Source organism: Halalkaliarchaeum sp. AArc-GB (assembly GCF_031432225.1).
Lineage (GTDB): Archaea > Halobacteriota > Halobacteria > Halobacteriales > Haloferacaceae > Halalkaliarchaeum.
In genome coordinates this window covers 1-203,309 of the sequence record NZ_JAVKGM010000003.1, presented here as the reverse complement: position 1 = coordinate 203,309, position 203,309 = coordinate 1, and the positions used below count along the sequence as shown (strand labels likewise).

General features: G+C 63.1%; 178 protein-coding genes, 3 tRNA genes, 1 other RNA gene and 3 pseudogenes. 114 read left to right on the top strand and 71 right to left on the bottom strand.

Annotated elements, in window-relative coordinates; genetic code table 11:
- Positions 1 to 203 precede the first annotated feature (203 nt).
- Positions 204 to 1,241: an AI-2E family transporter gene (locus RH858_RS05725; protein WP_310561324.1), complete on the bottom strand. Its 1,038-nt coding sequence runs from the start codon at positions 1,239 to 1,241 to the stop codon at positions 204 to 206.
- 221 nt (positions 1,242 to 1,462) lie between these two features.
- Here RH858_RS05725 and RH858_RS05720 point away from each other — a divergent pair, with 221 nt between their 5' ends.
- On the top strand, positions 1,463 to 2,671 hold the full coding sequence (locus tag RH858_RS05720; RefSeq protein ID WP_310561323.1) for a CBS domain-containing protein: 1,209 nt from the start codon (positions 1,463 to 1,465) through the stop codon (positions 2,669 to 2,671).
- 174 nt (positions 2,672 to 2,845) lie between these two features.
- Complete coding sequence (locus RH858_RS05715) at positions 2,846 to 3,547, top strand: hypothetical protein (protein ID WP_310561322.1); 702 nt, start codon at positions 2,846 to 2,848, stop codon at positions 3,545 to 3,547.
- Between the two features lie 2 nt (positions 3,548 to 3,549).
- Here RH858_RS05715 and RH858_RS05710 read toward each other — a convergent pair whose 3' ends face one another.
- Both RH858_RS05710 and RH858_RS05705 read right to left on the bottom strand, forming a co-directional pair.
- On the bottom strand, positions 3,550 to 9,351 hold the full coding sequence (locus RH858_RS05710; protein WP_310561321.1) for a hypothetical protein: 5,802 nt from the start codon (positions 9,349 to 9,351) through the stop codon (positions 3,550 to 3,552).
- A 94-nt stretch (positions 9,352 to 9,445) separates the two neighbouring features.
- Positions 9,446 to 9,739, bottom strand: coding sequence for a DUF5779 family protein (locus RH858_RS05705; RefSeq protein WP_259535666.1), 294 nt, complete (start codon positions 9,737 to 9,739; stop codon positions 9,446 to 9,448).
- Positions 9,740 to 10,039: 300 nt separating this feature from the next.
- On the opposite strand from RH858_RS05705, the gene RH858_RS05700 reads away from it, so the two are divergent.
- The 8 genes and pseudogenes from RH858_RS05700 (at position 10,040) to RH858_RS05665 (ending at position 18,803) form a co-directional block, all read left to right on the top strand.
- Positions 10,040 to 11,296 carry a 2-isopropylmalate synthase gene (locus RH858_RS05700; protein ID WP_259536391.1) on the top strand — a complete coding sequence of 419 codons (1,257 nt, stop codon included), beginning with the start codon at positions 10,040 to 10,042 and terminating at the stop codon, positions 11,294 to 11,296.
- A 495-nt stretch (positions 11,297 to 11,791) separates the two neighbouring features.
- Complete coding sequence (gene ilvB / locus RH858_RS05695) at positions 11,792 to 13,621, top strand: biosynthetic-type acetolactate synthase large subunit (protein ID WP_259535668.1); 1,830 nt, start codon at positions 11,792 to 11,794, stop codon at positions 13,619 to 13,621.
- Positions 13,618 to 14,262 (top strand): annotated as a pseudogene (gene ilvN, locus RH858_RS05690) (acetolactate synthase small subunit); the annotation flags it as partial. The gene ilvB and the pseudogene ilvN, both read left to right, overlap by 4 nt.
- A 107-nt stretch (positions 14,263 to 14,369) precedes the next feature.
- Positions 14,370 to 15,458, top strand: a complete 1,089-nt coding sequence (ilvC, locus tag RH858_RS05685) for a ketol-acid reductoisomerase (RefSeq protein ID WP_259535672.1) — start codon at positions 14,370 to 14,372, stop codon at positions 15,456 to 15,458.
- A complete protein-coding gene (locus tag RH858_RS05680) occupies positions 15,451 to 15,735 on the top strand; it encodes a hypothetical protein (RefSeq protein WP_259535673.1) in 285 nt (94 codons plus the stop codon). The genes ilvC and RH858_RS05680 overlap by 8 nt, the downstream gene beginning before the upstream one ends.
- A gap of 1 nt (position 15,736) precedes the next feature.
- The gene (gene leuC / locus RH858_RS05675) at positions 15,737 to 17,158 is read left to right on the top strand and encodes a 3-isopropylmalate dehydratase large subunit (RefSeq protein WP_259535675.1); all 1,422 of its coding nucleotides are present in this window, start codon (positions 15,737 to 15,739) and stop codon (positions 17,156 to 17,158) included.
- On the top strand, positions 17,155 to 17,832 hold the full coding sequence (leuD, locus tag RH858_RS05670; RefSeq protein ID WP_310561320.1) for a 3-isopropylmalate dehydratase small subunit: 678 nt from the start codon (positions 17,155 to 17,157) through the stop codon (positions 17,830 to 17,832). Before leuC ends, leuD begins: the two co-directional genes overlap by 4 nt.
- Positions 17,829 to 18,803 (top strand): isocitrate/isopropylmalate family dehydrogenase, encoded by a 975-nt coding sequence (locus RH858_RS05665; RefSeq protein WP_310561319.1) that lies wholly within the window; start codon positions 17,829 to 17,831, stop codon positions 18,801 to 18,803. Before leuD ends, RH858_RS05665 begins: the two co-directional genes overlap by 4 nt.
- A 55-nt stretch (positions 18,804 to 18,858) precedes the next feature.
- Here the strand turns inward: RH858_RS05665 and RH858_RS05660 are convergent, their stop codons facing one another.
- Entirely contained in the window at positions 18,859 to 19,380 is a 522-nt protein-coding gene (locus RH858_RS05660; RefSeq protein ID WP_259535681.1) for a carboxypeptidase regulatory-like domain-containing protein, read from the bottom strand.
- 75 nt (positions 19,381 to 19,455) lie between these two features.
- Here RH858_RS05660 and RH858_RS05655 point away from each other — a divergent pair, with 75 nt between their 5' ends.
- The 3 genes from RH858_RS05655 (at position 19,456) to RH858_RS05645 (ending at position 24,166) form a co-directional block, all read left to right on the top strand.
- Entirely contained in the window at positions 19,456 to 20,577 is a 1,122-nt protein-coding gene (locus RH858_RS05655; protein ID WP_310561318.1) for a DUF87 domain-containing protein, read from the top strand.
- Between the two features lie 27 nt (positions 20,578 to 20,604).
- The gene (locus RH858_RS05650) at positions 20,605 to 20,970 is read left to right on the top strand and encodes a hypothetical protein (RefSeq protein ID WP_259535685.1); all 366 of its coding nucleotides are present in this window, start codon (positions 20,605 to 20,607) and stop codon (positions 20,968 to 20,970) included.
- A 118-nt stretch (positions 20,971 to 21,088) separates the two neighbouring features.
- Positions 21,089 to 24,166, top strand: a complete 3,078-nt coding sequence (locus RH858_RS05645) for an FAD-binding and (Fe-S)-binding domain-containing protein (protein ID WP_259535687.1) — start codon at positions 21,089 to 21,091, stop codon at positions 24,164 to 24,166.
- Between the two features lie 4 nt (positions 24,167 to 24,170).
- Here the strand turns inward: RH858_RS05645 and RH858_RS05640 are convergent, their stop codons facing one another.
- Entirely contained in the window at positions 24,171 to 25,217 is a 1,047-nt protein-coding gene (locus tag RH858_RS05640) for a CheF family chemotaxis protein (RefSeq protein ID WP_259535689.1), read from the bottom strand.
- Positions 25,218 to 25,351: 134 nt separating this feature from the next.
- Here RH858_RS05640 and RH858_RS05635 point away from each other — a divergent pair, with 134 nt between their 5' ends.
- The 5 genes from RH858_RS05635 to RH858_RS05615 all read left to right on the top strand — a co-directional run bounded on the left by RH858_RS05635 (position 25,352) and on the right by RH858_RS05615 (position 28,677).
- Positions 25,352 to 26,515, top strand: coding sequence for a hybrid sensor histidine kinase/response regulator (locus RH858_RS05635; RefSeq protein ID WP_310561317.1), 1,164 nt, complete (start codon positions 25,352 to 25,354; stop codon positions 26,513 to 26,515).
- Positions 26,436 to 27,002, top strand: coding sequence for a fructosamine kinase family protein (locus RH858_RS05630; protein ID WP_310561316.1), 567 nt, complete (start codon positions 26,436 to 26,438; stop codon positions 27,000 to 27,002). The genes RH858_RS05635 and RH858_RS05630 overlap by 80 nt, the downstream gene beginning before the upstream one ends.
- A 196-nt stretch (positions 27,003 to 27,198) precedes the next feature.
- Complete coding sequence (locus tag RH858_RS05625) at positions 27,199 to 27,843, top strand: ATP-binding protein (RefSeq protein WP_310561315.1); 645 nt, start codon at positions 27,199 to 27,201, stop codon at positions 27,841 to 27,843.
- A 214-nt stretch (positions 27,844 to 28,057) separates the two neighbouring features.
- Positions 28,058 to 28,288, top strand: a complete 231-nt coding sequence (locus RH858_RS05620; protein ID WP_259535699.1) for a hypothetical protein — start codon at positions 28,058 to 28,060, stop codon at positions 28,286 to 28,288.
- Positions 28,285 to 28,677: a PIN domain-containing protein gene (locus RH858_RS05615; protein WP_259535701.1), complete on the top strand. Its 393-nt coding sequence runs from the start codon at positions 28,285 to 28,287 to the stop codon at positions 28,675 to 28,677. The genes RH858_RS05620 and RH858_RS05615 overlap by 4 nt, the downstream gene beginning before the upstream one ends.
- A gap of 277 nt (positions 28,678 to 28,954) precedes the next feature.
- Here the strand turns inward: RH858_RS05615 and RH858_RS05610 are convergent, their stop codons facing one another.
- Entirely contained in the window at positions 28,955 to 30,862 is a 1,908-nt protein-coding gene (locus RH858_RS05610) for a bacterio-opsin activator domain-containing protein (protein WP_310561314.1), read from the bottom strand.
- A gap of 322 nt (positions 30,863 to 31,184) precedes the next feature.
- On the opposite strand from RH858_RS05610, the gene RH858_RS05605 reads away from it, so the two are divergent.
- From RH858_RS05605 to RH858_RS05590, 4 genes are read left to right on the top strand one after another with little or no spacing between them, the layout of a single operon-like run.
- Positions 31,185 to 32,189, top strand: a complete 1,005-nt coding sequence (locus RH858_RS05605; RefSeq protein ID WP_259535705.1) for a 4Fe-4S dicluster domain-containing protein — start codon at positions 31,185 to 31,187, stop codon at positions 32,187 to 32,189.
- A 2-nt stretch (positions 32,190 to 32,191) separates the two neighbouring features.
- The gene (gene nrfD / locus RH858_RS05600; RefSeq protein WP_259535707.1) at positions 32,192 to 33,448 is read left to right on the top strand and encodes an NrfD/PsrC family molybdoenzyme membrane anchor subunit; all 1,257 of its coding nucleotides are present in this window, start codon (positions 32,192 to 32,194) and stop codon (positions 33,446 to 33,448) included.
- Complete coding sequence (locus RH858_RS05595; RefSeq protein WP_259535709.1) at positions 33,441 to 36,698, top strand: molybdopterin-dependent oxidoreductase; 3,258 nt, start codon at positions 33,441 to 33,443, stop codon at positions 36,696 to 36,698. Before nrfD (RH858_RS05600) ends, RH858_RS05595 begins: the two co-directional genes overlap by 8 nt.
- Positions 36,695 to 37,339, top strand: coding sequence for a molecular chaperone TorD family protein (locus RH858_RS05590; protein WP_259535711.1), 645 nt, complete (start codon positions 36,695 to 36,697; stop codon positions 37,337 to 37,339). Before RH858_RS05595 ends, RH858_RS05590 begins: the two co-directional genes overlap by 4 nt.
- Positions 37,340 to 37,706: 367 nt before the next feature.
- Here RH858_RS05590 and RH858_RS05585 read toward each other — a convergent pair whose 3' ends face one another.
- Positions 37,707 to 38,021: an ASCH domain-containing protein gene (locus tag RH858_RS05585; protein ID WP_310561313.1), complete on the bottom strand. Its 315-nt coding sequence runs from the start codon at positions 38,019 to 38,021 to the stop codon at positions 37,707 to 37,709.
- A gap of 155 nt (positions 38,022 to 38,176) precedes the next feature.
- Here RH858_RS05585 and RH858_RS05580 point away from each other — a divergent pair, with 155 nt between their 5' ends.
- The 3 genes from RH858_RS05580 (at position 38,177) to RH858_RS05570 (ending at position 40,791) form a co-directional block, all read left to right on the top strand.
- Complete coding sequence (locus tag RH858_RS05580) at positions 38,177 to 39,097, top strand: DUF5995 family protein (protein ID WP_259535716.1); 921 nt, start codon at positions 38,177 to 38,179, stop codon at positions 39,095 to 39,097.
- A 339-nt stretch (positions 39,098 to 39,436) separates the two neighbouring features.
- The gene (locus tag RH858_RS05575) at positions 39,437 to 40,003 is read left to right on the top strand and encodes an OsmC family protein (RefSeq protein WP_310561312.1); all 567 of its coding nucleotides are present in this window, start codon (positions 39,437 to 39,439) and stop codon (positions 40,001 to 40,003) included.
- 20 nt (positions 40,004 to 40,023) lie between these two features.
- The gene (locus RH858_RS05570) at positions 40,024 to 40,791 is read left to right on the top strand and encodes a methyltransferase domain-containing protein (RefSeq protein WP_310561311.1); all 768 of its coding nucleotides are present in this window, start codon (positions 40,024 to 40,026) and stop codon (positions 40,789 to 40,791) included.
- A gap of 31 nt (positions 40,792 to 40,822) precedes the next feature.
- Here RH858_RS05570 and RH858_RS05565 read toward each other — a convergent pair whose 3' ends face one another.
- The 7 genes from RH858_RS05565 to RH858_RS05535 all read right to left on the bottom strand — a co-directional run bounded on the left by RH858_RS05565 (position 40,823) and on the right by RH858_RS05535 (position 47,454).
- Positions 40,823 to 41,659, bottom strand: coding sequence for a class I SAM-dependent methyltransferase (locus tag RH858_RS05565; RefSeq protein ID WP_310561310.1), 837 nt, complete (start codon positions 41,657 to 41,659; stop codon positions 40,823 to 40,825).
- 16 nt (positions 41,660 to 41,675) lie between these two features.
- Entirely contained in the window at positions 41,676 to 42,083 is a 408-nt protein-coding gene (locus RH858_RS05560; protein ID WP_259535724.1) for a hypothetical protein, read from the bottom strand.
- A gap of 303 nt (positions 42,084 to 42,386) precedes the next feature.
- Positions 42,387 to 43,655, bottom strand: a complete 1,269-nt coding sequence (hisD, locus tag RH858_RS05555) for a histidinol dehydrogenase (RefSeq protein WP_259535726.1) — start codon at positions 43,653 to 43,655, stop codon at positions 42,387 to 42,389.
- Between the two features lie 72 nt (positions 43,656 to 43,727).
- Entirely contained in the window at positions 43,728 to 44,753 is a 1,026-nt protein-coding gene (purM, locus tag RH858_RS05550; RefSeq protein ID WP_310561309.1) for a phosphoribosylformylglycinamidine cyclo-ligase, read from the bottom strand.
- Between the two features lie 106 nt (positions 44,754 to 44,859).
- A complete protein-coding gene (locus tag RH858_RS05545) occupies positions 44,860 to 45,543 on the bottom strand; it encodes a metalloprotease (RefSeq protein WP_259535730.1) in 684 nt (227 codons plus the stop codon).
- Positions 45,540 to 47,210, bottom strand: a complete 1,671-nt coding sequence (locus RH858_RS05540) for a TraB/GumN family protein (protein ID WP_310561308.1) — start codon at positions 47,208 to 47,210, stop codon at positions 45,540 to 45,542. The genes RH858_RS05545 and RH858_RS05540 overlap by 4 nt, the downstream gene beginning before the upstream one ends.
- 76 nt (positions 47,211 to 47,286) lie before the next feature.
- Positions 47,287 to 47,454, bottom strand: coding sequence for an HEWD family protein (locus RH858_RS05535; RefSeq protein WP_259535733.1), 168 nt, complete (start codon positions 47,452 to 47,454; stop codon positions 47,287 to 47,289).
- A gap of 123 nt (positions 47,455 to 47,577) precedes the next feature.
- Here RH858_RS05535 and RH858_RS05530 point away from each other — a divergent pair, with 123 nt between their 5' ends.
- Both RH858_RS05530 and RH858_RS05525 read left to right on the top strand, forming a co-directional pair.
- Positions 47,578 to 47,898 (top strand): EthD family reductase, encoded by a 321-nt coding sequence (locus RH858_RS05530; protein ID WP_310561307.1) that lies wholly within the window; start codon positions 47,578 to 47,580, stop codon positions 47,896 to 47,898.
- A 199-nt stretch (positions 47,899 to 48,097) separates the two neighbouring features.
- On the top strand, positions 48,098 to 48,253 hold the full coding sequence (locus RH858_RS05525; protein WP_259535737.1) for a rubrerythrin-like domain-containing protein: 156 nt from the start codon (positions 48,098 to 48,100) through the stop codon (positions 48,251 to 48,253).
- A 44-nt stretch (positions 48,254 to 48,297) separates the two neighbouring features.
- On the opposite strand, the gene RH858_RS05520 is transcribed toward RH858_RS05525, so the two are convergent.
- Both RH858_RS05520 and RH858_RS05515 read right to left on the bottom strand, forming a co-directional pair.
- A complete protein-coding gene (locus RH858_RS05520) occupies positions 48,298 to 49,218 on the bottom strand; it encodes a DUF368 domain-containing protein (RefSeq protein ID WP_310561326.1) in 921 nt (306 codons plus the stop codon).
- 60 nt (positions 49,219 to 49,278) lie between these two features.
- Positions 49,279 to 52,491, bottom strand: a complete 3,213-nt coding sequence (locus RH858_RS05515; protein WP_310561306.1) for an oligosaccharyl transferase, archaeosortase A system-associated — start codon at positions 52,489 to 52,491, stop codon at positions 49,279 to 49,281.
- A 157-nt stretch (positions 52,492 to 52,648) separates the two neighbouring features.
- Between RH858_RS05515 and aglG the strand changes: the two genes are divergently transcribed.
- Positions 52,649 to 53,629: a glucosyl-dolichyl phosphate glucuronosyltransferase gene (aglG, locus tag RH858_RS05510; RefSeq protein ID WP_259535741.1), complete on the top strand. Its 981-nt coding sequence runs from the start codon at positions 52,649 to 52,651 to the stop codon at positions 53,627 to 53,629.
- 15 nt (positions 53,630 to 53,644) lie between these two features.
- On the opposite strand, the gene aglM is transcribed toward aglG, so the two are convergent.
- Positions 53,645 to 55,009: a UDP-glucose 6-dehydrogenase AglM gene (gene aglM / locus RH858_RS05505; RefSeq protein WP_310561305.1), complete on the bottom strand. Its 1,365-nt coding sequence runs from the start codon at positions 55,007 to 55,009 to the stop codon at positions 53,645 to 53,647.
- Positions 55,010 to 55,533: 524 nt separating this feature from the next.
- Here aglM and RH858_RS05500 point away from each other — a divergent pair.
- Both RH858_RS05500 and RH858_RS05495 read left to right on the top strand, forming a co-directional pair.
- Entirely contained in the window at positions 55,534 to 56,310 is a 777-nt protein-coding gene (locus RH858_RS05500) for a hypothetical protein (protein ID WP_310561304.1), read from the top strand.
- 108 nt (positions 56,311 to 56,418) lie between these two features.
- Positions 56,419 to 57,243: a MarR family transcriptional regulator gene (locus RH858_RS05495; RefSeq protein WP_310561303.1), complete on the top strand. Its 825-nt coding sequence runs from the start codon at positions 56,419 to 56,421 to the stop codon at positions 57,241 to 57,243.
- 53 nt (positions 57,244 to 57,296) lie between these two features.
- Here the strand turns inward: RH858_RS05495 and larC are convergent, their stop codons facing one another.
- The 3 genes from larC to RH858_RS05480 form a co-directional block, all read right to left on the bottom strand.
- Positions 57,297 to 58,523 carry a nickel pincer cofactor biosynthesis protein LarC gene (larC, locus tag RH858_RS05490; protein ID WP_310561302.1) on the bottom strand — a complete coding sequence of 409 codons (1,227 nt, stop codon included), beginning with the start codon at positions 58,521 to 58,523 and terminating at the stop codon, positions 57,297 to 57,299.
- Positions 58,520 to 61,717 carry an isoleucine--tRNA ligase gene (ileS, locus tag RH858_RS05485; RefSeq protein WP_310561301.1) on the bottom strand — a complete coding sequence of 1,066 codons (3,198 nt, stop codon included), beginning with the start codon at positions 61,715 to 61,717 and terminating at the stop codon, positions 58,520 to 58,522. Before ileS ends, larC begins: the two co-directional genes overlap by 4 nt.
- Before the next feature lie 86 nt (positions 61,718 to 61,803).
- Positions 61,804 to 62,262, bottom strand: a complete 459-nt coding sequence (locus RH858_RS05480; protein WP_259535753.1) for a hypothetical protein — start codon at positions 62,260 to 62,262, stop codon at positions 61,804 to 61,806.
- A 111-nt stretch (positions 62,263 to 62,373) separates the two neighbouring features.
- Between RH858_RS05480 and RH858_RS05475 the strand changes: the two genes are divergently transcribed.
- Complete coding sequence (locus RH858_RS05475; RefSeq protein ID WP_310561300.1) at positions 62,374 to 63,483, top strand: trypsin-like peptidase domain-containing protein; 1,110 nt, start codon at positions 62,374 to 62,376, stop codon at positions 63,481 to 63,483.
- A 28-nt stretch (positions 63,484 to 63,511) separates the two neighbouring features.
- Here RH858_RS05475 and RH858_RS05470 read toward each other — a convergent pair whose 3' ends face one another.
- From RH858_RS05470 to RH858_RS05460, 3 genes and pseudogenes are all read right to left on the bottom strand, one after another.
- Complete coding sequence (locus RH858_RS05470; RefSeq protein WP_259535757.1) at positions 63,512 to 63,997, bottom strand: acyl-CoA thioesterase; 486 nt, start codon at positions 63,995 to 63,997, stop codon at positions 63,512 to 63,514.
- Between the two features lie 296 nt (positions 63,998 to 64,293).
- Positions 64,294 to 64,710: pseudogene (locus RH858_RS05465) on the bottom strand (bifunctional nuclease family protein); the annotation flags it as partial.
- 74 nt (positions 64,711 to 64,784) lie between these two features.
- Positions 64,785 to 65,543 carry a helix-turn-helix domain-containing protein gene (locus tag RH858_RS05460; protein WP_310561299.1) on the bottom strand — a complete coding sequence of 253 codons (759 nt, stop codon included), beginning with the start codon at positions 65,541 to 65,543 and terminating at the stop codon, positions 64,785 to 64,787.
- Between the two features lie 104 nt (positions 65,544 to 65,647).
- Here RH858_RS05460 and RH858_RS05455 point away from each other — a divergent pair, with 104 nt between their 5' ends.
- Entirely contained in the window at positions 65,648 to 67,177 is a 1,530-nt protein-coding gene (locus tag RH858_RS05455) for an SLC13 family permease (protein ID WP_310561298.1), read from the top strand.
- 84 nt (positions 67,178 to 67,261) lie between these two features.
- Here RH858_RS05455 and RH858_RS05450 read toward each other — a convergent pair whose 3' ends face one another.
- The 3 genes from RH858_RS05450 to aroA all read right to left on the bottom strand — a co-directional run bounded on the left by RH858_RS05450 (position 67,262) and on the right by aroA (position 70,687).
- Positions 67,262 to 67,822: a membrane-associated protein gene (locus tag RH858_RS05450; protein WP_259535760.1), complete on the bottom strand. Its 561-nt coding sequence runs from the start codon at positions 67,820 to 67,822 to the stop codon at positions 67,262 to 67,264.
- A 35-nt stretch (positions 67,823 to 67,857) separates the two neighbouring features.
- Entirely contained in the window at positions 67,858 to 69,045 is a 1,188-nt protein-coding gene (gene aroC / locus RH858_RS05445) for a chorismate synthase (RefSeq protein ID WP_310561297.1), read from the bottom strand.
- A gap of 298 nt (positions 69,046 to 69,343) precedes the next feature.
- Positions 69,344 to 70,687 (bottom strand): 3-phosphoshikimate 1-carboxyvinyltransferase, encoded by a 1,344-nt coding sequence (gene aroA / locus RH858_RS05440; RefSeq protein ID WP_310561296.1) that lies wholly within the window; start codon positions 70,685 to 70,687, stop codon positions 69,344 to 69,346.
- Between the two features lie 137 nt (positions 70,688 to 70,824).
- On the opposite strand from aroA, the gene RH858_RS05435 reads away from it, so the two are divergent.
- Positions 70,825 to 71,295 (top strand): universal stress protein, encoded by a 471-nt coding sequence (locus tag RH858_RS05435; RefSeq protein WP_259535766.1) that lies wholly within the window; start codon positions 70,825 to 70,827, stop codon positions 71,293 to 71,295.
- Positions 71,296 to 71,310: 15 nt separating this feature from the next.
- Here the strand turns inward: RH858_RS05435 and RH858_RS05430 are convergent, their stop codons facing one another.
- The 4 genes from RH858_RS05430 to RH858_RS05415 all read right to left on the bottom strand — a co-directional run bounded on the left by RH858_RS05430 (position 71,311) and on the right by RH858_RS05415 (position 78,575).
- Positions 71,311 to 74,127 (bottom strand): cation-transporting P-type ATPase, encoded by a 2,817-nt coding sequence (locus RH858_RS05430; protein WP_259535768.1) that lies wholly within the window; start codon positions 74,125 to 74,127, stop codon positions 71,311 to 71,313.
- A 76-nt stretch (positions 74,128 to 74,203) separates the two neighbouring features.
- The gene (rad50, locus tag RH858_RS05425) at positions 74,204 to 76,885 is read right to left on the bottom strand and encodes a DNA double-strand break repair ATPase Rad50 (RefSeq protein ID WP_259535770.1); all 2,682 of its coding nucleotides are present in this window, start codon (positions 76,883 to 76,885) and stop codon (positions 74,204 to 74,206) included.
- Positions 76,882 to 78,255: a DNA double-strand break repair protein Mre11 gene (mre11, locus tag RH858_RS05420; RefSeq protein ID WP_310561295.1), complete on the bottom strand. Its 1,374-nt coding sequence runs from the start codon at positions 78,253 to 78,255 to the stop codon at positions 76,882 to 76,884. The genes rad50 and mre11 overlap by 4 nt, the downstream gene beginning before the upstream one ends.
- Positions 78,252 to 78,575, bottom strand: coding sequence for a hypothetical protein (locus RH858_RS05415; protein WP_259535774.1), 324 nt, complete (start codon positions 78,573 to 78,575; stop codon positions 78,252 to 78,254). The genes mre11 and RH858_RS05415 overlap by 4 nt, the downstream gene beginning before the upstream one ends.
- 96 nt (positions 78,576 to 78,671) lie before the next feature.
- On the opposite strand from RH858_RS05415, the gene gatC reads away from it, so the two are divergent.
- On the top strand, positions 78,672 to 78,950 hold the full coding sequence (gene gatC, locus RH858_RS05410) for an Asp-tRNA(Asn)/Glu-tRNA(Gln) amidotransferase subunit GatC (protein ID WP_259535776.1): 279 nt from the start codon (positions 78,672 to 78,674) through the stop codon (positions 78,948 to 78,950).
- Between the two features lies 1 nt (position 78,951).
- Positions 78,952 to 80,259 carry an Asp-tRNA(Asn)/Glu-tRNA(Gln) amidotransferase subunit GatA gene (gene gatA, locus RH858_RS05405; RefSeq protein ID WP_259535778.1) on the top strand — a complete coding sequence of 436 codons (1,308 nt, stop codon included), beginning with the start codon at positions 78,952 to 78,954 and terminating at the stop codon, positions 80,257 to 80,259.
- 1 nt (position 80,260) lies between these two features.
- Here the strand turns inward: gatA and RH858_RS05400 are convergent, their stop codons facing one another.
- The 4 genes from RH858_RS05400 to RH858_RS05385 form a co-directional block, all read right to left on the bottom strand.
- Positions 80,261 to 81,757 carry a TrkH family potassium uptake protein gene (locus RH858_RS05400; RefSeq protein ID WP_259535780.1) on the bottom strand — a complete coding sequence of 499 codons (1,497 nt, stop codon included), beginning with the start codon at positions 81,755 to 81,757 and terminating at the stop codon, positions 80,261 to 80,263.
- Positions 81,758 to 81,785: 28 nt separating this feature from the next.
- Positions 81,786 to 82,274: an NUDIX hydrolase gene (locus RH858_RS05395; RefSeq protein ID WP_259535782.1), complete on the bottom strand. Its 489-nt coding sequence runs from the start codon at positions 82,272 to 82,274 to the stop codon at positions 81,786 to 81,788.
- 44 nt (positions 82,275 to 82,318) lie between these two features.
- Positions 82,319 to 83,293 carry a transcription initiation factor IIB gene (locus RH858_RS05390; protein WP_259535784.1) on the bottom strand — a complete coding sequence of 325 codons (975 nt, stop codon included), beginning with the start codon at positions 83,291 to 83,293 and terminating at the stop codon, positions 82,319 to 82,321.
- Positions 83,294 to 83,539: 246 nt separating this feature from the next.
- Positions 83,540 to 83,956, bottom strand: coding sequence for a VOC family protein (locus RH858_RS05385; RefSeq protein ID WP_259535786.1), 417 nt, complete (start codon positions 83,954 to 83,956; stop codon positions 83,540 to 83,542).
- A 102-nt stretch (positions 83,957 to 84,058) separates the two neighbouring features.
- Between RH858_RS05385 and RH858_RS05380 the strand changes: the two genes are divergently transcribed.
- Positions 84,059 to 84,190, top strand: a complete 132-nt coding sequence (locus tag RH858_RS05380; protein WP_259535788.1) for a hypothetical protein — start codon at positions 84,059 to 84,061, stop codon at positions 84,188 to 84,190.
- Between the two features lie 126 nt (positions 84,191 to 84,316).
- Complete coding sequence (gene malA, locus RH858_RS05375) at positions 84,317 to 86,329, top strand: alpha-amylase MalA (protein WP_303650971.1); 2,013 nt, start codon at positions 84,317 to 84,319, stop codon at positions 86,327 to 86,329.
- A 13-nt stretch (positions 86,330 to 86,342) separates the two neighbouring features.
- Here malA and RH858_RS05370 read toward each other — a convergent pair whose 3' ends face one another.
- Together RH858_RS05370 and RH858_RS05365 are read right to left on the bottom strand one after the other, a co-directional pair.
- On the bottom strand, positions 86,343 to 88,019 hold the full coding sequence (locus tag RH858_RS05370; RefSeq protein ID WP_310561294.1) for an alpha-amylase family protein: 1,677 nt from the start codon (positions 88,017 to 88,019) through the stop codon (positions 86,343 to 86,345).
- A 501-nt stretch (positions 88,020 to 88,520) separates the two neighbouring features.
- Positions 88,521 to 88,605: transfer RNA gene (locus RH858_RS05365), tRNA-Leu, on the bottom strand.
- A 142-nt stretch (positions 88,606 to 88,747) separates the two neighbouring features.
- On the opposite strand from RH858_RS05365, the gene RH858_RS05360 reads away from it, so the two are divergent.
- A complete protein-coding gene (locus tag RH858_RS05360) occupies positions 88,748 to 89,314 on the top strand; it encodes a DUF420 domain-containing protein (protein WP_259535794.1) in 567 nt (188 codons plus the stop codon).
- Positions 89,315 to 89,339: 25 nt separating this feature from the next.
- Here the strand turns inward: RH858_RS05360 and purF are convergent, their stop codons facing one another.
- A complete protein-coding gene (gene purF / locus RH858_RS05355) occupies positions 89,340 to 90,848 on the bottom strand; it encodes an amidophosphoribosyltransferase (RefSeq protein WP_259535796.1) in 1,509 nt (502 codons plus the stop codon).
- Positions 90,849 to 90,991: 143 nt separating this feature from the next.
- Here purF and RH858_RS05350 point away from each other — a divergent pair, with 143 nt between their 5' ends.
- The 16 genes from RH858_RS05350 (at position 90,992) to RH858_RS05275 (ending at position 99,772) form a co-directional block, all read left to right on the top strand.
- Entirely contained in the window at positions 90,992 to 91,771 is a 780-nt protein-coding gene (locus RH858_RS05350; RefSeq protein ID WP_259535798.1) for an MBL fold metallo-hydrolase, read from the top strand.
- Positions 91,772 to 91,863: 92 nt separating this feature from the next.
- Positions 91,864 to 92,889 (top strand): GTP 3',8-cyclase MoaA, encoded by a 1,026-nt coding sequence (gene moaA, locus RH858_RS05345; RefSeq protein WP_259535800.1) that lies wholly within the window; start codon positions 91,864 to 91,866, stop codon positions 92,887 to 92,889.
- A 157-nt stretch (positions 92,890 to 93,046) separates the two neighbouring features.
- A tRNA-Ser gene (locus tag RH858_RS05340) sits at positions 93,047 to 93,130 on the top strand.
- Positions 93,131 to 93,147: 17 nt separating this feature from the next.
- Positions 93,148 to 93,687, top strand: a complete 540-nt coding sequence (locus RH858_RS05335; RefSeq protein WP_259535802.1) for a 30S ribosomal protein S13 — start codon at positions 93,148 to 93,150, stop codon at positions 93,685 to 93,687.
- Positions 93,684 to 94,211 (top strand): 30S ribosomal protein S4, encoded by a 528-nt coding sequence (locus RH858_RS05330; protein ID WP_259535804.1) that lies wholly within the window; start codon positions 93,684 to 93,686, stop codon positions 94,209 to 94,211. Before RH858_RS05335 ends, RH858_RS05330 begins: the two co-directional genes overlap by 4 nt.
- 3 nt (positions 94,212 to 94,214) lie before the next feature.
- Positions 94,215 to 94,604 carry a 30S ribosomal protein S11 gene (locus tag RH858_RS05325; RefSeq protein WP_259535806.1) on the top strand — a complete coding sequence of 130 codons (390 nt, stop codon included), beginning with the start codon at positions 94,215 to 94,217 and terminating at the stop codon, positions 94,602 to 94,604.
- Positions 94,601 to 95,350 carry a DNA-directed RNA polymerase subunit D gene (locus RH858_RS05320; RefSeq protein WP_310561293.1) on the top strand — a complete coding sequence of 250 codons (750 nt, stop codon included), beginning with the start codon at positions 94,601 to 94,603 and terminating at the stop codon, positions 95,348 to 95,350. The genes RH858_RS05325 and RH858_RS05320 overlap by 4 nt, the downstream gene beginning before the upstream one ends.
- 139 nt (positions 95,351 to 95,489) lie before the next feature.
- Positions 95,490 to 95,574 (top strand) — tRNA-Leu (locus RH858_RS05315).
- A 108-nt stretch (positions 95,575 to 95,682) separates the two neighbouring features.
- Complete coding sequence (locus RH858_RS05310; RefSeq protein ID WP_259535810.1) at positions 95,683 to 96,036, top strand: 50S ribosomal protein L18e; 354 nt, start codon at positions 95,683 to 95,685, stop codon at positions 96,034 to 96,036.
- The gene (locus RH858_RS05305) at positions 96,033 to 96,482 is read left to right on the top strand and encodes a 50S ribosomal protein L13 (RefSeq protein WP_259535812.1); all 450 of its coding nucleotides are present in this window, start codon (positions 96,033 to 96,035) and stop codon (positions 96,480 to 96,482) included. Before RH858_RS05310 ends, RH858_RS05305 begins: the two co-directional genes overlap by 4 nt.
- Positions 96,476 to 96,874, top strand: a complete 399-nt coding sequence (locus RH858_RS05300) for a 30S ribosomal protein S9 (RefSeq protein ID WP_259535814.1) — start codon at positions 96,476 to 96,478, stop codon at positions 96,872 to 96,874. Before RH858_RS05305 ends, RH858_RS05300 begins: the two co-directional genes overlap by 7 nt.
- 12 nt (positions 96,875 to 96,886) lie before the next feature.
- Positions 96,887 to 97,081, top strand: a complete 195-nt coding sequence (locus tag RH858_RS05295) for a DNA-directed RNA polymerase subunit N (protein WP_259535816.1) — start codon at positions 96,887 to 96,889, stop codon at positions 97,079 to 97,081.
- 25 nt (positions 97,082 to 97,106) lie between these two features.
- A complete protein-coding gene (locus RH858_RS05290; RefSeq protein WP_310561292.1) occupies positions 97,107 to 97,286 on the top strand; it encodes a DNA-directed RNA polymerase subunit K in 180 nt (59 codons plus the stop codon).
- Positions 97,283 to 98,512, top strand: coding sequence for a phosphopyruvate hydratase (eno, locus tag RH858_RS05285; protein ID WP_259535820.1), 1,230 nt, complete (start codon positions 97,283 to 97,285; stop codon positions 98,510 to 98,512). The genes RH858_RS05290 and eno overlap by 4 nt, the downstream gene beginning before the upstream one ends.
- A 13-nt stretch (positions 98,513 to 98,525) precedes the next feature.
- The gene (rpsB, locus tag RH858_RS05280) at positions 98,526 to 99,335 is read left to right on the top strand and encodes a 30S ribosomal protein S2 (protein WP_259535822.1); all 810 of its coding nucleotides are present in this window, start codon (positions 98,526 to 98,528) and stop codon (positions 99,333 to 99,335) included.
- 284 nt (positions 99,336 to 99,619) lie between these two features.
- On the top strand, positions 99,620 to 99,772 hold the full coding sequence (locus RH858_RS05275; RefSeq protein WP_259535824.1) for a hypothetical protein: 153 nt from the start codon (positions 99,620 to 99,622) through the stop codon (positions 99,770 to 99,772).
- A 44-nt stretch (positions 99,773 to 99,816) separates the two neighbouring features.
- Here RH858_RS05275 and RH858_RS05270 read toward each other — a convergent pair whose 3' ends face one another.
- A complete protein-coding gene (locus RH858_RS05270; protein ID WP_310561291.1) occupies positions 99,817 to 100,404 on the bottom strand; it encodes a hypothetical protein in 588 nt (195 codons plus the stop codon).
- Between the two features lie 181 nt (positions 100,405 to 100,585).
- The gene (locus RH858_RS05265) at positions 100,586 to 100,816 is read right to left on the bottom strand and encodes a hypothetical protein (protein ID WP_310561290.1); all 231 of its coding nucleotides are present in this window, start codon (positions 100,814 to 100,816) and stop codon (positions 100,586 to 100,588) included.
- Between the two features lie 357 nt (positions 100,817 to 101,173).
- Between RH858_RS05265 and RH858_RS05260 the strand changes: the two genes are divergently transcribed.
- From RH858_RS05260 to RH858_RS05245, 4 genes are all read left to right on the top strand, one after another.
- The gene (locus RH858_RS05260) at positions 101,174 to 101,353 is read left to right on the top strand and encodes a hypothetical protein (protein ID WP_259535829.1); all 180 of its coding nucleotides are present in this window, start codon (positions 101,174 to 101,176) and stop codon (positions 101,351 to 101,353) included.
- Between the two features lie 343 nt (positions 101,354 to 101,696).
- Entirely contained in the window at positions 101,697 to 102,038 is a 342-nt protein-coding gene (locus tag RH858_RS05255; protein ID WP_310561289.1) for a HalOD1 output domain-containing protein, read from the top strand.
- A 46-nt stretch (positions 102,039 to 102,084) separates the two neighbouring features.
- Positions 102,085 to 103,101 carry a mevalonate kinase gene (gene mvk, locus RH858_RS05250; RefSeq protein WP_310561288.1) on the top strand — a complete coding sequence of 339 codons (1,017 nt, stop codon included), beginning with the start codon at positions 102,085 to 102,087 and terminating at the stop codon, positions 103,099 to 103,101.
- Between the two features lie 6 nt (positions 103,102 to 103,107).
- A complete protein-coding gene (locus tag RH858_RS05245; protein ID WP_259535835.1) occupies positions 103,108 to 103,881 on the top strand; it encodes an isopentenyl phosphate kinase in 774 nt (257 codons plus the stop codon).
- Positions 103,882 to 103,891: 10 nt separating this feature from the next.
- On the opposite strand, the gene RH858_RS05240 is transcribed toward RH858_RS05245, so the two are convergent.
- The gene (locus RH858_RS05240) at positions 103,892 to 105,640 is read right to left on the bottom strand and encodes a Rieske 2Fe-2S domain-containing protein (protein WP_259535837.1); all 1,749 of its coding nucleotides are present in this window, start codon (positions 105,638 to 105,640) and stop codon (positions 103,892 to 103,894) included.
- A gap of 183 nt (positions 105,641 to 105,823) precedes the next feature.
- Between RH858_RS05240 and dnaJ the strand changes: the two genes are divergently transcribed.
- Positions 105,824 to 106,981 (top strand): molecular chaperone DnaJ, encoded by a 1,158-nt coding sequence (gene dnaJ, locus RH858_RS05235; protein WP_259535839.1) that lies wholly within the window; start codon positions 105,824 to 105,826, stop codon positions 106,979 to 106,981.
- Positions 106,982 to 107,023: 42 nt separating this feature from the next.
- Here the strand turns inward: dnaJ and RH858_RS05230 are convergent, their stop codons facing one another.
- Together RH858_RS05230 and RH858_RS05225 are read right to left on the bottom strand one after the other, a co-directional pair.
- Positions 107,024 to 108,187, bottom strand: coding sequence for a site-2 protease family protein (locus RH858_RS05230; RefSeq protein WP_259535841.1), 1,164 nt, complete (start codon positions 108,185 to 108,187; stop codon positions 107,024 to 107,026).
- 83 nt (positions 108,188 to 108,270) lie between these two features.
- Complete coding sequence (locus tag RH858_RS05225; RefSeq protein WP_259535844.1) at positions 108,271 to 109,269, bottom strand: phosphate uptake regulator PhoU; 999 nt, start codon at positions 109,267 to 109,269, stop codon at positions 108,271 to 108,273.
- Between the two features lie 322 nt (positions 109,270 to 109,591).
- On the opposite strand from RH858_RS05225, the gene RH858_RS05220 reads away from it, so the two are divergent.
- The 5 genes from RH858_RS05220 (at position 109,592) to phoU (ending at position 114,100) form a co-directional block, all read left to right on the top strand.
- Complete coding sequence (locus RH858_RS05220; RefSeq protein WP_259535846.1) at positions 109,592 to 110,611, top strand: PstS family phosphate ABC transporter substrate-binding protein; 1,020 nt, start codon at positions 109,592 to 109,594, stop codon at positions 110,609 to 110,611.
- Positions 110,604 to 111,518 (top strand): phosphate ABC transporter permease subunit PstC, encoded by a 915-nt coding sequence (pstC, locus tag RH858_RS05215; RefSeq protein ID WP_259535848.1) that lies wholly within the window; start codon positions 110,604 to 110,606, stop codon positions 111,516 to 111,518. Before RH858_RS05220 ends, pstC begins: the two co-directional genes overlap by 8 nt.
- Positions 111,515 to 112,462, top strand: coding sequence for a phosphate ABC transporter permease PstA (pstA, locus tag RH858_RS05210; protein ID WP_259535850.1), 948 nt, complete (start codon positions 111,515 to 111,517; stop codon positions 112,460 to 112,462). The genes pstC and pstA overlap by 4 nt, the downstream gene beginning before the upstream one ends.
- Positions 112,463 to 112,521: 59 nt before the next feature.
- Positions 112,522 to 113,331: a phosphate ABC transporter ATP-binding protein PstB gene (gene pstB, locus RH858_RS05205; protein ID WP_259536393.1), complete on the top strand. Its 810-nt coding sequence runs from the start codon at positions 112,522 to 112,524 to the stop codon at positions 113,329 to 113,331.
- A gap of 94 nt (positions 113,332 to 113,425) precedes the next feature.
- Complete coding sequence (gene phoU, locus RH858_RS05200; RefSeq protein WP_259535852.1) at positions 113,426 to 114,100, top strand: phosphate signaling complex protein PhoU; 675 nt, start codon at positions 113,426 to 113,428, stop codon at positions 114,098 to 114,100.
- A 23-nt stretch (positions 114,101 to 114,123) separates the two neighbouring features.
- Here the strand turns inward: phoU and RH858_RS05195 are convergent, their stop codons facing one another.
- Entirely contained in the window at positions 114,124 to 115,338 is a 1,215-nt protein-coding gene (locus RH858_RS05195; protein ID WP_310561287.1) for an MFS transporter, read from the bottom strand.
- A 160-nt stretch (positions 115,339 to 115,498) separates the two neighbouring features.
- Here RH858_RS05195 and hmgA point away from each other — a divergent pair, with 160 nt between their 5' ends.
- Entirely contained in the window at positions 115,499 to 116,728 is a 1,230-nt protein-coding gene (hmgA, locus tag RH858_RS05190) for a hydroxymethylglutaryl-CoA reductase (NADPH) (protein ID WP_259535855.1), read from the top strand.
- Between the two features lie 151 nt (positions 116,729 to 116,879).
- The gene (locus tag RH858_RS05185) at positions 116,880 to 117,464 is read left to right on the top strand and encodes a hypothetical protein (protein ID WP_259535857.1); all 585 of its coding nucleotides are present in this window, start codon (positions 116,880 to 116,882) and stop codon (positions 117,462 to 117,464) included.
- Here the strand turns inward: RH858_RS05185 and ilvD are convergent.
- Both ilvD and RH858_RS05175 read right to left on the bottom strand, forming a co-directional pair.
- Positions 117,450 to 119,189, bottom strand: coding sequence for a dihydroxy-acid dehydratase (gene ilvD / locus RH858_RS05180; RefSeq protein WP_259535859.1), 1,740 nt, complete (start codon positions 119,187 to 119,189; stop codon positions 117,450 to 117,452). The two genes, RH858_RS05185 and ilvD, sit on opposite strands and share 15 nt — an antisense overlap.
- A gap of 105 nt (positions 119,190 to 119,294) precedes the next feature.
- Entirely contained in the window at positions 119,295 to 120,152 is an 858-nt protein-coding gene (locus RH858_RS05175; protein ID WP_259535862.1) for an inositol monophosphatase, read from the bottom strand.
- A gap of 124 nt (positions 120,153 to 120,276) precedes the next feature.
- Here RH858_RS05175 and RH858_RS05170 point away from each other — a divergent pair, with 124 nt between their 5' ends.
- The 3 genes and pseudogenes from RH858_RS05170 to RH858_RS05160 all read left to right on the top strand — a co-directional run bounded on the left by RH858_RS05170 (position 120,277) and on the right by RH858_RS05160 (position 122,754).
- Positions 120,277 to 121,353: an aminotransferase class V-fold PLP-dependent enzyme gene (locus RH858_RS05170; protein WP_259535865.1), complete on the top strand. Its 1,077-nt coding sequence runs from the start codon at positions 120,277 to 120,279 to the stop codon at positions 121,351 to 121,353.
- An 80-nt stretch (positions 121,354 to 121,433) separates the two neighbouring features.
- Positions 121,434 to 121,820 (top strand): annotated as a pseudogene (locus RH858_RS05165) (hypothetical protein); the annotation flags it as partial.
- Between the two features lie 25 nt (positions 121,821 to 121,845).
- Positions 121,846 to 122,754, top strand: coding sequence for a class I SAM-dependent methyltransferase (locus RH858_RS05160; protein WP_259535867.1), 909 nt, complete (start codon positions 121,846 to 121,848; stop codon positions 122,752 to 122,754).
- Positions 122,755 to 122,793: 39 nt separating this feature from the next.
- On the opposite strand, the gene RH858_RS05155 is transcribed toward RH858_RS05160, so the two are convergent.
- Positions 122,794 to 124,263, bottom strand: coding sequence for a heme-binding protein (locus RH858_RS05155; RefSeq protein WP_259535869.1), 1,470 nt, complete (start codon positions 124,261 to 124,263; stop codon positions 122,794 to 122,796).
- Between the two features lie 143 nt (positions 124,264 to 124,406).
- Positions 124,407 to 124,814, bottom strand: a complete 408-nt coding sequence (gene tnpA, locus RH858_RS05150; RefSeq protein WP_259534411.1) for an IS200/IS605 family transposase — start codon at positions 124,812 to 124,814, stop codon at positions 124,407 to 124,409.
- A gap of 44 nt (positions 124,815 to 124,858) precedes the next feature.
- On the opposite strand from tnpA, the gene RH858_RS05145 reads away from it, so the two are divergent.
- Entirely contained in the window at positions 124,859 to 126,163 is a 1,305-nt protein-coding gene (locus tag RH858_RS05145) for a transposase (RefSeq protein WP_310561286.1), read from the top strand.
- 218 nt (positions 126,164 to 126,381) lie between these two features.
- On the top strand, positions 126,382 to 127,347 hold the full coding sequence (locus tag RH858_RS05140) for a hypothetical protein (protein ID WP_259535871.1): 966 nt from the start codon (positions 126,382 to 126,384) through the stop codon (positions 127,345 to 127,347).
- 329 nt (positions 127,348 to 127,676) lie between these two features.
- Here the strand turns inward: RH858_RS05140 and RH858_RS05135 are convergent, their stop codons facing one another.
- On the bottom strand, positions 127,677 to 128,564 hold the full coding sequence (locus RH858_RS05135) for a 2Fe-2S iron-sulfur cluster-binding protein (protein WP_310561285.1): 888 nt from the start codon (positions 128,562 to 128,564) through the stop codon (positions 127,677 to 127,679).
- A gap of 438 nt (positions 128,565 to 129,002) precedes the next feature.
- Between RH858_RS05135 and RH858_RS05130 the strand changes: the two genes are divergently transcribed.
- The 6 genes from RH858_RS05130 (at position 129,003) to RH858_RS05105 (ending at position 135,186) form a co-directional block, all read left to right on the top strand.
- A complete protein-coding gene (locus RH858_RS05130; RefSeq protein WP_310561284.1) occupies positions 129,003 to 130,238 on the top strand; it encodes a 4Fe-4S ferredoxin N-terminal domain-containing protein in 1,236 nt (411 codons plus the stop codon).
- Positions 130,228 to 131,562: an NrfD/PsrC family molybdoenzyme membrane anchor subunit gene (gene nrfD / locus RH858_RS05125; protein WP_310561283.1), complete on the top strand. Its 1,335-nt coding sequence runs from the start codon at positions 130,228 to 130,230 to the stop codon at positions 131,560 to 131,562. Before RH858_RS05130 ends, nrfD (RH858_RS05125) begins: the two co-directional genes overlap by 11 nt.
- On the top strand, positions 131,559 to 131,765 hold the full coding sequence (locus tag RH858_RS05120) for a hypothetical protein (protein ID WP_259535878.1): 207 nt from the start codon (positions 131,559 to 131,561) through the stop codon (positions 131,763 to 131,765). The genes nrfD (RH858_RS05125) and RH858_RS05120 overlap by 4 nt, the downstream gene beginning before the upstream one ends.
- Positions 131,766 to 132,024: 259 nt before the next feature.
- Positions 132,025 to 133,176, top strand: coding sequence for a 4Fe-4S ferredoxin N-terminal domain-containing protein (locus RH858_RS05115; RefSeq protein WP_259535880.1), 1,152 nt, complete (start codon positions 132,025 to 132,027; stop codon positions 133,174 to 133,176).
- 68 nt (positions 133,177 to 133,244) lie between these two features.
- Positions 133,245 to 134,219 carry an NrfD/PsrC family molybdoenzyme membrane anchor subunit gene (gene nrfD / locus RH858_RS05110; protein WP_259535882.1) on the top strand — a complete coding sequence of 325 codons (975 nt, stop codon included), beginning with the start codon at positions 133,245 to 133,247 and terminating at the stop codon, positions 134,217 to 134,219.
- Between the two features lie 148 nt (positions 134,220 to 134,367).
- The gene (locus RH858_RS05105) at positions 134,368 to 135,186 is read left to right on the top strand and encodes a YwiC-like family protein (RefSeq protein WP_259535884.1); all 819 of its coding nucleotides are present in this window, start codon (positions 134,368 to 134,370) and stop codon (positions 135,184 to 135,186) included.
- A gap of 26 nt (positions 135,187 to 135,212) precedes the next feature.
- On the opposite strand, the gene RH858_RS05100 is transcribed toward RH858_RS05105, so the two are convergent.
- Entirely contained in the window at positions 135,213 to 136,415 is a 1,203-nt protein-coding gene (locus RH858_RS05100) for a methionine adenosyltransferase (protein ID WP_259535886.1), read from the bottom strand.
- 152 nt (positions 136,416 to 136,567) lie between these two features.
- Here RH858_RS05100 and RH858_RS05095 point away from each other — a divergent pair, with 152 nt between their 5' ends.
- The gene (locus RH858_RS05095) at positions 136,568 to 137,500 is read left to right on the top strand and encodes an NAD-dependent epimerase/dehydratase family protein (RefSeq protein ID WP_259535888.1); all 933 of its coding nucleotides are present in this window, start codon (positions 136,568 to 136,570) and stop codon (positions 137,498 to 137,500) included.
- Between the two features lie 34 nt (positions 137,501 to 137,534).
- On the opposite strand, the gene RH858_RS05090 is transcribed toward RH858_RS05095, so the two are convergent.
- The 6 genes from RH858_RS05090 to RH858_RS05065 form a co-directional block, all read right to left on the bottom strand.
- Positions 137,535 to 138,320 carry a hypothetical protein gene (locus tag RH858_RS05090; protein WP_310561282.1) on the bottom strand — a complete coding sequence of 262 codons (786 nt, stop codon included), beginning with the start codon at positions 138,318 to 138,320 and terminating at the stop codon, positions 137,535 to 137,537.
- Between the two features lie 68 nt (positions 138,321 to 138,388).
- Positions 138,389 to 138,832 (bottom strand): acyl-CoA thioesterase, encoded by a 444-nt coding sequence (locus RH858_RS05085; RefSeq protein WP_259535891.1) that lies wholly within the window; start codon positions 138,830 to 138,832, stop codon positions 138,389 to 138,391.
- 185 nt (positions 138,833 to 139,017) lie between these two features.
- The gene (locus RH858_RS05080; RefSeq protein ID WP_310561325.1) at positions 139,018 to 145,086 is read right to left on the bottom strand and encodes a CARDB domain-containing protein; all 6,069 of its coding nucleotides are present in this window, start codon (positions 145,084 to 145,086) and stop codon (positions 139,018 to 139,020) included.
- 1,206 nt (positions 145,087 to 146,292) lie between these two features.
- Complete coding sequence (locus RH858_RS05075) at positions 146,293 to 147,642, bottom strand: hypothetical protein (protein WP_310561281.1); 1,350 nt, start codon at positions 147,640 to 147,642, stop codon at positions 146,293 to 146,295.
- A 29-nt stretch (positions 147,643 to 147,671) separates the two neighbouring features.
- Positions 147,672 to 148,358, bottom strand: a complete 687-nt coding sequence (locus tag RH858_RS05070) for a hypothetical protein (RefSeq protein WP_310561280.1) — start codon at positions 148,356 to 148,358, stop codon at positions 147,672 to 147,674.
- Positions 148,359 to 148,677: 319 nt separating this feature from the next.
- Positions 148,678 to 149,184 carry a hypothetical protein gene (locus RH858_RS05065; RefSeq protein ID WP_310561279.1) on the bottom strand — a complete coding sequence of 169 codons (507 nt, stop codon included), beginning with the start codon at positions 149,182 to 149,184 and terminating at the stop codon, positions 148,678 to 148,680.
- 545 nt (positions 149,185 to 149,729) lie between these two features.
- On the opposite strand from RH858_RS05065, the gene RH858_RS05060 reads away from it, so the two are divergent.
- Positions 149,730 to 150,827, top strand: a complete 1,098-nt coding sequence (locus RH858_RS05060; protein WP_310561278.1) for a glycosyltransferase family 4 protein — start codon at positions 149,730 to 149,732, stop codon at positions 150,825 to 150,827.
- Between the two features lie 23 nt (positions 150,828 to 150,850).
- On the opposite strand, the gene RH858_RS05055 is transcribed toward RH858_RS05060, so the two are convergent.
- Complete coding sequence (locus RH858_RS05055) at positions 150,851 to 152,086, bottom strand: twin-arginine translocation signal domain-containing protein (protein WP_310561277.1); 1,236 nt, start codon at positions 152,084 to 152,086, stop codon at positions 150,851 to 150,853.
- A gap of 533 nt (positions 152,087 to 152,619) precedes the next feature.
- Here RH858_RS05055 and RH858_RS05050 point away from each other — a divergent pair.
- Together RH858_RS05050 and RH858_RS05045 are read left to right on the top strand one after the other, a co-directional pair.
- Positions 152,620 to 153,225, top strand: a complete 606-nt coding sequence (locus RH858_RS05050; protein ID WP_310561276.1) for a hypothetical protein — start codon at positions 152,620 to 152,622, stop codon at positions 153,223 to 153,225.
- 6 nt (positions 153,226 to 153,231) lie between these two features.
- Positions 153,232 to 153,726, top strand: a complete 495-nt coding sequence (locus RH858_RS05045; RefSeq protein ID WP_310561275.1) for a hypothetical protein — start codon at positions 153,232 to 153,234, stop codon at positions 153,724 to 153,726.
- A gap of 118 nt (positions 153,727 to 153,844) precedes the next feature.
- On the opposite strand, the gene RH858_RS05040 is transcribed toward RH858_RS05045, so the two are convergent.
- On the bottom strand, positions 153,845 to 154,918 hold the full coding sequence (locus RH858_RS05040) for a DUF1102 domain-containing protein (protein WP_310561274.1): 1,074 nt from the start codon (positions 154,916 to 154,918) through the stop codon (positions 153,845 to 153,847).
- Positions 154,919 to 155,282: 364 nt separating this feature from the next.
- Here RH858_RS05040 and RH858_RS05035 point away from each other — a divergent pair, with 364 nt between their 5' ends.
- On the top strand, positions 155,283 to 156,932 hold the full coding sequence (locus RH858_RS05035; protein WP_310561273.1) for a hypothetical protein: 1,650 nt from the start codon (positions 155,283 to 155,285) through the stop codon (positions 156,930 to 156,932).
- 218 nt (positions 156,933 to 157,150) lie between these two features.
- Here the strand turns inward: RH858_RS05035 and RH858_RS05030 are convergent, their stop codons facing one another.
- The 3 genes from RH858_RS05030 to RH858_RS05020 all read right to left on the bottom strand — a co-directional run bounded on the left by RH858_RS05030 (position 157,151) and on the right by RH858_RS05020 (position 159,519).
- The gene (locus RH858_RS05030) at positions 157,151 to 157,504 is read right to left on the bottom strand and encodes a hypothetical protein (protein WP_310561272.1); all 354 of its coding nucleotides are present in this window, start codon (positions 157,502 to 157,504) and stop codon (positions 157,151 to 157,153) included.
- A gap of 101 nt (positions 157,505 to 157,605) precedes the next feature.
- Positions 157,606 to 158,946 carry a glycine cleavage T C-terminal barrel domain-containing protein gene (locus RH858_RS05025; protein ID WP_310561271.1) on the bottom strand — a complete coding sequence of 447 codons (1,341 nt, stop codon included), beginning with the start codon at positions 158,944 to 158,946 and terminating at the stop codon, positions 157,606 to 157,608.
- A 138-nt stretch (positions 158,947 to 159,084) separates the two neighbouring features.
- Positions 159,085 to 159,519, bottom strand: a complete 435-nt coding sequence (locus tag RH858_RS05020; RefSeq protein ID WP_259535916.1) for a pyridoxamine 5'-phosphate oxidase family protein — start codon at positions 159,517 to 159,519, stop codon at positions 159,085 to 159,087.
- 129 nt (positions 159,520 to 159,648) lie between these two features.
- Here RH858_RS05020 and RH858_RS05015 point away from each other — a divergent pair, with 129 nt between their 5' ends.
- Entirely contained in the window at positions 159,649 to 159,954 is a 306-nt protein-coding gene (locus tag RH858_RS05015) for a hypothetical protein (RefSeq protein WP_310561270.1), read from the top strand.
- A gap of 118 nt (positions 159,955 to 160,072) precedes the next feature.
- On the opposite strand, the gene RH858_RS05010 is transcribed toward RH858_RS05015, so the two are convergent.
- Positions 160,073 to 160,393, bottom strand: a complete 321-nt coding sequence (locus tag RH858_RS05010; protein WP_310561269.1) for a HalOD1 output domain-containing protein — start codon at positions 160,391 to 160,393, stop codon at positions 160,073 to 160,075.
- Between the two features lie 205 nt (positions 160,394 to 160,598).
- Positions 160,599 to 161,456 carry a hypothetical protein gene (locus RH858_RS05005; RefSeq protein ID WP_310561268.1) on the bottom strand — a complete coding sequence of 286 codons (858 nt, stop codon included), beginning with the start codon at positions 161,454 to 161,456 and terminating at the stop codon, positions 160,599 to 160,601.
- A gap of 174 nt (positions 161,457 to 161,630) precedes the next feature.
- Between RH858_RS05005 and RH858_RS05000 the strand changes: the two genes are divergently transcribed.
- The 3 genes from RH858_RS05000 (at position 161,631) to RH858_RS04990 (ending at position 165,364) form a co-directional block, all read left to right on the top strand.
- Positions 161,631 to 162,797: a signal peptidase I gene (locus RH858_RS05000; protein ID WP_310561267.1), complete on the top strand. Its 1,167-nt coding sequence runs from the start codon at positions 161,631 to 161,633 to the stop codon at positions 162,795 to 162,797.
- 75 nt (positions 162,798 to 162,872) lie between these two features.
- Positions 162,873 to 164,261, top strand: a complete 1,389-nt coding sequence (locus tag RH858_RS04995; protein WP_259535928.1) for a DUF5305 domain-containing protein — start codon at positions 162,873 to 162,875, stop codon at positions 164,259 to 164,261.
- Positions 164,262 to 164,326: 65 nt separating this feature from the next.
- The gene (locus RH858_RS04990; protein ID WP_259535930.1) at positions 164,327 to 165,364 is read left to right on the top strand and encodes a Brp/Blh family beta-carotene 15,15'-dioxygenase; all 1,038 of its coding nucleotides are present in this window, start codon (positions 164,327 to 164,329) and stop codon (positions 165,362 to 165,364) included.
- A gap of 31 nt (positions 165,365 to 165,395) precedes the next feature.
- Here RH858_RS04990 and RH858_RS04985 read toward each other — a convergent pair whose 3' ends face one another.
- Positions 165,396 to 166,016: a helix-turn-helix domain-containing protein gene (locus RH858_RS04985; RefSeq protein ID WP_259535932.1), complete on the bottom strand. Its 621-nt coding sequence runs from the start codon at positions 166,014 to 166,016 to the stop codon at positions 165,396 to 165,398.
- Between the two features lie 152 nt (positions 166,017 to 166,168).
- On the opposite strand from RH858_RS04985, the gene crtI reads away from it, so the two are divergent.
- Positions 166,169 to 167,686 (top strand): phytoene desaturase family protein, encoded by a 1,518-nt coding sequence (gene crtI / locus RH858_RS04980; RefSeq protein WP_310561266.1) that lies wholly within the window; start codon positions 166,169 to 166,171, stop codon positions 167,684 to 167,686.
- A 174-nt stretch (positions 167,687 to 167,860) separates the two neighbouring features.
- Positions 167,861 to 168,691: a bacteriorhodopsin gene (locus RH858_RS04975; protein WP_303650974.1), complete on the top strand. Its 831-nt coding sequence runs from the start codon at positions 167,861 to 167,863 to the stop codon at positions 168,689 to 168,691.
- Between the two features lie 84 nt (positions 168,692 to 168,775).
- Here the strand turns inward: RH858_RS04975 and RH858_RS04970 are convergent, their stop codons facing one another.
- Positions 168,776 to 168,952 (bottom strand): hypothetical protein, encoded by a 177-nt coding sequence (locus RH858_RS04970; protein ID WP_259535937.1) that lies wholly within the window; start codon positions 168,950 to 168,952, stop codon positions 168,776 to 168,778.
- 124 nt (positions 168,953 to 169,076) lie between these two features.
- Here RH858_RS04970 and RH858_RS04965 point away from each other — a divergent pair, with 124 nt between their 5' ends.
- From RH858_RS04965 to RH858_RS04945, 5 genes are all read left to right on the top strand, one after another.
- The gene (locus RH858_RS04965; RefSeq protein ID WP_259535939.1) at positions 169,077 to 171,068 is read left to right on the top strand and encodes a bacterio-opsin activator domain-containing protein; all 1,992 of its coding nucleotides are present in this window, start codon (positions 169,077 to 169,079) and stop codon (positions 171,066 to 171,068) included.
- A gap of 203 nt (positions 171,069 to 171,271) precedes the next feature.
- Positions 171,272 to 172,054: a lycopene cyclase domain-containing protein gene (locus tag RH858_RS04960; RefSeq protein WP_310561265.1), complete on the top strand. Its 783-nt coding sequence runs from the start codon at positions 171,272 to 171,274 to the stop codon at positions 172,052 to 172,054.
- Positions 172,055 to 172,107: 53 nt separating this feature from the next.
- Positions 172,108 to 173,169 carry a Brp/Blh family beta-carotene 15,15'-dioxygenase gene (locus RH858_RS04955; protein WP_259535944.1) on the top strand — a complete coding sequence of 354 codons (1,062 nt, stop codon included), beginning with the start codon at positions 172,108 to 172,110 and terminating at the stop codon, positions 173,167 to 173,169.
- Positions 173,170 to 173,176: 7 nt separating this feature from the next.
- A complete protein-coding gene (locus tag RH858_RS04950) occupies positions 173,177 to 174,112 on the top strand; it encodes an NAD(P)H-binding protein (protein WP_259535946.1) in 936 nt (311 codons plus the stop codon).
- 64 nt (positions 174,113 to 174,176) lie between these two features.
- Positions 174,177 to 174,887, top strand: coding sequence for a hypothetical protein (locus RH858_RS04945; RefSeq protein ID WP_259536396.1), 711 nt, complete (start codon positions 174,177 to 174,179; stop codon positions 174,885 to 174,887).
- Positions 174,888 to 174,891: 4 nt separating this feature from the next.
- Here the strand turns inward: RH858_RS04945 and extH are convergent, their stop codons facing one another.
- Entirely contained in the window at positions 174,892 to 177,273 is a 2,382-nt protein-coding gene (extH, locus tag RH858_RS04940) for a selenite/tellurite reduction operon rhodanese-like protein ExtH (RefSeq protein ID WP_259535948.1), read from the bottom strand.
- A 285-nt stretch (positions 177,274 to 177,558) separates the two neighbouring features.
- Here extH and RH858_RS04935 point away from each other — a divergent pair, with 285 nt between their 5' ends.
- The 9 genes from RH858_RS04935 to pyk all read left to right on the top strand — a co-directional run bounded on the left by RH858_RS04935 (position 177,559) and on the right by pyk (position 189,779).
- A complete protein-coding gene (locus RH858_RS04935; RefSeq protein WP_310561264.1) occupies positions 177,559 to 179,925 on the top strand; it encodes a molybdopterin-dependent oxidoreductase in 2,367 nt (788 codons plus the stop codon).
- A 2-nt stretch (positions 179,926 to 179,927) separates the two neighbouring features.
- Positions 179,928 to 180,560: a 4Fe-4S dicluster domain-containing protein gene (locus tag RH858_RS04930; protein ID WP_259535952.1), complete on the top strand. Its 633-nt coding sequence runs from the start codon at positions 179,928 to 179,930 to the stop codon at positions 180,558 to 180,560.
- Between the two features lie 36 nt (positions 180,561 to 180,596).
- On the top strand, positions 180,597 to 181,190 hold the full coding sequence (locus tag RH858_RS04925) for a molecular chaperone TorD family protein (protein ID WP_259535954.1): 594 nt from the start codon (positions 180,597 to 180,599) through the stop codon (positions 181,188 to 181,190).
- Positions 181,191 to 181,194: 4 nt separating this feature from the next.
- Complete coding sequence (locus RH858_RS04920) at positions 181,195 to 181,569, top strand: helix-turn-helix domain-containing protein (protein ID WP_259535956.1); 375 nt, start codon at positions 181,195 to 181,197, stop codon at positions 181,567 to 181,569.
- Between the two features lie 452 nt (positions 181,570 to 182,021).
- Positions 182,022 to 183,044 carry a 4Fe-4S dicluster domain-containing protein gene (locus RH858_RS04915; protein WP_310561263.1) on the top strand — a complete coding sequence of 341 codons (1,023 nt, stop codon included), beginning with the start codon at positions 182,022 to 182,024 and terminating at the stop codon, positions 183,042 to 183,044.
- A 12-nt stretch (positions 183,045 to 183,056) separates the two neighbouring features.
- Positions 183,057 to 185,792, top strand: coding sequence for a molybdopterin-dependent oxidoreductase (locus tag RH858_RS04910; RefSeq protein WP_310561262.1), 2,736 nt, complete (start codon positions 183,057 to 183,059; stop codon positions 185,790 to 185,792).
- A gap of 17 nt (positions 185,793 to 185,809) precedes the next feature.
- On the top strand, positions 185,810 to 186,442 hold the full coding sequence (locus RH858_RS04905; RefSeq protein ID WP_310561261.1) for a molecular chaperone TorD family protein: 633 nt from the start codon (positions 185,810 to 185,812) through the stop codon (positions 186,440 to 186,442).
- A gap of 153 nt (positions 186,443 to 186,595) precedes the next feature.
- Positions 186,596 to 187,921: a phosphoribosylamine--glycine ligase gene (locus tag RH858_RS04900; RefSeq protein WP_259535964.1), complete on the top strand. Its 1,326-nt coding sequence runs from the start codon at positions 186,596 to 186,598 to the stop codon at positions 187,919 to 187,921.
- A 100-nt stretch (positions 187,922 to 188,021) separates the two neighbouring features.
- Positions 188,022 to 189,779 (top strand): pyruvate kinase, encoded by a 1,758-nt coding sequence (gene pyk, locus RH858_RS04895; RefSeq protein WP_310561260.1) that lies wholly within the window; start codon positions 188,022 to 188,024, stop codon positions 189,777 to 189,779.
- Between the two features lie 37 nt (positions 189,780 to 189,816).
- Here the strand turns inward: pyk and RH858_RS04890 are convergent, their stop codons facing one another.
- Positions 189,817 to 190,269 carry a universal stress protein gene (locus RH858_RS04890; RefSeq protein ID WP_310561259.1) on the bottom strand — a complete coding sequence of 151 codons (453 nt, stop codon included), beginning with the start codon at positions 190,267 to 190,269 and terminating at the stop codon, positions 189,817 to 189,819.
- A gap of 126 nt (positions 190,270 to 190,395) precedes the next feature.
- On the opposite strand from RH858_RS04890, the gene ffs reads away from it, so the two are divergent.
- The 6 genes from ffs (at position 190,396) to RH858_RS04860 (ending at position 195,696) form a co-directional block, all read left to right on the top strand.
- An RNA gene (gene ffs / locus RH858_RS04885) (signal recognition particle sRNA) lies at positions 190,396 to 190,708 on the top strand.
- Between the two features lie 92 nt (positions 190,709 to 190,800).
- On the top strand, positions 190,801 to 191,256 hold the full coding sequence (locus tag RH858_RS04880) for a DUF2240 family protein (protein ID WP_259535970.1): 456 nt from the start codon (positions 190,801 to 190,803) through the stop codon (positions 191,254 to 191,256).
- Positions 191,256 to 191,633, top strand: coding sequence for a hypothetical protein (locus RH858_RS04875; RefSeq protein ID WP_259535972.1), 378 nt, complete (start codon positions 191,256 to 191,258; stop codon positions 191,631 to 191,633). The genes RH858_RS04880 and RH858_RS04875 overlap by 1 nt, the downstream gene beginning before the upstream one ends.
- Before the next feature lie 75 nt (positions 191,634 to 191,708).
- Positions 191,709 to 192,659 (top strand): succinylglutamate desuccinylase/aspartoacylase family protein, encoded by a 951-nt coding sequence (locus RH858_RS04870; RefSeq protein WP_259535974.1) that lies wholly within the window; start codon positions 191,709 to 191,711, stop codon positions 192,657 to 192,659.
- A 128-nt stretch (positions 192,660 to 192,787) separates the two neighbouring features.
- Positions 192,788 to 193,975: a substrate-binding domain-containing protein gene (locus tag RH858_RS04865; protein ID WP_259535976.1), complete on the top strand. Its 1,188-nt coding sequence runs from the start codon at positions 192,788 to 192,790 to the stop codon at positions 193,973 to 193,975.
- 101 nt (positions 193,976 to 194,076) lie between these two features.
- On the top strand, positions 194,077 to 195,696 hold the full coding sequence (locus tag RH858_RS04860) for an iron ABC transporter permease (protein ID WP_259535977.1): 1,620 nt from the start codon (positions 194,077 to 194,079) through the stop codon (positions 195,694 to 195,696).
- Here RH858_RS04860 and RH858_RS04855 read toward each other — a convergent pair whose 3' ends face one another.
- Complete coding sequence (locus RH858_RS04855; protein WP_259535979.1) at positions 195,697 to 195,921, bottom strand: hypothetical protein; 225 nt, start codon at positions 195,919 to 195,921, stop codon at positions 195,697 to 195,699.
- A 137-nt stretch (positions 195,922 to 196,058) separates the two neighbouring features.
- Here RH858_RS04855 and srp19 point away from each other — a divergent pair, with 137 nt between their 5' ends.
- The 3 genes from srp19 to RH858_RS04840 all read left to right on the top strand — a co-directional run bounded on the left by srp19 (position 196,059) and on the right by RH858_RS04840 (position 197,588).
- Positions 196,059 to 196,340, top strand: coding sequence for a signal recognition particle subunit SRP19 (srp19, locus tag RH858_RS04850; protein WP_259535981.1), 282 nt, complete (start codon positions 196,059 to 196,061; stop codon positions 196,338 to 196,340).
- Complete coding sequence (locus RH858_RS04845; protein ID WP_259535984.1) at positions 196,340 to 196,567, top strand: Gar1/Naf1 family protein; 228 nt, start codon at positions 196,340 to 196,342, stop codon at positions 196,565 to 196,567. Before srp19 ends, RH858_RS04845 begins: the two co-directional genes overlap by 1 nt.
- Before the next feature lie 61 nt (positions 196,568 to 196,628).
- On the top strand, positions 196,629 to 197,588 hold the full coding sequence (locus tag RH858_RS04840; RefSeq protein WP_259535986.1) for a presenilin family intramembrane aspartyl protease PSH: 960 nt from the start codon (positions 196,629 to 196,631) through the stop codon (positions 197,586 to 197,588).
- A gap of 31 nt (positions 197,589 to 197,619) precedes the next feature.
- On the opposite strand, the gene RH858_RS04835 is transcribed toward RH858_RS04840, so the two are convergent.
- On the bottom strand, positions 197,620 to 198,453 hold the full coding sequence (locus RH858_RS04835) for a hypothetical protein (protein ID WP_310561257.1): 834 nt from the start codon (positions 198,451 to 198,453) through the stop codon (positions 197,620 to 197,622).
- A gap of 113 nt (positions 198,454 to 198,566) precedes the next feature.
- Between RH858_RS04835 and RH858_RS04830 the strand changes: the two genes are divergently transcribed.
- Positions 198,567 to 199,259 carry a hypothetical protein gene (locus RH858_RS04830; RefSeq protein WP_310561256.1) on the top strand — a complete coding sequence of 231 codons (693 nt, stop codon included), beginning with the start codon at positions 198,567 to 198,569 and terminating at the stop codon, positions 199,257 to 199,259.
- Positions 199,256 to 200,041, top strand: coding sequence for an MBL fold metallo-hydrolase (locus RH858_RS04825; RefSeq protein WP_310561254.1), 786 nt, complete (start codon positions 199,256 to 199,258; stop codon positions 200,039 to 200,041). The genes RH858_RS04830 and RH858_RS04825 overlap by 4 nt, the downstream gene beginning before the upstream one ends.
- A 36-nt stretch (positions 200,042 to 200,077) precedes the next feature.
- On the opposite strand, the gene RH858_RS04820 is transcribed toward RH858_RS04825, so the two are convergent.
- Positions 200,078 to 200,827, bottom strand: coding sequence for a sugar phosphate nucleotidyltransferase (locus RH858_RS04820; protein WP_310561253.1), 750 nt, complete (start codon positions 200,825 to 200,827; stop codon positions 200,078 to 200,080).
- A gap of 52 nt (positions 200,828 to 200,879) precedes the next feature.
- Positions 200,880 to 201,332 carry a VanZ family protein gene (locus RH858_RS04815; protein ID WP_310561252.1) on the bottom strand — a complete coding sequence of 151 codons (453 nt, stop codon included), beginning with the start codon at positions 201,330 to 201,332 and terminating at the stop codon, positions 200,880 to 200,882.
- Positions 201,333 to 201,439: 107 nt separating this feature from the next.
- On the opposite strand from RH858_RS04815, the gene RH858_RS04810 reads away from it, so the two are divergent.
- Positions 201,440 to 202,183: an alpha/beta hydrolase gene (locus RH858_RS04810; protein ID WP_310561251.1), complete on the top strand. Its 744-nt coding sequence runs from the start codon at positions 201,440 to 201,442 to the stop codon at positions 202,181 to 202,183.
- A gap of 47 nt (positions 202,184 to 202,230) precedes the next feature.
- Here RH858_RS04810 and RH858_RS04805 read toward each other — a convergent pair whose 3' ends face one another.
- The gene (locus tag RH858_RS04805) at positions 202,231 to 203,115 is read right to left on the bottom strand and encodes a 2Fe-2S iron-sulfur cluster-binding protein (protein WP_303650972.1); all 885 of its coding nucleotides are present in this window, start codon (positions 203,113 to 203,115) and stop codon (positions 202,231 to 202,233) included.
- Positions 203,116 to 203,309: the final 194 nt, after the last annotated feature.

Sequence of the window (203,309 nt, the reverse complement as noted above, 5' to 3'; positions counted from 1 at the left end):
AATCACTCTTTGTCGAGCCACCGGTCGAGAAGTAGGTAGCCTGCCACAACGATGCCTGCGATAACGAGGCCGCCAGCTGGTCCAAGCCGTTTTGACGATACCTTCCACACCGTCCAGGCAATGCCCAGTAATTTCATCATAGCAACAATTCACGCTCCCGGTTCTTAAGCTGTGTCATGACCCTGATAATCAAAACGGGGGGATTAGCTCCCCGCCGGCTCCGCTCGTTCCTGCACGTAGAGGTTGAGGACAACTTTCGTTCCCCCGAGGACGACGGGTCCGACAAAGAGGCCGATACCGCCGAAGAGAACGATTCCGCCGAATATTCCAACGACGATGGTTGCCACGTCGAGCGCCTCCGTCCGGTTGATGATCATCGGTCGGAGATAGAGGTCCGAAACACTGACCAGCGAGCCGAAGACGAACAGGATCGCCGCTGACGTGGGACGGCCGACCGCGACCAGATACACCGAAACTGGGACCCAGACGCCGAACGCCCCGATCAGTGGAAACAACGCGAAGACAAACGTGGTCACGGTCAAAAATACGACGCTTGGAATACCGATAACTGCCAATCCGATTCCGAGCACTACTGCCTGAATGGCGGCCACAGCAACGTTCCCGACAACGGACGCCCACATGAGGCGGTCCAGTTTTGTAAACAGGTCCTGCTGGACAGGATCGTCGATGGGAAGCACCGATTGCAGCCACGACATGAACTGTTCGCCGTCACGCAGGAGGACAAAGAGCACGAATATCGTCACCGTAATTCCGATTATCACGCCCGGGAGACCACTGAGGAAGCCGAGGACCTCGGTTCCAAGACGCTGTAATCCCATCTCGATGGGCTCCTGATACGTCGTATACAGCGCATCGAGATCGACCACGTATCCCGTCGCCTCGATCCACTCCTCGGTGACGTCGATACTGAATTCGCTTTCCTGTAGCCTGGAGAGGATGTCTAATCCCTGCTGAATTGCGATAACGAGAAAGTAGGCGACTGGGATGAAAAGCGCGACTACCGAGACCAGGATGAGCGTAACCGAAGCAGCTGTGGAGTTCATATACTGTTCCAGGTACCGCTGGGCGGGGGAAAGCACGTACGCGAGGACGGTAGCCAACAGAATGTACTGGAGATACGTGCCAATCAGAAGCACAGCGAGCGCGGCGCTGAGTACCGCGAGAAGTGTCAATCCGACACTATCCGGAAGCCATGCCGACCCGCTATCTTTCGTGGACATGTATCCACTACTGTTGCACAGGACTAATCTGTTTTCGCACCGACATTCATATTCCTACCAATCACCCAATCTACACAATGTCTATCGCGAGTGAGAGTCTGAACAAAACGAGAAGGTTGGTCTGGCCACAGGTTCACAGACTGTTCACGAGGACCCCCTCCCCTGGGATCAGGGGTGGAACAAGCATAACTGTCCAGCGCCCCTCTCTGTAGAAAGTAACCATGGATATTTCAGAGATCCTCACCGGAAAGTTCACCGAGTTCGACATCGGTACACCGCTCTCGAAGGTCGCCGGGGCGTTCGAGAATCAAGAACTTGATGCCGTCATCGTAACGGATGGCGACGAGTATCGCGGTGTCGTTAGTCGCCGACAGCTGGCGTCCTCGTCCAACCAGCCGTCTGCGAAGGTCGGCTCGCAAGTACAGCACGTTCCGACTGTCGACCGCACCGAGGACGTCCGCGAGGTCGCGCGACTCATGATCGGCAGCGACGCCAAAACGCTCCCCGTACTTGACGACGACCGTGTCGTCGGTGTGGTAACTGGCGACGCAGTCCTCGAAGCAGTGCGTCCCTTCCTCGACGCAGTGACCGTCGAGGACGCCTACACGGCGGAGTTGATCAGTGCGACACCCGAAACCACGGTCGGGAAAGCACTCAATCTGCTTCGAGAAGCCGGGATCGCCCATCTCCCGGTCGTCGACGGGAACGACCTCGTGGGAATGCTGAGCCTGTACGACGTCATCGAGTTTACGACGCGGGGGGGAAGCAAGAGCCAGGGTGGTTCGTCGGGCGACTTCGATAGCCGCCGCAGTGGCGGGCAGACACGTGGTGGGTTCGGCGCCCGCGAGGGCGATGCCGACCGGATGCTCGACCTGCCAGTGCGGAACCTGATGTCCGATGCAGTCGTGACGGTCATGCGGAGCGCACCGCTCGACGAGGTCGTCGAGACGATGTTCGAGCAGGAGATCTCTTCGCTCGTCGTCACGGCCGACGACACTGCCGAGCCGGTCGGTATTGTCACGAAAACGGACGTCATCGAGGCGCTTACCTGGGAGCGCGATGACCGGAACGCCGTGCAGGTGTTCGGGCTCGAACTGCTGGAGGGGATGGACTACGACGAAGTCTCCGCGCTGATCGAGAGCATGACTTCGAAGTACGGTGAGATGAGCGTGATCAAAGCCAGCATCGAACTACAGGAACACAAAGAACAGAGCCGGGGCGTGCCGCTGGTGCTCGCGCGGATTCGACTGGTCACCGACCGCGGCTACTTCACGGCCGATGGGGAGGGATACGGTGCCTCTCACGCCCTTCGACTTGCCGCAAACGCGGTCGAACGGCAACTCCTCAAAGGGAAGACCTACGGTCAGTCGATGAAGCCTTCGACCACTGACGAGCAGGCACGGCTCTATGGCTGGTGGCTTGGCGGGTAATCGAATCGAGGTCTACATCCAGACGAGTACCCGTTGTTGGGTAAGCATACTCATTTTCTGGAAGAGATAGTCCGACTCTCGGGGTATGTACTGGTGAATGAATGGGTGGAATCGCTGCGCTGGCGATATTGCCAACAACTGTTAAGGAGAGCGCGACGAACGGAAGTACGAGCGATGAAACGTCGACGGATTCTCAGCGGCGTACTGCTGGCTGTGACTGCGGGATGTACGGAGTTCGATGTCACAGAAGGGCCCGGAGAGAGTACTTCCGACGGCGAGCACGCCGGATCGAGTGACTCTAACGGTGCGGCAACAGAACACGACCGAACGGAACGGGACGGATCGACAGAAGCACACACCGACGAGGAAACACCCACCGACGAGACGGATCCCACCGATCCAGGCGACACTGAGGAGACTGACGGTGAATCGACAGACGTCACGGGCGCGTCTCGGCTTCCCGATCCGGAGCAGTTCGACGACGGTTACGTCGTGGTGGAGTCTGCATACAGCGATTCCGGAACCGTGGAAGTCACGAGGACCTACTACTACGCCGGGGCAGCGACTGACCGACCGGACACCGTCACAGCGACGATTATTCCGCTCGAAACGGCGTCGCAGGCGGAGTCTCGATACGAACAGATCCTTCGGGATACGCGGTCCTCGCTGGACGCCACGGAACGTGAGCTCGTGTTGACCGACGACCTCGTCGCGATGGAGTTTCAGGCACGTCCCAACGACGACTACTTCACCGTCGTCGTCGCCAGGGATGGTACGGACGTGGGCGTCGTTACGGCCGACGACGGCAACGCGTACGATCCGACGATAGCTGCCACGGTTGTCGCAACGATGTTGTCAGAATCCGAGTCGGAGTGACGCTATCTTTGCCGAACGAGCGGTCGGTGCGTCCCCTGGCCGGCTGACTGCTGTGGATCGGTCGAGGGACCCAGGTTCGTAGACGGTTCGAGCCGGAACGGGATCCGCCCGTTCGTTTCGTACGCGACTCGCACCCGGACGGAGTCACCGAACTCCTCTGTGAGCGCGGCTTTTATCCGTTGCACCTCGCCGACGTTCGATTCGTCGGCCTGTCGAATTCGAAATTCGAGCTGGTTCGGGCTGAGCCCGGGCGTCTCTCGGGCGTACTCGGTGTAAAATTCCATCTGTTCGACAGCTCCCGCCGGCGTCGTCGACGATTCGGTGGCTTTGACTTCGATCAGCCGTCCGTCCGAGGTCACGAGATCTATCTCTCCTCTGGCCGCGTCACTCCCGGGGTCCCTGACGACGCGCCCGATCTCGTCGACGTTGTCGGGCCCGAGCTTCGCGGCCAGGTGCAGCTCCGCGGCCGTCCCTTTCAGGTTCTCGATGTCGTCGACGTCGTGTCGTGTCGCCGCCCTCCAGATATCGTCGAAGGTTCCTTCGGCTCCGTCCGACGCCCGCATTCCCTGGGTGTTCCGCATCACTGCGGCGTTCTCGAACAGTGCTCCGGCGTCGATCGCATCGCCGCCGGTAGTCGTGAACGGCTCCCTGTCTGCAAGCCGGATACCGACCTCGAGTTCGTCGATCTGGTCTGCCCGGATGAAGCCGTCCTCGACGAGGACTTCGAGGTGGTGTGGGTCGATCCCTTCGTCACTGACCGCCCTGATGGCGGCCGGGGAGGTCCCCTGATCGACGAGGTTTCTGGCCGAGCGGAGGTCCGCCCCGTTTTCGGCGAGCCGAACGACCTCTGCCCGAGTGAAGTGGCCGTTGTCGACCAGCGTACGCGCCGGGTTCTGGCCCTGACTGTTGTGTCGGTAGTAATCGAGGACGATGTCGTAGCGCTGGTTGGTCGACAGCTCCCGACCGGACAACAGACGGGTCTGAGACAGCGTGTCTCCCAGTGCATACCGGTCTGCCCCCCGAAGCTGAGCGCTCATCGCGTCGGTTCGCCCGACGCGAACGAGGGTTTCGGCCCACTTCTGTGAGAGGCTCTGTCGGAGTGCGCCGCGGGTGAGCGACCGGGAGACGCTTCCGACGCTTTTGCCGACCGCCTGTGCCGGTTTACTGGCGAGATCCAGAGCGATCCATCCACCGCCGTACGCCATGAGTGTCCTGTCGTCGGTGTCCTTCCCACGCCTGAACTGCCCGTAATGCTCGGTGAATGCGTATCCGATGAAGTGGCCGGTGCGATACTCCAGCGAATCCCGATCGACGTACGATACACCGATCTCGTCGAAGTAGAAGTCGGCGTTGTCGTACGGATCCACCCCCTCCATCGTCCCCTCGGAGATGCCGATCTGCGTCAGTTCGGGCAACTGCTTCGACGGCATCGACATCGCGGTTCGAGCGCCGAACCGGTAGAACGGTTCCTGGTTAAAATCGTGCGAAGACGTCGTTTCTTCGCCGCTGTCGTGAACCGTGTACGACTCCTCTGACCGAGTTCGCTCCCACGTTTCTACGTTTGCAGTGACCGCGACGAGGCCGGTTTCCTCCCGGAGGTAGATCTGCGTCGTTCCGGTGTGGCCATCCCGGGCGAGCTGATCGAGGACGTTCTCGATCCGTTGAATGCGGGTTCCTTCCTCCGGTATTCGTTCGAACTCCTCGAACGCCTCGTGGGCCTCGTAATCACGGAGGCCGGCCTCCTCGGGGTCCGGAAGCGGCCGTAACGAGAGTTCTCGCCCGGAGGAATCTCCAGTGATAATGATCGGTTCGGCCATGTACTTCTCGACTTCGAGAGTGCGTTGTGTCCGAATCGGCTGATCGAACAGATCGACGTACCCGGTTGCGTCAGTCGTCGCGGTTTCTCCAGTTTCTCTGACGGTGACCTCCGCCCGGTTGAGCGGTTCGCCGGTTTCCGCATCGGTGAGCTGTATCGTCTCGCGAACTGTCTCTCGAAGATGAAAGTCAGTCTGACTCATCAGTGGGCGCTGCTGGAGTGGGTCGATGAGCCGCCCTTGGCCCTCGAACCCGTCTTTGTCCACACTGACTGACAGGGTCACGGCAGTCGGGACGTCACGAAACGTGAACTCTCCTGTCCCGGTTTTGTCCCGTGTTATCTCCATCTCGTTTGATAACAGTAGTCCGTCTCCACGGACGGTTCCATGGACGGTAACGTCGTCTAGCGGTTCGCCGGTTTCCCAGTGGGAGATCGTAATCGTGACGTCGGTGAACTTCTCTGCGAACACGGTGTGGCCGAGCCACTCGGTCCGTTCCGAGCCGATCGTGACTCCGGCCCTGACTCGTTTGTCGACAGCGGACTCGGGAAGATCGTCCCACCGGAGCGTGATCGTCTTCGTTTCCCCCGCCGGAATGACGTGTTCCGAACCGTCCGGCTCGCCGACGATCTCGCCGTCCCGTTCGACGACGCCGGAGAGAGATGTTACGACTTCCCGGTCCGTGGGGTTCGTGACTGCAAGTTCTACTGCGTCCTCGCCGACCTCATAAAAAGGATCGAGTCGTTCGGTTCGGGAGACGACGAGTTCGTCGGCTCCGACGTCGGTCGGGTCGACCTCGAACGCGCTGCTGTCGTACTTCTCTGCAACCGGTGTCTCCGACTGGGAGTCGCTCTCGTTACGGACTGCCAGTTCGACGCCGTACTCGCCGGATCTGGCGTCGGATTCGACGGTCCACGGGAGCGAAACCAGTTGCGTCGCTCCGGGTCGAAGCGTAACTGTTTCTTCGAGGGTGACGTCCTCGTTTGCCCTACTGTCGTGTCCGGAGGTCTCGATATCGGGTCCCAGAACTGTGTAGTGGAGTACAAACGTTTTGTCATCGTCGCCAGTGTTCGCGATTTCTGCCGTCGTTTCGACGGTCTCGCCCGCCGAAAACGGTCCGTCTTCGGTTTCGAGCCGAATGATTTCGGCGTCTACCTCGACCTCCTCGACGAAGACTGCTGTGAGTTTGCGGTCTCGGTCGGCGACGACAGCGATCGACGGTTCCTCGGTGTCCACGTCCGAAACGTCGCCTTCCCATCGATCGAACTCGTATCCATGATCGGATTGGGCCGTAAGTTCGACTTCAGTCCCCTCCTCGTAGCTTTGGATCGTTCCGAGTGTAGACGTTCCCGGCGGATCGATCGCGACCGCACCGCTTCCTTGCGTTTCGACGGTGAATGAATGCTCGACGGCCTTCTCGACGAGGAAGGCACCGTTCTCGTGGTCGCTGTCCAGGCGGTTGTCCGCGGCTGAACTGGCGAAGACGTTGCCGCCGGCGTCGTAGCTACCGGCCGGCATCGAGTCGGTTGTTTCGAGAGAGAACGTTTCGGTTGTCGTTTCACCGGGTGCGAGTTCGGCTGTCGTTTCTCCCGCGTAGTGGCTCCAGGTTCCATCCGGGCCGCGAGCGATTCCATCGATCAGAAACTCGTTTTCGACGGTGCCGACGTTCTCGACTGTCACCTCGAGAGTCGCCACTTCTCCCGGCGCGTAGCTGTCGCCTGCCACCGTCACGTCGGTAACTTTCGCGTCGACCTCCGCCGGCTCACGGAACGTGGCCGTCATGGAACGATCCCGATCCATCGTCACCGTTATCGTTTCGGCAGTGGCGTCGTGGGAGGAGACGTCGCCTTCCCATCGGTCGAACTCGGAGTCGGTGTGGGGGAACGCGATCAGCTCTACTTCCGTTCCTTCCTCGTACGTCTGTGTCGTTTCCAGCGTGCTCATCCCTGGCGGATCGATACCGATTCCACCGTTTCCGTCGGATTCCACTGACAGCGTGTATTCAGCGACGTCCTCCTCGACGGTGACTGTCCACTCTGCGGCGTCGTCGTTATAGGAGCCGCTGCTGTCGAACACGTCAGCCTCGATGGAGTACGTTCCGGGCTCCTCGAAACGGTACGACCAGGTGTCGGTGTCGGTGGTTCCGTCCAGTCCATACGTGACTTCCTGGAACGATCCGTCGACGTACCATTCCGTTCCGTGCAGGCTCCCGTCGGGATCCTCCGCCCCAACGCTGAACGTCACCAGATCTCCTTCCCGGGTGGTGGGCGATTGTTCGGGACTGCCGGTCCACGACTCGGGGGGCCCGCCTGCTTCCTCCTGGAACGTGGCGGTGATCGCGCGGTCGCGGTCCATCGTCACCGTTATCGTTTCGGCGGTGGCGCCGTGGGACGACACGTCGCCCTCCCATCGGTCGAACTCGTAGTCGGTGTGGGGGAACGCGATCAGCTCTACTTCCGTTCCTTCCTCGTAGGTCTGTGTCGTTTCGAGCGTGCTCATCCCGGGTGGATCGACTCCGATCCCCCCGCCGTTTTCCGACGATATCGACAGTGTGTACTCCTCGACATCCTCTTCGACGGTGACTGTCCACTCTGCGGCGTCGTCGTTATAGGAGCCGCTGCTGTCGAACACGTCAGCCTCGATGGAGTACGTTCCGGGCTCTTCGAAGCGATACGACCAGGTGTCGGTGTCGGCGTTGCCGTCCAGTCCATACGTGGCTTCCTGGAACGACCCGTCGACGTACCATTCAGTTCCGTGGAGGCTTCCATCCGGATCCTCCGCCCCAACGCTGAATGTCACCAGTTCGCCTTCCCGGATAGTGATCGAGTTTCCGGGACTGTCGGTCCACGATTCGGGCGGCGTGCTCGATTCCTCCTGGAACGTGGCGGTGATCGCGCGGTCGCGGTCCATCGTCACCGTTATCGTTTCGGCAGTGGCGTCGTGGGACGACACGTCGCCTTCCCACCGATCGAACTCGTAGTCAGTGTTGGGAAACGCGATCAGCTCTACTTCCGTTCCTTCCTCGTAGGTCTGTGTCGTTCCGAGCGTACTCATCCCGGGGGGATCGACTCCAATCCCCCCGCCGTCCTCGGACGATATCGACAGTGTGTACTCCTCGACATCCTCTTCCACGAGAAAGGCCCCGTTCTCGTGGTCGCCGTCCAGGCGGTTGTCCGCGGCCGGACTGGCGAAGACGTTGCCGCCGGCGTCGTAGCTGCCCTCCGACATCGAGTCGGTTATTTCGAGGGAGAACGTCTCGGTGGTCGTTTCACCGGGTGCGAGTTCGACTGTCGTTTCTCCCGCGTAGTGGCTCCAGGATCCATCCGGGCCGCGAGCGATACCATCGATCAGAAACTCGTTTTCGACGTTGCCGACGTTTTCGACTGTCACGTCGATAGCCGCCACCTCTCCCGGCGCGTAACTATCGCCTGCCACCGTTACGTCTGTCGTACGTGCGTCGATTTGTTCTCTGACTTCGATGGCGTCTTGGTCGACCCCGGAGTCGTACCAGTGGTCCTTTCGTTCGGAGTAGAACACGCCGGCACCTGCGGTATAGGTCCCTTCGGTCGCGTCCTCGGGGATCTGGACCGATAGCGTCACCGTCCGTTCCTCGCCGGAGAACCAGCCGTCGTCGAGATGTACGGTCGTCCCTTCCCCGGTTATCCAGTCGCCGTTCGGGTCTCGAACGCTCGCATCGACGTAGAAGTCGTGGCTCGTATCTCCGGTGTTTTGAATCGTTACCTCGATCGGAACGGCGTCTCCCGGCGCGTAGATACCATCGGCGGCCTCCACGTCGGTGATCTCTGCATCCGTGTCCTCGACGGAGAACACGTTCTCGAAGTCGGGTTCGTACTGGACTGAACCCTCGGCGCTGCCCGCGGTGGCAGCAGACGCGATAACACCCGTCCCCAGAACGAGGGCAAATATGGAAGCGACGAAAACGACGGTTGCGACGGTTTCAACCCCGGAACGACGGTCTCGTCTCGACATACACTGACTACCACCATGGACAGATGACACTTATACCTTTTCAGGAAATAATCGAGTGTGTGAATGTCCGCGAGTGAAGACTATATTACTATTTCTAGCCCAGGCGGCCGGTGTCGATGTCGACCCCAGGCGGGGTGACGACGAGAAAGCCCCGGAAGTGCATCAGTTCGCCACCCATGTCCCTGATCTCTCTGGCGAACCCCGCGGCCAGATCGTTCAGGTCCCCTTCTACCGCGAGCACGAGCGTCTTCCCGCCCTGTATCTCCGCGATCCACTCCTGCGGATCGGTCGTCCCGTCGAGCCGTGCCAGCACCACGACGCCGTCCTTCTCAATCATCGCGTCCAGCTGTTCTTCCGCGTTCCGCAGGTCCAGGTCGAACTCGCCCATACCCTTCGCTCGGAGAGCCACAGCAAAAACGTTCTGTCGCGCCGGCGGACTAGGTGTGACATCGACGCTCTGCTCGTCGGTCCGCGTGCGAGCAATCCACCCCCCTTCTCACCGACGAATACGTCCGTCCAACCGGTATATATACAGGGTGGACGAACGTTCGGAACCGTGAGGATATAAGGTGTATAATGGCATACTGCATTGAAACAGGTCGACGATGTCTGTCGATTTTACAGCAGTCGACTCGGTGGCAGGACGGCGGCGCCCTGCGACGCACTGTGACAGCGAAATACTTAAGTACTGTTCCACGCCCAGAAAGAAGCACAATGTCCAACGACATGGAGGCCACGTCGGCGAAGCCGGCGGGTCGAGTTCTTCCAGGGCACACTGGATAGCACTGGCGAGTTCGATTCTGTACAGATCTTCGACACGACGCTCCGAGACGGGGAGCAGTCACCACGCACGTCCTTCTCGACCGACGAAAAACGCGAGATAGCGGCTGCACTGGACGAGATGGGCGTGGGGGTCATCGAGGCTGGTTTCCCGGTCAATTCGGAGACGGAGTTCGAAACCGTTCGCGACATCGCGAGCGCGACGGAAACAACTACCTGCGGGCTGGCCCGGGTCGTCGACGGCGACATCGAGGCGGCACTGGACGCCGGCGTCGACATGGTGCACGTGTTCGTCTCGACTAGCGACGTCCAGCTCGAGGATTCGATGCACGCCTCCCGCGAGGAGGCGAAACGGCGCGCAGTAGAGAGCGTCGAACGCGTACGCGAGGCGGGCGTCGAGGTGATGTTCTCGCCGATGGACGCGACGCGAACCGACGAAACGTATCTGATCGAGGTGATCGAGGCCGTCACGGCGGCCGGCACCGACTGGATCAACATTCCGGACACCTGCGGGGTCGCAACCCCGGGGCGGTTCCGGAAACTGATCGCCACGGTGCGGGAACACACCGACGCGAAGATCGACGTCCACACCCACGACGACTTCGGCCTGGCGGCCGCGAACGCGCTTGCAGGCTTCGAGGCGGGCGCAAGCCAGGCGCAGGTGTCGGTAAACGGCATCGGCGAGCGCGCCGGAAACGCCGCCCTGGAGGAGGTCGTCATGGCCGCCGAGTCGATCTACGGCGCCGACACGGGAATCGACACGACGAGGATCACGGAGGTCTCCCGGATGGTCGAGCGCGCGAGCGACATCCCGGTGCCCGCGAACAAGCCGATCGTCGGTCGGAACGCGTTCGCCCACGAGAGTGGCATCCACGCCGCCGGGGTCATCGAAAACAGCGACACCTTCGAACCCGGCGTGATGACGCCGGAGATGGTCGGCGCACAGCGGGAGGTAGTACTCGGGAAGCACACCGGTACCCACGCCGTCAGACAGCACCTGGAGGAGGCCGGCTTCACGCCGACCGACGACGAGGTGCGGACGGTGACCGAGCGCGTGAAGGAACACGCGGCAAACAAGCGGGAGGTCACCGCCGGCGACGTAGTCCGGTTCGCGAAGGCCGTCGGCGTAGAAACCGACACCGAGGAATCAGAGGTGACCGCCTGAGATGGCGGTCGCGGCCGACGTTCGCCCCGGACAGCGACTGCGAGGTCAGTCTGCAGGCTGGAGTCCGTCCCGTTCGGAACGGCGCAATCGTTGCACCCCGCGACAGACATATAAGAGCGGACGTTCTGCGACCGTGTATGCGAGGGAACAGCACCGACAGGCTCGCTCCGTCCGGAGCGGCCGCTTCAGGTCGGTCCCTCGCGGGTGCCGTTCTCGGCGGGATTATTGTAGGGGCCTAGCCCCTACACCACATCCACCTTCTGACCCACGCATTGCTCGACCGCCAAGCGACGGCGGTGTTACGCACCTCGCACCCGACCGCGGGGTTTTTCGGCAGGGTTCATTCGAAACCCGGGCCACGCCGGAACGGCGACGCGGGAACCGACCGAGCCGAACACGACGACACGGAACACGGATGACAACTGGAACGCGACGGAACGACGCACGATCGAACGGAACAGAACCGAACGACACACGACCGAACGGAGGAAACGCATGAGCGAATCACCGACTGCAGCCGAACGGAAACGGGGCGGCGAGGCGGAGGAGCCCGACGCGGAGAAACCGGAAGCCGGAGCAAACGGGAACGCCGGGGAAACCGGCGAACCACGTGACCCTGCGGCAGTTCCCGAGACGGGCGCTGCAGCAATCGTCGCCGCACTCGAGGCGGCCGCCGTCGACACGGCGTTCGGCGTCCAGGGTGGCGCCATCATGCCCGTGTACGACGAGCTGTACGACTCTTCGGTGCACCACGTCACGATGGCCCACGAGCAGGGGGCGGCCCACGCGGCGGACGCGTACGGCATCGTCGCAGGCGAGCCCGGGGTCTGTCTCGCGACGTCGGGTCCCGGCGCGACGAACCTGGTGACCGGCATCGCGGACGCGTCGATGGATTCAGATGCCATGCTGGCGCTGACCGGACAGGTTCCCACCGAGTTCGTCGGTAACGACGCCTTCCAGGAGGTCGACACGATCGGCATCACGACGCCGATCACGAAACACAACTACTTCGCAGAGGACTCGGCGACCGTCGGGGACGTCGTCGGCGAGGCGTTCGCGCTGGCGAACACAGGTCGACCCGGACCGACCCTGGTCGATCTCCCCAAGGACGTGAGCTTCGGCGAGGCCGGTAGCGAACCGGCGCCACCGAAACCGCCGGCGCGTGCCGATCCCCACCCCGACGCAGCCAGCGACGACGTCGAACGGGCCGCTCGCGCGATAGAGCGGGCCGAACGACCGGTGTGTCTCTTCGGCGGCGGTGTCATCAAAGGCGACGCAAGCGAGGAGGCCAGAACGTTCGCGCGGGAACTCGGAATTCCGGTCGTGACGACGATGCCCGGGATCGGGAGCTTCCCCGACGACGATCCGCTCTGTCTGGAGTGGGCCGGGATGCACGGCACCGGCTACGCCAACATGGCGATCACACACACGGATCTGCTGATCGGCGTCGGAACGCGGTTCGACGACCGACTCACCGGCGGAGTCGAGACGTTCGCTCCGGAAGCCGAGGTCGTTCACGTCGACATCGATCCGGCCGAGGTCTCGAAGAATATCTACGCGGACTACCCACTGATCGGCGACGCCGGCACGGTGCTGGAGCAGCTGCGGGCGGAGATCCGACAGCCCCCCGAGGCGGGACCCTGGCGCGACCAGTGCGAGCAGTGGACCGAGGAGTATCCGATGACGTACCGGGCCGACGAGGAGGAGCCGCTCAAACCACAGTTCGTCGTCGAGGCGTTCGACGAGGCGACCGACGACGACACGGTCGTCACCGCCGGCGTCGGCCAACACCAGATGTGGGCCGCCCAGTTTTGGACGTTCACCGAGCCCCGCACCTGGCTGTCGAGCCACGGGCTGGGGACGATGGGCTACGGCGTTCCAGGCGCGATCGGCGCGCGCGTCGCGCTGGACGACGCCGGCGAGACAGAGAGGGACGTTGTCTGCTTCGACGGCGACGGATCGTTCCTGATGACGATGCAGGAACTGTCGGTGGCGGTCAGAGAGCACATGGACGTCACCTTCGTGGTGCTCAACAACGAGTACATCGGGATGGTCCGGCAGTGGCAGGACGCCTTCTTCGAGGGGCGCCACATGGCCTCCGACTACAACTGGATGCCGGAGTTCGACACCCTCGCGGAGGCATTCGGCGCCCGTGGGTTCCGGATCGACGACTACGACGAGGTTTCGGAGGTCGTCGAGGAGGCGCTGGCGTACGACGGGCCATCGGTCGTGGACGCCCACGTGGATCCCGACGAGAACGTCTACCCGATGGTGCCAAGCGGCGGCGCGAACGGACTGTTCGCCCTCTCGGAGGATCAGCTATGAGCGGGGAATCGGACGCCCCCCGCGACGGACTTCCGGGGCCGTCACCCGAGGAGCGCCCGCATCCCGAAGGGAGACGGAACAAACAGGGAATTCGGATCGACCCCGCGGCGGAGGCTGAAAAACGGCCCCGCAGGGCGGTGATCTCCGCGTTGGTCGACCACGAACCCGGCGTGCTTTCGCGGGTGTCCGGCCTCGTGTCGCGCCGGCAGTTCAACATCGAGAGCCTGACAGTCGGACCGACCACCGTCGAGGGGCACGCCCGGATCACGATGGTCGTCGAGGAGCCGGATCCGGGGATCGACCAGATCAAAAAACAGCTGGACAAGCTGATCCCGGTGATCGCCGTCGGAGAACTCGACGACGACGCCATAAGCACCGAAGTGGCGCTGTTGAAAGTGAGCGGCGACGAGCCGGACAAGGTCCATGCAGTAACCGAGATGTACGACGGGACGGCACGGGACGCCGGGCCGGAGACGATTACCGTCCAGCTCACCGGCGATACCGCGACGATCGACGACGCGGTGAACGCCTTCCGCCAGTTCGGTATCATCGAGATCGCCCGGACCGGGCCGACAGCGCTGGCACACGGCTCGAAGACCACCGTCCCCGGCGAACGGCCGGCCTACACGGGTGAGCCCACGACGACGGCCGACGCGGATCGCGAACGAAACGGCACAACGCAGGCAGAACTGGACGAGACGGCAGCAACGGACGAGACGACAAAAACAAACGAGACCGAAGACACACGATGACGGACACACAGGACACGACAGAGCTGAGCAGCACAGTATACTACGACGAGGACGCCGACCGGTCGTACATCGACGACAAGACGGTCGCCGTGATCGGCTACGGGAGCCAGGGACACGCCCACGCGGGCAACCTCGCCGACAGCGGCGTCGACGTCGTCGTCGGACTCAGGGAGGGTTCCGCCTCCCGTGAGGCGGCGGAGGCCGAGGGGCTCGAGGTCGCGACGACCGCGGAGGCCGCCGCACGGGCGGACATCGTCTCCGTGCTCGTCCCCGACAGCGTCCAGCCGACGGTGTACGAACACGAGATAGAACCGAACCTGGAGCCGGGGGACACGCTCCAGTTCGCCCACGGGTTCAACGTCCATTACAATCAGATTCAGCCGCCCGAAGACGTCGACGTGACCATGGTGGCGCCGAAATCGCCGGGGCATCTGGTTCGACGGAACTACGAAAACGACGAGGGGACGCCGGGGCTACTCGCGGTGTACCGGGACGCGACCGGCGAGGCGACCCAGGAAGGGCTGGCGTACGCCCACGCGATCGGCTGCACCCGTGCGGGCGTCGTCGAGACCACGTTCGAAGAGGAGACCGAGACCGACCTGTTCGGCGAGCAGGCCGTGCTGTGTGGCGGCGTCACCGCGCTCGTGAAAACCGGGTACGAGACGCTTGTCGACGCCGGCTACTCACCGGAAATGGCCTACTTCGAGTGCCTCAACGAACTGAAACTCATCGTCGATCTGATGTACGAGGGAGGTCTCGGCGGGATGTGGGACTCCGTGTCCGACACCGCGGAGTACGGCGGCCTCACCCGCGGGGACCGCGTCGTCGGCGAGCACGCCCGCGAGGAGATGGACGCGCTCCTCGAGGAGGTACAGGACGGCACGTTCGCCCGACAGTGGATCACGGAAAACCAGGCGGGGCGGCCGCAGTACACCCAGCTCAGGCAGGCGGACAAGGACCACGAAATCGAGGCGGTCGGCGAGGAACTCCGCGGCCTGTTCGCATGGGGCGACGACGGGGGACCGGACAGCGATGGATCGACCGACGAGGAAACGGACAAACAGGAGGTGACCGCGAATGACTGAGGAGAGCGACCAGCGGATGGCGGACGTGAATCACACGAACCCCCACACGGGCGAGACGTTCGGCGCAGTGTACCGACGCGGGCCGGCAGTCGCCGACGGCGGTGAGACGCGGGAGTCGGCGGCGGAATCTGACCGGAAAACGATGGCCGACGTCGATCACGAATCCCCAAACGGGGACGTGGCCGGCGTCTGGGACCGGGGACTGGACGTGCCGGACGTTCCCGGCGTACCGAACGTAGCCACCGACTCCGGAGAACCGAGGGCTTCGGACGATTGAGATGAGCGAGGGTACGCTGTACGACAAGGTGTGGGATCGCCACCGGGTGACCACGTTGCCGACCGGACAGGACCAGCTGTTCGTCGGCCTCCATCTGGTCCACGAGGTGACGAGCCCGCAGGCGTTCGGAATGTTGCAGGAACGCGACCTCGAGGTGGCGTTTCCCGGCCGGACTCACGCGACGGTCGATCACATCGTCCCGACTGGGAACCGCGAGCGACCGTACCCGGACGACGCCGCAGAGCAGATGATGGCAGAACTCGAGGAGAACGTCCGGTCGGCCGGGATCGACTTCTCGCATCCCGACAGTGGCGATCAGGGGATCGTCCACGTGATCGGTCCCGAGCAGGGACTCACCCAGCCGGGAATGACGATCGTCTGTGGCGACTCGCACACCTCGACCCACGGCGCGTTCGGCGCGCTCGCGTTCGGGATCGGTACCTCACAGATCCGGGACGTGCTGGCGACCGGCTGCGTGGCGATGGAGAAACAGAAGGTCCGGAAGGTCGAGGTAACCGGTGAACTCGGCCCGGCCGTCACAGCAAAGGACGTGATCCTGTCGATCATCCGGGAGCTCGGCACCGACGGCGGCGTCGGCTACGTCTACGAGTACGCCGGCGACGCGATCGAGAGTCTCGGTATGGAGGGTCGGATGTCGATCTGTAACATGTCGATCGAGGGGGGCGCCCGCGCGGGCTACGTCAACCCCGACGAGACTACCTACGAGTGGCTCCGAGAAACCGACGCCTTCGCCGACGATCCGGACGCGTTCGAGGAGCTGAAACCCTACTGGGAGTCGGTGCGGTCCGACGAGGACGCCGAATACGACGACGTCGTGACCATCGACGGCTCGGCGATCGAACCGATGGTCACCTGGGGCACCACTCCGGGGCAAGGGGTCGGAATCAGCGAACCGATTCCGGAGGCGTCGTCGCTGCCCGCAGACAAGCAGGAGACCGCACGGCGGGCACAGGAACACATGGGCGTCGAACCGGGCGACACGATGGAAGGGTATCCGATCGACGTCGCGTTCCTCGGTTCGTGTACGAACGCCCGGCTGAAGGACCTCCGCGAGGCGGCCGAGATAGTCGAAGGGCGACACGTCGCAGACGACGTGCGGGCGATGGTCGTTCCCGGCAGCCAGCGCGTCCAGCGGGCGGCAAAAGCGGAGGGGCTCGACGAGGTGTTCGCGGCGGCCGGCTTCGACTGGCGAGAACCCGGCTGTTCGATGTGTCTCGGAATGAACGAGGATCAGCTGGTCGGCGACGAGGCGAGCGCGTCCTCCTCGAACCGGAACTTCGTCGGGCGTCAGGGATCGAAGGACGGCCGGACCGTCCTGATGAGTCCGATCATGGTCGCGGCGGCGGCGGTGACCGGCGAGGTCACCGACGTGCGGAAACTGACGGAGGTGTCGACGGCATGAGCGTCGATCACGAGGAGTTCGCCGACGGCGAGGCGCCTGCCGAAAAGGTGACCGACGTCTCCGGAACCGGGATCCCGGTCCGGGGCAACGACATCGACACCGACCAGATCATCCCCGCCCGGTTCATGAAGGTCGTCACCTTCGACGGGCTGGGACAGTTTGCCTTCTTCGACCAGCGGTTTGACGATGAAGACAACGAAAAGGAGCACCCGTTCAACGACGAGCGGTTCCAGGGGGCGAACGTGCTCGTGGTGAACGCCAACTTCGGCTGCGGCTCCTCCCGCGAGCACGCCCCGCAGGCGCTGATGCGGTGGGGGATCGACGCCGTCGTCGGGGAGTCGTTCGCGGAGATATTCGCGGGGAACTGCCTCGCGCTGGGGATCCCGACCGTCACCGCCAGCGGCGAGGAGATCGACCGGCTGCAGTCGTTCGTCGACGAGAACCCCGACGCCGAGATCGAGATCGACGTCGAACGCGAACAGATCCGGTACGCGGATCGGATCGTCGACGCCGAGGTGAACGATGCCCAGCGGAAAGCACTCGTCGAGGGGGTGTGGGACACCACCGCGCTGATGGCGGCGAACCGCGATGCCGTCGAGGACGTCGCTCGTTCGCTGCCGTACGTTTCCGACGAGCACGTTCCGGACGATCGTGTATCGGGGGAGGACACGTGACCGACGAGATCGTCGTCGTCCCCGGCGACGGGATCGGGCAGGAAGTGGTCCCCGCCGCGATCGACGTCCTGGAAGCGCTCGACGTCGAGTTCACGTTCCGGAAGGCAGACGCCGGCGACACCGTGAAGGACGCGACCGGCGAGGCGTTGCCTGAGGAAACCCGCCAGGCGGTCGCCAGCGCCGACGCGACGCTGTTCGGGGCGGCAGGCGAGACCGCGGCGGACGTCATCCTCCCGCTCCGGCGGGCGGTCGACTCGTTCGTGAACGTCCGGCCCGCCAGGGCGTACCCCGGCGTCGACGCGTTGCGTCCGGAGACGGACCTCGTGTTCCTTCGAGAGAACACCGAGGGCGTCTACGCCGGTCACGAGTCGCGGTTGACCGACGACGTCTCGACGCTCACCCGGGTGGTGACGAAGAGTGCCTCACGGCGGCTGGCAGAATACGCCTGCGAGTACGCCGGTGAAGAGGGCGTTACGGTCGCACACAAGGCGAACGTGATGCGGGAGACGGACGGACTGTTCCGCGATACGGTGCTCTCTGTCGCCGACGAGCAGGGTGTTCCGGCCGACACCGTGTTGATGGACGCTTTCGCGACCCACGTCTGTCTCGATCCCGCCCAGTTCGGCGTCGTCGTCTGTCCGAACCTCGCGGGCGACGTGCTCTCGGATCTGGCAGCGGGGCTCGTCGGCGGGTTGGGGCTGTTGCCGTCGGCGAACGTCGGCCCCGAACGCGGCGTCTTCGAACCCGTCCACGGCACCGCGCCCGACATCGCGGGCGAGGGGATCGCGAACCCGACCGCCGCGCAGCTGTCGGCGGCGATGATGCTCGAGTTCCTCGGCCACGAGTCGGAGGCGGCCGCAGTGGAGGAGGCAGTCGAAGGCGTGCTCGCTGACGGACCACACACCCCGGATCTCGGCGGCTCCGCCTCGACGGACGAGGTGACACAGGCCGTGATCGACCGGTTGGCCTAGGCTGATTCGGCGTTATTGCAACGATACGTTCAGGCGATCCTGCAACCGCCGCAAATCACTCTGCGATCACGAGTATCTCCGTGTTGGAACGCTCGTCGGCGTAGTTCGATCCGGCGGGGGGTTTGATGTCGATCGTCAACGTTCCGTCGGGCTGGTTCGCCCGGAGTTCGGGATCGACTTCCACGGTCGCAACCCCATTTTCGTCCGTTTCGGCGTATGCGACGCCGTCGTGTTGGGCAGTCCCACCTCGGATTACCACCGTCGCGTCTGCGACTGGCGTTCCTTCGGGATCGATCACGGTCACCTCGATCGACTGCTCGCCCGGCGTGACGATCTCCGGCTCTGGTTGTGCGTCGAGTTCGGTGACTGCCAGTCCCTCTATCCCCGAGAGCATCCCCATCATGACGCTGAGCGAGGCGACGCCGACCACGAGCGCGATGACCAGTCGGACGGGTAACCCCTCGATCGCGCGCCGGTCCGCCAGAAACTGTCGGCCAGACTGTTCGTCGACACAGTGTCTGTCGGGGGTTCCGAGGGTGGATGAGCGCCGAGTCGGTGATGGATCCTGATCGGACATGACCCGTGATGGGTCCGGTTTCGTATTTGAAACCCCGGGCGGACACTTATATACAACTGCGCGACACACCTCCCCGTGCACGTTCTCGGACGTGACGGCGAAGAGAGCTCTCGCCCACGCGGCGGTGAAGAGAGCTCTCGCCCACGCGGCGGTGAAGAGAGTCCTCGGCCGACGGTGACACTCGGGCGATTCCTGGCCAGGGACGGGAGCACCGGTGCACCCGTCGAATTCGACATCGACACCCCCCATGCCGGTCTCGTCGTCGGAAAGCGGGGGAGTGGGAAGTCGTACACGCTCGGCGTGCTGGCGGAGGCGCTCGCGGAGACGCCGGGGGTGACGCCGATCGTTGCCGATCCGATGGGCGCCTTCCAGGGGTTGGCCGACGGTGCGACGGCCGATGTTCGGGCGAGGTTCGTTTCCGAGCCTCGAGTCCCGGCGGATTCGCTCCCGCCGCAAATCTGGCCGAAGCTGTTCGGGATCGGCCCGACCTCGGCGGCCGGGAGCCTGCTGTGGCGTGTCGCCGAGCAGCGATCCACGCTGGCGGACATGCTCGCGTCTGTCGACGGGGAAGCCGATCGAATCGCGGTCGATGCGCGCCCCGAAACCCGGCGTGCGGTTCGAAACTACCTCCGGCTCGCGGAGTCGTGGGGTGTGTTCGATCCCGACGGGCTGTCTCCGTCGGCGCTGCTGTCGTCGGATGCGACGGTTCTCGACCTGTCGGGGACGTCCGCCGCTCCGCTGGGGGTTCTCCTCCGGACGATCGCGACGGGACTGTACGAGACCTGTCTCGCGAGTCGCCCAGACCGGCTGCCGTGGCTCCTTCTGGACGAGGCACACGTCGCGTTCGACGGGATCGCCGGCCCGGCTCTGGAGACCCTTTCGACCCGCGGACGTACCCCGGGAGTGAGCTTCGTCGCCGCCACCCAGCGTCCGGGGACGTTGCCGTCCACCGTCGTTTCACAGGCGGACGTGATGATCGCACACGAACTCACCGCCGAGGACGACCTCGCGGCGTTGTCGGCTGCAGCTCCGACGTACCTCGCGGTCGACGTTCGGGAGAAACTCCCTCGAACGACCGGCACCGCGCTGGTGATCGACGACGCGACCGGAGGTGTCCACACCGTCTCGATCCGGAGACGACGGACCTCCCACAGAGGTGGCTCTCCCCGGGTGAGCGATTCCGAAGGCGACAGGTAAAGAAGGATCGCACACGTACTGAAGTCGATGAGTGAGCGGACACACGACCGATCGGACGTCCCGCCGGACGACCCGTCGGACGGCTCATCGGATATCCCGACCGACGGGTCGACGACCGCTGGAGACGAGTTCGTGGCTCCCGAGGAGTCGTCGCCGTCGCTTGAAGACCTCACGCTTCCCGAACGCGTACTGCTTGCGGCAATCCAGGATCCGGTTCGCGGGTTCGTCGTCGTCGCTCTGCTCCTGTTTGCGGTGTCGTTTCTGATCGCGCTCGCGTTCGTTTATCCGTTGGTCGCAGCCGGGTTCTTCCTGTTTTCCGCGATCGTTCTGCTCGCGTTCGTCGGATACGGGGTTCGACAGCTTCGGACTCGTGAAACCGAACGCAGTGACTGAGTCGAAGACTACCAACCACCCGGTTTGCGACGGCACTCCTTCTGTATTCCGCTCGAAAACACCGGCCAAGGGCCCCGGGTAGCAAAGACCTTATGACTACAATAATCGATCATTCACTATGGCCGTGGACGACACACAGACGAAGGCCGGCGATCGTGCATCATCCGGGACAGAGTGGGACGATCTCGATACGTCGTCAGCGGCGCTCGGGCACGACCGACCTGACGTGCCGGCGTACCGGAGGTTGGCGTCTGATCTCCGGGATCGGGTAGCCGGTGACGTCGCGTTCGACGAGTACGCACAGGTCCTGTACGCGAGCGACGGGAGTATCTACGAGGCGCGCCCCGCCGGGGTCGTCGTTCCGAAGTCGATCGACGACGTGCAGATTACTCTCGAAGTCGCCGCCGAACACGAGGTTCCTGTCCTTCCGCGTGGCGCTGGATCGTCTCTCGGCGGACAGACGGTCGGACCGGGCTGTGTCGTTCTGGATTTCACCCAGTACATGGACGAGATCGTGGAGATCGATCCCGAGAACCGACGCGCTGTCGTCGAGGCAGGCGTCGTTCAGGATCGCCTCGACGACAGGCTGGACGCACACGGACTGAAGTTCGCGCCGGACCCTGCCTCTTCGGGCCGGGCGACCGTCGTCGGTGGGATCGGAAACAACTCGACGGGTGCTCACTCCGTGCGGTACGGCATCACCGACGCCTACACGGAGGAACTAGACGTCGTTCTCGCCGACGGCTCCCTGATCCACACTCGGGAGGTGGTGCTCGACTCCCCCGAGTGGGAGGGGGTCACCGACGGCGAGGATCTCGAGGCCGAACTGTACCGAACGGTGCGTCGGGAAGTCGAGGAGAACCGCGAGGAGATCGACGCACGGTACCCGGATCTGAAACGGTGCGTCTCCGGATACAACCTCAACAAGGTGATCTACGAGAACGACGACGGGGAGGAGGTCATCAACCTATCGAAGCTGTTCGTCGGGTCGGAGGGAACGCTTGGAGTGATTGTCCGCGCGGAGGTGTCGCTGGTCACTCGTCCGGAGGAGACCGCGCTCGCGCTCTACTGCTTCGACGACCTGGTGGACGCGATGAAAGCAGTCCCGGAGGCACTCGAGTTCCCAGTGAGTGCGGTCGAACTGATGGATCAGGAGGTGTTCCGTCTCGCGAGCGAGTCCGAGGAGTTCGCACAGTACGCCGAGCCGATCCCGGAAGGGGCAACCGCCGCGCTCATGCTGGAGTGGGATTCGGAACTCGTCGACGACTTCGAGGCGGCGGTCGCCGACACTACCGCCCACTTCGTCGATGAGGGGGACGCCTTCGACGTCCTCGAGGCGTACACCGACGAGGAGCAGGGCAAACTGTGGAAGCTCCGGAAGGCGGCGATCCCGCTTTTGATGAGTCTCGAAGGGGATCCGAAGCCGTACCCGTTCATCGAAGACGCCACCGTCCCGCCGGCGGAGCTCGCGGAGTACGTCCAGGGGTTCCAGGAGATCCTCGAGGACCACGGTACCTCGGCGGCGTACTTCGCTCACGCCGGCTCCGGAACACTCCACATTCGACCGATTCTCAACCTCAAGGAGGAGGCGGGCGTCGAGAAGATGCACTCCATTGCCGACGACGTCACCGACCTCGTGCTGGAGCACAACGGAGCGTTCTCGGGCGAACACGGCGACGGCCTCGCCCGGACGGAGTTCAACCCCAAGATGTACGGGGAGGAGCTGTGGACGGCGTTCCAGGAGGTCAAAAGCGCCGCCGATCCCGAGTGGCGGATGAATCCCGGCAAGGTAGTGTACGTCGACGACGAAACTGCCACGGAGCGTGGCTATCCGGACTCGGCGGCGTCGACGGACATGCGGGAGGACCTCAGGTATGGGCCAGAATACAGGAGCCTAGAGCCGCAGACGACGCTGGACTTCGAGGACGACGGCGGCTTTTCACACCTCGTCGAGTTGTGCAACGGCTGTGGGACCTGCCGCGAGACCGAATCGGACGTGATGTGTCCGACATACCGCGCTTCCAGAGAAGAGATCCAGTCAACCCGCGGACGGGCGAACCTGCTTCGGGCGGCGATCTCCGGGGAACTCTCCGAAGAGGAGATCCACTCCGATAGGTTCCAGGAGGAGGTGCTCAAGCTCTGTATCGGCTGCAAGGGATGTAAAAGCGACTGCCCGACCGGCGTCGACATGGCGAAACTGAAGACCGAGCTGAAACACCAGCACCACGAACAGGACGGCTCCGATCTCCGCGAGCGGCTGTTCCGTGACATCGACAGGTGGTCCCAGCTGGGAAGTCAGTTTGCACCACTCGTGAACCTGGGACAGAAGCTTCCGGGATCCCGGAGGGTCCTGTCGAAAGCGCTCGGCATCGCCCCCGACCGCGAGCTGCCGACGTTCAAAAGCGAAAGCCTCGAGGACTGGTTCGAATCCCGCGGCGGCTGTCGCGTGCCGGAGTCGGAAGCGACCGATCGCGTCGTCCTGTTCCCGGACACGTACACCAACTACAGCGCTCCGTCGGCCGGAAAGGCCGCAGTCGAGGTACTCGAGACCGCCGGCGTTCACGTCGAAATGCCCGACGGGCTCTCGGCATCCGGGCGGGCGGCGTTCTCGCAGGGATTCCTCGATGAGGTGTGCGAGCGGGCGGAAACCAACGTGAATCGACTCGCCCCGTACGTCGAGGACAGCCGATCGGTGGTTTTCACCGAGCCCTCCGACGCCGTGATGTTCCAGGACGAGTACCTCGATCTGCTTTCCGGCCCCGAAGTCGAGGCGGTCTCGGCCGCCTCGTATGGCGTCCTCGAGTATCTGGATGTCGCGCGGATCGACGAACGGCTCTCCTTCGACGCGCCCGACGAGCATCTCACCTACCACGGTCACTGCAACCAGAAGGCGACGAACAAGGACCACCACGCGGTGGGCGTCCTGCGCCGCGCCGGCTACGAAGTGGACCCGCTCGACTCCGGGTGCTGTGGGATGGCAGGCTCTTTCGGCTACGAGAAGGAGCATTACGACCTCTCGAAGGCGATCGGACGGATCCTTTTCGGACAGGTCGAGGAGAGCCCGGGCGACGAGGTCACCGCGCCGGGCGCGTCGTGTCGCTCCCAACTCGGCGATCGGCCCGGGGCCGATCACCCGCCCCACCCGATCGAGAAGGTCGCCAGGGCGGCGACGGGGCCGGCCGAACCCGCGGACTGATCGGCTATCGAACCGCCTGGAGAACTCGTTCCGCGAGGATTTCGTACTGTTCGAGGCCGACGTCCTTTTCGACGTAGTCGGTGACGTCGTCCAGGATCGCCCGCTTTGCCACCTCCTCGCTCCCCTGGCCCGTATAAAGGATGAACGGAAGCTCCGGATAGCGCTCGCGGGCCTCCTTCAGGAACTCGATCCCGTCCATCCCCGGCATCTGGTAGTCGCTGACGATACAGTCGACTCCCGGATCACCGTCCGCCCCGTCCGAGAGGACGTCCAGTCCTCCTGCGGCGCTGGACACGGACGTGGTCGAAAACCGGTCGGACTGCTGTTTCAAGAACAGCTCCGCCATCTCCAGGTCGTGTGGATCATCGTCGACCAGGAGGAGTTCGATCGTTCCCTCCCGCTCCGAGGCGTATCCGATCGCGTCGGTCGACAGTAGATCCGCCCGGAGGTATCGTCCGAAGAGATTGAGACTCCGGAACGACGGCATGCTGACGCTCGTTTTGGTGACTCGCCCGTCGGTTTCGGCGTAGATGACGACGACCGGTTTCCGATCGTTCCCGTCGAAGATGTCTGCCGGCGTTTTGAACTCGGTGACGTCGTCCCTGCGGATGACGATCGGCTCGTCCTCGTCGCGTTCCAGCCGGATCGTGGAGGCAGTGACGACCAACCGGAACGCTCGGGATCGGGATTCCGATTCGCCGACGCTGTGGCGGTGCTTGGCGACGACTTCGGTCCCGTTTAGCAACTGCTGATAGAGGAGTCGCTGGAACTTGACCAGCGTCTCCACGTCGGCGCTAAGCGAGGCGGTGGCCCGGCGTCCCTCCGCCCGAAACGCGAGCGTGACGGTTCCGGTCGTGCCCGCGTCGGTTCGGGGCGAGACTCCCTGTACGATGTCGAAGACGTCCGAGAGGGGGATCGCCCGTTTCGTCCCGTCGGCGGCGAACCCGATCTTCTCGTCTGTCACGACGACCCGGGCTCGGCCGGCCGCCTCTTCCCCCCAGTTGCTCAGTTCGACATCGGCCCGGAAGTCCGCGACGATAGATCCTGTCAACGTAATCGGGACTCTACGACCGAGAATAATGAGTGTTTCTCCATTCGAGCCGAGAGACCAGCAACCGGACGGACGGTGCAAATCTGTCAGCGGAACCAAAAGTTATTGGAGACGGCTCCGCGTATCGGATCGATATGACTTCGCCGGTCCGCGTGTTGTACGTCGGAAACGACGGGGAGGGACGCTCCGTGGTCGAGAGGTCCCTCGAGGGAGTAGATTCGGAGATCGAAATCCGCGAGGAACCCGACGCGGAATCGGCGCTCTCTCGCCTGGAAGGTGGTACCGTCGACTGCGTCGTCAGCGCCTACCACCTGCCGGGCATCGACGGGATCGAGTTCCGTCGGGAACTGGACCGGCGATCCCCGGCAGCGTCCGTTCCGTTCGTCTTGCTCGTCGCTGACGGATCCGAGGGGATCGCCGCGGAGGCGCTCAACGCCGGTGTGACGGGGTACGTCCGACGGGACGCTCCGGGTTCAGTTCGTCGTCTCGAAGACTGTTTCCGACGCGAAGTCGACACCGCTCGGTCGACCGACGATCGCGACGCGGTAGAGCCCTTCGGCGACTGTCGCGCCCAACTCCAGTGGGAGCAGGAACGCATCGAAGAGATCAGGCGGGTCGTTTCCCACGACCTCCGGAGCCCGCTGAACGTCGCGAAGGGGTATCTCCAGCACGTGTCGGACGGAACTGGCAGTCTCGGCGAGAGTGACGGGAAACACGACGAGTCGATTCGGCGGGCGATCGCAGCACTGGATCGTCTCGAATCGTTTTTCGACGACCTGAACGCGCTCGTCCGGCAGGGGACGCCGGTCGAGAACGCCGAACATCTGGATCTGGCGTCGGTCGCCCGATCGGCCTGGGAGGAAACCGACGACTGGGCGAGGATCGACGAGGGCACCGAATCTCCGGGGGCAACCCTCCACACATCCGGGGGGCTCGCCGAACTGGAGGCCGTCGTTGCCGACCCCGAGCGCCTCCGTGGGCTGTTCCGGGAACTGTATCAAAATGCGATCGAACACGGCGATCCGCCGGTGACGATCGAGATCGGCGTACTCCCCGACGGATTTTACGTCGCGGACGACGGGACGGGGATCCCCGAAAACAGGCGGGATGACGTGCTTGAGGCGGGGGTGTCCGATCGCCGGAAACAGACGGGATTCGGGCTGGCGGCGGTGCGACACATCGCGACCGCTCACGGGTGGGAACTGTCGGTCACAGAGAGTGCAACCGGTGGAGCACGCTTCGAGTTCCTGGGCGTTACCCGGGAGAGAAAAAGGGACGGTCCCGGAGAACCGAGGTGAAAACATAGGTTCTCACGATCTCGCGATCGACGTCGACGGGCGCGAACTCGCTGCCGGCTGGATCGACGACACACCGGAGACGCGGTCGGCGATCGACGACGCCCTGGCCAATCGCGTCGAGGCTGCCGTCGATGTGGCCGCAGCTGCAATCGACCGGCCCGTCGATCCGGGGTTGATTCACGGCGACGTCTGGCGGACGAACCTGCTCGCGAGCGACGGTCAACTCGTCGCGTTCCTGGACCCGGCCTGCTACTACGCGGATCCGGAAATCGAACTCGCGTACGCGGACTGGACCGGGGCGTTCGGGGAGGCGTTCTTCGATCGATACGACGAGGTGCGCGGCATCGACCCGGGGTTCTTCGAGCGTCGCCGCTTCGTCTATCGGCTCTATCCGCTTTTGGTTCACGTCCACCTGTTCGGGGGCTCGTACGAGTCGGAGCTGGTAGAGACGCTCCAACGGATACACGGGATGGACGACCGGACGTGAGTTTTTAACCCGTTCGGCGGATAGGGTTCCCCGGCCGATGACGAGGCACCGTTCCGAACCGGCTGGCACCCGGTAGTGAGGAGCCCTATGAGTGCCGAGGCCACCGATTTACTGGTACCATAAGAATCCCGTGGAAGGTGAATAGCCCCCTATACTTCGTCATAAAAAATTTAGCTAAGGGCGAACAGGATAAACTATGCCTGATACCGTTACATCGGAGAACTGTGAAGTTGGATTGGATGTTGAAGGACATTTTACTGGTTTAGCAAAGCAGTCAATGAAGTTTCACAATGCAATCGCAGAATTAATTGCTAATAGTATTAGTGCCAATATTAAAGATGGAGAATACTTTTCTAAAGATGATGTAGATGAAAGTTTCCGAATACAAATAACAATTACCAGACATCAAGATCGGGTTGAGGTCATAGTGGCAGACTCTGGGGAAGGTATGTCGCCAGAAATGCTCCGGAAAGATATCTGGACCTCGGGGAATACCGATAATGCTGATGGGGTATTAAACGAACATGGATTTGGTCTTAAAAACGCTCTTAGTTTTCTAACTCGTAATCAGGGCGATCCTCCATTTGTTATCATTTCAAGAGACAACGACAACTATGGAGATCGAGAGTATGGAAAGGTAGAAGGCCCGATTAGTCGGAATATGACGAGAGATATTGGTGAGTACCGAAAACTCTGGAATAAAGGTGCAGAAACTTTAGTAGCTCGGGATATTGGCGATAATGCCGACGCTATGATAGATCGTTGGAATGACCGAACAGATGAAAACGATAATGAATATGTGATTGAGTTCCAGCAGCTATCTGAGTATGACTTAGATTAATAGTACCAGTACATCGTCGGGGTTCGAGTGCAGAGGCCGCCATTTTTGACGGGAGACGTCATCTCTAAGCGGCTCTGTGGATGGCCACGGTAGACATAGGCCCCAGGCAGAGTCAACAACCACTACACCGAGCCGGACGCGTGCGACCGACAGCAAGAGCACTCCCGAACCACGGCCGAAGATTGATGAGTGCGTATATCCGAGTATACGGTATATGAGCAAATCGGTTCGTCTCTCCGAGGAGTTCCACGAGTTCGTGAAGGCTCACAAGCGCGAAAACGAAACGATGGAAGAGACGCTCCGCCGGCTCATCGGGGGACCGCATCCCGAGGACGTCGCCGGAATACTCTCGTCAGAAACGGCGACGGAAATGCGAAATCGGCTCGAAAACAAGCGCAAGACCGATGCCGAAGCAAAGCACAGGCTCCGGGAGCGGTTCGAGTGATCCTCGATACGTCGTTTCTGATCGACCTCTTCGACGGTCGCGAGGAGGCCTTCGAGAAAGGCGTCGAACTCTCCGAGACGAAGACCGTTCAGCGGGTTCCATCACCGGTCGTCATGGAGCTTTCGTACGGTGCCGAGTTCGGCGATGAAAACGAACGCAGGAACGTCAGGAACGCGCTGCGGATGTATCCGGTGGTCGAACAGACCGAGACGATCGCTCATCGCGCCGGACAGTTGCTCGCGCAGGCCGACCAGCAGGCGGAGGGTGAAAGCGGCATCGACAAAGTCGATCCGATGGTTGCAGCAGTCTCGGACATCTACGACGAACCCGTCCTCACAGCGAATATCGAGCACTTCGGCAGGCTCGGTGTCCAAGTGGAGTCGTACTGAACTGTGGATAGATTGTGAGTCGTGAGTGCCGAGGCCGCTATTTTGACACGTAGCGAGCGGGGGAGGATGTCAAGACGCAGACCTGGTACGGCGAGCGAATTTCCCTCGACGAGGACGACTACCGTCACCGAACGGCCCTCCGAGATAGTTCGATCGTTCCACACGCCGTTGCCCCACTCAAACCGACGTTGATGACCGACTACGTTTGCAGAGTTCCTGACGAACCGCTCGATCGAACAGTGGAAACACTCACCGAGTACCTCTGAACGGTTCGAACTCACGCACGCATTCGGTGCCGGCCGACGCCATCATCCGTTTGGAAAAACGCCGAATAGAACTTCTGTTGTCCTGCTCGGAGATGTTGAAGGTACGTCGATTGGGTCACACCCATTCGTTCTGCGAGATCTTCACCACTGGAGTTGCGGGGCCATTCGAAGTAGCCGCCGAAGTACGCCATCTGCACGGCCTCGAACTGTCTCTCCGTGAGTGATTCTTCGATCGTCGCACGGAACTGTCCTCGCGTGTCGGGTTCCCTGTCCTGTTCGTGTTGCCCGACGAGAGCGACTCCCGGGTGCCTTTCGAACACTGCTTCGACGACGGCCCGGACGTCGGCCCCGCTTGAGAGTTCGACGACGAGGTTACCCCCCTGATCGTCGGCAGTCATTGTCCGCACGATTCCGCCATACTCCGTGATCGTCGCCACGATAGACGTCTCGGGAGCAGTAACTTCGATGAGACACCCGTCATCCATTTCCTGGACTATTTCGATTTCGTCGAACGTCTCGGCTGCAGACTCCGCAGCGGTCGCTGCTGGAACGCCATCGAGTCGGATGTATTCGACGAGAGATCCATCGGCACGCGTCGAAACCCGTTCGAGTTCGAGATCACTGTCTAGTGTGGTGGCCAGCGAAACCAGCGGTTCGTCGTCCGGGCCGAGTTCGAACGCGAGCATGGTCACCCGGTCGCTCACGAGCGATTGCTTGCTCTCGGCAGCGTTGAGCGAGTACGCGATCGTCTCGCCGACTTCGTTCAACACGGTAATTTCGAGGTCGTCTGCGGCCTCGGACTCACTGGCATGGACCACGAGCGCCCCATACTGTGCGTCGCGATACGTGAGCGGAATCGCGATCGTGACCGCCGCGTCGATGCACGTGTAACACACACAGCCATCCGCGGTGTCGTCGCCGTCACTTACGGTCGGGGTGTCGTCGGTGGCCCGGGAAATCTGGGTCGTGTTCGTCGAGAGTGCCCGATCGACTACAGTTTCGTGGTCTGCGTCGTTGATCGCGGCGACGATCGTCTCGAGATCAGAATTGTCGAGGCCGACGCCTGTTCGCGCTCGAACGGTATCCGTCACCATGTTTCGTGTCGCAAACCACGCCGACTCGTACGGGGCCGCACCGGCGAACTGTTCGCAGGCCACCGTCTCTATCTCTTGTGGAGTGTCGGCCTGGACGAGTTCTCGGTTGACGTCTCTGATAACTTCGTTCGTCGTGTTCAACAACTCGAGACGTCTATTCTGTTTGTTGATCCGCAGTTCCCGCTTCTTGCGCTCGGTCACGTCGGTATCGACCGCGACGAACTGTTCGATGTCGCCGGTCCCGCTCGCGATCGGGGCGATCGTCATGTCTACCCAGCAGAGAGTGCCGTCCTTCCGCTCGTTTACGATCTCGCTTTTCCAGGTCTCTCCCGAGGTAATCGTCTTCCACATGGTCTCGTAAAATTCGTCGCTGTGCTCTCCCGATTTCCACAGCCGCGGGTTCTCCCCGACGGCCTCCGACGGTTTGTAGCCTGTCACGTCTTCAACGGCAGGATTGGCGTACTCGATGGTTCCGTCGGGATCCGTGAGAAAGATCGCGTGTCCGGCGTGCTCTACTGCCTCGCGAAAACTCCGGAGGCGGTCGTTGGCCGCTTTCAGCTCTTCCTTGATACGGGTTTCTTCCTCCACGTACTGGGAGAGGTAGTGGACTGTTGCCAGTGCCAGAAAACTCACTACGAGTCCGGGTAATTCGTCGAAACCGGTACCACCTGCGGCGATCAGTGTCCACAGTTGTCGGGATGCCATCAGCGCAAGCATCACCGTCAGGAAGCCAAACCTGCGGTCACCACTCTGATAGAGCAATACGACCGAGTACGCGACTCCGACCAGTCGCACCAGTATCGAAATGAGCAGGATTACACTCACGGTCCCCACCCCGGACTATCGGATCGTTCGCTCGAAGCCTCCATAGGCGCCCTACGGATCGACGGCTAAAGTGGGGCAAAGTAGTTCTCAGAGGGTGAGAACACTGGTTTTTGGGGCTGTAGAGTGGGATTTTACCACTTTAGCAGATTATGGGAGGTCAACAGCAGGAAGAACCAAACAGTATCGGTATTCCATCTATATGCGTTGCAAATCGCTGTGGCTCCGCCCAAGAGTATCGGTAGAACGCTCAGGCCCCTGGGGTTCCTCTCTTAATCCGTATGACGTCCAGACAGCATTCGACGCGATCGCCTGGTGGTCGACCATGAGCGACGCCGGCGACGCAATACCGTCAGTCCCGGATTCACAGCAACTCGACGGAGGGGTCCAAGCAGAGTCAAACTCTGTCCTCGATGATTCCCCCTACGAGACTGGCCTGGGGCTGGAGATGGCCGAAGACGCACGGCGAGTGAGCACCGGCGAACTGTCGAGTGAGGAGTTCTGGCAACGCTACGATGGTGCTGCAGCCGACGTGTTCGGCGACGCGTACCGGGAGACGCCGAATCCGGCAGTCGACCGGATCGAACAGACGATAGACGACCGGACTGCCGAATCCCTCGACTGTGAAGCCGGATCGATGGAAGAGGTAGCAGGATGTGAGGTGGCATCAGTTCCAGACGGTTCAGAGACGGGTGCGGAGGAAGTCACGTGGGGGATGGTCATCGACTTGCAGAAGTGCGTCGGTTGTGAGTCCTGTACAGTCGCGTGCAAGGCGGAGAATCGGACACCACCCGGCGTCTCGTACAACGTCGTCCTCGAGCGGGAGCGTGGCGAGTATCCGAACGTCTCACGAACGAATCTCCCGCGCCCGTGCATGCAGTGCGAGAGACCGCCCTGTGTCCAGGTGTGCCCAGTCAGTGCGACGTACAGGATGGACAACGGCATCGTGAACCTCGACTACGAACGATGTATCGGTTGTCGGTACTGTATGATCGCGTGCCCGTACGAAGCACGCTACTTCGACTTCGGCGAGAACTACGAGGACGAGTTCCTAGAGAACGGCGAAATAACGAGCCCGGAGTATGGGGTCGATCGTGGTCCACGGGACGATAGCTCACCTGTTGGCAACGTCAGAAAGTGTAACTTCTGTCACCATCGTCTGCAACGCGGCGAGGAACCGGCCTGTGTCGAGACTTGTGTCGGGGATGCCCGATACATGGGTAATCTCGATAACACGGACAGCGAGGTGAATCGGATGGCCGCCTCCCCGCGGGCGTTTCAGCTGAAAGAGAAGGAAGGGACCGATCCGAACGTCTACTACCTCAAATAACGATGGCAACGAATACACACTCGGCAGTCGGCGTCCGGTGGAACCGTCTCAGGGTAGTTTGGTATGCGCTGCTCGTCGCCTTGCTCGTGGCCGGTGCGTACGGTGGGTACCTCCGAATTACCGAGGGCCTCCAGTCGACGAACCTCTCGAGCTCGGTCCCGTGGGGTGCGTGGGTCGCGTTTTACATCTACTTCGTCGGCCTCTCGGCGGGGGCGTTTCTGGTAAGCACGCTCTCGAACGTGTTCGGTGTCGAGCGACTGCACGAGATCGAACGGGAGGCGCTTTTCGTTGCGATTATTTCGATGATCGTCGCACTCCTGTTCGTTCTCGTCGATCTCGGACAGATGGGTCGTCTCTGGCACCCCTTCGTCTGGCGGCAGCCGCTCTCTGTTCTCTCCTGGGAAGTACACGCCTACGTGCTGTATATTACAGTTCTCTGTGGGGAACTGTACTTCTCTATGCGCGGTGATCTCGTCGAGAAACGTGACGAGGGCGGCCTGCGAGGAAAACTCGCCGGGATTCTCACGCTCGGTCGCCGGGGCCGAAGCGAGCAGGCACTGGAGACAGATCGCCGCTGGCTCAAGCGACTCGGACTGATCGGAATCCCACTTGCGGTCGTCTTCGTACACGGCGGAACCGGGAACCTCTATGCCGTCGCGGCAACCCGGGAATACTGGTTCAGCGCGCTGTTTCCCGTGATATTCATCACGTCGGCGGTGGTGAGCGGTATGGCACTGATCGCGCTGATCTACGTTGTACGCACATCCCTGACCGAACGGGAGTTCGATTACGACCTGTTGAACCTGATGGGACTACTCCTCGTCGGCTTTATTCTGATTGACGCCTCGCTGAAGATACTCGAAGCGTTCGTCGGACTCTACAGCCTCCACTCCGGTGAAATGGCGACCTGGATGACGATCATGACCGGTGAGATGTGGTGGTCCTTCTGGTTCGTGATGGTCGGAATGGGCTGGGTCGTTCCGCTCGCGTTGTTGCACCGGGAACGCTGGCGGATACAGCCGCGATTCGTCGGTCTCGCAGGCGCGAGTGCGGTCCTCGGAATCATCGGGACGAGATTCAACATCGTCGTTCCCGCACAGGTACAGCCTTCCCTCGATGGGCTCTTCGGTGGGTTCTATCTCCCGTCGACCCCCGAGTTGCTTCTCTCGATTGGCCTCATTGCGCTCGGCGCAGTCATCTACACGATCGGCATAGAACTACTTCCGCTTGTTCCAGAGGACGGTGAAACCCATGACTGATCCGAACACAACAGACGACGGTATCGAACGGCGTGACTTCATGAAGGCAGTTGGCGGTATCGGCGCGGTGTCCGCTGCCAGCGGCCTCGCGAGCATCGGGCTCGACCTCGAGGAACTGCTGAGCGGCGACGGTAACGGAATCGGCACCGAGTACGACGAGTACGAAGCCTCGGACGTCCTGCATACGACCTGCGGGCAGTGTAACACGTTCTGTCCGATACAGGTCAGACTCGCAGACGACAGTGGAGCCGGCGGATACAGTTCGCTCGTGCGCAAGCTCGCGGGCAACCCGTACTCGTTTTTGAACACGCAGCCGTACGCCCAGGTCCCCTACGAGAGCGATCTCGACGACGTGGCGACGGGCGATCTGCAGGGAACCGGCGACGTCGACGTGAGTGGATGGTCGCTGTCGGGCGGACGGATCTGTCTGAAAGGCCAGGCCGGGATCCAGACTGCCTTCGACAGCTACCGGGTCCGAAAACCGATAAAACGCGTCGGACCACGTGGCAACGACGAGTGGAAGACGATCTCCTGGGAGCAAGCGATCGAGGAGATCGTCGAAGGCGACGACGAACTCGGGCACGACGGGCTCCGCGACATGTGGGCGTTCGCACCCGAACAGGAAGTGATGGACGACTGGGAGGCCGTCCGGAACGACGAGATGAGCAAGGCGGCGTTCGACGAGAAATACGAGGACGTTCTCATCGATACCGATCACCCGGACCTCGGACCCAGGGCCAACCAGATCGTGGACGTCGGTGGCTTCCGGCGGGGCTTCATCCGGTCGCGTCTCTGGCACCAGGGACTCGGCTCGGTGAACAGTCTTCACCACGCCGGAACCTGTGGATTTTCCGGAGTCATCGGCTATCAGCGCTCACATCAGGGCGTAAAAAAGCGCCAGTATCCCGACATCGAGAACTGCGAGTATCTGTTGGTCTGGGGGACGAATCCGATGGTTGCGAACAAGGGACCCACCTGGCTCGCACCGAAGCTGACGAACGCGATCGAAGACGGGATGAAGATGGACGTCGTCGACCCTCGACTCTCGAAAACCGCAGAGAAAGCGGACGAGTGGGTTCCGATCCGCCCCGGTGCCGACGCCGCGCTCGCTCTCGGAATGGCACGGTGGATTCTCGAAAACGAACGCTACGACGAGACGTATCTCCGGAATCCGGACGAAGATGCAGCGGCGGTCGACGACGAACCGACCTGGAGCGACGCGACCCATCTCGTAGTTGTCGATAAAGCGGACGGACCGAAGGCACGCGCCGAGGATCTCGGGTTCGACAGTGACGACTTCCTCGTCGTCGATGCGGAGACTGACGACGTCGTGCCGGCAAGCGACGCCGAGGAAGGGGCCCTCGACGTCGATCGCATCGTCGATGGACAGCACGTAAAGAGCGCCTGGACGCTCTACCGGGAGCGAGTCTTCGAGTACACGCTCGACGAGTACGCCGAGATGACGGGGATCGACGCCGAACGGATGGTCGAACTCGCCGACGAATTCACCAGCCACGGCAAGCGTGCAGCGATCATGGCCTACCGCGGCCCCGCCAAGCACACGAACGGCTTTTACAACACCCGCGCTATCTCGACGCTCCAGCATCTCATCGGGAACTTCGACTGGAAAGGCGGCCAGATTACCCCCTACGCTGGCTACGCGACCATGAGTGGCCGGTACGAACTCGGGGACGTCCCCGACGGCTATTCCCCGTGGGGAATCCCGATGACGCGCGCCTCCGTAAATTACGAGGAGACGTCGCTGTTCGAGCGCGACGGTGGATATCCCGCCAAGCGCCCCTGGTTTCCGGTCATTCCGCCACACGCGGTCCAGGAACTGTACGCCAGTGCCCAAAACGAGTACCCCTATGCCGTCGAGGCACTGTTCATTCGCCCGTACTCGAACAACCACATCATGGCCTCTGCCGGCGGCGACAAGATCCCGGAGAACCTCAAAGACGAAGACAACATCGGACTGATAGTCGCGTCGGACACTGTCCTCGGAGAGATGAGTCGATATGCGGACTACGTATTGCCGGAGCCGACCTATCTCGAGCGGTGGGAGAACTTCGGAACCTACCCCAACAAGCGGTTGGCCGACGAGAAAATCAGCCAGCCGACGGTGTCGGTCATTCCCGACGCCCGTCCGTTCGAGGATGTTCTCATCGACATCTGGAAAGAACTCGATCTACCGGGCGTCGGAGAGAACGCGATCCGTGCTGCGGACGGCGAGCGATGGCCGTTGCACGCCTCGGAGGACTTCCACATCAAACTCGCGGCGAACATTGCGTACGACCGCGAGCCCGTACAGGACGCGAGTGACAGGGAATTCGAACTGTTCGAACGGGCACACGAGAAGGGACTCGGCGACGAGTTCGATCTCGAACGGTGGCAATCCACAGTGACAGACGAGGAGTGGGCCAAAGTCGTGACCGTCCTCAACCGTGGCGGACGGTTCGAAGATCCAATAGACGGCTACGAGGAGGCTTTTGCCGAGCACGGACACGACTACGATTACGCCGGCAGGCATCCGAATACGAACGCCTACGACGGCCAGCACATGCGATACAAGCTCGCGAACCGCGTGAATTTCTACGACGAGGTTGCACCGAACGGAAAACACGCGTACGACGGCGAACGGTTCGATCCGTTGCCCCGCGTCGAGGACGTCAAACACTACAACGGGACCGTACAGGTTCCGGTAACGAGTCTCGTCGAAAACGGGATGGAACCCGACCGGCCACTTCAACTCACGAACTGGAAGCCCCGAACCCAGGGGATGACCCGTACGATGGGTTCTCCCTGGCTCCGGGAGACAAAATCAGGGAATTCGCTGTGGATGAACCCCGATGATGCGGCGGAGCGTGGCATCGAGAACGGCGACACTGTGTGCATCGACGCTGGTCGGCGGACGGTTACTGCGACTGTCCGCGTCACGGGTGGGATCATGCCCGGCGTCGTCGGCGCTGCGTGGGGCTATGGGCGGGATGGTGGGGATACGACCGAGACGACGATAGACGACGAACGGCGGTCTGGCGCGACCGACGGATATGGCCACACGGGTTACAGGCCTGACACGCCGGACACGACCGGTGAGGGTCACGCGGATGGTCGCGATTGTGGCTTTGCAGTCAACCACATTGCGCCGCTCGATGAAGAACTCGGGGACGCCGGTCTGAGTGATCCGGTCGGCGGAAGCAACGCTCAGTACGCCACGTCCGTCGAAGTCGAGCCACAGGAGGACGGATGACGACCACCGAGCCGAGAGTCAGAACCGTCGCGGAGGCTCGCGCCGATCTCTACGAACTGCTCGCGGCGACGTTCGACGGAGAGATGGACGTCCTCGTGGCGGCGATTGAAACAGGCATCTTCGTCGATGTCGCCGCCACGCTGCCCGTCGATATCGACGCCTCGTCCCTCGAAGACGGGACGGTCGATCGTGAGAAGCTGGCAATCACCTACGACAACCTCTTCGTCGTGCCTGGGCCGCGATACGTCCCACCCTTTGCCTCCGCTCACACGACGGCACCGAGCGAATCTTTCGAGTCGGACTCCCCGTTTCACGATGAAGGGGAGGCCGGTGAGTTACTCGGAGATCCTGCAGCCACAATGTCCCGCCTCTATGCGCGCGCAGGCGTGTCGCCCGATCCGGGTGACTTTCCAGATCACGTCGCTACCCAGGTCGCGTTTCTCGCTGCACTCGAGCGTGCGAACGCCCGTCCTGGCGAGGAACGAGGTGAGGCACTCCAGGAGCTTTGGCAGGGGACAGTATCCAACCTCAGTTGGCTCGATTCGTTCCACAGATCCATCGAACGGGTCGACGACACTGGCGTGTTTACAGCACTGGCCGGTATACTGCGCACTGTCATAGCAGATACCTGTAACAACTGAACGGTGTCGCCGACCTTCGGGCGCCCTTAAAAGCGGGAGCGATCTGACGTGATTTTCGAGCGCAAGCCTCGCCCTTCACAGTAGTTGCCGAATCAATTCTCTGCTACTACGGTTTTTCAGATGGCCGCTGATTTCACTTATATACCAGATAACAGACTGTATAAGGACAGCTCTGGTCTCGAAGATCGGTGGCCTCGGGACACTCTGTTTTTGAGAGGTTCGGCAACTACTGTTTAGCGCGGGGAGGATGTCAAAGTCTTCCGACCAGCCAGAGTTGTCGAGGGCTCGCTTCGCTCGTCCTTCCACGTTCTTCGAAAACGACGGGACCGCCGAGGTCGCTGCCACAAGGGACACGCGGCCCCTGTCCCTACTCCAGACGTTCGAACCGATGGCGGACGACCTCGGAGCCGTCGTCCCACTCGAATCCCTCGTGGGCACGCTCGAGCGTCTGTCGATACTGCTCTAGATCGCGGTGCCCCTCGGCCCGGGCGTCGGCGTCAGTGAGGTCGCCGAGCGTCCGCTTTTCGACGGCGACCACCTCGAAGGTAGCGTTCTCGATTCCGAAGGTGTCGCCCTCCTCGGCGTACTGCTGGCCGCGGTGGATCTGTGTGACCTCACCTTCGAGGGCCTGCTGGACCATTCGATCGCTCGGCAACAAGGTGTCGGGATCGATTTCGCTCATGGAGTTAAGTAGGGGCGGATCAACAAAACAGTTCAGGGCGGCAGACCGGCAGGGGCGGGGTCGATACGGGGGCGACATGTGACGGGACGATCGCGCAGAAACTACTTGGCCGTATAGATCGAGTTTGTCCTGATGAAAGATAACAGTGAGTCGAGATGAACGACGCGAGCGTTTCCCCGTGGTGGCTCGACTCCGACGTCCGTCGCCAGTTATGGCGCGGTATCAGACTGGACACGGCTGACTTCGCCGTCGGTGGATCGTCGGATCCGGCCGTGCTTGATCTCGTCACAGAACCGTTTGCGTCCGTCGATGACGTCGCCGACAGACTTGGGGAGCTCGAACGATTGCTCGTCCAGCGGGGGGATCGTCGATCGATCTTTCTCACGGTCTACACGGAGATGACGACACACACGGCCCGAGAGATCGGCGACGGCCGATTCGACGACGCCGAGTGGATGCGGCGCTACCTCGTTTGCTTTGCGGAGTACTACCGCCGGGCGTTCCGCGACTTCGAGACAGGCAAGTACGCTATGGTCCCCGATCCCTGGATCGTCTCGTTCGGGACCGCGGTTCGGGGGGACGCGCTGGTGGTACAGGACGCGTTTCTCGGTATCAATGCACACATCGTGTACGACCTGGCGTTGACACTTACGGACGTGGGTCTGGATCCCGACCGGGAGTCGAAGTACGAGGATCATCGTCGAGTGGACGACACCCTCGCCCGACTCGTTTCGGTCCAGCGGGAACTTCTCGCCGAACGGTACGCACCCGGTCTCTCGCAGGTTGGAGAACGGATGGCCGGACTCGACGAACGGTGGTCTGCGTCGACGCTGCGGAGGGCCCGGGAGACCGCCTGGCGGGCGGCTGTCGTCCGCACCGACACGCGGTGGGGGCCGATCGCGACGGCCACCGACTGGCTGTTGTCCCGGACCGCGACCGGCGGCGCGTCACTCCTGTTGTCTCCGACCGTCAGCCCCTCGACGATGCGGGCCCTCCACGAAGTCGAAGCAGATCAGTTCGACCTCGCGTCGTACGTCCGTGCATTCCACGATCGCTCGACGGCCGAGCTTTCGTAAGCTGTCTCCGTCTCGTTTATCTATCGTCCGTAGTACCGGCCGACTGCCGATTTCCGTCCAAGTACCGGCCGACTGCCGGCTTCGTTTCCTGTTTCGTTCAGGTCACGCACGCGTCCGTTTCAGTAGGTGCAATTCCGTCACCTTGTGAAATATTTGCACGAATTAGCTACACAGTCCTTCGGCCACTATTCTGTAAAGAACAGCGGAGTTCCGCAGAGGATGGGCACCCACAGTTCACAACTACAGTTCGATCCGGGCGTCTGCACGTCGCCGTGCAGTCGAATCCGGGAGGATCGAACTCCCCCTGACGCGTCTCCGCTGTGTACAGAGGAGTTCATCATGGCATCAACGGAACCGACGGAATCGAAGAACGGAGTGGACGTAGAGCAACTCACCGAAACAATCGACGCGATTTCGGAGGACCCATCGGCCGGGCAGTTCCGGTTTTACGCCGAAACCGAATGGACGGACGCGTTGAAATGTGTGACCTCGATCGACGAGTTCGATCAGGCCGGCGAGCGAATCAGAACCCGGGAGTTCCACATCGAGGGTGACGAACCGGAACAGATCCTCGGCGAGAGAACCGCCCCGAACGCCGTCGAACTCCTGCTTGCCGCGCTCGGCTCGTGTCTCAGCGTCGGGTACGCGGCAAACGCGGCGGCGATGGGAATCGAACTCGACGACCTCCGGTTCGAGATGGAGGGGGACGTCGACCTCCGCGGCTTCCTGGGGATCAGCGACGACGTTCGCGCCGGCTACGACGGCGTTACCTGCACCACGTATATACGGGCGGACGCGTCCGAGGAGGAACTCGCCGACCTGCGCGATCGCGTGGAGGCCACCTCGCCGCTCGTCGACAATTTCTCGAACGAGGTGCCTCTCTCGACCGAACTGGTGGTCGAGTGAGATCGAACGAGGTGTGATTCATGACCGAATCGCTGGACACTACGAAACTCGAACGCGAGGTCAAGTCGATGTACCGGGACGTCGCGGAGTCCTCACAGGGGGAGTTTCACTTCGAGACCGGCCGGGAACTGGCCGAACGGCTCGGCTACGATCCCGACGTTCTCGATCGCGTTCCGCGGGAAGCGATCGACTCGTTTGCGGGGGTCGGCTACTACTTCGATCTGGTGGACCTTCGTCCCGGGGAGCGGGTCCTGGATCTCGGCAGCGGGGCCGGGATGGACTGCTTCGTTGCGGCACTCTCCGTGACCGAAACGGGCGACGTCATGGGAGTTGACATGACCGAGGCACAGATCGAGAAGGCGCGCCGGCTCGCCGAGGAGGGCGGGTTCCACAACGTCCAGATTCGGAACGGCCACATCGAGGACCTCGAGTTCGCGGACGAATCGTTCGACGCCGTCGTCTCTAACGGCGTCATCAATCTCTCACCGGAGAAACAGACGGTGTTCGAGGAGGCCTACCGAGTGTTGGAGCCGGGTGGGCGGCTCGCGCTGGCCGACATCGTCAGCGAACGCCAGCTTCCGGACGGGATCAAATCCGACGCCGACCTGTGGGCGGCCTGCATCGGCGGCGCGAGCCAGGTCGACAGCTACACGGAGACCATCGAAGCCGCCGGCTTCGACGTGATGGAACTCCGAGAGAACACCGACTACGAGTTCGTCTCCGAACAGGCCGCCAACGCCTGTGAGAAGTACGGCGTCGCAAGCGTCTCGCTGCTCGCAGAGAAGTAGTCCGACCGGTTCCGTGAGCGGTGATCGCGGTTCAGACCCGCGAGACAGCCAGCATGTGAATCGAGAGGTCCGTTACGACTGGGTCGTCGTTTGTTTCGCGAACGACGTCTTTCAGGGCATCCAGTTCGGCGGTCGATAGCTCCGCAACGTTCTTTCGGATCGTCGCGTCGTGAAACAGCGACCCCAGCCCCTCGAGCCCGACGACCTCTTCGACTGTCAGCCCAGCCTTCGAAAGCAACGCCTTCAACTCGTCTTTCCGGAACAGGTGTGTATCCGTGAACGGCTGTTCGTCGTCGTATTTTGTCAGAAGTCTGCCATCGTAATTGCCGTGATCGAGGAGATCGGGCAGCAGTTCCAGCTGGTAGCCCGTTGCGAGATACAACTGGACGAACCCGAGCAACCCGATCACTGACGCGAACACCGGACCATCCGGCACGGTAACGCGTTGTAGCTCCCGTGCCGCTCGCGTTCGCTGCCGTTTCTCGAGGAGATGCGAGAGTGGCCCGCCGAGACAGCACGTCGCGTCGAAACTCCCGTCGTCTGCTCCGAGATCCGTAATCGATCCCCTGACGACCGACACGGCTTCGGAGACGCCGTTCTCCGCCGTGTATTCCCGGGCAAGTTCGGTCTGACGTTTGCTGAGATCGATCAGGGTCACCTCGTATCCGCGCTCGGCAAGCCAGACCGCGTACCGACCGGCGCCCCCGCCGGCGTCGAGAACCTGTCCGTCAGCCGGTAACTGCTCTCGAAGCGTGGCTGTCGTCGCTTCGAATTCGAGCGAACCGTCGATTCCGGTTTCGAGACGATGCCACTCGTCTCGTCCGTAGGAATCGTAGAATTCGCGTGGGTCCGGACGGTCCTTCTCCATGTCTGTCCCGTCGTCGCTACCGCCGACAGTGTCGGGTGAGGATCGCGTTTTTCGAGCGGAACTGGCCGCCACAGTCGACGCAGGTGACGTGGCTTTCGCCGGGCTCGGTCCGGATCCGATGGTCGCCGAGTTCGAACGGGCGGTCGACGGCGCGGGGGCGGATTCGGCCGGGGATCTGCTCGTCGGGCGATTCGCTGAGATCCGCCCGGAGCTGGATCGTGTTGACGTCCGTCGGCGTCCACCGACCGGAGCCGACCGCGGTCTCCCAGTCGTCGATCTCCGTCCACCCAGTCACGACGACCGGGGATGGCGTGTCGGTGTCGCCGACCACGACGACGAACCTGACGCCGTCGCGAACGAGGGCGAACCGCCAGCCGTCGCTCGTGTTCCACCGGAGTTGGCCTCGTTCGATCGCTTCGCTCACGACCGAGGGGGAGACGTATCTCCCCTGCTGGTGGATTCTGCCGCGGAAATGGTCCGTCTGGGCGTATACGGCGGGATCGCGGACTGGCGGGTCCTCCGGACCGCGGCGAACCGGGGTCGGGGAATCCCCCGTCCGGCGGGGGGAACGCGGCGGTGTACCAACAGTACCCTGCGTACCGATACCGGGCGCCTTTTCAGCACCCGAACGACGCTGTCGGGATGCCACTACCGCCGCATACGGGGTCTCCCGTTAAGTGTATTGTGGCGGTGTGGGGCCTTTTTGCCCTGTTTTGACGTTCGGAGTTCACTCGAACCGCTTGCGGACGCTCTCGGCGTGAGCGCCCAGTCCCTCGGCCTCCGCGAGCGTCGTGATGGTCTCGGAGAGGGCCGAAAGCGCGTCTTCGTCGAGGCGCTGGACCGTCGTCGACCGGAGGAAGCTATCGACCGACAGACCGCCGTACAGCTTCGCGTTCCCGTTCGTCGGCAAGACGTGGTTCGTTCCGGAGGCGTAATCCCCGGCGGCGACGGGCGTGTACGGCCCCAGGAACGCGCTGCCGGCACTTGGAATCCGGTCGAGCATCGCCTCGTCGTCCGCCGCGAGGACGACGAGGTGCTCTGCGGCGTACTCCTCGGCGAACAGCGTCGCCTCGGACATCGACCGGGCCACGAGTACCCCGCTCGCGTCGTGGTCGAACGCCTCCCTGATGATCTCCTCCCGAGTATGGTCGCCGGCCTGGCTCTCGGCTTCGGCTGCGATCTCCTCGGCGAGGTCGGAATCGTCGGTTACGGCCACGACCGAGGCGTTCGGGTCGTGTTCGGCCTGCGTCACGAGTTCGGCGGCGACGAGTTTTGGGTCCGCACTGTCGTCGGCGACGACGAGCACCTCGCTCGGGCCCGCGAGGAAGTCGATCTCGACGTCGCCACGCACTTCGGCCTTGGCGGCGGTGACCCACTTGTTCCCGGGTCCGACGACCTTCTGGACTGCCGAGACCGTCTCCGTCCCGTATGCCAGCGCCCCGACCGCCTGTGCGCCACCGACGGCGTAGACTGCGTCTGCGCCGGCTTCGGCGATCGCCGCGAGTGTCGCCGGGTTCATTTCTTCTGCGGGCGGGGTCGCGACCGCCACGTGTTCGACGCCGGCGACGCGGGCCGGCACGATTCCCATGATCGCCGAGGAGGGATACGCTGCGGTCCCGCCGGGAACGTAGACGCCGGCCCGTTCGATCGGACGGAACCGTCGCCCCAGTTCTCGACCGTCGATCTCCGCCCGCCAGTCGTCGGGCACCTGTCGCTCGTGGAACGTCTCGACGTTGTCGATCGCCGTCCGGATCGCCACGAGCACGTCGTCGTCGACCTCCTCGACGGCTCGCTCCGCCTCGGCGGTGACGTCGATGTTTCCGACGTCGACGCCGTCGAACCGGCTCGAGAACTCCCGGAGCGCGACGTCGCCCTCCTCGCGAACTCTCTCGAGTATCTCGCGGACGTCACCGCGGATTGACTCCACCCCGGCGTCGCGCTCGAAGAACGCCCGCCTGCGCTCGGGCGACAGCGACGCTACCGTTTGTACGTCCATACGTCAGGTGGCGGTCGGGACCGGGAAATCGATTCCGGAAGACGGCGAACCGATTCCCAATTCCCCCCGGTATTACTCTGCTGACAGTTCGATTCCCTCGACAGCGACGCCTTCCCCTTCTTCGACGCGTCCGATCACTCGCCCGTCGGTCGCCGCCGCGAGTTCGTCGGCGCGATCGGCGTCGACGGCGGCGACGAATCCCGTGCCCATGTTGAACGTGGCGTACATCTCCTGGTCGCTGACGTTCCCCTCGCGCTGGACGAACCCGAACACCGGATGGGGGTCAAATGCGTCCTCGATCGCGTATCGATACTCTCCGAGCCGCGTCAGGTTGCGCCATCCCCCGCCGGTTACGTGGGCGGCCCCCCGGACGCCGTGGTCCCGCATCGGCTCCAGCAGGTCGGTGTAGATCCGCGTCGGTTCCAACAGTGCCTCGCCGACCGTCTCGTAGCCCGTAAACGGACACGGATCGGTGTACTCGTGGCGATCGGTCGTCGCCGCCCGTGCCAGCGTCAACCCGTTGGAGTGGATCCCCGACGAGCGAAACCCGACGAGCGCGTCTCCCGCCTCGGCTCCCCCCTCGAAGAGCGCGTCCTTGTGGGCGAGTCCTGCGGCAGTCCCCGCGAGGTCAAGCCCTTTGATCACTTCCGGCATCACCGCGGTTTCGCCACCGACGAGTTCGACGTCTGCCCGTTCGGCCCCCTCCGCGAGCCCCCGACCGACCTGGGCCGAGACGTCGTCGTCCGGTTCGTCGACTGCGAGGTAATCGACGAATGCGACCGGTCTGATCCCGGCGGCGACGAGGTCGTTTACGTTCATCGCGATGCAGTCGATGCCGATCGTCGAGTAGTCCCCGAGCGCCTCCGCGACGAGCAGCTTGGTGCCCACGCCGTCGGTGGCGAGGCCGAGATACCGGTCGCCGATGTCCAGCAGGCCGGCGTAGTCGCCAGCGGTATCACCGACTGCGTCGACGAGCGACGCCGTCGCCGACTCGCTCGCGGCGATGTCGACGCCGGCGTCGGCGTAGGTCAGTTCGTCGTTCCCGGTCGTCTCATTGTTCCCCCGCTCGCCGGAGTTTACGTCGGCGTCGTCGCTCATGCTTCGAGGAGCGACCGGCACCGAGAAAAGGACTCCGTTCCGACGAGCGGGTTCAGACGGGCACATCTAGCAGTTTCGAGGCGGAGCCCCCGACGAGAGCTGCAGTTCAGAAGCTCCCGCCGAAACCGAGCCCGTAGCCGAACACGGAGACGACGGCGATAACGACCGTCGGAACGAAGAAGACGACCCAGACGAGTTTGCTCCACTGGATGACGGTCTTGCCGTCGAGCGGGCCGTACGGGATCAAGTTGAAGGCCGCCAGGAAGATGTTGATCGCAAAGCCCCGGGAGCCGAGCAGCCAGATGAGGTCGGAGCCGAACAGAACGCCGAGTACCATCACCGGAATGAACAGCGCTGTAAGAATCACGTTCGTCACTGGACCCGCGAGCGCGATCAGCCCGTGCTGTCGCAGCGTCAACCGTCCACGATGGACGACTGCGCCGGGGGCGGCGAAGATAAAGCCCAGGAGGGCGCTCATAACCGCAAGGAACAACATTCCGTAATCGGCCTCGAAGGCGGCGACCTGGTCGTAGTGGACTGCGACCACTTTGTGAGCCAGTTCGTGCAACAGGAAGCCGAGTCCGGCCGTAAAGAGGCTCACCAACACGGGGATGACGATCCCGCCGGCGAGCAGCCGGTCGATGTTCGCGGCCCCGCCGACGAAAAACAGCGCGAACGCGACCCCGAGCGCCAGCCACGCGACGAGCAGATCCTGCAGCTCCGACTGGCTGAACTGGAGTTGCCCGATCCGTACGCCGTAGGCGTCGCGTCCGCGACCGTGTCGGCTCATGTGATCGTCCTCCAGATCAGGTCTGCACTGTTTTGAGCCCCACGAACCATCTCCCGACCGACTGCCTCGACACCGCCCAGTTCGGCGAAGAACATCGGAAGCACGTACGTCGCAAACAGGAACGTGGCGATCATGCTCCCGACGTTCGTCATTGCGACGACCATGATGAGCCGGAACAGCGGGACGTCGAACATCTCGGAGACGATCTCGGAGACAGGGCGGGTTTCGTCAGAGAGGATCTCGTTGAGCCGAGTGATGTCACCGACGTTCACTCTGAGGTGACGCAGTTCGGCGTACCCCGCGAACCAGCCCGGCGCAAGCATTGGATTGATCGACGTGAGCCAGGCCACCGCACCGCCGACGCCCGCCGAGGTCCACCGCGCTCCCGCCAGCTTCGCGAGCGAGAACGCAAACACGGCGTTTATGAGGAACCACGCCGCGAACAGCCGCAGCAGGAAGCCGTCCCGGACCCCAGCCATCGCGAGCAGCAGGAAGAAGGCAACGAACCCGATCGAGAAGACCACGCCGATCACCTTGAACCATGGAATTCCCCGCCCCCGTTCGGTGCCGGTGAGCTCCTCCATCGGCGGCAGCGCCTCCGGCTCCCGGAGATAACGTTCGATTCCCGCCTGATGGCCGGCGCCCACGACTGCGACGACGTGGTAGCCGGCTTCCCGAAGTGCGACGAGTTTGTGGGCGATGTAGGCGTCGCGTTCGTCGATGAGCGCCTCCGCCCCGCCCGGGCTGAACTGTCTGAACTCCTCCATCATCATCGACACCACGTCGGTGTCGGTGAGCTCCTCCATCGAGAGTTCCTCGAGGCCGCCCTCTTCGGGGCGATCGTCCTCGAACAGGCCGAGAAACAGCGCTACGACGCCGCCGACCAGAATCCCTGTCGTGATCCCGAGGGTTAGCGAGCCGACCGCGTTGACCACGAACCCGCCGAGATACGCCTCGACGTACGGGTCGACGACTCCCGTCAGGAGAAGGCCGATACCGAGCAGTCCCCCACCGCCGATCGCCGCGAACAGCCGACCGTCGGGTGAGAGGCTCCCGCGACCGAGACGGTCGACGAGATACGCCGCGGCGATCCCGACGAGAGCGGCGCCCGTCACCCGGACAAGCAGCGCATCCGTGACGCCGAATGAACCGCCGAACAGCGCGATGATCGGCCCCGCGACGATTCCGATCGCGAGTCCGAGGACGAGCCCGGCCGCCCGACTGTCGCCGACGCCGAATGCGAGCCCGCCGATCATACGGAGCTTCTCCGTGAGGCTCATCCGGGCCCAGAACCGCTGGATCGTGGTCTGGATCTCGCGATCGACCAGCGCGACATCGAGGTTCAACCCCTCTGCGGTCTCGACTGCCGCCATCATGTCCGCGCCGGGGGTGACATCGAATCGCTCGCCCATCTTCGTTTGCACGTACGAGAGCATCCAGTACGCGAGAAACTGGAAGACGGTGTTGCCGCGCAGCAGATCTGATGCATCCAGGTCTTCGGGGGTTTCCCCTTGCAGCTGGCGGTAGCGCCCTTCGTCGAGTTCGACCGCGACGACGTCGGGTCGTTCGCGGTCGATCGTCTCTTCGACTTCTTCGACGCTCGCCGAGGAGATGTGGGCGGTGCCGACGACCGTGACGCTCCCCTCACGGTCGGCCGTGTCGCTCATTGGGGCGTGGTAAATCCGCAGGCGGTAAACGTGTGTCGAAACGGGAGCCTTCCGACTACTGGGTATCCGTTCGGGACTACTTGTCTACCGGGACGAACGATCCGTTGATGTCCCACTCGTGAATGCAGAACGGCTCTCCCGGGGCGGCACTGACGCGCCAGGACTCGACCTCGTCGTTCCATTCCTCCGTGCGGCCGCAGTGCTCGCACGTACGCAGGGTCGGTTTTCGGACTGTTGCGCCCATAGCTCGAACTGGGATATCTGAATACAAAAACGTGACTCCGGGAGTCGACTCGCGCGAGTGTTACGCCACCGTCAAGAGCTCCCCGCCGATAGAACGAAGGGTCCGGCCCCGGGAGGCGTACGTGTGATCAAACTAGTCGAATTCCTCGTCAAAAAGCCAGACCTCACCCACGACGAGTTCGCCGAGTACTGGCTGGAAACGCACAGTCCACTCGCCGCGGATCTCCCCGGAGTGAAACGGTACGTGACGTCCCTGCCGACCGATCCGGAGAAAAGCGAGTACGACGGCGTTCTCGAACTGTACTTCGAGGACGAGGACGCGCTCTCGTCGGCGTTCGACTCCGAGATCGGCGAGACCGTTCTGTCGGACGCCGAGGAGTTCATCGAGGTCGGCGCTGGACCGAGCATGATCGTCGAAGAGACTGTTCAGGTGGACCGTACTTGACGTGCGCCTACTGACAGCGATAGTGGTCGACGATCGTGGAGAACGCCAATCGGATACGAACGATTATTTGTTATTTATCCAATTATCATGAGTACTGCTACTAAAACCCTCGCCGATTATTAAATTAATATTAATATTACAAGGTATAGCTACGTGTAGTAGGAGAAACGTAAAGTGTTCGCTATTGGCCTGGAATAACGTGACAGTTTACAATTCGCGTATTGATCCGTACGAAGCGACGTACGACTACTACGAGTGTACCGAATGTGGATACAGGGAACTCCCGAGCGACGGCCCCGCGGCGTGTCCGAACTGCGATGGCTGGATGCGTGACATCGCGGTTCCCCGGGAGTGACCGCCTGGAGTGACCGCCTGGAGTAACCGGCCGTTTCAATCCGGTCAAATCGACTGCTCCTCGCTGTAGTAGTCCATGACGCCAGCGTAGTGATCGAGCACGAGGACGATCGCCGCCCCGACGGCTGCAGCAGCGAGAAACGTCGCCAGCACCGACGGCGTCCAGGATCGTCCGGCTTCCGAAAGCGCCAGATCGGCCTGGACGACCGGCGCCCGGAGCGCTCCTGCCACCAGTGCGACCAGGAACGCGAACGTGGCGTTCCGGTAGCGTGCCAGCGCGTATCGGACCCCGTGAGCGACCGTAAAGAGACCGACGACGGCCCCAGAAAGGAAGATGACCACCGGCGGCGCCGTCTCCAGGACTGCGGCGGTTGATCCGCCCATACCCAGTCCGAACAGCGCGTCGACGAACCCTTCCAGCGCCCGCGACATGTACTCGTACTGTCCCAGCAGGATCAACAGTAGCGATCCCGACACCCCCGGGAGAACCATCGCGCTCACGGCGATCGCACCGGCGACGAAGACGAACAGTCCCCCGGTGTCGGCTCCGGCAGCCGTCTCACCCGAGAGGAGAAACGCAGCGAGGAACCCGGAGACTGCGGCGGCCTTCCGTCCTCGGGTGTCCAGCGAGAGGTCCGCAAAGAGGACGATCGCCGAGGCGCCGATCAGCCCGAAGAAGAACGCGAATGTGGCGACCGGGACGGTGTCGAGCAGAAATACGACCGTCCGGAGTACGGTGATGACCGCGGTCATGATCCCGACCCCGAGCGCGAGCAGAAACGGGCCGTCTATCTCGAGGAACGCCGCCCGTGCGTCCGGCAGGTTTCGCGGGTTGAGTCCCGAGAGGAGTCGCCTGATCCGTTCGGCGTCGATCGCCGTGATCGCGGCGACGAGTCGTTCGTAGATCCCCGTAATCAGCGCGATCGTTCCCCCCGAAACCCCCGGGACAGCGTCGGCCGCACCCATGCACGCGCCCTTCAGGAACACCGATACCAGGTTACGGAGCGGGGACGTCACGATCGGGGGTCACCCGACGAGCGTCGGCGCCGCGAGCGATTCGTCGGTGTCGCCGTTCCCGTCGGAATCGTCATCGTCGTTGGTTTCATCGTTGCCGTTCGTTTCGTCGTCACCAGTTGTTTCCTCCTCGCCGTTGGTTTCCTCGTCAGCGCCGTTTTCTTCGTCGTCTTCGGCGGGTGCTTGGCCGAGATCGAGCGCCTCGGGTTCCAGCGTTACGCTGACCGGGTCGGGATCGTCACCGACGACCTGGCCTTCGTGGACGTCGGTCGTGTCGACGTACTGAACGAGCTCCCCGTCCTGCTCTTCGATCCCCTCCTCCATTATCACGTACTCGCCGGTCGCCCGGACGCTCACGTTGGTGTAGCCGTTGTCGGGCCCGTACTCGTCGTAGCCGATCGTCGAGTACGGGACGGTGAACTCGAACTCGCCGTCTTCGTCTGCGGTGGCGTACTGGGTGTAGGTGAACGTCTCGCCGGTGGCTGGCACCTCCATCGGTACCTGCGCGACGACTTCTTCCCCGGGCGTGGCGTTCTCGCCTTCGATCGTCGCACCCGGAACCCGTTCGAACGTCTTCACCCACTGCGGCTGGGTTTCGATCAGGGCATCGGGGGAGAGTCCGGTCATCTGTACAGTCCGCTGGAGGTGATTCACGTACTCCGTGCCGGGGATCATCGCAGACGAGTCGCTCGCCTTCACCAGGCGGTAGTGTTCGAGTGCGGGCACTCTCTCGGAGGGATACGGTCCGACACCACCGATCTGGGCGTTGTCGTTCTCCTCGATGTACTCCTCGGCCTCCTCCATCGTGTCGAACTCGAGGACGAACTCCTCGTCGCCGGTGGGCATCTGTTTGACGTCGATCTCTTCACCGGTTTCGACGTTGGTGTACGTTTGCTCCTCCCACTGGATCACGATCGGGCGCGGATCCTGTGCGCTGCCGTGGTATTCGTAGAGCCGGACCATCAGGCTCTCGTAGTAGCGCTGTTCCTGGACGAACCCGACCGGCTGTGCACCACCTTCCTGTTCACCCTCCTGAATCTGCTGCCACATGGTCGTGTAGAAGTCCTCTCTCTCCAGGTCGGGGTTCTCGTCGTACCAGACGATCGGCGCGCCGAACTTCGAGCCGGGCGTGGTCATCTGGTAGTCGACCATCACGTACCGGGTGTTCTCGCCTTCGTCACTTTGGCGTGCGAGCACGTCACGAGCGTCGTCCTCGCTGGGTGCAAGCAGGAAGTTCGCGGCCTCGGTAGCGTGCTGCTGGAACGGGTTGGCGTTCGATATCCGTTCTCCCCTCGTGGTTATCCAGTGGCCGTAGTCCCACCAGGATTGCACGCCGTAGGCGCCGTCGGGATAGTCGAAGTCGCCGTCTGCCGGGCGTTCGTACGTGCCGTAGTACTCCATCGGGTTGTCGTGTCCTTCGAGTTCGCCCGGATGGGGCGTCTCCTCGCTCATCCAGTCGAGGCTGTCGTCCCACTGGGTGACTGCACCTGGGCCGGTACCGGCACCGGCTGTCCATGCCGGAGTGGCAACCGCCACGAGCGGGACCAGAAGCAGAACGACGACGGTTCCCACGACCATCACCTGCCAGCCCTTGACGTTCTTGAGGTCGGCAAGCGACGGCTCTGCGAGGTCGATCCGGACGAGAAGTTCCTGCAGGAAGTAGGCGGTCAGGACCACGACTACGATTGCGAGATAGTAGTTGAACCGGGTCTGGGTGAACGCCGCACTCGCGATGAACGCCGCCCAGACGACGAGGAACGTCTCCTCGACGTCGTACTCGACCCGATAAAACGCACCGGCGATGATCCCTGCAGCGATCAGAAGACCGACCAGCTGCCAGGCGATCCCGAGGACTCCGCCGATCGCCCCTGGGATCGCGGGAAGAAGCAGGACCGTCCCGATGACCGCGATGCCGGCGACGGCGTAACCGGTGTCGTTGGTGTCGTCGCTTCCGATCAGTGGCTTTGCGAGCAGTGTGACCGCACCCAGCGCGGCGATGAAGAACGCGAGGCCGTACTCCTCGATAATCCGCTCGACGGGCGTCATTCCCTGCTGCTGGAGGACGCTTTCCGCGAGGAACGGTTGCGCTTCGCCGATCGTCCGCGTCTCGGCCCCGGCACTGAAGCCGACTGTCCGAAGGAGGTTCGTCTCGATCGTGCTCCAGGCGTCCGGGAGGACAACGGCGAAGATCCCGACCGAAATCCCGATGAGACCGAGCGTGGCCACCGGATACGCCATCGGCTGGATCTCCCGCTGTTCCCACTGCCGGGCCAGGAACGCGAGGAACACTGCACCGCCGGCGACCGCAAGCGGGAGGAACACCTGGGTGAGCGAATAGTCGGTGACGCCGAACGTGAACCGATCGAGCGGGATCACCATCAACACTCCCGTAACCCCCATCGAAACGGCCGCCGCGAAGGCGGCCGGTTCGGGGCTGTCACCGTGTGCGACGTCGCTGGTCATCTTCAGGACGACGAACAGTCCGACGATACCGACCAGGAGGACGCCGGGTTGCCAGGTGTACATGTACAGCGCGACCAGTACACCGGCGCCGGTCGCCCACTTCGCGGGCCGTTTCAGCGCCTCGGTGTCACGGTCGACGACGAGCTCCCAGACGGGTTTTTCCCGTTCCGCGACGGCGAAGGCGATCAGTAGGCCGATCACCGCAGCGGCCTGGAAGAAGACTTCTGCCGCGTGGTGATCGTAGAACCCGACGAGCGTGTAGCTGAGGAACGTTCCCGGAAGGAGAGCCAACACCAGGATCCCGACGAGGCTCGCGAGCCGGCCGGCGAAACGCCGACAGATGAAATACGTCGGAATCGCTGCTGCCGCGCCGAAGAGGGGTGCCATCACGAGCATCACGCTCATCGCCTGCGCCTCGGTGGGACTCCCGAGCCCGACGAGCAGGATGATCGTCGCGGTGATCTGATCGTACAGCGTCCCGAACTGGCCGACCAGGCGGCCGTACGGGAACCCGGTCCAGACCTCATAGGGCATCGTATTCGGGTAGTTCTCCACGGCGTACATCGTCTCCCGGTAGTGGTACCACGGATCGTTCCCGCGGAAGTACACCTCGCCACCGACGACGAAGTTGTCGTACGCCTGAAGGCGGAACCACAGTATCACGCCGACGAGGAATCCGAGAACCGGAACGTGATAGTACTCCTGGAGGGTTTCGAGGACCGACGTCCCGGCGTCGTCGGTCTCCTCATTCGATTCACTCATTGTTCCCTACGACTGGCAAAAGTCGCATAAGCCTTGTCATCTCTCGTCTTCTGTGGCTGTGCTGTCGTCCACGATCAGCTATCGGCCGGGGGGATATTCCGTTCGACTGCCGGCCGGAAGGAAATTCTTATTCGCTGCAGGCGTGAATCGGCGGCCAATGAAGGTCTCGGTCGTCGTCTGTACGTATTCGATGGATCGGCTGGATCCCTTCTTCGAAGCAGTCGATAGCGTGCTCGCACAGACGTACGACCCGCTCGAGGTCGTTTTGGTCGTCGACGGGAACGAGGAGGTGTTCGAACACGTCGCGGAACGATATGAGGACGAACGCGAAGTGGCGACCGAGTTCACGGGCGATGTCGTGCTCCACTGCAACGAGGAGAATCGCGGGATCTCTTACAGCAGGACGAAGGGTGCAGAACTCGCGTCTGGTGACGTCGTCGCCTTCATCGACGACGACGGCGTCGCCGAACCCGAGTGGATCGAGACGCTGGTGGACACCTACGAGCGCACGGACGCGATCGCGGTCGGCGGCTACGTCGCACCCGACTGGGTGACTGAAAAGCCCGACTTCTTCCCCGAAGAGTTCTACTGGCTCGTCGGCTGTACGGAGCGGGGATTCGCCGACCACATGGAAGAGGTTCGGAACACCTACGGTTCGAATATCTCCTACAAACGGGAGGTGTTCCGTTCTGTCGGCGGGTACGATCCGAACACGGGACGGAAAGGCGACCGACACATCCAGGCCCACGAGGCCCCGGTGGGAATCCGCTTGCGGGAGCGGTACGGGAAAGGCGTCGTGTACAACAGGAACGCGGTGGTACGTCACAAACTGTTCGACTACCGTGGCGAGTTTCGGTGGCTGGTGTTCCGGTCGTTTTGGCAGGGCTACTCGAAACGGATCATGAGCGTCCTCTATCCCGATTCGCAGGGCGACGAGTCGGCATTCCTCGGCAAGCTGCTGTTTTCGTTTCTGCCGGGTCGGCTGTGGTCGCTCGCAAAAGCGCCGGCGGCGGCGAAAGCAAAACAGATCGTCGCGATCGTCGTCTTCACCGCCGCCGTCGGCTTCGGATACCTGTACGGGCTGACGAAAACCGAACGGGAGGTCCTCCGCGAGGAGTCCGGCGACGACGCAGCCTGACAGCGACCCGTTCGATCACCAGGTCAACCCTTCATACGTGATCCCGTCGCGCCGCTCGATGATCCGCCGGCCGTCGATCACCACTGGTTCGGCCATCGCGTCGAATTCTGCATCCAGCGTCGCGAACTCGTCCCAGTCGGTCACGACGACGGTGGCATGGGCGCCCGACAGCGCCGTCTCGGCGGAGCCGGCGGCCTCGAACTCCAGGTGGGGATACCGCTCCCGGATGTCCTCGACGGCGACAGGATCGTACGCGACGACCTCGCCACCCCGTTCGGTCAGCCCCTCGATGACCGGCACCGCTCGGGAGTTGCGGGTGTCGTCGGTGCCCGGCTTGAACGCCAGCCCGAGCACAGCCACCCGCTTGCCGTCGACGTCGACGTGTCTATCCAGCAACTCCAGCAGTCGTTCGGGCTGGTAGTCATTCACCGCGACGGCGGCATCGAGGAGTTCGGGCTGGTAGCCCCGACCGCGGGCGGCCGCCCGGAGCGCGTCCACGTCCTTCGGAAAGCAACTCCCGCCCCACCCCACCCCCGACCGCAGGAACTGCTCGCCGATCCGATCGTCGAGCCCGAGGGCGTCGGCAACCTCGTAGGCGTCGATGCCGTACTCCTTGCAGACGTTGCCGAGTTCGTTTATCAGACTGATCTTGGACGCGAGGAACGCGTTGTTGGCGTACTTGATCATCATCGCGGTCGCCGGATCGGTTCGCACGACGGGGACCGCGTCGGAAAGTAGGGGTTCGAAGACGGCCTCGAGGCGCTCGCCCGCCCACTCGGCGTCGTAGCCGAACACCATTTTGTCAGGGTTCTGGAGGTCCGAAACGGCGGAGCCCTCCCGCAGGAACTCGGGGTTGGTCGCGACCTCGACTTCGAACTGCCCCGGCGCGTCGGCGTCGTCGCTCGAATCCCGAGAGGCGAGTTCCCGGCCGAGCCCGCGTTCGATCGCGGGGGCGACGACCTCCGCGGGGACCGCCGGCGTGACTGTGCTCTTTACCACGACCAGGTGACGGATGGTTTCGCCGTCGGGGACGGCACCCGCCTGTTCGGCTCTGTTGAGCGCCTCGCCGACCGATTCGGCGCCGCTCTCGATCGCGGAGACGTCGACGCTGCCGTCGTCTCTGGAGGGGGTCGGCAAGGCGAGGAACGTGACATCTGCATCGGCGACGGCTGCGTATTCGGTCGTCGCCGTGAGGCTACCGCCGGCGTGTTCGGCGACGAGTTCGTCCAGCCCGGGTTCGTGGATCGGCGATTGGCCGGCGTTGATCGCCGCCACGGGTTCTTCGTCGATGTCGATCGCGACGACCTCGTGGCCGATCTCAGCGAGACAGGCCGCAAGCGTCGTGCCGACGTAGCCGCTTCCGACGATGGTGACCTTCATGGTGTCCGGAACTCGGGCAAACGCAATCAGCCTTCGGTTGTTTGCTGGTGGGTCTTTTAAGCGCGGCTGGGAGTGCCACGTTCGCGCACCTTGTCGTGGTCTCAGCGAGGGATTGTCCCCCAACTGCGTCCTTCTGCCTATCTCTTCTTTCGTTCTGACCTGTTCACGTTCCGCTTTCAGTCGCTCTGTCTTTCAGTCGCTCTGTCTTTCAGTCTCTCTGTGTCTCACTCGCTCTGCCTTTAAAACGAACCGCTGCTCAATTTCTCCGCCTCTCACCTCCCCAGCCGATCGTTCGCTCGGTTCGCGGCTGACGCCGCTCACCTCGCGAACGATCCCTCGCGCGCGGCTGTCTCGGCAACACAGCCTCGACAGCGCGCGCCACTTAAAAGGGTGAGAGTGTTTCGAAGGTGGACATAACAGCACTTTCGTGCGATTACAACCCCCGATTCGTAGACGCGAAACGGCCGGGACGACGGGATTGGGCCATCCGCACCTTTTAAACGGGGGATCGCCTACCAGCCGCCGTGATCGTCGTCGCCACCGAGGACTTCGAACTGTACCACGAGGCGGTCTCCGCGTTGCGGGAGCGCGGCGTCACGTTTACGACCGTCCAGCCGGGCGATCCGCTCCCGGACGGAACCACTGTCGTGCTCACCGGGCGCGACGACGACCTGGATCCCGCGGCGGTTTCGTTCACCGGGGAGCGGGAGTCGCCGCCCGAGATCGTTTGCATCGATCCCGAGGACGTACGAGGCGGGATCGAGGAGGCGCTCTCGATCCTGCGCGGGAACGGCGAACGCACGGTTGTCGGGATCGATTCCGGCCCACGACCCGGGGTGGTAGTCCTGTCGGGAACGACCGTTGTCGCTGCGTTTTCGGTGCCGATTAGCGACGTCGTCGAACTGGTCGCCGAGGAGCTTTCGGACGTCGCAGATCCGGTCGTGCGCGTCGGTGACGGCGACCGTCTCAAAAGTGCCCGGATCGTGAACGAACTCGCGGAGCTGGAGGGCGTCGAGGTCCAACTCGTCGACGAGACCGGAACCACCCCCTACCTCGGTGCCGGCGCTCGTGGCGCCTCCGACGTGCTCGCGGCAGTCAACATCGCACTGCGGGAGGGAGAACCCGTCTCGTCTCGGGAGATCGAACCCACTCCCGGCGAACTCAAGCGCATCAAGACCGCCTCCCGGGAGCAATCCGCGGGGGATCGGACGATCGACGAGGAACTCGCCCGCAGGGTCGCGGGCGGCGAGTTGACGATCGAAGAGGCGCTACAGCGCCATCGAGAACGGGACACGACGTGATCGCTGCCGCGCACTGTGAAGTCGTGTCAGCTTTTCGTTCGGAATTGCTGTCATTTCCTTCCTCGTGAAGGTCCGAATAGTTATCTCGGACACTCACCTACGAACATCATGGTATTAGATAACGTGAAACATAGCGCTGCGGACGGACCCCTCGGTGACATCGCGTATCTCGTCCGTTCCGACCACCGCGTTTCGGTACTCGTGGTGCTTTCGGACTGCCCACAGGGCAGAGACGAACTCTGCGAGAGGACCGACGTTTCGTCGTCAACGATTCGACGAACCCTGGGTGAGTTCGAAAAACGCTCCTGGGTCTGCAAGAACGGACACCAGTACGAAGCCACGCAACTGGGGTCGTTCATCGCCGAGGCGATGCAGGTGCTGATAGACCGGGTCGAAACGGAGCGAAAGCTGCGCGACGTCTGGCACTGGCTTCCCGAGGAATTCGGAGAGCTTTCCGTCGAAACGTGGCCGGATCTCCGGGTGACTGTCGCCGAACCCGACTTCCCGTATCGACCGATAAACCGGTTCGAGTCGCTTCTCCAGGGAACGACCCGGTTTCGCTGTCTCCGTCCCGAGGTCTCCCTGATGGAACCGTGCTTCGGGCTTCTCTTTCAACTGCTTGACGACGAAGCGAACATCACGCTGATCGACAGACGGGCGTGTCATGCGTACTTTCTTTCGACGTATCCCGAGCGGAGTGCAGAGATGATCCAACGGGACACGTTCACCGCCCTGGAGCACGACCGGCTTCCCTCACACGGCATCGGCCTTCTCGATGACCGAGTTACCATCAGCTGCTTCGAGAAGGGCAGCGGGACGGTCCGGGCGTTGATCGACACCGATTCACCGGAGGTCCGAGAGTGGGCCGAATCCGTCTACGCGTCCTATCGGACCGATGCCCGGCCGATCGACATGCACCAGATCGTCGGATAACGATTCCAGTGACCGACCCCGGGTTTCGAAACCCGACCTTCCGAGTCCCGTTGTCACCGCCGTGCGTCCGTCTCGACGCCGGCCAGACGCTCGGCTCGACGGACGACTTCCCGCGTCGCCAGCCCCGTCTCCTCGGCGACGGCGGCGGCGTCGTCGTATTCGGCGCTCGCGTCGTACACCTCGCCGTCGGCCGTGCTCGCGATCTTGACCCCGACGTCGTAGCCCTCGCCGTCGATCTCCAGCTCGACGGTCTCGTGTCGCCTGTTTGCGACCCACCGGTGGCCGGCGCCGTGCTCCCGGACGCCGAGCGTTCCGGTCTCGATCGCGAGCGCGCGCGCCACCCGGCGGGCGTCCCCGGGCCGGCAGATCACCTTCACCAGGTGGCCCGGCCGCGACTTCTTCATCGTCGTCGCCACCACCGAGACGTCGAGTGCGCCCGCCTCCCGCAACCGGTCGTGGAGCCCGCCGAGCGTCTCCGGCGTCGCGTCGTCGAGGTTCGTCTCCAGGACAGTGATCTCCTCGCGCCGGAGCCGACCGGCGTCCAGTCCGACGACCGCCCGGAGCACGTTCGGTCGATCGGCGAGGTCCGCGTCCCCGGCGCCGAACCCCGATCCGGTCACCGAAAGCTCCGGAAGCGTGTCGACCCCGTCGGCGAAGTGGGCGAGGATCGCCGCCCCCGTGGGGGTGAGGAGCTCCCGACCGACGGGACCGCCGACGAGTCGCCAGTCGGCACGCTCGGCCAGTTGGACGACCGCGGGTGCCGGAACCGGATACGTGCCGTGGCTCGTGGACACCTCCCCGCCGCCCGCAGAAACCGGTGTCGTCACGACGCGATCCGCTCGGAGATCCGCAAACAGCAGGCTGGCGCCGACGACGTCCGCGATCGCGTCGTCGGCGCCTACCTCGTGAAAGTGGACGTCGGGCACGTCCACGCCGTGGATCGCCGCCTCCGCCTCGGCGAGGAGCTCGAAGACCGAACGGGCGTCGCGCTCGACCTCCTTCGACAGGTTCAGGCCCTCGACGATTTCGACCACCTCGTCGTAGCTCCGCGAGGGGCCGTGTCCCTCCGCGTGCCCGGGGTCGGATTCGTCGTCGTGTTCCAGCAGGACGTCGACGGCGGTCGCCGTGACTCCCGACTTCGTCACCCGGGAGACGTCATACTCGATCGGAAGCCGCTCCTCGACCGGGGCGAGTGCGTCACGGTCGGCCCCCGCCGCGAGCAGCGCACCGAGGATCATGTCGCCGGCGGCGCCGGTCCGACCGTCGAACGCGAGTATCATGCCGTCGCGGCGACGCGCTCGACACCGATCGTGACGGTCACGCCCTCGACGTCCCATTCCTCGGCGAGGTCATCCGCTTCATTCGGGGTGTCGAGCCACGCCTCGGTTCTGGTCTCCTCGGCGACGAACTCCCGGTGGCGATCGACCAGTCCCGCGATCCGGTCGTCCTCGATGTCGAACCCGACGCGGATCGGCTCCTCGACGTCGAGATCCAGCTCCTTGCGCATCTCCTGGATCCGTCGGATCACGTCACGTGCGTAGCCTTCCGCCTCGATCTCCTCGGTGAGTGTGGTGTCGACGTAGACGGTGCCCCCGTCGAAGTCGGCCGCCGAGACGTTTTCCGGCGGTTCGGCGACGTACTCGACCATCTCCTCGTCGAGTTCGACCATCTCACCGTCGATTTCGACACCCGACTCTATCTCCTCCCGCGTGGCGCCGTCGACCGTCTCCATCACTGACTGTGCGTCCGCTCCGAACGCCGGGCCGATTGCGCCCATCTGTGGTTCGGCGCGCTCGATCAGTTCGTCGAACGTCCCCACCACCTCGATCCGTCGGGCGTTGACCCGCTCTTCGAGAAGCTCCGAAAGCGACGCGACCGCCTCCCGGACCGCCTCGGTCTCGCTTTGGACGACGACCCGGGTGACCGGCCACCGGAGCTTCCGCCCGCCCTGCTGTCGGGCGGTCGCGGCTGCCTCCTCGACGCGTCGGAGGACCTCGATCTCGCCTTCGAGTTCGGGGTCGTGCCAGCCGTCGTCGGGCGTCGGATACGACAGGGCGTGCACCGTCGTCTCGCGCCCGTCGAGCGTCTGGTACATCCGTTCGGTGAGGTACGGGACGAACGGCGCCAGCAGGCGAATCGTCTCCGAGAGCACGGTTACGAGCGTGGCGTACGCCCCCCGCTTGCTTGCGGAATCGGACTCTTCCCACATCCGCTCGCGGACTGCCTTCACGTAAAAGCGGGAGACGTCCTGGGTGACGAACTCCACGACGGCGTTGAGTGCGTCGTGGGGAGCGTACTCCTCCCAGGCGTCTTCGACCTCGCCTTCGAGTGATTGTAGCCGGGAGAGTACCCACAGATCGACGGTCAAGAGATCGACATCTTCCCCGAGAGCGTCCGGTCCCGACTCCGGAAGCTGGAGGTCGGCCACGTCGTAGCCGTCGAGTCGCATGTACGGCAGCGGGAAGCGGAACACGTTCCAGAAAATGTTCAGCTTTCGTTCGGTCTCCGAGAGGCCGTCCCACTCGAAGGCGAGATCCTCGCCGTGCTGGTTGTGCGAGAGCAGATACGCTCTGAGGGGATCCCGACCGGCCCGGTCGATCGCCTCTTCGGGTGTGACGATGTTCCCCAGCGACTTCGACATCTTCCGGCCGTCGCTGTCGTTGGCGAACCCGTGCATCAAAACGCGTTCGTAGGGAATCTCGCCCATCGCGGCCGTCCCCATCCCCAGCTGGGACCAGAACCACCCCCGTGTCTGGTCGTGTGCTTCGATGATGAGGTCGGCGGGCCACAGTTCCTCGAACGCCTCGGTCTCGCCCGGATAGCCGAGGGTTCCCCACGTGGCCACCGACGAATCGAGCCAGACGTCGAACACGTCTGGGATGCGCTGGTAGGTGGTCTCGCCTTCGGTGATCGTGATGTCGTCGACCGTCGGTCGGTGGAGGTCCACCTCGTCTGGATCGACATCCTGGTCAGCTCGGTTTGCAAGCTCCTCGCGGGAGCCGATCACGATGACGTCGTCCCCGTCGGGATCGATCGTCTCGACCTCGAGCCGTTCGGGGTCGCCTTCCGGCACCCAGATCGGGATCGGGATCCCCCAGTAGCGCTGTCTGGAGACGTTCCAGTCTGGGGCGTCCTCGATGAAATCCCGGAAGCGATTGTCCCGTGCCCACTGGGGGTGCCACTCCGACTGCTCCATGTTCTCCAGGAGGTCGTCCTTGATGTCGGTAATCGAGATGAACCACTGGTCGGTGACGAGCTGGACGATCCCGGTGTCACACCGCCAGCAATGGCCGTAGGAGTGCTCGTAGGTCTCGTCGGCCAACAGTAGTCCCCTGTCGTCGAGATCCGCCCGGATCTCCGCGTTCGCGTCCCGGACGAATTCGCCTGCGTATTCGCCGGCCAGCTCGGTGAACTTGCCGTCTGGACCCACTGGACAGAATATCTCGAGATCCAGCTCCTGTCCGCGCTCGAAGTCCTCCTCGCCGTGTCCGGGTGCAGAGTGTACGAGTCCCGTCCGATCGGCTTCCACGTAGTCGGCGAGATAAACGGTCCCGGCCCCTTCGAAGTCGGGGTGGTCGGGCACCTCGTCCGACAGCGGATGGTCGTACTCCCACCCGACGAGATCCGCGCCGTCGAACTCCTCGCGAACCTCGTAGGAGTCGTATCGCCCCTTCCGAAGCACGTCCTCGACGCACGATTCGGCGACGTACAGGAGTTCAGTTTCACCGTCAGTCGTCGCCTCGACAGCCTGGTAGGTGAGCTCCTCCCCGACCGCGACGAACGTGTTCCCGGGGATCGTCCACGGCGTCGTCGTCCAGATGACGAGATATCCCTCGCGACCGGACAGGGGGAACTTCACGTAGATCGAGGGATCCTCGACCTCTTCGTACTCGACCTCGTTGTTTGCAAGCGCCGTCTCACACCGGGGACACTGCGAGATCGAACGCTTCCCGCGCTCGACGAGCCCGCGTTCGGCCACCTGCTGGAACCCCCACCAGGCGGCCTCCATGTACTCCGGCGACACTGTCTTGTACGGGTCCTCCCAGTCCATCCAGGCGCCGATCGACTGGAAGTCTTCGTTCATCGCCTCGAGGTTACGCTCGGCGAACGACTTGCACTCCTCGATGAACGCCTCCATCCCGTACTCTTCGATGTCGCGCTTCGACTCGAATCCGAGTTCCTCCTCGACTTTCACCTCGATCGGCAGGCCGTGCATGTCGTATCCCGGTCGGTCGGTGACGTCGTAGCCGCTCATCCGCTTGTACCGGATGACGGCGTCCTTCAGGGTCTTGTTCCAGGCGGTTCCGAGATGCATCTGGCCGCTGGTGTACGGCGGGCCGTCGACGAAAAAGAAGGCGGGGTCGTCGGCGTGAGCCTCCTTTGCCGCCTCGTAGGCGTCGTGTTCCTCCCAGTACGACTCGACCGCGGGCTCGACGTCCGCGGGCGTGTACTGGTCCTCGACTGTGTCGTCCATACCTGTTTCGTATAGACCGGTATATATCAAAACGGTGGTCCCGTGGCGCCGGCACCCCGCGAGCGTTCCTCGGGGTCACAATGCTGCTATCCGAAATCCGGGAGGTCGTCCGGGGCGTCGTAGGCGGCCTCCCAGTCGATGTACTCCTCCTTGAGGACCTCACAGACGATCTGTCCGAGTTCGGTGAGCCCCGCGTTGATGCCGGAAACGGTTCCCCAGGAATCGAGATCCGGATGCAGGTCGCGGTGTTTCCAGTCTTCCGGGAGTCCAGGGGCGTGATACCCGACGCGATCGGCGAAGTCGTCCCAAAAGAAGTCGTACTCCCGTATCAACCCCAGATCGAGGACGATCTGCCACTCCGGTTCGGTCAGGTCGCTGGAGGCGGCCCATTCCTCGAAGGCGTCCTCCCAGGCACCCTCCCGGAGGAGCTGTTCGAGTTCGGTCCGGCGGTAGTCGGTGTCGCCGACGATCTCCGCGTCGTCGTACTGGTTTGGATCGATCTCTTCGAGTTCGGGCGGTTCCGGGGGTTCGACGTCGAGAGTCATACCGTCCAGTGGGTTCCGAGACACTAAAAGACGGTCGCCAGGGACGGATCTCGGGGGAATCCCTACCGGTCTCGGGCGAGGATTTACCCGCTACGAGTACGATGAGAGCACATGAAAAATACCCGACGGGGGTTCCTCGCTACGGCCGGCACGGTTGCGATCGCAGGCTGTACGAGCCCGGCGACCGAAATCGGCCCGGACGACGATCCGAACGGGAACGAATCGGCCACCGGCGAGGGCAACCTAACGGAGGTGGCCGACGAAGGGGACGACTCGGAGACGTACACGGCCGTCGCCGAGAGCGTCTCGCAATCCGTTGTCAGGGTACAGATTTACGAGGACGGAATCGAGGCGGGCCAGGGATCGGGGTTCCTCCACCGCGGCCACGTCGTCACGAACGAACACGTGGTCTACGGCGGCGACACCGTTCGGTTGCAGTACGCCGATGGTGCCTGGTACGAGGCTGACATCGTCGGAACGGATCCGTACAGCGATCTGGCGGTACTATCGCCCGGGCGGGACCTGGAAGCGGCTGCAGCTCCGTCCGAACTGGAACTGGTCGACCGGACCCCGGACATCGGGACTGAAGTACTGGCGTTCGGCGCACCGTTCGGGCTCGGGGGCTCGGTGACCCAGGGCATCATAAGCGGTCGGAACCGGTCACTACCAGCACCGAACGACTACCAGATCCCGGACGCGGTCCAGACTGACGCCGCGGTGAATCCGGGCAACAGCGGGGGCCCCCTCGTCACGCTCGATCAGGAGGTCGCCGGCGTGGTTACTGCGACACGCGGGGAGAACGTCGGGTTCGCGGTGTCGGCGCCGCTTTCCGACCGTATCGTTCCGTCGCTCATCGAGGACGGCGAGTACGAACACTCCCGACTGGGCGTACAGGTCCGACCGGTCACGCCAACGGTCGCGGAGGTGAACGACCTCGAGGAGGTTCGCGGCGTCTACGTCGTCGAAGTTGTTTCGGACGGGCCTGCCGACGGGGTTCTCGAAGGGGCGACTGACTCCGAGATGGTCGGCGGCCGGTCGATTCCGACCGGCGGGGACGTGATCGTCGGATTCGAGAACACCGAGATCGACTCCAACGAGGACCTCGCACGGTTCCTGGCGCTCGAGACGTCCCCGGGCGAAACGATCGACGTGCACGTGATCCGCGAGGGCGAACGCGTGACCGAATCGCTCACGCTGGGCACCCGCCCCCCGGCACGGTAGGCGGCGTCGATTTCCGGGCGAAACGGCGTCACTCAGATTCGAGCCTGTCGACGACGTCTTCGAGTTGTCGCCGCCGCTCCGCTTTCGCCCGGTCGCGAAGCGACTCCTCTTCCGTCGTCGGACACTCGAGGTTCGGGACCGGCGTCGGAACACCGTCGTCGTCGAGCGCGACGAACGTAAAAAACGAGGTAGTAGTTTGCCGTCGTTCGTCCGTTCGGGGATCCTCAGCCCGGACCTCTACGCGAACGTCGAGACTCGTCCGTCCGGTGTTGAACACGTAGCCTTCGATGATGGCGACCTCGCCCAGATCGATCGGACTGATAAAGTCGACGTGGTCCATCGAGGCGGTCACTACGCCCCGGTTTGCGAACCGCATCGCCGCGATTGCGCCACAGACGTCCATCCAGTGGAGCACGACGCCGCCGAGTGCCCGTCCATAGGTGTTGGTGTCGTTCGGCAGCAGGATCTCGGTCATCTCCGTGTGTGACTCCGCGAGTGTTGCCGTCTCGTCCATGCTGTAAACTTTCGAGGACGGACGCAAGAAAGTAGGCGTCGGCGGGTGGGATCCACCTAGCCTGCCGTGGCCCGTGGGAGCTACTGCTCGTCGGATTCGTCGTCGGGGTCGTCGGGATCCAGATCACCCAACTCCTCGGAGGGGTCGTTTCCGAACGGTCCGTCGTCGAACGTGTCTCCTCCGAACTCTTCCTCGCCGAACTCCCCGAACTCCTCGTGGTCGTCGAACGGATCACCGGCCTCTCCGAAGGGGTCTCCGCCGGGCATTCCCTCCTCGTCGCCAGCCGGGGCGAGTTCCTCCGGGGGACGCCCCGCCTCGTCGATGATCTCGTCGCTTACGGTGATCGTACAGTCGACCCTGACCGCGAGCGCGATCGCATCGCTCGGGCGCGCGTCGAAGACGAACGGCTCTGGTTCCCCGTTTTCGTATCGCTGTGCGTCCACTTTCGCATAGAAGGTTCCGTCCGAGAGGTCGTCGATCCGGATCCCGTCGATCGCGCCGCCGAACTCGGTGACCATCTCGACCATCAGGTCGTGTGTCAGCGGCCGTTCGAACGGCTCCCCAGAGAGGGCGAGACGGATCGAGTCGGCCTGGTCGTGCGTGACAAATATCGGCAAGTACTCCTCGCGGACGTCGAGCACGATCGCCGGAATACGGCTCCCTTCGGGGCCGAGTCCGACGCCGATCCCTTCCACTTCGGCCTCGTGGTCCATGTTCCCGACTTGGGCAGGGAAGTATGAATAGCTGTTCCCCGCAGACCGAAACGCATCAGCCGTGTCGCCCCCTGTCAGGGCCAGCCGTACCGCGACCCGAGATACTGGATCGCGAACACTGCAAGGAGAACACTCAACCCGCCGAGGAAGAACACGACCCCTGGCGGCAGCGCGGAGAACGTTCCCTCCGCGAGGGCCGACACCTGATCGGCCGCAGTCGTGTAAAACTCGGCGTCCTCGGCGGCATGTTCGGCGACCTCTTCTGCTTCCGGAACCGGCGTCTCTTCGGGTGCCGGCGTCTCAGTCGGTTCCTCTTCGGGCTCTTCGGCGACCGCAGGCCCGACGTCGTCGTCGGCGGTATCGACGTCGTCGACGGTCGGCACGATGCCGGGGGGATCGGTCGCGAGCATCGCGTGGGCGACGGCGCTCGCGGCCGCGAGCGCCCCGATCCCGCCGAGCAGCCGGGTGAGGGCCGTCTTCAACCCGGTGCTTTCGGCTTCTCGCCCGGCGAAAAGCACCAGCGGTTGATCCGACGGCGCGTACACGTTCATCTCTCTGCCTTTCTCGGAGTACACCGTGTCGACGACGTCGACGAGGTCGGCGTCTTCGAGTTTACCGATGTGGTACTGCGTGTTCTGGAGGGTGGTGTCGACCCGGTCGGAGAGTTCGGAGGGCGTCCCCGGCTCCTCGTGCATTTCGGTGAGCAGGGCACGGGCAGTGTCAGAGGAGAGCGCAGCGATCAAGTCGTCGGCGTCGTCACTGTCGACGCCGACGACGCGGGGATCTCCGTCCGACGGCTGTGGGTCGGACCTGGAGGGCAACAGCCGGGACATACCCGACCCGAGGAGACGGGAGTACACAAATCTTCTCCCTGTTCGTATCCCGCTCGGCGCCTTTCCCGGTACTACTTTATATACCACCGGGAGACAAACGACGTGTGGTTCCGACGAGACGACTCACACGGCAGACAGTTGGGCTGTTCCTGGGGCCGGCATCGTTTCTCTTTCTGTACGTCGGGAACCCGTTCGGGCTCGACCCGGCGGCGACGGCTGTCCTCGCCGGAACGGCCTGGGTGGTTCTCTGGTGGGTGACAGAGGCGCTTCCGATCCCCGTGACGTCCTTGCTTCCGATCGTGCTGTTCCCGATGACTGGCGTCATGTCCGTCGGGAACGCGACCGCTCCCTACGCCGATCCGATCGTCTTCCTGCTTTTGGGTGGGTTTCTCATCGCGCTCGCGATCGAGCGGTGGAACCTCCATCACCGGCTCTCGCTGCTGATCATCTCGAGTGTCGGAACGGGCGGGAGCCGGCTGATTTTGGGGTTCATGGGTGCGACGGCGGTGCTCTCGATGTGGATCTCGAACACCGCCACCGCGATGATGATGGTGCCGATCGGCGCGGCAGTGATCGTCGAGCTCACGTCTGTCGGCGGCCGTCGAACGCCAATGCTCGACCGGGAGGACATTCTGGAACCGAACGACCCTCGCGACGTCCAGGGAGAGCTACTCCACAGCGTCGACACCGATCCCGAAGCGCTACCCAACACCGCGTTCGGAATCGCGTTGATGCTCGGAATTGCCTACGGCGCGTCGATCGGTGGGGCGGCGACGCTGATCGGTAGCCCACCGAACGCGGTCCTTGCGGGCGTCGCCGCCTCGAGCCTCGGTGTCGACATCGGCTTCCTCGAGTGGATGCTCGTCGGCGTCCCACTCGCGACGGTCTTTCTCTTCGTCACGTGGGGGATCCTGATCGTGCTCCTGCGTCCGACGATCGACAGACAGCCCGGTCGGGAGGACGTCATCGACGATCAACTCGCCGAACTGGGGGCGATGACGACGGGGGAGCGCCGGGTGCTCGGGGTGTTCGGGCTCGTTGCCGCCGCGTGGGTTCTGCGGCCGTTCCTCCTCCAGCCGGCGTTCCCGATGCTCACCGACGCCGTCATCGCAATCGCCGGTGCCGTCCTCGTATTCGTTGTTCCGGTCGACGGCGAACGCCTGCTCGACTGGGAGTACACGACCCGCGTCCCGTGGGGCGTGTTGCTCCTATTGGGTGCGGGGTTTTCGATCGCACGCGGCTTCCAGGAGAGCGGGCTCGACGAAACCGTCGCCGACGCGATCGCCGGGCTGGGGATCACCGAACTCGCAGCGATGATCCTCCTTGTGGCGACCGTCGTAATCGTGCTCACCAACGTCACCTCGAATACCGCCACGGCCTCGCTTTTCATGCCGATCACACTGTCGATCGGGATCGCGATCGGCGTCGCACCGCTGACGCTGATGGCGACGGCGGCGTTCGCCGCCTCCTTCGCCTTCGTGTTGCCGGTCGCGACGGCACCAAACGCGATCGTCTTCGGCAGCGGCTATCTGACGATCCCAGAGATGGCAAAGGTCGGGCTCGCGATCACGCTTCCTGCGATCCTGGCGATCTCGGCGTTCGCGATCTGGTGGATCCCGATGGTGTGGTCGTGAGGCTGCGTCATCGCTCTCGACTGTCCCACACCGCGGCGGCCTCTACTTCGTTCCGTCACTGGAGTGGAGTATAGCTGACCCGCATCAGACGCCGGCGAGGCGCGCGAGCCCGCGAACTCCGCTCGCGGCGGCGATCAAAAGTGCCACGTACGCCACATTGCCGACAGCGGCTGCCAGCAGAAACTGTCCCGACGGATACCCACCGAGCCCGGCCGGAATGGCCATCACGCCCCGTATTCCCGGCACCAGGTTCGAGACGGCGACGGCCCAGCCGCCGTAGGCATCGAAGTAGCGCTCGACGATGGCGAGCCGGCGATCGCCGACCCGGCGCTCGACGGTTTCTGGGATCCGATCGAGTCCCGGAACCGTCCGCCTGATCCCGAACAGTTCCGACGCGTCCTCGTCGAAGCCGCGAGCGAGCGTCCACTGTCCCAGCGTCGCCGCGACTGTGACGGCTCCCCCCAGGAGCGCAAGTTTCGGCCACGAGGGGACCGTCGCCGCGACGTAGCCGACGAACACCAGCGGGGGTTGCAATATCTTCCCGACGAACATCCCCTCGAAGTAAAAAAGGATCACGAGCGCCGGACCGCCGACTGCGACTGCGAAGGCGAGCGCACGGCCAGCGAGGTCCAACTCCAGTGGCACGGGTTACCTGCAGGCGGAGTGTCCGACGTCGTCGCTCATTCGTTTTCGGGACTGCTTGGATGATAGTCGGTGTCGTACTCTCCCGGCCTGTCGTCGAGACGGTCGGGGTTGATCCGTCCGGAAAGCAGCATGAAATCCAGGATCGTGAGGTTCACCATCGCCTCCACGACCGGAACCGCACGCGGCGGCAGTGACGGATCGTGCCGGCCGACGACCTGGATTTCTTTTTCCTCCCCGGTTTCCCAGTCGGCGGTTCGCTGCGTTTTGGGGATCGACGTGGGTGCGTGTAGCGTCACCTCGCCGGTGATCGGTTGGCCGGTTGTGATCCCGCCCTGCAGGCCCCCGTGATCGTTGCCGACCGGCACCGGGTCGCCCTCTTCGCTTACGATCTCGGGATGTGATTCCCCGTCGTCGAACGTCCAGTCGTCGTTCCGTTCGGAACCGGTGACTGACGCCGCCTCCCGTCCCAGCCCGAACTCGAAGGCGGTCGTGGCCGGAACCGACAGCAGTGCCTGTCCCAGCCGTGCGGGGAAGCCGTCGAACCGCGGGGCGCCCAGCCCGCGAGGCACCCCGCGTGCTTCGAACTGGACGGCGCCACCGATCGAGTCACCCTCCTTCTGGTACTGTTCGATCGCCTCGCGCATCCGTTCTGCCGTCTCGGGGTCGCCACACCGGACCTCGTTTTCCTCGCTGTGTTTTAGCAACTGATCGAAGCTCACGTCGGGCGCCTCGATCTCGCCGATCCGATTGACGTGGGCTTTCACCCGGACATCGTACTCGCTCTGTTCGAGGACCGCCTCGGCGACGGCGCCGGCGGCGACCCAGTTTACGGTCTCCCGTGCGGAAGATCGGCCGCCGCCGCCCCAGTTCCGGGTGCCGAACTTCGCCGAGTACGTGTAGTCGCCGTGGGAGGGACGCGGCGCCGTCACGTACGGTTCGTACTTGCCCGATCGGGCGTCCTTGTTCTGGATCACCATCCCGATCGGTGTGCCGGTGGTGTAGCCGTCCTGGAGCCCGGAGTTGATGACGACCTCGTCGGGTTCCCCTCTGGAGGTGGTTATCATCGACTGACCGGGCTTTCGTCGGTCGAGTTCCCGCTGGATGCGTTCCTCGTCGAGTTCGAGGCCGGCGGGACAGCCCGAGACGGTGACGCCCATCGCCGGCCCGTGGCTCTCGCCGTACGTGGTGACCTGGAACAGTCGGCCGAACCGATTACCGTTCATTACCCGTTGTGGGAGCCCCCGGTTTATATGTGTTTGACCTCGACCTTTTTCTGCCTCGGGTGAACTCGCTTCGCTCGCGTTTCCGAGGTTCTCGATCTCTCTCGAACCTCGCCTTGCTCAGCATATAGTCGTCAACTTTGAGGATAGTTTTGTTCTGCTGACGTACGTTTGTGGAAACGCTGGCGTGAGGTTCGTCTCCCGTCGGATGTCCGTTGCCCTTCAAAAGGAGATCTGTCTTCTGTCTGCGCCTGTTTATATACTCGTGGCCGTTGTTCGACGACGCGATACCGAGAGTGTCTCACTCCGATCGCGACACCGACGCACCCAGATCGTACAGCGCGTCGAAGAACTCCGGGAACGAGACGTCGACGTGCTCTGCGCCGCGGATTGTCGTGGTCCCATCTGCGACGAGCCCGGCGACCGCAAGCGCCATCACGAGCCGGTGGTCCCCCCGGCCGTCGACGGTCGCACTCGATAGCTCGCTTTCGCCGCCGGCGATCGTCAGAACGTCGGGCTCTTCAGTTACCTCCGCACCGAGTTTCTCCAGCTCTTCGGCCATCGCCGTCACCCGGTCGGTCTCCTTGTACCGGACGTGTTCGCAGTTTTCGATCCGGGTTTCCCCGTTTGCGACGGCCCCCAGCGTCGCGATCGTCGGCAGCAGATCCGGGGTGTCGCCGACGTCGACCGTCACGCCCGACAGCGGGGATCGCTCGACCCGGACGTGGCCGTTGTCTCGGTCCCACTCGATCGTCGCCCCCATCCGATCGAGCACGTCGACGATCGCGGCGTCACCCTGTGCGCTCGGGTGCGCGCCGGCGACCAGAACCGCTTCGCCCTGCTCGGCCGCGACTGAACCGGCTGCGAGGAGATACGACATCGACGAGAAGTCGCCCGGAACCGAGTACTCGCCGTCCGTCGGTTCGTAGGACTGTCCACCCGGAACCTGGAACCCGTCTGCGCCCGCACTCGCGATGTCGCCGTCCTCGATACCTCCGATCACGTTCACTGACACACCGAACGCGTCGAGCACGTCGAGGGTGATGTCGACGTACGGCGCCGACTTCAGCTCGGTTGTCAGTTCGATGTCGACCCCTTCCTCGGTCACCGCTCCGGCCATCAAAAGCGCAGTGACGTACTGCGAGGAGACGTCACCCGGGATCGACACCGCGCCGCCGTCGGTCGGCCCGAACACGACCAGCGGTGCCTGTCCGTTCCTCCGGGTGCTCTCGGCTCTCGCTTCCAGCTGTTCGAGGGCGTCGAGCAGCGGACCCTGGGGGCGCGATCGGAGTGAGGCGTCCCCGGTTAGAACTGTACCGCCGTCGGCGAGGCCGGCTGTCGCCGTCGTCAACCGCATCGTCGTCCCCGAGTTCGCACAGTCGATGACATCCGACGGCACGTCAGGTCGGCTGCCGAAACCGTCCACGTCGAGTGTCCCGTCTTCCCTTCGGGACGCGCGATCGACTGTGCCGCCGTACCGCTCGACAGCGCGAGCCGTGGCTTTCGTGTCGGCGCTCCACAGTGGGTTTCGAACCAGTGCGCCGGCGCTGTACCCGGCCGCGAGGATCGCCCGGTGGGTGTAGCTCTTGGACGGCGGGGCGCGTACCCGTCCGGAGACGGTCGACTGGGTGACGTGTGCGTCCATGTCGCTATTCTCCACCGGACGGAGGAAAGGGGTTCCGGCCGCGGCCAGGTTTCCGATCCGATGCGTGCAGTCTCTTCGATTCGATGCTCGTTTCGTTCGTCCCCGGGCTATTTGCTGGAACGACAGGTACCGTTTGTATGGTACAGACTGTCCTGGTCCCGATAGAAGGGGCACCCCTCTCCATGAAAGCACTCGAGGTCGCGCTGACGGACTATCCCGAGGCCGATATCGTCTTCTGCCACGTTATGGACCCGATCGGATCGGGACTCAGTCTCATCGACGTCATGAGGCCGACGTTCGACGACGGAGCGCCGCCAGGATCTGTCTCGCCCGAGTACTGGCGCGAGTGGCACGAGAAAGCCACGTCGAAGGCCGAGACGGTCTTCGAGGAGGCACGAAACATCGCCGGCGATCACGGCGAACGCGTCGAAACCGTTCTGGAGTTCGGTGATCCGGACGAAGTAATCCTCGAATACGCCGAGGAAAACGACGTCGACCGTATCGTCATGGGGAGTCACTGTCGCTCGGGTGCAGAGCGGTTCCTCGTCGGAAGCGTCGCTAAGAGGGTGGTTAGGCGTGCACCAGTACCCGTTGTGATCGTGAAATAGTGCGAGCCACCAGTGTCAGTACTGCTCGAACAAGCGATCCTGGATTTTCACAAATATCGCCATGATCAGCGCGAACAGGACAGTAACAATAGCGATCTGGGCCCAGTGGACGAGGCCGAGCGGCGCAACACCGAACAGGAACTGGCCGACGGACGTGTAAAGCACTAACAATTGCAACGCGATTGCGACGCCTACCGCGGCCACGAGCCAGCGATTCGAAAGGATTCCGAGCCCGTACCGGTATCTGATTGCCTGTATGCGTACGATTTCGAAGACAACCAGCCCGGTGAACACCATTGTCTGGGCGAGTTCTCGTCCGGGATCGTACGTCGGGCTCCATCCGAAGAGGGCGTCAGTTACGTCGTATCCAGGGATCAACTCGCCGTAGAAGTTGAGCGTGAAGAGCGGAAGCAGACAGATCGTCATGAATATCGCTATTCCGACGATGGAGGTGACGATTCTGTCTGTGATGACGCCTTCGTCCCGCGGTCGCGGATCGCGATCCATGATGTCTTTTGCCGCCGGATCAATCCCGATCGAGAGTGCAGGAATACCGTCCGTAACGACGTTGATCCAGAGGATCTGGATCGGTGTTATAACGAGTCCGAGTCCCAGCATCGATCCGGTGAATACCATCGTCACCTCGCCGCCGTTACCGGAAAGGAGGTAGTTTACGAATTTGCGGACGTTGTCGAAGATGCGTCGTCCCCCTTTTACCGCATCCCGGATCGTCGCGAAATTGTCGTCGAGAAGGACGATGTCGGAAGCCTGCTCGGTAACGTCCGTGCCGCGACGGCCCATCGCGATGCCGACGTCGGCGTTTTTTACCGCTGGCGCGTCGTTGACACCGTCCCCGGTCATCGCGACGGTGTGTCCCTTCGCCTGGAGCGTCTGGAGGATTCGAGTCTTGTGCTCGGGCGAGGTTCGCGCGAAAATATCCACTTCTGCTACGACCTCGGCGAGTTCCTCGTCGCTCATATCATCGAGTTCGGGGCCGGTAACGACACGTGTCGGGCGCAATCCGATTTCCTCTCCGACGGCTCGAGCGGTGACTGCGTTGTCACCGGTGACCATCACCACGTCGATCCCGGCGTCGAGACATCCCGCGATCGCCTCCGGGACCTCGGGTCGGGGTGGATCGAGCATTCCCTGTAATCCCAGAAATACCATCTCCTGCTCGAGGTCTTCGTCCGGTGACTCGATCTGTGACTCCGGGAGGTCGGTTCGGAAGGCAAAGCCCATGACGCGCAATGCGTCTTCTGCGAACGCTTCGGTCCGGGTCTCGATCGCTGCTCGACGGTCAGCCGTCAACTCGGTCACTTCACCATCGACGAGTTCGCGGTCGCAGCGCTCGAGAACGGTTTCCGGAGCTCCCTTCATGTAGGCGGCGGTCTCGCCGTTTGGCGTTCGGTGGACAGTCGTCATGCGCTTGCGGTCGGAGGTGAACTCGATCTCGCCGATTCTGGGGTACCTAGCGGCGAGATCTTCGTGGTCGAACCCGGCTTTCTGGGCGGCCACGAACAGCGCTATCTCGGTGGGATCCCCGAGATACGTTCTGCCATCCCGACTGTTGGACGCCTCGGTTTCGGGCTCACGTCTGCCTTCAGCACCTCGTTCGCGGGTGCCGATATCGACATTGTTACACAACATGCCACAGCGCAACACTTCAGCAACGCGACCGGTTTCTACCGGTTCACCCTCCTTTCGAAACTCACCGTCGGTGTCGTAGCCGGTTCCAGTCACCTCGAACACCTGTCGATCGGCGACGATCCGCTGTACTGTCATCTCCTCTTCGGTGAGTGTCCCCGTCTTGTCAGTACAGATGACGTCAACCGATCCCAGCGCCTCGACGATCGGCAGTCGTCGGACGAGCGCGTTCTGATCTGCCATCCGGCGCGCCCCGAGTGCGAGCGAGAGTGTCACGACTGCTGGGAGACCCTCGGGAACAGCTGAAACGGCGATCCCAACCGCCGTCAGGAACACCTGCAGTGGTTCCGTTTCGCCGACAGAGATCTCGACGAGCGCGATCACGGCGACTGCGCCGATGACGCCGAGCGCGATGATTTTCCCGAGGCGATCCATCTCGGCCTGGAACGGTGTTGCTCGTTCCTCGGCCTCCTCGAGCGCGGTCGCGATCTGCCCAATTTCGGACTCCGGACCGGTTTCGACAACGATCGCCGTCCCCGAGCCCCGTTCGACGACCGTGTCCTTGTACAGCATGTTCTTGCGTTCGGCCAGCGAGATCTCTTCCTCGACGGTACCGACCTCCTTCGAGACGCCGACGCTCTCGCCAGTCAGTGCGCTCTCGTCGACCCGGAGGTTGGACTCCTCGACGATCCGGGCATCGGCAGGAACGACGTCACCCGACTCGACGAAGATAACGTCTCCCGGCACGACTGTCCTGGCGTCTATTTCCCGTTTCTCTCCGTCACGTCGGACGATCGCGGCTCTTGTCGCCATTTCTGCGAGCGCTTGAATGCTCTGTTCGGCGCGATAGTCCTGAACGAATCCGAACAACGTGATGAAGATCACGATCGTAGCAATGACGCCAGCGTCGATCGTGTGTCCGACACCGGCCATCACGAACGCGGCGACGATCAAGACCCATATCAATGCCGAGGTGTACTGCTCGATGAGGATACGAAATGGGGAGATCCCCTCCTCGGCCACGATCTCGTTTGGACCCTCTTGCTCGAGACGAGTCCGAGCCTCAGCTTTCGACAACCCCTGATCCGATGTCTCGAGCGTCTCGTAGATTGAATCGATTGATCGCGAGTGCCAGTTACTGGTCGACTTTCGGCGGGATTGTTCGTCTCTCGAAGGCCCTGACACGTCTGTATACTCAATGGCGGACTGCTTGTATTCGACCGGAATTTTCGCAAACTGGGAACGTCCTGAGAGCTCTCGATCAATCGTCGTCCGCGATCCCGGACGGGATCGCCGGCGAGTCCTCGCGCCGCACGCTCGACCGGTTCGTCGTCGCGTCTTTTTCGACGGTGAGCAGGTCGTCTGCGGCCCCGACCAGTTCGTCGTCGTGGCTCACGATCACGATCTGTCTGACCCCGAACTCTCGCATCTCTTCGACCAGCGTGACCAGTCGCGAGACGTGGCCGGCGTCGAGGAACACGGTCGGCTCGTCGAGAATGAGCGGCGGGGTCGGTGCGGCCCCGTCGATTCCGGCCGACAACAGTCGGTAGATGGCCACCCGCAGCGCCAGGTTGAACAGCGCGCGCTCGCCACCCGAAAGTTGCGCGGGTTCGAGCGGTTCGCCGTCCTTCTGGTACACTGTGAGTTCGTACTCGCCGTCGAGTTCAATGTGCGAGTACGCGTCGTTACCGTACACCAGTTCGAACGTCTCGTTGAGCATGCGCTCGAGCGTCTCGACGTTTCGCTGGCGCAGCTCCGCACGGAGATCGCCGTACAGCTGTTCGAGGGATTCGGCTTCCTCGTGGACCGATTCCAGCATCTCGACCCGGTCGGCCAGTTGATCCCGCTCTTCTCGCAGGCGTTCGAGTTCGGACAGTTCCGTTTTCACGCCGCCGATCGAGTTCTGGAGTTCGTCTCGCGTCTCCCTGAGATCTTCGAGTTCGGGTTTCGCCTCCTCGAGATAGGCCTCGGCCGTGCGCTTGTTCTCTCTGGCCGACTCGATCCGGTCGTCGTCGAACGACTCCCGGAGTTCGTCCCTCGCTTCGCGCTTTTCCCGCAGACGCTCCCGGCGTTCGTCGTTCAGTTCCTCGAGTGTCGACCGACGGTCGCGATGGCGGTCGATTCGATCCGCCAGTTCCTCGATCGCTTCGAGCGTTGACTCGACCGACGAGAGCATCTCCCGTTCGGAATCGATCGTGTCAAGTTTCCTTTCGAGCGTTTCAATGCGCTCCCGGGCTTCGGCTGCCTCTTCCCGTTTCGTCTCGGCGACCTCCGTGGCCTCGGCGGCCTGCTCCCGCAGCTCGTCGGCGTTCTCCCGGAGTGTTTCCGCTCGCTCTCGTCGCTCTTCGGCCGTCTCCCGGGCATTCGCGAGTCGTTCTTCACGGAGCTCCCGTGCGTTTTCCAGCTCGCCGAGCCGCTGTTCGGCCTCGCGGAGTTCCTCGGCGTCCGCCAGTCGCTTTTCGAGACGGCTCACTTCCCCGCGTGCGTCGGACAGTTCCTCTTCGAGTTCGGTAACCCGCTCGCGGTCCTCGTCGATCGAATCTACGTGGGGTGAGCCATCGACCGGCTGTCCACACTCCGGACATTTGCCGGCCGCGAGCAGTGCCTCGACTTCAGCGACGCGTTCGCGAGCGTTCGACAGCTCGGTCTCGAGTTCGGCAACGCGTTCGCGAGCTGCCGACAGTTCCGACTGGATCTCCTCGCGCAGGCTGTCGGCGCTACCGGGTTCGACGTCCGTCTCCTCGAACTGTTCTTTGACTGCGTCGATTCGGTCGTCGATCGACTCGAGTTTTTCTTCGTGTTCTCGTGCCGTCTGGTCGGCCTCCGCCGCGTCGGATTCTGCCTCTGCCGCGTCCGACTCTGCCTCTTCGGCCCGACCTTCGAGCGTCGTTGCCTTCTCGGCGAGGTTCGCGGCCTGGTTCCGGAACCCCTCCCGTTTCACCCGGATGTCGCTCAGGCGCTCTTCGAGGTCGGCCTCCCTGTCGTCGAGTTCCTCCCGGCGTGTTGCGATCGCCTCGTCGGTCGCGGCGTCGAGCCCCGCGTCGTCCCGTGCCGTCTCCAGTTCGCTTTCGAGGCCGTCGATGCGTTCCCGGGTCTCGGTGATCCGTTCACGGAGCGTTTCGCGCTCGGATTCGGCCTCCCGGATCGTCTCCGCAATCTCGTCGATTTCCTCCTCCAGCGCATCGATCTCGGCCCGTTTCTCGTCGTGCTCTTCCAGGACGCGCTCGGCGTCGGCTTTCGTCTCTTCGGCCTTCTCGATCTGTGCTTCGACCCGGTCGATCTCGTCGTCGACCTCGCCGAGCCGCGATTCGAGGTCGTTGAGCTTGCCGTGGAGGTCGGCGTCCTCCTTCTGTTCGATTCGGTCGGCTTTGTCCTCGAGTAGCGTCCGTTTGGACGTGAGCAGGTCCTCGACACCGAGGCGTGCGTCGCCCGCCCGTTCGCGATAGGTCTCGAGTTTCCCGAGCTGCAGCAGGTCGTCGATCATGTCCTGCCGCTGGCTCGGACTCGCGTTGATCAGTTTGTTCACCTCCCCCTGGCGGACGTACGCGCAGTTGAGAAACGCCTCCGCGTCCATCCTGAGCAGTTCGGTGACGAATCGGCGGACGTCTCGCGCCCCGTCGACGGTGACGTCCGGCCCCTCGAGGGTGCAATCAACGGTGCTGACCCGGTCGCCGCTCGCGCGGATCCGGCGGTAGATCCGGTAGTCGGTGCCGTCGTGGCTAAACGCCAGTTCGATCTCGGTTTCCTCCTCACCGTTGGTAACCACTTCCTCGAGGGTTCCCTCGAGCGCTTTCGCGCCGTACAAAGCGAAGAAACACGCCTCCAGGAGCGACGACTTCCCGCTGCCGTTGAGGCCGTGGATGACGGTGACGCCGTCCCGGAGGCGAAGCTCCGCGTCGGCGTACGGTTTGAAGTTCGCGAGTTCGAGTCGCTCGAACCTCACAGGTACTCCTCCATCGATCGTTGCCCGTCGGGTCCGGAGCTTTTCGGTTCGTCCCCGCGTGCCTCACCGTCGCCGCCCATGTCCCGGTCCCCACCGTCGCCGTCCATGTCCCGGTCCTCACCCACGCGGCCCATATTACTGCTCTCGCGGTCGGTCTTTCCGTCCCCACTGCCCTCTTCGCCGTCGCTCGTATCATCGGGTTCAGTCGCCGAAAGCGCCTCCAGGCCTTCCGATTCGATCCGGTCGGACAGCCGGTTTTTCACCTCGGCCCGAACGTTCGAAGCCGGAATTTCCACCGAGCGAACCACGTCGTCAAACTCTCGTGCGGCCGATGAGAACCCCTCCTCCCGGATCCGTTCCCGCACCGCCTCGTCCGGGTCACCGAACGAGACAGAGATCTCCTCTGCCGTGTCGACCTCCCGGCGGTCGGTTACCCGCACGATCAACGCGCCTTCCTCCAGTGCAGTCTCCTCGATTGACGCCGGCGTCACCGGGTCTCCGCTTCCGTCGATTCGGACGATCACGACGGCGTCCTCCAGGTCGTGCTGTGTCACCCGTTCGCGAACCCGTTCGACGCCCTCGCCGTCGGCCAGTTCCACCTCGACGAACGCGAACGGTCGGGTCTCGATCGTCCGACGACGGATCTCGACGCCGTCCGGTCCCCGGGTGTCGGCGTCGAACGTGACGAGGTTGTACCCGCGGGGGGTCTCCTCGCTCGCGCTGGTGCGCTCCGTCGACCCGCAGTAAGTTACCCGCGTCCCATCGACTGTCGCCGTGTCGGGGACGTGATTGTCACCGAGCAGCATCGCGTCGAATGCGACGGTCGACTCCGCGAGTACTGTTTCCGTGTCCCAGTTCGCGTGTGCAAACGGGGTAAACAGACCGTGGCTCACGAGGGCGGCGTGTGCCGCATCGCTGGGTTCGAACTCGTAGTCGAGGTCGTCCCGCCGGGATTCAGGGACGTGGTCGAGCCCGTAAAAGGCGGTCTCGCCGACTTCGACCGGCTCCGCACCGAGTCTGGTCGCGAGATCCATGCTTTCAAAGAGGTCCAGCCACTGCCCTCGGCGAGTGGATTCGTGGTTCCCGACGACCGCCAGGAAGGGGATGTCTGCAGCGTCGAGCCGCCGGAGCAACTCGAGTGTCCCGAGTAGATCCGGCAGCGACGGACGACGATCGTGAAACAGGTCGCCGGCGTGGACGACGGCGTCGACGCTCTCCTCGATCGCGTCGTCGACGACCTGCTCGAACGCTTCGAGGAAATCCCGTCGTCGCTCGGGGGAGTGGTACTGCTCGTAGCCGACGTGGGTGTCGCCGGTGTGGAGCACCCGCGTCGGAGCCGGTGCGGGTTCCGATCCGTCAGCCGATGTCATTCGTCGAACCTTGCACCTTCTGTGGTAAATGGGTTCCGCGAACGCGTCACGTCTCCGGTTGCCGCTTCCCGAAGCCGGTGGTAGGAGTCGAGCGCGTTCTCACCCCGATCTGCGAGTTCCTCGTGTCCATCCCTGCGGGCGGAGTCTACCGCCTCCGAGAGCCGGCCGAGTCCGTCGGCCTCGACGAACGACGCTGCGCGATCGAGGTCCTCCAGCGCCGCGTCGGCCTCCTCGATCACTCCGGCGTACGGCGGCCGCGCCGTGGCTGTGCGTTCGGCGAGCGTTCGAAGGGCCCGGGCGATGGCGTCCGTGCTGACCACGGGGTTCGTGGTCCCGTGATCGTTTATAAAAAGTTGGCTGGCAGCCACGGGGTCGGCCATCGAAACTCTTACTCTCGCGCCGAAACACCTCCGCGTATGAGCGAACCGACGGTTACGACCGACGACGTCGAACACGTCGCCTCACTCGCGCGGGTTGCGCTCGAGGTGGGTGAACCCGAGGAGTTCGCCGAGCAGTTCTCCGAGGTGCTCGAGTACTTCGACACGCTGGACGAGGTTCCGGAGGTCGACCGCGACACGGAACTCGTGAACGTCCTCCGCGAAGATCAGGTCGAAGACGGGCTCTCTCAGGAGGACGCCCTCGCGAACGCGCCCGAATCGGAAGACGGGAAATTCAAGGGACCGCGGGTGTCGTGAGATGAGCGCGGATCTCAACCTTTATATCACCGAAGAAACCGTCGACGGCACGTCGGACGGTCCACTCGCCGGAATGACGATCGCGGTGAAGGACAACATCTCGACGGAGGGGGTCACGACGACCTGCGGGTCGGAAATGCTCGCCGACTACGTCCCGCCGTACGACGCCACCGTGGTCGAGCGCGTTCTCGACGCCGGCGCGACGATGGTCGGCAAGACGAACATGGACGAGTTCGGGATGGGAACGACGACAGAGACCTCGGCGTTCGGCCCGACGCACAATCCCGCCGACACCGACCGCGTTCCGGGCGGCTCCTCGGGCGGATCGGCTGCGGCAGTCGCGTCGGGGGACGCCGACCTCGCGCTCGGCTCCGACACCGGCGGGTCGGTGCGGTGTCCCGCCGCGTTCTGTGGCGTCGTCGGGATCAAGCCCACCTACGGGCTCGTCTCCCGGTACGGACTCGTCGCGTACGCCAACTCACTGGAGCAGATCGGCCCGATCGCGTCCAGCGTCGAGGACGCCGCCCGACTCCTGGACGTCATCGCCGGCCCCGACGAACGCGACGCGACGACCCGATACGACGAACGCGAGGAGTTCGACCGCCATCCGGCCGACGGGACCGATTACGCGGCTGCAGCCGACGGCGACGTCGACGGGACGACGATCGGGATCCCGACGGAGCTTTTCGACGGTGCCGACGAACGCGTCGTCGAAACCGTCGAGGACGCGCTCGAATCCCTCGAGTCGCGTGGCGCCGAGACCGTCGAGGTGTCGCTCCCGTCGGTCGATCACGCGGTGCAGGCGTACTACGTGATCGCGATGTCGGAAGCGTCGTCGAACCTCGCGCGGTTCGACGGCGTCAGGTACGGTCACTCGGCGGGTCACGACGGCAACTGGAACGACACGTTCGCCGAGACGCGGGAGGCGTTCGGCGCGGAGGTCAAACGTCGGATCCTGCTCGGGACGTACGCCCTCTCGGAGGGCTATCACGACAAGTACTACCGGAAGGCCCAGGACGCCCGCGCGTGGGTGAAACAGGACTTCGACGCCGCCTTCGAGGAGGTCGACGTGATCGCCTCGCCGACGATGCCGGTGTTGCCGTTCGAGCTCGGCGAGAGCCTCGACGATCCCCTGCAGATGTATCTCGCCGATGCGAACACGACGCCTGTCAACCTCGCGAACCTGCCGGCGATCTCGGTCCCAGCAGGGACCGCCGACGGCCTCCCGGTCGGTCTCCAGCTCGTCGGTCCGCGGTTCGACGAGGAAACGATCGTCCGGGTGGCAAGCGCGGTGGAAGACGCCGTCTGAGCTACGACTTCCAGTACGACCGAGTAAACAGGACCAGCACCGGTATGATCTCGATCCGACCCACCCACATCAGCACGATCATCGCGACCTTGGTCGCGTCCGAAAACGGGTAGTAGTTGTCGAACGGGCCTGCGATCCCGAACGCCGGGCCGATGTTGAAGAAGGTCGCCGCAGCCGCCCCGAGTGCCTCGAACTCGTCGATCCCGAGGCCGATCCGGGCGCTGTCGACCGCGACGAAGATCCCGAGTCCGAAAAAGAGCAACAGCGACAGCAGCGTGAACGCATACGTGTCCCGGATCGTCTCCTCGTCGACGACCTGATCGCTGAGCCGCACCGGTTTGATGGCGTCGGGATGGACCGCGGTAAACAGGTCCCGGCGGAGCGCCTTGAAGACGATGAGCCACCGGAGCAGCTTGATCGAACAGGTGGTCGATCCGGCCATGCCGCCCAGGAACATCAACACGAACAGGACGTGTTTGGCGGCCGGCGACCACGTGTTGAAGTCTGCGGTCGCGAACCCGGTCGTCGTCATGATCGAGACGACCTGGAACGTGGCGTGTCGGAACTTCTCTTCGAGGGGATACGAGACGGACGGATCGGTCAACAGCAACAGCGCGAGCAGCACCACCGTGCCGGCGACCACGCCGAGGTAAAACCGGAACTCCTCGTTTTCGGCCGGACGCCCCCAGTCCCCTTGGACGAAGTAGTAGATGAGGATGAAGTTGGTCGCGCCGATGAGCATAAACGGGATAATGGTCCACTGGGCTGCCACCGAGAACGCTCCCAGGCTCCCCGGAGACGGGGAGAATCCGGCGGTCGCGACGCCGGTGAACGCGTGAGAAAGCGCCATGAACGGGGTCATGTTCGGAGCCAGCCCCACGAGATGGAGCCCGTACAACGACGCCGCACACAGCGCGGTCACCCCGGCGTACAGCGACCACAGCGTCCGGGCGGTTTCGGCGATGTGTGGCGAGAGTTTGTGAACGTCCTGGGTTTGTGTTTCGGTCTCCATCAGCTGGGCGCCACCGATCGACAACTGCGAGAGGACCGACAGCGCGAGCACCAGGATTCCGAGCCCACCGAGCCACTGGATCACCTGACGCCACATCAGCATGGAGTTCGAGTGTGCCGAGAAATCCTCGAGGACGGTCGCACCGGTGGTCGTAACTCCCGACATCGCCTCGAACAACGCGTCGATCGGCTGTGCGATGACACCGTTACCCGCCGCCAGAAACGGGATCGCCCCGACGATGGCCACCGACAGCCACGCCAGCGCGACCATCAGGAACGCTTCGCGGCCGCCCAAGTCGCCTTCGCCGCGGAACTGCTCGAGTGCGCCCCCGACGCCGAGCGTGACCATGATCGTCACGACGAACGGCGTCGTCGGTTCGCCGTAGTACACGGCGAGGGCGAGCGGAAACGCGAGGGGGAACGCGAGCCACTTGAGGATGCTTCCGACCAGTCCCAAACTCGCACGCCAGTTGACCCGAAGGCGCATCTACCGACCGGATTCGGTTTCTCGTGGTTTAGGTTTGCCGTTCGAGGGTCCGCTCGACCGTCTCGATCGCGTCGATACCGAGTTCGGCGACGTCCTCGTCCAGATCCGCGTCACGCAGCGCTGCCCTGTCGTACCACTTCCATGCGTCGGCCGTCGCCTCGTCGTCACCGTCCGGATCGATCTCGCGGCTCTGGACCCGCGCGAAGAACACGTGATCGACGTGCTGGTGGCCGACGGTTCCGTCCGGATGAACGTTGATGTCCTCCAGCAGGAGGTGTTGTGGAGTCGGGATCGTCCGGGCGGTTTCCGACTCGTAGGTCGGCCCGGGCGTTACGAGCGAGGGATCGAGCCCGGTTTCCTCGCGCGTCTCGCGGAGGGCGGCCTCGTGGGGTAACTCGTCCCGGTCGATGTGGCCGCCTGGCGGGAGCCGTAGTCCGAGCTTCGGGTGACGGTGCAGCGCCGTCGCGCCGTCGTTGACGACGTACAGGGTAGCCACGAAGTGGCGGGTCGTCTCCATGTCCGGCGATCGTCGCGACGGTACAAAAGCAGCGCGGACAGCGGTCAAGGAAGCTGGACTTCCTCTTCGGCCTCGAGCAGTTCGTGATAGCGGTTTCGGATCGTCACTTCAGAGATGTTCGCCACCTCGCTCACGTCGTTTTGGGTCACCTTCTCGTTGGTGAGCAGCGAGGCCGCGTACACGGCGGCAGCGGCGAGCCCGACCGGCGACTTGCCGGAGTGGACGCCCTGCTCCTTTGCGGTCTTGAGCAGCTGTCGCGCGCGTCGTTCGGCCTCCTCCGAGAGGCCGAGGTCGCTCGCGAACCGGGGGACGTAGCTCTCGGGATCCGCGGGCTGGATCTCCAGTTTCAGTTCGCGGACGACGTACCGGTACGTCCGGGCGATCTCGTCTTTCTCGACCCGGGAGACGGCCGCGATCTCGTCGAGACTGCGGGGGGTGCCGGCCTGGCGGGCAGCCGCGTACAGCGCGGCGGTGGCGACGCCTTCGATCGAGCGGCCGGGCAGGAGGTCTTCATCGAGCGCACGGCGGTAGATGACCGAGGCGGTCTCGCGGACGTTCTCGGGCAGCCCCAGCGCCGAGGCCATCCGGTCGATCTCGCCCAGCGCCTGCTTGAGGTTGCGCTCTTTTGAATCGCGAGTACGGAACCGCTCGTTCCAGGTGCGGAGCCGCTGCATCTTCTCCCGCTGTCGGCTCGAGAGGGTCTTGCCGTAGGCGTCCTTGTCCTGCCAGCCGATGTTCGTCGACAGCCCCTTGTCGTGCATCATCTTCGTCGTCGGCGCCCCCACGCGACTCTTTTCGTCTTTCTCTTTGGAGTCGAATGCGCGCCACTCGGGACCGCGGTCGATCTCGTCGGTCTCGACGACCAGGCCGCAGTCGGCACAGACGGTTTCGCCGTGTTCGGTATCCGTCTCGAGTTGACCGCCACACTCCGGGCAGGTCACCTGTTCGTCGTCTCGTTCCTCCTCGGTCTCGCGACGGCGGACACGGTCGTCCGTGTATCGTCGGACGTTCTCACTCATACTTGGATCAGGGTGTGGAGGTCTAACGGGAGAAGCGGGGCTCCCGGTCGGTTATCTCCGTGATAATCATTTGTAGCGGAAGGCAAATAAAAGTACGGGTATTTTGAAAATTTGTTACCGAATATAACTGCCGGACGGCATTGGGGTGGTTTCCGGACCGAACTCATCCCGGCGAAGCTCCGTGTGTACGTCGCCTCCAATAGAGGTAGTATATATGTGTTTTGTGGGATCGGAGCCGACAGAGGTTCAGTGGATCTTGAGTTCGACGCGACGGCCGTCGGGGTCACGGACGTATGCGGCCCACGCCCGGCCGTACGCGCCGTAGCGTTTCCGTGGTTCGCCCGATTCCACTTCTATCCCACGTTCGCGCAGTTCTTCCAGCAATTCCTCGACGTCCGACCGGGAGTCGATCCGGTTGGAGCGCACGAGCAAACAGAGGTGCTCGCCGTCGACGTCGATCGGGCCGTCTTCCTCCTCGTCGGTCGGTACGAGATGAACGTGTCGGCCCCCGGCGACGACGGCGACGTACGGTACCTCGCCGGCGTCGTACCGGTCCCGATCGCGGATCGGCATCCCGAGCAGGTCGTGATAAAACGTCAGTGAGCGTTCCAGATCGGTCACGCGGATCGCGACGTGATCCATGTCGACGACATCGATCTCCATGCACAACTGGGACGGCGGGAGCGGCTTAGTGGTTCCGTCGATCGAGTGTCGGTCATCCACGGAGGAATCTTCACTTCAGGGCGGAGGAAGTCACGTTCGTTCGTGGGTCGGCTCCTCGGACTTCCTGTCGATGTGATGGACGGCCTCCGGCGACAGGAGGCGACCGGTCGGGAGTTCGACCCAGCCGTTCGCGAGGAGGCGGACGTCCCCCTCGTGGAGGAGGTCAATCGGTAGAGACGACCACGCAACTACTATCGGAGTGGCCTTCCGAATAGTTTCCGGGCCGAAACGGAACCAGCCGGCGACCGCCGAACGCGATAGGGAGAACTAAAGTGGTTACTACCGATATAGTGAATAACTATGCACCATCCCGGACCCCCACGGTTTATCGGCGTGGGATCGACGATCGACCTCGCCCCCAGGGACCCCGACCCCTCGGCGGAGTACGAGTGGCACGTCGCGAGAGCACCGAAGGGGAGCAGCGCGACCCTGGGAGACGCTCCCGTCGAGCAGTTCACGCCCGACGTCTCTGGCACTTACAAGCTGGGTCTCGACGCGCCGGACGGACAACACACGCTCACGGTTCGTGTGTTCCCGACGTCCCAAAAGCCGCCCCTTCCCGTCGACGACGAAGGAGACGGGACGGACAGCGACGGTGGCGACGGTGACGGCGGTGGTTCGTCGGGCGGAAGTGGACTCCACCGAAGTGGCGGCGTGAGCGGTGGGATAAGCGGTGGCGAAAGCGATCTCCCGGCGGAGAGTTGCGGAGGATCCGACGACCCGTTCCGGGATGGTGCGGGGGGACGTCCCCGCATCCGGCTGGACGGACGCGTGGAGGGAGACGAAGTCGTGGTGACGGGGACGCCGAAACCGGCACCGGGGGCCGACGTTCCCCCGGATGGGTTCGCGGTCGAGTTCCTTGCCGACGATCGAGATCCGGTGTCGGGTTCGGAGCTGACGATCGACGGACACGAGGTACGGATCGATCGGGCGGACATCCGTGAATACAGCCGAATCCACGCGGTCGCTGTAGATCCCACGAACGATACCTACAGCGTGTCGGACGCGATCGCGGTAGCACCGACTGAGGAGGGGCAGATACTCGTCGACCGTCTCAACGAGCCGCCGGCGTGGAGCCGGTCGATCACGCTGTACGAGATCTACGTCCGGACGTTCGCCGACGGTGACGAGCCGACCTTCGAGGCGATCGCCGATCGACTCCCCGAACTCGCCGAATTCGGGGTGAATTGCATTTGGTTGACGCCGGTGCTCCAAAACGACGAATTCGATCACGGCTACAACATCACGGACTTCTTTTCGATCGCCGACGACCTCGGTACCCGAGAGGAGTTCGAGGCGTTGCTCGAGGAAGCTCACGATCACGGGATCAAGGTGCTGTTCGATCTGGTGCTCAATCACTCCGCCCGCGAACACGAGTTCTTCGGGCGCGCGAAAGCGGGGGATCCCGAGTATCGTGACTGGTACGAGTGGGAGAACGAAGCCGACGATGTCCCGGCCACGTACTTCGACTGGCCGTACATCGCGAACTTCAACTTCGACAACCTCCACGTCAGGCGACATCTGCTCGACGTCGTCGACGAGTGGGCGCCGTACGTCGACGGGTTCCGGTGTGACATGGCCTGGGCAGTGCCCACGAGTTTCTGGCAGGAGATCCGCGACCGCGTGAAGTCCCACGATCGCGAGTTCCTGTTGCTCGACGAGACGATCCCGTACGTCCCCGAGTTCCACGAACTCTGTTTCGATGTCCACTTCGACACCACGTTGTATCACAACCTGCGGCAGATCGGGCACGGCGAGATGCCCGCGCGGGCGGTGGTGGACGCGATCCGACAGCGCGCCGAGACCGGCTTTCCGGACCACGCCGGGTTCCTCCAGTACATGGAGAACCACGACGAGACCCGCTTCCTCGAGGAGTGTGGCCGCCCCGAAACCGAGGCGGCCGCGGGTGCGATATTCACGCTTCCCGGGATCCCGCTGCTGTACGCCGGCCAGGAGATCGGCGAGCGAACCCGCCGGGAGAGGATCTCCTGGGAGGAGACAGACGAGGAACTCCGGCGCCACTACGGGGCGCTGAACGAGCTCAGGCGGGAGCGCCCCGCCTTCGGCCCCGGGGGTGCGTTCGAACCCGTCGAGGTCGACGCCGTACACGACGGCGTGGTTGCGTACGCCCGCGAAGCCGGCGAGGAGCGTCTCGTCGTCGTGCTGAACTTTGCGCCGATGCCCGAGCACGTCAGTCTCCCTGAGGAAACGGTCGAGCCAACGGATCTCGTGTCCGGCGGGGACGTCGATACTCCCTCCGGTGATCTCCGGGTCGAAAGTGTCGCCGTCGTTTCCACAGCTGAACCGATGTGACCGGACAGCCAGCTCACCGACTGAGCGCCAGCACCTCTCCCGGTTCGGGCGCCCGCTTGCCCCACTTGTCGGCGCGAATCCAGAGGTAGTCACAGCCGTCGAGCTCGAACGTGAGATCACCGCCCTCGACGCGGTAGTCGCCGTCCCCGACGATCGACGTCGACACGTCTTCGGGTGGTCCGAACGCGCAGGCGACCTCTCTCGGTTCGTCGGCGAAGTTGTGTCCACACACGAGCAGGTTGTCGCCGTGATCGTAGCGGTGGAGCCAGACGTCGTCACGGTCGACGTCGACGACGGAGTAGATCCCGTCGACGATCTCCGGACACTGGCTCCGGGCGTCGACGAGTTCCCCGACCCGTGAGAGCAGTGATCCGGGGTCGTTCAGCTGGTCGGCAACGTTGACGCGTTCGTAGCTGTACTCTCCCTCGTCGATGACGGGATTGTGCACGTCGCCGGGTTCGCTCGTCGAGAAGCCGGCGTACTCCGAGTCGTCCCACTGCATTGGGGTTCGAACAGCCTCTCGTTCGCGTAGTGACGGATCCGATCCCATCCCGATCTCGTCGCCGGCCAGCAACACCGGGACGTCCGGCAGCGACAGCAACAGGCTGTGGGCCATCGCCACGCGGTCCAGATCGTTGTCGTATATCTCGGCCAGTCGGAGGCGGTGGCCGCGCTCGAAGATCCACGAGTCGCCCGCGTCCTCGCCGAACGCCTCGCGGGCGTGATGGAACGCCTCCTCGGGGAGCTTCAACAGGTTCCACTCGTCGTGATTGCGCAGGAAGTTCGCCCACTTGCCGATCCCGTCGACGTCGGGAACGATCTCGTGGGCTCGGTGGAGGGGCCAGGTGTCGCCGACCCCGATGGCGTACGTGAGGTGGGCGTTCATCACGAAGTTGAACTGGAGGTCGAACGCCTCGCCGTCGCCGAAGTAGTAAGGCAGTAGCTCGGGTTGGTCGTCCGCCTCCGCGAGCAGGATGGCGTCGGACTGCTCTTCGCTGACAACACGCTTCATTTGCTTGAACAACTCGATCGGCTCAGCGAGGGTTCCGCCGTCGTGTCCCTTCGGCATCAACATCGGATGGGCGGCGTCGATCCGGAACCCGTCGGCTCCCTGGCGGAGCCAGAACCGGAGTATGTCGTGAAACTCCTCTCTAACTTCCGGATTCCGGACGTTCAGGTCCGGCTGGTGGTGGAAGAACTGATGGAAGTAGTGGGCGTCGGCGACCTCGTCGTACGACCAGACGCCGTCCTCGTGTTCGGGGAAGATGTTGAACGTGTTGTAGGCGGTTTCGACGTCGCCGGCCCACAGGTAGTAGTCGCGGTACTTCGACTCGGGATTCCGGCGGGCCGTTTGAAACCACTCGTGGTCGATCGAGGTGTGGTTGAACACCAGATCGGTGAGCACCCGTATTCCGCGGTCGTGTGCCCGATCGGTAAACTCTCTGAAGTCCTCGAGGGTTCCCAGCCGGTCGTCCACGGCGTAGTAGTCGGCGACGTCGTAGCCGTTGTCCCGGAGCGGACTGGGATAGAACGGTCGGATCCACAGACAATCGACGCCGAGGTCGTCGACGTACTCGAGTTTCTCGATGAGGCCCTGAAAGTCGCCCCAGCCGTCGCCGTCGCTGTCGTAGAAGGTCTTCACGTCGAGCGTGTAGATGGTTGCGTCCTCGAGCCAGGCGGTGTCGCTCATTCGTTCGAAGAAACGTCGTTGGAGAGAAAGCGCTTACGGGTTCAGCAGTACGGAATCCAGTAGTTTCGGCCGCACGGTTCCTCACTCGTGTTTTCGAGGTGCTCGCTTCGCTCGCTGTGACGTCACTCGCGGTTCGCTTCGCTCACCGCTCGTGTTTTCGAGGTGCTCGCTTCGCTCGCACCTCGCTCTCGTCGCGTTGTGCCGCCGAAAAGTGCGTGGGACCGGATTTGAACCTCGTCGAGACGGTCCGGGCGTGCGGCGCTTCGCGCCGTTCCGGGCTGCGACTCGCCTGGTTCAAATCCTCACCAGATACTCATTCACGGCGGCACGGCTCCTCGAGCCATTCGCTGCGCTCATGACTCTCGTCGCGTTGTGCCGCCGAAAAATGCGTGGGACCGGATTTGAACCGGACGAAGACTCGCTGGCGCTCGTCTTCCAGGGTTCAAATCCGCCCTACTCCTTCACTGCAACCTGCTCGCTACGCTCGCAGATATTGTTCAGTGCGTGGGACCGGATTTGAACCGGCGGACCTCTACAGGACAGCGCCCTCAACGCTGCGCCGTTGGCCTGGCTTGGCTACCCACGCCCGATGTGAGTTTTAACTGCACTCAACCGTACCCGGGGGATAATTAAAAGCCCTTCCCTTTGCCACGCGAGTGCCGGGGAGTCCCACGGGAAGTATCGACGAAATCCCGGCCGCTTTTCCCCCGGGAACCCGTATGTCGAATATGGAAGTTCGACGACGGGCTCGGGACCACGTCCCTGCCCTGACAGCAATTCTCACGGTCGTCGCACTGACACTCGTCTTCGGCGCCGCGCTCCAGGCGATCCCGACCGACCTGCTCCCGCAGGCGGGCGATGCGTTTCTCGATGCGATTCCCACGGTCAACGCGGTCTTGAGCGCGCTCGCGATCGTCACGATCGTCGCCGGCTGGCGGTATATCCGGATCGAGGAGGTCGAAAAACACCGCGCGGCGATGGTTGCGTCCTTCGGACTCTTTGCGGCGTTCCTCGTGTTGTATCTCTACCGCGTGGCCCTGCTAGGACCGGCCGAGTTCCCCGGGCCCGGGACCGTCGAGACGTTCGTGTACCTCCCGCTTTTGGGGGTTCACATTCTGCTTGCGGTGCTCTGTGTCCCCCTGCTGTTTTACGTCCTATTGCTTGCGGTCACCCGCCCCGTCTCCGAGATCTACGACACCCGACACCGGATCGTCGGCCGGGTGGCCGCCTCGCTGTGGCTCGTCTCCTTCGTGCTCGGTATCGTCGTCTATCTCCTGCTGTACGTCGTGTACTGACGGCTCTTTTTTCCGGATCCCGCGATCAGTCGTCGCCGAGCGCCTGTTCGGGCGAGATATTCGGTCTCGTGATCGGTCGGTCCGTCTCCTCGCCCTCGATGTCGTACGGGTACGCGCCGGTGACACAACCGAGACACAGGTTCTCGCGGTCGGTTCCGATCGCGTTTGCGATCGCCTCGACCGACAGGTACGACAGCGACTCGGCCCCGATCACCTCCTGAATCTCCTCGAGTGACCGGTCTGCCGCGATGAGTTCCTCCCGCGTAGCCATGTCGATTCCGAGGTAACACGGCGCGACGATCGGCGGTGCGCCGATCCGAACGTGCACTTCCTCGGCCCCGGATTCCCGGAGCAGTTCCACCAGTTGGGTCGACGTCGTCCCCCGAACGATCGAGTCGTCGATCACCGTCACCGTCTTCCCGTCGACCGTGCTCTTGATCGGGTTGAGTTTCAGCCGGACGGCACGCTCGCGCTCGTCCTGTGTCGGCATGATAAACGTACGACCGACGTAGCGGTTCTTCATCAATCCCTCCGCGAACGCGACTCCGTCGTCTTCCGGATCTCGAGGATCGCCGTCGACGGTAGTTTCGGCGGCCGCGTCGGCGTAGCCGGCGGCGAACGCGCGTCCCGAGTCCGGCACGGGCATCACTACGTCCGTTTCGATTCCGGATTCCTCCCACAGCTGGCGTCCGAGTTCGCGCCGGACTTCGTAGACGAGTTCGCCGTCGATGACCGAGTCCGGTCGGCCGAAGTACACGTGTTCGAAAAAGCAGTTTGCGGTATGGTCGCGTTCGAACAGCTGATAGGAGTCGTATCCCGAGCCGTCCGGATCGAGAACGATCAACTCGCCGGGTCGCACGTCCCGAACCAGCTCCCCGTCGAGGGTGTCGATCGCGGCTGACTCGCTTGCGAGGACGTATCCGTCGGGCAGTTCTCCGAGACAGAGCGGTCGGTTTCCGCCCGGGTCGCGAACCCCGAGAACCGTGTCGCCGTGAGCGATAGTAAGCGAGTAAGAGCCGTGAATCCGTTCCATCGTCCGTTTGATCGCCCGCACCAGGTCCGCCTCGAGCAGGTTGCGCGCGAGGTCGTGGGCGATCACCTCGGTGTCGCCCGTACTGGTGAACGCGTGTCCCAGTCCCGCCAGTTCCTCGCGGATCTCGTCGGCGTTGACGAGGTTGCCGTTGTGAGCCAGCCCGAGCGATCCCGACTTGAAAGACACCGTAAACGGCTGTGCACAGCAGGAGCCCACCCCCCCGGCGGTCGGATACCGAACGTGGCCGATCCCGTTGGAACCGTTCAGCGATTCCAGTGCCGCTTCGTCGAAGACGTCGCCGACGAGTCCCGTCTCGACGTGACTGTGCTGCTGGAACCCGTCGTGGGTGACGATCCCCGCTGATTCCTGTCCCCGATGCTGGAGCGCGTACAGCGCATAGTACAGCGGCCGTGCCGCTGCACGCTCTGTAAGAGAGATTCCGGCGACGCCGCACTTCTCTCGCGGCCCGCCGATCTCGCTCTGCTCCCTGTCGGATGCCATACCCGCGTTCACGTCCCGATCGGTAAAAACCCCCGTGGTTGTGACGTACTCATCTCCACTCATGAATGAATTATGCACTATCTTGAATATGTCGTGGGCGGACGTCCCACGGAAGTTTTTGCCCCGGGACGCGACTCGCCGGTATGGACGTCACGTTCCTCGGCACCGGTAGCGCGATGCCGGTCTCCGAGCGAGTACAGACTGGGCTGTTGCTGGAACGGGACGACCGGACGCTGCTCGTCGACTGTGGCGCAGGCGTTCTCCACCGGCTCTCCCGCGTCGACGGCGGGTACGAGTCGGTGTCGTCGGTCCTTCTGACGCATCACCACCTCGACCACGTCGCCGACCTGTTGCCCCTTTTGAAGGCACGGTGGCTCGCTGGCGAGGCCCATCTCGAGATCGCCGGCCCGCCGGGGACGAAAGCGCTCGTCGACGGGCTTCTCGAGGTGTACGACTACCTGCGCGACAGAGTGGATCTTCGCCTGCGTGAGGTCCACGCCGGTTCGACGTTCGAGATCGCCGGGTTCGATGTCGAGGCGTTCGAAACCCGCCACTCGATGACTTGTTTCGCCTATCGGTTCGCCGGCAGTCGTGACCGGGGTGACCGAGAGGTGAACTCGACAGGTGGTGATTTCACGTTCTCGGGAGACTCGGAGGCGTTCCCCGGTCTCGCTAACTTCGCGGACGGCTCGCGCGTGCTCGCCCACGACTGTTCGTTCCCGGACGGGCTGGACGTTTCCAACCATCCGACGCCGACGCAACTCGGGGAGGCGCTCGCGGGAACTGACATCGATCGGCTGTATCTCACTCACCGTTATCCTCACACCGAAGGAAAGGGAGAATCCCTCCGGGAGAGCGTTCGAGCTGCCGGATTCGATGGCGAGGTCCGACTCGCCCGAGACGGTCTTCGTGTCACCATTTGAGCCACTCGTTGGTCGTCGATGTAACTAATAATATTTACAATATTCCGGGATACACCCGTCAGCTTAAGTCATCGTGGACTAACCTCCAGATGATGACGGAGCCACTCGCCGACGACGTCGGTCGGGAGACGACGGGTCCGCTCTCGGACGACTTCGGCCGGGAGGTGACCGGGGTTCGGATCTCTCTTACGGACCGCTGTAACTTCGACTGTATCTACTGTCACAACGAAGGACTCGGCGACACGCGGGGGCCGATGGAGCCGAGCGACGACGAGATGACTGCCGACGACGTGATCAGGTTTCTGGAGGTCGTCGAGGAGTACGGCGTCCGGAAGGCGAAGTTCACCGGTGGGGAGCCGATGCTTCGGGAGGACCTCGAGGAAATCGTCCGCCGGACCCCCGACTCGATGGAGACGTCACTGACCACCAACGGGACGTTCCTTCCCGGACGCGCGGAGGCGCTCCGGGACGCCGGCCTCGAACGGGTCAACGTTTCCCAGGACGCGCTCGACCCGGAGGCGTTCGCGGAGATTACGCAGTCGGGCGCGTACGACCGCGTCCTCGAGGGCGTGGATGCCGCATTGGATGCCGGACTGGACCCGGTAAAGCTCAACATGGTCGTCTTCGAGCACACCGCCGGCTACGTCGAGGACATGGTCTATCACGTCGCCGAGAACGACGGGCTCCAGCTCCAGCTCATCGAGTACATGCCGGAGCTCACGGGTCGCCCGGAGTGGAGTATCGACATCCAGCGGGTCCACGACTGGCTTTCAGACATCGCCGACCGGGTCGAACGCCGCGAGATGCACGACCGGAAGCGTTACTTCGTGAACGGCGGGATGATCGAGATCGTCGACCCCGTCGGAAACGAGAAGTTCTGTGCCAACTGCGGCCGCGTCCGGGTTACCCACGAGGGCTACCTCAAGGGGTGTCTCAATCGCAACGACGACTTGCGGCCGATGGGCGAGATGACCCGCGAGGAGATCCGGGAGGCGTACGAACGGACGGTCGAAACCCGGGTCCCGTACTACGGCGAGTATCTGAAAACGAACGGGAGCGGCGAGTACGAGATCAACGAGAAGTACATCGGCGCGCCACAATCGACGCCGAGTGACTGATTTTCCGGGACGCGTCCGGATCCACTACACCGGTTCCTGCCGCCGGTTCGTGACGTTTAAATAGAGTCGCCCAGTTGTATCGGGTACACGTGAACTGTAGGGGCGAACGTCCCGAGTCGCGGGCCGTGGGTCCGTCGGCGACGATACCAAAAAGCGAGTTGCGGTAGCCAAGCCTGGCCCAAGGCGCTGGGTTGCTAACTCAGTGGCGCAAGCCTCCGGGGTTCGAATCCCCGCCGCAACGCTGCAACGCAACCAGATATGAGTGCAGACGAACCACAGGACGGCTCTCCGGAGGAGGACGAGGACCTCCGTTACTTCGTCCGGGTCGGACAGACCGACCTCGACGGGACGAAGTCCGTGGAGCGAAGCCTGACAGAACTGAACGGAATCGGCACGCGTACGGCGCGTTTCGTGGCTGACACGGTCGGAATCGACCGGACTGCCACGTTCGGCGCGCTGGACGACGAGGTGATCGAAGAGGTCGTCGACGTGGTCGAGAACCTCTCGGAGCACGCCCCCGAGTGGATGGCCAACCGTCGCAACGACTTCTACACTGGAGAGACGACCCACGAGACCGGGTCCGAGCTCAACCAGCGACGTCGGTACGACATCAACCGGATGAAGATGATCGACTCCTACAAAGGTGTCCGGCACAAGCGCGGACAGAAGGTTCGCGGACAGCGAACGAAGTCCACCGGGCGGACCGAAGGAACGATCGGCGTCAACGTCGAGGAGATCCGCGAAGAGGCCGCAGAGGAAGCGGCCGAAGCGGCTGAAGAGGAGGATGAAGGGCTATGACGACCGGGAGCAACACCAAACGGTACGAAACGCCGAACCACCCCTACCAGGGCGAACGGATCGCCGAGGAGTCGGGTCTGATCGGCCAGTACGGCCTCAAGAACAAAGAGGAGCTGTGGCGCGCTCAATCGGAACTGCGCGACTACCGACGCGAGGCCCGCCGGCTGCTCGGCGAGGCGCAGGGTGACGTCGAAATCGCCGGCGAGTACGGCGAGGAGTTCGTCGCCCGGCTGCGGCGGTACGGGATCCTCTCGGAGAACGACGACATCAGCGCAGTCCTGGAACTGGACGTCACCGACGTCCTCGAACGGCGGCTGCAGACGGTCGCCTACCGCCAGGGGCTCGCAAGCACCACGAAACAGGCACGACAGTTCATCGTCCATGGCCACGTTATCGTCGACGGTGCGCGGGTAACCCGCCCGTCGAAAAAGGTGGCCGTCGGCGAGGAGGACTTCATCGACTTCGACGAAACGAGTCCGCTCGCGGACGAACTGCACCCCGAGCGGGCGGAGGGACAGGAGTAACCCATGTCAGCAAACGATACCGACAAGTGGGGAATCGCCCACGTGTTCGCGTCGTTCAACAACACGCTCATCACGATCACCGACCAGACCGGCGCCGAGACGATCGCCAAGTCCTCGGGCGGTACCGTGGTGAAGCAGAACCGCGACGAGGCCTCGCCGTACGCCGCGATGCAGATGGCGGAGGTCGTCGCGGAGGAAGCACAGGCGAAAGGGATCGAGGGCGTTCACGTACGCGTTCGCGGTCCGGGCGGAAACGGCAACAAGTCGCCGGGTCCCGGCGCACAGGCGACGATCCGAGCGCTGGCTCGCGCCGGCCTCGAGATCGGCCGGATCGAGGACGTGACGCCGATCCCGCACGACGGAACGAAAGCTCCGAAGAACAAGGGCGTATGAGCGACGAGTTCGACGTCGAGTTCATCGAGCGCGACGGCCGGAGCGCCCGCTTTCTCGTTCGGGGTATCTCCCCGGCGTTCGCGAACGGGCTCCGGCGCGCGATGATCGCCGACGTGCCGACCTTCTCCATCGACACGGTACGGTTCGTGGAGAACTCCTCGGTGATGTTCGACGAGATGATCGGCCTTCGGCTGGGGCTGGTGCCACTGACGACGCCGCTCGACGAGTTCGAGATCGGCGAGGAAGTCACCCTGGCGCTCGACGTCGAGGGGCCGGCGACGGCCTACTCCGGCGATCTGGTCTCCTCGGAGCCGATGGTCGAGCCGGCCGACGAGAACGTGCCGATCATCGAGCTCAAGGAGGGACACCGGCTCGAACTGGAGGCTGACGCGGTCCTGGACGTGGGCAAGGAACACGCCAAACACCAGGGCGGCGTTTCCGTCGGCTATCGTCACCTCCAGCGCGTGGAGGTTCTCGGCGACGCCGGGGAGTTCCACGAGGACGAGCCGCAGATCCTCCGGGGCGTCATCGAGACTCCCGACGGGGAGCTGGTCCCGACTGCCGAGTTCGATCACGATCTCACGAACCGGTATCCCGGAAAGGAGCTCGAAGTAACCGACGTTACGGGCGCGTTCGTCTTCCACGTGGAAACGGACGGCTCGTTCACGGTCGAAGAACTGGTCCGTCGCGCGGCCGCCACGATCGGCGACCGCGCGGACGAATTACGCGAGAAAGTCGCAGTATAACCGAGCATGTGCCCGACCACCGACGATCCGGCGTTCGCCCGAAGCCCGGAAGCGACGCGTCCAGTCCGGACGCGTCCGACGCCGACGGCAGCCCGGACCGAAAGTGGTTTGAATGGGCACCTGGTACGTCGGAGTGCACGCAGGGATAGCCAAGTCAGGTCAACGGCGCAGCGTTCAGGGCGCTGTCCCATAGGGGTCCGCAGGTTCGAATCCTGCTCCCTGCACTCCGAATTCTCCGTCTCCCCGATCGAAACAGCATCCGCCTCGTTCGCGAGGTCGGGTCCGGGGGACGCTCACTTTCGAACACGCACCCTCACACGGAGGGAACTGCTATGAGTAGCAAGACGAATCCACGATTACAGAACCTCATTGCCGAGCTGAAGTCGGTGTCGCGCGACTCCGGTGCCAACGTCTGGCAGGACGTCGCGACCCGGCTCGAAAAGCCACGGCGCACCCACGCGGAGGTCAACCTGGGCCGCATCGAGCGGTACGCCCAGGAGGACGAGACCGTCGTCGTACCCGGCAAAGTGCTGGGCAGCGGTGTGCTCGAAAAGAACGTCACCGTCGCCGCCGTCGACTTCTCGGGGACCGCCCGCAAGAAGATCGAACAGGCCGGCGAAGCGGTGAGCCTCGAACAGATCGCAGAACAGAACCCGGAAGGGACGAACGTCAGGGTGATTCGATGAGTCTCGCAGAGTTCGACGCCGACCTCGTCGTCGACGCACGCGACTGCATCATGGGCCGGGTCGCCAGCGAGGTGGCCCAGGCTGCGCTCGACGGCGAGCGCGTTGCCGTGGTGAACGCCGAGCGGGCAGTCATCACCGGAAACGAGGAGTCGACCATGGAGACGTACCGCAAGCGAGCGGATCTCGGCTCCGACCGCGGGCCATACTACCCGAAGCGCCCGGACCGGATCTTCAAACGCTCCATTCGCGGGATGCTCCCGCACAAGAAGCCGCGCGGCCGCGAGGCGTTCGAAAACGTCCGCGTGTACGTCGGCAACCCGTACGAGGACGATCCGGACCGGGAAGCGATCGTCCTGGACGGGACGTCGCTGGACCGCCTGTCGAACATCAAGTTCACTACGCTCGGAGAGATCTCCGAGGAACTGGGTGCTACTGTCACATGGTAACAAACACGTCCGGTAAGAAGAAGACGGCCATCGCCCGCGCCACCGTGCGAGAGGGCGAAGGCCGCGTACGAATCAACTCCCAGCCCGTCGAACTGTGGGAGCCGGAGTCGTCCCGCCTGAAGATGCTCGAGCCGTTCCGCATTGCCGGGGAGGATCTCCGATCGCAGGTCGACATCGACGTCACTGTCTCCGGGGGCGGCTTCTCGGGGCAGGCCGACGCCGCGCGGACGGCCATCGCCCGCGGGCTGGTGGAACATCTCAACGACGCCGAACTCCGGGAGGCGTACATGGAGTTCGACCGTTCGCTGCTCGTCAACGACGTCCGGCAGCCCGAACCCAAGAAGTGGGGTGGCCCCGGCGCTCGTGCACGATACCAGAAGTCCTACCGCTGAGGTGATCACAGCATGATGATCCCAGTCCGGTGTTTCACCTGCGGCAACGTCGTGGGGGAACACTGGGAGGAGTTCAAGACGCGAACGGAGGAGGACGGCGAGGACCCCGCAGCGGTGCTCGACGACCTGGGCATAACGCGACACTGCTGTCGCCGCATGCTCGTCTCGCACACGGACCTCGTCGACGTCGTCGCACCGTACCAATGATCGAACCCGAACCCACACGCCACGGATGACACGGCAACGCTACAACCGGTACGAGAAGGCACGGATCCTCGGAGCACGGGCGCTACAGGTATCCTACGGCGCGCCGGTGCTTGTCGACACCGACCAGTCGGAACCGATCCTCATCGCCGCAGAGGAGTACGACGCGGGCGTCCTGCCGTTCACGGTCCGTCGGGAGGGGAAATGACGCGCATCACGTCGGTCTCGCTTCGTCGCGTGCTCGACTCGCGGGGAAACCCGACCGTCGAGGCCGACGTGCTCACCGAATCCGGCGGCTTCGGCCGGGCGGCGGCGCCCTCGGGCGCATCGACCGGCGAGTACGAGGCGGTCGAACGACCCCCGACTGAAGCGATTGCTGCAGCACGCGAACACGCAGTTCCCCGGCTCGAGGGGCAGTTCGCCGGCGACCAGCGGGACATCGACGCCGTGCTTCGCGCCGCCGATGGCACCGACGACTTCTCCGAGATCGGTGCAAACAGCGCCGTCGCGATCTCGATGGCGACGGCGAAGGCGGCCGCCGACGTCCTCGGCGCTCCGCTGTACCAGCATCTCGGTGGTGCCTTCAGGGGAGACAACTTCCCAATCCCGTTGGGGAACGTCATCGGCGGGGGCGAGCACGCACGCGACGCCACCCACATCCAGGAGTTCCTCGCGGCGCCCGTCGGCGCCCCGAGCGTGGCGGAGGCCGTCTTCGCCAACGCTGCAGTGCACGCCGCGGTCGCAGAGGAACTCGCCGACCGAGACGTTTCGGCGGCCAAGGGCGACGAGGGCGCCTGGGCTCCGGCGATTTCGGACGCGGAGGCGTTCGAGGTAATGGACGCCGCAGTCGGGACGGTCGAAGACGAGGTCGGGTTCGAGATCCGGTTCGGGCTCGACGTCGCCGCCGCCGAACTGTACGACGCCGACGAGGAGGTGTACGTCTACGGCGACGAGGCGAAGACGCGAGACGAACAGATCGCGTACGTCGCCGAGATGATCGAAGAGTACGACCTCGCGTACGTCGAGGACCCCCTCGACGAGAACGACTTCGAGGGGTACGCGGAACTGACCGAACGGGTCGGCGTCGCGGGGACTCGGCCGAGCCAGGCAGGCGACTGCCTGATCTGTGGGGACGACCTATTCGTCACCAACACCGACCGGCTGAAAACCGGCATCGACGTCGGCGCGGGCAACAGCATCCTGATCAAGCCGAATCAGATCGGAACGCTCACCGACGCGTTCGACGCCGTGGAACTGGCCCACCGGAACGGCTACGACGCGGTCGTCTCTCACCGCTCCGGTGAAACCGAGGACACGACGATCGCGCACCTCGCCGTCGCGACCGACGCCGCGTTCATCAAGACCGGAACGGTCGGCGGCGAGCGAACCGCCAAACTCAACGAACTGATCCGCATTGCGGACGACGCAGTATGATCTACACCCAGACATGACGGACAACGAAGACGCGGTCGAGGTCGAGGCCGACGACGAGTCGCCGACCGAGACCGACACGACGGAGGAACAGCCGGCCGACCGAGCCGACGAGGCGGCGGAACCCGCCGACTCGCCGGCGACGGACGCCGAAGAGACGACCGACGACTCGGCTGGCGCCGAGGATCCCGAGGAACCCGAGGAGGCGGGCACCCCGTTCGACGAGGACGTAATGCCCGACGACGAGGCGGACCTGCTCATTCCCGTCGAAGAGTACCTCTCGGCGGGGGTTCACATCGGGACTCAACAGAAGACGAAGGACATGGGGCGGTTCATCCATCGCGTCCGCGACGACGGGCTGTACGTACTCGACGTCTCCCGGACGGACGAGCGCATTCGGGTCGCTGCGGACTTCCTCGCGAACTACGCCCCCGAACAGGTCCTGGTCACGTCTTCGCGGCAGTACGGTCGGTTCCCGGCCGAGAAGTTCGCCGACGCCATCGGCGCCCGCGCCCGGACGGGCCGGTTCATCCCCGGCACGCTCACCAACCCGAAGTACGACGGCTACATCGAACCGGACGTCGTCGTCGTCACGGACCCGATCGGCGACGCCCAAGCCGTAAAGGAAGCGATCACCGTCGGCATTCCGGTGATCGCGATGTGTGACTCGAACAACCAGCTGTCGAACGTCGACCTCGTCATCCCGACGAACAACAAGGGTCGGCGTGCGCTGTCGGTTGTCTACTGGCTGCTCGCCAACGAGACGCTCGACCGCCGCGGCACCGACACCGTCTACGCGCTCGACGACTTCGAGGCCGACATCTAGACGTTTTTCACCGCGCACCGCTCGTTCGTCGAAAATACAGCAAGCCGTGAGCCGCATCGATCGACGCGCGGGTCGCGTACAGTCCCCAGTTCCCCTCGATGCGACCGGCGGTCCGTCAGTTTCCCGACTACTCCGCCGCGTTTCTACCAACGGGCGCATCGTATAAAAGCTATCGGCGCAATCGTCATCTCAATCCCGAATAGCCGCCGAGAGTGGAGCCACTGGTAGTGTATCGATTTGTTAGGAGCCCCATTACCATGTAAGGATCGTGCGAGATTTCCGGTATGGACGACCAGTCGACGTGGCTGGGGACGTGTCCGAACTGCGAGGAGAACATTCCGTCCCGGTCACTCCTCATCGAGTACACGACCTCGGAAGGCTGGGTGCGCCTGTTCGCCGAGTGTCCCGACTGCTCGTCGGTCGTTCACCCGGCCTGACCGTGGCCGGGTAGCGCGGCCGGGTAGCCGGGCGAACCAGCCCCCTATCGGTTCCTCGCAGTCAGCAGGTCGGCAACGCCGATAGACGCGAGCAACACGAGAGCGATCCAGAACCCGACGTCTGCGCCGACGCCCACGACGGACGAACCGAGCCCGAACAGCAGCCCGAGTGCAACGATCGCGCCGAGGTAATACACCGGCCAGGGATGTCGATCCGGTTTCGGACTGTCGAGCGTTTCTAGGACAGTTCGAAAGTAAGGGCCGCGTTCGACGACGCCGCGATCGGCGTCGTAGTCGACGACCCCGGTCTCGTCCAGCTTGGGTAGATGGGACTGGTACAGGCTGATGTAGACGCGCTTTCGCTCCTTCGAGCGCACCGCCGAGATGGGCTTGTCGTTTTCGATGGCTGCGATCTGCTCGGCGAGATCGCCGATCTTCAGGCTCCCGTCTGCACGTTCGAGCTGCGACAGCACGAGTCGCCGCCGACGATTGCGAAGGATACTGTAGACTTGGTCTATGGGGATCTCTCTCCCCGAATTCTCCGTCTCGACGTCGTGTTCACCTCGACTCTCACCCTGCGGTAGCGATACAGTGCGTGTTTTCCCCCGCTCTCCCTGCTGTTTTCCCATCATTACTGTAGTGTTTCATTTTGCGCGGTCGGATATACGAATCTATCCGGTGTTCCCTCCCCCCAACCACTTCCCCTGGACGTTCACATTCATCATGATTAAAAGTATTGTTATCGTTCTAACTATATGGGCCCGGGTTTCAGTCGGGAGTAGCGCAGCCGAGTTTCCGCGGCCGAACAACGGACTATCCAACCACCGTGGTCCAAAACAGCGAGAAGACGACGAGTCCCGCGAGCAGATACGCCAGAAACACGATCACGTTCCGTTTCGGAGCACCGGGATAAAAGCCCGGCAACGTTCGAGTGCAGTGCCGGATCAGTCTCGCCCACACCGGGAGCGCGACGAGCGAGGAGTAGAGACGCCCCTCGACGTTCGGTTCCGTCGAAATTTCGGTCCCGTTTTGTGGTTCAGTCATTCCAGTTAGACCCTGTCGACGCCCCGCCGGAAGCGCTCTCACGGTGGCACCGTACCTGCCTTGGGTCCCACGTGTGTCGGTGGTCCCTGCGATATTTCTGCTGTGTCGCCGGGCGCTACTCCGTCCCTCAATTGCGTGGCTATACAACACTCGGTTGACTGGCACTTGGCTAGATACCTCATAACGAAGTCCGGGACGATTACGCCGCGGCTATTCTCGCTCGGAGCTGATTACGCAACCGATAATTCACCGAGGACCGGCGACATCACGAGGCTCGGACGCCCCGCGAGTCAGGGACGTTCGGGATCCGTCGGTTAGGAACGTCATAGCAAAACACTGCACGAACCTGGCACGAGTATGAGCACGTTATTCGGCGAACGTGGTGAGGGACGGGTACCGACTGGGGAGCTGTACCACGTCGTTTGCCGCGACTGCACGATGGAAGAACTGGTGAGGACGCCCGAGATCGCGGCTGAACTACAGGAGACCCACCACGAGCGGACGGATCACGCGATCACTCACGAGAGAATTCAGTAGCTGTTCGGGGTTTGCTTTGCGGGTCGAGTGTTGTAGCCGATTGTCCACGGCCGACCCTCCGAAAAAGTCAATTAACCAATAATAGTGTGGCGGGGGACGAGAGCGGGAACGTGTTATTTTATTACTATTATGAGGGCGTGACCGGTGTAACGTGGATTCGAGTGTCGTGTAACGCTAATTCAGAAAATACTTAAATACCGTACAGTTATCTTCGAAGAAGAGGTCACGTACTGCTCGGGAAACTGAAGTTACGTGTCCGAACGCCGAGTGGATCGACCGGGCGACCCTCCCGAATCGACGGGCTGGGCTCGATTCACGGGCAGTATCTAAGGGGACGACACCGATGAAACACAACACGAGACGATCGACGTCCGAAACGTACGGGGCTTCGGACGTCACTGTAATTGGAGAAGCAGCAGCGGTCCGTCGCTTCGACAGCGACGACGAAACCGACCTGACGGCCGAAATCGTCTACGCGATCGCGGAGGCCCGCGGCGTCGATCCGACGGAGGTCACCTCGCCGCCGCTTTACGAGAGCGTGGACACGGTCGCGCTCCAGAACCTCTTTTTCGGCGATCGAGCGAACGGCGCCGGTTCGAACCGGACGCTCACGCTAGAGTTCCCCTACGCCGAGTTTTTGGTCAGGGTGGACAGCGACGGAACCGTCGCCGTGTACGAAGGCTGAATCGCGGAGCGCAACACCTGTAACAGTCGCCGTCCAGTAATCCCACATGACAGTCTGCAGCGCACCGGGGAAGGTCTACCTCTTCGGGGAACACGCGGTCGTCTACGGCGAACCCGCGGTTCCGTGCGCGATCGAGCGCCGGGCGACCGTCGAGGTCCAGCCCCGCGAGGACGATCACGTCCGCGTGCGGGCCGACGACCTGTCGTTGAACGGGTTCACCGTCGAATACGAAGGGAGAACCGGCGACGATCCCGACGTCGACGTCCCGCGGCCGCTGGTGGAGGCGGCCATGGGATACATCGACGCGGCGGTCCGACAGGCCAGGGCTGCCGCCGAGGAGCCGGCGGCCGGCTTCGACATCACCGTCCGATCCGAGATCCCGCTCGGCGGCGGGCTCGGCTCCTCGGCGGCGGTCGTGGTCGCCGGGATCGACGCCGCAACCCGGGCGCTGGGCGAACCGCTCGAGAAGGGGGAACTCGCCAACCGGGCGTATCGCGCGGAGTTCGAAGTGCAGGACGGCCAGGCGTCCCGCGCGGACACGTTCTGTTCGACGATGGGCGGTGCCGTCAGAGTCGAAGGCGACGACTGCCGGACGATCGAGGCACCGAACCTCCCGTTCGTGATCGGGTTCGACGGCGGTGCCGGCGAGACCGGGGAACTGGTTTCCGGTGTCAGGGAGCTTCGCGACCGGTACGACTTCGCCGCCGATACCCTGGCCACGATCGGCGACGTGGTTCGGGACGGGGAAGCGCTGCTTTCGGAGGCGATCCCCGAGACCGATCCGTCGCCGGAGTGGCTCGCGGAACTCGGCGAACTGATGGACTTCAATCACGGTCTGCTGTCGGCGCTGGGGGTGTCAGCCCGCTCGCTCGACGAGATGGTGTGGGCGGCCCGCGAGGCGGGAGCCCACGGCGCGAAGCTCACTGGCGCCGGCGGCGGCGGCTGCATCGTCGCGCTCGACGAGTCGTCGGAGTCCAGAACCGCCCTGGAGTTCACGCCGGGCTGTCAGCGTGCGTTTCGGGCGGAACTGGCGACGGAAGGCGTGCGGGTCGAGGAGGCGTAATCGCGGATGGACCGCACGGAACAGGATCTCCTCGTGGTGAAGCTCGGCGGCAGCGTGATCACCGAGAAGGATCGGGCTGAAACGCTGGACGGCCCGGCACTCTCGGCGGCAGCCGACGCGATCGCCGCGGCCAGGGAGGACGGCGATGTCGGGCGGCTCGCAATCGTCCACGGTGGTGGGAGCTTCGGCCATCACCACGCGAGCCGGCACGGGGTCACGACCGAACGCGGAACCCACGACGCGGCGGCGGCACTGTCGATCCACGGCGCGATGACGACGCTCAACCGGTTCGTGCTCTCTCGACTCCACGACCGCGACGTGCCGGCGCTTCCTGTGCATCCCCTTTCGGTCGCCGCACGCGAGTCGGACGGCGCGCTTTCGTGTCCGCTCGAACAGGTCGACGCCATGCTTGCCGAGGGGTTCGTTCCGGTGTTGCACGGCGACGGCGTCGTCCACCGCGGGGAGGGGATCACCGTGCTTTCGGGCGACGAACTCGTCTGTCGGCTGGCCGAGGAGCTCGACGCCGCTCGAGTTGGCGTCTGTTCGACCGTTCCCGGCGTGCTCGACAGCGACGGGGAGGTGATCCGGGAGATAACTGCCTTCGAGGAGGTCGCCGACACTCTCGGAGCGAGCGAGTCGACCGACGTGAGCGGCGGGATGGCCGGCAAAGTCCGCGAGCTGCTGGCGCTTTCTGCGCCGGCGTACGTGTTCGGTCCCGACGATCTCTCGCGGTTCCTCCGAGGGGAGTCGCCCGGTACGCGAATCGACGGATCCGGGTGAGGACAACGGCTCACGCCTCGTGGATCTTCTCGCCGCGGTTGAGCCGGTCGGCGATTCGATACGTCTGTTCGCCGGCCCGTCGGGTCGGCGTGTGCGCGGAGAGATATCGGGCAGTCGCGATTAGGTGTACCCGGCCGTTCCGTTCGTCCACGGCGGCGTCGTACTGGGTGAACGCCGCCTCGAGGTTCTGTCGCGGGTGGAAGCCGACATCCTCTCGCAGAAGTACTTCGCCGAGAGCTCGTTTCAGACGGTCGACGTCGCCGTCGGCTGCGAGGAACTCGGCCGTGAGTTGGCCGGCTCGGTCCACTTCTTCGTCGCTCTCGACTTCGAAACACTCCAGGAGCTCCTCGCTGACCTCGTCTGGATCTCGGTCCCCGTCCGGATCGGGCAGCGGCGTCGGCGGCGTATTGAGAAACCTGTCGAGATAGACGTTCACCGCCGCATCGAAGACCCCTCGGTACGCCTCGCTGGCGTCGGTTCGCCGGCTCAGACAAAACACCGCGTTCGCGTACGTGTAGGTGTGATGGACGGTGTTCCAGTCCCGAAACTCGTTGCTCGTTCCGAACTGGGCGATTCGTCTGCCGGCGGCGTGGGTCACCACGTTCGCGAGCTCCTCGGCGGTCGCCCCGTTTGCGATGGCTCCCATCAGTTGGTCGATGATTTCTCGTGGATCCTCTCCCATTACGACGTCGACGAATTCGTCCGGTTTTTCCCACGTTCGATTCGATCCCTGTTCGACCGCGTGCGGGAGTTCAGCTGCTGCGTCGAAACACAACTGGGCGACGTCGATCGGCTGTCGCCACGACGAGTTCTCCTCGGCCCGATCTGCGGCGGCGAGTCCGGGGGCCAGACTCGGGAGCACCTCGTCGGCGTGCTCCCACCCGACGTGATCGAGCGTCTCGAACGCCTTGTTGATGAAATCCAGGCGGTGGCCGTTGTCGAGATACAGGTGGTCCGTGGCCGCCGCGACGAGCAGTTCGGCGATCGCTGGCTCCTCGAGGTCGGCAGCGATCGCGGCCCGGAGTACCCGCTCGGCGCCGTCGGAGTCGCGAACCTCAATGTTGCTTTGAAACCAACGCTTGAGTCGCTCGGGTGTGACGTCGTCAGTGGAGAGCCGTTCCTGCACGAAAAACGGCGGTTCGCCCGCACAGTCGTCGGCGACCTCCGAGAGTCCGACGTAGAGTGCCCGGCGTCGATCCTCCGGACGGAGATCCCCGAGGAGGTTCGCCATCACGCCGAGCGTGGTGAGCCCGCGTCCCCAGCCGTCCTCCCGGTACCGGGTGCCGAACTGGACTCCGATCCGGACCGGGACCGAGGAGGCAACGCCGGCGTCGTCGAGGCCGATCACGGATTTGGCAACGATCAATCCGAGGTTCTCCTGCAGGCCGTGTTCGAGCCGGTTCCGCCAGCGCTCCTCGGGCGGTTCCTCACGTGGCGGGTGCGGATCGACGTAGACGTCGCCGTCACGAACCTCGACTGGATAGGTCCCGACGTCGTCCGCGAACGGATCGAACGTGTCCCCACAGGAGATCTCGAACCGGGCGTGGTGCCACGGACACGTCAGTATCCCGTCGTCGACTGACCCGTCCGTGAGCGGAAAGCCCATGTGGGGACAGCGGTTGTCGGTCGCGTAAAACTCTCCGTCGTGGTGAAACAGGCCGATCGTTCGGCCGTCGACGCGGAGGGTCTGTGGACTCTCCTCGGTCGCTTCCTCGACGGAAATGACCGGGACGTACGGGTCGTCGAATTCAGACGCCATCGTTCCGGTGCCCTCGAGGACGTGAATCCCCGATGGGCGTCGACGCACTGTGTTTGTCAAGCTGTGACATACAGTTCGACAGGGAATCCGTCACGGTAAATTTTGCGCCGGGGCTAGCGCTTCGAGACTCCGGGGTCGAGCCGTTCTTTTCAAGTAGCACAGTCTACTATGGGTCGACAACGAATGAGCGAGGACTTCTATGAGGTACTCGGGGTGTCACGCGACGCCGACGCCGACGAGATCAAACGGGCCTATCGGAAGAAGGCGGCGGAGTATCACCCCGACGTCAGCGACGATCCGGACGCCGAAGAGAAGTTCAAGCGGATCCAGAAGGCAAAGGAGGTGCTCACCGACGAGGAGAAGCGACAGCTGTACGATCGGCTGGGTCACGAGCAGTTCGAACGGGCCGAAAAGCACGGCGCGACCGACAACGGCGGCGCCGGCCGCGGTGCGGGGCGGGGCCCGTTCGGCGGCGGCGGTCCGTTCGGCGGCGGCGGAGGTGGTTTCGAGGACCTGTTTTCGGACCTGTTCGGCGGCGGCAGCCGCGATCCGAACCGCCCACGCCAGGGACGCGACCTCCGGACGGAGATCACGATCGACCTCGAGGAGGCGTTCGACGGCGCCGAAAAGCGCCTCTCTGTCACCCGGCCGACAGAATGTGACGACTGTGGCGGCACCGGACATCCGCCGGACGCGGACGTACAGAGCTGTCCGGAGTGTAACGGTCGGGGCCAGGTGACGCAGGTCCAGCAGACCGCGTTCGGCCGCGTCCAGCAGACGACCACCTGCCCCCGGTGTGAGGGGGACGGCGAACTGTACTCCGAGACGTGTTCCACCTGTTCGGGTGAGGGTATCGTCCGGGAGGAAGCCACGCTCACCGTCGAGATCCCTGCCGGCGTCGAAAGCGGCCAGACGCTCCGGATGGGTGGTGAAGGCGCGCCGGGGGAGAACGGCGGTCCGCCGGGCGATCTCCTCATCGACGTGACGGTGGAGGGGGACGACCGGTTCGAGCGCGACGGCGACGACCTCCATCTCAAGCAGCCGATCTCGTTCCCGCAAGCGGTCTTCGGGGATACGATCGAGATCGAAACGCTCGACGGCACCGTCGAGATGGACGTTCCGGCCGGCACCCAAAGCGGCGAAACGTTCCGACTGCGGGACCGGGGAATGCCTCGGCTGCGGGGTCGCGGACGCGGTGACCTTTACGTCCGGGTGCAGGTAGTCACCCCGGAAAGCCTCAACGAGGAACAGCGGGAGGCGCTCGAGGCGTTCGCCGAGGCGGGTGGCGAGGAGATCGAAATCGAGGAGGGCTTCTTCGAACGCATCAAGCGGAGTCTGTGAGCTGCTGTGCGCAGCAAGGGTGTCGTCCCCGTCGTTCCGGGCTCAGCCGGAGACGACCTGGACTGGCACGAGCATGAAACACAGTAGCCCCAGCGCGAAGGTGATGATGCCCACGATCATTCGCGGCCACCCCAGCTGTGACTCGTCGACGGGGTCGGCGGGGCCGTTGAACGCGATAAACAGCGCGAACACGCCCCAGAACGCCCACAACCCGACCGACTCGTCGAGCCCGTACTCCAGCACGTAGTAGAGGTAGGCGGCGATCCCGAACAGGGCCGCCGGAACCAGCGATGCGACCGTCTCCTGTCGCTCGCCGATCATCGCACGCATGATGTGACCGCCGTCGAGCTGACCGACCGGGAGGAGGTTGAGCAGGGTAAAGAACATCCCGACCCACCCGCCGATGACGACCGGGTGGGCCGCCTTGTTCGCCGCCTCGTAGGCCGTCGGTTCACCCAGTGCCGACGCGATCAGCGTCAACAGCGGCGGATCGTTGAACCGGATCATGCTGCCGTCTGCTTCGAGGATCCGTTCGGGGATGGTGATCGGGTCCAAGGAGAGTCCGATCACTGTCACGACGATCGTCGCAGCCAGCCCCGCAAGCGGCCCCGCGGCACCGATGTCGAACAGCACCTTCCGGGAGGGCATCTGTCCTTTCATCCGGATCACTGCTCCCAGCGTCCCGAACGGGAAGACGAACGGGATCACGTACGGCAACGAGACGTTTACCCCGTAGTATCGTGCGGCGGCGTAGTGGCCCAGCTCGTGGACCAAAAGCACACCAAGCACCGCTGCGGTGAACGGCCACGCCTGGAGGATGACCAGCGGGTTGGCAGTAATCTCCGAGAGCGGGACGTAGTACCAGCCGTACGCGCCCACGAACAGCGTCGAGATCACTGTCGTCACGAACAACACGAGGTTGGTCCACGGAATTCCTCCCCTTCCGGCGCCGAGCGGGCGCGCGATCACGACGTCGGTCCCACTGGTTCGTGCGAGTTCGACCTCGTAGCCGGCCTCACGGAAAGCCGGGGAGATCCGACGCATGAGCGCGCGATCGGGGACCAGCGACTCGCCGTAATAGAGGATCCGGTCGCCGTCCCGTCGTGTCGATTTTACCTGAAAGAACGTCCGAAGCGGCTCGGGTCGGGGTGTCTCGCCGGAGGCTTCCGCGTCGTCCACCGGGCCCGAGACCTCCTCGTCTGCCATCGGACTCAGTTAGGGGCGGGCAGGCAAAACGCTTGTCGTACGTTCGGGAGCCGACGTGTCGTCGCGGCGCCCTGACGGAACGGTCACGGCGAGGGTGACGCCTTCTGAAGTGCGGTTTCGGCGATGTTGCCGCCGTAGTCCCCACACCGGGAGACCGAATCGACGATGAGGCCGAGCAACTGTGCCCTCGCGGGATCGAGGTTCCGCAGGTACGAGTCGATCCGTCGAGCGTCCTCGTCGATCCGCTGGACGGCTTTTCGCGCCTCGTTCGCGACCCGGGTCGCAACGTCCCTATCTTCGGAAAACAGCGCGTCCATCGCGTCGTCGATTACCTGTGTGACCTCCTGGCGGAGCTCTTCGAGCGCGTCGAGTATTTCCTCGGGGACCGGTTGTTCCAGTTCCAGGGTGAGGTGGGCGATCTTGGTGGCGTGATCGCCGATGCGTTCGAGCTGTCTGGCGCTCGATTGGTAGTCGAAACAGACCTCCCGGGGGAGTCCGAGCTTTTCTGCGGCCTTCGGGGTCCGTAGCGTCGCCCTGAAGATCCGCGAGACCACGAGCCAGAGCCGGTCGAGGTCGTCGTCGCGTTCGATCACGTCACGCGAGAGGTCCTCGTCGAGTTCCCCGAGTGCGGCGAGGGCGTCTTCCAGCATCGACAGCGCGATCAGCCGCATTCGGGTTACGGCGTTGTGAATCGATAGCTCGGAGGAATCGAGCAGATCCCGGATAACTACTTTGTCCGCCGTCTCCTCGAACACTTCGAGGCCGACGAGACTCTGGACGGCCTCCCTGATCGTGCGGCGTTGCCCGGTCGTGATCCGGCTGCTCTCCAGGATAATGTCGTCGAAGCCACTCACGTACATCGCCGTGACCGCCCGAACCAGTTCCTCGCCGGTTAGATCTGTCACGTCCAGCGTCCCTTCCGTCCGTTGCTCTTCGGTTTTCGGCGTGAGAAACAGCGCGTCACCCTCCGGATAGAACTCCACTTCGCTTCCGGCGCCCACGTCGTTTTCCGTCGCCCAGGACTTGGGAATCGATACCGTGTACGTCGATCCCCCGGTGACCTGGACCTTCCGGGTTTCCATACCGACAGATCCCGACCGAGTATATATAAATGTGTTCAAATATATATCGTTCACAAACCGAATCGTTTCCGAACGGTGGCGATTTCTCGCCGCGTTACCGGCAGTCTTGTCCGGATTACGGTCCGCTACCGACTGCCCGAAAACGGAGACAACGTGTCCCAAACATAGTACTATATAGTTATTATAGTAGAGTATTTAGGTCGTCCTCGCGGACCGGAAACCGATGGAACGGAAACCCCCTGTGGGGGGGAATGGACGGTCGACTACCGGAACTGAGTCTGATTTCAGGTTGTCGGATAGTTCCCGTCGACAGTTCCTTTCGATGGCCGGTGCCTCCGTGGGTGCGCTGTCGGTTTCCGGACTCGCGGGCTGTCTCGTTCGCGGGGAGCCGAGCCACCTCGAAGGACAGATCGTCGTCGACGGCAGCAATACGCTGTTGCCCCACGGTGCCGCGGTGGCCGAGGAGTTCCAGTGGCGCAACAACCGGGTCCGGATCCCAGTTCGCGGATCGGGAACCGGTGCCGGATTTCAGCTGTTCTGTGAGGGTACCACGGACGTCCAGAACGCCAGCCGGCCGATCCTGGGTCCGGAAGACGTCCCCGAGGGACAACGCAGCGAAGTAGAACAATGTGGGCAGGCCGGCGTCGACTACGTCGAGTTCGAGGCGGCGCTCGACGGACTCGCAGTCTGGGTCCATCCGGACAACCACTGGTGTGACTGTCTCACCACCGAGGAACTGCGCCGGATCTGGGAGCCCGGTTCCGAGGTCGAAACGTGGGGGGATATCCGCGAGGAGTGGGCCGAGGAGGGTCACGACGGTGAACTGGACTTGTACGGGCGCGATCCGGCCTCTGGGACGTTCGACTCGTTTACGAAAGCGATCAACGGCGAAATCGGCGCGATCCGGTCGGACTACTCCGCGAGCGCCGACACCAACGTGATCGTCCGCGGCGTTCGCGGGAGCAGAAACGCCCTCGGCTGGGGCGGGCTGGGCTACTACGAGGAGAACAAGGAGGATCTGAAACTCGTCGACGTCGACGACGGCGACGGCTGTGTCACCCCGACACGGGAGACGATCGAGTCGGGAACGTACCAGCCGTTGACGCGGGCGATGTACGTCTATTTCAACGTGAACTCCTTCGAGAAAGAGCACGTCAGGGAGTACGCCCGGTTCTACTTCTCGCCGATCGACGAGCGGGCGGACCGCAGCGACGTCGGCCCCGAAGAGGAACTCGCCTGGACCCAGTGGGCCGCACGGAAGGTCGGCTACTTCGCGACGACCGACGAGTCGGTCCGAGAGGCGCGCGAACGACTGGAGGAGGTGCTCGCTCGCTATGAGTAGCGCCGACCTCACCCGTGCTGGATCGGGGATCGACGGGACGAAAAACCGGCTGATCCGGTACGTGTTCTTCGCGTGTGCCGCGGTCACGGTGTTGACGACCGCCGGGATCATCATCGTGCTCGTCGAGGGCGCAGTGGCCTTCTTCAGGGAGGTATCGATCGTGGAGTTCTTCACGACTGCCGACTGGTCGCCGATCATCCGCCCCCGGTCGTACGGCGTGTTGCCGCTGATCTGGGGAACGATGCTCATCGTGGTCGGGAGCGCGATCGTCGCGATCCCGGTCGGGACGGCGACGGCGGTGTATCTCGCCGAGTACGCCGACCGCCGCGTCCGCAAGATCGTCAAACCGACCCTCGAGGTGCTCGCGGGGATCCCGACGATCGTGTACGGCTTCTTCGCGCTGTCGTTCATCACGCCGCTGCTCCAGCAGTTCTTCCCGGAGACCGGGACGTTCAACGCGGCCGCCGGCGCGATCGTCGTCGGAGTTATGGTGATCCCGATGGTCTCCTCGCTTTCCGAGGACGCGATGTCGGCGGTACCCGACGAGCTCCGCCAGGCGGCCTATGGGCTCGGGGCGACCAAATACGAGGTATCCACCGACGTGGTGATTCCGGCGTCGGTCTCGGGCATTACCGCCGCGTACATCCTGGCGATTTCGCGGGCGATCGGCGAGACGATGGCAGTCACGCTCGCGGCGGGGATGCATCCGAACGTCACGTTCAACCCGCTGGAACCGATCCAGACGATGACCGCCTACATGGTTCAGGTCGGGATCAGCGACGTGTCGGTCGGCTCGATCGGCTACCAGTCGCTGTTTGCGGTCGGCATCACGCTGTTTGCGATGACGCTTTCGATGAACCTGCTCAGTCTCTGGGTCAAGTCCCGATTCCGGGAGGAGTACCAATGAGTGAAGAACCGAGCACCGAACCGGCAGATCCCTTTGCGGGCATCGCCGACGACGTCCACCGAAAACGACTGATCGGACAGGCCTTCGTCGCCGTCTGCCTCGCCTCGACGCTCGTGGGGATCGTCGCGCTCGTTGCACTCGTCGCGGACGTGCTCTACGAGTCGTGGGGATGGGTCACCTGGGAGTTCCTCACGTATCCCCCCTCGCGGTTCGTCGAGAACTACCTGCCGGGCGGTCGAGGGGCGGGGATCTATCCGGCGTTGGTCGGCTCGATCCTGCTGATCGTACTCACTGCCGTGTTCACACTGTTTCTCGGCGTCGGTGCCGCGATCTACCTCGAGGAGTACGCGCCCGACTCCCGGCTCACGAGCTTCATCGAGGCGAACATCGCCAATCTTGCGGGCGTTCCGTCGATCGTGTACGGCCTTCTGGGGCTGGCGCTTTTCGTCCGGGCGGCGGGGCTCGGATCGAGCCTCTTGGCGGGGGCGTTGACGCTTACTCTCCTGATCCTTCCGATCGTGATCGTCTCCGCCCAGGAGGCGATCCGCGCGGTGCCCGATTCCCAGCGCCGGGCCGCCTACGGTGTGGGCGCGACCGACTGGGAGGTAATCCGCGACATCGTGTTGCCGGCGTCGCTCCCCGGGATCATGACCGGGACGATCCTGGCGCTGTCTCGAGCGATTGGGGAGACGGCGCCGATCCTGATGGTCGGCGCCGCGACGTCGATGTTCGTCGCCCCGGTCCGGGACGGACCGTTCGGGCTGCCGGTGCCGGACTTTCTCGGGCCGTTCGCGGCGATGCCGATGCAGATCTTCGACTGGGCTCGGCTCCCGCAGGCGGAGTTCCAGCACGTCGCTGCCGCCGGAATCGTCGTGTTGCTCGCAGTGCTGCTGGGAATGAACGCGACGGCGATCTACATCAGAAACAGGTACGAACGACAATGAGCCAGAACGAATCTACGATGAGCCAGGATCAATCGAACCCGAGTCAGGAACGTGCGACAATGAGCCAGGGGCGGATCGACGACGACATCGATCCCAGCATCGAATCGACGCCGGAGGGCGCCACCGCGATCGAGACCCGAGACCTGGAGGTCTTTTACGGCGAGGAGCGGGCGCTTCACCCGACCTCGGTCCGACTGCCAGAAAAGCAGGTGACGGCGATCATTGGGCCCTCTGGATGCGGCAAATCGACGTTCCTCCGGTGTTTGAACCGGATGAACGACCTGATTGACGTCGCCAGAATCGAAGGCGAGGTGTTGTTCAAAGGAAAGAACGTCTACGACGACGACGTCGACCCGGTGGCGCTGCGCCGTCGGATCGGGATGGTGTTCCAGAAGCCGAACCCGTTTCCGAAATCGATCTACGACAACGTCGCCTACGGGCTGAAGATCCAGGGGTTCGAGGGCGACCTCGACGCCCGCGTCGAGGAGTCGCTCCGCCGGGCGGCGCTGTGGGACGAGGTGAAAGATCAGCTCGGGTCCTCCGGACTGGACCTCTCCGGGGGGCAACAACAGCGGCTCTGTATTGCCCGGGCGATCGCTCCCGACCCGGAGGTGGTGTTGATGGACGAGCCGGCCTCCGCGCTGGATCCGGTTGCCACCTCGAAGGTGGAGGATCTCATCACGGAACTCGCGGAGGATTACACCGTGATCGTCGTCACGCACAACATGCAACAGGCGGCCCGCATCTCCGACAAGACGGCGGTGTTTCTGACCGGCGGTCGGCTCGTGGAGTTCGGCGACACCGACCGCATCTTCTCGAACCCCGAACACCAGCGGGTGGAGGATTACATCACCGGCAAGTTCGGGTGATCGACCGTGGAGGCCGTATCCTGGAGGTGCCACGGACGGAACGGACGAACGGAGACAGCCTTTTGAGTGAGCCGACGACACAGGGAACAACGACATGCCACGCACGGATTACCAGGAGAAATTAACTCAGCTCAGGGAGGACGTGCTGTTCATGAGCGAGGTGGTCGCCGAGCGGCTACAGATGGGACTGGACGCGCTCGCACAGCAGGACGCCGAAATGGGAGAGGAAGTGATCACTCGGGATCACGAGGTGAACCAGCTGTATCTGGAGCTGGAGAAGGACTGTATCGACCTGATCGCGCTTCAACAGCCCGTCGCCGGCGACCTGCGCTTCATCGCCGCCTCGTTCAAGATCATCACCGACCTCGAACGGATCGCCGATCTCGCGACCAACCTCGGAGAGTACGCAAAGCAAGCCAACCGGAGCGTCTTCCCCGACGTCGACGCCCAGCAGATCGGCGCAAATACCCTCACGATGCTGGATGCGGCGATGGAGGCGTACGCGAACGAGGACGCCGAGACGTGTTTCGAGGTCGCCGCAATGGACGACGACCTCGACGAGCTGTGCGAGAAGGCGAGCGAGGCGGTCGTTCGCGAACTCATCCAACAGGAGCGGTTCGACGACGAGACGGAACTCGAGGCACTAATGAACGAGGTTTCCCGGCTGCTGCTCACGATCCGTGACCTCGAACGCGTCGGCGACCACTGCGTCAACGTCGCGGCGCGGTCGCTGTACATGATCGAAAACGACGACGAGTTACTGTACTGAGTCGGACGTCGCTGTTTTGGAACTCACCGTTCGACAAGTGGAAGTCGACTCGAGATCGCCATCAGTACGACCCCGAGCGCTGCGAGCACGAGGAAGGTTTCATCGAAGAACCCGCGATCTGCAGCGGCGCCGAACACGACTGGGCTTCCAGCCCCGACCGCGAACACCAGCGTGCGCAGGATGCCGAACCCCGTCCCCTCGACGTCGTCCGGAAGCGCCCCGACGAGATACGACTCGGTCGCTGTCTCGAACGCGAGCAGCGTCCCCAACAGGATCGAGATCACGACCAGCAGTGACAGGCTCTCGACGAACGGCAGCGCCGCAAGTGCGGCGACAGACGCGACGATCGGGGCCGCCGTGTACCGGACGTTCAGACGATCGTAAAGCGCTCCCGAAATCGGATGGATGACTGCAGTCGAGACGAAGTACAGCCCGAACAGCGCGCTCGCGACTGCCGGAGAGATGCCCTTCCGCTCTATCAAGTACGTCGGATAGAACCCGGTGAACGCCTGCCAGATCGAAAAGCCGACGATCAACACCAGCGTGGCGAGCAGTACTGGGGGGTTTTTGAGTTCTCTGAAGACGTATCGGGCGGTCGCAAGCGAGAACGTGTCGACTGCACTCCTACCGTCGTCCGGCTCGGTGGGAACCGTCACCCACAGTGCGATGGCGACCGCGACGAACGCGGGGATCGCTACTCCGAACCCGAACTGCCAGCCGAGCACCACCGCGATCACGCCCGCGATGGGGGGCAACGCCGCCTGTCCGATCTCCGGGGCGACGTTCGTGATCCCGATCGCGGTGCCGTAGCCGTCGGGATACACCCTCGCGATCGCAGTAAAGCGGGCGATCGCGTAGAAGCCGACGCCGAAACCGAACGCGGCGGTCGCGAGAAACAGCGCGATCGGGGAGCCGGCGACGACGATCAACACGACCGACCCGCCGGAGACGACCATGCTCGCCACGAGCGTTTTCCGCTCGCCGATCCGGTCTGCGAACAGCCCGCCAGGAAGCTGTCCGAACGCGTACGCGACAAAAAGTACCGTCAAGAGCGCCCCCGCAGTCGCGAGGTCCAGCCCGTACGTCGCACGGAGATCCGGCAACAGAACCGGATAGATCGTCCGCGTGCCGATCGTGAGCCCCCAGCCGGCCGCGATCGCAAAGAGGATCGGCCCTCGACCGTCGCTCGCGAGCTGGCGAAGCTGGCTCGCAACCGACGGCAGATAACGGGAGAGCATCGACTGTCCGGATGATGGTCCGGATCCGGGGCGTATCATTATTGACGCCGGACACAGTATTGCCGCAACCGACCCGTCTCTGGCGACGCCCCGGAATCGCTTCCGTTGCCGGCGTCTGGAACCGACAGTTCTTATCCCTCAGCGTAACCACTTACTGGACATGACAGACGTCGATGCCGACGACCTCGCCGACAGCGTTCGGGAGGGGGAGCTCCGGCTCCACGAACTCGAGGAGCACGCCGACGCCGATCTGGCGACTGCTGCCCGACGGTTGCTCGTCTCCGAACAGTCCGGCGCCGACCTGGAGACCATCGGCGCCTACGGGTTCCCGGCCGAAACGGCCGGCCCCAACGTCGAGAACATGCTCGGCGCCGTCCAGGTACCGATCGGCGTCGCGGGTCCCGTCCGGATCCGCGGTGGCGCCCTCGACGACGAGCGGTATCTCCCGCTGGCAACGACTGAAGGCGCACTGGTGGCCTCGGTCAACCGGGGTTGTTCGGTGCTCGACGCCGCCGGCGGGGCCTCGGCTCGCGTGACGAAATCGGGGATGACCCGCGCGCCGGTATTTAAAGTCGAAGACGTCGTCGAGGCGGAGGCGCTCGCAGGGTGGGTTCGCGACAACGTCGAACAGCTCGCAGACGCAGCCGAATCGACGACCAGCCACGGGGAACTTCTCGACGTGACACCGTACGTCGTCGGCGACAACGTCTACCTCCGGTTCCGCTACGACACGAAGGACGCGATGGGGATGAACATGGCGACGATCGCGACCGGGGAGGCGTGCGACCTGATCGAATCGGAGACGGAAGCGTCGCTGGTCGCGCTGTCGGGCAACCTCTGTACCGACAAAAAACCCGCCGCGGTCAACGCAATCGAGGGTCGCGGGCGCACGGTCACAGCGGACGCGATCATTCCCAGGGACGTTGTCGAGTCCCGGCTCCACACGACGCCGGAGGCGATCGCGGAGATCAACACCCGAAAGAACCTCGTCGGCTCCGCGAAGGCCGGCAGCCTGGGGTTCAACGCCCACGTCGCGAACGTGGTCGCGTCGATGTTCCTCGCCACCGGTCAGGACGAAGCCCAGGTGGTCGAGGGGGCGAACGCGATCACGACAGCGCGGACCCGTGGGGAGCCTGGCGAGGCCGACCTGTACGTTTCGGTGTCGCTCGCGAGCCTCGAAGTCGGCACCGTCGGCGGCGGAACGAAGCTTCCCACCCAGTCGGAGGCGCTGTCACTGCTGGGCGTCTCGGGCGGCGGCGACCCGCCGGGGACGAACGCGGACGCCCTGGCGGAGGCGATCGCGGTCGGAGCGCTCGCGGGGGAACTCTCGCTTCTGGCGGCGCTGGCCTCCCGCCACCTTTCGTCTGCCCACGCCGAACTCGGCCGGTGACGAACCACGGGTGAGGGACGTCCAGTGATGAACTCGCGGTGACGGACCCTCCGGGAACCACACTGGCGTTTCGGCACCACAAAAGCAGCTTTATACTGTGCAACGATGCTCATGGAGGTAGCACATCTACCTCCGACTGGAGGAGCCATCTGTGCAGACTGACCCACAACTCGTCGACGACGGTGCGCCGGAGGACGACGGTTCCCGGACGGAACGCGAGGACACACCGTCGAATGGCGAGCTGATCGACGGCGACCCGCGGGAGTCGTACTCGCCCGCGGAGACGCATCCCGAGCCCGATCAGATACGGATCGGTGGGCACGACGACTACGCTCTCGATCGGGCGAGCGCGAGAGAGCGGTTCGAGTGGCGACAGGTCGATTTCTCGACGCGCTGTCACTCGGGAACGCTCATCGAGGGGATCTGGGAAGGGGTGTCCGTCGCTGACGCCATGGACGCGGCCGACCCGTCGCCGGAGACGACTCACGTGGCCCTGGTGGGCGTCGACGGCTACACTCGGTGTGTACCGGTGCTCGCTGTGCTCGACGGGATCGTCGGGTTCGACTGCGTGGACGGGCGGGACGACGGGGCGCCGCGCGTCGTGGCGTCCGGACTGGATTCCCAGGCGTCGGTAATGCGGCTCAGCGCGATCGAACCAGTGTCGCTTGCTCCCGGCGAGGATCCCGGCGAGGTCGAGATCGCACTGCCGGCGGAGGAACAATCAGTCCCGCTTTAGCGCCGGATTGGTGACGGCTCCGTCGGCCGCCGAGCCGAAGTCGCGGGCGAACTTCGCGAGAACGCCGCCCTCGTAGGGTGGGTCAGGCTCTTCCCACGCGTCGCGACGGCGTTCGAGTTCCTCCGAAGACACAGCCACTGAGAGCTCTCGGTTCGGCACGTCGACGGTGACCTCGTCGCCCTCCTCGAGCAGCCCGATCGGGCCGCCGACGGCTGCCTCGGGCGCGACGTGGCCGATCATCGGCCCCCGGGTCCCGCCGGAGAACCGACCGTCCGTCAACAGCGCTACGTCGTCCTCGTAGCCGGCGCCGACGACCGCGGCGGTGACGCCGAGCATCTCGCGCATCCCCGGCCCGCCTTTCGGCCCCTCGTTGCGGATGACGATCACGTCGTCCGGATCGACGTCCCCGTCCTGGACGTACGCCATCGCGTTCTCCTCGTGTTCGAAGATCCGTGCGGGGCCGACGTGACGGAGGGTGTCGTTGCCGGTCGCCTTCAGCACCGCCCCGTCGGGCGCGAGGTTTCCCGTGAGGATCTTGATCGCGCCTTCCGGCTGTTTCGGCTCGTCGACGGTGTAGAGGAACTCCGAATCGAGCTCGTCGTCCTCCGGGAGATCCAGCGTTTCAAGCTCCTCGGCGATCGTCCGACCGGTGACGGTCGCGGCGTCCCCGTGGAACAGCCCCGCATCGAGCAGCCGGCGGATCACGACCGGCACGCCGCCGACTTCGTGGAGGTCGTTCATCACGTGGGCGCCCCCCGGCTGGAGGTCGGCGATCTTGGGGGTTCGCTTCGAGATCTCGTCGAACTCCTCGATCGAGAGATCGACGTCGGCTTCGGCCGCGAGTGCGAGCAGGTGCAACACGCCGTTGGTCGAGCCGCCGATCGCAGTCTGGAGGGCGATCGCGTTCTCGAAGGATTTTCGGGAGAGGATGTCGGAGGGCCGGCGGTCCTCTTCGACGCATTCCAGGGCGAGTTCGCCGGCGCGCTCGGCGACCTCGTACCGTTCGGGGTCCTCTGCGGGCGCCGACGCCGACCCGAGGGGGGCCATCCCGAGCGCCTCCGAGATCGACGCCATCGTGTTCGCGGTGAACATCCCGCCACACGAGCCGGCGCCGGGACAGGCGTTGCGCTCCAGTTCGTCGAGTTCCTCTGCCTCCATCGATCCCTCGGCGTACGCGCCCACGCCCTCGAACACTTGCACGATAGTGACGTCCCGTCCCTCGTGCTGGCCGGGCATGATCGAGCCGCCGTACAGGAACACCGACGGGAGGTCGGATCTGATCGCGGCCATCATCATCCCGGGAAGGTTCTTGTCGCAGCCACCGATCGTGACCAGCGCGTCCATGCGCTCGCCGAACGCGACGAGTTCGACGGAGTCGGCGATCACCTCGCGGGAGATCAGCGAGGCTTTCATCCCCTCTGTGCCCATCGAGATGGCGTCGGAGATGGTGATCGTCCCGAACTCGATGGGCATCCCGCCGGCGTCGTCGATCCCGTCGATCGCGGCGTCGGCGACGTCTTCGAGGTGGACGTTACACGGCGTGATGTCCGCAGCGGGGTTCGCGACCCCGACCATCGGCGAGGAGAGGTCCTCGTCGTCGAACCCCATCGCCCTGAACATCGATCTGTGGGGGGCACGCTCTGCGCCCGTCGTCACGTCGCTGCTCGGCAGCGACGGGTCCTTTTCGCCGGCGAACCGCTCGCCGGACGACTCTCGGTCGTTCATATCAGTTCGGACGGGTCCCGGGGGGTTAAAAACCATCGGCCCGGCAGGGATTGCGCGCACGCCGACGTGATGACACTCCACGTGGCTACGGATCGCTCCACGTGGCTACGGATCGATCGTCTGTGAAGCCTCGAGCACGTGGTCGTGGACGCCGCCGTTCGAGGCGACCAGCCCGCGGGAGTCGTGTCGCCACCGGCCCCCGTCGAGATCGGTCACTCGGCCGTCGGCAGTGCGGACGAGGTGGACGCCGGCGACGGAATCCCACGGGTTGCACAGGACGTTCGTGATCACGCCGTCGAGCGCGCCGGCCGCGAGCATCGCAAGCTCCAGCTGGGCACAGCCGACGCGCCGGAGGTCGCCAAACCGGGTGACGATCCCCTCACAGGCGCGGGTGTACTCGTCGCGTCGGTCGAATCCCCACCACACCGTCGGCGCGACCGCACACGTCTCCGGGTCGGTTCGGCCGCTCGTTTCCATCCGGGTTGCCCCCGGGAGCCCCGCGAGGTCGCCGGAGTCTGCTGTCGCGGAGACGAGTCCCGCGTCGATCGGCCCCTCGAAGGAGACGGCAGTCCGGCCGTCGGCGAGGTACGAATCACCCAGGGCTGGGGCCTCGACGGCGGCGGCGACCGGTTCGCCGTCGACGACCGCCGCGACCGCGGTGACCCAAAACGGGATGTCGCGGACGTAGTTGTTCGTCCCGTCGATCGGATCGACGATCCAGGCGGCCCCTTCCTCGGGCACTGTCTTCTCGGCGTCGCCCTCCTCGCCGACGATGGCGTCCTCCGGAAACGTCTCCCGGATGGCGTCGGACACCGCTGCCTGTGCGTCCCGATCGGCAGCGGTGACAACGTCCGTCTTCCCGCCTTTGTTCTGGACGTCGATTCCCGTCCGGAACCGCTCGTCGGCCACCGAGGCGCCGGCCCGTGCGGCCCGCGCGGCGACCGCGACCCGTGGCTCGCTCATACGGACTGTTCCTTTCGCCCCCATCCTGAAGCCGTCGATCCACACTACGGTTCACCCCACCGGCGTCTCGCACCCGTCCCGTTCCCACGGCAGCGTTTAAGCCACCGGAGCCGAATCCGCCCGTATGCTCATGACGCCGGGACCCACGGAGGTCCCGAAACCGGTCAGGGAGGCAATGGGAGGCGAACTGATAAACCCGAACGTCGATCCGCGGTTCCGAGAGATCTATCGGGAACTGACCGAACAGCTGTCGAGGGTGTACGGAACCGGGGACACCGACCACCAGGTCGTCGTCCCCGGCGGGGAGGGGATCCTCGGGCTGGAGGCGTCGATCGCGTCGCTGGTCGAACCCGGAACCCGGGTACTCTGTCTCTCGAACGGGCTGTACGGCGACGGGTTCGCCGATTTCGTCGAGAGCTACGGCGGGGAAGCAACGCTCGTGTCCGCGCCGGATACCGAGCCGCTCCCGATCGAGGAACTCGAACGCCGGCTGCAGGAGGATACCTTCGAGGTCGCGACGATGGTTCACTGCGAGACGCCGACCGGGACACTCAACCGGATCGAACCCGCACTCGATCTGCTCGCGGAGCACGGCGTTGTCACCGTCGTCGATGCCGTCTCCTCGCTCGGGGGGACGCCGGTCCCGACCGGGAAAATCGACGTCTGTCTGGGGGCCTCACAGAAGTGCTTCAGCGCACCGCCGGGACTCACGACCGCCGCAATAAGCGACGCCGCCTGGGAGGGCATGGAAGAGCGGGACAACCGATCGCTGTACACGAACTTTCTGCCGTGGCGGGACACCGACGAGGAGTTCCCGTACACACACCTGACGACCGAAGTCGTCGCGCTCCGGAAGTCGCTCGAACTGTTGCTCGAGGAGGGGCTCGAGTCGGTCTACCGCCGTCACGAGCAGGCCGCACGGCACTGCCGCAAGCGCGGGGCCGAACTCGACCTCGAACTGCATCCCGACGCGGGCGACGGTCGGACTGCAGCAGAGCGGAGTTCGCCGACCGTTACGGCGTTTTCGGTACCGAACCGCGCCGAGGTGATTCAGCGTCGGCTCCGGGAAGATTACGACATAACGGTCGCGACTGGGCTGGCGAGCCACGCCGAGGACGTGATCCGGGTGGGGCACATGGGCCATAACGCGCGCGTCGAGAAAGTCGACCGGACGATGGACGCGCTGGCTTCTGTCCTGTAGTCTCGACGCTGGCTTCTGTCCTGTAGTCTCGACGGCGATATCTCGGAGGCGCAAACGACAACAGTGATGACGCCCCGGACGCAATAACCGATATGCTCGAACGGCTCCTGCACGCGTTCGGCTACGCGTTCGCCCACCTGCTTTTCTTCCGGGCCGAGTCACCGGACGCGATCGTCCGGCGGCTCCGGCTCGCCTACCGACTGGTCGGCGTCCGGATCGTCGAAACGCCCCGGATCGACGACGTTCGCCGGACGGTCTTTCTGTGTCCCTACCGGAACCTGGCAGCGGGTCGGTTCGGCGAGAAGTGGCTGTGCCACGAGAAGCTCGACCGGGTCGACGACGGGTACGTGACCTTCCTCCGCCGGCACCGGGACATCGATTACCAGCGGCCCCAGTGCTGTAGCGAGCTGTCATACTGTGCGGACTCGGAGTACTGTTACTCCGAAGTGTCCCGATTCGAAACGTGAGCGGATCCTCAAAAAGGGGCCCAGAATGACGGATCCGGATCTCGCCCGGCGGATCGCCGACCAGTTCTCCGGTCGGGGGAAACGCGCCGACATCTGGCGAGGGTTCGACGCCTTCCTCGACACCGACGCGTTCCTCAACCTCGGATACTCTCCACGATACGGCAGCCACCTGCTCGGGTCGCCCCAGGACAGGCTCGCGAACCTCGTCGTCGCGGAGGTAACCCGTCACCACCGTCGCTCCGAGCCAGACGGGCGTTCCGCGACACGCGCTGGAACACTTCTCGACGTCGGCTGCGGCCGAGGGGGTCCGACATCCCGGCTCGCAGAACAGACGCCCTTCGACGTCGTCGGTATCGATCTCGTCGCCGAAAACGTCTCGCGGGCCCGAAACGCGTCTGCCACCCCCGGGAAGGGAGCCGAAACCGGTGTCCCGTCGTTTCTGATCGGCGACGCGACGAGGCTCCCTTTCAGGACCGGGGCGTTTTCCGCCCTGGTCGCCGTCGATTCGCTGGTGTACGTGCCGGCGATCGAACGGGCGTTCGACGAGTTTTCGCGTGTGCTTTCCGACGGCGGCGTCGGCGTCGTCTCTGACCTCGTCGCCGACGGGGGTGGCGACGTCCCCCCCGACGTGCTCGACCGGTTCGGCGAAGCGTGGGACATGCCTCGTCCACGACAACAGGAGGCGTATCTCTCGGCAATGGCCGACCGCGGGCTCCGGGTTCGGCGGGTGAATGATCTCACCGACAACAGCGTCGGACGGTTCCGCAAGTGGTCGCGACTGTATCTCACAGTCGCCGACGGCCCGGCGGGGGACGTGCTGGAACGACTCCTGCGCCGGGAGGGACTCGACCCGGACGCCGTCACTGAACAGGTGCGGGCCGCACACCGGGCGTTGCCGGCGCTCCGGCACGTGCTGGTGTCGTTCGAGCGGTAGAATCCGGACAGCGATTCCGGAGATCTCAACCCCTGCAGATCAGGCCAGGAAGACGTGCCGCGGTCGGTCTGCGAGCACGTCCCGCCCCCAGTCGACGGTGTCTCGGAACGCGTCCGAGCGGAAGAACTCCATTGCGTCGTCTCGGGAGCGCCACTGGCTGGCGATGAACGTGTCGTTTTCGTCCTCGACGTTGACCATCAGGTCGGTGTCGTGGTGTCCGTCCATCTCGGCGAGCATGCCGCCGACGGTGTCGAACTTCTCGAGGAAGTCGTCCCGGTGTTCCGGCTTGATAGTGTAGAACATGCCCATTGTTCCGAAGCCGGACTCTTCGCCCGCCCGCGAGACGATTCCGGGGAGTTCAGACAGGAACCCGGCTGCAGTCTCTGCTGCGGAGTTGGTTTCCCAGATGCTCACGACCGCGTTGCGGTCGCGATCGCGACCGCGGTAGACGGCGGTTTTGACGTGCGTGTCGTAGTGGTCGAAGTTGGCCCGGAGACCGTCGACCTCCTCGAACAGCTCCTGGGCGTCCGTCTCGGAGTACAGCACCGTCGCGTAGACGTCCTCGCCGTGGGGCTTTCCGGCGTAGATGTTCATTTCCTCGAGTTGACCACGGATGTCGTCGGCCTCGCCGGTCTCGTCGTGGGCCCTCTCGGCGTGAGTGCCCTCGTCGTGGGCCCTCTCGGCGTGGCTTCCTCCGTGGGCGTGGCCGCTTTCGTTTCCGTGTTCGGCGGTGGGAACCTTCGCGCCCTCGAGGAACGCTCCGAGGTCGCTCGGCGGGAACCGCCTGCCGACGTAGAAGTACGGGAACTCGCCGTACAGCGAGGAGGCCTCGTCGAACCGCATCTCGTAGACGATGTCCTTTAGATGGACCGGGTCGTCGGCAAACAGCGTGACACCCCATTCGTGGTCGTCGAGTCCGACCGATGAGGCGACAACCTGCGAGACGTCGCCGGCGTACTTGCGGCCGAACTTCCCGTGGCCCTCCATCAGCTCCGCGCGCTCGTCGAACGACAGCGCGTACCAGTTGTACTGTTCCCCGCGCCGCTTGTTCATCGGATAAAAACAGAGGTACTCGTTTTCGGGGATGTCGGGTTCGAGCTTCCCCTCGATGTATCGTCGCAACCCCTCGTTGGTCTCTTCGGCGTCCTCCTTGAAGTAGTCGTCCGAGACGTACCCCGACACTTCGGTCACCGAGACGTACGACGTCGACCGTTCGGTAAACTCGGCGAGTGCGGTCGTCTCGAACCGCCGCTCCAGTGCCGAGAGGTCATCGAGCGTGGGCCGGAAATGGAGAACGAGGAGGTCGGTTTCGTGCCCCATCATCGAGAACACCGCCGACTGTCCGTCCTCGGCATCGGCGACGGCTTCACACTGCTCGAGGAACGCCTGCCCCTCCTCTATCGCCCGTGTTCGACGCCGTTCCGGCGTCTCCTGCCAGCGCTGCCAGTCGATCGTCCGGAAGTCGTGGAGTACGTACCAGCCTTCGTCGGTCTGGGGTGGCTCTACCATGGACTCGGGTACGGACTGGAACTGTTTGGCTTTTGTGAGTCTTCGCTCTGCATCAGTTGGGGTTTTCGAATCGAGATCCGCCGGTGATCTAAACGAAAAGCAGCGCGAGTTCCCCGCCCCACCGTGGGCGGGGGTGAAGCGCGTCACTCCGCCGCGTGTTCCGTCTCTTCGATATACCGTTCAACCACTTCCTCAGACATCGCTCCCGTCGTCCCAACGTAGTATCCGACTTTCCAGAATCCGCCACCCCAGAAATACGACTCTCGAATCTCGGGGTACCGTTCCAGCAAGTGCTTGCCAGAGTACGACTTGAATTGCCGAGCGATGTTCGCAGGGCTGTACTTCGGGTCTGTTTGCACGAACAGGTGAACGTGGTCGTCTGCAATCTCCAAGGCGAGAATCTTGTGACCGAAGTGGTCAGCAGTCTCACCAAACAACTCCCGCACATCGTCTTCAACTACGTTGAGAACCGGATGGCGGTACTTTGGACACCACACGAAGTGATACTTACAGGAACTAACTGAATGTGCATGACTACGGTATTCTTCCATCTTGAATCCCTATATTTATGACAGTCTGGAACGAGTGTCAAAGCATGGGTGAAGAAGCCACAAAGACGATTCAGACGCGCCTTCACATCGCGTCTGGTGAGCGGTCGTGGCTTCACGACGCCCGCCTTGCATCACGCGAGATATTCAACGACACCATCAGCCTCACACAACAGGGCCACACGCGCACTGAGATACAGAACGAGGTTGACCGCGACGACTTCTTGCGGAACAACAAGTGCGCGGTCGTCGGCAAAGCCCTCCAAACGTGGGACTCATACCAGTCACTCCTTAACTGGTGGGAAGAACAGGATGATCCTGATGGAGGCAAGCCAACGCCTCCGAGTACGGACAAATCTGGTGCGTATCCGGTCGTGATGGCACACACGGAAGGCTACCGCCTCACCGTAGATGAAGACACGAACCGCGTCCAGTTCCGCATCAGCCCGAAACCCTACAAGAAGGTGAAAGGACACCTACGCGGCGACCCAGATGCGATGGACGAACTTCGAGACGCTATCACGTCGGATGAAGTGGATGTTGGGCAGGCCGAACTCCTGTACCGCGATGGCGTGTACTACCTACACGTCACGGTCACACGCGAGTTCGACGTGCCCGACCCCGACACCAGCGACACGCTTGTTGGCGTGGACATCAACGAGCGCAATATCGCTCTCACCGCCCTCGACCGCGACACGATGCGGACGAAGGGCACGCTCGTCCTCGACTACGGACGAGTCAAGCAGGAACGCCAACGCTACCACACCATCACGAAACGCTGTCAGGAACACGGTAAGACGAGCATCCACCGGAAACTCGGTGACAAGGAGGAGCGGTTCACCGAGTGGGTGTTGCATCGGCTTTCCCGTGCTGTCGTGGAGTTCGCAGAGCAATTCTCGACTCCGGTTATCGTGTTCGAGGATATGAGCGGCATCCGCGACGAAATCAAGTACGGGACGTATATGAACCGCCGGTTGCACAAACTGCCGTTCCACAAGTTCGAGAAGTTTGTCTCGTACAAGGCGACGTGGCAAGAGATTCCCACGGACACAGTGGACGCTTATTACAATTCGCAGACGTGTTCGTGCTGTGGTGAGCGTGGCAGTCGGCAGGGACGGCGGTTCCGATGTGCGAACGACGAGTGTGATGTGACACAAGACCACGCCGACCGGAATGCGTCTGTGAACATTGCATGGCGCGAGAAGGCGAAATTCGACGGTAACACGACGAATTACCGGACTCACAAAACCCAGCCACAGGTTCGGTTGGTGCGTCTGTCCGGGTCGGGACGCGTAAGCCGCCCACCCTCATCCCGCTCGCTTGCCGAGCAGGGAGTGCTACTGCACGGCTGAGGGAACTACAAAAGCCTCGGGCCACCGCGCCCGAGGTTGTTTACGTGGTTGTTGCCTACTATCTGCCCCCGGAGCTCGCACTGACATCCATTATACAAGGAGTTCAACGTTCCCGGCCTGTGTATAAACAACTGTATAATTAATCTCTCGAATTTGCTTATAAACAATTGTATATTCGACATGACTTTATTAACCTTTGAAATCGAAACATGAGTGTGATGCCAGGGGATAGCCCAGCGGTTGACGAGGAGAGTCGAAACCAGACAACTGACAGCAAGGGCCGCGTTTCGACGCAGCGTCGGGCGGTCCTGGCGGGGACGGCCGGCTTCGCGTCGGTTGCGCTGGCGGGCTGTGCCGGCGAGGAGGAGCCGACGCCGGAACCGACACCCGAACCGACGCCGACCGAGGAACCGACGCCGGAGCCGGAAAACTACGTCGTCACCGACGACATCATCGCCGGCTCCGCGGGCGTCCCCGAAGGCGCTGGCGGCTTCGCACAAGCGTGTTCGCCCCAGCGGCAGTTCATTCCCGGAATGCAGCCGGTGTTCAAGGTCGGCATCTGGGACCCTGCCACGGGCGACATCGTCGGTGACGACGTCGTCGACGAGGCTACCGTCGAGATCGACGGTGGACCGTCCATCGAACTCGAGTGGTCCGAGGAGGATCAGTACTGGGACAACAGCTGGATGGTTCCGGACGACTGGGAACCCGGAACCGTCACCTACGAAGTGGAGGTCACTAACGAAGGCGAGTACCGCAACGTCGGCATCCTCGAAAGCGAATTCGAGGTCATCGAGTTCGACGATCCGAAGAACTACGTCGTCACCGACGACCTGCGGACATCCAGCGACGGGATCCCGGACGACGCACAGTTCGTCTCCTCGTGTGGTCCCTCGCGCGCGTTCGTGACGGGAATGACGGTGATCTTCGACATCGGCGTCTACGACGGCTCCACTGGCGAACCAGTGGGTACCGACGTGGTCGACGAAGCGACGCTCACGACGGATCGGGACTTCTCGGCCGAGCTCGAATGGGACGATGAAGACCAGTACTGGCAGACCACGTGGGAGGAGATCCCGGACGACGAAGAGCCCGGTACGGTCACCTACGAGGTGGAAATCACCAACGAGGGCGAGTTCTACAACGTCGGCGTGCTGGAAAGCGAATTCGAAATCATCGAGTAGGGCAACTCCCTCGATTCACCCGTTCGTGACAGAACAGCCCGCAACCGCGACTTTTCTTTGGATGGTTTCGATAGCTCTCGGTTTCGAAGGTGAATAGGTCGACACTGCCGGCTGGCGGCTACGTCAATAGTGCGGGTCGCCAGGGGACAATCGTTACCCGCATACGGAAATTACAGTTTATTTGTAATAGGATTTTCGGTGTGTGCCTCGGTGTCACTCGTCGAAGGTCGATCGAGCGCCTCCGAAACGACGAGGTAACGCGCGACTGAGGTAACCCCGAACTGGAGAAGACCGGACATTCAGAACGATCTGGCCCACGTTACCGGCAATTACTCCGGGTTCTCGTCGATCGAGAAATCGGCCCGGGGATGACTGACACAGGTGAGGAGGTAGCCGTCCTCGATCTCGTCGTCGTCGAGGTACTGGTTGCCGTCCATCTCCTGGACCTCGTTGGCGTCGCCGTCGGTTTTGGCCTTGCACTGCCCGCAAACCCCGACTTCACACTGGTATGGCAGGTCCAGCCCCTCGTCGAGGCCGGCATCCAACAGTGTCTCGTCCTCCGAGATGTCGAGCGTGGCAGCGTTGTTCTGGAACTCGACGGCGTGCGTGGCGTCTTCTTCGTCGTCGACGTCGTCCCAGATGTCGTCGCCCTCGTCCGGGTGGCTGTCAACAGAGAAGTCCGCGCGGGGGTAGCTGACGCAGGTGAGGAGGTACCCCTCCTCGATCTCGTCGTCGTCGAGGTACTGGTTGCCGTCCATCTCCTGAACCTCGTTGGCATCCCGGTCGGTTTGGGCCTTGCACTGTCCACAGACGCCGACTCTACACTGGTAGGGGAGATCGAGACCCGCCTCCTCGCCGGCGACCAACAGGGTTTCGTCCTCGGGAATGTTCACCGTCGTCTCCTCTCGGAGGAAATCTACGTCGAACGCCTGGGCTTCGTCAGGATCGTCATCGTCCGGATCTTCGTCGTCGTCCGGATCTTCGTCGTCTCCGGGATCAGTGTCGGGCTCCGCGTCCGGCGGGTCCGACCGACCGACGTACCGCTGGTCTTCGGGTAGCTCGAACATCCCGAGACAGCCTGCGAGCGCAACCGTTCCGCTGGCTGCCGCTGATTTCAGGAGGAGTCGACGTTTCGTCCGATGGCAGCCCCCGCCGTCACAGCTTTCGGAAGCTGGGGCTTCATCGGGATGTTGCCGTTCGTGATCGTCACTGCTCATACGAATAGATTCTACTACAGATGATATCAGAACTAGTAAAGATTATGAAGAGATTTAAGTAGGCTGCCCAGGATCGGTATGACTACGAAGAAACCAACGCCGAAAGATCTCTACCGATGTCTTTTTCGGACTTCCGCCGCGGAGAGTCCGTTCATCGAGATTCGCTTGGTGTGTCTGCGCACTCGTACGCCGAACTTGCAGGAAGATTCTCCGAGCCTATCCGTGAGGATTCATTAATATTGAAGGTAAGAGTGGCTCTGTTCGAGCGGTAGTTCTCGCGGTTCGACTCTGTTGTAGATGGACAGGATGGCCCAGTTCGCAACCGGATGAATCGGTTTTCTCGCGAGAGTGCTGAACGCGACCTGTTCCGGGGCAGGTATATAAACTACTGTCATATTCAAACGGACCCTTTCCCTACTCTAGTTAAATTATACAGCTATGAGTCAGGGAAACGATCCGCCGTATAGGGAGCCACCATCGACTCACGGTTTTCGTGACGGAACTGGCGACGACACAGCCGACGGGATCGACGAAGCACGGGCACGGGAGATCCTGGCGAACGTCGATTACGACACGGAGCTCGGGATCGAGCTCGCTCGTGACTCCCGCCGACTGGTCGCCGGCGAGATGAGCGACCGGGAGTTCCACGAGAAGCACAACGATGCGATCCTCGATGAGTTCGGCGTCGACGATCGGCCCACTGACCCGGACGTCAACTACGGTTCCTCCCGCGGAAACACCGCCGGTGCTGGGGATCCGGGCCCGGGATCGGACGGCCCGCTTCCGGGCGTCCCCGGGAGCGACGAACCGTCCCGGCGGTCGGTGCTCAAGACGGCCGGCATGCTCGGTGCCGCCGCGATCGGCGGTACCGCGGCGCTGCAGGGCGCCGGTGTCGCGGCGAACGATCAGGACGATCCCGAGCCCGACAAGCAGATGGGAATGGTGATCGACACTGAGCGTTGTATTGCCTGTCTCCAGTGTATGCAGGCCTGCAACGAGGAGAACAACACGTCCGAGGGATCGCTGTGGATGTACGTATTCCGTTACCAGCAGGATGACTACACCGACGAGACCCACCACCTCTCGCGGCCCTGCCAGCACTGTTCGGACGCGCCATGTGTGAACGCCTGCCCGACGTCGTCCCGGTATCGAAGGACGGAAGACGGGATCGTTCTCACCGACTACGACCGGTGTACTGGTTGCCGGTACTGTGAGATCTCCTGTCCGTACGGCGTCAACTACTTCCAGTGGACCGAGTCGGAGGGCGAGTTTGACTACGACCGAGAGGTCGACGGAGTCACCTCTGCCGGCGATCCGCCGCAGGGCGTGATGGGCAAATGTACGTTCTGTATTCAGCGACAGGATTCCGGGGATCCGGAGCTCGAGGGAACGACCGCCTGTGAGGACGCGTGTCCAGTCGACGCGATCCACTTCGGAGATCTCGAAGACGAGGAGAGCCCACCGCGACAGCACCTCGACGAGAAGAGTTCCGCCTCGAAGTTCCGGCTGTTCAAAGACGCGAACACCAGCCCGAACGTCTTTTACATCGGGAACGAGCCGGAGGGTCACCCGCAGCCGGTCGACGGGCCGCAGACGGTCGAGAACGCTGGCCTGAGCAAGGATCGTCCGGGTCGTGACGTCTACGCCGACGGAGGTGACGACGATGGCAACTGATCAGGAAACACTTGCACAACAGGTCGTACTGAATCCGCTCACCAGCCTGAGCAAGAAGTACATCGTCCTCCTGCTGGTGCTGCTGGGCTTTGGAGCGATCTACGCGGAGGCTCTAGTTCACCAGCTTCGATATGGGTTGGTCGTCACGGACATGGCGTCCTGGGGGACGCAAGCCGGGGTCACCTGGGGCGTCTACATCGGTGCCTTCGAGTGGTACGCCGGTGCTGCGCTCGGATCAATCGCGATCGCGGGATACATCCGGTTTCGAGAGATCGAAGAGTACGAAATGCTCGCTCGGATCGGAGAGCTGTGGGCAGTCATCTCCGCGATCTGTGCGTCGTTCCTCATCGTGATCGACCTGGGTCGACCCGAGCGGGTGATCTACGTGATGGAAAGCTGGCCGACCACGGTCCAACACTCCCCGCTCGCGTGGGACGTGACGTTCGTCACCATGCTGATCGTGGTGTCGACGACGATGCTCGCGATGTCGCTCCGGCGCGACTACGGATGGATGGACGTCGAGCTTCCGCTTCGCGCCAGGATCCCACAGAAACTGCTCACGATCGGCTACAGTCCGACCGAGGGTCGGAAGCTGACTTCGATGCTCAAATACATGGGTGCCGGAATGTTGCTCCTGGTCGTCACTGCCGGGATGGTCCCGGGATGGCTGTTCGGGGTTGTCGGCCCCCAGCCCGGCTACTACGGAAAGATTCAGGGGGTCGTCTTCATCACCGGCGGGATCCCCGCCGGGATCGGCGCACTTACCGTCATCGCGTACGCGATGCGCCGGATCTACGGTCTCGAGGAGGCGCTCCCGGACGCGATGTTCGTCAATCTCGGGAAGGGGCTTGCCCTGTTTACGTTCGTCTACCTCATTGCGCTGTTCAACCAGTTCATGCCGATGGTGTTCCCGATGTCGCCGCTGGGCGGTGCAGCGATCGCCGACGCGATGATGTACGGGGCGCTGTCCACGTACTTCTGGACCTCCATCGCCCTGCTCGTCTTCCCGATGCTGGCGTTGACCTGGATTTACATGTACCGGTCGATCACGCCCGAGATCGGCGTCGTCGCGTCGATGACCGTGATGTTCGGCGTGTTCATCAAAAAGAACCTGGCGGTCCTGGAGCCGCTTATGTTCCCGATCGGACTGCCTTACGAGCACGGAACCTACTTCCCGACGAACGTCGAGTGGGTGATCTCGCTCGGCGTGCTGTTCGTTGGTATCCTGGCGTTCCTCGTCCTGATCAAAATCATTCCGATGTGCTCCGGGACGGGAATCTGCTGTACGAACCCTGATGAATCGATAGAGGAGGTGGAAGCATGAGTACGACAACACTTGGCCTATACGTACTGTTCGGCGTCCTGTGGCTACCGCTGTACCTCATCCTGATCGGATGGTTCACGGACGCCCCGAACGACGTCAGAACCGCGGCGATCGGCCTCGGATACTTCGTCGCAATCGCCACCGCAATCATCGGCTCGACGGTAGTGTTGGCCCTGTTCCTGGGCCTGTTCACACCGGTGTAGGACGCCTCAGGCGACGTTTTTGCGCTGATTTCGCTTCCGCAGGCGATTGCGCTTCACCACCGGAGACCATCGCTGTGTGGAATTGGTATATAAACTGGCCGAATATACAGCCGAATACCAATCCCAGCTACTGACCTATTTTTTCCCGTGAAAGGGATGACTCGGTCGGTCGCGTACCGAAACGATGACACTCGACGGTGGTCGAGAAGAGAACTCGACTGTAGCCTCGGACCCGAGTACTGCCCGACCCATTGAAATTATGAACGACGATCCACACGCCGACATCGACGAACGGGCCGAACGGCTCCTCGAAGATGTCGATTACGACACCGAACTGGCAAAGCGGATGGCCAAGGACGCCCGCCGGATCACGAGCGGGGAGCTCTCCGAAGAGGAGTTTCACGAACGATACCGCGAGGAGGTGAGCGAGGAGTTCGGCGTCGACTATGCCGACTTCGAGGAAACGGGGAACGCGGATCCCGCCGATGGGACGGAGGACACCCCGCACCCACACATTCCGCTGGGCGATCAGCCGGTCTCCCGCCGGACGGTCATGAAGGCCGGAGGGGCGGCTGCCGCCGGCGCGGCAGCTGCAGGGACTGCCGGCTTCCTCTCGGAGGACTCGACGGACGACACTTTCGAGAACCTCGATGCCGAAAGCAATCAGGAGTCCGTCGCCGCCCAGTCGATCGGCCAGCGCAGCATGGGCATGGTCATCGACACGGATGCGTGCATCAAGTGCCTCCAGTGCGTCCAGGCCTGTAAAGAGGAAAACAAGACGCACGTCGGCGACTTCTGGATGTACGTCCACCGTTATCAGCGGGAAGACCGCGAGTACGAGGACGAAACCGACTGCGAGTCGCTCCCTCGTCCGTGCCAACACTGCGACGACGCGCCCTGCGTGCGGGTCTGTCCAAACCACTCCCGGATCCAGCACTACGACGGGCGTGTCCTGTGTAACTACGACACCTGCCTCGGCTGCAAGTACTGTGAGGTCGCGTGTCCGTATCACGTCAACTCGTTCGTGTACTCCGACATGACGGGCTACTTCACCGGACAGCGGCGAGACGAAGTGGACCGGTGGGTTGCCGGTCCGCCGCCGGACGGCTCCTGCAGCAAGTGTACGTTCTGTGCCCACCGGCGATTCACCGAGGAGGAGGAAGGAACCACGGCGTGTTCCGACGCCTGTCCGGTGAACGCGATCCAGTTCGGCGACCTCAACGATCCCGAAAGCGACCCGAACCAGTACCTGGAGGACTTCGACGACGACGAGGTCTTCCAACTCCACACCGACGTCTCGAATCCGAACGTGATCTACGTCGGGGACGACCCCTCCGACGTCGATACCGATCGCGTGTCCGGACCAACGACACACGCAGACGTCGGGCTGGAGGCGCCCGATCCGTACTGAGGTCTCGACGAACGCCAATCGAATGACTGACACCACGAAACTAACACCGAAAACAGGAACCCAAAACCATGTTTGAATCACCATCGGAACTGTGGGGGACGCTGATCGGGACGTACCTCTTCCTCGGCGGATTGGCCGGGGGGGCGTACGTCACCGGCGCCGTCGCCGACTACCTGAGCTATCGCAACGAACAACGAGCGGACGCCTACAGCCTGACCGCCAGGTGGGGAATGGTCATCTCGGTCGTCGCCATCGTCGTCGGTGGCCTCGGACTGCTGTTCCACCTCGGCGAGCCGACGAACGTCGCCTACTTCTGGCTGTTCACCCAGATGAGCTCCTGGATGACGCTCGGTATCTGGATCATCGGGGTGTTCGTACTGTTAGCGATCATCCAGGCGCTCTGGCTCGGATTCGGTGAAGATACCGGGTTCGGTCTCCCGTTCCGTCGGATCAACCGCGTGGCTGACTTCACCCGCCCGACGACCAGAGAGCGGCTCGCGCTCAACGCGATCGGCGCGATCGTCGGCCTCGTGTTGATCGTTTATACCGCACTGCTCATCAGCGACGTCTACCCAGTCGTCCCGCTCTGGCACCCCGTGTTGCTCCCGATGCTGTTCCTCGCGAGCGGGCTCTCCATGGGGATCTGTGCAACCGTCGCGGTCACCACGATCAAGAAAGGCGTCCACGACACCGGCGTCCACGAGTTCAGCCTCGCCGACGACGTGGTCATCCTCGGCGAGATCGCGATCCTGGCGGCGTTCCTGTACGTCCTCCAGGGAGACGGCGCGGTCGCACTCGCCACCTACGATCGATTGACGAGCACGTTCGCCTTCGAGTTCTGGGTCGGGGTCGTCGTGATCGGCCTCATCCTACCGCTCGTGATCTCCGGAGTGATCATCCTGGCGAACCGCATGGACGGGTTCTCGCTCGGCGGAACCACGGAGAAAGTCGCGTACGTGACGAAGTTCGGCTTCGTCATCATCGGCGGCTGGTTCCTCCGGATGGCAGTGTTGTTCTCGGCAATCAACGTCCCGATCATCTGAGCCACGATTCGGGATTGGCGTGTCGGGGACGTTCGGATCGCATCGACTGGTTTCGACTGATTTTGGACGTTTCCCACTGAGTCCGAGGTGACAGTTCCGACCGGGAGAAATCGAGAGGCATACGTGTGCGTATTTTAAATTAGAATAGGTGCGTTCCGGAACCACTCCACAGAACGGCGCGACGGGACGCCGTATTCTGCCACCGATCCCCACAGAGCACGGCGCGTGGGTCATGCTCACCGCAGGCGTGTTGACTCCCCTCGCCGTCGTCGTCGCACGTGGAATGCCGGCGGACGGTGTGCTCTGGGCGTTCGTGGCGTTCGTCGTTCTCGCGGTACTCGCACTGCTGTTCCGGGAGGCGCTCCGCCGTCGTGGGATTCGGGATGCCCCCGCTGCGCGCCGTCGTCTCCTGTTGATCGCTGTTGTCGAAGTGGTGGCAATTCTTTTCGTCGCGGCCGGCCTGGCGCTCCAGGTCGGACCGGTGTGGATACTCGCGGCCGCCGCAGTCCCAGCGGTCGTTCTCGACCTCAGGGTGCGGAAAACTGGGTGGCCCGTCCCGCTCGGCGGGGAGCTTTCCGGGCTCTGTGCGCTGTCGATCGTCGTTCCTGCCGGCGCCGTGTTGCTGAGACTGGACAGCCGCACGGCGGGGCTCCTCTGGCTGCTGTTTCTGGCGTTTCACGTCGGCAGCGTGATCCGGGTCCAGAGCCTCCTTTCGGCGACGGGCCGTCGGGGAGAGCTGTTCCGGCGTGCGTCGTTGAGCTATCACGGCGTCGCGCTGCTTGCGGTCACTGGGGGCTGGTACGGCGGGCTGCTGGGACTCGGTGCGCCCGTCGCGTTCGCCGTCGCCGGCGGTCGAACGCTGGTCGCCGGCGGAGAGGCGACGCCTGCACTGAAGACGGTCGGGCGACGGGAAGGACTGCTCTCGACGCTGTTCGTCGTGACTGCGCCGTGGCTCGTGGTCTTTTAAGTACTTCACGGCGCACGGTAGCCGTTCTAAAAGGTCGAGATGTCGCCCTCGACGACCCGTCGGGTGACGTCGGTGACGTTCGCGAGTTCGTCGTCGATGATCGCCTCGATGTCACTCTGGATATTCACGAGTTCGACGCCGTCGGTCGTCACGACCTGGGCGTCGGCGACGTGGGGCTGGTCGATCGGCCGCCCGATCTGGGAGAGGAGTCGCACCTGGAGGTCCCGGATCCCGTCGACCTCGTCGACGACTGACTCGGCGATTTCCGTCGAGAGCAGGTTGTAGATCTTTCCGATGTGGTTTACGGGGTTCTTTCCGGAGGTCGCCTCCATGCTCATCGGCCGGTTCGGGGTGATGAGTCCGTTGGCGCGGTTCCCGCGGCCGACCGATCCGTCGTCACCCTGCTCTGCGGAGGTGCCGGTCACGGTGAGGTAGATCGATCCGTCCTCGTAATCGTCCGCGGTGTTGACGTCGACGTGGACCTCCCGGTCGGTGTGATCGCGCGCGAGTTCGGTGACGAACTCGCGAACCCGCTCGACGGCGTCGTCGTACGCTTCGATGTCCTCGAGGTGTTCGTCGATCATCGCCGCCGCGACGGTGATGTCGATTCGGTCGTTCTCGCGTTTTCCCATCACCTTGATGTCGGCGCCGAGTTCGGGGTTGTCGGCCGCATAGGTCGTGTTGAGCTGCCGTTCGGTGGCGTACACGATCTGTTCGGTCTCAGTCAGGGGGGCGTGTCCCACGCCGAAGGAGGTGTCGTTTGCCATCGGCACCGTGGCACCCTCCTCGGAGAACACCTCCTGCAGGTCGCCAGAGCCCTCGCCGAGCCTGGTGTCGACGACGACGTCCGTGCCGAAGTCCAGTTTCGGTATCTGTTCGGCGAGATACTCCCTTGCGGCTGCAAGCGCCGTCGAATCGACCGGGAGCGACTGTCCGTCGTATTTCCGGGTCGCCCGGCCGACGATGAGAACGTAGATCGGCTCGACGACCTCGCCGCCGCCGAACGCGGGTGCCGCCGACCCGGCGGCGAGTTGGGTTTCGTCGGTGTTGTAATGGAGGACCCGCCCCACGCGATCGAGATACATCTGCGAGAGCGCCCGCGAGACCGATTCGGCGATGCCGTCACAGATGGAGTCCGGATGACCGATCCCCTTTCGCTCGACGATTTCGACTTCCTGGTCCTCGACCGCTCGTCGGTCGAGTTGGCTGACCTGGATGTTCCGACTCATTGCCGGACGTTCGCTCGCAGTCGTGCTATAACTTGCGGAAACGTTCCGGAATCTGGTAATGCGTGGTGTGCATATATCGGCGGCTGTCGGTGCCGTGTCGTCGAAGCCGCCGTCTCGACAGAGCTTTTTGGCTGCCTGCGGCTCGTTCGGGTATGGAGAACGCCCGCGTGCTCGTCACCGGCGGCGCCGGTTTCATCGGGTCGGTCCTCGCGAATCGTCTCGCTCCCCGAAACGACGTCCTCGTCGTCGACGATCTCTCCCTTGGTACGACCGACAATCTGGTGGACGACGTTGAGTTTCTGGAGGCTAGCGTCCTCGATCCGGATCTGACGGACACGGTCCGCGACCGACTCGGGGGGGTCGACGCACTGTTCGTCTTCGCGGCACTCTCCTCGCGGGACATGCACGACGAAGAGCCCCAACGCGGGGTGCGAGTCAACGTCGAGGGGTTCGTGAACTCGGTAGAGGTCGCACGCGACCTCGGCTGTGAGACGGTCGTGTACGCTTCCAGCTCCTCGGTGTATGGAACCCGCGAGCGTCCGTCACCGGAGTCGCTTTCCGTTCGACCGCGAACCCGCTACGAGGCGTCGAAACTCGCGAGGGAACAGTACGCGTCGGCGTACGCCGAGGAGAACTGTTCGGTGACGGGGCTGCGATACTTCTCAGTGTATCAGGGGTTTGGCGGCAACGAAGCCCACAAGGGCGGATACGCAAACACCGTCTCGCAGTTCGCCGACGCGATCGCCAGGGGGGAATCGCCGGTCGTCTTCGGCGACGGCACGCAGACCCGGGATTTCCTCCACGTCGAGGACGCGGTCCGGGCGACCGAACTGGTCGCAGACCAGCGCCTGTCGGGGATATACAACGTCGGCACCGGCGAGGCGTACAGCTTCAACGAGATGATCGACCTTTTCAACGGGGCATTCGGAACCGACGTCGAACCCGAATACATCGACGTTCCGTACGACGATTACGTCTACCACACGCGGGCGGATCCCTCGAAACTCGAAGCCGCGACCGGCTGGGAGCCACGGATCGACTTCGAAACCGGAATCGAGCGCGTGTGTCGACCGTATCTCGAATAAATTTTCTCGTGGTGCCCTGCCCCCCGTTTTTCAGTCAATCCACGTCGGCCAGTCTATCGTGACCCCGCGCCAGCGCGTCGAGGTCGTCGTCCCGGAGGTACGCACCGATTTCCCGGGCGGCGACGACGAGCGTCTCGGCCTCGGCGGGATCCACCTCGCCCTCCAGCGCCCGGACGCGTTTCGTTCGGTCTCGCAGCCGACCGAGGACGGTCGTCACGTCGGTTGTGTCAGTGCCGACGGCGTCCTCCTCGGTTTCGGTAGCCTCATCGAGGTCGCTCAGGTACGTTACCAGTTCGTCCCGATACGCTTCGACGACAGTCGCGATGGCCAGCCCCCGAGCCGGTGCCAGCGCGGTCGGCACAGCTTCCGGTTCGGGACGAGCGCCCTCGTCAGTGCCTTCCAACAGTTTCAGTACGTAGAGGCTCGCCGCTTCGTCGGGATCCTGGAGTCGCCTGTAGGCGTGGACGACCTCCAGCAGTTCCCGGGCGGCCAAATAGGTGTCGTCGAGCGGCAGGAGTTCGCCCCCTCGAATGAACCCGCGTTTCCGGAGGTACTCCCGAAGGGTCGATCCCAGTTCGTCTGCGATCTCGTCGACCCCTTCGAGCTCTGTGTCGGCTCCCCGGCGAGGTTCCGCGTCGGCGACCGCTTCCCGGAATCGCGTGAGGTCGAGCGTCGCCGGCGCGTCCGTGTGCCGCTTGCGCTCGGTTTCGACGCCGACGCTCCGGAGGCTCCCGCAACCGGGACATGCGATCTCCCCGGTGTCGTAGTAGGACCAGCGCGTCCCGCAGTCGGTACACTCGCGATCGCCGCGGACCTTCATGTCGGGATCGTCGGCGGGAAGCCGCTAAAACGAACCGGTGTGGCGTCCCCGTCGCGACCTGACGACGTTCAGTGGTGTGATTCCCCTTCGATCGCCTCATCCCGGAGCCGTCGACCCTTTTCAGTCTTCACCGCGAGCTCCGGGACGGAGACGGGCGTTCGGTCCTCGTCGATCGCGACGAACACGAAGTAGGATTCGGTAGTGCGTTCTATCTCGCCGGTTCGAGGATGTTCGCGGTACGCCTGTAGCCGGACCCGGACGCTCGTCCGGCCGGCGGCGTAGACGTACGAGTGGATGAGGACAGTGTCGCCCTGCGGGACCGGCTTCTCGAAGTCCATTCCCTCGATACTGGCGGTGACACACGTCTGCCCGGCGAACCGCATCGCCGACATCGCACCGACCTCGTCCATCCACTTCATCACGTTGCCCCCGTGGGCCATTCCGTAGTTGTTCGTGTGGTTCGGCTGGATGCGCGATCGGTTTTCGAGGTACGTGTCGAGCAGCGTGGGCATGGTTGACGGTTGTCGACAGCCAGTAAAAGGCACCCGGGGGGAGATGGGTGTCGGAGCGAACCCAGGCCTGCGTCGCCAGTGGGCCGCTCCCGTTCACCAGTTGGACACCAGTGTATTTTGGTATGGAGCAATTACTACACGTACACGTTCACTGAAAAAAAAAATATCCGACACAGCGACCGGCCTCAATCGTCGCCGCTCCAATCGAACTCGGACGGCGGGGTGGCCGGTTCGGCGCCAGTCGTTCCGCGATCGGTCGTCACCTCCGGAAACTCGGAGTGCGACGTGGTGGACGTGCTCGTCCGGGAGCCCTCGACGTCACCTCCGACGCGTGACAGTTCCGGGCCGATGACCAGCAGGTTGACGAGGATCGCCACGAGGACCATCCCCACGAGGCCGGCCGTCCACAGCGGGGACGGGAGGTCGAACAGGGGGGCCCCGTCGTCCCCATCGTCCCTCTCGCCTCCGTCGTCACCGTCGTCCACGTCCTCGACCGACTTCGCCTCCTCGTCGAGGGCGCTCTCTTCGTCGGGAGCGCTCTCCTCGTCGGGTGCTCCCTCGCCGTCGACTGATCCGGGATCGTCGTCGGAGCCCGTCTCGCCTGCAGCATCCGTGTTCACTGACGGCTCGACGGTGACTTCAAACTCGCTCGCTTCGTCTCCGTCCCCGAGTTCGACCTCGTAGGTGCCGGCCTCGCCGAACGCGATCGAGAACGGAACAGTCTCTATCGTACCGGGTGCGACCTCGATCGTCTTCGTTTCGACGGTTTCCCCGTCGATCCGGAGCTCGGCTTCGTACTCGCCGTCGACCTCGTCTTCGTTTTCGACGGTCGCCTCGATGACGGCCTCCTCGCCCACGTGGATGCGTTCCTCGTCGATCCCTGTCTCGAGCAGTTCGAGGCTGGCGGCGGGAGGGTCGGAGGCGTCACCCGCAGTCACCGCGAACTCGGAGAAGCCCGGCGTCACCGCAGTGTAGGTGTCGCCCCCCTCGTGAGTCGTCTCCAGTTCCTGCCACTCGCCGTCGTGGTACCGGAGCATCTCGACGTCGTCGGGTTCGGCGCCGTCCGGGAGTTCGTGGGAGCGAACCGTAAACGCGAAGCGAGCTTCCTCGATGTCGTCGTTTTCGATCCCGTTCCGCTCGACGCGGAGGTAGCCGATCGCCTCGCGTCCCTCGGGTTCGGGGACCGCGTGCGGCTCGCGGGTGGGGGTGTACACGTCGAGATGGAAGTCCTCGGCGCCCTCGCCCAGCGAGAGTTCGAGTCCGGAGTGACTGACTGACTCGCCCTCGCCGCTTTCCGCGAGATCGAACGTGACCGGCTCCGAGGGGGACGGATCGCTCACCGAAACGGTGGAGCCATCGTCGGTGGACTCGACCACGACCGACGCCCCAGGCTCGGTTTCCTGGTCACCGTCGCTCGGGGGGCTACCGAATCCCGGCGGAGGACCGCCTCCGCCACCAGCGCCTCCGCCACCACCGCCACCACTGCTTCCGCTGTCGGCTTCGGTGACGGTGAGGTTCCCGGCGAAAGCGTCGTTCACGTGAATCTCGTATTCCCCGGGGTCGTCGAACGCGTGCGCGAGGGTGAGGTTCGCGTTTTCGCCGGTGGGGACGGTGACGGATTCGGTGGTAAGGGTTCTGTCGTCGGCTCGGAGATCCAGGTCGGCGGTGGCGTCGTACTCGCCGCGGTTCTCGACGGTGACGTTCACGCCGACTTCCTCGCCTTCCTCGATCTCGTCTGTCGTCAGGTTGGCCGGCCCGACTTTCACGTCGGCGGCCGGGTCGATCACCGACACGGTGCCGGCGGGTTCGCCGTCGACGGCAAGGGTGTACTCGCCCGGTTCGGAAATTTCGTAAGCCAACTCGACCGTCTCGGCGGCCCGTCCCGCCACTTCGACGGTCTCGTCGACGACGCCGTCGCCGTCGAGTTCCAGCTCGACCGTCAGCTCGCCGGTCACGTCGCCGTCGTTCTCGACGGTCGCCTCGACGGTCACCTCGTCGCCGACCGGGAGTTCGGACTCGGTCGTTTCGGTGGCGACCACGAAGAGGTTCGCCGGCGCGAGGACGGTCAGGCTGCCGGCGACGGTTTCGGCCCGGTCGCCATCGTTGTCGTCGCCGGCGATCGAGATCCCGTATTCGCCGGCCTCGGGCGGTCCATAGGCGAATGAGATGGTGTCAGATTCGCCCGCAGGGAGAGTGACGTCCGTGGTTTGGTATTCGGCGTCGTCGACGAGGAGTTCGGCGGTGAAGGTGCCGTCCCGGTCGCCGACGTTCTCGACGGTCGCCGCGATCGTGGTCTCCTCGCCCGCGACGATCTCGGAGTCGTCCAGAGAGCCCGCGGAGAGTTCGAAGACCGCGGGCCGTTCGACCGTCAGGGTCGTTTCGGACGCGTCGTCGACCGTGATCCCGTAGGTTCCCGCCTGCTGGAACGACTTTTCGAAGCTGACGGTCGTGGACGCGCCGGGATCGAGCGTTACGGTTTGGGTGGCCTCGGGGTCACCGTCGACGTACAGCGTGGCGACGTAATCGCCGGTCGCGTCGCCGACGTTCTCGACCGTGGTGTCGATCGTGGTCGACTCACCCTCGAGGATCGGATCGTCGCCCAGGATGACGTCCCGCGTTTCGAACTCGGAGGTGGGTTCCTCGACGGTGAGGGTTCCGGCGTGGGCCCCCTCAACCCCGACGTCGTAGGTTCCGGGGTCGGCGAACGGTTCCGTAAAGGTGACAGTCTCCGTTTCGCCGGCCTCGAGTGTGGTCTCCTGGCTCCGTTCGACCGCCCCGTCGATCGAAAGCGACACGTCGAAGGTCCCCTGACGGTCGCCGACGTTCTCCACGTCGGCGGTCACGTCGATCGACTCGCCCTCGAGGATCGCCTCCTGACTCAGGTCGGCGTCGATCACCGCGAGCGTCGCGGGTTGTTCGACTGCGAGGGTGCCCGCGTGTTCCCCGCCGATCTCGATCGTATACTCGCCTGTGGTTTCGAACGTCGCCTCGAGTCGGACGGCTGCCGTCTCCCCGCCGGCGAGGGTGATCTCGGTCTCGTTGCGAATCTCGGCTCCGGAGCCGTCATCGGCGGTGAGTTCGACGGTGGTGGTCCCGTCCGCCTCGCCGACGTTCTCGACAGTGGCCGTCGCCGCCGCGGTTTTGCCCTCCAGGATCGCCGTCTCCTCGAGGCTGGGGTCGCGGATTTCGAATTCGGCGGGGGCCGGTTCGGTGACGGTGAGGGTGCCCGCGTGGACGCCGTTGACCGTGATCTCGTACGTGCCCGCGTCCGCGAACGATTCAGTGAAGGTCGCAGTCGTCGTCTCGCCGCCCGCGAGGGTTACACTCTTCGAGGTCACGTCCTCGCCGTCGGCCTGGAGTTCGACCGTCAGTTCGCCCTCGCGGTCGCCGTGGTTTTCGATGACGGCGTCGACGTCGACCGATTCGCCCTCGAGGACCGTCGTCTCGTTCAGTTGGGGGTCCTGGACCTCGAAGGTCGCCGGCCGGTCGACGGTGAGCGTGACCGGGGTGCCGTCGTCGACGCCGATCTCGTAGTCGCCTGCCTCGTCGAACGTCTCGGCGAAGGTGACGGTCGTCGACTCGCCGCCGTCGAGCGAGTGCTGCTCGGTGGCCGTCTGTTCGCCGTCGACGTAAAGGGTCGCCACGTGATCGCCGGACTCGTCACCGACGTTTTCGATCGTCGCCTCGATCGTGACCGAATCGCCTTCGAGAACCGTCGTTTCGTCCAGGTTCACGTCGCTCGTTTCGAACTCGGCAGGCTCGGGTTCGACGACGGTGAGGGTTCCGGCGTATACGTCGCCGATCTCGATCGCGTACTCGCCGGCGGTCTCGAAGGTGTCCGAAAGCTGTACCTGGGTGGATTCGCCGCCCTCGAGGGTGACGTCGGTCTCGTTGCGAATCTCGGCCCCGGAGCCGTCGTCGTCGGTGAGTTCGACGGTGAATGTGCCATCCGCTTCGCCGACGTTCTCGATCGTCGCCGTCGCGGCCGTCGTTTCGCCCTCGAAGATTTCGGTGTCTTCGACGGTGGGATCGCGGACCTCGAATTCAGCGGGTTCGAGGACGGTCAGGCTGCCGGCAGTGGTCCCGGTCCGGTCGCCGTCGCCGTCGTCGCCCTCGATGGCGAGGTCCTCCTCGCCGGCCTCGGTGGGTTCATAAGCGAACGAGACCGGTTCGTTTTCGCCCGCGATCACGTCGACGTCGGTGGTGTCCTTTTGAACCCCATCGACGAGGAGTTCGGCAGTGAAGGTGCCGTCACGGTCGCCGACGTTCTCGACGTCGGCAGTCACCTCGACCGTCTCGCCCTCGACGATTTCCGAATCACTCAGGCTGCCGTCAGAGAGGTCGAAGACTGCCGGTCGGTCGACGGTGAGTTCCCCGGCGGGTTCGTCGCTCACGTCGGCGTCGTAGGTGCCGGTCTCCGTGACAGTGCCAGAAAGGGCGATGGTCTGGGATTCGTCGGGGGCGAGGGTGACGGTCGTCGAGTCGAGTGTGGTGGTCTGTCCGTCCCCGTCAGTAATCCGGAACTCGGCCTCGAAGTCGCCCTCGGCGTCGCCCGTGTTTTCGATGGTTGCCGTGGCTTCGGCGGCGTCGCCCTCGAGGATGGTGTCGGTGTCGAGCGTCGCGTGGGTGACCTGGAACTCGGGAGTGGCTTCCTCGACGGTCAGGATGCCAGCGTTGACGCCGTTGACCGTGATCTCGTAATCTCCCGGCTCAGCAAACGTCTCGTGGAACGTGACGGTGCCGGTTTCGCCGCCGTGGAGGGAGATGGTCGTGCTGGTTCTGACCGCTCCGTCGGCCTCGAGTTCGACCGTCAGTTCGCCCTCGCGGTCGCCGTGGTTCTCGACGGTCGCTTCGATCTCGGCAGATTCGCCCTCGAGGATCGTCTCGTCCACCAGCGTTGCATCCGTGACTTCGAGATCGGCGGGCGCCTCGACGGTCAGCGTTCCGGCGGGCTCGCCACTCACGTCGGCCTCGTAGGTACCGGCGTCGTCGACAGTCCCCGAGAGCGTCACGGAGGTGGACTCGCCAGCGTCGAGCGTGACGGTTTCGGTGTCGAGGGTCTGTGTGTCCTCGTCGGTGATCCGGAACTCGGCCTCGAAGTCGCCCTCGGTATCGCCGACGTTTTCGATCGTAGCGGTCGCTTCGACTGTTTCGCCTTCGAGGATCGGGTCCGGATCGATGTCGGCGTCGTCGACCTGGAACGAGGGCTGATCCTCCATCAGGTAGTCGATCGCGGCTTTGACGTCGATAATGCCGTGGCCGTAGCGGGAGTCAGCGATGCCATGTTCGGTTTCGAGATGCCACTTCGCGTCCTGTTCAGGGTCCCAGTCGTCGGGTTTCCAGGCGGTTTCCTGGAGGCCCTCTGTTATCTCGTCCGGAGAATGGTGTTCGTCTGTGGCCGATTGTATGAGCGCGGCTGCGCCGGCGACGTGGGGGGCGGCCATGGAGGTGCCTGCTTTGGTCTCGTAGTCGTTTCCGGGTACCGAGCTGGTGATCCACAATCCTGGAGCTGTGACCGAGGGAACCACGTACTCGTCCGGCCAGTCGTCTGGTGCACTTGCACCCCATGCATCGTCGGTATCGATCAATTCGCCACCCGAACGATCCCACATCTCTTTATCGGACGTACTCGCCCCGACACCGACAGAATCGTACTCGTTACCGGGACTACTACTGGTCTCTTCTCCATCGTTGCCGATTGATGCCATCACGACTACTCCATTGTCTTCAGCAGTGCGGATCGGATCGATAAACGACGAGTAATAACCGTCAACTCCCATACTCATGGTAATGACGTCGGCGTCGTTTTCGACAGCCCATTCCATCCCACCGATTATCTGTGAAAAGCTACCCCCGTCATCCGGGAGCACGAGTCCGTGCATGAGGTCGGCCTCGGGAGCGACACCGATATGGGTTCCAGTTGCAGCCCCTCCGCCTACGGTACCGCTAACATGTGTTCCATGGGTTCCAGTGTCGTGCGGTGTCGAATCGTCGATCTGATTTCCACTGCTGTCAAACTCGGCCCATCCTCCCGGATAGGTTGGGTCTCCCGATTGCGTGGTGTACAATTCCAGGTCATCGTGGTCGGCGTCAATCCCGGTATCCAGAACTGCCACTTTGACACCTTCACCTTGTACACCGTACTTGTCCCACACTGCTGGTGCGTTAACTTGTTCGACTCCGTAAACAGTGTCGTAATCTTCCGATCCAACGGATCTGTGTGTTAGTACCTCCCCGCCAGAAATAGTGGACATTCGGGTAAGAGTCACGCTGTTTTCACCGCGAGTGACTCGTTCTTGATCGACTGATTCGGGGCGAACGTCTGTTGAATCCGTCGAATCCGTTGCAGTCACTTCGAAATTAGGATGTAATTGAGTCACCCCTTCGACCGCTGCAATCTTCTCGAGTGGCACTTGTTCAGTATCGACAGAAACGAGCACCGCATTCGTGATCCAAAACTTCTTTTCTAACTCGAGACCGGGCTGAGACTCGACAAACGCTGTGATCGGTTCTTGGGCGTGGTGTACCTGCTCTCTGTGTTCTTCGATCGAAACCCCGTTTCGCTCATTGCTGCTGACGCTTTCGAGTTGTACAATCAGTTCGATTGTGCCAGATTCGTTTTTGAGGTCCGAATCGATATCGACATCGGCGGATGAAGAAGTAGAGATCGCCGCTGTTGAATGGTCCGTTAAGGCGACACTACCAGCTGAGAAAGCGACGATAACTGCCACGGCTAAAGAGAAATATATCAAATTTTTATAATATGGCTTGCTCTTACTACATGTCATACTGAGCCGGTCTACGAAGCAACTATTAAAGGATGTCCATGTATCAAATAAATTACTATAATATTATTTATCTTTTAATAGCATAGTAAGCTGCGTGACACAGCAAGTTGCGCGTCTCTCAACGTGTGTGATCTGCAACGAGCCCAACGAGGGAGGTAGTATAAGTGAATTAGTTGTCTAGATTACGCCGGTTACGACAACATGCTATTTCTGTCAAAGAACGTTTCTCGATTAAACATATTTCTCGCTACTATTATCAATTATGGTATTTAGATGAGGGCTAGGGCCGAGTTTCGACCGCACGACCCGATTCTTCTTATAATATTACTATTTTTGATATGTGGTGGGATATTCTACGCACCTTGTATATATTTAAAAGATGTATTCGCTAGAGGTGATGGCTCTACATCCCAATAGCGGTAATTATATTAAATTAGTTATGATATGGTATATGCTGTAATTCATTGTATACAGAATGTTGGAAGCTTGATGTATATGTGTGGGTAGATAGATAATCGAAGAGCTGCATTCTCGCGCGCGAAATACGACCTGTTGAAATCCTAATCGAGATGATACAGATATTGGCCGAAATAGAATTCGAAGAGAGTGATCCTCCGGATCACATCACGCTGAAGAATGTAGTAAAATAGAATTTTTGGTGTTTCTAGGCCATTATCCGTCGTTTTCGATTTCTAAGCTGTTGTCCAACTGCACAGCGATGTTACATTCGACAACATCCCCCGTGACGTCGCCGAGATCACAGTCCTCGCCGAAGTCAGGACGACCATCGTCATCTTCATCGACGCCACCGTACGCGTCCCAGATCGCTGTCCCTTCGGTGGGCCAGCTCCACTCTTCGTTCACGACCAGCAACCGAATATCGCCTCGTTCGACGGTAACGTCCTTGTCGTTGTTCTCGAGGATTGGGTTGAACGGCAGGTCGCTGCCGTGGCAGGCGAACGTGTCGCCGAGGGTTTCGAAGTCGCATCCGGGTTCGTCGAAGTTCACATCTATTTGGGCCCACTCGTCGGGGATCACGCAGGCGTCATCCCCCTCATCGAGCGTGTCGAGGACTTCGTCCGTATCATCCCAGACCTCGATAGCGACAGTTCCCGCAGAGAACGAACTGCTATCGTCCCTAAGGGATTCACCCTCGTTGTCGTAATATGTTACCGTGTACTCGCCACCGCAGTCGAACTCGAACTCGAACGTGTGGCTGTCACCGGCCAGGCGAGCCTGCGGGACGACATTCCATAGGAAGTTCGTGACGTAGTCCTCACCGTCTTCGATCCGACGTGTGAAAGTGCCATCAATGTCGACGACCCAGTCGTTGTAGTCCCAGTCTGATTCGTCTTTCGGCAGGTCCTCGTAGGCGAGGCTGATCCGTCCGGTCTCGGTGATTTCTTCAGGGTCGAAGGTACAGTCGCCGTCGACGTCGGCGACGATCCGGATCTCGTTGTCGAGTTCCTCGAGGAGTTCGTCTCCTTCGCTGAGACCTTTCGAGTTCGTTTTGAGCCCGATACAGACACATTCGCCCAGCGGAAGGCCGATCGCGTTGTCCTCACCGACGATCGATCGGTCGCGATTGTCTCCGAGATAGAAGTCGACTCGTCGTTCATCCTCATAGGGTTCAGGAGGGTCCGACAACTCATCGTCGTAGTCTTCGATCCAGATGCAGGCGTTTTCCTTGCCCTGGTTGCAGAGCTGGAAGACGTTGTCGGCCCACATTCGCGAGTCAGAGTTAATGCCCTCTCCGAGATCGGTTTCTCCGATTGTCGGATTATCCGGGTTCATCAGGATCTCGAGATGTCCGTTACCGTCGAGATGGGCATAACTCGAGTTGGGCGTCTCCGATCCGCCGATGCTACACTTGTCCATCCCGAGGTACGCGTCGGGATCCTCTGCGACCTGTATAGTCACGCTACGTTGCGCTTCAACTCGCGAGAACGCACCGCTACCGAGCAGCGCACTCCCGCCGACCGAGGCCGAGCCAAGCCCGACCAGGAATCTTCGTCTATCCATATTATGACACCTATTTGATCACCAGGCGATCACTCTCCGGGTTCCCCAGCGCCCGGCGCGTCGACCTCGATGGTAAGTGTTCCGTCCACGAGGGTGCTGGGCGACTCGTCATCATCACCATACGCGTTGACATCCTTCGTTTCCACTTTCAGTCCGACGCATAGTTCCTCACCGACTTCCAGCGACCAGTCGTCCGTCGCACCCGGGTACAAGTCGGGCCAGTCATCGTGGCAAGCTCTGCCGTGCCCCCCGCCTCCGACGACATGGAACTTGTGCTCAACATACTCCTCATCATCACCACCTAGGTTCCTATCTTCGTCATCACAATCGTACGTGTAAACCCAGACATTAACATTGTCGAGTGCCTCGAAATCCTCTTGCTGCATCCCGAAACAGAGGTTCGTAATCTCGTCTTTGCCCTGGTTGACAATCTTGAATAGCCCGTCGAACCAAGTAGTCGAGTTTGAGTTGACACCTTCACCCTCGGGCTGATCTGCGATATCGATCTCAAGATGCCCATATTCGTCCAGCCCAACGTAATTGTCGCTGTTGGGCGTGTCCATCGGGACCAGACCCAGGTACGCGTCCGGGTCCTGGGCCACTTGGATGCTCACATCTCTTTGCGATTCCACTCTACTGAACGCACCCGAACCGACGAGCGCGCTGCCTCCGATTGCCGATGCCCCTACTCCGTACAGGAACTTGCGTCGTTGCATGGTCGTTCTCTCCGTTGGTTTCCGGCGGCACCGACCCGACGTCCGGGGGGTGCGCGCCTCAGTGAAAGCACATACTCCATACCCCCTTTGGTATACACTGCAAGCTCTATTTCGCGTGAAACTCCCCGAAAGCAATGCCTCTATTCTCCGTTACACTCCGTGTTCAGACGATAGTAATCGATCCACGGGGACGAACAACTACTGATTACCGTCCAACAAGCAGCGATTACCGAAAAGAAGTTACAGTAAACCGATCTCGACAGTTCATTCTGCCGTCACTGTACAGCTGAATTCGAGTTCGGTATGCGATCGACGGTGTTCAGTACGCGCCCCGAAACGTCACTGCCCCACATTCCTCACACATCAACGAAATCTCGATTCTCTCATTTCCGGCTTCCGGTTTTTTGACGGCCTGCAGTTCGCCTCCACACGTCGGGCACGTCTCCAGGAACGCCCGCAACCGACCGAGTAGTTCGTCCCGTGATCCCCCGTCTAGATCATCCCACACCGGCAACCACTCACCAAGCGTGGGATGCAACGCGACGTCCGCCAGAGACGCCGCCTCGGAGGGCCACTTTCCGAGCGTGTTTCCACCCAGTCGTACGATGAACGTCCCGTCGGTCTCTTCGGTGACCAGTTCGTCGGGATCGACCTCGAGTACCAACGCCAGCTGCTGTCTTGCCCGGTCGCCGGTTCGAACGCGTTCGATCCGCCGATGCCAGACGTCCGCAAAGCGGTCAGTCAGTCGAAGATCGTCTCCCGCCTCGGTTTCGGTGACGATACCTGCCTCCTCCAGCAGTTCGGCCAGCGTTCGGCCGTCGATCACTTCGGCCTCAGGCCCCCCGTTTGCCCCCGGTTCCGACCGCTTATCGGGACTCGATCCGGTGTCGATATCATTGGAGTTGACGTCCTCGGCGTCTTCTGATTCCGTTGGGTTGTCAGGACAATCATCCGGAGCAAGGTAGAGTACCGATACCTTTCGACGCTCTATTACAAACCGTGTCACGGCGACTGTTGAAATCGCAGAGATGGCTGCAATCGAGATTACGGACGGATCTCTGCCAAGGACCAGAACGCTCAGGACGCCGATCGAAGCGATAACGAGGACTGACTCGTCTATATGCACTCTCTCGGACTCTGTAGAGCGTGCACCAGTGCGATCGGCGCTGGACAAAACACCGGGGGTGTTCATTGGTACCAATAGGCGTTTTACTCCGAGTAACTAAAGTGTAGGTGGATGATATCAGTCTGATGCGTAGCCTCGACACACCGATTCACGACCCTCGGAGTCTCCGATTTTGGGGGGCTGTCATTACCAGACAACAAGAGGAAATTACAAATAGTCGTGAAATTGTCCGGAACGATCGTAAAATGAAAGTCCTCGCACTCACGCCGACGACTGAACCCGACACCGGCTGGGGGAGGTACTCCGACGCAGTCATCAGACATCTCCGGCAGGACTGGGATCTCGACGTGATTGTCCCGCGGAGATATCCCGGCGGGATGATACAAAAACCGCAAGAAGTGATGAAGACTGCGAATCACGTCCGATCAGTACTGCGGACGGGCGATTACGACGCGCTACTGTCTCTGGTTGATTACCCGTACTCCGTCGTCTCTTATCTGGCCACCCTTGGTTCCGCAATCCCGTACTTTGTTGTCTGCCACGGAACCTACTCCGTCGCCCCACTTCATGGCAAGCTTTCGAGACCGATCGCCGGGCACGCACATCGCAACGCCGCACAACTGTTTCCCGTGAGCAGCTTCACTGCAGAACAGTTACAGGAAGCACAGCCCGGGCTGGACAACGTCACGATCGCCAGAAACGGCGTCGATCTCGATCGATGGAGTAACTCCGTCGAGCCGTATCCGATCGACCATCGTGCACTCCTGACTGTCGGACCGTTCAAGCAGCGCAAGGGGCAACTGCTCTCCCTGAAAGCGTTTGCCGAAGTGGCAGAGGAGTTTCCGGACGTCCAGTACCACTTCGTTGGCAACACAGAGAGAGCGTATTTCGATACGGTGAGAGACTACGTCTCCGACTCGGGGCTCGAGGATCGCGTTCACTTCGAAGGATACGTTACTCAAACCGAACTCCGTCGCTGGTACGAAACAGCAACGGCCTATTTGATGACGCCGGAGTACGTCGATCACGACTTCGAAGGGTTCGGATTGGTCTACCTGGAGGCGAACGCCCACGGGACGCCGACGATCGGCACGACTGCCACCGGCGCGAGAGACGCGATCGAAGACGGCTATTCGGGCCTGTGTGTCGATCACAATGTAGATGCGGTTTCGACAGCTCTTCGGAGGATTTTGGGAGATGAAGCCCTCCGACGGGAACTATCCAGTACCGCTCGCGAGTGGGCACGAGCCAACAGCTGGGAACGTACTGTGGACGTTCTCCGAAACGAGATCTCGAAACACGCGACAGATGAGATCCGAGCTCCGTTATCTTCTCTTACCTAAAAACGAAAAGAAGTGTCCTGGAGTTACTCTCTACAGGACTCGAACACTTCACCGAAGACCGGGTTCTCGTACCAATCGTCGTCCTCGAAGATCGGTTGATCGCCGTCTCCCGGCGGTTCATCCGCGACAGTTACCCCGTCGTAAGCGGTCGCAATGTGGACTTTCTCGTAGGGCCACATCCAGTCCGTCGGGACCGCCAACAGACGCACGTCGCCGATGCCGAACTCGACGTCGCGGTCCGGGTTTAAGTTCTCGAGGCGTGGATCGAAGAACAGTCCGACGCCGTGTTCTCCGAATTCGGCGAGAGGTTCGTCGGGATCGAACTCCCACGGGTCGTCGAGTTCGAATTCGAGTGTCGCCGTGTACGCCGGTGGGATGCAGGTACCGTCGTCGTCTCCTTCGAGGGCATTCGTGACGCTGTCCGGATAGACATCTCCGGTGTTGAAGACGTGGATCTGCGTTTCGTCGTCGAACTCCGCGTCCACTTCCTCACCCTCCCCGTTCCCGTCGTAGGTCAGGCTGTACGTCCCCTCTCCCAATACATCGCCGGGAACGACCGACCACCTGTGTGTGTCACCTGCTCCCCGTGCCTTCGGGAGCAAGTCCAGCTCGATCGAGGAGATGAGGGCATCTCCGTCGACTTCGATGCCTCTGAACGTCGCATCGACGTCTACGACCCAGTCGTTGTAATCGTAGTCGTTGCTCCCATCGAGGGGGAGGTCCTCGTAGGAAAGCGAAACGGTATCCGGGAATTCGACCGCTATTTCCGTAATTTCGGCCCCGCAGAACGTGATGTTGCTGATGGCCGCCTCCTGTCCGCCGGGGTTCTCGAGGTCGGACGCGAACGAAGTGAGGCCGTCTTCGTCATAATCCTCGCTCGTATCTAGCCCACCGAACGCACAGACTCCCTGGATGACGTAGCCGTCTGCCTCGAATTCGATGTAGTTCGGTTCGCAATACTCTCCGTCTTTGTTGAATTCGTCGCTATCGGGATCGTACGTGATGTCGACAACAACATCACCGTCTTCGCGTACGAACTCACACTCGTCGTCGTCGAATTCGTACTTCGCCAGGAATTCACCGTCCGGACACTCACAGGACTGTCCCGGCGGTCCGTTACCTCCTGGACCTCTCGCTGCTGCCGAGCCCGTCCCGAAGACGCCGAGCGCGCCTGCGGCACCGAGACCCTTCAGTACTTTTCTTCGATCGATCGACGTTCCGCCGAATCCGCGGTTCTGATTGTGGTCGTTTTCACTCATTATCGATATCTCACTCGGAAAGTGAGTACTATACACTCTGCCGTCTCGGGGAATTGTAATGACATAAATAACCGTTTTAAGCTCTCACTGCCCGATAAATCAGTAAAGCGTTTCTTAACTGACTTGGAACGCGGTAATGAACACCTTGTCGAGTCGCTCTGCGTAGTTTTCGAACTGGGATCGAAGTTCGGTTTCCTTCTGTGTCTCAGCGACCCAGGAACTTGCTTTCCCCACTTTAGAAACCAGTTATTCACACCAATCAGTCATCAAAATATGAACGTTAAGGGCTACCTATCGACAAATTCGCCGAAATAACACAGCGACTCGGATCAAACAGCCACGAGTTAGTGACATTCACATAATGATAGTTATCAGATATAACATCAGAGTGTTGTTGGAGTAACATGTTGTTACGAAATCTTAGGCCCTAATTCACTATCGGTCCCGCTCTCGTACGATGTGATTACCTAACTGGGGACATGCCATCGTATTATCCGACTCGATGGGTGTGTCGGCCATCGGGGGGTTAAACAATGGGGATCAGCAATGACACCATCTCGTCGACCGTCGATTCGCTCGTACCGTCCAGTCGAAACCGAGACCCGGCGATTTCGCGGGAGGAGATCTTCGAAGTACTGAGCAACGAACGACGCCGACTCGCGTTACAGTATCTCGAACAGGCAGACGAGGAACCGGTCCCCCTCCGGGAGGTGGTCGATTACGTCACCTCCCGGCAGAACGGCGCTTCACTGGAAGAGATCGACTCGGCTACGCGAAAGGCGGTGTACACCGCGCTCCGGCAGTCTCATTTTCCGAAGATGGACGACATGGGGGTCGTCGAGTACGATCAACTCCGGGGGGAAATCGAGCTTACGGACACCGCAAACGAGGTCCAGATGTATCTGGAGTACGTTCCGAAAAACGACATCCCCTGGCACGAGTACTATCTCGGGCTCGCGGGCGTCTGTGCCGCGCTCGTGACGGTAACCTGGGCCGGAATCTATCCGTTCGGCGGCCTTTCCTGGCAGTTGCTTTCGCTTTTGTTCGTCCTACTGTTCGTGATTTCGGCCGTGTCGCATGCGTATCACGCACGGGGGAACAGACTCGAAAACGCGACCGTCACCGAAGAGGGACAGTGATCTAACATGGCCTCGCTCCGTCAGGGGCTGATCGTTTTCGCGGCCGTCGCTGTGGGTCTGGCCATCGCGGTCGCCGCGACTGGGGGCTTCTCCACGGGCGACGTCGATCGGGTCGTGGAGATCCAGCTCGACGATCAGTCCTACGTGGACTCGGAGGCGCACCTCGACACCGAAAACTGTACGCTCGAGGCGACGGTCACGAACCGGTACAAGACGACTCTCGACGTCACTGTCTCCGTGAACGATCAGATCGAGACGAAATCCATCGGCGAGGGAGAGACTGCGAGTTTCGAATTCGAACTCGAGGATAGCCCCGAGGAAGTGGGTTTACAAGCGCTCGGTGACGTGGTTCTCTTCGAGCACACGAGTAGTGACTTTCCGGAGTGTGACGATGGAACGGAAGACGGGTCGACTGACGACGAGGTAGACGGCTCGACTGAAGAAGACGGCTCGACTGCGGAAGACGGAGACAACGAAACCGACGAGGAGACTGACGAATAGCGCTTATTCCACGACCTCTGGCAACAAACGGTTCGATACCGGAGTGCTGTGATGGATGCGTCGGCTGTCCCGGCAAAATCTCCGGCAGGTAGTATCTCCGGCAGGTACGTCTCTGTCCCTACGAGGAACCTCCCGGAGCGGGCGGACACTCTTCATTAGTGTACTCGGGAGTCGTAACGTCAAACCCGCCGTTGTACTCGAGCTTTAAGCCGGACGTACCCAGACAGGGCGATGACTGACATCGTAGAGCGTCTCCATCGCCGTCCAAATCGAACCTGAATCGGGCCGGTGGGTCGGGCTCTGCGAAGTCATCTGCGTCTCCCCCGTCCATTTTGACTTGGCCTCCAGTCGCGCCCCCATCGTAGGTGTAGAGATACCACTCTCCACCGCCAAAGAGAACGACCTCGTAAACCGGCTGTGCCGTGCTCCAGCTCACTCCTGTCGGTTCGCCATCGTCGTTTTCGTGAGTCACGGTGATGTCCGTCACGGTGTTTGCAGTTCCATTGCTACAGAAGGCAATGAAGCTGATCGCCGTCGCATCGAACTCTTCGGGGATGTCGTTTTCCTCGGGCGGGATCTCGGGCCCCGGACATTCCCCGCCTTCGTCTGCGTTGATGACGATTCCGTCGTCGAGGTCGTCCAGCAACGTGTCTCCCTCGGTGAGTCCTTTGCTGATCGTACTGATCCCGACGCAGGCACATGCACCCACGTCGAGGACGACGCCGTTTTCTTCACCGATCAGTGATCGGTCCCGATCCGATTCGTAATAGAAGTCGACGCGACGCTCTCCGTCGTACGCGGAGTAATCTTCGTCGAAGTCGTCGTCGTCGACGCGGGGCCACTCATCGTCGTCTCCGATCCAGACACAGACCGGCTGTTTCCCGTTGTTGCAGATCTGGAACACTCGATCGAACCAGATCAGGGAGTTCGAGTTGATCCCCTGTCCCCCTGCGTTTGTCGGGTTGTCGTCCGTCATGTCGACGGTCAGGTGGCCCGCTCCGTCGTCGGAGGTATAACTTTGATTCGCGCTATCGGGACACCCTTCGAGCCCGAGATACGCGTCGGCGTCTTCGGCCACCTGGATCATCGCGTTTCGCTGTGACTCCACCCGGCTATACGCCCCACTGCCGACCAGGGCACTCCCGCCGATCGAGGCGCTTCCGACCCCGACCAGGAAGTGGCGTCGTTTCATCGCTCCGACACCTCTTTGAATACACTCGTATGCATGACATCTCAATACATTACGACCGGCGGCCATTAGTATAGAGACCGTGGAAGACGGTATTCGACGACTGAAACCGTACAACCGTCGATTACTTCGCCGCGATTACTGTGATAGATACTGTAATGCGGCAGATAGAGAACGATCGTCCGGTAGCTATTGACGGCGAGTGAGAGACAGACTAATTATCAAATATATGTGGTAAAATATACTATATAGGGTTCGATTGGCATTTATCTTGGGTTCGTGGAACGATTTCCGGGTGTCCATACATAAACTCCCTCAATATCATGGTACAGCACCGGACGGGCGATCGGTCCGTGCGGCACCAGCTATGGAACGACGAAAATTTCTCACCGGGATCAGTGGTGTGGCGGTTGGGGGGAGCGCACTGCTCGGTTCTGGCGCGTTCAGCAGAGTAGAATCGCAACGTTCGGTCTCGATCGCAGTCGCGGAGGATCCCGACGCGTATCTCGGGTTGAAACCCCTCGACACGCCGAACAGTCAGAATTACGTGGCCCTGGACGATTTTGGCCATCTCTACATTCAGATCGACGGCGAGGGCGATCAACAGGAAGTCGGCGGCGACGGTCCCATCGGCGAGGGCGTCAACTCGGACTCCCGGACCTGGTTCGACGGGATGTTCCAGATCTGCAACCAGGGGAAGGAAGACGCCTGTGTGTCCTGGGAGTTCAGCGACGACTTCGAAATGCGAGATGAGGCCGAGCTGTACTTCTACTACGACGGTGACGAGGACGACGACCCGTCGACGGAAGGTCGTGTTGACATCGAAGAGGGGCGGGAAGTTCCGCTCGAACTCGGTGAATGTGCGAGAATAGGCCTACGGACCGAAACGTTCGATGTCGACGCCACCGACGACGATCCGCTGTTTACAGGCGAGATCAGTTTGGTCGCGGACGTCGATGGCGATTGTTTCGTCGAAGATCCGACTGACCCACAGGTGGTAAGTTGGACCGAGGTCGGCGATACGGACGAAGCCGGTGGTCCCGTTGTTCTGATGGGCCTCGACTCGGAACTGGGAGCTGGAAGCTCCTCGCATGGGACCCCCGAAGAACATTCCGATATGGTTGAGGCGCTCATGGACAATGTTACGAAAGACCACGACGATAGACTGCTCGTCATTGGGATATCCGGTTCCGGTTCTCAATCTTACTGGGAAGACGACATCGTTGCCAACGTTGATTCACTCGATAGTGTCACCTTCGTCAATGGCGCCGAGAATATCGAGGACGAGGACTTCGAGGAGTACGCGATGATCGGCGTGGGAAGCAGTGACAACCAGATCTCTGGGGGACTCACAGATGATGAGAATGTAGCATTGGACGAGCGAAGCGACGACATTGCCGATTTCGTCAATCAGGGAGGAGCCTTACTTGGCAAGACGCAGAACGGTCTAAATCGAGCGTGGAATTACGTTGACCCGTTCGGTGACTTCGAGGCTGAGTCGACCAGTTTCAGTTCGATTCAGATTACACAAGCCGGACTCGATCTCGGCCTCACGCAGGACGGCATGGACGGGTGGTGCTGTTACCACGAAGTCATTCTGAACTTCCCTGACTTCTTTGATGTTCTGCTTGATCACGATGACGGGGGAACCTACGAGGATGAAGCAGCCGCAATAGGTGGCGAGGATGTAATCGTGGAACGAGAGGTTGCGCTCTCGATTACAGGTCTCAATGGGATTCAAGTTGGCGAGACTGAGAGCTACAATGTCGAGTTGGAAAACCGTGGCGAGGAAAAAATCGAAGGGGAGTTTGTGTTCAACGTTGTTGCCGGAAACGCGACGGTTGACAACGACCTGCCGGACACGATCGAACTCGACTCCGGTGAGAGTTTCTCACAGGACGATGCCATCGAAGTGACGTGCAATGACGCGGGTGCCACGGAAATCGACGTCGAACTTGTCGACATCGACGATGGCTCCCGTCTAGTTGAAGTGACTATGGACCCGCAGTGTTTATGAATACTGCCCACATCTGACGTCTTTCTCCGCCGTTTCATCTGGTCTGCTCGGTACTGAAAATCACAACCGAACTGGGTTAGCTCGGTTGAAATCACAAAATGGGAATGGAGAAACAGTGTGTGGAGGGGCCGATTTATTCCGACCTGAATAACTGATCTGGCTACTGGATTACCCCATCAACTGATCCGATCAGCATTCACTTACATCTCAGATATAAGTTAAGTGGTTGCCATTCCTAACACCACCAGGTTCCACAGCGTCACCAGCACCCCGAGCACGGCGAGCCCAAGCGGCACTCCCACCCTGTGGGGTTCCGGAACGATGCGCCACAGCCCGTAACAGAGAACGAAAACAAGCACCTTCAACCACACCATCGCCGTGGCGCCGTATATTTTGATTACCTCACCCACCACGGGACCCACCTCGACCACGTACTGGAGCTGCAGTCCGATCGCGGTCGTCACGAGATCGCCGATCCCGAAGAACGCGACGGCGACGAGCCAGAGCAACCACTCGCTGTCGACCAGCACGTCGACCGCGGACGGTTCCGGCTGGCTCGTTTCGTACGCCATCCGTACTGGCACTACGAACCGCCCCCTTATCGGTATGCGTTGCCTGAAAAACGTTCGCGGTGCGATCGGACAGTCTCGGACCGGCCTTCTCTCGGGAGACGCTACTCGCTTGCCTCTTCTTCGGCGTCCATCTTCGCCTTCTCGCGGGCGCTCGGATGGACCGACTCCTTGAACGGCACCTGGGCGACTCGCGCCTCGACCGGTTCGCCCGGCTCTTCGGTGTATTCGTCGGGGAGATGCACGAGGTACTCTGTCCCGAGGTCGGTTCCGTCGACCGGCACGAACCCGAGTGCGATGTTGGTCTCCAGCTCCGGCGACCACCACGGCGAGGTGAGGTAGCCGACCTCCTCGCCCGAGTCGGGATCGGCCACGAGCCAGAAGTCCGGCGCGTAATCCCGGATCGGCTCGCCGCCGAGCTTCAATCCCACGAGTTCGTGGTTGAACGGCGGGTTCCCGGCCTCGATCAGTTCGCGCTGGCGCTCCAGTTCCGCCTTGCCGACGTAGTCGGCCTCCTTGTCGTCGGGCACCTGGTACGCCAGGTTGACCTGGAACGGCGACGTCTCGTGGTCCATGTCCTGGCCCCACGAGAGGATCCCCGCGGCGATCCGACGGTGGTGGGCGGGCGCGATAACCTCGCCGTCGTAGGACTTTACGGCCTCGAGCACCGGGTTCCACACCGCCTCGGCGTTCTCCATCGAGTCTCTGACGTAGATCTCGAACCCTTTCTCGCCCGAGAACCCCGTCTGACTCACGAGCACCGGGCAGCCGTTTATTTCGCCTTCCATCAGGCCGTAGTACGGGATGTCGTGGATCTCGTCGCCGAACAGGTCCTCCATCACGTCGGTCGACAGCGGCCCCTGGATCTGCATCGGGGAGACGTCGATCTCGTCGATTTCGACGTCGAACCCTTCGCCGACGTTGACGCCCTGGAGCCACTGCATCAGCGTCGAATCCGAGATCGAAAACCAGAACTCGTCCTCGTCGAGTCGCAACAACACCGGATCGTTCAGGATGCCGCCGTCCTCGTTACAGAGGATGACGTACTTCCCGTGCATCGGCTCGATCTCGGTCGCGTCGCGGGTGATCACGTAGTTGACGAACTCCTCGGCGTCCGGCCCCGTGACCCGGATCTGGCGCTCGACGGCGACGTTCCACAGCGTCACACGGTTGACTAGCGCGTCGTACTCCGCCATCGCGCCGCCCTCCTCCTCGGTGCGCATCCCGCGCGGATGATACATGCGGTTGTAGACGGTCGCGCGCCAGCAGCCCTCCTCCACGGAGAGATGCCAGAACGGGGACTTTCGAACCCGCGTCGAGATCAACATCTCGATGCCCGGATCGCCTGACTGTCTGAGGTTTCGGGGAATGATTCGATCGGACTGGTCGACTGAGGGAACGTTCGGGTGGCTGTCGGACTCCGCTGGCGACTCCTCGTTAGACATTGCCCTTCATAGGACGGCCTATTACATTGAAAATGTATCGGTGAAACTGAATTTGAACTATGTGGGCGGGCGGCAACCAATCGATAGACAAACGAAGACGTGACCGCTCGCGTCGGCGAGAAGAGGGGCCGATGTCGTCTACAGGTTTCCGGTGCCGTACGCCCGTCCGGAGAGCGTTTCGGGGACGAGTTCGTACAGTTCGTTTTCGTCGTTGCCGTCCGAGTCACTCCAGATGTCTCCGTCCAGCGGGAAGTCGGCGTTCTCCCGCACCACCGCGAACGCCTCCCGCTGGTCGGCGTCGGGGATCGGACGCAGTTCTCCTGTGGCGATCACGCTCTCGACGACCCTGTTGGGATGTTTTGCGTACACGACGAAACAGACCCACGGCTTCTCGCCGATGAAGTCGGCCTTCCGCCCTCGTTTCGACTTGCTGAGCTGGAACACGAACCGATCGCCGTCGTACCCGTACGAGACCGGGACACCGTACGGCTCGTCGTCGTCCGCGAACGTAAGCACGCCGTCGTCCTCACGCCGCAGCACTTCCTCGACCGTCTCTTCCGAGAAGCGCTCCATTATGACGTCCTCGATTCCACGTACGGGTGCCACGATTAATAAGCCTCTGTCGCCGAGTCGTCGTCGGACTTTCGATCCCACCCGGTACGCAGCGGTTACCTTTCCCTGACGGACGAGTACGTTTCGAACATGCACCCAGCACCGGGTGATCTCCTGGACCGGTTTCGCCATTTCGAATACACGGGAGACCGTCGGTGTGTCCCGTGCACCCTGTTGAACCTGTACGTCGCCGCAATCTCTGGGCTCGCGGTCGCGTTGGCCCGAGGCGAGCTCTTCGGGGCGGCGGTGTTCGTCTCTCTCGGGCTGGTCGTCTACTTTCGGGGCTATCTCGTTCCCGGTTTTCCTTCCCTCACGACGATCCCGGTGGCTGCTTTCGGGTGGTGCCGACAGCTCTTTGGCGAAAACGAGGCTCCGAATTCGGAGTCCAGATGCTGAACGGTCAGAAGCGCAACGCTCGCGTCCCGTATCACTGCTGGAAGGCACTGGAGACGCGAACAGGCTTGCCGAATCGCTGTCGACGGCGTCGGCAGCCAGTTTCCTCGATGCCCGTGTCTCAGACGAGTTCGACGAGTTCCACCCGCTCGCCGTCCTCGATCCGGATCCGGTAGTCCCCGTGGGTAAACGCCACCGTGATGTCGGATGGATCGCCGCCGGACGGCTCGAACAGCCGATCCAGCCCTTCCGGATCGATCGTGTCCGACAGCGGTCGTTGTTCGAAGGTGCTGCGTTCGCTTACCTCCTCCATCAAAAGTCCCACCGCGACGGTGATTGACTCGCCCGGAACGTCGGAAACGTTCAGCGTGTGGGTTCTCCCGGCACCGTTTTGTTTGCCCGACGATGAAGTGTGAACATCGATGTCCGGTGATTTACTCATTTGACTATTGATATTGCTTTCACAATGGCCTGACTTATGCTTTTTCCTTGTCGATAGCTTGACTCGAACATCCAGATTCTCGGTAACCACGTGCGATTCATATGCAGTTTTTACCTGACATTCGTCGTGATGTGTTTTCGGATCGTTCCTGTCTGGCGGGTTGTTTTTTTGAGGAATCTGTCCTCGTCGAATCCGAAGGCGTTGCTCACCGATACGATCCGTTGAAAACCGAGGCGCCACACTCCGTACAGTCCCGGGAGACGTTGACGTACTCTCCCGAACAGCAGGTTTTGGTGACGTCCTCGATCGACGTCAGTTCCCCGTCGCAGTCCGGACACCGCTGGAGGAACGCACGAAGGCTGGCCAGCAGTTCCCCGCTTTGTCGCTGATCGAGCTCGTCCCAGATCGGGAGCCACTCGGCGACAGTGGGTTCAGCTCCGAGGTCCGCCAGAAACGCCGCACGAGAACTCCACCGACCGGCTGTCACGCCGTCGATCTCCACCTCGAACGGGTCGGTCCCGGCGACTGCTACCCCCTCGGGATCGACGTCCAGAACGGCGGCGAGCCGCTCGATCGCCGCATCGTCGTCCCGGAACCGTTCGATCCGGTCCCACCACGCCTCCTCGAACGCCGGCGTGAGACAGAGGTCGTCTTCGTCGGCACAGTCCTCGACGATTCCGGCGTCTGCGAGCAGTTCCCCCACGTGCTCGTAGTCGGCGAGCGGGTTTTCCCCGCGATCGTTCGTCCCGGCTGTGACGCCGCCGTCGGTGTCGAGTGCGTTGGGTTCCGCCAGCGGCTCCTTTCCGAACAGCCGGAGCGCCCATGTGGGGAAGTACCGCTGTGTGATCGTCGGTGTCCCGGGAATCAGGTAGCCACGGAAGTAGATCGCCGCGGCCCCAGCGAGAAGGACGACAGCCCCCGCGCCCGTCGAGACGACGCCCACCGTGATGGCCAGGACCCCCGTGATCACCGCGTTGAGTGCCGTACACGGCATACATCGGTTCTCCCCCGTGTATTCCGGCCGACGGAACCGGCCGATCATTTCCGCGATCGACAGTGACATGGACGGGAGATTCCCTCGCTCGCCACATAGGTATAGAGAGGTTACTTGGGTGATACCCCACAGATCGGTCTTTCAGGCCTCCTCTGAGGGGATCTAACCGGTGGTTTCGCTCCGGAAACGTCTGATTACCTAAGGGAGAGAGCGACGAACGTCGCGATCAGGTGTTGGGGGGAAATGGGTACGAGCCTCGGAAAGCTGGCGGAGTATGCCCTCGCTGTCGTTCTGTTGGTGCTCGTCGTGTCGCTTGTCGCGGGCCACTTCCTCGGTCAGCCGGTGTTGCTCGCGTACGTCGAAACCGGCAGCATGGAGCCGACGCTCGAGGCGGGCGACGGCTTCGTGGCGATCCCCTCCGCCATCGCGGGAGAGGTCACGACGGGGGACGTCGTCGCGTTCGAAGCCGAACAGGTTCACGGGGGTGATCTGACGACCCACCGTGTCATCGACGAGCGGTCCGGCGGCTACATTACCCAGGGCGACGCCAACCCCTTCACCGACCAAGGGGAGGGTGAACCGCCCGTCACCGACGGACAGGTGAAGGCGGTTGCGCTCCAGGTCAACGGGGACGTCGTTCGCATCCCACATCTCGGCACCGGCGTCACGGCTGTGGGGGCAGCACTCGATCGGGGGGAACGGTTCCTGGCCGGGTTCTTCGGCACGCCTCGCCTCGGAGATCAACAGCTGGCGTATCTCCTGTTCGGCTTCGGCGTCCTGATCTACGCCGTTAGCCTGGCCACGGACAGATCGGGCAGGCGAGACAGAGCAGACAGCCGCTCCCGGTCGCGCTCCCGGGCGGGCGTGCTCGATCCGCGGCTGCTCGTGATCGTCTTTACGGTCCTCATCATGGTCGCCGCGACCGCCGCGATGGTTCTGCCAGCGGGCACCCAATCCTACGGGATGGTGAGCACCGAAGGGGACTCGGCCAATCCGACGATCGTTCCGATGGGCGAGTCCGACGAGATGACGTTCGTGAGACACAACGGCGGCCAGCTCCCGGTGGTCTCGTACATGGAGCCGGCGAGCGAGGGCGTCGAGGTGGAGCCACACGTCTCCCACATGAGTGCAAACGAGACGGTCAACGCGACGATAACGTTCCACGCGCCACCGGAAACCGGCTACTACATGCGATCCGTGACGGAGTATCGGTATCTGCTAGTGCTTCCTGCCCCAGTGATTCACGGTCTCTATGCCGTGCATCCGTGGCTCCCGTACGTCGCGGTAAACGCCGTCATCGGTGGAGCGATCGCGATCCCCGGACTGCTGCTGGTGGGTCCCGGGGAGCTTCGGCTGCGGACCCGATCCCGGAACCGTCGAGGGGGCGTTCTCACCCGCCTGCTCGAGTGAACACGAAGAACACGAGAGAGAATACGGAGAGAACGGAGGAACACGACATGAATTTACCGAACGGAGGACAGCACGATGGCAGACAGTGACCGACCACAAGGGGGCGAGGAGCGCCCGCCGAACGTCTGGGAATTCAGGCTGCGCCGGGCGCTCGACCGGCAGTTCGTCGTGGTCGTCACAGCCTTGCTCATCACTGCCGCACTGGGTGGATATCTGGCCTACGAACCACACGTCGAACCAGGCGTCGAAATCGATGAGGAGACGGTTACGGACTGGTCCGAACGGACGGCGTTCGGCCACTCTGCAACCGTACAGCAGTCGAACCCGGTGTTTCCGGTCGGATCCGAACTGACGGATCGGTCGCTGTACTACACGACCCTCGCGCCGGAACTGGATGGAACCTACGAGTACCAGTACTCGGGAAACGGCGGTGACGGCTCCGTCGAGGTTGAGATGGATGTCCAGCTCCGGTATCGATCGGTTGCAGGCGACGACGATGGTATCTTCTGGGAACGCAGTGAGCCGATCACCACTGTCGAACGGGAGGGGGTCGATCCCGGCGATCCCGTCACGGCGGAGTTCCAGGTCAACGTCTCCGAGGCCGAATCGCAGGTGGACAGCATCCAGGAGCAACTGGGGACGACGATCGGAACGACGGAGGTCGACGTCGTCGTGCACACGCAGGTGCAGGGGACAGTCGACGGTGAGGAGGTCACAAGCGCCCACCGGCAGGCGTTACAGATCTCCCCCGATGGTTCGACGTATTCCGTCGAGGATCCGGGAACCGAAACGGAACTCCACCAGTCTACGGTTACGCACGAAGTGCCTGCCGAGTACGGCCCGTTGCGGTCCTACGGCTCTCTCGCCCTCGTTGCAGTCTCGCTTCTGGGGTTGATCGGGCTCGGAACCGCCCGGCATCGGGGGAAGATCGCACCCTCGAAACGGGAGGAACGGGCGTTCGAGTGGGCCAGGACGCGATCGGAGTTCGACGAGTGGATCAGCCGCGGACGAGTTCCAGCCGATTCGATCGAGTCGACCCGGATCGAGTTGGAATCGCTGGACGGGCTGGTGGACGTTGCGATCGACTCCAATCAGCGGGTGATCGAGGACGTCACACGGAACGCCTTTTACGTTCTCGGAGAAGACGCCCACTACGTTTTTGTTTCGGAGCCGGTTGACCTCGATGAGCCGCTCTCGCTGGAGCATTCCACGGCTGTGTTTTCGGATCGCTTTACAGTTGACACCGACACCGATACCGCCACAGACTCCGATTCCGACTTTGACTCCAGGGACTCCGACTCCGAGGAGCCCGACGTCTCGGACGCCGAGCCGGAGACCGCCGATCAACCCGCGTGGCACTCTGGAGACGATCTGTCGCGACCGACGAAGCAAGACACCGGAGAGAATCCCGAACGAGGCGACGGAACCGCCGAAACGGTGGGATCTCGACCGGACGACGAGTAACCGGGTCAAAAAGTCCCGTCGCTTGTCGGACGGCTTCCAACCTGCTACGTTGCGTATTTACAGATATGGCGACCGACAACTGGACGGCTTCGGGGAGGCTATCGACGTCTCCGGAGCATCTCGCGTTACAGCTCTCCCGGGGGACGATCGGCGCACTGACTGTGGGATTCGTGCTGCTTTCGGTCGCCGGCCGCGGGATCACACTCCAGACCCAGTTGCTCGTCTATCTCGTCGGGATGGTCGCGTTGAACCTCCCACACGGCGGCTACGAACACTTTTCGAACCTCCGCAATCGAGGGCCCCCGTTCGGCGCCCGCTACGTCGTGTTGTACGTGGGATTCGTCGTCGCCTTTGTCGCGCTGTTTCTGGTCGCTCCAGTGGTGGCACTGGCGTTCGCGTTCGCCACGGCCGTCGCCAAGGGCGGTCACGGCGACCTCCACGTCATGGAGGGGCTGATCGGCACGGGCCACCTAGACACGCGGTTCCAGCGCGGGCTGGCGGCGTTCGTTCGCGGCGGCGCCGTGATGATTGTCCCCCTCGTGTTCTGGCCGGAGACGTTCTACACCTTCTCGGAGTACATGGTCGCCATCTTCGATCCCGGGGCCCTCGCGGCGGTCGCGGGCGGCTTCGAACGCTCTCGGCTCGTTCTCGGTGGCGGCTTCGGGCTCGCGGTCGTCGCTCATCTCGGCCTCGGGTACGCACGCGGTGGCGTTTCACGCGAGTGGCTCGTCGACGCCGGGGAGACGCTGCTTCTGGTCGCCTATTTCGCGTTCGTCCCGGTCGTCGTTGCGATCGGACTGTACTTTCCGCTGTGGTACTCGCTCCGTCAAGCCGGTCGGAGCGTCGCCGTCGAACGCCGGAATCCGGGACGGAACGACGGCCTCGCCATCCCCGTCGCGTGGGGGGTTCTTGTCGTCGGCGCGCTCGCGACCGCGCTGGTTGCGGCGGGGCTGTACGTCGTCGCGCCGAACCCCCTCGGAGGTGCGGCGTTGCTCCCCGGAATCGTCGCCTTCTACACCGTGTTCGTCTGTGTTATCGCGTTACCCCACGTCGTCGTCGGCGAGTGGCTGGACATGAAGCGCGGGATCTGGTACGTTCCCTGAGAACTCGGGCGGGCGACCGATGGACAGTCGGTCACCCGTCACCGAGAACGGTTTCGACCAGCGTCGACTGGGCGGCGGCAAGGTGCTCTGCGAACGTCGATCGGGCGATCCCGATCTCCTCGGCGACGCCCTCGGCGTTCGTCTCCCGGGGATACTCGAAGTAACCCATCCGAAGTGCCGTTTGGAGCACCTCCCGCTGCCGGGACGTGAGTCGCTTCCTGTCGACGACGATCGGGTCCGCCCCGCCCTTCGATTTCGTTCGAACGAGGTAGCGGAGCTCCGTCTCCGATCCCGTCGCCTCGATCGCGCTGATGATCTCCTCGAGCGGTTCCGAGGAGGGGAGGTGAACGGTCACCACGAGTTCCGACGGGTCACTCCGAACCTCCACGTCCGAAACTGGATGCCCACAGGATTCGATCACCGAACAGGGACAATCCGTGGCTTTCTTCCGCTCGACCCGGTAGACGCTTTCCCCGTTGGCTTCGAAGTCGGCCTCCACATCCAGATCCGACGGGGCCCGGAACTGTTCGGTGACGGGATCCCGTCCGGTCGTCCACTCGACTGCAGTCGCGTTCGTTCCGCTCTCGAGTGCATCTTCGACCGGGCAGTTCGGAGGATCTCGTATCGACAGTCTCGCACGAACTCCACTCATGAATGCAGCGAAGGTAGACGGAGAGATAGCGTCGTCTCCTTACTGGTTAGATCGCGCGGCGGGCCGAGTCTGTGTCGCTCCCGTTCTACGTCAAATAAAAACCCCCTACAAACCGGAGCCCGTTCTCGGTGGTCGCGCCCGTTCGTCCGGGTATGGACGACGCTGTACTCCGCGGGGAATCGATCGCGATCGTCGGTTCCGGATTCGGCGGGCTCTCCGCCGGTGCGTATCTCGGCGCTGCTGGGGCGGACGTTACCGTTTACGAGAAGAACGAACACGTCGGGGGCGTCGCCGGCCGCCTCGAACGGGACGGGTTCCGGTTCGACACCGGCCCATCCTGGTATCTGATGCCGGAGGTGTTCGAGAACTTCTTTGCGGCGTTCGGGGCGGATCCATCGGACTACTACGATCTGATCCGCCTCGATCCGAACTACCGGGTGTTCTGGCGGGACGGCGAGCGGGCAGACGTTCCCGCGGACCCTACTGCCGCTGCAGAACTGTTCGAATCATACGAATCCGGCGCAGGGGAGGCATTGGAACGCTATCTCGACCAGGCCGAAGAAGCCTACGACGTGGGCATGAACCGGTTCGTCCGTGCCAACAGGACCCGGTTCCGGGACTACATTTCACTCGACGTGTTCCGCTCGGCCAGGGGGATCTCGTTTCTCGGGACGATGGACGACCACGTCGCGGAGTACTTCGAGAACCCGCGTCTCAGACAACTCGTCCAGTACACCCTGGTTTTTCTGGGTGGCTCCCCCCACAACACGCCGGCGCTGTACACGCTCATGAGCCACGTCGATTACGGGCTGGGCGTCTACTATCCGCAGGGCGGGATAACGGCTGTCGTCGACGCCGTCGAATCCGTCGCAACCGACCAGGGAGCGACCGTCCACACCGGAGTTGAGGTGACTCGACTCGCGCCGGAGCACGGCGGCATTGAACTCGCGACGGCCGACGGGACGGTGCAGACGTACGATCGGGTTGTCTGCAACGCGCCGATTGTGCACGTCGAACGGGAGCTCCTCCCGGCGGGATCGACGGATCGGTCCGACGGCTACTGGGACTCGCGGACGTACGCCCCCTCGGCGTACATGTTGTACCTCGGTGTCGAGGGCGGCGTCGACCCGCTAAAACATCACACGCTTTTGTTACCGACAGACTGGGACCCCCACTTCGAGACGATTTTCGAGGAACCCGGCTGGCCGGAGGATCCGGCCATGTACGTGAACGTGCCCTCTCAGACCGATCCCGACGCCGCCCCCGACGGCTGTGAAACCGTCGTCGTCCTCGTTCCGATCGCGCCGGGGCTCGAGGACACACCGACGCGTCGGGAGGGCTTTCGGGAGAGCGTTCTCGACGCCATCGCCGAAGATACGGGCGTCGAGCTCCGCGGTCGGATCCGAACGGAATCGACTGCCTGCGTTTCGGAGTTCGCCGAGCGGTACCGGAAACCGGAGGGGACGGCGCTCGGATTGGCGCACACGCTCCGACAGACTGGCCCGCTTCGTCCCCGCCACCGGGCACCCGGCGTCGATCGGCTCTACTACGTGGGCGACGACACCAATCCCGGTATCGGTGTTCCGATGTGTCTCCTCAGCGGAAAGCACGTCACGGAGGCAGTTCGATCGGACGCAAACGGAAATTTCCTCGCGAACCTTATTCCATAACCGCAGTACGAAACGATCTTGTAACCCCGTTCGCCAGACGGTATCTTACAAGTCAGGTATCAGTTTTACTCCGGCAGGTAGCGTGTATCAGTATGGAGTATGACAGAATTACTGACAGCAGTACTGGCCGCCATCGCAGGGGGCGTACCGATCGACGCGCTGGTTGCAGTCGACGTGACACAGGGGCAGATGTACGAACACCTGCAGGAGGCGACGCTGTTGAATGCGTCGCTGTGGGTCAACATCGCGCTCGCGGGCCTTTCGATCCTGCTGTTCGTCTATATGGGGCGCAACATCGAGAACCCGCGGGCGCAACTGATCTGGGTTGCAACCCTGATGGTTCCGCTGGTGTCGATTTCGAGTTACACCGGGCTCGCGTCCGGGCTCACGATGGGCGTCCTCGAGATGCCGGCCGGACACGCGCTGCACGGTGGCGAACTCGTCCTCGCCGACGGGACGACGATACAGGACGGTGCGATCAGCATGTGGGGTCGGTATCTCACGTGGGCGCTGTCGACGCCGTTTATCCTGCTCGCGTTGGGGCTGCTCGCGAACACGAACTTCACGAAGCTGTTCACCGCGATCGTGGCCGACGTCTCGATCATGATCACGGGGCTGGCCGCGGCGCTTACCACTTCCAGCTACGCGATGCGGTGGTTCTGGTACTTCATCAGCGTCACGTTCTTCCTCGTGGTCGTGTACATCCTCCTGGTCGAGTGGCCGGAGGACGCACAGGCGGCGGGAACCGCGGAGATATTCAACCTGTTGAAGGTGCTTACGGTCGTGCTGTGGTTCGGCTACACGATCTGGTGGGCCGTCGGTAACGAGGGCCTCGCACTGATCGAGAGCGTCGCTGTCACCTCGTGGGGGTACAGCATCTTCGACATCATCGCGAAGTACGTCTTCGCGTTCCTGCTTTTGAACTGGATCGCGAGCAACGAGGGGATTATTGCCGAGCAGTCCTCGTCGGCCGAAGGCAGTGCAGCCGCGCCCGCTGACGACTGAACAGCCCAACTCGACCGTCGAGGTCGGCAGTTTCCGCGGTCGCTGTCGAAACGCGTCGGCCGCCGCGATTTTTCCGGAGACAGGTCAGGTGCCCCGGAGCAGGTGATCGATCACCACCACGACCAGGACGATCCCCGGGACGATTCCTGCAGTCAGCACGCCGAGTACGAACAGTGTCGCAAACAACAGAATAGCCGAGAGAAACTGGACGGGGAGCGTCTGCTTTCGATACCAGCTGAAGAACCGTTCGAGTATCGACACGTTAGACAGAACGTGTTGCTGACACATCTTTCTGTCGTCGCCTGGCTCTCGGTTTCGTCGACGCCTATTGGATGTTCCTCTCGGCTACCCGAACGCTTACTTTCGGTAGTGGTGAAGGGTAACTGTGCCAACCAAACGCGTGCTTCTCGCCTCGGTCGGCGAGCCAGCAAGCGAGACGGCTGCATTCCTCCGGGACCGAAACCGGTCAGTGACGACCGTCGAAAGCGCCACGATAGCGCTACGGGAGCTCGCGGCAACCCATTACGACTGCGTCGTCACGGCGAACCGGCTCTCCGGGGACGACGGGCTGCAACTTCTGGAGGCTATCGAGGAATTCGACCCTCTGCTCCCGGTTATCGTCTACGCCGACGACGACGCCGTCGGGACGGAGGCGCTGGACCGTGGTGCCGAACGGTTCGTCTCTCGCAGCGAAACAGGAGCACTCGACCGCCTCGATACGGGAATCACCGAAGTGACGGAATCGTCGCCGCACGCGCCGGCGAAACAGGACGTCTCAAAACAGGGGCCCTCCACCGACGAAATCGTCCACGCGATCGACGAAGCGCCGATCGGGATTACCCTCGCGGATCCGTCGCTACCCGACGAACCGCTCGTGTACGTAAACGAGGCGTTCGAACGGGTGACCGGCTATCCGACCGACTACGTCAGGGGACGGAACTGCCGATTCCTGCAGGGACCGGACACCGATCCCGCCACAGTCGCGGAGATGCGCCAGGCAATCGAACGTGAAGAACCCGTCACGGTCGTGGTCCGCAATTACCGGAAGGACGGCTCCCCGTTCTGGAACGAAGTGACGATCGCACCGATCTACGACGACGACGGCGAACTGGTCCACTACGTCGGCTTTCAAAGCGACGTCAGCGAACGGGAACGAGCCAAACGAACGGCCGAAAAGCGAGCCGAAGCGTTGCGAGAGGAGCGCATCGCACTCGAGCGGGTGCTGGAGCGTGTCAACGGCGTTCTCAGCGACGTGGGACGGGCGCTCGTCGAGGAAAACGACCGAGGGGCGATCGAGCGACGGATCTGTGAGACCGTCGTCTCCGCCCGCGGATACGGCGCAGCGTGGATCGCCGGGACGAACGCTCCGGACACGAGAATCCAGCTTCACGAAAGCGCTGGCTTGCTATCGGACGCCGACGTCGACTGGGCCGTCGACGAGCTCCCGGACGCAGTAGGGCGCGCCATCGAATCCGGACGCGTCGAAGGTTCGAGCCTCGAACCGAGAAGCGTTGCCGAGGTCGGGCTGAACCCGGTCGGCTGTCGGCGGATCGTCGTCGTGCCGCTCGTGTACGGCCAAACCACCTACGGGCTGTTGGCCGTCTACTCGGAGGACGCCGACTCGCTGGACCGTCGGGAGGAAGTGCTCTTCGAGTCGATCGGTCGGATGGTCGCCAGCGGCCTCAACGCGATCGAGACCACGCGGATCCTCACTGTCGATCGAGTGACAGAACTGGTTTTCGAGATCAGGGACCCGTCGTTTCCGCTGTCGGCAGTGGCGGACATGCTCGACGATCCCGTCGAGTACGTCGGGCTGACAGAGGGCGTTTCCGCGGACGAGTATCACCTGTATCTCACCGTGGCCGGCAGCGGTGGTATCGATCCGGAGGTACTCACCGACCTACCGTTCGTCGAGGACGTCCGCAAGATTGCCGACAGGGGGGAAGAATACGCGTTCGCGATCGTGCTCGAGGGGACGACACCGTTCGTCGAACTCGCCGACTACGGGGCAACCGTTCAGTCGATATCGGCGGACCGGAACTCGGCGAAACTCGTGGTTCACTCGCCGCCGGAACACGATCACGACGCCCTTTTGAAATTCCTCGAGTCGGAGTACGAGTCCGTCGAACTTCGGTCGAAACGCGACCGGGAGCGACGCGATCGGACGGCCCACGAGTTCGTCTCGGACGTGGAGTCGACGCTGTCGGAGCGCCAGTACACTGCGCTCAAGACGGCCCATCTCAACGGCTACTTCGAGTGGCCGCGACCGGTCGACGGGACGGAGCTCGCGGATTCGATGAACATCTCGAGACAGACGTTCCATCAGCATCTCCGGCTGGCACAACGGAAGCTCGTTGGGGCCTTCTTCGAGGAATGAACGGCGGCCGGTATAGCGGAAGAGTGGAATGCGTTCCGGAAGCCAGACAGGTTAGGATTGATCTCTTTGCTCGGAACGATCGTACGTAATTGCATGAGAGCGTTCTTGGCAGCCGTTTCACATGCGACCCGTGTCGGGAGGCGACCCGAGCTCCGGCTCGCCGGAACGGTCCGGAACCACTCGAACACGTCCGACGGTGAGAAATGACACCACCGTTGAGCTATCTCGAGTTCCACGCGCTGTTCATTTTACCGCCGATCTTCCTTCTGGGATGGCTGGCCCATCGTCGATCGGGCGCCTGGTGGGGTCGGCGGCCCCTTTCTGGGCTCGGGATCATCCTGGTTTTGGCGGTGGTGTACACGACGCCATGGGACAATCTCCTCATCGACGTCGGAGTGTGGTGGTACGGGGACGGGGTCGTGGTCGCGACGATCTGGCACGCGCCCGTCGGGGAGTACCTGTTTTTCGTGCTCCAGCCTATCCTGACTGCGTTTTTCCTGTTTCTCTTCCCGACGAGCCATGACCTGTCGCTTCGGATCCCCGCCTCCCATCGATTTCTCGGTGCGGTCGGCGGACTCGGACTCGGAGCGGTGGGATGGTTCCTGCTCGGCTCGTCGTCGACGTTCTACATGGGTGCGATACTGCTGTGGGCGGGTCCGATCCTCGCGATCCAGTGGGCGTTCGGTCTCACCTACCTCTGGCGGGTCCGACGTCGGGTGGCGCTCGCGATCCTGGTTCCGTCGGTGTACCTCTGGATCGTAGACCGGATCGCGATCGGGATGGGGATCTGGGTCATTTCCGAGGAGTACACAACCGGGTACACACTGTTCGGCCTGCCGATCGAGGAGGCGACGTTTTTCCTCGTGACGAACATCTTTGTCGTTCAAGGAATCGTACTGTACATGTGGCTCCTGGATCGTGCAAGCGACGTTCCAGCCCTCGCAGGGGCGCTCGAACGGACACCCGTCGCCTTCGATGCTCGGTGAGAGAGTGGATGACCAGTGAGAGAGTGGCTGACCAGTGAGAGAGTCGATGTCCGATGACAGAGCCGACGACCAGTGAGAGAGCCGTCGCGGCCCGCATCGCGCTCGCGGGCGGGATCCTGACGGTTTCTCTGGGAGTCGCGCTGCGGGGATTCGGGGGGACGATTCCACTCGCGTATCAGTACGTTCCACTCGTCGTCAGCGCGATCGTGCTGGGGGTTCCCCACGGGGCAGTCGATCACCTCGTGTTGCCCCGCGCCCGGGATGTGCCGGTCACCCGTCGCTCGCTCGCGTTCGTCGGCGGGGTGTACCTCCTGATCGGCGGAAGCTACGCAGCGATCTGGGTTCTGGCTCCAGCGGTCGCGTTCGTTCTGTTCATCGTCGTCACACTGCTACACTGGGGACAGGGCGACGTGTACGCCCTCGTCGAGTTGACGGGTGCGTCGCACCTGTCGACCCGAACGATCCGGGCCTCGACGGCGCTCGTCCGGGGCGGACTGCCGATGCTGGTTCCACTCGTCGCGTTTCCGGAGCAGTACAGGTTCGTCGCGGCGACGGTGATCGGTTCGTTCGATCCCGGCGCAGTCGGGGCGCTGGATGCGGTGTTCACACTCGAGGCGCGTCTCGTGGTAGGCCTCGGTTTCGGCCTTGTGACCGCCGCGACGCTCGGTATCGGCTACCGACGAGCGGTTCGGACGAACGCCGTTCGCCCGTGGCTGACCGACGCCGGGGAGACGCTTTCGCTGATCGCGTACTTCGGGCTGGTGCCCCCGATACTCGCGATCGGACTGTACTTCCCGTTGTGGCACTCGCTTCGTCACATCCTGCGGACGATGCTCGTCGACGACGTGGCGGCTGCTGCGCTTTCGACCCGATCGACCGGGATGGCGTTTCTGCGGTTCACGCGGGATGCGGCCCCGCTCACGGCGGCAGCGTTGGTGATTCTCGGTGCCGTTTGGGTCGCCGTCCCCGAGACGCCGACCACCATGCCCGACGCAGTCGGCGTGTATCTCGTCTTCATTGCGGTGTTGACACTCCCCCACGTCGTCGTGGTTTCGTTTCTGGACAGGGAGCTGGACCTCTGGTCGCCACAGCGCCTAAGCCGTTCGGAAACCTGATACCCGTATGAAGGTTCTCGTCACCGGTGCGACCGGGTTCGTCGGCGGTCGTCTCGTCCCCGCGCTTTTGGCCGCCGACCACGACGTGTCGGTACTGGTCAGAGACCGGGACAGCTACGATGCGCCGGATGGGGTCACCGTCTTCCAGGGTGACGTACTCCAGCAGGGGAGTTTCGAGCCGGCGCTCGCAGACGTGGACGCCGCGTACTACTTGATCCACGGGATGGGCGCCGGCGGCGGGTTCGAGGAACGCGACCGACAGGCAGCGGAAAACTTCGCACGGGGCGCCTCCGCCGCGGGAATTGCGCGGGTGGTCTACCTCAGCGGACTTGGCGTGGACGCTGACGACCTCTCGGCACATCTCCGGTCCCGCCGCGAGGTAGAGCGGGTGCTTGCCGAGGGGGAGTACGAACTGACGGTGCTCCGTGCGGCGATCATCGTCGGCGACGGCAGCGCGAGCTTCCGGATGGTCCGACAGCTCGCCTCCCGGCTCCCGGTGATGATCACGCCGCGGTGGGTCTCGACCCGCGTGCAGCCGATCGCGATATCGGACGTGATCGAGTATCTCGTCGGCATACTCGACGTACCGGAAACGGCCGGCGACACGTTCGAGATCGGCGGTCCCGAGGTTCTCACGTACCGCGAGATGCTGATCGAGACGGGGAAACTCCTCTCCGGGCGGGAACCGTTCGTCCTGCCGGTGCCGTTTCTCACCCCACGACTCTCCGCGTACTGGGTGGACCTTGTGACCGACGTCCCCGCGAGCGTCGCCTACCCCCTCATCGACGGGATGACGACGGACGTGGTCGTGACCGACGATCGGATCCGGTCGCTCGTCCCGATCGAACTCACCCCCTACGAAACTGCCGTGCGGCGGGCTCTCGAGGAGGCGGAAGACGCGAGAATTGTCGAGAGTGCTCGACCGGTGCAGCGCGATCAATGATCCGATGGAACTGGGGGAACCGGGGGAACCGGAGGAACCGGGAGAACCGGGGGAATCGGGCGAGATGAACGATCCGAACTACGGGGAGACCTGGGTCTACGAGAGCATCGTGGGGACGATACCGGGCGTACGCGTCTCCGACCGGACCGCGATCGCCATCCAGCTCGTCGGCTTCGAAGCTGCCGTGTTAGTGATTGCCGCCGTTTACGGGCTGTGGGGCGCTGTCCTCCCGGGAACCATCGCCGTCGCCGTCGCAGGCGTCGGCAGCTGGCTGATGCTTCGGTTCAGCCGGGCGGTCCGAAACCTTGACGCCCCCGAGCCGTATCGGCGACTCCTTTTCGGTTCGAGCATCGAGATGGCGTTGAGCGTGTTCGCCTTCGTCTTGCTCGTGACCTACCTGTTCGTCGTCGATCCACGGGGAACGGGCCCGACGCTGGTGGAGTCACTCTTCGGGGCGGATCCGCCGGCGATCGCAGTCGCCCTCATGCTGGTGATCACGTGGGACGTGGTGTATCGGATCGGCACCTGCTGGTGGGCCACGGTGGTCGGACTGTGGCGCGCGCTCCAGTATGGATTCGACCGAGAAACAACACGGAAGTACGTCCGGATCGACGCACTGAACGTCGGATTCGCGGGTGTACAACTGTTTTTAGTGCCGTTCGTCTTCGACCATCCGGTGTTGCTGATCGGGTTCGCTGGACACCTGTTTGCGGTGTTTGGCGTCGTGTCAGTGACGATTGGGATACAGCGGCGTCGGCGGACGGCGGTCCGATGACGCCCTACAGCGCGCCAGCCGGAATGGCGGGACAGCCGCCGCCCAGACCGCCGTCGTCGCCGTCACCGTCGTCATCCTCCTGGTCGTCTTCGCCGGGGTCGTCGGGGTCGGCGGCGGTTTCACCGGCCATGTACGCCAGATCTTCCTGCTCGATCTGGTTGGCGTCCGGATCAGAGACGTCGGTCAGTTCCTCGTTGAGATCCGGATCGATGTCGAGGCTGCTGGCGCCGGTGTCGCCGTCGGTTCGTCCCTCCAGGTCGACCCGCCAGGCGTCGTTGGGAACGACATCGGCGTTGCCGTCGTAATGCTGCCACTGACGGGAGAACGACCCGTCGTAGACGGCAACGTCGTCGTACCCCAGGACGCCGTCGAGCGCGAAGAAGCTCATCGTCGCGCGGTAGCCGCTGCCACAGTAGGTGACGATCTCGTCACCGTCGGAGACACCGTCCAGATCGAAGACGTACGATTCGATCTCGTCAGCGCTCTTCCAGGGGGCGTCGCTGAAGTACTCCGCCCCTTCGTGGTAGTTGCTCGGCGGATCGACGACCGCATTGGCGAGCGTGGCATCCGGATCGGGACGGTTGTCCAGGAACGAAATCCCCGTCTCGCCGTCGTTGACAGCGTCGACCTTCTGGATCGTGTCCCCGAGCGACAACCGGAGATCGTCGTTGAGATCGTCGTTGTCCTGGACGCTGAACGTCGTGGTGGCCACGTTCGGTTCGTCCCCCTCTGCGAGACCGTACGCTTCCTCGTAGGCGGTGAACCCGCCGTTGAGAACTTTGACGCGATCGCGGGGGAAGCCCCAGTACCGCAGCGTGAAGTACGCCCGCGCCGCCCGGAGGGGTGCCGGAGCCGAGATCACGATTGTGGTCTTGTTACAGACGCCGGCACGCTGCAGGAGTTCGTCCATTGTCGCGCCGTCCGGGACGGTCGGCGAGAGCTCCGACAGCGCCTCGAACCGGGTCTGATGGACCGTCTCCCACGGCACGGCGCCGGGGACGTGCCCGTCCTCGTACTCGTCGATGCCGAAGGCCCGGAGGACGACGACGCGTTCGCGGCCGTCGGTGTTTTCGCGGTTGACCATCCCACGCGCCTGGTACTCTTTGAGCGTTTCGGGCTCGATGAGCGCATTGTCGGTTTCGGTGGGATCGGGTTCCGGGACGGCCGGTTCGTACTCGTCGCCGGCCATGTACGCTTGGTCCTCCTGTACGATCTGGTTGGCGTCCGGATCAGAGACGTCGGTGAACGCTTCGTTCAGCGACGGGATGATCTCCAGTTGGCTCTCCCCAGTGTCGCCGTCAGTCCGCCCCTCGAGGTCGGTCCGCCAGGCGTCGTTTGGCACCACGTCGGCGTCGCCGTCGTAGTGCTGCCACTGGAAGGAGAACGACCCGTCGTAGACGGCAACGTCGTCGTACCCCAGGACGCCGTCGAGCGCGAAGAAGCTCATCGTCGCGCGGTAGCCGCTGCCACAGTAGGTGACGATCTCGTCGCCGTCGGAGACGCCGTCCAGATCGAAGACGTACGATTCGATCTCGTCGGCACTCTTCCAGGGAGCGTCGCTGTGATATTCGGGGCCCTCGTGGTAATTGCTCGGCGGGTCGACGACCGCGTTAGCAATGGTGGCGCTCGGGTGGGGACGGTTGTCCAGGATCGAAATCCCGGTCTCGCCGTCGTTGACGGCGTCGACCGTCTGGATCATCTCGCCCAGAGAGACCCTCTTGTCGTCGTTCAGCCCGCCGTTATCGCGGACGCTGAACCCGGACGCGGTCACGTCCGGCTCTCCTCCGGTTTCGAGGCCGAACTCCTCGTCGTAGGCGGTGTACCCGCCGTTGAGGATTTTGATGCGCTCGCGGGGGAATCCCCAGTAGCGCAGCGTGAAGTACGCACGAGCCGCACGGAGCGGGTTCGGGCCCGACAACACGATGGTGGTGTTCTCGTCGACGCCCGTTTGTTGGAGCATCTCGTCCATCGCCTCGCCGTCCGGAACCGTCGGGGCGAGAGCTGCAAGCGCCTCCGTCCGACTCCCGTGGAGCGCCCCCCACGGCAGTGCGCCGGGGACGTGTCCGTCCTCGTAATTTTCCGTATCGAAGACGCGAAGCACCGTCACGCGCTCCTCGCCGTCGCGTGCGGCGTTGACCAGGCCCTCGTCCTGCCACGCCGCAAGCATTTCGGGCTCGATCAGCGCGGTCTGCGTCTCAGTCGGCTCCGGCGTCTCCGGTTCCTCGGTCGGTTCCTCCGCGGGTTCTTCGGTCGGTTCATCTGTCGGCGTGTCCTGGGGTTCCTCTTCCCCCGCACAGCCGGCGATCGCAGCCATGCCAGCCAGGCCTGTCGCCTTGACGAACTGTCGTCGCTTGATCGACCGATCTCGGTCAGTTCTGTCGTCCATGGGCATCCACAGCGAATTATTTCTCCATGGACTGGATGTACTGATCTCTGGATTGGGTTAGGTTTTTTAAGCTGTTCTGGGGCTTCGGTGGTGAAGTTTATTATAAAGTGCTTTTTGAACCACTCGCGTGTGAGGGCCGCAAATCGACAGACTCGGACGGGAAGGGTGGGCTACCGGGAATTCATTGGTATAGCTTCACAATATCTCGCCGTTTATAAAGGCTAAACGAATCCAGAGAACTGGTTAACCAGGGTAGTCCCGTTGTTCGAACCGTAAGGGATCCAGATGTCATCCGAAGGAACACGCGAAGCGAAAGAGCAGGGTCGGGTCAACTTGACCCGCCGCAGACTCGTGCAGATCGGCGGCGCCGGCGCAGGGGTCGCAGTGAGCGGCTGTCTCGGGTTCTTCGAGGAGACCGAGGAGGAGCCGACTCCGACCGAGGAACCGCCCGAAGAGCCCACAGAAGAACCGACCGAGGAACCGCCCGAAGAGCCCACAGAACGGCTCGCGTACGGGATCTGTGAGATCTGCCACCACCAGTGTGGCCAGGAAGTGGTGGTCCGCGACGACGGTGAACAGGCAGTAACGTACATCACCGGCGTCGACGGCAACCCACGCGGAAGCGCCGGCGAGGGAACCGAGGGAACGATCTGCCCGAAAGGACAGACCCAGATCGAGAAGGTTCACGATCCGGACCGGATCAAGCAGCCCCACATCCGCGAGAACGGTGAGCTCCGCGAGGTGAGCTGGGAGGAAGCCTTCGAGTACACGGCACAGCGTCTCCAGGAGTTCGACGCCGAGTACGGCGCGGAAACCTTCCTCAACGCAGCCAGCTTCACGACCACCCCGGTTCACAACCAGTTCTGGCGGAACCTCTACGGTACTCCCGAGCGTATCGGCCGTGGAATCCACGTCTGTGCGGGTCCGACGTTCCAGGCCGGCGGCGTAATGGGCGTCGGATCGAACAATCGGATCCCGGATTACCAGAACTCCGAGTACATCATCGCCTGGGGCCGGAACATGCTCGAGACGTTTGCCGGCCAGTTCGAGGCGAAAGGGGTCATGACGGCGTTCGAGGAGAACGACGCCACCCTCGTGACGATCGATCCACAGCACACCGAGACTGTCCAGAAGTCCGACAAGTGGCTCCAGATCGAGCCCCGGACCGACGGCGCGCTCGCGTTGGCGATGGCGAACGTCATCATCGAAGAGGACCTGTACGACGAGGAGTTCGTCGAGAACTGGACGTACGGCTTCGAGGCGTACCGCGAGGCAGTCGAGGACAAAACCCCCGAGTGGGCCGAAGAGATCACCGGTATCGACGCCGAGGACATCCGCGAGGTCGCGATCGGCTTCGCGGAGGCTGCACCGAACGCTGGAATTTCGATCTGGACCGGCACCGCCCAGTACGGCAACGCCTGGAAAGGCACCCAGAACATCACCGCCCTCAACGGGCTCGTGGGCAACATCGACAGGCCGGGCGGGCTCCGGCTCTGGCAGACCGCACCGCTCGGAAACCCCTTCGAAATTCGGGAGGTCGGGCTCCCGAACAACGCGTCCGGCAAGACGCCCGCCCTCAGAAAGCACGAAGAGTACGAGGACTACGCAGTTCGGCACACGGAAACGATCGCTCACAACCTCGTGCCCGACATGGTCGAGAACGGGCACATCAACGGGATCTACTGTCACTACGACCAACCGTTGAAGGACGGAAACGCGGAGGCGTGGATCGAGGCGCTCGAAGAGATGGATCTCGTGATCTCCGTCGACGCGTTCTGGAGCGGCGTCGCGAAACGGGCGGACATCGTCCTTCCGGAGGCGACACAGCTCGAGATGGACACGGTCGATAACGGCGGGTGGAGCGCCTACAGCAACAACAGCTGGATCATCGGTTCCAAGGCCGCAATCGAGCCCCAGTGGAACACCAAACCGGGCTTCGACATCCTCGCCGGCATCGCAGAAGAGATGGGCTGGGGCGAGTACTTCCCCTGGGACAGCGAGCGGGAGTTCATCAACGACCAGCTCTCGATCCACGATCTGACGCTGGATGAACTCGAGTCGGGCGGCGACAACTACGAACTCGTCGACGAGTATGACTACGAGCAGTGGAGAAACGGTGACGGGACGGCGTTCCGCTTCGACCTCGATCAGATCGGCGTCCTCGTCGACGCCTTCGAGGAGACCGGGATGGACACCGCTCCCGAGTGGATCCCCCCGGGAACGTACGGAGACGAAACCAGCGACGAGTATCCCCTGGAGTTCTTCGACACTCGCGCGGTGTTCTTCTCGCAAGGTGGGGACCAGCACAGCGAACAGATGTTAGAACGGTACGCACTCCGGCACAAACTCGCCGACGAAGAGTACCGCGGGAACTACCTCGTCATCAACCCGTCGGACGCGAACGAACGGGGTATCGAAACTGGCGACATGGTTCGCATCGAGTCCGCGACCGGCGAGGGCGAACTCATGGCGTACGTTTCCGAGCGCACGAAACCCGGCTTCGTCACCGCGACGTATGGCTTCGGCGAAGGGTCGGTACAGCCCGACAGGGAAGGAATGAACACGATGAAACTCCACGAAAAACAGATGGACCCGATCTCCGGACAGCCGGACAGACACATTGCTGTCGACGTGGCACCGGGGGGTGACTGACTATGGCTGAAGACTGGATATTCTACTACGACTACAACAAGTGCATCGGCTGTCACGCCTGCTCGGTGTCCTGCAAGCAGTTCCACAACGTGGAAGCGACGAAAGACGACTGGCGGAGCGTCGAACACGTCGAAAGCGGATCCGGAAACGAGTTTGAGGAGATCCCGATCTCCACCTCCTGTATGCACTGTCCGGACGCTCCCTGCGTGGACGTGTGCCCTGTCGACATCATCGAAAAGCGGGAGGAGGACGGTATCGTGGTTCACGAACGCGACGAGTGTATCTTCTGCTTCCAGTGCGGCGAGGCGTGTCCGTACGACGCCCCCACCTACCCCGAGGACGAACAGCTAATGGCGAAGTGTAACTTCTGTCTCGGCGAGGGGCCCGGAAGCGCCTACGGCCAGCCGGAGAAACAGAAGGAATCGGACGGCGGCAAGAAGCCGTCCTGCGTCGACAACTGCGTCGGCGGTGCGATCCAGGCTGGTCCCGTCGACGAAATGCTCGAACTCGCTTCCGCAGAGGCCGTCCAGCGGTACGAGGACGGTGCACAGAACCAGCGTGTGATCGTCGAACCGATGCGTAAAGGGACGACGGACGTTGATACGCTCATCGAATCCGCTGTATCGGAGGACTGACGCAGACTCATGATGGTCGTCTCACCGGGGGAACACATGCTCAGTACTGACGACCGACGATCGCTTGCGGAGCTGTACGCGCTGCTGTCGGCGTGTTTCCAGACGCCCGACGAGGAACTCGTGGAGGCAATCGAGGAAGGCGACCTCCACGAACAGCTCCTGACCCGTGCCGAACCGCTCGGAATCGACCCGGAACGCCCATCTCTCGGCGACATCGACAGCGTCGGCGACTTCCAGGAAGCGTATCTCCGGAGCTTCGAGGGGTACGAGGGGCCGTCGGCGCCCCCGGCGGAGTCGGTCTACGAACCGTGGTGGGACGATCAGGACCGCGAGATCCTCTCGGGTCCTGCCGCAGCCGACATGCGGCGCCGATTCGACGAGGTGGGCGCCGATGTGCCCGAACGATATCCTCCAGACCACGTGGCACTCCTGTTGGAGTACGGGAGTCTCCTGCTGGAAGCAGGCGAGTTGGAGGCGTACGATCAGTTCCACCGCGATCACTTCGACTGGATCCCGGAGTTTCACGCCCGAGTCGAGGAGACGTGCGACGAGCCGTTCTACCGATGGGCGACAGCGGTACTGTCGGCGACGATCGAGGCTGTAGAATCGCGCCTTCGACAGGAGCAGTAACGGAATGCAATCTTCACGGGACCGCCCGGAGTCCGACGACAGTCGAACCAGGATTACGGTGACGGTATCCGATCCTGGAGCGACCGCTGAACTGCTGAACTGTCTCCTCGAGCAGAGTGAAGGCGTCGACAGCAGTCAGATTCACATCTCGGCGACTGATCCACAGGAGGTTCAGACGGTGACGGTCGACGGCCTCACCCAAAAGCAGCGACAGGCGGTCCTGAGTGCGACAGCCCTCGGCTACTACGACGATCCTCGTTCGGCGTCGCTGGGCGACGTTGCCGCCGAACTCGACGTGTCGGATTCGGCAGCGTCGAAACGGTTGAAAACGGTCGAACGAAAGCTGGTACTGGCACTTGCAGACCAACTCTCTAGTTGAGCAACGTCGTCGATGTGCCGCGGCAGAGGTCGACCGTCGCAGAGGTCGTGTCGCTTTCGTCCGATTTCCCGATGACGAGACGCTTCGCGTCTGGAACCACTTGACACGGAGGCGGTAACACTGTACGTTTGATTGTGAAGGGAAAAATCGTCGATTATCTTTCCCTATTAGCACATTCTCTCTATTCGTGCCGATAACGACTGCTATTCGGGAGCAGTTGGCAGCTAGCTACTAGTATATATTCCTTTCTTATGGAGGAGCTACCATAATTATTCAGAATTATTTAAATTAAATAAATACTTCATATTCAATAGACATGCACTCCCCAACCCAGTTCTTATACAAAATCGCTACAGGGACTCCGAGAAACGCCTGACGACTACCTTCCGAGACGGACTGCCCCGTCGACAGGGGCGAACCAGCGATCCAACGAACCAGTCCACCGACAGATCATGAGCAAGTCAAAACCGAACGGAGAAACGGACGGAGAAGAGAGCCGTGGAACGATACGGCGCCTCGCCGCGATCGGCGGCGCCGCCGTCGGGACGGCCAGCGCGGGCTGTCTCGGGTTCTTCGAGGAGGAGGAACCCGAACCGACGCCGACGCCCGAACCGGAGGAGACGCCGACACCGACGCCCGAAGAGGAGGAAACGCCGACGCCGGAACCGCCCGAAGAGGAACCGGACGTCGAACTCGGGATGGTGATCGACCTCCAGCGGTGTTCCGGCTGTCAGGCGTGTAACATCGCCTGCAAGAACGAGAACAACGTCCAAGAGGGGTTCGCCTGGTCCGACCGGATTACGGTAACGGACGGGGAGTTCCCGGACACCAGCTACGAGTTTATTCCGACACTGTGTAACCACTGTGAAGACGCTCCCTGTATCGACGTGTGTCCCGTCGCCGGCGACGCCCTCTACAAGGGCCCCGGCGGGATCACGATGCAGAACCGCGACGAGTGTATCGGCTGCCAGCAGTGTGTCGGCGCCTGCCCGTACAACAAGATCGAATTCTCCCAGGGGGAGCAGTACGACTTCTGGCGCGGCGACGAACGCGTCATGGCGGGGACGGCGACGCCTCGGGAAGTCACCGAGCAGGTCGGCGATTACGTCCCCCCGTATCAGAACCCCTCGCGTGACTCCCTTGAGGGACACTACGCCGACCGCGCTGACGCGGACGGTGCAATGGACTCGGGGGTCGCCGAGAAGTGTGAGTTCTGTGTCTCCCGGGTCACGCAGGGCGAACTCCCCGCGTGTGTCGAGGCGTGCCCCTGCGACGCGCGGATCTTCGGCGACCTGAACGATCCGGACAGTTCGGTGAGCCATGTCCTCGAAGAACACGACGGTCGATTCGTCGACGAGTGGTACGGCGAGGACTTCGGTACCGAACCAAAGGTGCAGTACATCCGCGAGTTCGACGGCAGCGACGCCGGGGAACCGCTCGGCGTCGGAAAGGGAGAGGTTCCCGAACTCGACTGAGAGGTGATACTCATGTCAAAAGCAAACGACGACATCGCGGCCGAGCACAGTAAGAGAGACGGCGTCATGCCGACCGACCGGAGAGGGTTCCTCAAACTCGGGGCGGTGGGCGTTGCAGGGGCCGCAGCGACCCCGCAACTGTCCGCGCTCGCCGAGGCCGAGGACGGAGTCGACACGGCGTTTTCGCCCCGGGACGCCCTCGCGGAAGAGACTGGGGAGTGGCGCGCCTCGACGTGTGCGGGGTGTACCTCGTGGTGTGCCTCCGAGATCCTCGTCGAGGGCGGGCGCGCCCTGAAGGTCCGCGGGAACTCGAACTCCCAGATCCACGGCGTTTCCAACTGTCCCCGCAAGCACCTGGGCATCCAGCAACTGTACGATCCCGACAGGGTCACCCAGCCGATGCGGCGGACGAACCCGAACAAAGGCCCCGACGAGGATCCGGAGTTCGAGCCGATCACGTGGGATGAGGCGATCTCCGAGATCGCCGATCATATCATGATGCTCCGGGAGAACGAGGAGACCCACAAGGCGATGGTCACCCGCGGCCGGTACACGTACCTCCGGCCGATCCTCTACAGTCATTTCCCGGCGATCGTCGGCACCCCGAACAACATCTCCCACAGCGCGATCTGTGCGGAGGCCGAAAAGTTTGGCCCGTACTACACCGAAGGCGAGTGGTCGTACCGCCAGTACGACATCGAGAACACCGACTACGTGATCGCGTGGGGAGCGGACCCGGTCAGTTCCAACCGGCAGGTCTCCTACTACTCCAGCGAGTGGGGAGACATGCTGGACGACGCGGATCTCGCGGTCGTCGAACCGCGCCTGAGCGCGACTGCCGCCAAGGCGGACGAGTTCCTCCCCGTCGAACCCGGCGAGGACGGGGCGGTCGCGGTCGCGATGGCCCATGTGATCCTCACAGAGGGGCTGTGGAGCCGCGAGTTCGTCGGCGAGTTCGCGGACGGCGAAAACCTGTTCGTCGAGGGCGAGGAGGTCGACCCCGAGGAGTTCGACGAGTCCGAAAACAGCACCGGCGTCGTCGACTGGTGGAACGAGGAACTGAAGGACAAAACGCCCGAGTGGGCAGCGGAGCGCTCCGGCGTGCCGGCCGACCAGATCGAACGCGTCGCCCGCAACTTCGGCGAAGCTGGACCGAACGCCCTCGTGTGGATGGGTGGCGGCCCGGTCATGCAGGTTCGGGGCAGCTACACCAGCATGGCGGTCCACGCGCTCAACGGCCTCGTCGGCTCCGTCGGTAACGAGGGTGGAACGCTCTTTTCACCGTCCGACGGTACCGCGAGCCTCCCCGGCGCGGACGACTACATCGACGAGGTCGCCCAGCAGGGGCTCGACTACATCGAGGAACACCGCGACGAGGTGACCGGGGACAAGATCGACCAGCGCGGCGCCAAGGACCAGCCCGTGCTCAAGGAGGGGTCGTCCGGCGGCGGCGTCGTGACCAACAACGCCGCCGACGGGATGCTGGAGGAGGACCCGATGGAGATCAAGTTCCTGCTGTCCTACTGGAACAACTACGCCTTCTCCAATCCCGAGAACCAGCGCTGGATCGATGCGCTGGAGAAACTCGAGGGCGAGGAGTACCTCCACGTCACCGTCGAGACCAACCCCAGCGAGACGGCATGGTTCGCCGACATCGTTCTGCCGGCGACGCATCACCAGTTCGAGCGGTGGGGTCAGCTCCGCAGCACGGCCGCCCGTCGTCGGTCGATCAACCTCCACCAGCCGGTGCTGTGTGACGATCCCGACGATCCGGAGGAGGTCCTCGAGAACGGCCGTCTCTGGAACGTCAAAAGCGACGAGACTGAGATCGTCTACATGATCGCCGACGAACTGGCCGAGCGGGGCTTCACCGAGATGCTCGACTACTGCGAGCAGTACGAGGACCCCGAAACCGGGTTGTCTCCGAGCGACGAGTACGACGACCGCGAACTCCGCGCCCAGGCGTTTTCCCGGAACGCGATCAAACTCCGCATGCAGCCGATGTGGGACCCGGAAGTCGGTCATCCCGGCGGCGACGACTACGACGGCTGGGAACAGTTCCGGGAAGCCGGCATCTGGAACTCCGACGAGTGGGAGTACAGACACCGCTGGCCCTCGGAGGGCGGGGAGTTCGGCACCGTGTCGGGCACCTTCGAGTTTTACAGTGAGACGCTCAAAGAGGCTCTCGGGGGCCACGCCGACCGCTACGACACGGACGTCGACGACATCCTCGAGACGTGTAACTATCTGGCACGGGAAGGCGACGATAACGCGCCGCACCCGTTCCTCCCGCACTACGAGGAGCCGTACATCCACGGCGAGGACGACTACGACTTCGAGTTCGTCGACTACAAGTCCCGGCTCAACAGGGAGGGACGGTCGGCGAACACAGAGTGGTACCAGGAGTTCGGCGACGCCGATCCCGGCGACGAACCCGGGCAGGACGTCGTCAAGCTCCACCCGGACGACGCCGCCGACCTCGGCATCGACGACGGCGACGAGGTCGTGATCGAGTCGCCCGTCGGCGAAATCGAGTGTACGGCCAAACTCTGGGAAGGCGTCCAGCCCGGCACGGTCGCCAAGACGTACGGGCAGGGGCACTGGGCGTACGGCCGCAGGGCCGCCGAGGTGTTCGGCGAGGAAGCCAAGGGTGGCAACAACAACCGCCTGATCCCGGCCGACTACGACCGTCTGAGCGGAAGTTCGGTGTTCTACGGCTGTGTCAGCGTCAACGTGAAGCCGCAGTAACGAATTCAACACCAACGATGAACGAACTATCCAGGGACGAACTGCTGGCCGAGGCGGAACGCCGAGGGAACGCCTACAAGTTCCTCTCGGTCTGTTACCGCCTCCCGGACGAGGAGTGGCGAGAGACGATGGCGGCCGCGCGGAACGCCTCGATACACCCGCGCCTCGAGGAGCTGGTCGGGACAACGCCCCCCGATCGTGACGATCTCCGGGTCGACTACGCGAAGCTGTTCGTCGGTCCCTTCGAGGTGCTCGCGCCGCCGTACGGGTCGGTGTACATGGAGCAACACGGCAGGGCGATGGGCGAGTCGACCCTGGATGTCGAGCGCAGATATCGGGAAGAAGGGCTGGATATCGGCCTCGACGAGCCCGCCGACCACATCGTGGCAGAGCTGGAGTTCCTCTACTACCTCGTCGTAAACGAGGCCGAGGCGCTCAGGAACGACGATCTCGAGACGGCCGCCACCTATCTGGAGAAACAGCGGTCGTTCCTCGAGAGCCACCTCGGGAACTGGATCGGCGAGTTCGCGACCAATGTCGCCGAGAACGCCACCACCGAGTTCTACCGGACGCTCGGCCGGGAGACGGCTCGGTTCGTCGACGGCGATCTAAACCGGATTCGAGAGCAACTCGAGAGACTGGACGGCTGAAGCGAGGACGCCGGAAGCAGCGACGTCGAAAGCGGTGACAAGGGCGCGGCGACGTCGGAGACGACAGCCGTCCTCTGGAGTACCCGCGACGCGGCGAATCAGCGGCTCACTCTCGAGCGTACTTATATAGCATCTCGCACCGATGGGGGCGGCATGAACGCCTCCGACACCAAGCGGTTCCTGTTCTGTTCTCTGGACGCCGCCCTGATCACCGATCTCGCCTGGCAGATCCATCGGGAGGGGCACGACGTCAAGTACTACATTGAAGCCGAAAGCGACAAAGAGATCGGCGACGGGTTCGTTCCGAAAACCGACGATTGGCGCGCGGACGTCGAGTGGGCCGACGTCATCGTTTTCGACGACATCTGGGTCGGCTCCGAGGTGGGAACCGGACAACTCGCACAGGAACTCCGCGAGGACGGACACGCCGTCGTCGGCGGGACCCCGAACACGGATCGCCTCGAGGAGGACCGCGGCTACGCGATGGAGATCCTCGAGGATCACGGGGTGAACACGATCGACCATCGGGAGTTCTACGACTTCGAGGAGGGAATCGAATACGTCCAGAAGAACCCGGCCCCCTACGTCATCAAGCCGCTCGGGGAAGTGCAGAACGTCAAACGATTGCTGTACGTCGGGCGCGAACCCGACGGCGGTGACGTGATCGACGTCCTGCGTGCCTACAAGAAGGCGTGGGGACACCGGATGAAAGGGTTCCAGCTCCAGCGCAAGGTCGAAGGCGTCGAGATAGCCATCTGTGGGTTCTTCGACGGGGAGGAGTTCATCGACGAGGTGAACTTCAACTTCGAGCACAAGCGGCTCTTCCCGGGGAACATCGGCCCACAGACCGGCGAGATGGGGACGTCGATGTTCTGGTCTGGACAGAACCAACTGTTTGCTGAAACGTTCGAAAAACTGGAAGGCTGGCTCGCACAGGAGGGCTACGTCGGAAGCATCGACCTCAACTGCATCGTCAACGCGACCGGGATCTATCCCCTGGAGTTCACGCCGCGCTTTGGCTATCCGACGATCACGCTCCAGGAGGAGTCGATCGAGTCATCCACCGGCCAGTTCTTCTACAATCTCGCACACGGGAACGAGCCCGAACTGGAGGTCCACAGCGGCTTTCAGGTGGCGATACGGGTAGTCCTGCCGCCGTTCCCGTTCGACGACGAGAAGACCTACGACGAGAACTCCCGGAACGCAGCAGTCGTCTTCGAAACCGACAGCCGAGAGGGAATTCATCTCGAGGACACCAAGAAGGTGGACGGACAGTGGCGGGCGGCGGGGGAAAGCGGGATGCCGCTTGTCGTCACCGGTAAAGGAGAGACGATGCAGGAGGCCCGAACGCAGTGCTACGGACGCGTCGACGACATCGTGATCCCGAACCTCTACTACCGGGACGACGTCGGCGAGCGCTGGATGGACGGCGAGGGGGATCGGCTGCAGGCGTGGGGCTATCTCGGGCCGAGATCGTAGCGCCCGACTGTCGTGTCGTCTCCACTCCCTGCTCCGAGGGGATTTACTCGCGTTCGAATCCCATCGTCCCAATTTTAACGTCGGCGTCCCAATGGACAGCATGCGCAACGCCAAGATCGTCTGTACGCTCGGGCCGGCCTCCGACGATCGGAGGACGATCCGGGAGCTCGTCCGGGCGGGGATGTCGGTCGCCCGGCTCAACGCCAGCCACGGGACGACAGACCACCGGGCCGACGTCATCGACAGGATCCGGGAGGTCGACGACGCCACCGCGGAGCCGGTGGCGACCATGGTCGACCTCCAGGGACCGGAGGTCAGGACGGCGCCGCTCGAGGAACCGATCCAGCTCGAGTCGGGGTCGACCGTCCGGTTTTTCGAAGGGGAGACAGCCACGCCGGAGGAGGTCGGGCTGTCGGTGTCGATCACGGCGGCGAAAGCGGGAGACACCGTGTTGCTCGACGACGGAAAGATCGAAGCGACAGTCGAGAGAGTCGACGGGTCGGACGTGTTCGCGCACATCGACTCCGGTGGGAAGCTGGGTGGTCGCAAGGGAGTCAACGTGCCCGGCGTCGATCTCGATCTCGAACTGATCACCGAAGACGACGAGGCGGAGCTTCGACTCGCTGCCAGAAAGGACGCCGACTTCGTCGCCGCGTCGTTCGTGCGCGACCCGGAGGACGTCTACGCCGTTTCCGACTACCTCGAAGACGATTGCGGGGCCGACATCCCGGTCGTCGCGAAAATCGAACGGGCTGGCGCCGTCGACAACCTCGCGAGGATCGTCGACGCCGCCGACGGCGTGATGGTTGCCCGGGGTGATCTCGGTGTGGAGTGCCCCCTCGAGGACGTCCCGATGATCCAAAAGCGGACGATCCGGCTCGCGATCGAACGGGGGGTGCCGGTGATCACCGCTACCGAGATGCTCGACTCGATGGTCCATTCGCCCCGCCCCACCCGCGCGGAGGCGTCGGACGTGGCCAACGCGGTGTTGGACGGCACCGATGCGGTGATGCTGTCGGGGGAAACAGCGGTCGGCGACCACCCGGTCGACGTCGTGAAGACGATGGACCGGATCGTCCGCCAGGTCGAAGCCAGCGACGAGTACGCCGAGACACGCGAGAGGCGGGTTCCGGCGGCACAGCGGGAATCGCGTACGGAAGCGCTCTCCAGATCGGCCAGGTATCTCGCCCGCGACATCGGCGCCGCCGCAATCGTTGCAGTCTCGGAGTCGGGATACACGGCACGGAAGACGGCCAAGTTCCGTCCCGGGGTGCCGGTCGTGGCGACCACTCCCGACGACCGGGTTCGTCGTCAACTCGCGCTCTCGTGGGGGGTCCAGCCGAAGTACGCCGACTACGCCGAGGGGATCGAAGAGATCCTCGACAACGCGGTCGAGGCAGCCCTGTCCGCGGGCGCCGCCGAGAGCGGGGATACCGTCGTCGTCCTGTCCGGAATGATGACCGAAGTGGAGGGAACGAACACAACGAACATGCTGAAGGTACACGTCGCCGCCGAGGCCGTCGCGACGGGCAAGCGGATCGTCGGCGGCCGGGTCGCCGCGCCGGTGATTCGGACCGCAAGCGGCGACCTCTCCGGTGTCGAGGACGGAACGTTGTTGGCGCTCGATGCGGATTTCGACGGCGAGTTCGAGGGCGACGTCCGGAAGCTCGCGGGGATCGTCGACGCTCGACCGGGAATGACGGGATATCCCGCCGTCGTCGCCAGGGAACTGGGGATCCCGATGGTGTCGGGGGCGCCGCTCCCCGATCGAATCGCGGACGGGGCGGTTCTCACACTTGACGCCGAGCGAGGCGTCGTTTATGAGGGCGACGTAACTGTCGATGCGAACCGACGGTAGGCGCCGCCTTCACTTCTCCGGCAACACCGCGGTCGAACTACTCCTCCATGTCGGTCGGCAACACCACGATCGGCCGGTCGGCGTTCAAAAGCAGGGAGCTTCGAACGCCGCCGGTTATCAGGTTCAGCCACGTTCCGGTCCCCCTGGAGGTGAACGCGATCGCGGAAGCGTCGAGTTCGTCGGCGTACTCGAGGATCGCGTCTGCGACGTCGGTTCCGTAGCGGATCTCCGATTCGATCTCGAGTCCGTCCTCTCCTGCGAGCATTTCGAACCGCTCGAACGCGTCCTCTGCGTGCTCTTCTCGCTGTACGACGCTCGCTTTGTCGGGCGCGCCGCCTGCTTTCTTGACGACGTAGACGACGTAGATTTCTACGTCGGTGTCGACGGTCCCGTCCGGATCGACGACCCGCGGCCTGAACGACTCGTAGGTGTTGGCCGCGTCCTCGGGGCCGGCCACCGGGATCACGACGCGATCCAGGAGCGAACTCATGTTCGGTAGTTCGAACGGCGACTATTTATAAGCACAGCCGGAACCGCTTCGTCTCACAGCCGAGGTCAGTCAGCCCATCGGTCGGACGCCAGACGAAAGGCCCTTATGTGACTCCGGTGTACTCCCGTATGGACTAGGCTGGGCGGTTAGGCCCCGCTCGAAACCCGTGAGAGAGTCTTTAGCGGGGGCCGAAATCCGGGGGCGTCCGGTCAGACCGACGCGGGCCCCGGAAGTCGACGTGGAAGCCTCGTCCGACGGGGACAGCGGTCCGCGGTGCCCGCCCGCAGGGGCGGTCCGCCGCGGTTGGTCGGCGGCAGCGGGTCAGGCGCGGAAGCGAGCAGCCCACCGTCGAACGCCCGTCGCTCGTCGGGTCGCGGGGTGGAGGAGACGACCGGGACTACCCGGGTCGGAACGCCGGGCAATCTCGGGGCGTCCGCATTCATACACCGTACTTTCAGGCCCCAATACCCGCGTCGCTCGCGGTCGATCCGTATCAATCATAACCCTGCACGTACATCGGTCCATCGTTCAATGAGTCTCGAAATCGCAGTCGCGGTCCCGTTCCGTCAGGAGGGAACCGATCGGCTGGGGGAGGGGGAGTTCGTCGTCGCCCTCTCGCTGGATCGCGACTGGTTTTCGCCCGATCAGGCCAAGCGGCTCGTCGATATCGCTCAGGGGCGCGGTCTGCTCGCGGAGGAGGAAGGGGCGCTTCGTGCCCGGTTCGATCCAGCCGACGTCGAGGTGCCGGAGGGGTTCGTCCCCGACGAGTCGATCCTCAGAGAGCAGTCCACGTTCGAACGGGTGCTCGAGTCCCTGGTCGACGCGGGAGTCGAAAAACGGGACGCCGTCGCCGCCATCAACGACCGACAGCGACGGCTCGGCGTGGCGAACGAGGCGGCTGCGATACTCGTTGCGCGCGAGCACGGGATCCAACTCGACGGCATCGCCGAGCGCGCGCGAAGCGACCTCGTGGGGGAGGAGCGCTGATGGTCGACGACCGGCTCTCCGACGGCCCGCGGATCGCAGAGCTTCTCGCCTCGGAACTCACCGGGGGAACAGGCCCGATCCGTAAGCTGGCCGTCGTCGACGCCGAGGTCGACGTCGAGCCGTCCGTCGACGGTGCGTTCGGCTACGCCGTCGAACGGACCGACGGCCGAACCGTCGCTGAGGTGTCCGTGCAGCCGGACCGTGCGTACGTGGAGTTCCGGGTCAACCCGGACGCTGTCGCCCGCACGGCTCGCGAGCGGGGCCTGCGAGTGCGTCCGAAGGCGGTCCATCCGCCTCGGACGATCGTGTTTCTGGAGGACGGAGCCCAGGTAAAGCGGGTCCTCGACGCGTTCGAGGTCGTCTCGGAACCCTCCTAGCGTGGTCGACGGCGCGTCGGTTCGGACCCCACCGAAGTTCACTGGGTACAAAAGCCGTCGGGACGACCGGCAGATATGCACACCGCCGAGACGCTGACGCTCGCCCGGCTTCCCTCCGGCGTGCCGCTTTCGACGACAATCCACACGTACGGCGACGGCGAACCCGTCGTCTACGTCCAGGCAGCCCAGCACGGCCGCGAGGTGAACGGCACCGAGGTTCTGCGCCGGCTCCACGGAACGCTTCTCGAGGCAGACCTCGACGGGACTGTCGTCGCCGTCCCGATCGCGGATCCGCTCACTTTCGACCGGGTCGCGTACGTCACGCCCGAACCCATCGATCCGGTCAACTCCAACATGAACCGTGTGTGGCCGGGCGACCCGGAGGGTACCGTTCACGAACGGATGGCCGATCGCCTGTGGGAGTACGCCGGCCGGGCCGACTACGCCGTCGACCTTCATACGGGTAGCCCGGACACGCTGATCCACACGGTGTATTACGAGGGGGAACCGTCGTGTCGGCGGCTCGCTGAGGCGTTCGGAACGGACCTCCTGCTTGCGGAGCCGGCCGGCGACGACGCCGACACGGAGTGGGACCAGCGGTCGTTCGCGGGCAAGTTCCGGGTCGCCGCCACCCGGGAGGGGATCCCGACGATCACGCCGGAACTGGCCCACAACAGACAACTGGTCGAACCCGCAATCGAGGCCGGCGTCGACGGCATCCTCGAGGTGCTCAGGGAGGTCGGGATCCTCACCGGGGAGCCGCAGCCGTGGGACGGCACCGTCGCACGAAACCATCTCGGGCGGATCCGGGCGACGGACTCGGGGCTGTTCCGCCCCGCCGACGTGGCGACGCTGGGTCGGGAAGTGTCCCCGGGCGACCGACTGGGGACACTGTACCATCCGACGACATACGAGGAACTCCAAGCGGTGAAGGCCGATCGGGAAGGAATCCTGTATTCGGTCACCCGGGAGCCGACTGTCACTGCTGGAAGTAGCCTCGTCGGCGTCGCCGAACGGGTCGAGTGAGGGGTCTCCGGGGCGGATCGTTCTCTACGAATGAGAACCGCCAACGCCTTTTTAGGGAAACCTAAACGATTTCCCTCGCGTGGGAACGAGCGGAACTCTTTTAGTTTTAGGCCGGCCTAAAACTACGTATGCGACAGCGTGAAGCTGGTGAAAGTGGCTGTACCGACGCCGAAACCGACGATATCGTCGACGAACGGCGATCGAATCTCTCCTCCAGGATTGCGGGCTGGGGGAGTCGACGGCAGTTCCTCGCGGCGGGGGCGACGGCGGTCGGAATCGGCCTGGCCGGCTGTCTCGGGGGAGACGGGGAGGCGACCTACGAACGAAACTACGACGGGCCGGGCGTCTCTCCTGAAGGAACTGACTGGGAAGAGCTGCCCGACCTCCACGGGGAACTCACCGTCTACTCCGGTCGGCGCGAGGCACAGATCGGACCCGTGCTGACGGAAATTGAGTCCTATTACGACGATCTCACGATCAACGTCCGGTACGAGGACAACGAAACCCATCTCCGTGCAATCGACGAGGAGGGAGAAAACAGCCCCGCGGACGTCCTCTACACACAGGATTCCGGGACGCTCGGAGCACTCAAAGCGCTCGGCCGGACTGTCGATCTCACCGACGACATCCTGGAGACGGTCCCCGGGAGCTGGCGGGACCCGGAGGGGACCTGGACGGGCGTCTCGGGTCGGACGCGGTGTATCGCGTACAACACGGACACATGGGACGCTGGGGATCTGCCGACGGATCTGTTTGCGTATCCAGAAGCGGACCGGTTCCACGGCGAGATGGGGTGGCGGGTCGATTCGGGCTCGTTCCTCGGCTTCGTTCGGGCGATGATGGTCGAGAACGGGGACGACAGGACCCGACAGTTCCTCGAGGACATGCTCGCGGCCGACGTCAATAATTACGAGGGGGGATCCACGACACCAAACGCGCTGGCCGACGGCGAGGTGTCGATCGGCCTCGTGAACCACTACTACGTCGGGCGGTTGATCGCGGATCAGCCGGACGCGCCAGTGAGTATCACCTTCACCGAGGGGGACGTCGGATCGCTGTTCAACGTCTCGGGAGCAGCCGTGCTCGATTCGAGCGACGAACGGGAGCTCGGCCAGGACTTCATCCGGCATCTGCTGGGACGCCAGGGGCAGGAGTTCTTCGTGGACACGAACAAGGAGTACGCGGTGATCGACGGCGTGGACTACGTCGGTGACCTTCCGACTCTCGAGGATCTCAACCCGCCGGAGTTCGACCTCAACGAACTGGCGGACATCGAGCCGGCGGTCGACCTGCTCCGGGACGTGGGGATGCGGTGACTCGTTTCGTGGTGTCGACTATTGGCGTTTGCCTCCCGCCAGAGAGTGTCACCACGGTTAGGAACCCCTAAAAACGTCCGGAAGTAACCACAGATAACCTCATGGGTGTAACGGAAACGGAATCCGGAACGACCGGAGCCACGGACGGCGGCCCTGACGCCAGACAGGTGGGCCTTACGTTTCTCAGTGGCGCGATCGCGGCCGCAATGTTGCTTCCGGTCTCCTGGATCCTGCTCCGCGCGGCCAGCGTAAACCTCGACCGTGCAGCGGGAATCGTCTTTCGGGCCCGCACGGTCGAGATCGCTTTCAACAGTCTCCTCCTGATGGGTGTTGTGACAGGGCTGTCGGTGTTAATCGGCGTCCCGTTGGCGTATCTCACCGTTCGGACCGACCTCCCGTTCCGGCGGTTCTGGACGATCGCCGTCGCGCTTCCGCTTGCCGTTCCCAGCTATCTCGGCGCGTTCGCGTTCATCGCGGTTTTCAGTCCGCGGGGACAGCTCCAGAGCCTGCTCGAACCGTTCGGGGTCGAGGCGGTTCCCTCCATCTACGGTCTCCACGGCGCGATCCTCATCATCACGCTGTACACGTATCCGTACGTGTATCTGACTACTAGGGCAGCGCTGAAGACGTTCGACACGTCGCTCGTCGAGGCCGCACGGATGTTGAACCACGGTCGCTGGGAGACGTTCAAACGGGTGACGTTTCCACACGTCCGCCCCGCGGTTGTCGCCGGCGCGCTGCTGGTCGCGCTGTACGCCGTCTCCGACTTCGGAACGCCGGCGTTTCTCCAGGCAGAGGTGTTCACCCGGCAGATCTACCTGGAACACCGGTCGCTCGGCGGCGGCGATTACGCGGCGTTCCTCTCGCTGCAGCTCGTGGTGTTGACGGTGTTCATTCTCGCACTCGAATCCCGGATCCGAGGCGACGAGACGATGCACGGTGACACCGCCCGCGCTGGAACCCATCGGATCTCGCTGGGCCGATGGAAGTGGGTGGGCATGGCCGCCTGTGCCGCGATCGTCTTTTTCACGATCGTTCTCCCGGTCGGCGTGTTCCTGCAGTGGCTCGCGACGTCTCAGGCGGACGTTCCCGCGAGCTTCCAGTTCCAGCTCGAATACGTCGTCAACTCCGTTTCCGTGTCGCTTGCAGCGGCAGTCGTGGCGGGGCTCGCGGCGCTGCCGGTTGCGTATCTGGCGACACAGTACGACTCGCGGCTCGGGTTCCTCTTCGAACGGGCGACCTACGTCGGCTACGCGGTTCCCGGCATCGTCATCGGACTCGCCTTAGTGTTCTTCGGGGCGAACTACGGCGGGCTCCTCTACCAGTCGATCCCGATCTTAGTGTTCGCGTACGTCGTCCGGTTCATCCCCCAGTCCGTGGGTTCGACCCGGACCTCGATGCTGCAGGTCGATCCGAAGCTGGTCGAGGCGTCTCGGTCACTCGGGCGGTCGTCGACGGCCACGTTCCGGGAGGTGACGCTGCCGCTGATCGCGCCGGGGGTCGTCGCCGGCGCAGCGCTCGTGTTCCTCACCACCATGAAGGAGCTTCCGGCGACGCTTCTGTTGCGTCCGACTGGATTCGAAACGCTGGTGACCCGGATCTGGGCGGCGGAGTCGGCTGGCCTCCACGGATACGCCGCGATCCCGGCGTTGATTCTGGTTGTGGTGTCCGGACTTTCGATGGTCGTCATACTGCGGCAGGAAGGCTACACCGAAGAGTGATCACAGGATCGTCGCCAGGATCGCGCCGATCCCCATCAAGACGCCGAGAACGACGAACAGCGCGTGCTCGAGGTGTATTCCCTCCGGTTCGATCGACCGTCCTTCGCGTTTGACACCGTCGGGACCGACGTCGTCGACCTCGAACCGCCATTCGGATTCGTCGCCGTCGAGTTCGTCGTCACTCTCGAGTGTGTTGCCGTCTGCGTCTTGGGGACGGTCACTCATCGCTCACTCGTCTTTACTGGGGCGTGCGTATAGGCGTGACGACCCATCCTGGCGCGCGAGTGACGACTCCACCGGCGGTGGTCGGGAGTGATCTCCCGAGTCGAAACGGTATTACGCCCGGCCGTCGGCGTGTCCGTATGGTCGAGAACGTGCTGTGGCCCGCGTACTTCGACGCGGCGCTGTCCCGATCCGAGGGACGGCGCGTCCCGGTCGAACAGGCCCTCGAGGAACCGGCGGTCGACGAGATCGCCACTGCGGTACAGCAGATCGGATACGACGCGGTGATCGAACGCGACAAGGCCTACTCCCGGGAGTACCGTACCCGGGGTCGCGTCCTGGTCCAGGGTGCGACCGACGCCTCGAAGAACGATCTGGTGCAGGCGACGGCCGCGTACCTGAACCTGCTTCGGGAGGAGTGATGCGCCGGCTCGGCACGGTTTCACGGACTGCACAGGGGCTGGCCGTGATCCAGTGTGACGCGGACGAGCCGCCCGAGGTCGGTGCGGAGGTCGTCGACGAGTCGCTCTCCCGAGTCGGGCGGGTCGTCGACGTGTTCGGCCCGGTTTCAGCACCGTACGCCGCGGTTGCGACCGACGACCGGACCGATCTGGTCGATCTCGTCGGCGAGAAGCTGTACGTCCGGTGATCCGTGATTCCGACGGACGCGAACGGAAACCCACAAACGTCTCGACACCGAGCGATAGAATATGGTTCCCCGCGAGTATCCTGCCGTCGGCTTTGCCGTCTCGATCTTCTTCCTCGTCCAGCTCGGTGCGCTGGCGCTCGTTCCGGGCTTTTTCGAGAGCGGCTATCAGGCGGTGGAAAACCCCGACGACCCCGCTATCAGTATCCTGTATCTCGGCGTCATCCTCGTCGCGACCGCCCTCATGCTCGCGGCGTTCAAGTACAACCTCGACCGCGTCGTCCGCGGGTTCGTCCTGTTCGCTGGCGGGATGCTCGCGTGGTACGTCTTCAGCGTGCTGGTCCCACCAGTCTTCGCGCTGATCCCGGCGGTGCTGGTCGTTCTCGGACTGCTGTATCATCCGGAGTGGTACGTCATCGACGTTACCGGAATCGTGATGGGGGCCGGCGCAGCGGGGCTGTTCGGGATCAGTTTCGGACTCCTCCCGTGTATCCTCCTTTTGAGTGCGCTGGCGGTGTACGACGCGATCAGCGTCTACGGGACCGAGCACATGCTCTCGCTCGCGGAGGGGGTCATGGAGCTTCGGATCCCGGTGATCCTCGTCGTTCCGCTCTCGCTTTCCTACTCGCTTCTGGAGGACGACTTCGCCGGCCCGGAAGGCAACGGCGACGACGGGTCGGATTCGGAGGGAAGCGACGGGATGAAAGACGAGTCTCCACAGCGGGACGCGTTCTTTATCGGGCTCGGCGACGCGGTGATGCCCGCGATCATGGTCGCAAGCGCTGCGTTCTTCTCGCCGGCCCCGAACTACGAGGTCCCGATTATCGCGGTGAACCTTCCCGCGATCGGCGCGATGGTTGGAACGATCCTGGGTCTGCTCGTGTTGCTCCGGTGGGTGATGCGCGGCCGGGCCCACGCCGGCCTCCCGCTTTTGAACGGCGGCGCCATCGGCGGCTACCTGCTGGGGTCCCTCGCGGCGGGGGTCACGCTCGCCGAGGCAGTCGGCGTCGCCGGGTTCTTTTGAACTTCTGTACGGTCGACAGCCTCTGGGAGGACTACTCGCCGAGATACTCGCCGACGATCGAGGCGAGCTCCGACCGGAAGGCCCGACGGTCGACTGTCGACTCGGGATGATGGAGCCGGCGGTGATGTCGCCTGAGTGCGTCCTCGAGCAGTCGTTCGTACAGGGAATCGACTGTCACCGGTGTCCCCTGAGCTTCGAGCCGCCCCACGATCCAGTCGAGTCTCGTGTCGGTCGCGTACTCCCGGGCGAACTCTCCAGTGGGTGCGGTGATCGGCACCGGTGGCGAGTCCGACGTGCTGTCGAACTCCGGATGGAGAAGCTTCCCCCGGGGACCGCTGGTGTTCCGGATCTCGATCCCGGCTGCGTGGCCGTCGTACCAGTTCGAGTCCGGGATCCCGTCGGGTGACGGATCGAAATCACGCGGGGGGAGCTCCTTGCGGACGGCGTTGACCGGCTCCAGCCCCAGGCGCTCGAAAACTCGTTCGGCGGCATCTGGCGGGAGGAGCCCCTCGTCGGCCGACCACACCTCGACGCCCAGCACGGACGGCAGCCTATCGAAGTCGTACTCGATGGTCTGACGGTGGGTCGCGACGCCGAACAGGACCACGCGCTCTACGTCGTCGACGGCCGCAGACAGCGCCCCCCTGTCGAGACGTTCCCGGACGTGTCTCACTGCGTGTCGATACGCGCCCGGCACGTCGTCGTCCTCGAAAATCCGTTTGCCGTCCCCGAACCTGACGACGCCGGAGTGTCGCAGCTGGAACCGAAGCGGGGCGCCGTCGATCCACTCCCGGATCCACAGGTGTCCCCCCTCGAACAGCCCGTCGACGGCGTCGATGTCCGGCGTCTTTGGGTACGGTCGCATGCTCGTTCCCGACCAGCGACCGCCGGACCCATATAGCCGTCGGCACGCTCCCGGCTGGGAGGGAAAGCGCTTTACTGGCCGGGGACAGTGTCACGTCGTAGACGAAACCGAGAATGACTGATCACGGAACTCCCGCCGGCGACGAGCGCTCCGAAAGTCTGACCGACTGGTTTCGCGGCGTCCGTTCGTGGCTTTCGAGGACGGCCGATCGGTCTGCGGTCGTCGGCATCGGTCGGCGCGCGTCGAGCGCGGGCGAACGGGTCGCCGACGTCGTCGAAGGTTCGTGGCTCTACCGATGGCTCACCGCAGAACCGGAGCCGGAGGTCGTCGTGATCGATCTCAGGGAGACGTACACGGTCGGGCCGTTCATCCGGTTGCTCGATCTCCTCCTGGAACGTGGTGCCGAGTGGGCTGACAGTTCCCGATTCGTCTCCGGCCTGAAGACGGGGATCGACCGCATCACAGCGGCGCCTCTCCGGGTCGGTGGAGCGTTCGTCGCAGTCCTCGCGGCGGTCGGGTTGATCGTGACGCTGCTCACGGGTGAGCCATCGACGGCGGCCGGAGTCGGCCTCGTGGGGCTGTTGCTCGTCGGCGCGCTGGCGACTCGCGACGAGCGGTCCTGGAGTGAACTGCAAGAGACGCGTCCCGTTCGGCTGCTGGCGGCGGCGTTCGAACCGCCGGAGCCGCCCGAGTCGGAGCCGTCCGAATCGGAGCCGGAGGAGTCGGCGGGATCGCGGGAACCGACACACCTGTCGAAACGGACCGAGACCGCGGATGCGGGCGACGACCGGGAACAAGCCGGGTGATCAGTGTGCGGGTGACGGTTCTGGGGACGGGTGCCGCGCTCGCGACCGGCGATCGCGTCCAGACCGGCCTGCTCGTCGACGTGGAGGGATCGACACTGCTGGTCGACTGCGGGAGCGGCGTCCTCCACCGCCTCGCGGGGATCGGCCGTGGTCCCTCCGAAATCGACGCCGTCCTGCTTTCCCACACCCATCTCGATCACGTCTCGGATCTCCCGGGGATCGTGAAAGCACGATGGATGATCGATCAGTCGATAACGCCGATCGTCGGCCCCCCGGGAACCTCAGACGACGTCGCTCCGCTGTTCGAACTCGACGGGCAGTCGGACCGAGTCGACGTGACCTGCTTCGAGATCGGTGAGGAGCCGGGGGACCGGCGCGAAATCGCCGTTCCGGGGGCGGGAGGTATCGACGTCTCCGTTGTGCCGACGGTTCATTCCCGCCTGGGGGTGGGGTATCGGTTCGAGAACCGGTTCGGCTTCAGCGGCGACACGGAGGCGAGCGCGAACCTGCTCGGGTTCTTCGACGGGGTCGACGTGCTCGTCCACGACTGCGCTCGACCGTCGGGTGGTGAGCCGGACAACCACCCGACTCCGGAGGCGCTCTCCGAGGCGCTCGAGACCGCGGATCCCGACATCGATCGGCTGTATTTGACGCACCTGTATCCGGACGCCGCAGCTCGCGCCGACGAAGCGAGAGAAGTCGTCGCCGAGGCCACCGACGCGACCGTCCACGTCGCCGCCGACACCGACATCGTCGTGAGTGAGCGCGACCAGACGAACTGACGGCGTCCTGCGTTCGCCCGACTGGCATCCAGCAGGCTATCGGTCCCGGACCCGTTCGGTCGCCCGATCGAGATCCGCCGGACGGTTGACGTTCTGTCGCCAGCCGCCGAGCTCTGCGAGTTCGACCGCCTCCACGCGTGCGCCGGCCGCACAGAGCACGTCGACGGCGTCGGACAGTTCGTACTCGCCGCGATCGCTCGGCCGGAGCAGCGACAGCGCCGAAAAGATCTCCGCAGGGAGCACGTAACAGCCCGCGCTGGCGAGCGTCGACGGTGGCTCATCCGGCTTCTCTACGACGCCCTCGACGCGGACGGCACCGTCGTCGAAGGCACCGGCCGGTTCGAACACCCCCGTCTCGGTCGCGTCTTCGGGCGACAGTCGTTCCGCGAGTGCGGTCACTGCGGCGTCGCTTTCGGCGTGCCGGTCGAGGAGGTCACCGAAATCGAACGCCGGATCGAACACGTTGTCCCCGTTTACAAGCAAGAACTCTCCGTCCACGAACGGTTCCGAAAGCGACACCGCGTCACCGAGTCCGAGGCGGTCCCGCTGGTGGACGTACTGGAGATCGAGCTCCCGATACGTGTCGCCGTACTCGGCGACGATGTCGCTGGCCCGGTAGCCGACGACGACCACGACCTCTGTTATCCCGGCCGCGAGCAACTGGTCGAAACACCGGGTCAAAATCGGCGTTCCGTCGACTGCGAGCAGCCCTTTCGGGCGCTCGCGAGTGAGCGGACGGAGCCGCGTCCCGTCCCCCGCCGCGGGAACGACAGCCTGTCTGATCATCGGTCGATCCAACAGCCGGGACGGTGTTGGCCCTTTCGCTCGTGTGCGGTTGCTATTGCACCGGGGGTTGCAACTCCTCGAGCTTCCGGATCCGGTAAAAGCGTACGTACCGGACGACCACACGCCACAGGCCGACCGCGACGGCTGGACCGACGGCGTTGGTAACCATATCCAGTCTGCTGTACGTTCGCTCGGGAACAGTCGCCTGGACGAGTTCGATCCCGATCCCGTAGCCCACCGTGATCAGGAACACGACCGACAGGATCTGCCAGTCGGGGCGGGGGGAGTCCTGCAGCGCGTACGCGAGCACCAGCGCGAGCCCGCCGTACGCCAGGAGATGCATCCACTTGCTGAACGGGAGGACCCCGAACGGGCCGGTTCTGAAGGCGTCGCCGCCAGGCATCGGAACGATGGAGAAGTACAGGATCGTTCCCATTACGGCAACCACAAGCGCCAGCCGAGCCCATCGCGGGAAAAGCGGGATTCGGAACCGACGGAATCGCATACTTGCTGGTGGTTCGGCCCGCCACTTAAACCACCGAATTCGGTGGTGGGTCTGTCACACTCGGTAACAGCACAAACGGTAAGCTGTCGCCCCACGAACTGGATCGCGTGACGTGGACGCGTCGGAGCATTGCGATCGCGCTCGTCGGGGGAGTGCTCGTTCTCGCGGTGGCCGGTGGGGGGCTGTACCTCGAACTCGGCCAGGGCCCGGACCGGGTGGCGCTGTCGGCTGTTCACGACGATCCGAACGTGACCGTCGCCCATACCGTCGGCGGGCACCTGGTTCACTCCGGAACCGTTTCAACCAACACGACCGGGATCGTGCTGTATCCGGGCGGATTGGTCACACCGGAGAGTTACGTCCCGACCGCCGCCGAGATCGCCGTCAGGGACGACGTCGCAGTCGTGATCCCGAAGATGCCGTACAACCTGCCGATCCTCGACGTCGACCGCGCGGGGACCGCCCGCGACGCCGCGCCGGAGATCCGGGACTGGTACGTCGCCGGACACTCGCTGGGGGGTGTGGCGGCCTGTCGGTACGCCGTCGGGGAGCCGGACGAGGTCGAGGGGATCGTCCTGTTCGCGTCCTACTGCGATCGCGACGGTTCCGACGCGGACCTCCGGGCACTTTCGGTGTTGGGAACCGAAGACGAGGTTCTCGATCGGGAGGCCGAACGCCGGAACCGGGAGCTGTTTCCGGCGGAGGCCCGGATCGTCGAGATCGACGGGATGAATCACGCCCAGTTCGGCGCCTATGGTTCACAGCGCGGTGACGGGACGGCGAAGATCGACAACGAGGCGGCGAGAAATCAGGTGGCAATCGAAGTTGTGGTGTGGTTGGAGCAGCAGTAACTGGACGATTGACGCTCCCTTATACCGGCCGGAGCGACGTACCCCTATCAGGGATGTTCGTCCGTCTCGACGGCGAACTCCTCGCGGGGTTGGCCGGTACAGGTGAGGACGTAGCCCTCCTCGATCTCGTCGTCGTCGAGAACCTGATTGTCGGTCATCTCGACGAGTTCGTGCCCGTCGCCGTCGACCTTCGCGGTACACTGCCCACAGACGCCGACTTCACACTGGTAGGGAAGATCCCAGCCCTGATCCAGGCCGGCGTACAGCAGCTCCTCGTCTTCGCTCACCGGGATCGTCTCGCCTTCCTTCACGAACTCGATGTCGTACTGCTCTCCGTCGTCGACAGCGTCTTCCTCTTCGGTGTCGTCCTCGTCGTCGGGGTGGACGCCCGTCTCGATGGCGAACTCCTCGCGGGGCTGGCCGGTACAGGTGAGGACGTAGCCCTCCTCGATCTCCTCGTCGTCGAGGTAGTCGTTGGACGTCATCTCGACGAGTTCGTGCCCGTCGCCGTCGACCTTCGCGGTACACTGACCGCAGACGCCGACCTCACACTGGTAGGGGAGATCCCAGCCCTGATCCAGGCCGGCGTACAGCAGCTCCTCGTCTTCGCCTACCGGAATCGTCTCGCCCTCGTTGGTGAACTCGATGTCGTAACCTTCACCGTCGTCGCCGGTGTCGCCCTCCTCGCCGTCGTCCTCCTCGCCGTCGTCCTCGCCGTCCGCCGGGTCTTCGGGCTCCTGGAGATGTTCGGGTTCCTCGAACAGCCCGACGCAGCCGGCCGTCCCGACGGCCGCAGCGCCGGAGATGGCAGCAAGGACTTTCCGGCGCTGTGTTTTACAGCCGCCACGACCATCACAGTCGGCACCGTTCCCGCCGTCACAGTCGCTCGTTTTCGGTACGTGGGGCGTTTCTCCCGAAGCACTGTCGTCCATTATGTTCGTGGATTAGGCTCTGTTTATTTCGGGATTCGGTTGAATATGACAGTGGTTTAAGTACCAGTCCGCCCGTCGTGCTTCCTCCGGCGGAACCGACATTGTGAATCGCCTCGGGGTCAAGCCCCGGGGCATTCTCCTCGACAGCCTGTAAACGAAGACGGGCGCTGTATCCCCGCGCTGAACGCGAGGTT

Excerpts from the sequence above, each read along its gene's own strand:
- RH858_RS05725 (WP_310561324.1), bottom strand. The coding sequence starts at position 1,241 with ATGTCCACGAAAGATAGCGGGTCGGCATGGCTTCCGGATAGTGTCGGA.
- RH858_RS05720 (WP_310561323.1), top strand. The coding sequence starts at position 1,463 with ATGGATATTTCAGAGATCCTCACCGGAAAGTTCACCGAGTTCGACATC.
- RH858_RS05715 (WP_310561322.1), top strand. The coding sequence starts at position 2,846 with ATGAAACGTCGACGGATTCTCAGCGGCGTACTGCTGGCTGTGACTGCG.
- RH858_RS05710 (WP_310561321.1), bottom strand. The coding sequence starts at position 9,351 with ATGTCGAGACGAGACCGTCGTTCCGGGGTTGAAACCGTCGCAACCGTC.
- RH858_RS05705 (WP_259535666.1), bottom strand. The coding sequence starts at position 9,739 with ATGGGCGAGTTCGACCTGGACCTGCGGAACGCGGAAGAACAGCTGGAC.
- ilvB (WP_259535668.1), top strand. The coding sequence starts at position 11,792 with ATGAGCGAATCACCGACTGCAGCCGAACGGAAACGGGGCGGCGAGGCG.
- ilvC (WP_259535672.1), top strand. The coding sequence starts at position 14,370 with ATGACGGACACACAGGACACGACAGAGCTGAGCAGCACAGTATACTAC.
- RH858_RS05680 (WP_259535673.1), top strand. The coding sequence starts at position 15,451 with ATGACTGAGGAGAGCGACCAGCGGATGGCGGACGTGAATCACACGAAC.
- leuC (WP_259535675.1), top strand. The coding sequence starts at position 15,737 with ATGAGCGAGGGTACGCTGTACGACAAGGTGTGGGATCGCCACCGGGTG.
- leuD (WP_310561320.1), top strand. The coding sequence starts at position 17,155 with ATGAGCGTCGATCACGAGGAGTTCGCCGACGGCGAGGCGCCTGCCGAA.
- RH858_RS05660 (WP_259535681.1), bottom strand. The coding sequence starts at position 19,380 with ATGTCCGATCAGGATCCATCACCGACTCGGCGCTCATCCACCCTCGGA.
- RH858_RS05650 (WP_259535685.1), top strand. The coding sequence starts at position 20,605 with ATGAGTGAGCGGACACACGACCGATCGGACGTCCCGCCGGACGACCCG.
- RH858_RS05645 (WP_259535687.1), top strand. The coding sequence starts at position 21,089 with ATGGCCGTGGACGACACACAGACGAAGGCCGGCGATCGTGCATCATCC.
- RH858_RS05635 (WP_310561317.1), top strand. The coding sequence starts at position 25,352 with ATGACTTCGCCGGTCCGCGTGTTGTACGTCGGAAACGACGGGGAGGGA.
- RH858_RS05625 (WP_310561315.1), top strand. The coding sequence starts at position 27,199 with ATGCCTGATACCGTTACATCGGAGAACTGTGAAGTTGGATTGGATGTT.
- RH858_RS05620 (WP_259535699.1), top strand. The coding sequence starts at position 28,058 with ATGAGCAAATCGGTTCGTCTCTCCGAGGAGTTCCACGAGTTCGTGAAG.
- RH858_RS05605 (WP_259535705.1), top strand. The coding sequence starts at position 31,185 with ATGAGCGACGCCGGCGACGCAATACCGTCAGTCCCGGATTCACAGCAA.
- nrfD (WP_259535707.1), top strand. The coding sequence starts at position 32,192 with ATGGCAACGAATACACACTCGGCAGTCGGCGTCCGGTGGAACCGTCTC.
- RH858_RS05595 (WP_259535709.1), top strand. The coding sequence starts at position 33,441 with ATGACTGATCCGAACACAACAGACGACGGTATCGAACGGCGTGACTTC.
- RH858_RS05590 (WP_259535711.1), top strand. The coding sequence starts at position 36,695 with ATGACGACCACCGAGCCGAGAGTCAGAACCGTCGCGGAGGCTCGCGCC.
- RH858_RS05585 (WP_310561313.1), bottom strand. The coding sequence starts at position 38,021 with ATGAGCGAAATCGATCCCGACACCTTGTTGCCGAGCGATCGAATGGTC.
- RH858_RS05580 (WP_259535716.1), top strand. The coding sequence starts at position 38,177 with ATGAACGACGCGAGCGTTTCCCCGTGGTGGCTCGACTCCGACGTCCGT.
- RH858_RS05575 (WP_310561312.1), top strand. The coding sequence starts at position 39,437 with ATGGCATCAACGGAACCGACGGAATCGAAGAACGGAGTGGACGTAGAG.
- RH858_RS05570 (WP_310561311.1), top strand. The coding sequence starts at position 40,024 with ATGACCGAATCGCTGGACACTACGAAACTCGAACGCGAGGTCAAGTCG.
- RH858_RS05565 (WP_310561310.1), bottom strand. The coding sequence starts at position 41,659 with ATGGAGAAGGACCGTCCGGACCCACGCGAATTCTACGATTCCTACGGA.
- hisD (WP_259535726.1), bottom strand. The coding sequence starts at position 43,655 with ATGGACGTACAAACGGTAGCGTCGCTGTCGCCCGAGCGCAGGCGGGCG.
- purM (WP_310561309.1), bottom strand. The coding sequence starts at position 44,753 with ATGAGCGACGACGCCGACGTAAACTCCGGCGAGCGGGGGAACAATGAG.
- RH858_RS05545 (WP_259535730.1), bottom strand. The coding sequence starts at position 45,543 with ATGAGCCGACACGGTCGCGGACGCGACGCCTACGGCGTACGGATCGGG.
- RH858_RS05540 (WP_310561308.1), bottom strand. The coding sequence starts at position 47,210 with ATGAGCGACACGGCCGACCGTGAGGGGAGCGTCACGGTCGTCGGCACC.
- RH858_RS05535 (WP_259535733.1), bottom strand. The coding sequence starts at position 47,454 with ATGGGCGCAACAGTCCGAAAACCGACCCTGCGTACGTGCGAGCACTGC.
- RH858_RS05520 (WP_310561326.1), bottom strand. The coding sequence starts at position 49,218 with ATGGGTGCGGCCGACGCTGTCCCGGGGGTTTCGGGGGGAACGATCGCG.
- RH858_RS05515 (WP_310561306.1), bottom strand. The coding sequence starts at position 52,491 with ATGAGTGAATCGAATGAGGAGACCGACGACGCCGGGACGTCGGTCCTC.
- aglG (WP_259535741.1), top strand. The coding sequence starts at position 52,649 with ATGAAGGTCTCGGTCGTCGTCTGTACGTATTCGATGGATCGGCTGGAT.
- aglM (WP_310561305.1), bottom strand. The coding sequence starts at position 55,009 with ATGAAGGTCACCATCGTCGGAAGCGGCTACGTCGGCACGACGCTTGCG.
- RH858_RS05495 (WP_310561303.1), top strand. The coding sequence starts at position 56,419 with ATGGTATTAGATAACGTGAAACATAGCGCTGCGGACGGACCCCTCGGT.
- larC (WP_310561302.1), bottom strand. The coding sequence starts at position 58,523 with ATGATACTCGCGTTCGACGGTCGGACCGGCGCCGCCGGCGACATGATC.
- ileS (WP_310561301.1), bottom strand. The coding sequence starts at position 61,717 with ATGGACGACACAGTCGAGGACCAGTACACGCCCGCGGACGTCGAGCCC.
- RH858_RS05480 (WP_259535753.1), bottom strand. The coding sequence starts at position 62,262 with ATGACTCTCGACGTCGAACCCCCGGAACCGCCCGAACTCGAAGAGATC.
- RH858_RS05475 (WP_310561300.1), top strand. The coding sequence starts at position 62,374 with ATGAAAAATACCCGACGGGGGTTCCTCGCTACGGCCGGCACGGTTGCG.
- RH858_RS05470 (WP_259535757.1), bottom strand. The coding sequence starts at position 63,997 with ATGGACGAGACGGCAACACTCGCGGAGTCACACACGGAGATGACCGAG.
- RH858_RS05460 (WP_310561299.1), bottom strand. The coding sequence starts at position 65,543 with ATGTCCCGGCTGTTGCCCTCCAGGTCCGACCCACAGCCGTCGGACGGA.
- aroC (WP_310561297.1), bottom strand. The coding sequence starts at position 69,045 with ATGAACGGTAATCGGTTCGGCCGACTGTTCCAGGTCACCACGTACGGC.
- aroA (WP_310561296.1), bottom strand. The coding sequence starts at position 70,687 with ATGGACGCACACGTCACCCAGTCGACCGTCTCCGGACGGGTACGCGCC.
- RH858_RS05435 (WP_259535766.1), top strand. The coding sequence starts at position 70,825 with ATGGTACAGACTGTCCTGGTCCCGATAGAAGGGGCACCCCTCTCCATG.
- mre11 (WP_310561295.1), bottom strand. The coding sequence starts at position 78,255 with ATGACATCGGCTGACGGATCGGAACCCGCACCGGCTCCGACGCGGGTG.
- gatC (WP_259535776.1), top strand. The coding sequence starts at position 78,672 with ATGAGCGAACCGACGGTTACGACCGACGACGTCGAACACGTCGCCTCA.
- gatA (WP_259535778.1), top strand. The coding sequence starts at position 78,952 with ATGAGCGCGGATCTCAACCTTTATATCACCGAAGAAACCGTCGACGGC.
- RH858_RS05400 (WP_259535780.1), bottom strand. The coding sequence starts at position 81,757 with ATGCGCCTTCGGGTCAACTGGCGTGCGAGTTTGGGACTGGTCGGAAGC.
- RH858_RS05395 (WP_259535782.1), bottom strand. The coding sequence starts at position 82,274 with ATGGAGACGACCCGCCACTTCGTGGCTACCCTGTACGTCGTCAACGAC.
- RH858_RS05390 (WP_259535784.1), bottom strand. The coding sequence starts at position 83,293 with ATGAGTGAGAACGTCCGACGATACACGGACGACCGTGTCCGCCGTCGC.
- RH858_RS05385 (WP_259535786.1), bottom strand. The coding sequence starts at position 83,956 with ATGGAGATCGATGTCGTCGACATGGATCACGTCGCGATCCGCGTGACC.
- malA (WP_303650971.1), top strand. The coding sequence starts at position 84,317 with ATGCACCATCCCGGACCCCCACGGTTTATCGGCGTGGGATCGACGATC.
- RH858_RS05370 (WP_310561294.1), bottom strand. The coding sequence starts at position 88,019 with ATGAGCGACACCGCCTGGCTCGAGGACGCAACCATCTACACGCTCGAC.
- RH858_RS05360 (WP_259535794.1), top strand. The coding sequence starts at position 88,748 with ATGGAAGTTCGACGACGGGCTCGGGACCACGTCCCTGCCCTGACAGCA.
- purF (WP_259535796.1), bottom strand. The coding sequence starts at position 90,848 with ATGGCATCCGACAGGGAGCAGAGCGAGATCGGCGGGCCGCGAGAGAAG.
- RH858_RS05350 (WP_259535798.1), top strand. The coding sequence starts at position 90,992 with ATGGACGTCACGTTCCTCGGCACCGGTAGCGCGATGCCGGTCTCCGAG.
- moaA (WP_259535800.1), top strand. The coding sequence starts at position 91,864 with ATGACGGAGCCACTCGCCGACGACGTCGGTCGGGAGACGACGGGTCCG.
- RH858_RS05335 (WP_259535802.1), top strand. The coding sequence starts at position 93,148 with ATGAGTGCAGACGAACCACAGGACGGCTCTCCGGAGGAGGACGAGGAC.
- RH858_RS05330 (WP_259535804.1), top strand. The coding sequence starts at position 93,684 with ATGACGACCGGGAGCAACACCAAACGGTACGAAACGCCGAACCACCCC.
- RH858_RS05325 (WP_259535806.1), top strand. The coding sequence starts at position 94,215 with ATGTCAGCAAACGATACCGACAAGTGGGGAATCGCCCACGTGTTCGCG.
- RH858_RS05320 (WP_310561293.1), top strand. The coding sequence starts at position 94,601 with ATGAGCGACGAGTTCGACGTCGAGTTCATCGAGCGCGACGGCCGGAGC.
- RH858_RS05310 (WP_259535810.1), top strand. The coding sequence starts at position 95,683 with ATGAGTAGCAAGACGAATCCACGATTACAGAACCTCATTGCCGAGCTG.
- RH858_RS05305 (WP_259535812.1), top strand. The coding sequence starts at position 96,033 with ATGAGTCTCGCAGAGTTCGACGCCGACCTCGTCGTCGACGCACGCGAC.
- RH858_RS05300 (WP_259535814.1), top strand. The coding sequence starts at position 96,476 with ATGGTAACAAACACGTCCGGTAAGAAGAAGACGGCCATCGCCCGCGCC.
- RH858_RS05295 (WP_259535816.1), top strand. The coding sequence starts at position 96,887 with ATGATGATCCCAGTCCGGTGTTTCACCTGCGGCAACGTCGTGGGGGAA.
- RH858_RS05290 (WP_310561292.1), top strand. The coding sequence starts at position 97,107 with ATGACACGGCAACGCTACAACCGGTACGAGAAGGCACGGATCCTCGGA.
- eno (WP_259535820.1), top strand. The coding sequence starts at position 97,283 with ATGACGCGCATCACGTCGGTCTCGCTTCGTCGCGTGCTCGACTCGCGG.
- rpsB (WP_259535822.1), top strand. The coding sequence starts at position 98,526 with ATGACGGACAACGAAGACGCGGTCGAGGTCGAGGCCGACGACGAGTCG.
- RH858_RS05275 (WP_259535824.1), top strand. The coding sequence starts at position 99,620 with ATGGACGACCAGTCGACGTGGCTGGGGACGTGTCCGAACTGCGAGGAG.
- RH858_RS05270 (WP_310561291.1), bottom strand. The coding sequence starts at position 100,404 with ATGATGGGAAAACAGCAGGGAGAGCGGGGGAAAACACGCACTGTATCG.
- RH858_RS05265 (WP_310561290.1), bottom strand. The coding sequence starts at position 100,816 with ATGACTGAACCACAAAACGGGACCGAAATTTCGACGGAACCGAACGTC.
- RH858_RS05260 (WP_259535829.1), top strand. The coding sequence starts at position 101,174 with ATGAGCACGTTATTCGGCGAACGTGGTGAGGGACGGGTACCGACTGGG.
- RH858_RS05255 (WP_310561289.1), top strand. The coding sequence starts at position 101,697 with ATGAAACACAACACGAGACGATCGACGTCCGAAACGTACGGGGCTTCG.
- mvk (WP_310561288.1), top strand. The coding sequence starts at position 102,085 with ATGACAGTCTGCAGCGCACCGGGGAAGGTCTACCTCTTCGGGGAACAC.
- RH858_RS05245 (WP_259535835.1), top strand. The coding sequence starts at position 103,108 with ATGGACCGCACGGAACAGGATCTCCTCGTGGTGAAGCTCGGCGGCAGC.
- RH858_RS05240 (WP_259535837.1), bottom strand. The coding sequence starts at position 105,640 with ATGGCGTCTGAATTCGACGACCCGTACGTCCCGGTCATTTCCGTCGAG.
- dnaJ (WP_259535839.1), top strand. The coding sequence starts at position 105,824 with ATGAGCGAGGACTTCTATGAGGTACTCGGGGTGTCACGCGACGCCGAC.
- RH858_RS05230 (WP_259535841.1), bottom strand. The coding sequence starts at position 108,187 with ATGGCAGACGAGGAGGTCTCGGGCCCGGTGGACGACGCGGAAGCCTCC.
- RH858_RS05225 (WP_259535844.1), bottom strand. The coding sequence starts at position 109,269 with ATGGAAACCCGGAAGGTCCAGGTCACCGGGGGATCGACGTACACGGTA.
- RH858_RS05220 (WP_259535846.1), top strand. The coding sequence starts at position 109,592 with ATGGCCGGTGCCTCCGTGGGTGCGCTGTCGGTTTCCGGACTCGCGGGC.
- pstC (WP_259535848.1), top strand. The coding sequence starts at position 110,604 with ATGAGTAGCGCCGACCTCACCCGTGCTGGATCGGGGATCGACGGGACG.
- pstA (WP_259535850.1), top strand. The coding sequence starts at position 111,515 with ATGAGTGAAGAACCGAGCACCGAACCGGCAGATCCCTTTGCGGGCATC.
- pstB (WP_259536393.1), top strand. The coding sequence starts at position 112,522 with ATGAGCCAGGGGCGGATCGACGACGACATCGATCCCAGCATCGAATCG.
- phoU (WP_259535852.1), top strand. The coding sequence starts at position 113,426 with ATGCCACGCACGGATTACCAGGAGAAATTAACTCAGCTCAGGGAGGAC.
- RH858_RS05195 (WP_310561287.1), bottom strand. The coding sequence starts at position 115,338 with ATGCTCTCCCGTTATCTGCCGTCGGTTGCGAGCCAGCTTCGCCAGCTC.
- hmgA (WP_259535855.1), top strand. The coding sequence starts at position 115,499 with ATGACAGACGTCGATGCCGACGACCTCGCCGACAGCGTTCGGGAGGGG.
- ilvD (WP_259535859.1), bottom strand. The coding sequence starts at position 119,189 with ATGAACGACCGAGAGTCGTCCGGCGAGCGGTTCGCCGGCGAAAAGGAC.
- RH858_RS05175 (WP_259535862.1), bottom strand. The coding sequence starts at position 120,152 with ATGAGCGAGCCACGGGTCGCGGTCGCCGCGCGGGCCGCACGGGCCGGC.
- RH858_RS05170 (WP_259535865.1), top strand. The coding sequence starts at position 120,277 with ATGCTCATGACGCCGGGACCCACGGAGGTCCCGAAACCGGTCAGGGAG.
- RH858_RS05160 (WP_259535867.1), top strand. The coding sequence starts at position 121,846 with ATGACGGATCCGGATCTCGCCCGGCGGATCGCCGACCAGTTCTCCGGT.
- RH858_RS05155 (WP_259535869.1), bottom strand. The coding sequence starts at position 124,263 with ATGGTAGAGCCACCCCAGACCGACGAAGGCTGGTACGTACTCCACGAC.
- tnpA (WP_259534411.1), bottom strand. The coding sequence starts at position 124,814 with ATGGAAGAATACCGTAGTCATGCACATTCAGTTAGTTCCTGTAAGTAT.
- RH858_RS05145 (WP_310561286.1), top strand. The coding sequence starts at position 124,859 with ATGGGTGAAGAAGCCACAAAGACGATTCAGACGCGCCTTCACATCGCG.
- RH858_RS05140 (WP_259535871.1), top strand. The coding sequence starts at position 126,382 with ATGCCAGGGGATAGCCCAGCGGTTGACGAGGAGAGTCGAAACCAGACA.
- RH858_RS05135 (WP_310561285.1), bottom strand. The coding sequence starts at position 128,564 with ATGAGCAGTGACGATCACGAACGGCAACATCCCGATGAAGCCCCAGCT.
- RH858_RS05130 (WP_310561284.1), top strand. The coding sequence starts at position 129,003 with ATGAGTCAGGGAAACGATCCGCCGTATAGGGAGCCACCATCGACTCAC.
- nrfD (WP_310561283.1), top strand. The coding sequence starts at position 130,228 with ATGGCAACTGATCAGGAAACACTTGCACAACAGGTCGTACTGAATCCG.
- RH858_RS05120 (WP_259535878.1), top strand. The coding sequence starts at position 131,559 with ATGAGTACGACAACACTTGGCCTATACGTACTGTTCGGCGTCCTGTGG.
- RH858_RS05115 (WP_259535880.1), top strand. The coding sequence starts at position 132,025 with ATGAACGACGATCCACACGCCGACATCGACGAACGGGCCGAACGGCTC.
- nrfD (WP_259535882.1), top strand. The coding sequence starts at position 133,245 with ATGTTTGAATCACCATCGGAACTGTGGGGGACGCTGATCGGGACGTAC.
- RH858_RS05100 (WP_259535886.1), bottom strand. The coding sequence starts at position 136,415 with ATGAGTCGGAACATCCAGGTCAGCCAACTCGACCGACGAGCGGTCGAG.
- RH858_RS05095 (WP_259535888.1), top strand. The coding sequence starts at position 136,568 with ATGGAGAACGCCCGCGTGCTCGTCACCGGCGGCGCCGGTTTCATCGGG.
- RH858_RS05090 (WP_310561282.1), bottom strand. The coding sequence starts at position 138,320 with ATGAAGGTCCGCGGCGATCGCGAGTGTACCGACTGCGGGACGCGCTGG.
- RH858_RS05085 (WP_259535891.1), bottom strand. The coding sequence starts at position 138,832 with ATGCCCACGCTGCTCGACACGTACCTCGAAAACCGATCGCGCATCCAG.
- RH858_RS05080 (WP_310561325.1), bottom strand. The coding sequence starts at position 145,086 with ATGTCCACTATTTCTGGCGGGGAGGTACTAACACACAGATCCGTTGGA.
- RH858_RS05075 (WP_310561281.1), bottom strand. The coding sequence starts at position 147,642 with ATGGATAGACGAAGATTCCTGGTCGGGCTTGGCTCGGCCTCGGTCGGC.
- RH858_RS05070 (WP_310561280.1), bottom strand. The coding sequence starts at position 148,358 with ATGCAACGACGCAAGTTCCTGTACGGAGTAGGGGCATCGGCAATCGGA.
- RH858_RS05060 (WP_310561278.1), top strand. The coding sequence starts at position 149,730 with ATGAAAGTCCTCGCACTCACGCCGACGACTGAACCCGACACCGGCTGG.
- RH858_RS05055 (WP_310561277.1), bottom strand. The coding sequence starts at position 152,086 with ATGAGTGAAAACGACCACAATCAGAACCGCGGATTCGGCGGAACGTCG.
- RH858_RS05050 (WP_310561276.1), top strand. The coding sequence starts at position 152,620 with ATGGGGATCAGCAATGACACCATCTCGTCGACCGTCGATTCGCTCGTA.
- RH858_RS05045 (WP_310561275.1), top strand. The coding sequence starts at position 153,232 with ATGGCCTCGCTCCGTCAGGGGCTGATCGTTTTCGCGGCCGTCGCTGTG.
- RH858_RS05040 (WP_310561274.1), bottom strand. The coding sequence starts at position 154,918 with ATGAAACGACGCCACTTCCTGGTCGGGGTCGGAAGCGCCTCGATCGGC.
- RH858_RS05035 (WP_310561273.1), top strand. The coding sequence starts at position 155,283 with ATGGAACGACGAAAATTTCTCACCGGGATCAGTGGTGTGGCGGTTGGG.
- RH858_RS05030 (WP_310561272.1), bottom strand. The coding sequence starts at position 157,504 with ATGGCGTACGAAACGAGCCAGCCGGAACCGTCCGCGGTCGACGTGCTG.
- RH858_RS05025 (WP_310561271.1), bottom strand. The coding sequence starts at position 158,946 with ATGTCTAACGAGGAGTCGCCAGCGGAGTCCGACAGCCACCCGAACGTT.
- RH858_RS05020 (WP_259535916.1), bottom strand. The coding sequence starts at position 159,519 with ATGGAGCGCTTCTCGGAAGAGACGGTCGAGGAAGTGCTGCGGCGTGAG.
- RH858_RS05015 (WP_310561270.1), top strand. The coding sequence starts at position 159,649 with ATGCACCCAGCACCGGGTGATCTCCTGGACCGGTTTCGCCATTTCGAA.
- RH858_RS05010 (WP_310561269.1), bottom strand. The coding sequence starts at position 160,393 with ATGAGTAAATCACCGGACATCGATGTTCACACTTCATCGTCGGGCAAA.
- RH858_RS05005 (WP_310561268.1), bottom strand. The coding sequence starts at position 161,456 with ATGTCACTGTCGATCGCGGAAATGATCGGCCGGTTCCGTCGGCCGGAA.
- RH858_RS05000 (WP_310561267.1), top strand. The coding sequence starts at position 161,631 with ATGGGTACGAGCCTCGGAAAGCTGGCGGAGTATGCCCTCGCTGTCGTT.
- RH858_RS04995 (WP_259535928.1), top strand. The coding sequence starts at position 162,873 with ATGGCAGACAGTGACCGACCACAAGGGGGCGAGGAGCGCCCGCCGAAC.
- RH858_RS04990 (WP_259535930.1), top strand. The coding sequence starts at position 164,327 with ATGGCGACCGACAACTGGACGGCTTCGGGGAGGCTATCGACGTCTCCG.
- RH858_RS04985 (WP_259535932.1), bottom strand. The coding sequence starts at position 166,016 with ATGAGTGGAGTTCGTGCGAGACTGTCGATACGAGATCCTCCGAACTGC.
- crtI (WP_310561266.1), top strand. The coding sequence starts at position 166,169 with ATGGACGACGCTGTACTCCGCGGGGAATCGATCGCGATCGTCGGTTCC.
- RH858_RS04960 (WP_310561265.1), top strand. The coding sequence starts at position 171,272 with ATGACACCACCGTTGAGCTATCTCGAGTTCCACGCGCTGTTCATTTTA.
- RH858_RS04955 (WP_259535944.1), top strand. The coding sequence starts at position 172,108 with ATGACAGAGCCGACGACCAGTGAGAGAGCCGTCGCGGCCCGCATCGCG.
- RH858_RS04950 (WP_259535946.1), top strand. The coding sequence starts at position 173,177 with ATGAAGGTTCTCGTCACCGGTGCGACCGGGTTCGTCGGCGGTCGTCTC.
- RH858_RS04945 (WP_259536396.1), top strand. The coding sequence starts at position 174,177 with ATGAACGATCCGAACTACGGGGAGACCTGGGTCTACGAGAGCATCGTG.
- extH (WP_259535948.1), bottom strand. The coding sequence starts at position 177,273 with ATGGACGACAGAACTGACCGAGATCGGTCGATCAAGCGACGACAGTTC.
- RH858_RS04935 (WP_310561264.1), top strand. The coding sequence starts at position 177,559 with ATGTCATCCGAAGGAACACGCGAAGCGAAAGAGCAGGGTCGGGTCAAC.
- RH858_RS04930 (WP_259535952.1), top strand. The coding sequence starts at position 179,928 with ATGGCTGAAGACTGGATATTCTACTACGACTACAACAAGTGCATCGGC.
- RH858_RS04925 (WP_259535954.1), top strand. The coding sequence starts at position 180,597 with ATGCTCAGTACTGACGACCGACGATCGCTTGCGGAGCTGTACGCGCTG.
- RH858_RS04920 (WP_259535956.1), top strand. The coding sequence starts at position 181,195 with ATGCAATCTTCACGGGACCGCCCGGAGTCCGACGACAGTCGAACCAGG.
- RH858_RS04915 (WP_310561263.1), top strand. The coding sequence starts at position 182,022 with ATGAGCAAGTCAAAACCGAACGGAGAAACGGACGGAGAAGAGAGCCGT.
- RH858_RS04910 (WP_310561262.1), top strand. The coding sequence starts at position 183,057 with ATGTCAAAAGCAAACGACGACATCGCGGCCGAGCACAGTAAGAGAGAC.
- RH858_RS04905 (WP_310561261.1), top strand. The coding sequence starts at position 185,810 with ATGAACGAACTATCCAGGGACGAACTGCTGGCCGAGGCGGAACGCCGA.
- RH858_RS04900 (WP_259535964.1), top strand. The coding sequence starts at position 186,596 with ATGAACGCCTCCGACACCAAGCGGTTCCTGTTCTGTTCTCTGGACGCC.
- pyk (WP_310561260.1), top strand. The coding sequence starts at position 188,022 with ATGCGCAACGCCAAGATCGTCTGTACGCTCGGGCCGGCCTCCGACGAT.
- RH858_RS04890 (WP_310561259.1), bottom strand. The coding sequence starts at position 190,269 with ATGAGTTCGCTCCTGGATCGCGTCGTGATCCCGGTGGCCGGCCCCGAG.
- RH858_RS04880 (WP_259535970.1), top strand. The coding sequence starts at position 190,801 with ATGAGTCTCGAAATCGCAGTCGCGGTCCCGTTCCGTCAGGAGGGAACC.
- RH858_RS04875 (WP_259535972.1), top strand. The coding sequence starts at position 191,256 with ATGGTCGACGACCGGCTCTCCGACGGCCCGCGGATCGCAGAGCTTCTC.
- RH858_RS04870 (WP_259535974.1), top strand. The coding sequence starts at position 191,709 with ATGCACACCGCCGAGACGCTGACGCTCGCCCGGCTTCCCTCCGGCGTG.
- RH858_RS04865 (WP_259535976.1), top strand. The coding sequence starts at position 192,788 with ATGCGACAGCGTGAAGCTGGTGAAAGTGGCTGTACCGACGCCGAAACC.
- RH858_RS04860 (WP_259535977.1), top strand. The coding sequence starts at position 194,077 with ATGGGTGTAACGGAAACGGAATCCGGAACGACCGGAGCCACGGACGGC.
- RH858_RS04855 (WP_259535979.1), bottom strand. The coding sequence starts at position 195,921 with ATGAGTGACCGTCCCCAAGACGCAGACGGCAACACACTCGAGAGTGAC.
- srp19 (WP_259535981.1), top strand. The coding sequence starts at position 196,059 with ATGGTCGAGAACGTGCTGTGGCCCGCGTACTTCGACGCGGCGCTGTCC.
- RH858_RS04845 (WP_259535984.1), top strand. The coding sequence starts at position 196,340 with ATGCGCCGGCTCGGCACGGTTTCACGGACTGCACAGGGGCTGGCCGTG.
- RH858_RS04840 (WP_259535986.1), top strand. The coding sequence starts at position 196,629 with ATGGTTCCCCGCGAGTATCCTGCCGTCGGCTTTGCCGTCTCGATCTTC.
- RH858_RS04835 (WP_310561257.1), bottom strand. The coding sequence starts at position 198,453 with ATGCGACCGTACCCAAAGACGCCGGACATCGACGCCGTCGACGGGCTG.
- RH858_RS04830 (WP_310561256.1), top strand. The coding sequence starts at position 198,567 with ATGACTGATCACGGAACTCCCGCCGGCGACGAGCGCTCCGAAAGTCTG.
- RH858_RS04820 (WP_310561253.1), bottom strand. The coding sequence starts at position 200,827 with ATGATCAGACAGGCTGTCGTTCCCGCGGCGGGGGACGGGACGCGGCTC.
- RH858_RS04815 (WP_310561252.1), bottom strand. The coding sequence starts at position 201,332 with ATGCGATTCCGTCGGTTCCGAATCCCGCTTTTCCCGCGATGGGCTCGG.
- RH858_RS04805 (WP_303650972.1), bottom strand. The coding sequence starts at position 203,115 with ATGGACGACAGTGCTTCGGGAGAAACGCCCCACGTACCGAAAACGAGC.